Annotated in this window: 205 protein-coding genes, 2 tRNA genes, 1 pseudogene and 1 riboswitch (1 of these 209 only partly in view); of the genes and pseudogenes, 117 read left to right on the top strand and 91 right to left on the bottom strand. The window is 67.9% G+C overall.

From position 1 onward, the window contains the following. From HZ321_RS03300 to HZ321_RS03290, 3 genes are all read right to left on the bottom strand, one after another. Positions 1-136, bottom strand: partial view of an MBL fold metallo-hydrolase RNA specificity domain-containing protein gene (locus HZ321_RS03300; RefSeq protein WP_181700180.1) — the start only. It extends 1,469 nt beyond the left edge of the window; 136 of the gene's 1,605 nt are visible here — the first part of the coding sequence; it begins with the start codon at positions 134-136; its stop codon lies beyond the left edge, outside the window. Positions 137-148: 12 nt separating this feature from the next. Beyond that, on the bottom strand, positions 149-1,192 hold the full coding sequence (locus tag HZ321_RS03295) for a proline racemase family protein (protein ID WP_181700178.1): 1,044 nt from the start codon (positions 1,190-1,192) through the stop codon (positions 149-151). Positions 1,193-1,264: 72 nt separating this feature from the next. Further along, positions 1,265-3,127, bottom strand: coding sequence for a heavy metal translocating P-type ATPase (locus tag HZ321_RS03290; protein WP_181700176.1), 1,863 nt, complete (start codon positions 3,125-3,127; stop codon positions 1,265-1,267). A gap of 161 nt (positions 3,128-3,288) precedes the next feature. Here HZ321_RS03290 and HZ321_RS03285 point away from each other — a divergent pair, with 161 nt between their 5' ends. Beyond that, a complete protein-coding gene (locus tag HZ321_RS03285) occupies positions 3,289-4,749 on the top strand; it encodes a multicopper oxidase family protein (RefSeq protein ID WP_181700174.1) in 1,461 nt (486 codons plus the stop codon). A 10-nt stretch (positions 4,750-4,759) separates the two neighbouring features. On the opposite strand, the gene HZ321_RS03280 is transcribed toward HZ321_RS03285, so the two are convergent. Further along, on the bottom strand, positions 4,760-5,527 hold the full coding sequence (locus HZ321_RS03280) for a LysR family transcriptional regulator (RefSeq protein WP_181700172.1): 768 nt from the start codon (positions 5,525-5,527) through the stop codon (positions 4,760-4,762). Positions 5,528-5,899: 372 nt separating this feature from the next. On the opposite strand from HZ321_RS03280, the gene HZ321_RS03275 reads away from it, so the two are divergent. From HZ321_RS03275 to HZ321_RS03250, 6 genes are read left to right on the top strand one after another with little or no spacing between them, the layout of a single operon-like run. Next, positions 5,900-6,781 (top strand): STAS domain-containing protein, encoded by an 882-nt coding sequence (locus HZ321_RS03275; protein WP_181700170.1) that lies wholly within the window; start codon positions 5,900-5,902, stop codon positions 6,779-6,781. Between the two features lie 5 nt (positions 6,782-6,786). After that, entirely contained in the window at positions 6,787-7,176 is a 390-nt protein-coding gene (locus tag HZ321_RS03270) for an STAS domain-containing protein (protein WP_181700168.1), read from the top strand. Next, complete coding sequence (locus tag HZ321_RS03265) at positions 7,157-7,561, top strand: anti-sigma regulatory factor (protein WP_181700165.1); 405 nt, start codon at positions 7,157-7,159, stop codon at positions 7,559-7,561. Before HZ321_RS03270 ends, HZ321_RS03265 begins: the two co-directional genes overlap by 20 nt. 5 nt (positions 7,562-7,566) lie before the next feature. Beyond that, positions 7,567-8,556, top strand: coding sequence for an anti-sigma regulatory factor (locus HZ321_RS03260; RefSeq protein ID WP_181700163.1), 990 nt, complete (start codon positions 7,567-7,569; stop codon positions 8,554-8,556). After that, positions 8,553-9,833: an ATP-binding response regulator gene (locus HZ321_RS03255; RefSeq protein ID WP_181700161.1), complete on the top strand. Its 1,281-nt coding sequence runs from the start codon at positions 8,553-8,555 to the stop codon at positions 9,831-9,833. Before HZ321_RS03260 ends, HZ321_RS03255 begins: the two co-directional genes overlap by 4 nt. After that, the gene (locus tag HZ321_RS03250; protein WP_181700159.1) at positions 9,830-11,191 is read left to right on the top strand and encodes a sensor histidine kinase; all 1,362 of its coding nucleotides are present in this window, start codon (positions 9,830-9,832) and stop codon (positions 11,189-11,191) included. The genes HZ321_RS03255 and HZ321_RS03250 overlap by 4 nt, the downstream gene beginning before the upstream one ends. 19 nt (positions 11,192-11,210) lie before the next feature. Here HZ321_RS03250 and HZ321_RS03245 read toward each other — a convergent pair whose 3' ends face one another. The 12 genes from HZ321_RS03245 to HZ321_RS03190 form a co-directional block, all read right to left on the bottom strand. Further along, a complete protein-coding gene (locus HZ321_RS03245; RefSeq protein WP_181700158.1) occupies positions 11,211-11,705 on the bottom strand; it encodes an SRPBCC family protein in 495 nt (164 codons plus the stop codon). 83 nt (positions 11,706-11,788) lie between these two features. Next, a complete protein-coding gene (locus HZ321_RS03240) occupies positions 11,789-13,192 on the bottom strand; it encodes a BatD family protein (RefSeq protein ID WP_181700156.1) in 1,404 nt (467 codons plus the stop codon). Beyond that, on the bottom strand, positions 13,186-14,034 hold the full coding sequence (locus HZ321_RS03235; protein ID WP_181700154.1) for a tetratricopeptide repeat protein: 849 nt from the start codon (positions 14,032-14,034) through the stop codon (positions 13,186-13,188). Before HZ321_RS03235 ends, HZ321_RS03240 begins: the two co-directional genes overlap by 7 nt. Next, on the bottom strand, positions 14,031-14,957 hold the full coding sequence (locus HZ321_RS03230) for a vWA domain-containing protein (RefSeq protein WP_181700152.1): 927 nt from the start codon (positions 14,955-14,957) through the stop codon (positions 14,031-14,033). The genes HZ321_RS03235 and HZ321_RS03230 overlap by 4 nt, the downstream gene beginning before the upstream one ends. Then, on the bottom strand, positions 14,954-15,922 hold the full coding sequence (locus HZ321_RS03225; protein WP_181700150.1) for a VWA domain-containing protein: 969 nt from the start codon (positions 15,920-15,922) through the stop codon (positions 14,954-14,956). Before HZ321_RS03225 ends, HZ321_RS03230 begins: the two co-directional genes overlap by 4 nt. A gap of 3 nt (positions 15,923-15,925) precedes the next feature. After that, entirely contained in the window at positions 15,926-16,384 is a 459-nt protein-coding gene (locus tag HZ321_RS03220) for a DUF4381 domain-containing protein (RefSeq protein WP_181700148.1), read from the bottom strand. Continuing rightward, positions 16,374-17,270, bottom strand: a complete 897-nt coding sequence (locus HZ321_RS03215; RefSeq protein WP_181700146.1) for a DUF58 domain-containing protein — start codon at positions 17,268-17,270, stop codon at positions 16,374-16,376. Before HZ321_RS03215 ends, HZ321_RS03220 begins: the two co-directional genes overlap by 11 nt. A 10-nt stretch (positions 17,271-17,280) precedes the next feature. After that, entirely contained in the window at positions 17,281-18,279 is a 999-nt protein-coding gene (locus tag HZ321_RS03210; protein WP_181700144.1) for an AAA family ATPase, read from the bottom strand. Between the two features lie 152 nt (positions 18,280-18,431). Next, positions 18,432-20,387, bottom strand: a complete 1,956-nt coding sequence (locus tag HZ321_RS03205; protein WP_181700142.1) for a DUF2207 domain-containing protein — start codon at positions 20,385-20,387, stop codon at positions 18,432-18,434. A gap of 10 nt (positions 20,388-20,397) precedes the next feature. Then, positions 20,398-20,958 (bottom strand): LemA family protein, encoded by a 561-nt coding sequence (locus HZ321_RS03200; RefSeq protein WP_181700140.1) that lies wholly within the window; start codon positions 20,956-20,958, stop codon positions 20,398-20,400. A 78-nt stretch (positions 20,959-21,036) separates the two neighbouring features. Then, positions 21,037-21,804 carry an enoyl-CoA hydratase gene (locus tag HZ321_RS03195; RefSeq protein ID WP_206682716.1) on the bottom strand — a complete coding sequence of 256 codons (768 nt, stop codon included), beginning with the start codon at positions 21,802-21,804 and terminating at the stop codon, positions 21,037-21,039. A 30-nt stretch (positions 21,805-21,834) separates the two neighbouring features. Next, a complete protein-coding gene (locus HZ321_RS03190) occupies positions 21,835-23,460 on the bottom strand; it encodes an acyl-CoA synthetase (RefSeq protein ID WP_342343801.1) in 1,626 nt (541 codons plus the stop codon). A gap of 260 nt (positions 23,461-23,720) precedes the next feature. Here HZ321_RS03190 and HZ321_RS03185 point away from each other — a divergent pair, with 260 nt between their 5' ends. Together HZ321_RS03185 and HZ321_RS03180 are read left to right on the top strand one after the other, a co-directional pair. Then, the gene (locus tag HZ321_RS03185) at positions 23,721-24,083 is read left to right on the top strand and encodes a YciI family protein (protein ID WP_181700134.1); all 363 of its coding nucleotides are present in this window, start codon (positions 23,721-23,723) and stop codon (positions 24,081-24,083) included. A 3-nt stretch (positions 24,084-24,086) separates the two neighbouring features. Then, positions 24,087-25,313, top strand: a complete 1,227-nt coding sequence (locus HZ321_RS03180) for an RNA polymerase sigma factor (protein WP_181700132.1) — start codon at positions 24,087-24,089, stop codon at positions 25,311-25,313. Between the two features lie 26 nt (positions 25,314-25,339). Here HZ321_RS03180 and HZ321_RS03175 read toward each other — a convergent pair whose 3' ends face one another. Continuing rightward, positions 25,340-26,743 (bottom strand): FAD-binding oxidoreductase, encoded by a 1,404-nt coding sequence (locus tag HZ321_RS03175; RefSeq protein WP_181700130.1) that lies wholly within the window; start codon positions 26,741-26,743, stop codon positions 25,340-25,342. 170 nt (positions 26,744-26,913) lie between these two features. Here HZ321_RS03175 and HZ321_RS03170 point away from each other — a divergent pair, with 170 nt between their 5' ends. The 10 genes from HZ321_RS03170 to araD all read left to right on the top strand — a co-directional run bounded on the left by HZ321_RS03170 (position 26,914) and on the right by araD (position 39,844). Then, positions 26,914-28,521 (top strand): carboxyl transferase domain-containing protein, encoded by a 1,608-nt coding sequence (locus HZ321_RS03170; protein WP_181700128.1) that lies wholly within the window; start codon positions 26,914-26,916, stop codon positions 28,519-28,521. Further along, positions 28,518-29,291, top strand: a complete 774-nt coding sequence (locus tag HZ321_RS03165; protein WP_181700126.1) for an enoyl-CoA hydratase-related protein — start codon at positions 28,518-28,520, stop codon at positions 29,289-29,291. The genes HZ321_RS03170 and HZ321_RS03165 overlap by 4 nt, the downstream gene beginning before the upstream one ends. Continuing rightward, positions 29,288-31,273 carry an acetyl/propionyl/methylcrotonyl-CoA carboxylase subunit alpha gene (locus tag HZ321_RS03160; RefSeq protein ID WP_181700124.1) on the top strand — a complete coding sequence of 662 codons (1,986 nt, stop codon included), beginning with the start codon at positions 29,288-29,290 and terminating at the stop codon, positions 31,271-31,273. Before HZ321_RS03165 ends, HZ321_RS03160 begins: the two co-directional genes overlap by 4 nt. Next, positions 31,270-32,175 carry a hydroxymethylglutaryl-CoA lyase gene (locus HZ321_RS03155; RefSeq protein ID WP_181700122.1) on the top strand — a complete coding sequence of 302 codons (906 nt, stop codon included), beginning with the start codon at positions 31,270-31,272 and terminating at the stop codon, positions 32,173-32,175. The genes HZ321_RS03160 and HZ321_RS03155 overlap by 4 nt, the downstream gene beginning before the upstream one ends. 152 nt (positions 32,176-32,327) lie before the next feature. Continuing rightward, entirely contained in the window at positions 32,328-32,561 is a 234-nt protein-coding gene (locus HZ321_RS03150; protein WP_181700120.1) for a hypothetical protein, read from the top strand. 245 nt (positions 32,562-32,806) lie between these two features. Continuing rightward, complete coding sequence (locus HZ321_RS03145) at positions 32,807-33,709, top strand: GntR family transcriptional regulator (RefSeq protein ID WP_181700118.1); 903 nt, start codon at positions 32,807-32,809, stop codon at positions 33,707-33,709. A gap of 311 nt (positions 33,710-34,020) precedes the next feature. Continuing rightward, positions 34,021-35,088, top strand: a complete 1,068-nt coding sequence (gene chvE / locus HZ321_RS03140) for a multiple monosaccharide ABC transporter substrate-binding protein (protein WP_181700116.1) — start codon at positions 34,021-34,023, stop codon at positions 35,086-35,088. 126 nt (positions 35,089-35,214) lie between these two features. Next, positions 35,215-36,762: a multiple monosaccharide ABC transporter ATP-binding protein gene (mmsA, locus tag HZ321_RS03135; RefSeq protein WP_181700114.1), complete on the top strand. Its 1,548-nt coding sequence runs from the start codon at positions 35,215-35,217 to the stop codon at positions 36,760-36,762. Then, complete coding sequence (gene mmsB, locus HZ321_RS03130) at positions 36,759-37,991, top strand: multiple monosaccharide ABC transporter permease (protein ID WP_181700112.1); 1,233 nt, start codon at positions 36,759-36,761, stop codon at positions 37,989-37,991. Before mmsA ends, mmsB begins: the two co-directional genes overlap by 4 nt. Positions 37,992-38,101: 110 nt before the next feature. After that, entirely contained in the window at positions 38,102-39,844 is a 1,743-nt protein-coding gene (gene araD / locus HZ321_RS03125; protein WP_181700110.1) for an L-arabinonate dehydratase, read from the top strand. Between the two features lie 6 nt (positions 39,845-39,850). On the opposite strand, the gene HZ321_RS03120 is transcribed toward araD, so the two are convergent. From HZ321_RS03120 to parA, 4 genes are all read right to left on the bottom strand, one after another. Continuing rightward, positions 39,851-40,768, bottom strand: coding sequence for an ABC transporter substrate-binding protein (locus HZ321_RS03120; protein WP_181700108.1), 918 nt, complete (start codon positions 40,766-40,768; stop codon positions 39,851-39,853). Between the two features lie 14 nt (positions 40,769-40,782). Further along, the gene (locus tag HZ321_RS03115) at positions 40,783-42,684 is read right to left on the bottom strand and encodes a putative bifunctional diguanylate cyclase/phosphodiesterase (protein ID WP_181700106.1); all 1,902 of its coding nucleotides are present in this window, start codon (positions 42,682-42,684) and stop codon (positions 40,783-40,785) included. Between the two features lie 166 nt (positions 42,685-42,850). Then, on the bottom strand, positions 42,851-45,343 hold the full coding sequence (locus tag HZ321_RS03110) for an EAL domain-containing protein (RefSeq protein ID WP_181700104.1): 2,493 nt from the start codon (positions 45,341-45,343) through the stop codon (positions 42,851-42,853). A 267-nt stretch (positions 45,344-45,610) separates the two neighbouring features. After that, positions 45,611-46,243, bottom strand: coding sequence for a ParA family partition ATPase (gene parA, locus HZ321_RS03105; RefSeq protein ID WP_181700102.1), 633 nt, complete (start codon positions 46,241-46,243; stop codon positions 45,611-45,613). Positions 46,244-46,443: 200 nt separating this feature from the next. Here parA and HZ321_RS03100 point away from each other — a divergent pair, with 200 nt between their 5' ends. Then, entirely contained in the window at positions 46,444-47,445 is a 1,002-nt protein-coding gene (locus HZ321_RS03100) for an LLM class flavin-dependent oxidoreductase (RefSeq protein WP_181700100.1), read from the top strand. Positions 47,446-47,451: 6 nt separating this feature from the next. On the opposite strand, the gene HZ321_RS03095 is transcribed toward HZ321_RS03100, so the two are convergent. The 3 genes from HZ321_RS03095 to HZ321_RS03085 form a co-directional block, all read right to left on the bottom strand. Further along, positions 47,452-47,787 (bottom strand): SemiSWEET family sugar transporter, encoded by a 336-nt coding sequence (locus tag HZ321_RS03095; protein WP_342343800.1) that lies wholly within the window; start codon positions 47,785-47,787, stop codon positions 47,452-47,454. A 172-nt stretch (positions 47,788-47,959) separates the two neighbouring features. Next, complete coding sequence (locus tag HZ321_RS03090) at positions 47,960-49,216, bottom strand: RNA polymerase sigma factor (protein WP_181700098.1); 1,257 nt, start codon at positions 49,214-49,216, stop codon at positions 47,960-47,962. Next, positions 49,213-49,584, bottom strand: coding sequence for a YciI family protein (locus HZ321_RS03085; protein ID WP_181700096.1), 372 nt, complete (start codon positions 49,582-49,584; stop codon positions 49,213-49,215). Before HZ321_RS03085 ends, HZ321_RS03090 begins: the two co-directional genes overlap by 4 nt. Positions 49,585-49,799: 215 nt before the next feature. Here HZ321_RS03085 and HZ321_RS03080 point away from each other — a divergent pair, with 215 nt between their 5' ends. After that, positions 49,800-50,174, top strand: a complete 375-nt coding sequence (locus tag HZ321_RS03080; protein WP_181700094.1) for a DUF2946 family protein — start codon at positions 49,800-49,802, stop codon at positions 50,172-50,174. Between the two features lie 89 nt (positions 50,175-50,263). Next, positions 50,264-50,842, top strand: coding sequence for a copper chaperone PCu(A)C (locus HZ321_RS03075; protein ID WP_181700092.1), 579 nt, complete (start codon positions 50,264-50,266; stop codon positions 50,840-50,842). Between the two features lie 10 nt (positions 50,843-50,852). Here HZ321_RS03075 and recQ read toward each other — a convergent pair whose 3' ends face one another. From recQ to HZ321_RS03060, 3 genes are all read right to left on the bottom strand, one after another. Further along, positions 50,853-52,691: a DNA helicase RecQ gene (gene recQ, locus HZ321_RS03070; RefSeq protein ID WP_181700090.1), complete on the bottom strand. Its 1,839-nt coding sequence runs from the start codon at positions 52,689-52,691 to the stop codon at positions 50,853-50,855. A gap of 73 nt (positions 52,692-52,764) precedes the next feature. Beyond that, the gene (locus HZ321_RS03065) at positions 52,765-54,540 is read right to left on the bottom strand and encodes a flavin-containing monooxygenase (protein ID WP_181700088.1); all 1,776 of its coding nucleotides are present in this window, start codon (positions 54,538-54,540) and stop codon (positions 52,765-52,767) included. A gap of 106 nt (positions 54,541-54,646) precedes the next feature. Next, positions 54,647-55,357 (bottom strand): GntR family transcriptional regulator, encoded by a 711-nt coding sequence (locus HZ321_RS03060; RefSeq protein WP_181700086.1) that lies wholly within the window; start codon positions 55,355-55,357, stop codon positions 54,647-54,649. Between the two features lie 77 nt (positions 55,358-55,434). Here HZ321_RS03060 and HZ321_RS03055 point away from each other — a divergent pair, with 77 nt between their 5' ends. The 4 genes from HZ321_RS03055 to uxuA all read left to right on the top strand — a co-directional run bounded on the left by HZ321_RS03055 (position 55,435) and on the right by uxuA (position 59,503). Beyond that, positions 55,435-56,409 carry a C4-dicarboxylate TRAP transporter substrate-binding protein gene (locus tag HZ321_RS03055; protein WP_181700084.1) on the top strand — a complete coding sequence of 325 codons (975 nt, stop codon included), beginning with the start codon at positions 55,435-55,437 and terminating at the stop codon, positions 56,407-56,409. Between the two features lie 63 nt (positions 56,410-56,472). After that, positions 56,473-56,991 (top strand): TRAP transporter small permease, encoded by a 519-nt coding sequence (locus HZ321_RS03050; RefSeq protein ID WP_181700083.1) that lies wholly within the window; start codon positions 56,473-56,475, stop codon positions 56,989-56,991. A gap of 1 nt (position 56,992) precedes the next feature. Beyond that, entirely contained in the window at positions 56,993-58,270 is a 1,278-nt protein-coding gene (locus HZ321_RS03045; protein WP_181700081.1) for a TRAP transporter large permease, read from the top strand. A 33-nt stretch (positions 58,271-58,303) separates the two neighbouring features. After that, positions 58,304-59,503: a mannonate dehydratase gene (gene uxuA, locus HZ321_RS03040; RefSeq protein ID WP_181700079.1), complete on the top strand. Its 1,200-nt coding sequence runs from the start codon at positions 58,304-58,306 to the stop codon at positions 59,501-59,503. Between the two features lie 52 nt (positions 59,504-59,555). Here uxuA and HZ321_RS21810 read toward each other — a convergent pair whose 3' ends face one another. Continuing rightward, entirely contained in the window at positions 59,556-59,678 is a 123-nt protein-coding gene (locus HZ321_RS21810) for a hypothetical protein (RefSeq protein WP_280514440.1), read from the bottom strand. Between the two features lie 116 nt (positions 59,679-59,794). On the opposite strand from HZ321_RS21810, the gene HZ321_RS03035 reads away from it, so the two are divergent. From HZ321_RS03035 to HZ321_RS02990, 10 genes are all read left to right on the top strand, one after another. Beyond that, on the top strand, positions 59,795-61,240 hold the full coding sequence (locus tag HZ321_RS03035; protein WP_181700077.1) for a ferredoxin reductase family protein: 1,446 nt from the start codon (positions 59,795-59,797) through the stop codon (positions 61,238-61,240). Positions 61,241-61,377: 137 nt separating this feature from the next. Further along, positions 61,378-61,725 carry a hypothetical protein gene (locus HZ321_RS03030; RefSeq protein ID WP_181700075.1) on the top strand — a complete coding sequence of 116 codons (348 nt, stop codon included), beginning with the start codon at positions 61,378-61,380 and terminating at the stop codon, positions 61,723-61,725. Next, positions 61,722-62,363, top strand: a complete 642-nt coding sequence (locus HZ321_RS03025) for a DedA family protein (protein ID WP_181700072.1) — start codon at positions 61,722-61,724, stop codon at positions 62,361-62,363. Before HZ321_RS03030 ends, HZ321_RS03025 begins: the two co-directional genes overlap by 4 nt. Before the next feature lie 101 nt (positions 62,364-62,464). Next, positions 62,465-63,766, top strand: coding sequence for a PQQ-dependent sugar dehydrogenase (locus HZ321_RS03020; protein WP_181700070.1), 1,302 nt, complete (start codon positions 62,465-62,467; stop codon positions 63,764-63,766). A 438-nt stretch (positions 63,767-64,204) separates the two neighbouring features. Further along, complete coding sequence (locus HZ321_RS21605; RefSeq protein ID WP_244635544.1) at positions 64,205-64,396, top strand: hypothetical protein; 192 nt, start codon at positions 64,205-64,207, stop codon at positions 64,394-64,396. Positions 64,397-64,434: 38 nt separating this feature from the next. Next, positions 64,435-65,667, top strand: coding sequence for an RHS repeat-associated core domain-containing protein (locus tag HZ321_RS03010; RefSeq protein ID WP_181700067.1), 1,233 nt, complete (start codon positions 64,435-64,437; stop codon positions 65,665-65,667). A gap of 22 nt (positions 65,668-65,689) precedes the next feature. Beyond that, positions 65,690-66,454, top strand: coding sequence for a hypothetical protein (locus tag HZ321_RS03005; RefSeq protein WP_181700065.1), 765 nt, complete (start codon positions 65,690-65,692; stop codon positions 66,452-66,454). A gap of 92 nt (positions 66,455-66,546) precedes the next feature. Beyond that, positions 66,547-68,877 carry an RHS repeat-associated core domain-containing protein gene (locus tag HZ321_RS21900; RefSeq protein WP_181700062.1) on the top strand — a complete coding sequence of 777 codons (2,331 nt, stop codon included), beginning with the start codon at positions 66,547-66,549 and terminating at the stop codon, positions 68,875-68,877. A gap of 24 nt (positions 68,878-68,901) precedes the next feature. Further along, positions 68,902-69,255, top strand: coding sequence for a DUF6572 domain-containing protein (locus HZ321_RS02995; RefSeq protein WP_181700059.1), 354 nt, complete (start codon positions 68,902-68,904; stop codon positions 69,253-69,255). Between the two features lie 96 nt (positions 69,256-69,351). Beyond that, positions 69,352-70,188: an RHS domain-containing protein gene (locus HZ321_RS02990; RefSeq protein ID WP_181700056.1), complete on the top strand. Its 837-nt coding sequence runs from the start codon at positions 69,352-69,354 to the stop codon at positions 70,186-70,188. 94 nt (positions 70,189-70,282) lie between these two features. Here the strand turns inward: HZ321_RS02990 and HZ321_RS02985 are convergent. From HZ321_RS02985 to HZ321_RS02960, 6 genes are all read right to left on the bottom strand, one after another. Beyond that, positions 70,283-70,359, bottom strand: a tRNA-Arg gene (locus HZ321_RS02985). A gap of 175 nt (positions 70,360-70,534) precedes the next feature. Beyond that, on the bottom strand, positions 70,535-72,004 hold the full coding sequence (locus tag HZ321_RS02980) for a sensor histidine kinase (RefSeq protein ID WP_181700053.1): 1,470 nt from the start codon (positions 72,002-72,004) through the stop codon (positions 70,535-70,537). Between the two features lie 57 nt (positions 72,005-72,061). Then, positions 72,062-73,495 carry a dihydrolipoyl dehydrogenase family protein gene (locus HZ321_RS02975; RefSeq protein WP_181700050.1) on the bottom strand — a complete coding sequence of 478 codons (1,434 nt, stop codon included), beginning with the start codon at positions 73,493-73,495 and terminating at the stop codon, positions 72,062-72,064. Continuing rightward, positions 73,492-74,301, bottom strand: coding sequence for a TVP38/TMEM64 family protein (locus HZ321_RS02970; protein ID WP_181700047.1), 810 nt, complete (start codon positions 74,299-74,301; stop codon positions 73,492-73,494). Before HZ321_RS02970 ends, HZ321_RS02975 begins: the two co-directional genes overlap by 4 nt. Positions 74,302-74,431: 130 nt before the next feature. Further along, complete coding sequence (locus tag HZ321_RS02965; protein ID WP_181700045.1) at positions 74,432-76,360, bottom strand: ABCB family ABC transporter ATP-binding protein/permease; 1,929 nt, start codon at positions 76,358-76,360, stop codon at positions 74,432-74,434. Between the two features lie 121 nt (positions 76,361-76,481). Next, positions 76,482-78,260, bottom strand: a complete 1,779-nt coding sequence (locus HZ321_RS02960) for a LysM peptidoglycan-binding domain-containing protein (protein ID WP_181700043.1) — start codon at positions 78,258-78,260, stop codon at positions 76,482-76,484. A 292-nt stretch (positions 78,261-78,552) separates the two neighbouring features. Here HZ321_RS02960 and HZ321_RS02955 point away from each other — a divergent pair, with 292 nt between their 5' ends. From HZ321_RS02955 to yihA, 6 genes are all read left to right on the top strand, one after another. Beyond that, a complete protein-coding gene (locus HZ321_RS02955; protein ID WP_181700041.1) occupies positions 78,553-79,158 on the top strand; it encodes an LOG family protein in 606 nt (201 codons plus the stop codon). Positions 79,159-79,429: 271 nt separating this feature from the next. Beyond that, the gene (gene rpmH / locus HZ321_RS02950; protein WP_181700040.1) at positions 79,430-79,564 is read left to right on the top strand and encodes a 50S ribosomal protein L34; all 135 of its coding nucleotides are present in this window, start codon (positions 79,430-79,432) and stop codon (positions 79,562-79,564) included. A gap of 61 nt (positions 79,565-79,625) precedes the next feature. Continuing rightward, positions 79,626-80,021, top strand: a complete 396-nt coding sequence (gene rnpA / locus HZ321_RS02945; RefSeq protein WP_181700038.1) for a ribonuclease P protein component — start codon at positions 79,626-79,628, stop codon at positions 80,019-80,021. Continuing rightward, positions 80,014-81,831, top strand: a complete 1,818-nt coding sequence (gene yidC, locus HZ321_RS02940) for a membrane protein insertase YidC (protein ID WP_181700036.1) — start codon at positions 80,014-80,016, stop codon at positions 81,829-81,831. Before rnpA ends, yidC begins: the two co-directional genes overlap by 8 nt. 140 nt (positions 81,832-81,971) lie before the next feature. Further along, entirely contained in the window at positions 81,972-82,646 is a 675-nt protein-coding gene (locus HZ321_RS02935) for a CatB-related O-acetyltransferase (RefSeq protein ID WP_181700034.1), read from the top strand. Beyond that, on the top strand, positions 82,643-83,314 hold the full coding sequence (gene yihA / locus HZ321_RS02930; protein ID WP_181700032.1) for a ribosome biogenesis GTP-binding protein YihA/YsxC: 672 nt from the start codon (positions 82,643-82,645) through the stop codon (positions 83,312-83,314). Before HZ321_RS02935 ends, yihA begins: the two co-directional genes overlap by 4 nt. 6 nt (positions 83,315-83,320) lie before the next feature. Here yihA and HZ321_RS02925 read toward each other — a convergent pair whose 3' ends face one another. Continuing rightward, on the bottom strand, positions 83,321-84,385 hold the full coding sequence (locus HZ321_RS02925; protein ID WP_181700030.1) for an alpha/beta hydrolase: 1,065 nt from the start codon (positions 84,383-84,385) through the stop codon (positions 83,321-83,323). 135 nt (positions 84,386-84,520) lie between these two features. Here HZ321_RS02925 and HZ321_RS02920 point away from each other — a divergent pair, with 135 nt between their 5' ends. The 3 genes from HZ321_RS02920 to sbmA all read left to right on the top strand — a co-directional run bounded on the left by HZ321_RS02920 (position 84,521) and on the right by sbmA (position 88,340). Beyond that, on the top strand, positions 84,521-85,360 hold the full coding sequence (locus HZ321_RS02920) for a sulfite exporter TauE/SafE family protein (RefSeq protein ID WP_181700028.1): 840 nt from the start codon (positions 84,521-84,523) through the stop codon (positions 85,358-85,360). Positions 85,361-85,387: 27 nt separating this feature from the next. Continuing rightward, positions 85,388-86,980, top strand: a complete 1,593-nt coding sequence (locus HZ321_RS02915) for a gamma-glutamyltransferase family protein (protein WP_181700026.1) — start codon at positions 85,388-85,390, stop codon at positions 86,978-86,980. A gap of 115 nt (positions 86,981-87,095) precedes the next feature. After that, on the top strand, positions 87,096-88,340 hold the full coding sequence (gene sbmA / locus HZ321_RS02910; protein WP_181700024.1) for a peptide antibiotic transporter SbmA: 1,245 nt from the start codon (positions 87,096-87,098) through the stop codon (positions 88,338-88,340). A gap of 7 nt (positions 88,341-88,347) precedes the next feature. Here the strand turns inward: sbmA and HZ321_RS02905 are convergent, their stop codons facing one another. Continuing rightward, entirely contained in the window at positions 88,348-88,911 is a 564-nt protein-coding gene (locus HZ321_RS02905) for a DUF1993 domain-containing protein (protein WP_181700022.1), read from the bottom strand. Between the two features lie 138 nt (positions 88,912-89,049). Between HZ321_RS02905 and argB the strand changes: the two genes are divergently transcribed. After that, on the top strand, positions 89,050-89,958 hold the full coding sequence (gene argB, locus HZ321_RS02900; RefSeq protein WP_181700021.1) for an acetylglutamate kinase: 909 nt from the start codon (positions 89,050-89,052) through the stop codon (positions 89,956-89,958). Between the two features lie 57 nt (positions 89,959-90,015). On the opposite strand, the gene dhaK is transcribed toward argB, so the two are convergent. The 15 genes from dhaK to HZ321_RS02825 form a co-directional block, all read right to left on the bottom strand. Further along, positions 90,016-91,005: a dihydroxyacetone kinase subunit DhaK gene (dhaK, locus tag HZ321_RS02895; RefSeq protein ID WP_181700019.1), complete on the bottom strand. Its 990-nt coding sequence runs from the start codon at positions 91,003-91,005 to the stop codon at positions 90,016-90,018. A gap of 47 nt (positions 91,006-91,052) precedes the next feature. Continuing rightward, a complete protein-coding gene (locus tag HZ321_RS02890) occupies positions 91,053-91,472 on the bottom strand; it encodes a hypothetical protein (RefSeq protein WP_181700018.1) in 420 nt (139 codons plus the stop codon). Further along, positions 91,465-93,096 (bottom strand): phosphoenolpyruvate--protein phosphotransferase, encoded by a 1,632-nt coding sequence (locus tag HZ321_RS02885; RefSeq protein WP_181700016.1) that lies wholly within the window; start codon positions 93,094-93,096, stop codon positions 91,465-91,467. The genes HZ321_RS02890 and HZ321_RS02885 overlap by 8 nt, the downstream gene beginning before the upstream one ends. 15 nt (positions 93,097-93,111) lie before the next feature. Continuing rightward, positions 93,112-93,408, bottom strand: a complete 297-nt coding sequence (locus HZ321_RS02880) for an HPr family phosphocarrier protein (protein ID WP_181700014.1) — start codon at positions 93,406-93,408, stop codon at positions 93,112-93,114. Positions 93,409-93,445: 37 nt separating this feature from the next. After that, entirely contained in the window at positions 93,446-93,838 is a 393-nt protein-coding gene (gene dhaM, locus HZ321_RS02875) for a dihydroxyacetone kinase phosphoryl donor subunit DhaM (protein ID WP_181700012.1), read from the bottom strand. After that, the gene (gene dhaL, locus HZ321_RS02870) at positions 93,835-94,425 is read right to left on the bottom strand and encodes a dihydroxyacetone kinase subunit DhaL (RefSeq protein WP_181700010.1); all 591 of its coding nucleotides are present in this window, start codon (positions 94,423-94,425) and stop codon (positions 93,835-93,837) included. Before dhaL ends, dhaM begins: the two co-directional genes overlap by 4 nt. Positions 94,426-94,457: 32 nt before the next feature. Next, complete coding sequence (locus HZ321_RS02865) at positions 94,458-95,306, bottom strand: sugar phosphate isomerase/epimerase family protein (protein ID WP_181700008.1); 849 nt, start codon at positions 95,304-95,306, stop codon at positions 94,458-94,460. 38 nt (positions 95,307-95,344) lie between these two features. Next, positions 95,345-96,367, bottom strand: a complete 1,023-nt coding sequence (locus tag HZ321_RS02860; RefSeq protein WP_181700006.1) for an ABC transporter ATP-binding protein — start codon at positions 96,365-96,367, stop codon at positions 95,345-95,347. Beyond that, a complete protein-coding gene (locus HZ321_RS02855) occupies positions 96,360-97,457 on the bottom strand; it encodes an ABC transporter ATP-binding protein (RefSeq protein ID WP_181700004.1) in 1,098 nt (365 codons plus the stop codon). The genes HZ321_RS02860 and HZ321_RS02855 overlap by 8 nt, the downstream gene beginning before the upstream one ends. Before the next feature lie 3 nt (positions 97,458-97,460). Next, a complete protein-coding gene (locus HZ321_RS02850) occupies positions 97,461-97,667 on the bottom strand; it encodes a hypothetical protein (RefSeq protein WP_244635542.1) in 207 nt (68 codons plus the stop codon). Beyond that, positions 97,664-98,617 (bottom strand): carbohydrate ABC transporter permease, encoded by a 954-nt coding sequence (locus HZ321_RS02845; protein WP_181700002.1) that lies wholly within the window; start codon positions 98,615-98,617, stop codon positions 97,664-97,666. Before HZ321_RS02845 ends, HZ321_RS02850 begins: the two co-directional genes overlap by 4 nt. Next, positions 98,614-99,576, bottom strand: coding sequence for a carbohydrate ABC transporter permease (locus HZ321_RS02840; RefSeq protein WP_181700000.1), 963 nt, complete (start codon positions 99,574-99,576; stop codon positions 98,614-98,616). Before HZ321_RS02840 ends, HZ321_RS02845 begins: the two co-directional genes overlap by 4 nt. A gap of 210 nt (positions 99,577-99,786) precedes the next feature. After that, positions 99,787-101,112, bottom strand: a complete 1,326-nt coding sequence (locus HZ321_RS02835; protein ID WP_181699998.1) for an ABC transporter substrate-binding protein — start codon at positions 101,110-101,112, stop codon at positions 99,787-99,789. A 333-nt stretch (positions 101,113-101,445) separates the two neighbouring features. Continuing rightward, positions 101,446-102,621 (bottom strand): Gfo/Idh/MocA family protein, encoded by a 1,176-nt coding sequence (locus tag HZ321_RS02830; protein ID WP_181699997.1) that lies wholly within the window; start codon positions 102,619-102,621, stop codon positions 101,446-101,448. 91 nt (positions 102,622-102,712) lie between these two features. Further along, a complete protein-coding gene (locus HZ321_RS02825; RefSeq protein ID WP_181699995.1) occupies positions 102,713-103,771 on the bottom strand; it encodes a sugar phosphate isomerase/epimerase family protein in 1,059 nt (352 codons plus the stop codon). A gap of 396 nt (positions 103,772-104,167) precedes the next feature. On the opposite strand from HZ321_RS02825, the pseudogene wrbA reads away from it, so the two are divergent. Further along, a pseudogene (gene wrbA, locus HZ321_RS21600) lies at positions 104,168-104,737 on the top strand (NAD(P)H:quinone oxidoreductase); the annotation flags it as partial. On the opposite strand, the gene HZ321_RS21970 reads toward wrbA, so the two are convergent. Beyond that, a complete protein-coding gene (locus HZ321_RS21970; RefSeq protein WP_206682715.1) occupies positions 104,719-105,726 on the bottom strand; it encodes a 2-hydroxyacid dehydrogenase in 1,008 nt (335 codons plus the stop codon). The pseudogene wrbA and the gene HZ321_RS21970 overlap by 19 nt on opposite strands. 104 nt (positions 105,727-105,830) lie before the next feature. After that, positions 105,831-106,562, bottom strand: coding sequence for a phosphonate metabolism transcriptional regulator PhnF (phnF, locus tag HZ321_RS02810; protein ID WP_181699993.1), 732 nt, complete (start codon positions 106,560-106,562; stop codon positions 105,831-105,833). 199 nt (positions 106,563-106,761) lie between these two features. Between phnF and phnG the strand changes: the two genes are divergently transcribed. Genes phnG through phnN form a run of 10 tightly spaced genes read left to right on the top strand, consistent with a single transcriptional unit; the run spans position 106,762 to position 114,480 of the window. Further along, positions 106,762-107,232 (top strand): phosphonate C-P lyase system protein PhnG, encoded by a 471-nt coding sequence (gene phnG / locus HZ321_RS02805; RefSeq protein ID WP_181699991.1) that lies wholly within the window; start codon positions 106,762-106,764, stop codon positions 107,230-107,232. Then, entirely contained in the window at positions 107,232-107,837 is a 606-nt protein-coding gene (gene phnH, locus HZ321_RS02800; protein WP_181699989.1) for a phosphonate C-P lyase system protein PhnH, read from the top strand. Before phnG ends, phnH begins: the two co-directional genes overlap by 1 nt. Positions 107,838-107,841: 4 nt before the next feature. Next, positions 107,842-108,924: a carbon-phosphorus lyase complex subunit gene (locus tag HZ321_RS02795; protein ID WP_181699987.1), complete on the top strand. Its 1,083-nt coding sequence runs from the start codon at positions 107,842-107,844 to the stop codon at positions 108,922-108,924. Next, positions 108,921-109,841, top strand: a complete 921-nt coding sequence (locus tag HZ321_RS02790) for an alpha-D-ribose 1-methylphosphonate 5-phosphate C-P-lyase PhnJ (RefSeq protein WP_181699985.1) — start codon at positions 108,921-108,923, stop codon at positions 109,839-109,841. Before HZ321_RS02795 ends, HZ321_RS02790 begins: the two co-directional genes overlap by 4 nt. Continuing rightward, positions 109,838-110,644, top strand: coding sequence for a phosphonate C-P lyase system protein PhnK (phnK, locus tag HZ321_RS02785; RefSeq protein WP_181699983.1), 807 nt, complete (start codon positions 109,838-109,840; stop codon positions 110,642-110,644). Before HZ321_RS02790 ends, phnK begins: the two co-directional genes overlap by 4 nt. Before the next feature lie 25 nt (positions 110,645-110,669). Then, positions 110,670-111,368: a phosphonate C-P lyase system protein PhnL gene (gene phnL, locus HZ321_RS02780; RefSeq protein ID WP_181699981.1), complete on the top strand. Its 699-nt coding sequence runs from the start codon at positions 110,670-110,672 to the stop codon at positions 111,366-111,368. A gap of 12 nt (positions 111,369-111,380) precedes the next feature. Beyond that, a complete protein-coding gene (locus tag HZ321_RS02775) occupies positions 111,381-112,034 on the top strand; it encodes a DapH/DapD/GlmU-related protein (protein ID WP_181699979.1) in 654 nt (217 codons plus the stop codon). A 27-nt stretch (positions 112,035-112,061) separates the two neighbouring features. Next, the gene (locus HZ321_RS02770; RefSeq protein ID WP_181699978.1) at positions 112,062-112,745 is read left to right on the top strand and encodes a DUF1045 domain-containing protein; all 684 of its coding nucleotides are present in this window, start codon (positions 112,062-112,064) and stop codon (positions 112,743-112,745) included. Positions 112,746-112,771: 26 nt separating this feature from the next. Further along, positions 112,772-113,914, top strand: a complete 1,143-nt coding sequence (locus tag HZ321_RS02765) for an alpha-D-ribose 1-methylphosphonate 5-triphosphate diphosphatase (protein WP_181699976.1) — start codon at positions 112,772-112,774, stop codon at positions 113,912-113,914. Further along, a complete protein-coding gene (phnN, locus tag HZ321_RS02760) occupies positions 113,911-114,480 on the top strand; it encodes a phosphonate metabolism protein/1,5-bisphosphokinase (PRPP-forming) PhnN (RefSeq protein ID WP_181699974.1) in 570 nt (189 codons plus the stop codon). Before HZ321_RS02765 ends, phnN begins: the two co-directional genes overlap by 4 nt. Here the strand turns inward: phnN and HZ321_RS02755 are convergent. Further along, on the bottom strand, positions 114,474-115,418 hold the full coding sequence (locus tag HZ321_RS02755) for a transporter substrate-binding domain-containing protein (protein WP_181699972.1): 945 nt from the start codon (positions 115,416-115,418) through the stop codon (positions 114,474-114,476). The two genes, phnN and HZ321_RS02755, sit on opposite strands and share 7 nt — an antisense overlap. Between HZ321_RS02755 and HZ321_RS02750 the strand changes: the two genes are divergently transcribed. Further along, positions 115,374-117,125 carry a glycosyltransferase gene (locus HZ321_RS02750; RefSeq protein ID WP_181699970.1) on the top strand — a complete coding sequence of 584 codons (1,752 nt, stop codon included), beginning with the start codon at positions 115,374-115,376 and terminating at the stop codon, positions 117,123-117,125. The two genes, HZ321_RS02755 and HZ321_RS02750, sit on opposite strands and share 45 nt — an antisense overlap. 7 nt (positions 117,126-117,132) lie before the next feature. On the opposite strand, the gene minE is transcribed toward HZ321_RS02750, so the two are convergent. The 6 genes from minE to HZ321_RS02720 form a co-directional block, all read right to left on the bottom strand. Continuing rightward, positions 117,133-117,408, bottom strand: coding sequence for a cell division topological specificity factor MinE (gene minE, locus HZ321_RS02745; protein ID WP_181699968.1), 276 nt, complete (start codon positions 117,406-117,408; stop codon positions 117,133-117,135). Further along, the gene (gene minD, locus HZ321_RS02740; protein ID WP_181699966.1) at positions 117,405-118,220 is read right to left on the bottom strand and encodes a septum site-determining protein MinD; all 816 of its coding nucleotides are present in this window, start codon (positions 118,218-118,220) and stop codon (positions 117,405-117,407) included. Before minD ends, minE begins: the two co-directional genes overlap by 4 nt. Positions 118,221-118,242: 22 nt before the next feature. Then, a complete protein-coding gene (gene minC / locus HZ321_RS02735) occupies positions 118,243-118,983 on the bottom strand; it encodes a septum site-determining protein MinC (RefSeq protein ID WP_181699964.1) in 741 nt (246 codons plus the stop codon). 296 nt (positions 118,984-119,279) lie between these two features. Further along, a tRNA-Gly gene (locus tag HZ321_RS02730) sits at positions 119,280-119,353 on the bottom strand. Positions 119,354-119,445: 92 nt separating this feature from the next. Further along, a complete protein-coding gene (locus HZ321_RS02725; protein ID WP_181699962.1) occupies positions 119,446-119,898 on the bottom strand; it encodes a DUF6691 family protein in 453 nt (150 codons plus the stop codon). Positions 119,899-119,909: 11 nt separating this feature from the next. After that, entirely contained in the window at positions 119,910-120,335 is a 426-nt protein-coding gene (locus tag HZ321_RS02720; protein ID WP_244635540.1) for a YeeE/YedE family protein, read from the bottom strand. 196 nt (positions 120,336-120,531) lie between these two features. On the opposite strand from HZ321_RS02720, the gene HZ321_RS02715 reads away from it, so the two are divergent. Next, complete coding sequence (locus HZ321_RS02715) at positions 120,532-121,455, top strand: manganese catalase family protein (protein WP_181699958.1); 924 nt, start codon at positions 120,532-120,534, stop codon at positions 121,453-121,455. Positions 121,456-121,555: 100 nt separating this feature from the next. Here HZ321_RS02715 and HZ321_RS02710 read toward each other — a convergent pair whose 3' ends face one another. Then, positions 121,556-122,647, bottom strand: a complete 1,092-nt coding sequence (locus HZ321_RS02710) for a 2'-deoxycytidine 5'-triphosphate deaminase (RefSeq protein WP_181699956.1) — start codon at positions 122,645-122,647, stop codon at positions 121,556-121,558. Positions 122,648-122,781: 134 nt separating this feature from the next. Between HZ321_RS02710 and HZ321_RS02705 the strand changes: the two genes are divergently transcribed. From HZ321_RS02705 to HZ321_RS02695, 3 genes are all read left to right on the top strand, one after another. Then, a complete protein-coding gene (locus HZ321_RS02705) occupies positions 122,782-123,819 on the top strand; it encodes a ligase-associated DNA damage response exonuclease (protein ID WP_181699954.1) in 1,038 nt (345 codons plus the stop codon). A 74-nt stretch (positions 123,820-123,893) separates the two neighbouring features. After that, positions 123,894-125,531, top strand: coding sequence for a cisplatin damage response ATP-dependent DNA ligase (locus HZ321_RS02700; RefSeq protein ID WP_181699952.1), 1,638 nt, complete (start codon positions 123,894-123,896; stop codon positions 125,529-125,531). 423 nt (positions 125,532-125,954) lie between these two features. Further along, positions 125,955-126,260, top strand: coding sequence for a hypothetical protein (locus HZ321_RS02695; protein ID WP_181699950.1), 306 nt, complete (start codon positions 125,955-125,957; stop codon positions 126,258-126,260). Between the two features lie 92 nt (positions 126,261-126,352). Here the strand turns inward: HZ321_RS02695 and trhA are convergent, their stop codons facing one another. The 3 genes from trhA to HZ321_RS02680 form a co-directional block, all read right to left on the bottom strand. Further along, positions 126,353-127,000, bottom strand: coding sequence for a PAQR family membrane homeostasis protein TrhA (gene trhA / locus HZ321_RS02690; RefSeq protein WP_181699948.1), 648 nt, complete (start codon positions 126,998-127,000; stop codon positions 126,353-126,355). Between the two features lie 94 nt (positions 127,001-127,094). After that, positions 127,095-127,307: a hypothetical protein gene (locus HZ321_RS02685; protein ID WP_181699947.1), complete on the bottom strand. Its 213-nt coding sequence runs from the start codon at positions 127,305-127,307 to the stop codon at positions 127,095-127,097. 67 nt (positions 127,308-127,374) lie between these two features. Next, complete coding sequence (locus HZ321_RS02680; RefSeq protein ID WP_181699945.1) at positions 127,375-127,584, bottom strand: cold-shock protein; 210 nt, start codon at positions 127,582-127,584, stop codon at positions 127,375-127,377. Positions 127,585-127,895: 311 nt separating this feature from the next. Next, a riboswitch (SAM riboswitch) is annotated at positions 127,896-127,975 on the top strand. A gap of 102 nt (positions 127,976-128,077) precedes the next feature. Between HZ321_RS02680 and HZ321_RS02675 the strand changes: the two genes are divergently transcribed. Continuing rightward, the gene (locus HZ321_RS02675; protein WP_181699943.1) at positions 128,078-129,292 is read left to right on the top strand and encodes an O-succinylhomoserine sulfhydrylase; all 1,215 of its coding nucleotides are present in this window, start codon (positions 128,078-128,080) and stop codon (positions 129,290-129,292) included. Between the two features lie 18 nt (positions 129,293-129,310). Here the strand turns inward: HZ321_RS02675 and HZ321_RS02670 are convergent, their stop codons facing one another. After that, entirely contained in the window at positions 129,311-129,916 is a 606-nt protein-coding gene (locus HZ321_RS02670) for a CDP-alcohol phosphatidyltransferase family protein (protein ID WP_181699941.1), read from the bottom strand. 191 nt (positions 129,917-130,107) lie between these two features. Here HZ321_RS02670 and apaG point away from each other — a divergent pair, with 191 nt between their 5' ends. Both apaG and HZ321_RS02660 read left to right on the top strand, forming a co-directional pair. After that, complete coding sequence (gene apaG, locus HZ321_RS02665; RefSeq protein WP_181699939.1) at positions 130,108-130,500, top strand: Co2+/Mg2+ efflux protein ApaG; 393 nt, start codon at positions 130,108-130,110, stop codon at positions 130,498-130,500. A 71-nt stretch (positions 130,501-130,571) separates the two neighbouring features. Continuing rightward, positions 130,572-130,853: a DUF6460 domain-containing protein gene (locus tag HZ321_RS02660; RefSeq protein ID WP_181699937.1), complete on the top strand. Its 282-nt coding sequence runs from the start codon at positions 130,572-130,574 to the stop codon at positions 130,851-130,853. A 9-nt stretch (positions 130,854-130,862) separates the two neighbouring features. Here the strand turns inward: HZ321_RS02660 and HZ321_RS02655 are convergent, their stop codons facing one another. Further along, complete coding sequence (locus HZ321_RS02655; protein WP_181699935.1) at positions 130,863-131,762, bottom strand: histone deacetylase family protein; 900 nt, start codon at positions 131,760-131,762, stop codon at positions 130,863-130,865. Positions 131,763-131,881: 119 nt separating this feature from the next. On the opposite strand from HZ321_RS02655, the gene HZ321_RS02650 reads away from it, so the two are divergent. From HZ321_RS02650 to nudC, 3 genes are read left to right on the top strand one after another with little or no spacing between them, the layout of a single operon-like run. Then, the gene (locus tag HZ321_RS02650; RefSeq protein WP_181699934.1) at positions 131,882-133,210 is read left to right on the top strand and encodes an MATE family efflux transporter; all 1,329 of its coding nucleotides are present in this window, start codon (positions 131,882-131,884) and stop codon (positions 133,208-133,210) included. Between the two features lie 8 nt (positions 133,211-133,218). Next, entirely contained in the window at positions 133,219-133,650 is a 432-nt protein-coding gene (locus tag HZ321_RS02645) for an HIT domain-containing protein (protein ID WP_181699932.1), read from the top strand. 11 nt (positions 133,651-133,661) lie between these two features. After that, entirely contained in the window at positions 133,662-134,579 is a 918-nt protein-coding gene (gene nudC / locus HZ321_RS02640) for an NAD(+) diphosphatase (protein ID WP_181699930.1), read from the top strand. On the opposite strand, the gene HZ321_RS02635 is transcribed toward nudC, so the two are convergent. Together HZ321_RS02635 and HZ321_RS02630 are read right to left on the bottom strand one after the other, a co-directional pair. Then, complete coding sequence (locus HZ321_RS02635; protein WP_181699929.1) at positions 134,580-135,461, bottom strand: prephenate dehydratase; 882 nt, start codon at positions 135,459-135,461, stop codon at positions 134,580-134,582. It lies immediately after the preceding gene. Between the two features lie 94 nt (positions 135,462-135,555). Further along, the gene (locus HZ321_RS02630) at positions 135,556-136,281 is read right to left on the bottom strand and encodes a 3-deoxy-manno-octulosonate cytidylyltransferase (RefSeq protein WP_181699927.1); all 726 of its coding nucleotides are present in this window, start codon (positions 136,279-136,281) and stop codon (positions 135,556-135,558) included. A gap of 233 nt (positions 136,282-136,514) precedes the next feature. Between HZ321_RS02630 and HZ321_RS02625 the strand changes: the two genes are divergently transcribed. Beyond that, complete coding sequence (locus HZ321_RS02625) at positions 136,515-137,285, top strand: c-type cytochrome (protein WP_181699925.1); 771 nt, start codon at positions 136,515-136,517, stop codon at positions 137,283-137,285. Positions 137,286-137,357: 72 nt separating this feature from the next. On the opposite strand, the gene HZ321_RS02620 is transcribed toward HZ321_RS02625, so the two are convergent. Next, complete coding sequence (locus tag HZ321_RS02620; RefSeq protein WP_181699923.1) at positions 137,358-138,443, bottom strand: quinone-dependent dihydroorotate dehydrogenase; 1,086 nt, start codon at positions 138,441-138,443, stop codon at positions 137,358-137,360. Beyond that, on the bottom strand, positions 138,440-138,799 hold the full coding sequence (locus tag HZ321_RS02615) for a DUF952 domain-containing protein (RefSeq protein WP_181699921.1): 360 nt from the start codon (positions 138,797-138,799) through the stop codon (positions 138,440-138,442). The genes HZ321_RS02620 and HZ321_RS02615 overlap by 4 nt, the downstream gene beginning before the upstream one ends. Before the next feature lie 160 nt (positions 138,800-138,959). On the opposite strand from HZ321_RS02615, the gene HZ321_RS02610 reads away from it, so the two are divergent. Then, positions 138,960-139,577 carry a helix-turn-helix domain-containing protein gene (locus HZ321_RS02610; protein ID WP_181699919.1) on the top strand — a complete coding sequence of 206 codons (618 nt, stop codon included), beginning with the start codon at positions 138,960-138,962 and terminating at the stop codon, positions 139,575-139,577. Between the two features lie 73 nt (positions 139,578-139,650). Continuing rightward, the gene (locus HZ321_RS02605; RefSeq protein ID WP_181699917.1) at positions 139,651-140,367 is read left to right on the top strand and encodes a thermonuclease family protein; all 717 of its coding nucleotides are present in this window, start codon (positions 139,651-139,653) and stop codon (positions 140,365-140,367) included. Positions 140,368-140,374: 7 nt separating this feature from the next. Here HZ321_RS02605 and HZ321_RS02600 read toward each other — a convergent pair whose 3' ends face one another. Further along, positions 140,375-142,039: a lysine--tRNA ligase gene (locus tag HZ321_RS02600; protein ID WP_181699915.1), complete on the bottom strand. Its 1,665-nt coding sequence runs from the start codon at positions 142,037-142,039 to the stop codon at positions 140,375-140,377. Between the two features lie 163 nt (positions 142,040-142,202). On the opposite strand from HZ321_RS02600, the gene HZ321_RS02595 reads away from it, so the two are divergent. The 3 genes from HZ321_RS02595 to pdeM all read left to right on the top strand — a co-directional run bounded on the left by HZ321_RS02595 (position 142,203) and on the right by pdeM (position 146,022). Then, positions 142,203-142,613 (top strand): tellurite resistance TerB family protein, encoded by a 411-nt coding sequence (locus HZ321_RS02595; protein ID WP_181701712.1) that lies wholly within the window; start codon positions 142,203-142,205, stop codon positions 142,611-142,613. Positions 142,614-142,692: 79 nt separating this feature from the next. Next, a complete protein-coding gene (locus HZ321_RS02590; RefSeq protein ID WP_342343799.1) occupies positions 142,693-145,200 on the top strand; it encodes a ligase-associated DNA damage response DEXH box helicase in 2,508 nt (835 codons plus the stop codon). 96 nt (positions 145,201-145,296) lie between these two features. Then, complete coding sequence (pdeM, locus tag HZ321_RS02585; protein ID WP_181699911.1) at positions 145,297-146,022, top strand: ligase-associated DNA damage response endonuclease PdeM; 726 nt, start codon at positions 145,297-145,299, stop codon at positions 146,020-146,022. Here the strand turns inward: pdeM and HZ321_RS02580 are convergent. Next, complete coding sequence (locus tag HZ321_RS02580; protein ID WP_181699909.1) at positions 146,019-146,786, bottom strand: TIGR02186 family protein; 768 nt, start codon at positions 146,784-146,786, stop codon at positions 146,019-146,021. The two genes, pdeM and HZ321_RS02580, sit on opposite strands and share 4 nt — an antisense overlap. After that, positions 146,783-147,712, bottom strand: a complete 930-nt coding sequence (locus HZ321_RS02575) for a TSUP family transporter (protein WP_181699907.1) — start codon at positions 147,710-147,712, stop codon at positions 146,783-146,785. Before HZ321_RS02575 ends, HZ321_RS02580 begins: the two co-directional genes overlap by 4 nt. A gap of 264 nt (positions 147,713-147,976) precedes the next feature. Here HZ321_RS02575 and HZ321_RS02570 point away from each other — a divergent pair, with 264 nt between their 5' ends. From HZ321_RS02570 to HZ321_RS02555, 4 genes are all read left to right on the top strand, one after another. After that, entirely contained in the window at positions 147,977-148,483 is a 507-nt protein-coding gene (locus HZ321_RS02570; RefSeq protein WP_181699905.1) for a nicotinamide-nucleotide amidohydrolase family protein, read from the top strand. Between the two features lie 14 nt (positions 148,484-148,497). After that, the gene (locus HZ321_RS02565; RefSeq protein ID WP_181701711.1) at positions 148,498-150,564 is read left to right on the top strand and encodes an NAD(+) synthase; all 2,067 of its coding nucleotides are present in this window, start codon (positions 148,498-148,500) and stop codon (positions 150,562-150,564) included. A gap of 110 nt (positions 150,565-150,674) precedes the next feature. Then, positions 150,675-151,757 (top strand): WD40/YVTN/BNR-like repeat-containing protein, encoded by a 1,083-nt coding sequence (locus HZ321_RS02560; RefSeq protein WP_181699903.1) that lies wholly within the window; start codon positions 150,675-150,677, stop codon positions 151,755-151,757. Positions 151,758-151,770: 13 nt separating this feature from the next. Next, positions 151,771-152,067, top strand: a complete 297-nt coding sequence (locus tag HZ321_RS02555; protein WP_181699902.1) for a ubiquitin family protein — start codon at positions 151,771-151,773, stop codon at positions 152,065-152,067. 21 nt (positions 152,068-152,088) lie between these two features. Here the strand turns inward: HZ321_RS02555 and HZ321_RS02550 are convergent, their stop codons facing one another. Beyond that, positions 152,089-156,255 (bottom strand): peptidoglycan-binding protein, encoded by a 4,167-nt coding sequence (locus HZ321_RS02550; protein ID WP_181699900.1) that lies wholly within the window; start codon positions 156,253-156,255, stop codon positions 152,089-152,091. 356 nt (positions 156,256-156,611) lie between these two features. Between HZ321_RS02550 and HZ321_RS02545 the strand changes: the two genes are divergently transcribed. The 5 genes from HZ321_RS02545 (at position 156,612) to HZ321_RS02525 (ending at position 166,416) form a co-directional block, all read left to right on the top strand. Continuing rightward, entirely contained in the window at positions 156,612-157,046 is a 435-nt protein-coding gene (locus HZ321_RS02545; RefSeq protein WP_181701710.1) for a MerR family transcriptional regulator, read from the top strand. Between the two features lie 149 nt (positions 157,047-157,195). Continuing rightward, a complete protein-coding gene (locus HZ321_RS02540) occupies positions 157,196-158,992 on the top strand; it encodes an acyl-CoA dehydrogenase C-terminal domain-containing protein (RefSeq protein WP_181699898.1) in 1,797 nt (598 codons plus the stop codon). 47 nt (positions 158,993-159,039) lie between these two features. After that, positions 159,040-160,248, top strand: coding sequence for an acetyl-CoA C-acetyltransferase (locus tag HZ321_RS02535; protein WP_181699896.1), 1,209 nt, complete (start codon positions 159,040-159,042; stop codon positions 160,246-160,248). 323 nt (positions 160,249-160,571) lie between these two features. Next, positions 160,572-162,788, top strand: a complete 2,217-nt coding sequence (locus HZ321_RS02530) for an FAD-dependent oxidoreductase (RefSeq protein ID WP_181699894.1) — start codon at positions 160,572-160,574, stop codon at positions 162,786-162,788. Between the two features lie 115 nt (positions 162,789-162,903). After that, on the top strand, positions 162,904-166,416 hold the full coding sequence (locus HZ321_RS02525) for a PAS domain-containing hybrid sensor histidine kinase/response regulator (RefSeq protein ID WP_181699892.1): 3,513 nt from the start codon (positions 162,904-162,906) through the stop codon (positions 166,414-166,416). Between the two features lie 68 nt (positions 166,417-166,484). Here HZ321_RS02525 and HZ321_RS02520 read toward each other — a convergent pair whose 3' ends face one another. From HZ321_RS02520 to HZ321_RS02510, 3 genes are all read right to left on the bottom strand, one after another. Continuing rightward, a complete protein-coding gene (locus HZ321_RS02520; protein WP_181699890.1) occupies positions 166,485-167,150 on the bottom strand; it encodes a response regulator in 666 nt (221 codons plus the stop codon). Between the two features lie 186 nt (positions 167,151-167,336). After that, a complete protein-coding gene (locus tag HZ321_RS02515; protein WP_181699888.1) occupies positions 167,337-167,786 on the bottom strand; it encodes a hypothetical protein in 450 nt (149 codons plus the stop codon). Between the two features lie 148 nt (positions 167,787-167,934). Beyond that, positions 167,935-168,246: a hypothetical protein gene (locus tag HZ321_RS02510; RefSeq protein ID WP_181699887.1), complete on the bottom strand. Its 312-nt coding sequence runs from the start codon at positions 168,244-168,246 to the stop codon at positions 167,935-167,937. A 317-nt stretch (positions 168,247-168,563) separates the two neighbouring features. Here HZ321_RS02510 and ppk2 point away from each other — a divergent pair, with 317 nt between their 5' ends. The 9 genes from ppk2 (at position 168,564) to HZ321_RS02465 (ending at position 177,125) form a co-directional block, all read left to right on the top strand. After that, positions 168,564-169,589, top strand: coding sequence for a polyphosphate kinase 2 (gene ppk2 / locus HZ321_RS02505; RefSeq protein WP_181699885.1), 1,026 nt, complete (start codon positions 168,564-168,566; stop codon positions 169,587-169,589). Positions 169,590-169,789: 200 nt separating this feature from the next. Then, positions 169,790-170,203, top strand: a complete 414-nt coding sequence (gene mscL, locus HZ321_RS02500) for a large conductance mechanosensitive channel protein MscL (protein WP_181699883.1) — start codon at positions 169,790-169,792, stop codon at positions 170,201-170,203. A 106-nt stretch (positions 170,204-170,309) separates the two neighbouring features. After that, positions 170,310-171,518 (top strand): pyridoxal phosphate-dependent aminotransferase, encoded by a 1,209-nt coding sequence (locus tag HZ321_RS02495; RefSeq protein ID WP_181699881.1) that lies wholly within the window; start codon positions 170,310-170,312, stop codon positions 171,516-171,518. A gap of 60 nt (positions 171,519-171,578) precedes the next feature. Beyond that, positions 171,579-172,760 carry a sensor histidine kinase gene (locus tag HZ321_RS02490; RefSeq protein ID WP_181699879.1) on the top strand — a complete coding sequence of 394 codons (1,182 nt, stop codon included), beginning with the start codon at positions 171,579-171,581 and terminating at the stop codon, positions 172,758-172,760. 4 nt (positions 172,761-172,764) lie between these two features. After that, on the top strand, positions 172,765-173,382 hold the full coding sequence (locus HZ321_RS02485; protein ID WP_181699877.1) for a response regulator transcription factor: 618 nt from the start codon (positions 172,765-172,767) through the stop codon (positions 173,380-173,382). Between the two features lie 71 nt (positions 173,383-173,453). Further along, a complete protein-coding gene (locus tag HZ321_RS02480) occupies positions 173,454-173,795 on the top strand; it encodes a response regulator (RefSeq protein WP_181699874.1) in 342 nt (113 codons plus the stop codon). 303 nt (positions 173,796-174,098) lie between these two features. Further along, entirely contained in the window at positions 174,099-174,860 is a 762-nt protein-coding gene (locus tag HZ321_RS02475) for a Crp/Fnr family transcriptional regulator (RefSeq protein ID WP_181699872.1), read from the top strand. 283 nt (positions 174,861-175,143) lie between these two features. Next, entirely contained in the window at positions 175,144-176,664 is a 1,521-nt protein-coding gene (locus HZ321_RS02470) for a type 2 periplasmic-binding domain-containing protein (protein ID WP_181699870.1), read from the top strand. Between the two features lie 38 nt (positions 176,665-176,702). After that, complete coding sequence (locus tag HZ321_RS02465; RefSeq protein WP_181699868.1) at positions 176,703-177,125, top strand: hypothetical protein; 423 nt, start codon at positions 176,703-176,705, stop codon at positions 177,123-177,125. A gap of 19 nt (positions 177,126-177,144) precedes the next feature. Here the strand turns inward: HZ321_RS02465 and hemN are convergent, their stop codons facing one another. Continuing rightward, the gene (gene hemN, locus HZ321_RS02460; protein ID WP_181699866.1) at positions 177,145-178,509 is read right to left on the bottom strand and encodes an oxygen-independent coproporphyrinogen III oxidase; all 1,365 of its coding nucleotides are present in this window, start codon (positions 178,507-178,509) and stop codon (positions 177,145-177,147) included. Positions 178,510-178,613: 104 nt separating this feature from the next. Here hemN and HZ321_RS02455 point away from each other — a divergent pair, with 104 nt between their 5' ends. The 5 genes from HZ321_RS02455 (at position 178,614) to ccoP (ending at position 183,775) form a co-directional block, all read left to right on the top strand. Next, positions 178,614-179,702: an AbrB family transcriptional regulator gene (locus tag HZ321_RS02455; RefSeq protein ID WP_181699863.1), complete on the top strand. Its 1,089-nt coding sequence runs from the start codon at positions 178,614-178,616 to the stop codon at positions 179,700-179,702. A 673-nt stretch (positions 179,703-180,375) separates the two neighbouring features. Further along, positions 180,376-182,001 carry a cytochrome-c oxidase, cbb3-type subunit I gene (gene ccoN, locus HZ321_RS02450; protein ID WP_181699861.1) on the top strand — a complete coding sequence of 542 codons (1,626 nt, stop codon included), beginning with the start codon at positions 180,376-180,378 and terminating at the stop codon, positions 181,999-182,001. A gap of 11 nt (positions 182,002-182,012) precedes the next feature. Next, positions 182,013-182,744 (top strand): cytochrome-c oxidase, cbb3-type subunit II, encoded by a 732-nt coding sequence (gene ccoO, locus HZ321_RS02445; protein WP_181699859.1) that lies wholly within the window; start codon positions 182,013-182,015, stop codon positions 182,742-182,744. A gap of 11 nt (positions 182,745-182,755) precedes the next feature. Then, positions 182,756-182,905, top strand: a complete 150-nt coding sequence (locus HZ321_RS02440) for a cbb3-type cytochrome c oxidase subunit 3 (RefSeq protein WP_181699856.1) — start codon at positions 182,756-182,758, stop codon at positions 182,903-182,905. Positions 182,906-182,908: 3 nt separating this feature from the next. Further along, entirely contained in the window at positions 182,909-183,775 is an 867-nt protein-coding gene (gene ccoP / locus HZ321_RS02435; protein WP_181699853.1) for a cytochrome-c oxidase, cbb3-type subunit III, read from the top strand. A 94-nt stretch (positions 183,776-183,869) separates the two neighbouring features. On the opposite strand, the gene HZ321_RS02430 is transcribed toward ccoP, so the two are convergent. Then, positions 183,870-184,499: a glutathione S-transferase family protein gene (locus HZ321_RS02430; protein ID WP_181699851.1), complete on the bottom strand. Its 630-nt coding sequence runs from the start codon at positions 184,497-184,499 to the stop codon at positions 183,870-183,872. Positions 184,500-184,692: 193 nt separating this feature from the next. On the opposite strand from HZ321_RS02430, the gene HZ321_RS02425 reads away from it, so the two are divergent. The 5 genes from HZ321_RS02425 (at position 184,693) to ccoS (ending at position 190,022) form a co-directional block, all read left to right on the top strand. Further along, positions 184,693-185,316, top strand: a complete 624-nt coding sequence (locus HZ321_RS02425; protein ID WP_181699850.1) for a LysE family translocator — start codon at positions 184,693-184,695, stop codon at positions 185,314-185,316. A gap of 207 nt (positions 185,317-185,523) precedes the next feature. Beyond that, positions 185,524-186,978, top strand: coding sequence for a cytochrome c oxidase accessory protein CcoG (ccoG, locus tag HZ321_RS02420; RefSeq protein ID WP_181699848.1), 1,455 nt, complete (start codon positions 185,524-185,526; stop codon positions 186,976-186,978). 67 nt (positions 186,979-187,045) lie between these two features. Beyond that, positions 187,046-187,552, top strand: coding sequence for a FixH family protein (locus HZ321_RS02415; protein WP_181699846.1), 507 nt, complete (start codon positions 187,046-187,048; stop codon positions 187,550-187,552). Positions 187,553-187,563: 11 nt separating this feature from the next. Continuing rightward, positions 187,564-189,858: a heavy metal translocating P-type ATPase gene (locus HZ321_RS02410; protein WP_181699844.1), complete on the top strand. Its 2,295-nt coding sequence runs from the start codon at positions 187,564-187,566 to the stop codon at positions 189,856-189,858. Beyond that, entirely contained in the window at positions 189,855-190,022 is a 168-nt protein-coding gene (gene ccoS, locus HZ321_RS02405) for a cbb3-type cytochrome oxidase assembly protein CcoS (RefSeq protein ID WP_181699842.1), read from the top strand. The genes HZ321_RS02410 and ccoS overlap by 4 nt, the downstream gene beginning before the upstream one ends. 137 nt (positions 190,023-190,159) lie before the next feature. Here ccoS and hemA read toward each other — a convergent pair whose 3' ends face one another. Next, entirely contained in the window at positions 190,160-191,434 is a 1,275-nt protein-coding gene (gene hemA / locus HZ321_RS02400; RefSeq protein ID WP_181699840.1) for a 5-aminolevulinate synthase, read from the bottom strand. A 324-nt stretch (positions 191,435-191,758) separates the two neighbouring features. On the opposite strand from hemA, the gene HZ321_RS02395 reads away from it, so the two are divergent. The 5 genes from HZ321_RS02395 to HZ321_RS02375 all read left to right on the top strand — a co-directional run bounded on the left by HZ321_RS02395 (position 191,759) and on the right by HZ321_RS02375 (position 198,035). Then, complete coding sequence (locus tag HZ321_RS02395) at positions 191,759-192,253, top strand: response regulator (RefSeq protein WP_181699838.1); 495 nt, start codon at positions 191,759-191,761, stop codon at positions 192,251-192,253. A gap of 101 nt (positions 192,254-192,354) precedes the next feature. Then, the gene (locus HZ321_RS02390; RefSeq protein WP_181699836.1) at positions 192,355-194,133 is read left to right on the top strand and encodes an N-acetylglutaminylglutamine amidotransferase; all 1,779 of its coding nucleotides are present in this window, start codon (positions 192,355-192,357) and stop codon (positions 194,131-194,133) included. 59 nt (positions 194,134-194,192) lie between these two features. Further along, positions 194,193-195,986, top strand: coding sequence for an N-acetylglutaminylglutamine synthetase (gene ngg / locus HZ321_RS02385; RefSeq protein WP_181699834.1), 1,794 nt, complete (start codon positions 194,193-194,195; stop codon positions 195,984-195,986). A 26-nt stretch (positions 195,987-196,012) separates the two neighbouring features. Further along, positions 196,013-197,149, top strand: a complete 1,137-nt coding sequence (locus tag HZ321_RS02380) for an osmoprotectant NAGGN system M42 family peptidase (RefSeq protein WP_181699832.1) — start codon at positions 196,013-196,015, stop codon at positions 197,147-197,149. A gap of 499 nt (positions 197,150-197,648) precedes the next feature. Then, positions 197,649-198,035 (top strand): hypothetical protein, encoded by a 387-nt coding sequence (locus tag HZ321_RS02375; protein ID WP_181699831.1) that lies wholly within the window; start codon positions 197,649-197,651, stop codon positions 198,033-198,035. 92 nt (positions 198,036-198,127) lie between these two features. Here HZ321_RS02375 and HZ321_RS02370 read toward each other — a convergent pair whose 3' ends face one another. Both HZ321_RS02370 and HZ321_RS02365 read right to left on the bottom strand, forming a co-directional pair. Further along, positions 198,128-201,211, bottom strand: a complete 3,084-nt coding sequence (locus HZ321_RS02370; RefSeq protein WP_181699829.1) for an efflux RND transporter permease subunit — start codon at positions 201,209-201,211, stop codon at positions 198,128-198,130. Next, positions 201,208-202,410 (bottom strand): efflux RND transporter periplasmic adaptor subunit, encoded by a 1,203-nt coding sequence (locus HZ321_RS02365; protein ID WP_181699827.1) that lies wholly within the window; start codon positions 202,408-202,410, stop codon positions 201,208-201,210. The genes HZ321_RS02370 and HZ321_RS02365 overlap by 4 nt, the downstream gene beginning before the upstream one ends. Positions 202,411-202,662: 252 nt before the next feature. Here HZ321_RS02365 and HZ321_RS02360 point away from each other — a divergent pair, with 252 nt between their 5' ends. Further along, positions 202,663-203,226 carry a TetR family transcriptional regulator gene (locus HZ321_RS02360; RefSeq protein ID WP_181699826.1) on the top strand — a complete coding sequence of 188 codons (564 nt, stop codon included), beginning with the start codon at positions 202,663-202,665 and terminating at the stop codon, positions 203,224-203,226. A 3-nt stretch (positions 203,227-203,229) separates the two neighbouring features. Here the strand turns inward: HZ321_RS02360 and HZ321_RS02355 are convergent, their stop codons facing one another. The 7 genes from HZ321_RS02355 to HZ321_RS02325 form a co-directional block, all read right to left on the bottom strand. Beyond that, positions 203,230-204,342: an FAD-binding oxidoreductase gene (locus tag HZ321_RS02355; RefSeq protein ID WP_181699824.1), complete on the bottom strand. Its 1,113-nt coding sequence runs from the start codon at positions 204,340-204,342 to the stop codon at positions 203,230-203,232. A gap of 123 nt (positions 204,343-204,465) precedes the next feature. Further along, positions 204,466-205,722 carry an aromatic ring-hydroxylating oxygenase subunit alpha gene (locus HZ321_RS02350; RefSeq protein WP_181699822.1) on the bottom strand — a complete coding sequence of 419 codons (1,257 nt, stop codon included), beginning with the start codon at positions 205,720-205,722 and terminating at the stop codon, positions 204,466-204,468. A 133-nt stretch (positions 205,723-205,855) separates the two neighbouring features. Further along, positions 205,856-206,968 (bottom strand): GlxA family transcriptional regulator, encoded by a 1,113-nt coding sequence (locus HZ321_RS02345; protein WP_244635534.1) that lies wholly within the window; start codon positions 206,966-206,968, stop codon positions 205,856-205,858. Between the two features lie 130 nt (positions 206,969-207,098). Further along, entirely contained in the window at positions 207,099-207,668 is a 570-nt protein-coding gene (locus tag HZ321_RS02340; protein ID WP_181699820.1) for a sarcosine oxidase subunit gamma, read from the bottom strand. Beyond that, a complete protein-coding gene (locus HZ321_RS02335) occupies positions 207,661-210,669 on the bottom strand; it encodes a sarcosine oxidase subunit alpha (RefSeq protein WP_181699818.1) in 3,009 nt (1,002 codons plus the stop codon). Before HZ321_RS02335 ends, HZ321_RS02340 begins: the two co-directional genes overlap by 8 nt. Beyond that, positions 210,666-210,968 carry a sarcosine oxidase subunit delta gene (locus HZ321_RS02330; protein WP_181699816.1) on the bottom strand — a complete coding sequence of 101 codons (303 nt, stop codon included), beginning with the start codon at positions 210,966-210,968 and terminating at the stop codon, positions 210,666-210,668. The genes HZ321_RS02335 and HZ321_RS02330 overlap by 4 nt, the downstream gene beginning before the upstream one ends. A gap of 11 nt (positions 210,969-210,979) precedes the next feature. Beyond that, on the bottom strand, positions 210,980-212,233 hold the full coding sequence (locus HZ321_RS02325) for a sarcosine oxidase subunit beta family protein (RefSeq protein ID WP_181699815.1): 1,254 nt from the start codon (positions 212,231-212,233) through the stop codon (positions 210,980-210,982). A gap of 194 nt (positions 212,234-212,427) precedes the next feature. On the opposite strand from HZ321_RS02325, the gene HZ321_RS02320 reads away from it, so the two are divergent. From HZ321_RS02320 to HZ321_RS02285, 8 genes are all read left to right on the top strand, one after another. Next, positions 212,428-212,790, top strand: a complete 363-nt coding sequence (locus tag HZ321_RS02320; protein WP_181699813.1) for a DMT family protein — start codon at positions 212,428-212,430, stop codon at positions 212,788-212,790. A gap of 543 nt (positions 212,791-213,333) precedes the next feature. Further along, positions 213,334-215,298: an autotransporter assembly complex protein TamA gene (locus tag HZ321_RS02315; RefSeq protein ID WP_181699811.1), complete on the top strand. Its 1,965-nt coding sequence runs from the start codon at positions 213,334-213,336 to the stop codon at positions 215,296-215,298. Positions 215,299-215,309: 11 nt separating this feature from the next. Further along, the gene (locus HZ321_RS02310) at positions 215,310-219,443 is read left to right on the top strand and encodes a translocation/assembly module TamB domain-containing protein (protein WP_181699810.1); all 4,134 of its coding nucleotides are present in this window, start codon (positions 215,310-215,312) and stop codon (positions 219,441-219,443) included. Positions 219,444-219,535: 92 nt separating this feature from the next. Continuing rightward, positions 219,536-220,282, top strand: a complete 747-nt coding sequence (locus HZ321_RS02305) for a pyrimidine 5'-nucleotidase (RefSeq protein ID WP_181699808.1) — start codon at positions 219,536-219,538, stop codon at positions 220,280-220,282. An 84-nt stretch (positions 220,283-220,366) separates the two neighbouring features. Next, a complete protein-coding gene (gene dapD, locus HZ321_RS02300) occupies positions 220,367-221,227 on the top strand; it encodes a 2,3,4,5-tetrahydropyridine-2,6-dicarboxylate N-succinyltransferase (RefSeq protein WP_181699806.1) in 861 nt (286 codons plus the stop codon). A 144-nt stretch (positions 221,228-221,371) separates the two neighbouring features. After that, positions 221,372-221,890, top strand: a complete 519-nt coding sequence (locus HZ321_RS02295; RefSeq protein ID WP_181699804.1) for a DUF805 domain-containing protein — start codon at positions 221,372-221,374, stop codon at positions 221,888-221,890. Between the two features lie 103 nt (positions 221,891-221,993). Continuing rightward, complete coding sequence (gene dapE, locus HZ321_RS02290; protein WP_181699802.1) at positions 221,994-223,193, top strand: succinyl-diaminopimelate desuccinylase; 1,200 nt, start codon at positions 221,994-221,996, stop codon at positions 223,191-223,193. Further along, a complete protein-coding gene (locus tag HZ321_RS02285; protein WP_181699800.1) occupies positions 223,194-223,787 on the top strand; it encodes a hypothetical protein in 594 nt (197 codons plus the stop codon). Between the two features lie 17 nt (positions 223,788-223,804). Here the strand turns inward: HZ321_RS02285 and betA are convergent, their stop codons facing one another. Together betA and betI are read right to left on the bottom strand one after the other, a co-directional pair. Next, positions 223,805-225,463 carry a choline dehydrogenase gene (betA, locus tag HZ321_RS02280; protein WP_181699798.1) on the bottom strand — a complete coding sequence of 553 codons (1,659 nt, stop codon included), beginning with the start codon at positions 225,461-225,463 and terminating at the stop codon, positions 223,805-223,807. Next, positions 225,456-226,040, bottom strand: coding sequence for a transcriptional regulator BetI (betI, locus tag HZ321_RS02275; RefSeq protein WP_181699796.1), 585 nt, complete (start codon positions 226,038-226,040; stop codon positions 225,456-225,458). The genes betA and betI overlap by 8 nt, the downstream gene beginning before the upstream one ends. Before the next feature lie 400 nt (positions 226,041-226,440). Between betI and HZ321_RS02270 the strand changes: the two genes are divergently transcribed. Beyond that, positions 226,441-227,400 carry a choline ABC transporter substrate-binding protein gene (locus HZ321_RS02270; RefSeq protein WP_181701708.1) on the top strand — a complete coding sequence of 320 codons (960 nt, stop codon included), beginning with the start codon at positions 226,441-226,443 and terminating at the stop codon, positions 227,398-227,400. Positions 227,401-227,533 lie beyond the last annotated feature (133 nt).

Here is a 227,533-nt window from a genome sequence, read left to right as displayed (position 1 = left end):
CGGTCTTGGAGCCCTGGAACAGGCCGCAGTCGACGAGCACCCGCGCCTGACCGGTGTCGAGCTCGAAGCACGACCCGGTGACGGTTCCGGCGGCACCGTGGAAGATCAGGATGGGCGCACCCTTGGGTCTCGGCATCGGTCTGAGCCTTCAGCGCTGGTGGGTGAGCGTCGACGTGCCCCACGTGTCGGACACGACGTAGCCCTCCGGGAACGGGTCGTCCGGATCGAGCATGTAGGTCATCTCGCCGGTGATGAAGCCGCGGCCGCGGATCTCCGGCACGATCGCCGGCCGGCCGCCGCAGGTCGTCTCGGCGGCGATCCGGCCGTCGAACCGCGAGCCGATGATCGAGGTATGCGCGAAACTCTCGCCGACCTTGAGCTGCCCGCGGGCGTGGAGCACAGCGAGACGCGCGGAAAGCCCGGTCCCGGTCGGGCTCCGATCGGAGCGGCCGGGCGAGACGATGCAGGTGTTGCGCGCCGCGGTCCCGGCCCCCTGGAAGGGCGTGTTGAACTGGACGATCGAGACGCCGCGGATGTCCGGGTTCTCCGGGTGGACCACGTCGAACTGGGCGCGCGCCGCCTCGCGGATCTGCTCGCCGAGCACCGCCAGATCCCGCGCCTCGTCCGGAGCGATCGCGAAGCCGAGCCGGGTCGCGTCGACCAGCGCGTAGAACATGCCGCCGTAGGCGACGTCGACCGGGATCGTGCCGTGGCCGGCGACCTCAAGGGGGGCGTCGAGCCGGTCGACGAAGGCCGGCACGCTGGTGAGCGTGACCGACACGCACTTCCCGTTCCGGCACTCCGCGACCACGTCGACCGGGCCGCCGGGCATGTCGAGCCGCAGCCGCGTCTCCGGTTCGGTCATCGGCACCATGCCGGTTTCCAGGAGTACAGTGGTGACGCAGATCGTGTTGGAGCCGGACATCGGCGGATACTCCGTCGGCTCCATGATGATCGCACCGGCGACGCAGTCCGGCCGCTTGGCCGGGACGATCAGGTTGACGTGCCGGGCGACGCTGCCGCGCGGCTCGCAGATCAGGAAGCGGCGGATGGCATCGTGCTCGCGCTCGAACGTGCGCATCATCTGGAACACGCTGTCGCCGGCCGGCGGCAGCACGCCTCCGACGATCACGTCGCCGATCTCGCCCTCCGCGTGGCATCCGATGACCTTGATCGCCCGCGTCGTCCGCATCCGCTCCGCCTCGTTTCATGAGATGCCGGGATCGGCATGTCTACCGCGTCCCCGGATCCTCCGTCCATCGCCTCACCGGGGCTCGATCCGCACCGCCCGGAGCGCGTTGAGAATCACCGCGACGTCGATCACCTCCTGGAGCAGCGCGCCCTGGACCGGCGTCAACAGGCCGAACGCCGCCGCGATCATGCCCGCAATCGAGAGGCCGATGCCGGCATAGACGCTCTGCAGCGCGATGGCACGGGCCTGCCGGGCGATCGAGATCGCATCCGGAATGCGGCCGATCTGATCGGTAAGGAGGATCATGTCGGCCGCTTCCGACGAGGCGGCCGTCCCGCGTCCGCCCATCGCGACTCCGACGTCCGCCGCCGCCAGCGCTGGTGCGTCGTTGGTACCGTCGCCGACCATCATCACCACCGCGCCCTCGCCCTCGCGGACGACGATCGCCACCTTCTCCGCCGGGCTGAGGTCGGCATGAACCGCGTCGAGCGCCAGCGCCACCCCGATCGGCCCTGCGACGGAGGACCGGTCGCCGGTGGCGAGCACGATCCGCCGGATGCCGGCGGCGCGCAGCCCCGCGATCGCCGCCACGACGTCGTCCCGCAGCCGGTCGGCGAGCACGAAGGTCGCCGCCGGCCGGCCGTCCACGGCGACGGCCGCGGTGAGGGCGCCGCCGTCCTCCAGGCCGAGGTCGAGCGCCGGCGCGCCGGTCACGCCTCGCACGAAACCGACGCTGCCGACGGCCACCCTCCGTCCGTCGACCAGACCTTCAAGGCCCTCGCCGGCCCGCTCCCGCACGGCGGTCGGTGTGCCGAGCGTCAGGCCCGCGGCCCGGGCGGCCGCGACGATCGCTTCGGCGACCGGATGGTTGGACGCCTGTTCCAGCGAAGCGGCGAGCCGCAGCATCGCCAGGGCGTCCAGATCCTCGCGCACCACGCTCCGGGCGACGTCCGCCCGCCCATGCGTCAGCGTGCCCGTCTTGTCGAGCACCAGCCGGTCGACCCGCGACAGTGCCTCGATGACGCCGCCGCCCTTCACCAGCACGCCGTGTCGGGCGGCGCGGTCGACGCCTGCGATGAGCGCGATCGGCACCGCCAGGATGAGAGGGCAGGGCGTCGCCACGACGAACACCGCCAGCGCCCGGACGGGGTCGCCGCTCGCCAGATAGGCGGCGGTGGCGATCGCCGCGGTGACGAGCAGGAAGACCAGCGAGAAACGGTCCGCCAGCCGCACCATCGGGGCCTTCGCGGCCTGGGCCGCGGCCACCATCCGCACGATCCCGGCATAGGTGCTTTCGCCCGCCGCCCGCTCAGCCACCAGGTCGAACGCCTCGCCGATGTTGGTCGAACCGGAAAGGACGGCGTCGCCGGGCCGATGCCGGACCGGCATCGCCTCGCCGGTGAGGGCGGACTCGTCGAGTAGGGCGTCGTCCGCCGCGGCGCCGTCCGCCGGCACGATGTCGCCCTGGCGGATGATCAGCCGGTCGCCCGGGCGGATGTCGTCCACCGGCACCCGCCGGATGCCGTCCGCCTCGTGCCGCCAGCCGAACCGCGGCGCGCGTTCCAGGAGGGCGGTCATCGCGTGCTGCGCGCGCCGCTGGGCATAGTCCTCAAGGAAGGCGCCGCCGGCGTACATCAACGCAACGATCACCGCGGCCAGCGACTCGCCGAGCAGCAGGGCGCCGGACATGGACAGGGCGGCGACGATGTCGAGCCCGACATCGCCGCGGCGAAGCGACTGCACGATCTCGACGAGGAGGCCGATGAGGACCGGGACGGTGCCGGCCGTCCAGATCACCTGCGCCACTCTGTCCGCGCCGAGGCTCCAGGCCACCAGCCCGCCCACGATCGACAGCGCCACGGCGCCGATCAGGAGCGCCCGGCCGTCGATGCCGGCCCGCTTCGCCGTGGTCGCCGGTTGGGGCTGAGGCTGCATGGGCAATCCCTTCGCGGGAGCCTCCGCGGCCGCTCCCTTGTCAGGGTATCGCCCGGCCGGCCGTCGACCGCCATGACATTCCGCAAAGATAACCGCACCACTCAGGTTTAGATTGACACAACCTCGGCTCTGTCCGATGACGCCCAGGAGGAGTGACGGGCATGCAGGTGACGCGTCGATCGCTGTTGCGAACCCTGGCGGCCGGTTCCGCGGCCCTCGCCGCCGGGACAGTGCCGATGCGCCCGGAGCCGGCCTATAGCCGACCGCTCGGCCCGGTGATCGCCCCGGTTTCGGGTGAGACCGTTCGTCTGGACCTCATCGCTGCCGAGCGTCAGCTTTCGCTGCCTTGCTTCGCCGGGAGACGCCTCCCGCTCTGGACCTTCACCGACGCGGCGCTTCCCCCGGTGGTGCGACTTCGGCTCGGAGACAGGCTCGTCGCCCGGGTCGAGAACCGTCTGCCGCGGGCGGGCGAGCACATCTCCATCCATTGGCACGGGATCCGCCTGCCCAACGACCAGGATGGCGTCGCCTGGCTGACGCAGGACCCGATCGAGCCGGGTGAGGCCTTCGACTACGCCTTCACGCCGCCCGACACCGGCACCTTCTTCTTCCACACCCACTGCAACACCGTCGAGCAGCTCGGCCGGGGTCTCGCCGGGATCCTGATCGTGGAGGGCGACGAGACCGAGCCCTACGATGCGGAGGAAGTGCTCGTCCTGCGCGATTGGCGCGTGGGCGACGCCGGTTTCCTGCCGTTCATGACGGATGAAGGGGCGAGCCGCGCCGGCAGCTTCGGGCCGATCCGCAGCGCCAACGGCGCGCCGGCCGCGTCCTTCCGCCTTCCGGCCTCCGCGGACGTCCGCATTCGCGTCCTCAACGTGGATGCATCACGCCTTCTCAGCCTCGGCGTCGAAGGGGCGGAGGCCGCGGTGGTGGCGATCGACGGTATTGCGGTGCCGCCGTTTCCGTTGAAGGCCTGGACCATGGGACCGGCCATGCGCGCCGACATCGTGCTTCGCACCCCGCCGGAGGGCGGTACGGCCCGCCTCGTCGACTACCGTCCGGCCAAGCCTTTCCTGCTTGCCGCGATCTCCACCGCCGGACCGCCGCGGCGCACCGGCGCGTTCGATCCGGCGCCGCTGCGCGCCGCCCGCATCGCCGAGCCGGATCTCGGCCGCGCCGAACGGTTGCCCCTGACGCTGTCGACCACCGCCACGGCCGATGCCGTGTCCGCGGCCCTGGAAGGCCCGGCGGGCGGCATCGACGATCTCTGCCTGTCGGACCGCACCTTCTGGGCGCTCAACAAGGCGGCGTGGCCCGCAGACGGACACCGCCGCCTGCCGCCGCCGCTGATGGTGCTGCGAAAGGGTGGGAGCTACGTGATCGAGATCGCCAACACCACCCGTCAGATCCACCCGATGCACCTGCATGGCCTGACCTTCAAGGTGCTCCGGTCCAACAAGCGGGACCTGCCGGTGCACCACGCCGATACGGTGCTGCTGCTTCCGAAGGAACGGCTGGAGGTGGCCTTCGTCGCCGACAATCCGGGCGACTGGATGATCCACTGCCACCTCATCGAACACCAGGAGACGGGCATGATGGGCTACCTGCGCGTAGCGTGAACGCGCGCCGTCAGAGCCCGAGCAGCGAGTTCTTCAGCCGCACCGCGATGTCCGGAGGCGAGAAGATGTCCAACCGCATCGGCGGCAGGTCCGGCATCGTGGTGAGCGTGTTGTCGCGGAAGGCGATGTCGCTGGTCAGCACGCACGGCGTGAACCCGGCGCCGGACGTCGCCATGTGGTAGGCATAGCCGCAGTCGTTGACCTCGATGACGTTGGCGACGTTCTTTCCCGCCTCGATCAGGATGGCGCGCGCACGATCCCAGACCTCGCTCTCCTGCTTGGAGTAGATGAAGGTGCCGTTGTCGACGCCGATCCAGGCGGTCGGGAAGTCGATGTGGTGGGAGGACCGCCGCTTCAGCGTCGGGGCGACGATGCGCACGTCGAAATCGCTCCGTGTACTGATATCGCGGGAATCGAGGAATTCCACGTCGATCGTCGCGCCAGCCTCCTGCAGCACCCGTGTCAGGATCCGCGTCACGTCCCGCCCGCTCAGAAGCGGCGAGATGCCGATCCGGATCTTGCGGCTCTCCGCCCCGGAGCCGACCAGGCCCTCGTAGATCTCCAGGATCTTCTGGAAGCCCTTGACCACCCCATGCCCGCCGGACGCAACCGTGACGGAACTGCCGGACCGGTCGAAGATGCGGACACCGAGTTCATCCTCCGCCCGTTTGACGGCCAGCGAAACCGCGGGTTGCGAAATTCGGAGCATGTCAGCCGCCCGGGAGAACGAGCCGCACTCCAGAATCCGTACGATGATCTCGATATCTTTGATTCGCATCTGGCGCCGCGGAGTATTGGGATATTTGACGATATTAGCGGAATCGTTACCCGATTTTTACCAGATAGTATACAGAATCGTCTCCGCATCCGCACCCGTCAGCATTGCAAAATGGTATAATGATCCGCTGATCATTGCGTGATGATTTGCTGTCTCTGACTCCCCCAAGCCAATACGACACGTTTGGGATGAATAGGCCCGGAACCATCCAACAGGCTACGCGTTGATACGGACGCTGCGGATCGGGGTCTGCGCGTGTGAACGGGGTTTTGCGCCGCCTTCCTAGGATTTTTCGGTTTGAAAGCGCTCGGTCGGCTGGGCCGGGATCCGTTTGGCCGAGCGGGGCACTCCGTCGGGGCTTGGGAGTGTTTGATGGATCGATCGGGAACGATGCTCTTCGCCGACCTTCTCGGGCGCGCGAAGACGCGGATCATGGCTGACTGGTCAGCCGAGCTGGAGCGGGCCAATGCGCGCGTGCCAGGCCGCGTCAGCACGCAGGAACTGGTGGCGCAAGGGCGCGAGGTGCTCGAACTGCTGCAATCCGCCGCATCCAGCGGCGACTCCGATCCGACATCCGCTGCCTACAGCCGCCTCCGGGATCTGCTGGCCGAGATGTCCCGCGCCCGGGCCTTCCAGGGCTTCTCGCCCACCGAGACGGCCACCTTCGTCTTCTCGCTGAAGAAGCCGGTCTTCGACGCCTTCCGGACCGAACCGGACCTCTCGCCGGATGCCATGTCCGCCGGCCTCTGGACGGCGACGACCCTGATCGATGGCCTCGGCCTGTTCACCATGGAGGTGTTCCAGAAGAGCCGCGAGGAGGTGATCATCCGCCAGCAGCGCGAGATCTCCGAACTCTCCACGCCAGTGGTCAAGCTGTGGGACGGCGTGCTCGCGCTTCCGCTGATCGGCACGCTCGACAGCGAGCGGACCCAGGTCGTGATGGAGAACCTGCTCCAGAGCATCGTCGACCACACCGCGGAGATCGCCATCATCGACATCACCGGCGTGCCGACGGTCGACACGCTGGTCGCTCAGCATCTCCTGAAGACCGTCGCCGCGGCCCGCCTGATGGGGGCCGACTGCATCATCTCCGGCATCCGCCCGCAGATCGCCCAGACCATGGTCCATCTCGGCGTGGAACTGAACGTCGTTTCCAAGGCCACCCTGGCCGATGCCCTCGCCCTGGCCCTGCAACGTATCGGCCGCCGCGTCGTTTCGGCCAGTCCGGCTCCCGCCGTCCGCGCGTCGGCGTGACGGCCATGGACCGCATCCCGATCCTGAAGATGGGCCATGCCCTCCTGGTCACGATCCAGGTGGACATGCACGACCAGCTGGCCATGGCGCTGGAGGAGGACCTCACCGCCCGCATTGCTGCCACCGGCGCCCGCGGCGTCCTGATCGACATCTCCTCCCTGGAGATCGTCGACAGCTTCATCGGCCGCATGCTCGACAGCATAGCCGCGGTCTCCCGCCTGCTCGATGCGCGGACCGTCGTCGTCGGCATGCGTCCGGCCGTCGCCATCACGCTGGTGGAACTCGGCCTCTCCATGCCCGGCGTGAACACCGCGCTGAACGTGGAGCGCGGACTGGCCCTGATCGGCGTGTCGGTCTCCGGCGATGGGGAGCACGATGCCGGCACCGAGGTCTGAGGTCCTGGAGATCCGCGCGTCCGACGACATCGTCCGGGTCCGCCAGCGCGTCCGCACCGCCTCCGTCGAGGTGGGCCTCGGGCTCGTCGACCAGACCAAGATCGTCACCGCCGCCAGCGAACTCGCCCGCAACACGCTGGACTACGGCGGCGGCGGCACCGCCGCGATCGAGATCATCGACGACGGCGGCCGGCGCGGCGTGCGCATCGTCTTCGAGGACGATGGCCCCGGAATCCCGGATATCTCGGTCGCCATGCGCGACGGCTACACGACCGGCGGCGGCCTCGGACTCGGGCTGTCCGGCGCCAGGCGCCTGTCCAACGAGTTCGACATCCGCTCCAGCCCGGGCGCGGGAACCCGGGTGATGATCGCCCGATGGAAGTAGGTCCCATGCAGTTGCTGCCGGTCCACGACGAGAGCAGGGTATCGGAGGCGCGCCGCAAGGCGAGCGCCTTCGCCGAGCGCCTCGGCTTCGACGCCACGGACGCCGGACGCGTGGCGATCGCGGCGACCGAATTGGCGACCAACCTCGTCAAGCATGCCCGCGGTGGCGACATCCTCTGCGGACCCTTCGCCGACGAGACCGGCGACGGCCTGGAGTTGATCGCACTCGACAAGGGGCGCGGCATGGCCGACATCGGCCGCTGCCTGGAGGACGGCTACTCCACGGCCGGCAGCGCCGGCGAGGGGCTCGGCGCCGTCCGCCGCCAGTCCAACGCCTTCGAGGTGGCGTCCTGGCCGGGGCTCGGCACGGCCGTGCTCGCCCGCTTCGTCCGCGGACGGCAGAAGCTCGCCCGCCCCGTCTTCGCCGGGATTGCCATGCCGATCGCCGGCGAGGACGTCTGCGGAGACGCCTGGTCGGCGCGCACCGACGGCGCTGTCTGCGACCTCATGCTCGCCGACGGGCTCGGACACGGGGCCGGTGCTGCCGGCGCTTCCAACGAGGCCGTCCGGGTGTTCAAGGCCGCCGGCGCGAGTACGCCCCTGGAGTTCGTCGACCGCGCCCACGACGCGCTGAAGACGACGCGCGGCGCGGCCGTGGCGGCGGTCCGTCTCCACCCGTCGTCCGGAAGCGCCGTCTTCTGCGGCCTCGGCAACATCGCCGGCGTCGTGGTGTCCGGCGGCGAGGCGCGGCGCATGGTTTCCCACAACGGCACCGCCGGACTCGCCCGCCACCGCATCCAGGCGTTCTCCTACGACCTGAAGCCGGCCTACTGCGTCGTCCTCCATTCCGACGGGGTCTCCAACAACTGGTCGCTCGACCGCTATCCCGGCCTTGCCGCCGCTCACCCGGCGCTGGTCGCGGCGATCCTCTGGCGAGACCACGCCCGCGGCCGGGACGATGCGACGGTGGTGGTCGCGACGGGAGGCTGGTCATGAGCGATTCCGGCACCGATGCCGCCGCCCTTGCAGCCGAGCTGGCCGAGGCTCGGCGCGAACTCGACTCCCGCCGCGACGAGCTGCAGCGGCTCAACCGCGAGCTGGAGGACACCAACCGCGGCATCGTCGCGCTCTACTCCGAACTCGACCAGCGGGCCGATCAGCTGCGCGAGGCGAGCGAGCTGAAGTCGCGCTTCCTGTCCTACGTGAGCCACGAGTTCCGCACGCCGTTGAACTCGATCATGGGGCTCGCCCGCATCCTTCTCGATCGACTCGACGGCGACCTCTCCGCGGAGCAGGAGCGGCAGGTCGTCTACATCAGGCAGTCCGCCGAGAGCCTGACCGAGCTCGTCAACGACCTGCTTGATCTCGCCAAGGTGGAGGCCGGCAGGCTCGACCTGAAGCCGACCGTCTTTGCCCTGCCGGACCTCTTCGCCGCCTTGCGGGGCGCCTTGCGGCCCTTGCAGGCGGGCCGTGACGTCAGGCTCGTGATCGACACCGGACCCGACATCCGCCTCCGCACGGACGAGGCCAAGGTGGCCCAGATCCTGCGCAATCTGGTGTCCAACGGCCTGAAGTTCACCGAAACGGGCGAGGTCCGCGTCTCCGCTCGTATCGTCGACGACGGCGGTCTGCTGATCGAGGTCCGGGACACCGGCATCGGCATCGCGCCGGAGCACCAGGCCAAGATCTTCGAGGAGTTCGGACAGATCGATACCGCGCTCCACCGCCGCCACAAGGGCACCGGTCTCGGCCTGCCGCTGTCGCGCCGGCTCGCCGAGCTGCTCGGCGGAAGCCTGGACGTGGAGAGCACCCCCGGCCGAGGTTCCACCTTTCGCCTGACGCTGCCGGCGTCGGTCGTCCTGCGCGACGGCGGGGGCGAAGCCGGCGCGTCGACGCGCACCATCCTTGTGATCGACGACGACCCGTCCTTCCGCTACCTCGTCCGCCAGCTGCTGAAGGACCGCCCCGAGATCCGGGTCCGCGAAGCCCTGGATGGCCACAACGGCCTCAACCGCCTGCGCGCCGACCCGGCCGACGTGGTGCTGCTCGACCTCAACATGCCCGGCATGGCGGGCGCCGAAGTGGTCGAGGCTTTGCGCCGGGACGGCTGGCCCGCCGGGACCGCCGTCGTCGTGGCGACCTCCGATCCCATCACCCCTGCGCTGAGAGCCCGCCTCGAAGGCGTCGCCGAATTCCTTCCCAAGCACGAGATCTCCAGGCACTCTTTGCTGGAGGCGATCGGAAGAAGCGCCGAAAGGCGGCTAAAGTCATGATCATCGGCCCAGAAACGATCCTCAACGTCGACGACACCGAACAGCTTCGCTACGCCAAGACCCGGTTGCTCATCCACGCGGGCTACGATGTCCTGGAGGCGGCCACGGGCGCGGAGACGCTGGAACTGGTCAACGCCCGCCGGCCCGCGCTGGTGCTGCTCGACGTGAACCTGCCGGACATGAGCGGCCTCGACGTCTGCGCGCGGATCAAGGCCCACATGCCCGAAGTCCTCGTGCTGCAGACCTCCGCCCACTTCGTCTCGGCCGACCACAGGGTTCGCGGCCTGGAGGGCGGCGCCGACGCCTATCTCACCCAGCCTGTCGATCCCGCCGAGATGATCGCCACGGTGAAGGCGCTGCTGCGCATCCGGCGGGCCGAGGAGCGTCTTCGCCGCAGCGAGGCGCGGATGCGGCTGGCCCAGCAGGCCGGTGGCGTCGGTACCTGGGAGTGGGACCTGGACAGCGGAATCGTCGTCTGGTCCGAGGCCAACAGCAAGCTGATCGGCAGCGAGCCCGGCGGCGCGATGAACTTCGACACGCTGCTCGCCTGCGTGCATCCGGAGGATCGGTCGCTCTACACCGAAGCCCTGGCCGCGTCCGCACAGACCGGCACCCCGCTCGACTGCGAGTTCCGTGTCCTGCACGGCGATGGCTCGACCCGTTGGCTGATGTCGCGCGCCGACATCCACGGCCGTGCGCAAGGCCTGCGCGGACGCCTCGTCGGCATCAACATCGACCTCACTCTGCAGAAACAGGCCGATCTGCGCCAGCGCGTGCTGATCCAGGAGCTGCATCACAGGGTCAAGAACACGCTGGCGATCGTCCAGTCCATCGCCCGCCAGACCCTGCGCGACCGCGCCATCGATCCGGGCGCGCTGGAAAGCTTCGAGGGCCGTCTCGCCAACCTCGCCAAGACCCACGATCTCCTGATGCGCGAGGACCTGATCGGCGGCACGCTGCACGCCATCGTCGCGGAGGCGATCGCGCCCTACGCCGGCGGATCGTCGGCGCGATTCCGGGTCTCCGGCCCGGTGATCCAGATCGCCCCGCGCGTTGCCGTGCCGATCGCCATGGCGCTGCACGAACTCGGCACCAACGCCAGCAAGTACGGCGCCCTGTCGCGCGATTCAGGCAGTGTGGCGGTGAGCTGGGAGATCCTGGGCGAAAGTCGGGACCGGCTGGCGATCACCTGGGTGGAGACCGGCGGGCCGCCGGTGGAGAAGCCGACCCGCCAGGGCTTCGGCTCGCGGCTCATCGAGCGCGTTCTTGCCCACGAACTGGGCGGGGCCACGACCCTGGATTATCGTGAGGACGGCCTGGTGTGCCGGATCGAGGTGGTCCTCGATCCGGAGTTCTGAGGGCTGGCCGCGCCGGACGTCAGCTGCCGGCGGCCTGCGCCTTGGCCAGGATGGAGTCGATTCCAGCCTTGTAGATGCCCTCGATCACGGTCTTGGCCTCCTCGTCCGTGGCGCCTTTGGCGTCGAAGGTGCCGACCCAGCGGATACCGGCGCCGCCATCGTCGTCGGCCTTCACCGACAGCGTCGAGGTGTAGTTGGCGACGGGCAGCGGGCTCTCGATGATCGAGTAGGTGTACTTGTGCTCCGCGTCGTTCCACTCTTCCAGCTTCTCGATGATCGTGCCGCCGCCCTTCAGCGACAGCGTCCGGAGCTTGGCGCCGTCCTTTTCGGACAGTTCGCACTTTTCTACCGCCGGATGCCACTGGCCGATCCCGCAGAAGTCGCCGATGATCGCCCAGGTCTTGTCCACGGAGATGGTCTTGTCTTCCACGCGCTGCTTGGCGTCGACCGCCAGGGCAGGTGTGGCCAGCAGAAGGCCGGCGGCGAGGCCGGCGAACAGGGTCGTCGAACGCATTGGATCCCTCCCAGGGTGTTCGGGTGGCGCTTCTTCTCGTCCATTCCCGCCGGGAGCCTAGGCTTGGCCCGGATCTCCTCAAGTTAACGTTCGGTAATGTGGATGCCGGAGCCCCCCCTTGCGGCAACCGGGCGCAGGGCGAAATCTTTCTCCGGGAAAAACTCCCGAGTTGCCAAGCGTTTCCAGTCGGGCGGCGGCCCCGGCGGAAGGCCGAACAGGTGCCGGTCGAGATCGACGACATCGCCCCGGCCGGCCCCATCGGGCTGAAGTCCGAGGTCGGCGAGGTGGAGAAGGGCCGCTCGCGCGCCCGCGCCATCGCCGCGGCGCGCCGCCGCCCGGAAGCTCCGGATCAGCGCCCGCACACGCGACCGTTCCGCCAATCGCCGTCGCATCGAGGCGAGCGTTTCCGGGAGGGCCAAGACCGCCAGCCCCGCCCCGGCGACAAGGAAGGCGAGCACGCCCGCCCCGGCCGTCAGCACCCGCGCCCGCCAGCCTTCCGGGACCGGCGCATAGGCCGCCGCCGCCTCGATGCCGAGCGCCTTCTCCAGCGCCAGCGTTTCCGCCGAAACGCTGGAGGCGGCCAGCGACACCGTGCGCGGGCCGATCTCCAGCGTGCGCATCACCCCCGCACGGGTGTCGAACCAGGGGATCGCGATCGCTGGCAGCAGAACCGCCCGATCCGTCGCCGGGCGGATGTCCCAGGTGTAGGTGACCCGCGACACCGGGCCGTCCGTGTCGCTGGCAACCTCCTTGTAGCGGCCGGGACGGCGCAACGACCGCTCGCGCAGCGGCAGCTCCCACTGGCGGATCTGGTTGGGACCGAGGCCGATCATCGTTTCGCGAGCGACCGGACCCGGGAACACGATCAGCCCGTCGACACGCATCGGCGGCGGCGGGGGCAACTGGTCGTCGAGAACGCCGAACGCCTCGAAGGTGAGCGTCCGGCGCGTCGACTGTCCGATCCCCAGCTGGTCCGGCGGCGCCGTCCAGGTTTCCGTGACCTTCAGATCGCCCGCCGCGATCCACCAGGTGTCGGCGGGAACCGGGGCCGGCACCACCTCGACCTCAAGCGCGTTGGACCGCACGTCCGCCTTGAACTGTTTGAAGTTTTTGTCGACAAGCGTCAGGTGATGCACGAAGGGCGGGATCCGGAGCGTGCCGCTCTTCTGAGGGAACACCGCCACGGTCCGCTCCACCAGCTGCGCCGGCAGGCCACCCTCCATCACCGCCGTCCACTTGTCGCGGCCGATGGTCAGCATCCGCGCCCCCGGAATGTCCGGCTCCTGCAGCCGTTCCAGGGTGACCGGAATTCGAAACAGCCCGCGCAGGCGGATCAGGATCATCTCCTGCGGGTGCGGCGGCCGGCCTGTGCTTTCGATGCTGATCCTGAGGTCGACGCCTTCCACCCGGTCCGGAAGAGCCGATTGGGCGCCGGCCGGCAGCGCCAGCATCAAGGCGACGAGCGCAACGAGGAGACGCGTCACCATCCCGTACCTCCCGGCTGGACGGCGACGCCCGCCTTGACGCGCCGATCGCGTTCATCGGCGATCTTCACCTTTAGCCAACGGGTCGGGTCGTCCGGGATCGCGGCGAGCCATTGCAGCGTCGCCTGGGCGGCTTCGCGCTCCGAAGCGCCGGGGGTGCGGCGCTTGTCGGCCTCTTCCGAAGCCGCGCTGTCGGTCTGCCCGCCGCCTTTTCCGGCGGTCCCCGCCGCGTCGGTGGCCGCACCCGACGCCGTGCCGGCACCCGCCTCCGTCTCATCCTGGGCGCCGCTGCCCTTGCGATCCACCTTGCCGCTGCCCGCGCTCTTCTCGTCGCTCGTCCCCTCACGGTTGCCGACCATCCCGTCGCCGGTGGCGGACTTCGCCTTGGCGTCCGGGTCGGAGGTGTCCATGGCGGAAGGATCGTGGTCGATCCGCGCGCCCGAATTGGCGCTGCCGCCGCCGGGCTGTTCGTCCGGAGGCGGCTGCGCGGCCGCGATCAGGCGCTCCACGATGCCCTTGTTGATCCGCGCGTCTGCGTCGTCCGGGTTGCGGGCGAGCGCCAGTGCGTAGGCCTTCACGGCAAGCGGATAGTCGCCGGCCGCGACCAGCGCGTTGCCCATGTTGTAGGCCGCCTCCGGGCTGCGCGTGCGCCGGAGCGCGTCGACCGCCGCTTCGCCCCGGCCGGCGGCGGCGAACGCGGCGCCCTTCCAGGCCGGATCGTCGAACAGGACGGCGGCCACCCCGGGAGCGCCGGCGGCGGCCAGCAGGCGCCCGATCGGGAACCGCTCGACATAGAGGCCCGCGGCCACGAGGGCGACGGCCGCTGCGATCGTCACCCCTCTCATCGCCGCCTCCGGAACAGGAGGAGGAGCGGCACGGCGGCAAGCGCCGACAGCGGGCGACCAATATCGAACCAGGCGAGTACCGCATAGGCGCTGCGGCCGAGCCGCTCCGAACTGCTCCCCGCGATCAGCCGCGGGATCGCTTCCGGATCCGAAGCGTCCGCCACCGCCCCGCCTCCCGCGGAGGCGAGCGCGTCCACGGCTGTCCGGTCGGGCGCCGGCGCATCCGGCGAGCGCTGGCCGGCGGTGATGAACGCGACGTCGAGCCGATGGCCGGCGGCGCGCAGTTCGGCCGCCCGGTCGAGCGCGCGCTGGTCGATGCCGCCGCCGTCCGTGACGAGCACGAGGTCGCCGCTCGCGATGCCGGATTCGGCGAGCATCGTGCCGGCGAGCGCGATCGCCCGCGCCGGGTCGCTGCCCACGTCGGGCACCAGGTCCGGACCGGTCGCGGCGATCAGCTGGGACAGCGCCTCCCGGTCGAAGGTGAAGGTCGCGCCCGTGTAGGCGTCGCCGGCATAGACGATGAAACCGCTCTGCCGCGTGCCGGCCGCCTCCGCCGCCTGCAGTGCCGCGAGCCGGGCCTCCCCGAGGGCGCTTTCCGCGACGGACCGCGAAAGGTCCAGGCCGACGAGAACCGCGTCGAGGTTGCGCCAGGCGCCGAGGTCCCCGCGCTCCGTCGCAGGTCCCGTGAGCGCCAGCGCCAGGATACCCGCCGCGATCGCGCTGGCCGGCAAGCGCGCCCGGTTGAGCGCCTCCAGCGACGCACCGCCCCGCTTGAGCAGCGCGGCAAGCAGCGGTGCGTCAACCGCGCGCCGCCAGTCGCCGAGCGCACCGCGCGCCTTCACCAGGATAACGACGGCGGCGACGGCGGCGAGCGCCAGGATCCAGAGCGGCCGCAGCAGGGCTATGCCACCGAGCGAGATCATGGCCGCCTCCGTTCCAGGACGGCGAGCACGAGGAGAAGGGCAAAGGACGCGCCCGCCGGCCACGGCCAGAGAGGCTGGGCGACCGAGGCCGGTGGCGCCGGCATCCGCCCGCCTTCGGCGCGGTCGATCTCGGCGGTCACCGCCCTGAGGTCGTCGGTGTCGCGCACCCGGAAGAACCGGCCGCCGCTCGCCGCCGCGATCGCCTCCAGCGTCTGCGCGTCGACCAGGCTGGCGACGCCGCTCTGGCCCTGTTCGAGCCGCTCGTTGGTGCCGAGCGCGATGGTGTGGACGCGCACCCCGAGCTCACGCGCCAGCGCCGCCGCCGCTTCCGGCCGCACCGCGCCGGCCGTGCTGGTGCCGTCGGACAGCAGCACCACGACGCGGTTGGGTGTGGCGGAATCCTTGAGCCGCTTCAAAGCGAGCCCGAGCCCGTCGCCGATGGCGGTGGAGCGGCCGAGGTCGCCGATGTCGGCGTTGGCGAGCACGGCGTCGACGGCCTCCACGTCAAAGGTCGGGACCGAGGCCACCTGTGACTCCTCGGCGAAGAACACGACGCCGATCCGGTCGCCGGCCCGCCGCTGCACGAAGTCCCGCGCGACTGACTTGACCGCATCCACCCGGCGCACCGTTTCGCCGCCGAGCGTCATGTCCTTGCTCTCCATGCTGCCGGAGAGATCAAGCACCAGGACGATCTCGTGCGCCGAGGCCGGCAGCGCCTGCGCCGGCAGGATCCGCTGCGGCCCGGCGAGCGCCACCACCAGGAACAACCAGGCGACCCAGGCAAGTAGGAGGAACCGCCGCTGCTGGCGGGCGGCCAGACCCTCGCCCTCGGTCAAGCGGGCGGCGATCGCGGGGGGCACGGTCAGTGCGCCCGCCGCCGCCGGTGACGGCGGCACCAGCCGCCGCACCAGGAACGGCAGCGGGGCGAGCAGCAGCGCGAGCGGGGTGGCGAGCCATTCCAGCATGGGTCAGCCCCGCGTCCCGGCAAGCACCCGCATCAGCAGCCGATCCACGGCATCGTCCTTCGGCGCGCCGTCCGGCCGATAGAGCCCGTCCGCGAGCGCGCGCCCGGGTCCGGTGGTGAAGGCGGTCGTCGCAAACACACGGTCCAGCGTCTGCAGCCATTCCTCGCCTTCCGCCTGCGCCTCGCCGGGGCCCCGGACGCGGGCGACGTAGCTGCGCAACGCGGCGGCTTCCGCCGCAAGCCGTTCGTCCGGCGGCAGCAGCGCCGCGGCCTTCACCCGGGCAAGCGCCTCACGTCTCGGATGCGTGCCGCGTCGCTGCCGGAAGGCGACGACGAGCGCGACGACGAGGCAGGCGGCGAGCACACCGACGACGGCCGCCTCGATCAGGTCTGAGGCGCTGACGACGGGTGTTGCCGCAGGCCAGCGCACCGGGCGGAGCAGGGCGAGCGGATCATCGGCCATGGATCGCCTCGATGACACGCAACAGCGTCTCCGGATTCTCCTCCGCCGCCACCGCGATCGCCGACGCGCCGAGCGCGGCGAGTCTGTCCAGGCGCCGATCCGCTGCCGGCGCGACGTCGGCGGGGATCGCCCCGACCGCCCGCCGGCCGTCGACCGACAGGAAGGGATAGACGCCCGCCGGCGGTTGCCGTTCGAAGGCATCGGTCATCACGAAGACCGTCACGTCGGCCCGGTGGACCGCCCGCACGACCGTCTCGTCGAAGCCGTCGCCGGGCGCGTCCAGCGCCGTGGCGATGGCAAGCGTGCCGCCCGGCGGCAGCAGCCGGCCGGCCGCCTCGATGTCGGGCGCGAGCGGCTGGGTCTTCTTCGCCTCGCTGTCGAGCGCCGACCGGTGCGCCCGGGCAAGCGCGCCGATCACCGCCACCATGGCCCGCTCGCCGACGACGGGACGGACGAACTCCGGCTCCGCACCGCCGACGGCGAGGACGCCCACCCGCCCGCCGTCCTCCGCCACGCTCCAGCCGATCAGCGCCAGAAGCTCCGCCGCGGCCACGGAAAGGAAGGCGCGGCGCGTGCCGAACAGCATGGGGGGGCGGAAATCGGCAAGGAGCAGCGTCGTCTTCTCCCGCTCGTCACGGAAGGTCCGCACATGCGGTACGCCGGTGCGGGCGGTGACGTTGCGGTCGATATGGCGGATGTCGTCGCCGTGCGACCAGGTGCGGACGTCGTCGGTCTCCGAGCCGCGGCCCCGTCGCTTCGTGACGAACGGACCCGGCCGCGCCGACGTGCGCCGAGACAGGGCGCGCCGCGCCTCGGCCGCGGCGAAGCGGAGGCGGAAGAGGCGATCCGGATCGACGCTGACGCCGGAATGGTCCAGGACGTCCATCCCCAACTCCTCAGAGCGGCGCGACCCGGTCGACGAGCCGGGCGATCACTTTGCGGCTGGTGTCGCCCTCGGCAGCGGCCCGCCAGGTCAGCACGAGCCGGTGGGCGAGCGTATCGGCGGCAAGCGCCCGTACGTCCTCCGGCGTGGCGTAGTCGCGTCCGCGCAGATAGGCGCGGGCCTTGGCGGCAGCGGCGAGCGAAAGCGTGCCGCGCGGCGAGACCGCGTGCTCGATCGCGGCCTTCACATCGTCTCCCACGGACCCGTCACGCGTCGCGGTGACCAGCCGGACGATGTAGTCCTTGAGCGCCGGGGAGAGATGGGTGCGCATCGCCTCCGTCCGGGCGAGCCGCACCTCGTCGACCGATAGCCGGATGCCGGCAGCCGCCGGCGGCGTGACGGTCTCGCGCTCGACGAGGTCCAGGATCTCGCGCTCCGCAATGGCGTCGGGCATGTCCACGGTCACATGGAAGAGGAACCGGTCGAGCTGCGCTTCGGGAAGCGGAAACGTGCCCTCGTGCTCGATCGGGTTCTGCGTGGCAACCACGATGAACGGGTCCGGCAGCGGATGCGTGACGCCGCCGGCCGTGACCTGGCGCTCGGCCATCGCTTCCAGGAGCGCGGACTGCACCTTCGGCGGCGCGCGGTTGATCTCGTCGACAAGCACGAGGTTGTGAAAGAGGGGGCCGGCCACGAACTCGAAGGCGCCGGCATCCGGCCGCCAGACCGGCGTGCCGGTCAGGTCCGCCGGCATCAGGTCGGGCGTGCACTGGATGCGGGCGAAGCTGGCATCGAGCCGGTCGGAAAGCTGCTTCACTGCCCGCGTCTTGGCAAGCCCCGGCGCGCCCTCGACCAGGATGTGCCCGCCGGTCAACAGGGCGATCATCAGCCGCTCGACGAGCGGGGTGCGGCCGATCAGGGCCTTTTCCAGCGTCCGCGCGACCTCGGCGATCCGCTCGCGTTCGACGGTCGTCGACCCCGGCGGCGACGTTGCCGGTTGGTTGGCATCCATGCGTTCTCTCCCGGGCGCACGGAGCCTTCTTCAGGGGCCGTGTTTCGCCGATCCGCGGAGTAGGGCATCACCGGCCGGCCCTGGCAACCTGACTTTTTTCCCCGCCGGCTGCGACATCGGGCCTCTTTGGGAGAACTGTCGAACGCGGCGGTTCACCACCCGCCGCCGCCACCGCCGCCGCCGCCACCGCCGGAACCGCCACCGCCCGAACTGCTGAAGCCGGAACTGGACGACTTCGTCTCCGGCAGCGACGAGGAGAAGGAGGACGACAGCGACGAGACGGTGCTCGACATGCGGCTGGCGAAGCTGTCGCGGCCGAAATGGGCGCCGTGGTACCAGCCGGGCTCGTAATCGGCCGCCATTCCAGCCGCCGCGGCCGTCGTGAGCCAGGCCTGGAACGCCTTCGACCAGGGCTTCTCCACGCCGAGCGCGATGGCATAGGGGAGCAGTGTTTCATAGTGGCTGGGGCTCATCCTGGGTGCCCCCGCCATATTCATCCGCTCCTCCTCTGCGACCGAGAGGTAGAGCCGCAGCCCCTCGATGTCGTCCATCACCTTGCGGCCGGCGACCGTTGGCGCGGCGAGGAGGATGAAGAAAAGCACGTTGGCAAGGATCAGCCCGCCGACGATCGACGCGATCCAGACGTTCAGCGTCTCCACCAGGAAACCGACCGCCGCCCCGCCGACGACGGCGATCCCGATGAAGGCGATCGCAACGAGCACCGTCCCGGTGAGCAGGCGCCGGACCAGGCTGGCGCCGCTGCGGATGATGGAAAGGAACTTCAGGACGGCGAAGCTCGCCCACACGCCGCCGAAGACGAGCGGCAGGATGAAAGCAAGCTCTTCCTCCCGGAAGCGGCCGAAGGCGACCATGGCGATCAGCGTCGCCACCGACAGCACAACGCCGAACACGACGTAGCCGCGATTGAGCTCGAAATACTTGCCGCGGTTCTCGCCCACCACCGCGCCGCGGAAGGCCGAGCCGAGCGCCAGGACCTGCTTGCCGTCCGCCTTGGAGAGCGTCAGCGATCGGCGCCGATCCAGGAAGGAGAGCACGGCCGCCTCGCCGGCCGGCAGCGTCTTAGGCGGCGGGGCCGGCGCATCGGTCCGCTCCAGGCGCGTTTCGCCGTCGAGATCCTCGAAGCGGATCAGGCCCTTGACGGCGAGATCGACGGCCGCGGCCGAGAGCGCCGGCCAACCGCCGGCCGCAAGGCCGCGCTCGTGAATGTAGTGGGCAAGCGATGGCGAGACGCCCTCCGGTGCCCTGAACAGGGGGATCACCGTCCCGCCCGGCGGATCCCGGCCGACCTTCGACCAGGCCCAGAGATAGAAGAGAGACACGAGCAGGAGGCCCGCCGAGCCGATCAGTTCGTCCTTGCGGTCGAGGACGGCGAACAGCATCGCCTCCGACCCGCTCGGCTCGGCGATGACCCCCGTCGGCAGGGCGACGGCGATCGTGAAGCCCTCGCCGGCCCGGAGCACCCGCGTCGTGACGAAGCTCACCAAGCGGCCGTCCGCCGCCCTCGACGAGGTCCAGTCGCGGCCGTTCTCGCCGAACGCCCCGGTGAACGCGTTGAGATCGGTCGCCCGGGCGCCCTCCGGCAGGATCACGGTGGCGCGCGCGGTGTCGATCGAGAACTTCCATTCGTTGCCGGTGACGTTCCAGAACAGCTCGTCGTGGTCGGCAAAGCGGCGGATCTGCCGGCCTGTCTCGTAGACGATCGTGTAGGTGTGCCGGCCGAAGGTGAGGAACACGTCCTCCTGGCCGATGATGATCCGGACGCCCCTGGTGTTCCGCTCCTGGCGGTAGGGCTCGTCCGCGCCGTTCCGTTCCACCGAGACGAGCTTGAAAGTCGCTTCCCGGCGGTCGCCGTCGTCCGTCCGGGAGCTCAGTGGAATGTCGCGGTAGATCCCCCGCTTGATGTCGTAGCCTTCCGCCTGGACCTCGATCTGCTCCGTCACGCGGATGAGGTCGCGGTCGGTCATCTCGATCCGGACGGTGAAACTGCGGATCCGCTCCTCCGCGTGCGCCGGCAGCGCGGCGAACGCCGCCAGAACCATCAGCAGCGCCGGGAGTGTCCGGCAAAGGGCGGCGATCGCGCGGATCATCCCGCCGGCCTCAGCCGAAGCTCACCTTCGGGACCTGCCGGTCGGCCGGATCCTCGATCTCGAAATAGGGCATCGCCTCGAAGCGGAACTGGCCGGCGACGAGGTTGGACGGGAACGACTCGATCTGGATGTTGAGGTTGCGCGCGGCGCCGTTGTAGTAGCGGCGCGCCATCTGCAGCTCGTTCTCGATGCCGCCAAGCTGCGACTGGAGATCCAGGTAGTTCTGGTTGGCCTTGAGGTCCGGATAGGCCTCCGCCACCGCCATCAGCCGCCCGAGCGCCGCCGAAAGCGCGCCTTCCGCCTGGGCGCGGGCGGCGATGTCGCCGGCCGGAACCGCGGCTGCGGCGGTGCGCATCCGCGTCACCTCTTCCAATGTGGCGCGCTCGTGCGAAGCGTATCCCTTGACCGTCTCCACCAGGTTGGGGATGAGGTCGGCGCGGCGCTTCAGCTGCACGTCGATGCCGCTCCAGCCCTCCTTGGCCATCTGGCGGTTCTTCACCAGGGCGTTGTAGACGCTGATGATGTAGAGAACGGCGACGACGACGACGCCCAATGCGATCCAAACGGCCATGACGCCCCCCGATTTTCGTGGGTTCATTCCTGGCCGGGAGGGCCGTGGTTTGTCAATCGCCGGACCCTGCGCCCGGGCTCAGTGTTTCCGGAGGAAACCGGCGATCAGGTCCCGCGTCGCCGCCTGGCTGATGTTCTCCGCCATCCGTTCGCCGGCCAGAGCATAGGCGTCGCTTTCGTCGAGCTCCAGCTGGCGATGGAACAGGTCCTTGCCGAGCCCGATCGCCGACGGGAGCTTCTCCGCGATCAGCGCGGCCGTTTCCGCGACGGTCGCATCCAGCGCCTCCGCCGGCACCGCGGCGTTGATCAGGCCCATCTCCGCCGCCCGCGCCGCGGAGATCAGCCGGCCGGTCAGGGCGAGGTCGAGCGCCTGCTTGCGCGGCATCGCCCGCGACAGAGCCACCGATGGCGTCGAGCAGAACAGTCCGAGATTGATCCCGTTGACGCCGAACTTCGCCCGGTCCGCCGCGTAGGCGAGGTCGCAGGTCGCGACCAGCTGGCAGCCGGCGGCGACCGCGGCACCCTGCACCTTGGCGATCACCGGCTTGGGACATTGCCGGATCGCGCCCATCAGGCGGGAGCAGCGCGCGAACAGGTCGACGAAATAGCCCTTGTCGCCGTGCGTTGTCATCTCGGCGAGGTCGTGCCCCGCGCAGAAGATCTTGCCGGCTGCCGCAAGCACCACGACGCGAACCCCGTCGTCCGCGCCGGCCTGCAGGATGCGCTCCTCCAGCGCATCCATCATCGCCTCCGACAACGCGTTCGCCTTGTCCGGCCGGTTGAGCGTGAGGGTGGCGACGGCGTCGTCCACCGACATCAGGACGTAGGCGTTGTCGAGCGAGGTCATGGGCGTCATTCCTGTGGAGCTGCCGCGCGGTCAGCTCTTGAACTGGTCGCGCAGCTTGAACTTCTGGATCTTGCCGGTCGATGTTCGCGGCAGGTCGGTGAAGACGATGTGGCGCGGGCACTTGTAGGCGGCCAGATGCTGCCGGCACCAGGCGATCAGTTCCTCCGCGGTGGCCGTCGCTCCCGCACGCAGCTCCACGAAGGCGCAGGGCGTCTCGCCCCACTTCTCGTCGGGCTTGGCGACCACCGCTGCACTCTGCACCGCCGGATGCTTGTAGAGCGCGTCCTCCACCTCGATGGAGGAGATGTTCTCGCCGCCCGAGATGATGATGTCCTTGGAGCGGTCCTTCAGCTGGAGGTACCCGTCCGGATGCTTCACACCAAGGTCGCCCGAGTGGAACCAGCCTCCTTCGAAGGCCTCCCGCGTCGCCTTCCGGTTCTTCAGGTAGCCCTTCATCACCACGTTGCCGCGGAACATCACCTCGCCGATGGTGGTCCCGTCGGCGGGCACCGGCTGCATCGTCTCCGGATCGATCACGTCGAGGGCGTCGAGCATCAGGTAGCGCACCCCCTGGCGGGCCTTCTTGGCGGCCCACTCGGAACCGGACAGAGCATCCCAGTCGCTGTTCCAGTCGTTGACCACGGCCGGGCCGTAGGTTTCCGTCAGGCCGTAGAGGTGGGTGACCGCGAAGCCGGCCGCGTTCATCGCCGACAGCACAGCCTCCGGCGGCGGCGCGGCGGCGGTGAGGAAGGTGACCGGCGTCGTCACCGGCCGCTTCTCTGCCTCGGTGGCGTTGAGGATGATCGACATGACGATCGGCGCGCCGGACATGTGCGTGACGCCGTGTTCGGCGATCGCCTCGTAGATCGGGCCGGCCCGGACGGCGCGCAGGCAGACATGCGTGCCGGCCACCGCCGAGATCGACCACGGGAAGCACCAGCCGTTGCAGTGGAACATCGGCAGGGTCCAGAGGTAGACCGCGTGCTTGGGCATGCTGCAGGTCACCACGTTGCCGATCGCCAGGAGGTGCGCGCCGCGGTGATGGTAGACGACGCCCTTGGGGTTCGACGTGGTGCCGGAGGTGTAGTTGAGGCTGATCGCGTCCCATTCGTCCTGCGGGAAGCCGCCCACGTAATCCTGGTCTCCCTCGGCGAGCAGCTCTTCGTATTCGATCGCGCCAAGCCGATCGCCGGTCTGCGGGAAGGCCGGGTCGTCGTAGTCGATGACCACCGGCTTGACCTGCGCGATGGCGAGCGCCTCCTTTATCACCTTGGAGAATTCGCGGTCGGTGATCAGCACCTTGGCCTCGCCGTGGTCGAGGCTGAAGGCGAGGGTGGCGGCGTCGAGCCGCGTGTTCAGCGTGTTGAGCACCGCCCCGCACATCGGGACGCCGTAGTGGCACTCGATCATCGCCGGCGTGTTGGCGAGCATCACCGCCACCGTGTCGCCCCGCGACAGCCCGCGCTTGGCGAGCGCCGAGCCAAGCTTGTGTGCCCGGGTGCGAAGATCCCGGTAGCTGACTCGCATCGAACCGTGAATCACCGCCGTCCGGTCCGGATAGACGTCGGCCGCCCGCTCGAGCAGCGTCAGCGGCGTCAGCGGCTGGTGGTTGGCCGGGTTCTTCTCTAGGTCGACGTCGTAGATGCTGGAGACCACGGTCTTCTCCCTGCAGGTCCTCATGGGGGCATGCGCCCGCTTCGGCCGATCAGGGCAGGCAACCAACCCTTTTGTCCAGTCCGACAAAGAGCGGAGCGAAAAAACACGACCGTCCGAACGTGAAATGTCGAAATCGCGGACCCTTGCCCGTCACTGGGGCGGACGACGGCAACCGCCTCGTCCTGTCCCGAAAGAATGCCGCCCCCTTCGCTTCGGAGCCAGGGCATGCGAGCATTCGCAACGAAGCTGGAGCCCGAGCCATGCAGTACATGATCTCCTTCTACGAGCCTGAGAGCACCTTCATCGACCGCGCCGATCCCGTGAAGTCGCCCGACTACTGGGGCGCCTGGACCGCCTACATCGGCGCCATGTACCAATCCGGCATCGTGGTGAGCGGTGCGGGACTGCAAGCGCCGCACACCGCCACCACGGTCCGCATCCGCGACGGCGAGCGCCTGGTCCAGGACGGACCCGTGATCGCGACGAAAGAGCAGCTTGGCGGCTACTTCGTCGTCGACGTGCCGCATCTGGAGGACGCCATCGCCTGGGCGGCACGCAGCCCGGCGTCCACGATCGGGTCCGTCGAGGTGCGGCCGGTTCTGCCGCCGATGAATACGAACTGAGCGATGTCGGGCAGCCCCTCCAGCGCGGCAGCGCGGGCCGCCGAACGGGCTGCCCGTCTCTCCTACGGCAAGTTGCTCGCCTGGCTTGCCCGCGAATGGCGAGACATGTCGGCCGCCGAGGACGCGCTGGCCGACGCCTTTCGCAAGGCCCTGGAGACCTGGCCCGCGTCCGGCATTCCGGAGAAGCCGGATGCCTGGCTCCGCGTCGCGGCGCGGCATCGTCTGGCCGACAGCGCGCGTTCGGCAAAGGTCCGCGGCGACGCGGGTTCGACCTTGGCCATCCTCGCCGAACAGGAAGCCACTGAGGCGGCGATTCCGGACCGTCGTCTGGCGCTGATGTTCGTGTGCGCCCACCCGGCGGTTCCGGAAAAGACCCAGACCCCACTGATGCTCCAGACCGTCCTCGGCCTGGATGCGGCGCGGATCGCCTCCGCGTTTCTCATTCAGCCGGCGGCGATGGGACAGCGGCTCAGTCGGGCCAAGGCTGAGATCCGCGATCGGGGCTTGCGCTTCGAGGAGCCCGGGCCGGATGAGATCGCAGCGCGCGGCGAACGGGTGCGGGAAGCCATCTACGCGGCCTACGGCGCCGGGTGGGACGGCATCGCGGGGACGGACACGCGTCGCAAGGGCCTGATGGAGGAAGCGATCTGGCTCGCCCGGGTGCTTCTCGAGGTGTCGCCGACCGATCCTGAAGTGCGCGGCCTGCTGGCCTTGATGCTTCACTGTGAAGCCCGGAATGCCGCCCGCCGCACGCCTGACGGCGCCTACGTTCCGCTGGCGGACCAGGATACGACGCTCTGGAACAGGGATCTCGTCTTCGAGGCCGAGCGGGAACTGATGACCGCGGCCCGTGCCGGCAGGCCCGGCCGATTCCAGATCGAAGCGGCCATCCAGTCCGCCGCTGTCTATGCCCGCTTGTCCGGCCGAAATGCCGGCGCGGCCGTATTACAGCTCTATGATCACCTGCTCGCCTTCGCCCCGACGATCGGCAACCATCTCGGGCGGATCGCCGTCCTGGCCGACGTGGCGGGAGCCGAGACCGCGCTCGATGCTCTGTCGGACCTGCCGCAGGAGCGTGTCCGGGATCATCAGCCGTTTCACGCTCTGCGCGGCGACCTCCTCGCAAGGCTCGATCGACGCGACGAAGCGGCCGTCGAATTGCGGCACGCCGCGGGCCTGAGCGAGGATCCGGGCGTGCGGGCCTTTCTTCTGGCAAGAGCCGGCGGCTGACCGTCGATCGCGGATGCCGACCGCGCTCAGCCCTCCGGCAGGATCTTGCCGGGATTGAGGATCCCCTCCGGGTCGAGGGCCTGCTTCAGCAGCCGCATCACGTCGAGCGCGACGTCGCCGTGCTCCTCGCGCAGGAACTTCGATTTGCCGAAGCCGACGCCGTGCTCGCCGGTGCAGGTGCCGCCGAGCGCGATCGCGTGCCGGACGAGCCTTTCGTTGTAGGCCTCGGCGAGCCGCACCTCCTCCGGATTGGCGGGATCGACAAGGAAGGTCATGTGGAAGTTCCCGTCGCCCACGTGGCCGAGCGCCGAGACGGGAAACGGCGCATTCCTCGTGTCCTCGAAGACGCCGCGGATGCATTCGGCGAGCCGCGAGATCGGCACGCAGGTGTCCGTTCCGTAGGCGGAGGCGCCGGGCCGCATCGCCTGGATGGCGTAGTGGAAATTGTGCCGCGCCTCCCACAGGCGGTTGCGCGCCTCCGCGCCCTCGGCGAAGCGGAAGGCCGACCCGCCGAAACCGTCCGCGATCTCGCGCACCATCGCGGCCTGTTCGGCCACGCCGGCCGGCGTCCCGTGGAACTCGAAGAACAGGGTCGGCGTCTCGGGATGGTCCGACTTGGACCAGCGGTTGAAGGCCGTCATGGCGAGCGTATCGAGAAGCTCGACGCGGGCGACGGGCACGCCGGACTGGATGCAGGCGATCGCCGTGTCGACGGCGGCTTCGATGTCCGGAAAGGCGCAGATCGAGGCCGAAACGGCTTCCGGGATGCCGTAGAGGCGGAGCGTCACCTCGGTGATGATGCCGAGCGTGCCTTCCGATCCGACGAAGAGGCGGGTCAGATCATAACCGGCCGAGGACTTCCGCGCCCTGTTGGCGGTCTTCAGAACCCTTCCGTCGGCGAGCACGACGGTGAGCGACAGGACGTTCTCGCGCATCGTGCCGTAGCGCACCGCATTGGTGCCCGAGGCGCGCGTCGCCGCCATGCCGCCGAGCGTCGCGTGGGCGCCGGGATCGACAGGGAAGAACAGGCCGGTGTCGCGCAGGTGCGTGTTGAGCTGCTGCCGCGTGACGCCGCACTGGACGGTGACGTCGAGGTCCTCCGGCCGCACGGAGAGCACCGCGTTCATCCGCGAGAGATCGACGGTGACACCGCCGCGCAGCGCCGAGGTGTGCCCCTCCAGCGATGTGCCCGCCCCGAACGCGATCAGCGGCACGCCATGGCGTCGGCAGATCCTCACGATCGCCGAGACTTCGTCGGTGGAGAGGGCGTAGGCGACGGCGTCCGGCGGACAGAGCGGGTGGGGCGACTCGTCCCGCCCGTGGTGCTCGCGGTCGGCCTGCGTCGTCGAGCACCGTTCTCCGAGGAGAACCTTCAGGTCGGCGATGGCGGCTTCGACGGCAGAGGGGGCGAGCGGCGCGGCAGCGGACATGGTCGTCGGATCCTCGTGGCTGCGATGGCCTGGGCTTGGTGCGCGAAATACCCGCTGCAGACGGTAACGATGCCCTGAACCGCAGCGATCGCCAAGGCCCCGAAGCACCGTCGCCTTGACTTCGGAGGTGAAATAATCGAACGTACGTTCGAATAATTCAAGAGGTCTCGATGGCGGCTATAGACGATGCGGTGGACCGGCGCGGGGCGGACTATGCCGCCAACCGTGCAGCCATGGCCGAGAAGGTCGCCGACCTCAAGGCGCGGGCTGCGGCTGTCGCCGAAGGGGGCGGCGCGGCCGCGCGCGAGCGCCATCTCGCACGGGGCAAGCTGCTGCCCCGCGACCGGATCCGCACGCTGATCGACCCTGGCACGCCGTTCCTGGAGTTCTCGCAGCTGGCCGCCAACGGCCTCTACGCCGACGAGGTCCCCTCCGCCGGCATCCTCACCGGCATCGGTCGGATCTCGGGGCGGGAATGCGTGATCGTCGCCAACGATGCCACGGTGAAGGGCGGCACCTACTACCCGCTGACCGTGAAGAAGCACCTGCGGGCGCAGGAGATTGCCTCCCGCACTGCATTGCCCTGCGTCTACCTTGTCGACAGCGGCGGCGCGAACCTGCCCAACCAGGACGAGGTATTCCCCGACCGCGACCACTTCGGCCGCATCTTCTTCAACCAGGCGACCATGTCGGCGGCCGGCATTCCCCAGATCGCGGTCGTCATGGGATCCTGCACCGCCGGCGGGGCCTACGTGCCGGCGATGGCCGACCAGTCGATCATGGTGCGCAACCAGGCGACCATCTTCCTCGGCGGCCCGCCGCTGGTGAAGGCGGCCACCGGCGAGGTGGTCACCGCCGAGGACCTGGGTGGCGCTGACGTGCACGTCCGCACCTCCGGCGTCGCCGACCTGATGGCCGAGACCGACGCACACGCCCTCGGCCTTGCCCGTGACATCGTCGGAGGACTCAGCCGGCCGCGGCCTGCCGGGCCGGAACTCCGCGCTCCCGCCGATCCGCTCCTCGATCCCGCCGATCTCGGCGGCATCGTTTCAGCCGACCCCAAGAAGCCCTTCGACATCCGCCAGGTCATCGGCCGCATCGTCGACGGCTCGGAGTTCGACGAGTTCAAGCCGCTCTACGGCACGACGCTGGTGACGGGCTTTGCGCGGATCTGGGGCTACCCGGTCGGGATCGTCGCCAACAACGGCATTCTCTTCTCCGAAAGCGCGCTGAAGGGTGCCCATTTCGTCGAGCTCTGCGCCCAGCGCGGCATTCCGCTGGTCTTCCTGCAGAACATCACCGGCTTCATGGTCGGCCGCCGCTACGAGGCCGGCGGCATCGCCAAGGACGGCGCCAAGATGGTGATGGCGGTCGCCTGCGCGGCGGTGCCGAAGATCACCGTGGTGATCGGCAACTCCTTCGGTGCCGGCAACTACGGCATGTGCGGCCGCGCCTTCGACCCGAACTTCCTGTGGATGTGGCCGAACGCCCGGATCTCCGTGATGGGCGGCGATCAGGCCGCGAATGTGCTCGCGCAGGTGAAGCGCGACCAGATCGAAGCCCGCGGCGGCGCCTGGGATCCGGCCGAGGAGGACGCCTTCAAGGCGCCGATCCGCGCCCAGTACGAGGAGCAGGGCAGCGCCTACTATTCCACCGCACGGCTCTGGGACGACGGGGTGATCGATCCGGCCGACACGCGCCTGGTGCTCGCCTTGTCGCTATCCGCTTCGCTCAACGCCCCTGCCAGGGAGACGCGCTTCGGCGTGTTCCGGATGTGACGGTAACTGAACGCCTGGACGGCGCGGTGGCGCGCATCGAGATCGACCGGCCCGAGGTCGCCAATGCCTTCGACGGCCCGACTGTGACGGCGCTCGGGGCGGCGGTCGATCGCGCCGCTACCGATCCGGCGGTGCGGGTGATCGTGTTGTCGGGCGCCGGCAAGCACTTCTCCGCCGGCGCGGACCTCTCCTGGATGCGGCGCATGGCCGATGCAGACGCAACGGAAAACCTCGCCGACGCGCGGGCGCTGGCCGACCTGATGCGAACCGTCGACCGGTCGCCGAAGCCGGTCGTCGTCCGCGTCCAGGGCGCTGCGATGGCCGGCGCGACCGGTCTTGCCGCGGCTGCGGACATCGTCGTGGCCTCCACCGCGGCCGTCTTTGCGGTCTCCGAGGTGCGTCTCGGACTGATCCCGGCCGTAATCTCGCCCTACCTCGTTCGCGCCATCGGCGCCCGCCAGGCCCGCCGCTTCTTCCTGACCGCGGAGCGGATTTCGGCCGAAACGGCCCACAGGATCGGACTGGTCCACGAACTCGCCGAGCCGGACGAACTGGACGGTGCCGTCGACCGGATCGTCGCCGCGCTTCTGGCCGGCAGCCCGGCTGCGATCCGGGCGGCCAAGGATCTCGTCGCCGACGTCGACGGGCCGATCGACGATGTGCTGATCGAGGAGACCGCCCGTCGGATCGCCGAGCGCCGGGCGAGCCCCGACGCCCGCGAGGGGCTCGCCGCCTTCCTGGAGAAGCGCAAGCCGGAGTGGCCGGCATGACGCGCCCGATCCGAGCCATCCTGGTCGCCAACCGGGGCGAAATCGCCGTCCGCGTCATGAAAACGGCCAAACGTCTGGGAATTCGCGCCATAGCGGTCTACTCGGAGGCCGACGCCGGGGCGATGCACGTCCGGACGGCCGACGAGGCGGTGCGGATCGGCCCGGCGCCGGCCCGCGACAGTTATCTGGCTGGCGATCGGGTGCTGGAAGCAGCCCGGATCGCCGGGGCCGACGCGGTCCATCCGGGCTACGGGTTCCTGTCGGAGAACGCCGAATTCGCGGAGGCGGTCGAGGCCGCCGGGCTCGCCTGGATCGGCCCGCCGCCCGAAGCGATCCGCGCGATGGGCTCCAAAAGCGCTGCCAAGGCACTGATGGAAAAGGCAAAGGTGCCGCTGGTGCCCGGCTACCACGGGGCCGACCAGGACCCGGATACGCTGACGGCCGCCGCCGATCGGATCGGCTATCCCGTTCTCATCAAGGCCTCCGCCGGGGGTGGCGGCAAGGGTATGAAGATCGTCGAGGCGAGCGGCGACTTCCCCGCCGCTCTCGCTTCCGCCAAGCGCGAAGCGATGGCGTCCTTCGGCGACGACCGGGTCCTGGTGGAGCGGTATCTGACGGCCCCGCGGCATGTTGAAGTGCAGGTTTTCGCTGATGGTTTAGGCAACACGATCCACCTTTTCGAGCGCGACTGCTCGATCCAGCGACGCCACCAGAAGGTGATCGAGGAGGCCCCGGCACCGAACCTTTCCGATCGGATGCGGGCCGAGATGGGCGCGGCGGCGGTGGCGGCGGCAAGGGCGGTCGGTTATGTCGGCGCTGGGACGGTGGAGTTCATCACCGAGGAAAACGCGTTCTATTTCATGGAGATGAATACCCGGCTGCAGGTCGAGCACCCCGTCACCGAGGCGATCACCGGGCTCGATCTGGTGGAATGGCAGATCCGCGTCGCCGCCGGCGAACCGCTTCCGCTCGACCAGAAAGACGTGCGTTGTCAAGGACATGCAGTCGAAGCCCGGCTCTATGCGGAGGATCCGGACCGCGATTTCGTGCCCCAGGTGGGCCGGCTGCGGCGGCTGGCGTTCCCGGACGGAGTCCGGATCGACGCCGGCGTGGAGGTGGGGGACACGGTCAGCCACCACTACGACCCCATGATCGCCAAGCTGATCGCCCACGGCCCGGACCGGGAGGGCGCTTTGGCCCGGCTTTCGGCGGCGCTCGATGCAACCAAGGTGGTCGGCGTCACAACCAATAGGCGGCTGCTGGCGCGGATCGTGGACCACCCCGCGTTCAGATCGGCAAGGTTCGACACAGGCTTCATAGACCGCCACCGCGACGAACTCCTCGCCCCATCAGTACCGGCCGAAACGCTGGATTTCCAGCTCGCGGCGCTTGCCGTCCGGGCCGCCCGGACGGCTGTCCGCAGGATCGATCCGTCCGACCCGTATTCGCCGTTCGCAACCGCCGGCGCCTACAACCCGAACCTCCCGGCGATGGAGGAGATCACCCTGTCGGCAGGCGGCGTCGAGCAGACCCTGCGCTTCGAGACGGAGGGCGGGCGGACGGTGCTGGCCGGGGACAGCGAACGGCTGGAAACCGCCGCTACGCTGTCCCCCGAGGGACAAATGATCGCCACCCTGGGACGCCGACGGTTGCAGCTTCGCGTTCATGTCGAGGGCGACGAGGTGGTGCTCCTCAAGGGCGCAGAACCCTTGGCGTTCAGAGTCTTGGACCCGTGGAGAGGGCCTGCCACCGGAACTCACGCAGTCGACCGCGTGCTGTCGCCGATGCCGGGCGCGGTTGTGGCGCTTATGGTCTCGGTCGGCGACCAGGTGGAACGGGGCGCACCGCTGGTCGTGGTTGAAGCGATGAAGATGGAGCACGTGCTCCGCGCTCCGCACGATGGTGTAGTCGCGTTTCTCGGCGCCGAGGTGGGCTACGTAGTCGACGAAGGCGTCGAATTGGTCATCGTGGAGGCGACATGACGAACCCTGCCGTCCGCATCGTCGAGGTGGGGCCGCGCGACGGTCTCCAGAACGAGTCGGTCAGGGTTTCGGTCGCCGACCGGATCCGCCTCGTTGATGATCTCGCCGACGCGGGGCTCCGGTGGATCGAGGCGGGCAGCTTCGTCTCGCCGCGCTGGGTGCCGCAGATGGAGGGCACCGCCGAGGTGTTCGCCGGCGTCGCCCGCAGGCCGGGCGTGGTCCTCTCCGCCTTGGTTCCCAACCCGCGCGGATTGGAGGAGGCGATCGCGGCCGGCGCGGACAAGGTCGCGGTGTTTGCTGCAGCGAGCGAGACATTCTCGCAGCGCAACACGAATGGATCGATAGCTGAGGTTCTCGGACGCCTCGGCCCGGTGATCGACGCGGCGGTCGCGCGCGGCCTGCCGGTGCGGGGATACGTATCCTGCGCACTTGGCTGCCCCTATGAGGGGAGCGTGCCGGTCAGCCGGGTGGTGGAGGTGGCCGGATGGCTGGCCGAACGCGGCTGCCGCGAGGTTTCGCTCGGCGACACCATTGGCGTCGGGACGCCAATTGCTGCACGTGAGATGACTGCTGCAGTCATATCAGGCATAGGCACGGAACGCACGGCGGTGCATTTCCACGACACCAACGGGCAAGCGCTCGCCAACGTGTTCGCCTGCCTGGACCTCGGTATCGCGGCGGTGGACGCATCCGTCGCCGGCCTCGGCGGATGCCCCTACGCGCCGGGGGCGAGCGGTAACCTGGCGACGGAGGACCTGGTCACCATGCTGGAGGGCATGGGCGTGGCGACGGGCGTGGATCTCGACCGCCTCTCGCGTGCCGGCGAGCGCATCTGCCGAACGATCGGCCGACCCTCGCAATCCAAGGCAGCCATGGCCTGGAGAGCGCGACATCCATACTGAAGGGCGACCGTGCTTGTTTGCCGGTCTGTCCGGTGCCTCGATCCTGAACGTTGCACATATTATGTCGATAAGCGGAACGATGGCGTGCGCAACCACGAATGCGCCGTCATGATCGGTTTGGGTTGCCCCGAACTCGAATCGCGTGGTGCCAAATGTGGGTCGTCCTGTTCGTCAGCATCCATCTCCTTCTCGGCCCGGACGTGACCGTCGTCTCCGACTACGGCCCCTACAAGGCGCGCGACGCCTGCGAGCAGGATCTGGAAAGCGTCCGTTCGCTGCTGACGCCGGAGGAGCAGCAGGCCTTTCGCAGCGGCGAGTTGCGGATCATCTGCGTCAAGGTGAGCGACTACCGCGGCCTCACCGCGCCGGGCCCGGAGGGCAACTGAGGCCCGGCCGCCCCCTGCAGGAATGACCCGCCCGGACCGGCCGGTTCGCTAGCCACGTGCGGCCGGGGTCCGGCGGCAGCCGAAACCTCACCGGGGCGGATCGCCTGAACCGGGAGGCGTCCGGCAGCGACGAACATCCGCCTTTTCTTTCGTTTCCATCCGTGCTTGCGTCCAGACCTGACAAATCGCGCGCGGGATGGCAGCGCCCCGCGCGTGAGCCGGGCGGTGGATAGGCGAAGGATCGGATGGCCAGACAGAATACCGTGTTCAAGGAAGCCTACAACCGAAGCTTGCGGCTGCTCCAGGAAGCGCCGGTCCTGCCGTCCGAACCGGAATTCGGCAAGCGCCTCGGCGTCAGCCGCACCACGGTCCGCGCTGTGATGAAGCGCTTGGAGGAAGCCGGCATCCTGGAATGGCGCAACCGCCACAAGGCCGTTCTGCGCACCCCGGAACAGGCCGACTTCTATCCGGAGGAGGAGACCGACAGCCTTTCCGAGATTATCGAGCGCAGCTTCATGCGCCGTATTCTGGCCGGCGGCGCCGAGGCCGGCATGCAGATCAACGAACTGGAAATGGCCCGCGAGATCGGCGTCGGCACCTCCAGCGTCCGCGAGTTCCTGATCCGCTTCAGCCGCTTCGGCCTGATCGAGAAGCGCCGCAACAGCCACTGGATCCTGAAGGGCTTCACCACAGCCTTCGCCCTGGAACTGACCGAGGTGCGCGAGATGTTCGAGCAACGCTCGGCCGCCGCGTTCGTCCGCCTCGACCCGGGTCATCCCAACTGGGCCGAACTCGACGCGATCGAAGCCCTGCACAGGGAGATCCTCGCCGACATCGACAACCGCTACCGCGACTTCTCCGAACTGGACGAGCGCTTCCACCGCCTCGTCCACGACGCGTCCCACAACCGCTTCATCCGCGACTTCTATGACGTGATCGCGATGATCTTCCACTACCACTACCAATGGAACAAGACCGAGCAGCGGACCCGCAACGAGCGGGCCATCCGCGAGCATCTTGATTACATCGCCGCGCTCAAGTCGCGCGACTACGCCCGGGTGCGGGACGCCTGCGAGCGGCACCTGAGATCGGCGCGCGAAACGCTGCTGCAATCGATCCCGGACGCGCCGGACCGTCCCGTGGAATAGGGCGCTGCACCCCTCGCCCGCGAACCGGTCGCGGGAACGGGATGCTCCCGGTGGGATTTCCATATCAATTTCGATATAGCTCCCTGCCAACTCGTCATTTGACTGTTATAGGCCGCGGCTCCACCGTCTGATGCCCGACACGGCGACGTGTTGGACGGGACGAGGCGCGCGCCGTTTTCCGGGGAGGGACCACAAGGTTTTCTTGTCTACGTCGGTCTGCGCCGGGGAGAGGTCCGGCCGTCCGGCACGACGAAAACGAAAGCGCAGAGCCAGACAAGCTTTCGAACAAAGTTGGTGAGGGAGGATTTTCCGTGAAAGCATTCAAGACCTTCGTGGCAGCGCTCGCCATTGGCGCCGCCGCCCTGACCTCGGCAGCCTTCGCCCAGGACAAGGGCTCCGTCGGCATCTCCATGCCGACCAAGTCGTCCGCGCGTTGGATCGCCGACGGCGACAACATGGTCAAGGAGTTCCAGGCCGCCGGCTACGCGACCGACCTGCAGTACGCCGAGGACGACATTCCGAACCAGCTCGCCCAGATCGAGAACATGATCACCAAGGGCGCCAAGGTGCTGGTGATCGCCGCGATCGACGGCACCACGCTGAAGGACGTCCTGCAGAAGGCGGCCGATGGCGGCATCAAGGTCATCGCCTACGACCGACTGATCCGCGACAGCGGCAACGTCGACTACTACACCACCTTCGACAACTTCCAGGTCGGCGTTCAGCAGGCGACCTCGATCGTCAAGGCGCTCGGCGTCGAGGAGGGCAAGGGCCCCTTCAACATCGAGCTCTTCGGCGGTTCGCCGGACGACAACAACGCCTTCTTCTTCTATGACGGCGCCATGAGCGTGCTGCAGCCGCACATCGACAGCGGCAAGCTCGTGGTCGGCTCCGGCCAGACCGGCATGGACACCGTCGGTACGCTGCGCTGGGACGGCGCGGTCGCCCAGGCCCGCATGGACAACCTCCTGTCGGCCTTCTACACCGACAAGCGCGTCGACGCGGTGCTGTCGCCCTACGACGGCCTGTCGATCGGCATCCTGTCGTCGTTGAAGGCGGTCGGCTATGGTTCCGCCGAGCAGCCCTACCCGGTCGTCTCCGGTCAGGACGCCGAGCTTCCGTCGGTCAAGTCGATCCTCGCCAACGAGCAGTATTCCACCATCTTCAAGGACACCCGCGAACTCGCCAAGGTGACCGCCAAGCTGGTCGACGACGTGCTGTCCGGCAAGGAGCCGGAAATCAACGACACCAAGACCTACGACAACGGCGTCAAGGTCGTCCCGTCCTACCTGCTGAAGCCGGTGCTGGTCGACAAGTCGAACTGGGAGGAGATCCTGGTCGGCTCCGGCTACTACACCAAGGAGCAGATCGAGAACTGATCGGTCGATCGGAAAGGAAGCCCGGCGGCTCGTGCGCGCCGGGCTTCTGTTCCGCGACGATCGGGGCCATCATCCCCTCGAGTGGATGCGTGACGCCGCGCAAGCGGCCGGGGACCGGAAGCCGCCATGGACAACATCCTAGAGATGCGTGGGATCACCAAGGAGTTCCCGGGCGTCAAGGCACTGTCGGACGTCAACCTGACGGTCCGCCAGGGCGAGATTCTCGGCCTGGTCGGTGAGAACGGCGCCGGCAAGTCCACCCTGATGAAGGTGCTTTCGGGCGTCTATCCGCACGGCAGCTACGCCGGCGAGATCCATTTCGAGGGTCAGGAATGCCGGTTCCGCGGCATCCACGACAGCGAAAAGCTGGGCATCATCATCATCCACCAGGAGCTTGCGCTGGTGCCGCAGCTCTCCATCGCCGAGAACATCTTCCTCGGCAACGAGACCGCCAACCGCGGCGTGATCAGCTGGTCCACAGCCTTCTCGCGCACCCGCGAGCTCCTCAAGCTGGTCGGCCTCAAGGACGGGCCGGAGACGCTGATCACCAACATCGGCGTCGGCAAGCAGCAGCTGGTGGAGATCGCCAAGGCGCTGTCGAAGAAGGTCAAGCTCCTCATCCTCGACGAGCCCACCGCCAGCCTGAACGAGAGCGACAGCGACGCGCTGCTCGCCCTCCTGATCGAGTTCAAGAAGCGCGGCATCGCCTCCGTGCTGATCTCCCACAAGCTCAACGAGATCTCCAAGGTCGCCGACCGGATCACCGTGCTGCGCGACGGCCAGACCGTCGCCACGATGGACAGCACCGTCGAACCGCTGAGCGAGGCCAAGATCATCCGCCACATGGTCGGCCGCGAGATGTCCGACCGCTTCCCCAAGCGGGTTCCGAAGGTCGGCGACGTGATCTTCGGGGTGCGCGACTGGACGGTTCACCACCACCTCCACCCCGACCGCGTGATGATCGACCGGGTGTCGATGAACGTGCGGGCCGGTGAGGTTGTCGGCATCGCCGGCCTGATGGGCGCCGGGCGCACCGAGTTCGCCATGAGCGTCTTCGGTCGCTCCTACGGCCAGAAGATCTCCGGCACGGCCCTGGTGGACGGCCGCGAGGTCGACATTTCGACCATCCCGAAGGCGTTGGACGCCGGCCTCGCCTACGTCACGGAGGACCGCAAGCAGCTCGGCCTCGTGCTGGAGGAGCCGGTCAAGACCAACGTCACGCTGGCCAACCTCAAGGCCGTGTCCAAGGTGACGGTGATCGACGACATCAAGGAGCAGAAGGTGGCGAGCCGCTTCCGCGACAGCCTCGGCATCCGCTCGTCCGGCATCTATCAGAAGGTCGGCCAGCTCTCCGGCGGCAACCAGCAGAAGGTCGTGCTCTCCAAGTGGCTCTTCTCGGAGCCGCGGATCCTGATCCTGGACGAGCCGACGCGCGGCATCGACGTCGGCGCGAAATACGAGATCTACAAGATCATCAACGCCCTGGCCGACGAGGGGAAGGCGGTGATCGTCATCTCCTCCGAGATGCCGGAGGTGCTCGGCATCTGCGACCGCATCTACGTGATGAACGAGGGCGAGTTCGTCGCCGAGATGCCGGTGGCCGAAGCGAGCCAGGAAAAGATCATGACCGCCATCATCAGGCATGGACAATTGCAGGACGCGGGTGCCGCATGACCGAGATCACGATCCCCACCGACCGCAACGCCGCCGGCCCTTCCTGGACGCACTATCTGCGCACCCATGTCCGCCAATACGGCATGCTGCTGGCGCTGCTGGTCATCATGGCCTTCTTCGGCTTCGCCACCGACGGCATCCTGTTCAAGCCGGTCAACCTGACCAACGTGATCTCGCAGAACAGCTACATCGTGATCATGTCGCTGGGCATGCTGCTGATCATCGTGGCCGGGCACATCGACCTCTCGGTCGGCTTCCTGTCCGGCTTCGTCGGCGCCCTCGCCGCCACCATGATGGTGCCGTGGTCGCTGCACCCGGCGCTCGCCTTCCTGCTGTGCCTGGTGGCCGGCGGCGCAATCGGCGCGATCCAGGGCTATTTCGTCGCCTACCAGAAGATCCCGAGTTTCATCGTCACACTCGCCGGCATGCTGGTGTTCCGCGGCCTGATGATCGCGCTGCTGGGGTCCATGTCGATCCGGATCCCCGAAGGATTCCAGCGCATCTCCAACGGCTTCCTCCCGGACTTCATCGGCAAGGACGGCCTCGGACTGACGCTGCCGGAGATCTTCGGCCCTAACTTCCACGTCACGACGATGCTGGTCGGCATCGCGCTCGCCGCTTTCCTGGTGTGGCTGAACCTGCGCAACAGGGCCGAGCAGCGCGCCCATGGCATGGAGGAGGAGCCGGCGCCGATCTTCGTGACGAAGAACATCCTGGTGGTGGCCGCCATCGTCAGCCTCTGCTGGGCGCTGGCCACCTACCGCGGCATCCTCAACGTGCTCGTCATCATGGGCGTGCTGATCGCCTTCTATTCCTTCGTCGCGACCCGCACCACGATCGGCCGGCGCATCTACGCCCTCGGCGGCAACGAGAAGGCGACCAAGCTCTCCGGCATCAACACCGAGCGGCTGGTCTTCTACACCTTCATCAACATGGGCGTGCTCTCCGCGCTCGCCGGCATGATCTACGCCGCCCGCCTCACCTCCGCGACGCCGAAGGCGGGCCAGGGCCTGGAGCTCGACGTGATCGCCGCCTGCTTCATCGGCGGCGCCTCCGCCTACGGCGGCGTCGGCACGGTGGTGGGCGCGGTGATCGGCGCCTTCATCATGGGCGTGATGAACAACGGCATGTCCATCCTGGGCATCGGCATCGACTACCAGCAGGTCATCAAGGGCCTGGTGCTGCTCGCCGCCGTGTGCCTGGACGTCTACTACAAGAACAAGAGCTGACGGGCGGGCTTTCGTCTGACGGACGGATTGGGAAGTGGCAACAACCGGCACCCGCCTGGGCGCCGGACGGGAACGTCGTATGCCCTGCCGGGCGTGATGAGGATGAAGAGATGACCTTCGTGAAGGCCACGTGGCCGCGCGCACTCCGCTCGCAGGACTGGTTCGGCGGAACCGGCAAGAACGCGATCATGCATCGCTCCTGGATGAAGAACCAGGGCCTGCCCGCCGACACCTTCGACGGCCGGCCGATCATCGGCATCTGCAACACCTGGTCGGAGCTGACCCCCTGCAACGCCCACCTTCGCGAGATCGCCGAGCGGGTGAAACGCGGCGTCTACGAGGCCGGCGGCTTCCCGGTGGAGTTTCCGGTGTTCTCCTGCGGTGAGAGCACGCTGCGCCCCACCGCCATGATGTTCCGCAACCTCGCCGCCATGGACGCCGAGGAGGCGATCCGCGGCAACCCGATCGACGGGGTCGTGCTGCTCACCGGCTGCGACAAGACCACCCCCTCGCTGATGATGGGCGCGGCGAGCGTCGACATCCCCGCCATCGTGGTCTCCGGCGGCCCGATGCTGAACGGCAAGTGGCGCGGCCAGCCGGTCGGCTCCGGCACCGCCGTCTGGCAGTTCTCCGAGATGGTGAAGTCCGGCGCCATGACGCTGGAGGAGTTCATGGACGCCGAGCAGGGCATGGCCCGCTCCGCCGGTTCGTGCATGACCATGGGAACCGCCTCCACGATGGCCTCGATGGCCGAGGCGCTCGGCATGACGCTGCCCGGCAATGCCGCAATCCCGGCTGTGGACGCGCGCCGCCGCGTCATCGCCCAGCTCTCCGGACGCCGCATAGTGGAGATGGTCAAGGACGACCTGAAGCCCTCCGACGTGCTCACCCGCGAAGCCTTCGAGAACGCCATCCGCGTCAACGGCGCGATCGGCGGCTCCACCAACGCCGTCCTGCACCTGCTGGCGCTCGCCGGCCGCATCGGCATCAAGCTCGACCTCGACGACTGGGACCGCCTCGGCCGCGACGTGCCGACCATCGTCAACCTGCAGCCGTCCGGCCGCTGGCTGATGGAGGAGTTCTACGACGCCGGCGGCCTTCCCGCCGTGATGCGCGCGGTCGGCGAGATGGGTCTGCTGCACAAGGACGCCCTGGCCGTCACCGGCGAGGGGATCTGGGACGGCGTCAAGGATGCACCGAACTGGAACGAGGACGTCATCCTGCCGGTGGAGAAGGCGCTCACCCAGTCCGGCGGCATCGCGGTGCTGAAGGGCAACCTCGCCCCCAAGGGCGCGGTCCTGAAGCCCTCCGCGGCCTCGCCGCACCTGCTCGTCCATCGCGGCCGCGCGGTCGTCTTCGAGAGCATCGAGGACTACCACGCCCGCATCAACGACGAGGCGCTCGACATCGACGAGACCTGCGTGATGGTGCTGAAGTACTGCGGCCCGAAGGGCTATCCGGGGATGGCCGAGGTCGGCAACATGGGCCTGCCGCCGAAGGTGCTGAGGAAGGGCGTGACCGACATGGTCCGCATCTCCGACGCCCGCATGTCGGGCACCGCCTACGGCACCGTGATCCTCCACACCGCCCCGGAAGCCGCCGACGGTGGCCCGCTCGCGGTGGTGCGCGACGGCGATATCATCGCGGTCGACGTGCCCGCGCGGCGGCTGACGCTGGAGATCTCCGAAGCCGAGCTGGAGGCGCGGCTCAAGGCCTGGGTGTCGCCCGTCCTCGCCGGTGCGGGCGGCTATGCCGGCCTCTACGTGGACCGCGTGATGCAGGCCGACACCGGCGCCGACTTCGACTTCCTGGTGGGATGCCGGGGTTCGAAGGTGGAGCGGGACAGCCACTGACCGCGGCTAGGGCCGCGGCGCTCCCTCGTGCAGGTCGCTCGGCACCAGGATCCATTTCGGGTAGTCGCGGCGGCCCGCCAGGTAGCCCTCGACGACCTCGAGAATATGGCCGCCGATGTCGGACTTGAGCTCGATCGTGACGTTGAGCTCCCCGGCCCGCAGCGCCGCGAAGGCCGCGCTGACGCTGTCGATCGAGATCGTCAAGGGCTTGCGGCCGGGGTCCAGCCCGGCCGCTTTCATCGCCTCGATCGCCCCCAGCATCATGTCGTCGTTGTGGGCGAAGACCGCGCAGATCGCGTCGGGATCGCGAGCCGCGACGAGCAGATCGGTCATCGTCGCCTGGCCCTGGGCGCGGGTGAAGTGTCCGGTTCCGGTGCCGACGATGCGCATGCCCGGAAACTGTTCGATGATGCTCTCGAAGCCGCGCTTGCGTTCCACCGCGGCCGCCGATCCGGGCGTCCCCTGAAGTTCCAGGATCGCACAGCGGCCGAGACTCGCCTGCGCGAGCCAAGCGCCTGCGAGTTTGCCTTCCAGGTTGAAGTTGGCGGCGATGCGGGTGACGTAGAGCTTGGGATCGGCGTCGACGGCGCGGTCGACGATGAACACCGGAATGCCTGCGAGCCGCGCTTCCTCGAGCACCTCGTCCCAGCCGTCGATCACCACGGGGGCGAGCACGATCGCGTCCACCTCCTCGGCGATGAAACGGCGGATCGCCTCGACCTGCACCGCGCGCGATCCGTCGGCATCAACGATCCGCAACGTGGTGCCGCGCTTCTGTGCCTCGTCCACCATGCTCTTGGTGAAGTTTATCCGCCATTCGCTCTCGTGGCCGACCTGAGCGAAGCCGATGGTCGCGGCAGGAGCCGCTACCGGCCATGTGGCAGCCAGGCATAGGGTGATCATGCCGAGAGCCGTGGATTTCATGCGCATGCGTTTCCTCAGACCGAGACGGCGCGGGAAAAAGGTGAAGCCAGAAGATCGGCGAGGTCTGCCGCCGGCATCGGGCGACCGTAGAGGAAGCCCTGACCCTCCACGCAGCCCAACCGGATCAGCGTCGCAGCCTGGGCGTGGGTTTCGATTCCCTCCGCGATCAGCTTGAAACCGAGCGCCTGCGACAGGCCGATTACCGCCTTCACGACAGCGAGCGCTGAAGGGTCGCTGTCGACCTTCATCACGAACATCCGGTCGATCTTGATCCGGTCGAACTCGAAGCGGCTGAGGTAGCCGAGGCTGGAGTAGCCGACGCCGAAGTCGTCGACGGCAACCCGAACGCCCATCTCGTTCAACAGATCGAGCGTAGCGAAGGTCTCCGGACCGTCCTTCAGCATCATGCCTTCGGTGATCTCCAGCTCGAGCCGGTGGGCCGGCAACCCCGAGCGGTAGAGCGCGGCGATCACGCCGGGGACGAAGTCGTCCCGGCGGAACTGCATGGGCGAGACGTTGACCGCGATGGATATGTCTCCGGGAAGTTGAGCCGCGACGCGGCAGGCCTCCTCGAGCGCCCAGCGGTCGATGTCGCAGATGATGCCCGTGCTTTCAGCAACGGGCACGAACTCGGCGGGCGAGACGGAGCCATGCCCCGGCCGGTCCCAGCGCAGCAGCGCTTCGGCACCGATGATCCGCCGTGTCCGCAGGTCCACCTGCGGCTGGAACGCCAGCTTGAACTGGCCCTCGCGAACGGCGGTCTGCAGGTCCTCCTCCAGGCTCCTGCGGGCGCGGATCTGCCCGTCGAGCTCGGCGCTGAAGAGGCAGGCGCGCCCGCGGCCGGTGGCCTTCGCCTGGTAGAGCGCGACGTCGGCGTTCTTCAGGATCGCGGCCGGCGTCAGCCCGGAGTCGGCCTTGATGACGCAGACCCCGATGCTGATCCCCAACCGCTCCGCATAGGGCAGCGGCGGATCGGTCTCCGTCGCGGTGATGGCGAGCAGGCGTTGGGCGATCGGCATCGCCTCGCCAGGATCGCCCAGTTGCGTGCTGATCACAGCGAACTCGTCACCGCCGAGCCGCGCGACGGTGTCTCCGGCCCGCACCGCACCCTTCAGCCGGTCGGCGAAGGCCCGCAGCAGGCAATCACCGGCGGTATGCCCGTGCGTGTCGTTGACGGCCTTGAAGTGGTCGATGTCGACGAAGAACACCGCCGCCGGTCGTTGCGACGTCCTCTGCGATCCGAGAACGATCTCCAACTGCTCGATGAAGAGGGCGCGGTTGCCCAGCCCGGTGAGCACGTCGTGCCGCGCCAGGAAGTTGGCCCGGGCCATGGCCCGGTTGAGGAGCCTGATCGGCAGTTCGCGCACGAGATAGAAGAGCAGAAGCGCCAGAAACGCGGATCCGAGTGCGACCTTGAGCGTTTCCAACAGCACCGGACGTAGCGTTCCGCTGATTTCCATGACGCCGAGATCGCGCAGGAAGCCGGCTTTCGCCGTGATCACCGGCCAGAGCAACGGCTGGACCGACGGCTCGTCGACCACGGGCGTGCCGTCCGGCCTGAGGATGCGAAGGCGAAAACCGGTTTGGTTCTTGGCGTCGCCGCGCACCTGGTTCGGCAGATGGATCAGCCTCGTCACCGGTTCGGTGCCGGCAAGCGCGTTCCAGAGGTCCGGATTCTGACCGACGGCAATCCCGGCCTCCTGGGCGTGCAACTTCAGCTCGGCCTCGATCTCCCCGCGGAGCCGCCATTCGGCGGCGCTGTAGTAGGCCCAAGGCAGGATGGCCGCGACGATCAGGGCGGTGGCGCCGACAAGAACCGATACTGTCCGTCCGACGATATTCGGGCTGGCGACCGGCGTCGAACCCTGAGGGGCAGGGTTGCCCCGTTCTGGAGATGCCGCGTGATGGCGTGACAAGCCCGTTTCCTCCGAGAGTCCATCTCAGAGGGAGATATTCGCATCCGGAGATTTAATTCAGGTAAAATTGCCAAAGCAAAAAATGACAGTGTACGGGTGAGCGCGCGCAATGGATCGGCCGCACTCGACATGCGTGCAATCGTGGTGAACAGGCGGTGAAGATGGGTCAGGCGGCGCTGGTCTTCGCCGGAAGGGCGTCGGCAGCGGTGCCCCCGAGCGCGGCGAGCAAGTCACCGAGCGGTTCCGGCCGATGGAACAGGAATCCCTGGCCGTAGCGCACGCCCAGTTCGGCGAGCGCCTCCAGGGCGTCCGTGTCCTCGATGCACTCGGCGATCGCCTCGATACCAAGGCCGGCGGCGACCTCGCCGATCAGACGGACGATGGTGCGGTCGAAGCCGTTGCCGCCGATCTGACGGACGAACGCGCCGTCGATCTTGATGGCGTCGACCCGGAATCGCTTCAGGTAGGAGAAGCTGGAGACCCCCGAGCCGAAGTCGTCGAGGCTGATCCGACAGCCGAAGGCGCGCGCCTCGGACACGAACCGCTCCGCCGCGACGAAGTTGTTGATCATCGCCGTCTCGGTGATCTCCAGCGTCAGCCGGGACGGATGAAGCGAGCCGGCCTGCAACTCGGCGGATAGATAGGGCCAGAGCCCGGGATCGCTGAGCGAATTGGCGGACAGGTTGACAGCGATGGTCAGGCCGGGAATCGCCATGATGGCGGCACCGAAATCGCGGATCGCCGTCCGGAGCACCCACCGGTCGAGCACTGCCATCAGCTCGAACCGTTCGGCCGGCGGAATGAAGGCGCCGGGCATCACGACCGTGCCGTCGGACGCCACCATGCGCGTCAGCAGCTCCACCGACCGGCCGCGCGCCAGCGGCGCGTGAAGGTCGCGGATCTCCTGGCCGTAGAGCCGGAACCGGTTTTCCTGGATCGCGTCCTTGATGCCGGCCGCCATCTTCAGGTCGGCCATGTGCCGGAACGCATCGCCGCTGTCCGGCCGGTAGACCGACACGCGGTTGCGCCCGCCCGCCTTGGCGGCGTAGCAGGCGACGTCCGCCTGGCTGAGCGCGGTCTCCGCCGTGAGGCCCGGACAATCCAGCATCGCCACGCCGACCGACGCGCCGATCTCGTAGACGCGGTCGCCCCAGGGAAAGCGGATCTGGCCGATCTCGTCCACGATGGTCTGGGCGATATGCTCCGCCTGCTCGGGCTGACAGCCGAGCAGCAGGCAGGCGAACTCGTCGCCGCCGAGCCGCGCGACCACATCCTGCCGGCGGACGAGACCGGCGATCCGCGTTGCCACCTGTCGCAGCAGCGCATCGCCGGCATGGTGGCCGGCGGTGTCGTTGAGGATCTTGAAGCGGTCCAGGTCGACGTAGAGCAGGACGCTGGGCTCGCCGCGGTGCGGCTGCGCATCCTCGATCGCCCGGCCGAGCGCCCCGGCGAAGAACGAGCGGTTCTTCAGGCCGGTGAGGGAATCGTGGGTCGCCGCGTGCGCGAGGTCGCGCTGCAGCGCCCGCGCGGCCGTGACGTCCTGGACCACCAGCACGGCGCCCACCACTTCGCCGTTGGCGGCGATGACCGGCGATCCGATGTCGCGGATGGAGCGGTGGTCGCCGTCGCGGCGGATCAGCATCGCCGGGTGGGGCTGCTCGACGGCGCGCCGCAGCCGGATCGCCTCGCGGGCAAGCGAGGGCAGGGCCTCGCCCGTTTCCTCGTGCACCGGCTTGAACACAGCTTCCAAAGGATTGCCGACGGCGAGCGGCTCGACGAACCCGGTGAGGATCTCGGCCGCCAGATTCATGAAGCTGACCCGGCCGAACACATCGGTGCAGATCACCGCGTCGGCGATCGACTGCAGCGTGATGCGCAGCCGCTCCTTCTCCGAGGCGAGCGCTTCGGCGGCGGTGACCTGCTCCGTGACGTCCCAGCAGGTGCCGATCAAGAGGTCCTCGCCCTCGGATTGGCGCATCGTGCGGGCGAAGGCGCGCACATGCCGGATCTCTCCGGACGGCCGGACGATCCGGTAGACGGTGTCGAAGGGCTTGTCCTCGCGCAGCGAGCGGGCGAGTTCCTTCTGCGCACGCTCCCGGTCATCCGGGTGGAGCAGAGCGGCCCAGCCGGCTATGCCCCGCGACCGACGCGTGGGGTCGGTGCCGAAGATCTCATGGGCCCGCCGGTCCGCGACCAGCTGGTCCTCGCCGATCAGGTAGTGCCACAGGCCGATGCCGCCGGCCTCGACGGCGAGCTGGACGCGCTCGGCCAGGATCTCGATCTGCCGTTCGGCGGTCTTGCGCTCGGTGATGTCGGTCTGGACACCGACCATCCGTGTCGGCCGTCCCTCCGGATCGCGCGCCACGACCTTGCCGCGGTCGAGCACCCAGACCCAGTGCCCGTCCTTGTGTCGCATCCGGAACTCGGCCTTGGCGAGCGGCGTCAGCCCCGCCATGTGCTCGTCGCCGGAGCGGATAGCCTGGTCCTTGTCGTCGGGGTGGATCAGGTCCAGCCAGATATCCCAGCCGCTGTCGATCTCGTCGGGACCGTAGCCGAGCATCGCCTTCCACGCCGGCGAATAGTAGCACTGGCCGGTCTGAAGGTCGGCGTCCCAGACGCCGAGGCCCGCGCTTTCGATGCCCACGAGGTAGCGCGTCAAGTCGGTGTCACCGTCCTCGAAAGGTTTCGAACTGTTCGAGCGGGGGTCCGCCACCGTCATACGTCCTCGCGCCTTCCAGCTCCCGACCGCGCCAGTCGCGACACTGCACTCGAGAAAACATTGCCTCATAAGAATTAGAAAACGGATAATATAGCCGTACATTTCGCCGCACCGTGCCCCGGGAAAGCCCCGATATGGCGCGACGGCACGCATCGATTGCCGTCTGTTATTCGATATGCAACCGGAACTCACGAAAACGGGCCGACGCTATGCGTTGTTCCAAACCTCCGCGGCGAGCGCCCGGAACTCCACATCCGCCTTGCTGCCCGGCGCATGCTCCGGAACCGTGAGCCCGAGGCCCATCGACGCCGAGTAGGCGACCCGGTTGCCGAGCCGCGTGGCAGCAACGGGCGCTTCCAGCCGGTCGATCTCGGCGAGGACGGCCTGGGTCGACAGGGAGCGCGGCGGCAGGCGGTTGACCACCAGGAGCGCCCGCGGTCCGCCTTTCTCGATCATCGCCAGCGTCGATCCGGTCGCCCACAGGTCCACCGGCGTCGGTTGGATCGGCACCACGACGAGATCGGCGGATTCGATGGCGTGGCGCGCCTCCAGGTCCGACTTCGGCGGTGTGTCCACCACCACCAGATCGTGGTCGCGGGCAAGACTGCGCGCCTCCCGCTTGGCGCCCCAGCCGCTGGCGGTGCGGAACACAAGGCCGGTTGCCGTCTCGCCGAGGCGTTTCTCGCGCAGTTCCAGCCACTCGCCGAGGCTGCCTTGCGGGTCGACGTCGAGGATGGCGACGGAACGCCCCTGTCCAAGCACGATGGCCAGATGGGCGGCGAGCGTCGTCTTGCCCGAACCGCCCTTCTGCTGGGCGATGGCGATGATCTTGCCGGTCATGGTCTGTCGTCTCCGGTCGAGGGTATGAATTGGAACGCGGATACGAGGAGCCCCGGGGCCGGCGCGCACTGCACTGCACAATCACTCTGAATGCAAGTGCGCAGATCGGCGAAGCGTTCCATGCCGGCGCGGGCGGAACGTCGCCTATTCGTGATGCCGGGTGATTGGCTTCCGCGCGCGACCGGGCCCATATTGGACCGATGACAACACTTTCCGTCCTCGACCTCTCGCCGATCACCGAAGGCGGCTCCGCCGCCGACGCGCTCGCCAATTCGCTGGATCTCGCCCGCCACGCCGAGACGCTTGGCTACCGGCGCTTCTGGCTGGCCGAGCACCACAACATGCCGGGCATCGCCAGCGCCGCGACGGCGGTGGTGATCGGCCACGTTGCGGCCGGCACCCGCACCATCCGGGTCGGCGCGGGCGGCATCATGCTGCCAAACCACGCCCCGCTGGTGGTCGCCGAGCAGTTCGGCACGCTGGCGACCTTGTTCCCCGGCCGCATCGACCTCGGCCTCGGCCGCGCCCCCGGCACCGACCAGACCACCGCGCGCGCCTTGCGGCGCAACCTCGACAGCGACGCCGACGGGTTTCCGCAGGACGTGGTGGAACTGCTCGCCTACCTCGGCGACCCGCTGCCGGGCCAGACGGTGCACGCCGTGCCCGGCACCGGGACCAACGTTCCGGTCTGGATCCTCGGCTCCAGTCTGTTCGGCGCGCAACTGGCCGCGCTGCTCGGCCTTCCCTACGCCTTCGCCTCGCATTTCGCCCCGGCGGCGATGCGACAGGCGCTGGCGGTCTACCGCAACGGCTTCCGCCCGTCGCGATACCTGGACAAGCCCCACGCGATGGTCGGGCTCAACGCCTTCGCCGCCGACACCGACGAGGAGGCACGCCTGATCCGCACCTCCGCGCTGCAGTCCTTCGTCAGCCTGCGGACGGGCCGGCCCGGACCGCTGCCCCCGCCCGTGGAAGGCTACGAGGCAACGCTGGGCCCGGCCGAACGCGCCATGCTGGAGCAGACGCTCTCCTGCACGGTGGTGGGGTCTCCCTCAACCATCCGTGACGGGCTCGCCCGGTTCATCGCGGCGACCGGCGCGGACGAACTGATGATCGTCGGACACATCTTCGACCATCAGGCGCGGCTGAAGTCCTACCGGATCGTTGCGGAGGCGGGCGCGGAACTGGCGATCGCCGCCTGAACGCGGTCAGCGTGGCGACGCGTCGGGCCCGCTGCGGCCGAGCGCACGGGTGATCCAGCGGGCGACCGCCATCCGCCGCGCCTCCGGCAGGGTCTTCATCAGGAGGATGAAGCCGGAGAGGACGAGGCAGACCGCATTGGTGACGATGATCGGTGCCTCGCCCGAGGAAAGACCGTAGAGCGTCCAGAACAGAAAGCCGGTCACGGTTACGGCGTACATGCGCAGCGAAAGGCTCTCCACGTCGCCGCTCCTGACCACTTTCCAGGCTTGCGGAACGAAGCTGATCATGGAGCAGACGCTGGCGATCCAGCCGAATACGCTCATCCAGGGAAGATCGCCCACGAAGCCAGGTCCTTGTCGGAAGGGCGGTCCGCACGACGGCGGGCCGGGTCTCCGCGCTCGGTGCTTCCGGACGCGCCAGGCCGCGGGGCGGCCCGGCATGCCAACCGCCGCTGCACGCGAAGGTTCCGGCCGGCCGTGGATCCAGGATCAGAAGACGAAAGCGCGCGGGGCGTCAGCCGCCCGCCACGGAATCCTGCTCCAGACGATCGAGATGCTGGCGGATATGCGCCGCCTCGCGCGGGGAATGGGCGAGCGCGATCGCCCGGTCGAAGGCGATGCGCGCCTCACCGAGACGCCCCAACTGCAGGAGATAGGCCCCCCGCGCGCCGTGATAGTAGAAATAGCCGGAGAGCTGCACGGCGAGCGGCTCGATCATCGCCAGCGCAGCGTCCGGCCCCCGGGTCTTTGAGACCGCGACGGACCGGTTGAGCGTCACCACCGGCGACGGCTGGACGGTTTCAAGCAGGGCGTAGAGCACCTCGATCTCCAGCCAGTCGGTGTCGGCGGCCTGTCTGGCGCGCGCATGCAGCGCCGCGATGGCGGCCTGGATCTGGTAAGGACCGGGCCGCCGGTGTCGAAGCGCCTTGTCGACCAGCGCCAGCCCCTCCGCGATCAGCCTGGGGTTCCAGCGGCTCCGGTCCTGGTCCTCCAAGAGGACGAACTCGCCGTTGGCGTCGATGCGGGCGGCGGCGCGCGCGTGCTGCAGCAGAAGGAGCGCGGTCAGTCCCAGCACCTCCGGTTCGGCCGGAAACAGCCGCAGCAGCAGCCGGGCGAGCCGGATCGCCTCCTCGCAGAGCGGTGCCCGCGCTGCGGCTTCGGTGCCGACCGCAGAATACCCTTCGTTGAAGACCAGGTAGATCATCGCCGCCACGACGCCGAGCCGCTCTGCCCGGTCCGCCGCCCCCGGCGCCTCGAAGGGCAGGCCGGAGGCCGCGATCCGCGCCTTGGCCCGGGTGATCCGCTGTTCCATCGCGCTCTCCCCGACCAGGAAGGCGCGGGCGATCTGGCGCACCGAAAGGCCGCTGACGATCCGAAGCGCCAGCGCGATCTGCTGCGTGACCGGAAGCTCGGGATGGCAGCAGACGAACATCAGCCGGAGCACGTCGTCGCGATAGTGCGCGCCGTCCAGCCGCTCGGCCATGTCGGCCTCCGCGTCGGAAAGATCGGAGACGAGCGTCTCGTCCGGCAGCGCCTCCTCGCGCTTCAGCCGGCGGGTGTGGTCGAGCGCGGCGTTGCGCCCGACAAGGATCAGCCATGCCGCCGGGTCGCGCGGCGGCCCCTTCTCCGGCCAAGACTTCAGTGCGCGCAGGCAGGCGTTCTGGTAGGCCTCCTCCGCGGTGTCGAGGTCGCGGAAGTAGCGCAGAAGCGCCCCGAGCGCCTGCGGACGCGCGCCGATCAGGGCGGCGTCGATCCAGGCGAGATCGGTCATCCCTTGAGCCCTCCCGGATCGAAGATGGAGAGCGGCCGGAGTTCGTAGGATCCGGCCGAACTGCTGGCCCGCGCCAGATCCTTGGCGGTTTCGATCGCCTGGTCGAGCGAGGCGCATTCCACCACGTAGAAGCCGAGCAGCTGCTCCTTGGTCTCCGCGAACGGACCGTCGAGCACCAGCGGATCCGCGCCCTTGCGGATGGTGGTCGCCGCCGTGGTCGGCAGCAGCCGCACCACCGGTCCGAGCCGGCCTTCGGCAGCGATCTTCTCGTGGACCACGTGGAGCTTGGCGAGAACGGCGTCGTCCTCCTCCTTGGTCCAGGAGCCGACGACGTCTTCGCTGTCGTAGCAGAGAATGGCGTAGAGCATGGGGGGTGGGTCCTCGAAGCCTCGGATGGAAGACGATCGGCGCCGGCTATGTCCGACAGTCCGCACGGATATTCTTCCTCCCGTCGCGGCGAGGCGGCAATTGCTGTTCTCGCCGATCGGGACCGTTGCGGCGACAGGGTGACGCCCCGGATCCGGTGCTGCCCGATCTTCACGGGCGGCACCCGGCATGCTAGCCAAGCGTCGAAGGAGCGGGCATGACGCGGACGCTGACATCGGCTGGACGGATCTGGGTGGCGATCTTCGCCGCCTATGCGCTCGTCCTGCAGATCCTGGCGCCGCTCCAGGCCGCCGAGGCACGCATGCTGGCGGGCGACCCCTTCGTGATCTGCGAAGGGTTGGACGACGGCGTCTCGCAGACCGGGGACGCCGGCCACGCGGCGCACGGCGCACTCTGCTGCATACTCTGCGCGGCCTCCACGCCGCCGGCCCATCCGCCGGGTGGCGCGGCGGCTCCGCTGCCACCCGTCCGGGTGGCGCTGGCGACCGCCGATGGGCCTTCCGAAGCCGCACCGCGCCGGCCCCCGGCGCGCGGACCTCTGAATCCGCGCGCTCCTCCCGCCGAAGCCTGATGAACCGCAGCCAAAGGCTGCGATCCCACGATCATCAGTCCGCTGGACCGGCCAAGGCCTCGCGTCCGGCATGTTTCGGAACGACCATCATGACCAACAAGCTTTCCCGCCTCCTCCGCCCCTCCGGAATCGAGGAGACCATCGGCCTTCTCGCACTCGCCCTCGCCGTCTTCCTGGCGATCGCCGCCGCCGCCTCCGCGCACAGCGTCAAGGTCGGCACCCTGGAGCTGAAGCACCCCTGGGCCCGTGCGACGCCGGAAGGCGCCAAGGTCGCCGGCGGCTTCACCACCATCGTCAACACCGGCACGGAACCGGACCGCCTCGTCTCCGGTACCGCCACCTTCGCCGGCCGCGTGGAGATCCACGAGATGGCGATGGAAGGCGACGTCATGCGCATGCGCCCGCTTCCCGAGGGCATCGAAATCCCGGCCGGCGGCGAGGTTGCGCTGAAGCCCGGCTCCTTCCACCTCATGTTCCTGGACCTGAAGGCGGGCTTGAAGGAAGGCGAGCGCGTCAAGGGCACGCTGACCTTCGAGAAGGCCGGCACCGTCGACGTGGAGTTCGCAGTCGAGGCCGTCGCTGCCGGCGCCGGCAAGAAGGACGACCACGGCGGCCACGGTGCGGCCCCCGCCGAGCACGGCAAGGACGGCCACGACCACGCCGGCTGACCGGTTCGGGCTAGCCGTTGTCGCGGACCCAGTCCCGGACGACCTCGAGGAAGGCGGCGCCGTAGCGGCGGAGTTTCTCAGCCCCGACGCCGCTGACCGCCGCCATCTCGTCGACGGTTCGGGGCTTCGCGGCCACCATGCCCCAGAGGGTTGCGTCGCCGAACACGATGTAGGGCGGCACGCCCTGGTCCCTGGCGAGCGCGGTTCGGCAGGCGCGGAGGGCCTGGAACAGCGCCGCGTCCGGCGACGACGCGTCGACAGTGTCCGGCGGGCCGCTGCGCTGGCCCCGGCGGCGCGGGGCGGCGGGGGCCGCCTTGCGCAGCGTGACCGTCTCCTCGCCCTTCAGGATGGCGCGGGCTGGTTCCAGCAAAGTCAGCGCGCCGTAAGCCTCGTGGTCGACGCCGATCGCACCGGCCGAGACGAGCTGGCGCAGCACCGACCCCCAGGCCCGGGCGTCGAGGTCGGCACCGACGCCGAAGGTCTTGATCTCGTCGTGCCGGAACTGCGCGACCTTGTCGGTCCGCTGGCCACGGAGCACGTCGATGACGTGGCCGCCGCCGAACCGCTGGCCGGTCCGCGCGATCGCCGACAGCAGCTTCTGCGCCGCCTCCGTCCCGTCCCACTGGGCGACGGGGTTGAGGCAGGTGTCGCAGTTCATGCAGTTACCGGGATGTTCCTCGCCGAAATGGCGCAGGATCGCCTGGCGCCGGCAGTCGCATGTCTCGCAGACGGCGATCAGCGCCTCCAGCTTGCCGCGCTCGATACGCTTCACCGCCTCCGGCGCCTGTCCCTCCTCGATCATCCGGCGGCGTTGGACCACGTCCGACATGCCGAAGGTCATCCAGGCCTCAGAGGGCAGACCGTCGCGGCCCGCGCGCCCGGTCTCCTGGTAGTAGGCCTCGATGGAGGAGGGGATGTCGAGGTGCGCGACGAAGCGGACGTCGGGCTTGTCGATGCCCATGCCGAAGGCGACGGTGGCGACCAGGCAGAGGTTCTCCTCCTTGAGGAAGGCGTCCTGGTTGGCGTCGCGGATCGCCCGGTCGAGGCCCGCGTGGTAGGGCAGGGCGCGCACGCCCTTGCCGTTCAGCCACTCCGCGGTCGCCTCTACCGACTTGCGGCTGAGGCAATAGACGATGCCGCTGTTGCCCTTGTGCCGGGAGAGGAAGCCGAGCAGCTGGCGCTTCGGCTCGTCCCGCTCCACGATGGTGTAGCTGATGTTGGGCCGGTCGAAGCTGGACGAGAAGACCCGCGCGTCGTCGAGCCGGAGCGAGCGGAGGATATCCTCGCGCGTGCGGCGGTCGGCGGTGGCGGTGAGCGCGATGCGCGGGACGCCGGGGAAGCGATCCGCGAGGATCCCGAGCCCGGCGTATTCCGGCCGGAAGTCGTGTCCCCACTGGCTGACGCAGTGCGCCTCGTCGATGGCGATCAGCGCGATCGGTACCTCAGACAGGAAGTCCAGGAACTGCGGCGTCACCAGCCGCTCCGGCGTGACGTAGAGGAGGTCCAGGCGACCGGCGCGGGCGTCGTCGCGGATGGCGCGCGCGTCGTCGAACGCGACGCCGGCATTGAGCGCCGCCGCCTTGACGCCGGCCTGCCGGAGGGTGGCGACCTGGTCATGCATCAGCGCGACCAGCGGCGAGACCACGATGCCGACGCCCGGCCGGGCGATCGCCGGGATCTGGAAGCAGAGCGACTTCCCCTTGCCGGTTGGAAACAGCACCAGCGCGTCGCCCCCGCCGGTGACGTGGTCGATCACGTCCTCCTGCTGCGGGCGGAAGCTCGGGAATCCGAACACGGATTTCAGGACGGCGCGCGGATCGAGCGGCGCGGCGGTGTCGGTCTGCGACATGGGGCCCGGATGTGCGAAGCGGAGGTCGGCGCGAGCTATAGCCCGCCCCGGCCTGATCCGCCACCCGTCGCCGTCATCCGTAGACGGGTGTCGGCAGGCCCTCCATCCGCGCTTTCAGCTGCAGGGCGACGTGCAGCGAGTGGAAGCGGTTGAGGTGAAGGTTGCCGCCGTGGAACCACAACGCCTCATGCCGGAGCGGCTTCCACATGTTGCGGAGTTCCCCGAGCCAGGGGCCGGGATCGCCCTTGGTGCCGGAGCCGTAGCCCCAGTTGGGCCCGATCAGGTCCGCCGCGTCCTGCGAGACGAGATCGGCGACCCAGGCGTTCATCGGCTTGAAGCCGGTGGCAAAGACGATCACGTCGGCCGCCACCTCGCTACCGTCGGAAAGGATGACCGATCGCGCGGTGAGGCCGGTCGGCTCGACGCCGCTGCGGACCTTGATGTCGCCGCGCGCGATCAGCTCCGAGGCGCCGACGTCGAGGTAGAAGCCGGACCCGGTGCGCAGCGCCTTCATCATGTGGCCGGTGCCGTCCTCGCCGTAGTCGGTGCGGAAGCCCGCCTTCTCCAGCCGAGCGATCAGCGCCGCGTCCCGCGGCCGGATCGTCTCGTAGAGCTTCAGCTGGCCCTCGGGCATCAGGCGGAAGGGGACGGAGGCGAAGGTGAGGTCGGCGATGTCGGTGGTGATGCCGCGGGCGAGCGCGTTCTCCGAGTAGAGCCCCTCGAAGGCGACGTCCAGCAGCGTCTCCGACCGGACGACGGTGGTCGGCGAGCGCTGGATCATCGTGACGTCGGCGCCGTGCTCGCAGAAATCGGCGGCGATGTCGTGCGCCGAGGTGTTCGCGCCGACGACGACCACCCGCTTGCCGGCGTGCCCGGCCGCGGTCTTGTGGTGCGCGGAGTGGTACAGGAGGCCTTCGAACAACGCCTTGCCGGGCAGGTCGATCTCCTTCGGCGGGCCGTAGGAGCCGGTGGCGAAGACCAGCTGCTGCGGCCGAAGCACGATCTCCTCGCCCGATCGGCGGACCCGGACGGCCCACTCCCGGGCTTCCGCGTCGTAGCTAGCCTTGAGGCATTCGGTAGAGCCCCAGAACTCCACCTCCATCACCTTGGCGTACATCTCTAGCCAGTCGGCGATCTGGTCCTTCGGCGTGAACACCGGAAAGGTGTCGGGGAACGGGATGTAGGGCAGGTGGTCGTACCAGATGGGGTCGTGCAGAACGAGGCTGTCGTAGCGGTTGCGCCAGGTGTCGCCGGGACGGGCGGTCTTCTCCACGACGACGTGCGGCACGCCGAGCTGCCTGAGCCGCGCGCCGAGCACGATCCCGGCCTGTCCGCCGCCGACGACGACCACATAGGGCTGCGTGGTGCGCCCGAGCGCCGCCGACGCCGCCTCCTTCTGCTGGATCCAGTTGGTGGTGCCGCGTACCGGGCCGTGCACGGTGCCGAACGGCCGCGTCCGGCCACGCTTCTCCTCGAAGCCGATCAGTTCGGTGATGGCGGTGAGGAGGGTGAAGCCGAGCCCGTCCTTGAGGCGGAGGTGCCCGCGCCCGCGCGCCTGCCGCGTCTCGAAGGTGAACCACGCCTCGACGGTCCCGTCGTCGGTCCGCGTCGGCGCGCCCTCGGCGGAGAAGCGCACCGGTGCGACGGTCGGCAGCTGGGACGCCAGCATCGCCGCGATGGCGGGCCGGCCTTCCTGGGTGGAGATCGTCCAGGTGAAGGCGACGAGGTCCCGCCAGAACGAGCGCTCGGCGAACAGCGCCGCCGCGGCCGCCGGGTCGCGGTCGTTCAGCGCGCGCTCCAGCCGTTCCAGGAACAGGCGCACGGTTTCGGCATCGGACGGCGCGGTCATCGATCTCTTCCCTCCACCTCGGCTGCCCGCTGTTCTCGGGGGCTGGCCGATCCAGGGCGGCGAGTGTGGCACGCCGGACAGCCCCTGGGAATCGGTGCGGTGGGCATCAGGCCGTGAAGAAGGCCGGGTGCTTCTCGGCGAGGCGCGGCAACGACAGGAGGATCTCCGAGAGATGCTGGCGCATCGCGGCCTCGGCCTTTTCCGGCGCCCGAGCGCGAACGCCGGCGAGGATCTGCGCGTGCTGGTCGATCAGCACGTCGATCGGGGTCGCCTCCGGCAGCGAGAGGTAGCGGACCCTGTCCATCTGCGCCTTCAGCCCTTCCAGCACACGCCAGGCATCATCGCAGTCGGCCGCATGCGCGAGCGCCTGGTGGAAGGCCTCGTCGAGCCGCAGGAACCCGGCATGGTCGGCCCGTTCGGCCGACTTGCGCTGGCCGGCGATGATGTCGTCGAGCACAGCGAGATGCGGCTCGGAGGCCTCGGTCGCGGCCTTGCGCACGATCGCCACCTCGATCGCCTCGCGGATGAAGCGCGCGTTGGCGACCTCGCGCACGGAGATCATCCGGACGAAGGTGCCCCGCTGCGGCCGGATCTCCACCAGCCCGACCTCGGCGAGCTTGATGAAGGCCTCGCGGACCGGCTGGCGGGACACGCCGAGCTGACGGGCAACGTCGGCCTCCGACAGCGGGTTTCCCGGTCCGAACCGCAGCTGCACGATGGCCTCGCGGACGACGTCGAAGACGCGCCCGCTGACCGTCACCCGCCGGCTTTGCGGATGGTCGTCGTCAAGCGCGCGAAGCGGTTCGGGTTGGCTCATGTTGACAGTCATATACTACCATACTAGTCTTCAGGGAAGCGGCGTCGGGGGAGAATGCCGCGTTCCGGGAGGAAACCATGAAACTGCAGTCGCTCAAGACGATTTTTGCGCTCGGGGCCATGCTGGTCGCCGGTCCGACACTTGCCGCTGACTACACCCTGAGCATCAACACGGCGCTGACCACCACAGACCCGCTCTACAAGGGGCTGGAGTCCTTCCAGGCGGCGGTGGCCGAGCGGTCCAAGGGTGCGCTCGAGGTCAAGCTCTTCCCGAACTCGCAGCTCGGCGCGGACGAGGACGTGCTGGAGCAGGCTCGTGCGGGCGCGCCGGTCGCCGTCGTCGTCGACGGCGGACGGCTTGCGGTGTTCCAGAAGGAGTTCGGCGTACTCGGCGCGCCCTACCTCGCCTCCGGCTACGACGGCATGCGCAAGATCGTCACCTCGCCGCTCTTCGAGGGCTGGGTGAAGCAGTTGCACGACACCTCGGGCCATCAGGTCCTCTCGTTCAACTGGTGGCAGGGCGAACGCCACCTGTGGACCAACGTCCCGGTCAAGGCGCCCGCCGACCTCGCCGGCATCCGCATGCGCACGCCCGGCGCGCCGGTCTGGGTGGAGACCGTCACCGCCATGGGCGCGACGCCGACGCCGATGCCCTTTGCCGAGGTCTATTCCGCCCTCGAGCAGAAGGTGATCGATGCCGTCGAGGCCCAGCTGCCGGCCGGGCAGGGCGCCAAGCTCAGCGAGGTCACCAAGTTCGTCACCAAGACCGGCCACATCAACCTGATCACCGGCCTCGTCACCAGTGCGCCTTGGTTCGACAGCCTGCCGGCCGAGCTGCAGACGATCCTCCGCGAGGAGGCCCTCAAGGCCGGCGACGTCGCTTCCTATGGCACCCGCGACGCGCTCGCCCGCATCGAGCAGGAGCTCACCGCCGCCGGCATGACCGTCAGCGAGGCCGACACGGCCGTCTTCAAGGAAGCGACCAAGGGCGTCTATGACAAGCTCGGCTACTCGGACCTCGGCGGCGAGCTGGAAGCGATCGCCAACCAGTAGGCCGCCTTTCTCGGGCGCGGGCCTCCTCGGCCCGCGCCAGTCCCCCGACGTTGGAGGTAAGCCATGCTGAAGCGGCTCTCGCTTCTGGAGGCGGCCGTCTGCTTCGCGCTGCTGGCGGTCATCACCGGCCTGGTCTTCGTGGCTGCCATTCTGCGCTTCTTCGGCCATCCGCTGACCTGGTCCGTCGACATGGCCCAGCTTCTCTTCATCTGGCTCTGCTTCTTCGGCGCCGCCCGGGCGATGCGCGAGAAGTCCCACCTCGGCATGGAGGTGCTCGTGAAGTATCTCGGCTACCGCCGCCAGTTCTGGCTGGAGATGGCCTGCTCGGCGCTGGTGCTCATATTCCTCGCCTTCCTGGCGGTGGAGGGCCTGAAGCTCACCTGGCTCAACAGCGAACGGCAGTTCGGCGACAGCACCCTTTCCTACGCCTGGGTAACGGTGGCCGTGCCGGTCGGCTGCGCGATGATCGCAGTGGCGCTCGCCCACAACATGGTCGTTGCCTGGCGGCGTCGCGCCGAGGGCGTGCTCGTCTACAGCCGCACCGCCGCCGACCGCGACGAGCCGGCCGTGGTGGAGCTTTGACATGCTGATCGCCGTCGTCTTCGTCGTCCTGATGGCCATCGGCATGCCGGTCGCCTTCGCCACCGGCATCGCCGGCTTCCTCTTCTTCATGACCGAGCCCGGCATGCCGATGTCCATCGGCGTGCAGAAGATCGCCTCGATGAGCCAGAGCTTCCCGCTGCTGGCGGTGCCCTTCTTCGTGCTGGCCGGCCACCTGATGAACGAGAGCGGCATCACCGACCGCCTGCTCAAGGTGTCGCTGGTGGCGGTCGGCTGGATGTCGGGCGGCCTCGCGCAGGTCGCCATCGTGCTCTCCACGCTGATGGGCGGTGTGTCGGGCTCGGCCGTCGCCGACGCGGCGATGGAGGCGCGCATCCTCGGGCCCACCATGGTCGCCAAGGGCTACGGCAAGGGCTTCTCCGCGGCCGCGATCGCCGTCGGCTCGCTGATCACCGCGACGATCCCGCCGTCGATCGGGCTGATCCTCTACGGCTACGTCGGCAACGTCTCGATCGGACGGCTCTTCCTGGCCGGCATCATCCCCGGATTGCTGATGATGGCGGTGCTGATGGCGACCACCTACGTCATCTCCCGCCGCCGTGGCTATGTGGTCGCGAATTCTGAGCGGCCGACAGTGAAGGCGCTGGCGCTTGCCGCATGGGACGCCAAATGGGCGCTGCTCTTTCCGGTCGCCCTGGTGCTGGCGATCCGCGGCGGCGTCTTCACCCCGTCGGAAGTGGGGGCCTTCGCCGTGGTCTACGCCCTCGTCGTCGGCTGGCTTGCCCACCGCGAGCTGACCTTCGACAAGATCTGGCGGAGCTTCGTCCACGCCTCGTCGGACGTCGGCCTGATCATGCTGATCATCCTGATGAGCGGCATGGTTGGCTACGCGACCATCTACCTGCAGGTGCCGCAGTCGCTCGCGTCCTGGATGCTGGACGGCCTCTCCGACCCCAACCTGATCGTCTTCCTGATCCTGGTGTTCCTGCTGGTCGCCGGTCTTGCGCTCGACAGCACGGTGATGGTGCTGCTGCTGACGCCGATCTTCGTGCCGATCATCAAGCAGATCGGCATGGACCCCGTGCACTTCGGCATCCTGATGATGAGCATCGTCACCCTCGGCGGTATGACCTGGCCGAGCGGCTCGGCGATGTTCGCCGTCTGCGCCCTGATGGACGTCAGCATCGAGGAATACTCGATCGAGTCCATCCCCTTCATCGCGGCCGTCGTCGCGCTGATCGTTGCGCTGCTCTTCCTGCCGGGCCTGGTGCTTTTCCTGCCCAATCTCGCCTTCGGCTGAGGGCTGCGGCCCGCTCCACTTCAGGGGACTTCGATGAGACACACTTGGCGTTGGTTCGGCCCGGTCGACAAGGTCACCATTGCCGACGCGCGGCAGGCCGGTGCCGAGGGCATCGTCACGGCCCTCCACCACGTCCCGACCGGTGATGTCTGGACGCCGGAGGAGATCGCCCGTCGGCAGGCGGAGGTTCGCGTCCGGCCTGACGGCGCGCCGAGCGGCCTGGAGTGGGAGGTGGTGGAGAGCTTGCCCGTTTCGGAGGCGATCAAGACGCAGACCGGCGACTGGCGCGACCATCTGGACGCCTACCGCCGGTCGCTGGAGGCCATCGCCGCCGCCGGTATCGAGGTCGTCTGCTACAACTTCATGCCCGTGCTCGACTGGACCCGCACCGATCTCGCTTGGAAGGTCGCCCACGGCGGCACCACCATGCGCTTCGACCACGCCGACTTCGCCGTTTTCGACATCCACCTCCTCCAGCGCGCGGGGGCGACAGAGAGCTACCCCGCCGAGATCGTCGAGGAGGCTACACGCCGTTTCGCGTCGATGCCCGACGCGGCGAAGGTCCGGCTTTCGCGCAGCGTCAACGCCGGCCTGCCAGGTGCCGCAGACTCCGGCGGGCTCGACGGCCTGCGCGCGGAACTGGCGCGTTACGCGGCGATCTCGCCGGACCGTCTGCGCGGCCACCTCGTCGATTTCCTCACCGAGGTGGTCCCGACCGCCGAGCAGCTGGGCCTGCGGCTCTGCTGCCACCCGGACGACCCCCCGTTCCCGCTGATGGGCCTGCCGCGCATCATGTCGACCGAAGCCGACTACCGACACATCCTGGATGCCGTTGCGAGCCCGGCGAATGGCGCGACGCTCTGCACCGGCTCGCTCGGCGCCCGCCACGACAACGACCTGCCCGGCATGATCGAGCGGCTGGGGCCGCGGATCCACTTCGCCCACCTGCGCAACGTCCGCAAGGAGGCGGCCGTCACGCCCTGCTCCTTCCACGAGGACGAGCACCTGGACGGCGACGCCGACATGGTGGCGATCGTCGCCGCCCTGCTCTGCGAGGAGGCCCGCCGCCGCGCCGAAGGCCGCACCGACGCGGTGATCCCGATGCGCCCCGACCACGGCCAGGACATCCTCGACGACCTCGCCCGCGGCGCCCAGCCCGGATACCCCGCCATCGGCCGCCTGAAGGGCCTCGCCGAACTCCGCGGCGTAGAGCGGGCACTCCGTACGGCATAGAATTCATCAAGTGCGACGACCACTCACGCGTTGCCGCGATCGCCCGCCCTTTTCAGCGTCCGGCGAAACACGCCCCAGGGCAAGGCAGCATCTGGGCTTTCGGTTGGCCGGAGCGGTGGTCGGTCTCGACGAGGTCGATGGCGACCTGGATGTCGAGCATGGATGCCTTCGTCATCAAGCTTCCCTTCCGCGCTGTTGATCCGGCGCGTTGAAACCAGACGGTCCCGGCGTTGACTGACCTCAAAACGCACCGAGCAGCTTGCTGCTATGAAGGGTGCCGGAGATGCAGCCATGAACGGACCGGGCGACCCCAAACAATCGCCGTCAGCCGGCCTTCCCGGCTGGTTGCTCGCGGCCCTCTACGCGGTGGCCGTAATCGGGCCCACTGTGGCATCGATCGCAGATGGCGGGCCTACCATCGGCAAAGCCGTGGTGGTCGCCGCGGGCGTGGCTGCCCTGGCTATGCTGCTCGCGCAGTTCGTCACTTCCGGACGCTTCGAGAGAGTCTCCGGCAGGCTTGGACTTGACGTGACGATGGGGTTTCATCGGATGGCCGGTATGGCGGTTCTCGCGCTGGTCGCCGTTCATGTCTTCGCGATCCCCCTGCAACATGGATTGCCCTCCCTGCCACGCTATGCGACGCGGCTCGCCAACTCCCTCGCAGCGCCCGGCAATGCCCCGGGATTGGCGGCGACTCTTTTCCTTCTCGTCCTGGTGCCGTGGGCGAAATGGTTTCGCGGCCGCATCATGCGCTACGAGATCTGGCGCCTGGTACACGGGCTCGGGGCGACCCTCATTGTCGTGCTCGTTGCCCTTCACGCGGCGCATCGTGGCGAGTCCCTGTTCACGCCGGCCGCCCTCACGATGATCTTGCTGCTGGCGGCAGTGGGGATTGGATCGCTCGTCGTCGTCTATGCGGTCCGTCCTCGCACAGCCTATGGTCACGGGTTCAGGATCGAGGGTGTCAGGCGGCTGTCGCCGACCGTGGTAGAGCTGACCGCCCTGTCTGAACAGGCGCGGTTCGCCTTCCGCCCTGGCCAATTCGCCTGGATCGCCTTTGCCGGTCGGCATACCCTAACGGACAACCCGTTCTCGATCGCTTCCGCTCCTGAAGACCTCCCGAGACTGAGGTTCCTGATCCGCGAGGCCGGCGATGGCACTCGTCGGGTCGCTACCCTGAAACCGGGCGTGGCCGTAGCGGTGGATGGTCCGCACGGCAGCTTCGTCGAGCATGGCAACCCGGAGGCGCTCGTGCTGATCGCCGGAGGTATCGGCATTGCGCCTATACTTTCGATCTTGCGGTCGGCGGCCGCGCGAGGTGACCGCCGTCCCTATCGCCTTGTCTACGCGACCCGTCGTGCCGAGGACCTGATCGCCCGAGCGGAGATCCTCGACCTGACGCAGCGCCTCGACCTGCGCGTCGACACGCTGGTGGAGGATGGCGAACTGCCGGCCGGTTCCCGGCGCGGCCGGATGACTGCGGACGCCATGAAGGCCTTCGTCTCCGACCTCGACTGCACGCGCGTGCTCGCTTTCGTCTGCGGTCCACCCGGCTTGATGGATGCGGCTGCCGCCATGCTGGTCGAGTGCGGCTTCGGCTCCGACAGGATCGTCATGGAGCGGTTCGATTATGACGCGGCGCATGACCCCGTCAGCCGTATCGTACGCCGACGCTTCATGATGCTCTTCGCAGGCATGGTGGCCTTGCTGGCGGGTGCTTTGGCGATCTTCGCCTGAGATGGACGGCCGCGACGGCATCCGCCGGTCCGCGCAATCGACGCAATAGCGGCTACCCGCCTCGGGAGCCGCCCGACTTCGTCAGGAACTGCCGGCGGTGCCCTGAACTGCAGCGCCCCGTTCCGGGGATCAGATCAATGCTGCTCAGCCGACGGATCCTCTTTGCCGTGTTCGCGATAGCCGCCACGGTTACGGTTTTTCTCGGCGTGCGCCTGATCGTGTCGACGGTCTACTGGTCGCAGCACCGCGACGCGCCGATCGAGGCCTGGATGACCATCGGGATGGTGGCTCGGTCCTATGATGTGCCGCCGGGCGTTGTCGCCAAGGCCGCCGGACTGCCCGAGAACGTCCGCGATCGACGACCGCTCTCCGAGATCGCGTCCGAACGCGGCGAATTGGCCGACAAGCTGGTCGATACGATCGAAGAGGCCATAGAGCGGCACCGCGCCGGACTGGACCGGCAACACGGCGAGGGGGAGCCATGATCGACTCCCTCATGACTGCGGTGGGATCCTACGGTGCGCCGGCGCTGTTCCTTATCCTTGCGGTCAACTGCTTCGGACTACCCTTTCCGACGTCGCTTCTGCTCCTTGCGGTCGGTGCGATCGCCGCCGACGGCGACCTTGCTTCCTCCTCCATCCTCGCCTGGGGTGTATCGGGAGCCATCCTTGGAGATCAGGCGGGCTACTGGCTCGGCCGCGCGGGAGGCCGGACCTTGCTGGCTGCTGCATCCGACCGGTTACAACTCGGTCCTGCGCTCGCCAGGGCCGAGGCGTATTCCTCCCGCTGGGGTGCGATCGGCGTGTTCCTGACACGCTGGCTCCTCAGCCCCCTTGGCCCCTATGTCAATCTCGTCGCCGGGGCTGCCCGGATGCCGTGGATTCTCTTCACCGTCTCGGGGATTCTGGGGGAGACCGTTTGGGTCTCGATCTACATGGGACTGGGTCTCGCCTTCGCCGACAGCGTCCCCGCTCTTGCCGACCTCCTGGGCAACGTGACGTGGTTCCTGCTTGCCGCGGCGGTGACGGCCTTGATCGGATGGAAGCTCCTGACCTGGCCCTCATCGGAACACGCCCCGCACGGCGCTGACGAGTCCAGGGCAGGCCGGCGCTGGGGTCGCTGACGGTCGGGCAGCCGGCGGGGTCGAGCGTCCTCGGACATTGCCGAACCTGTTTCATCCGTCGCGTGCTTCAGCTAGCGTGCGCCGCGAAAGGGCAGGTGAACATGAGCTTTTCCAACATTGTCGCACAGGTGGTGGCAGCCGTCGGCGGGACCGTGCTTCAGGTCCGCAAGGCGCGCGACGGGATCCGGAAGCAGGCTGTCGGCACCGCGCCGACCATCCCGCCGGCGAAATCCCAGGGCATGCTGCCGACGCTGAAGATGCCGACCGCGCAGGGCTGGGCGAAGGGACAGACGCCCGTGGCGGCGCCGGGTCTCACCGTCAACGCCTTTGCGACGGCCTTGAAGCATCCGCGCTGGATCGAGGTGCTGCCGAACGGCGACGTGCTCGTCGCCGAGGCTCTCACCGTGTCCGGCGGCATCTCGTCGGTCTTCGATCTCGCCATGGAGGCCACCATGCGCCGGGCCGCCGCGCTCGGCGACAGCCCCAACCGCATCACGCGGCTGCGCGACGCGGACGGCGACGGTGTCGCCGAGACGTCGGAGGTGTTCCTTGCGGGCCTGAACCAGCCCTTCGGCATGGCGCTCCACGGCGACACCTTCTATGTCGGCAACACCGACGGCCTCGTCGCCTTCCCGTTCGACCACGCCACCCACGTCGTCACAGGCCAGGGCCGCCGCCTGGCGACCTTCAAGCCGGGCGGACACTGGACCCGCAGCATCCTGAAGAGCCCCGACGGCTCCAGGCTCTACGTCGGCGTCGGATCCCTCAGTAACATCGCCGAGAAGGGCATGGCCGTGGAGGAGGGGCGGGCGGCGATCTACGAGGTGGATCTTGCCACGGGAACCAGTCGCATCTTCGCCTCCGGTCTGCGCAATCCCGTCGGCCTCGCCTTTGAACCGACCACCGGGTCGCTGTGGACCGTGGTCAACGAGCGCGACGGCATCGGCGACGAGACGCCGCCCGACTACCTGACCTCCGTGCAGGAGGGCGGCTTCTACGGCTGGCCCTACTGCTACTGGGGCCGGACCGTGGACGACCGCGTGCCGCAGGACCCCTCGCTCGTGGCCAAGGCCCTGACGCCCGACTACGCCCTCGGCGGCCACACCGCCTCCCTCGGGCTCTGCTGGCTGCCGGCCGGCACGTTGCCGGGCTACTCGGACGGCATGGTCATCGGCCAGCACGGATCCTGGAACCGCTCCACCCTCAGCGGCTACCGCGTGATCTTCGTGCCGTTCGAGAACGGGCGCCCCGCCGGACCGCCGCGCGATATCCTCACCGGGTTCCTTACACCGGACGAACGCGCCTCCTACGGCCGACCCGTGGGCGTGGCCATCGGCCCGGACCGATCGCTGCTGGTCGCCGACGACGTGGGCGACGTCATCTGGCGCGTGACCGGCGCCTGAGCCGCGCCGGGCCGCTCTGGCCCGGCCGGCCCTGTCCGACCGTCACGGAGGACGTCGGACCCGGTCATCTGGACGCGTGCAAACAGAACCAGCCCGTCGCCGAAACCGCAAGCGCCCGCGCCGGGCCAACACCGAGGGGCTCAATAACGCGCGGCCGGACGGCTGACGCAGCAGACCGACGCCAAGGGCCAGACCTTCACCTACAACCCGGCCCGGCTCTGGCCCAACCAGATCTCCCACAAGAACGCGTCGCAGCAGACGCTGTGGGACGTCACCTACGGCCGTGACGGCGCCGGTCGGATCCTCACCGCCGTCACCTCCGCCGGCAGCGCGGACAACTGGACCTATGCCTACGACGACCTGGACCGTCTGCTGACCGCCACCAACACGGCGACCCCGGCCGACAACCAGACCTTCAGCTTTGATGCCGCGGGCAACATGCTGACCAACTCCAAGGTCGGCAGCTACACCTGCCCGGCGCAGGGCGCGGCCTCCGTCCGCCCGCACACGCCGTCGGTGGTGGCCGGCTCCACGCTCCTCTACGACGCCAACGGCAACATGACCTCCGGCCTCGGCCGCACGATCACCCCCGAGCCTTCTCCGGCGACGCCGGAGACGTCGTCGATGTGAGAAGGCTCAAGGCGAAGGAGGTCCACGAGAACCGGACGGTGAGCGTGGTCAAGGGCGGCATCACCACCGCCACCACCTACGGCCCGGACGGCAGCCGCGTGAAGCAGGTCGTCACCACCCCGGCGGGCGGCTCCACGCCGGCCTCCACGGTGACCACCTGGTTCCTCGGCGCCGGCATCGAGGTGTCCACGGCGCGCACGCTGACGGTGATCCCGCACCCGGACGTGCGCGTCTCCGGCGGCCAGACCTGCTTCGTCCACCGCGACCACCTGCAGACGGTCCGCATCGAGACCACCGCCGCGGCCGCCACGGCGCTGATCAACCGGATCGGCCCCTACGGCGACCCCCGCACCGGCGGCATGGCCGGCATCGCCTGCGCCACCGGCGAAACCCGCGCCTTCCTCGGCGAACGCCACGACGGCCCGGGGACGGGCCTGATCTACCTCAACGCCCGGTTCCTCGATCCGGTGCTGGGGCGCTTCATCACGCCGGACTGGTGGGACCCGATCGACGCGGGGACGGCCGGGCAGGGCGGGGCGGCCGGTGTGAGGTCGAGCGCGGTGGGGACGAACCGATACGCGTATGCGGGGAATGATCCGGTCAACAAGAGCGATCCGAATGGGCATGCCGGCATCGGTCTCAGTGACGATCTAGAAGATGACGATGGTGATGGCACTCCAGACGTTTACGATCCGTCACCAGAAGGAATCGAGCTGTACTCGGTCAGTCCTCTATTCGATAACACGAAAATTCAAGGAGAAGCGGCTGGAGGCGGGTTATCATCAGCGAAACGCGCGGGCCCTACAGTTAACTCGGTAGCAACCCAGCGCGAGCGGGAGGTGGACGCCGCGCGAGCGCTATCTGACGGTAGGATTAAAGTCTACGGAACCCCACAAAAGACACGGGGACCGCAAGGTGTATACCATGCAGCGACATCGGTTTCCTTGGCTGTGAACATGATTGCGAAGGTCGGACCGGTGAACGTCGAATCTGTCCGATTCAACCAGCGGCTCAGAAATTCGGATGACGAAATTGTTAGCCGGAAGCAGCCGGACGTACAACTGAAGCTTAAGGACAAGTCGATTGATCTCGGAGAAGTTCAGTCAGGACGTCAGACAGAACAGAGTCAAATAAATAAGATGGCAAAGATGCGGAATCAAGCAGGCGCCCCTCCCGGATCCAGCCGAGCTGTGCCGGTTCAATCCGCTCCACGGGAATGGTACAAGACCGGGTTGGTTGGATCGATCGGATCATGGGCAGGTTGGTGGTAGCCCAAATTGAGGGTTCGAGAACATGAACGACCTTGAAGATAGCCTGTTAGATGCGCGAGTTGCCGTGCCATTCTATAGGCCAGACGGTAGATTTGACTTAGCCCTTGATTTGGGTCTCATGAATAATATTGCCCGGATATTCAATTTGTCGATGAATAGATGCTTTCTGCATTACGAAGATGGTTCTGAGAAGCGGCTACGACCGCAACAGAAGGCTATTCCAATCGATATAGTGTCGAGAGATTTAAAAACAGAAGACCTGACTTCTATATCCGGCGCCGATGTAAAAAATAATCAGAACTTTGGGCCCGAGAAGGTTATAAACTACGATCTGAATGGCAAAAGTGACTATTATCTACGATTTGGATGCTCATCCAGAAATTATCGAAGGGCATCAATCTTTAACGTGATACAAGTACTCGACCAGCCGAAGGTACCAAACTACGGATTTGAAATTTGGGGGCAAGATGCCAGCGTCGATTGTTTCCCAGGTTATTTGGAGTACGGTTTCGGCCCCACTTTGGCCGAGAAAATAGATAGGTTGCGACGGCTGATCAAGAACAGGCGATATCTCGATGGGTTTATAGACGACGCTTACCCGATGCTGATCCTAAATGACAGTCATGTACAGAGGAAGAATTTCAGGGATTACATAGAGTTGCTGAAACGCCGCAATATTGGACAGTTTCAGCAGATCATTGACGGATGTTACGCGCTGACTATTAAATTTGACTGTCTTGATGAGGCAAAAAGGCTTGCAAATCAGGCGGGGGTGATCTCGACCTAAGCGAGTACTCTACGGCAACCCTGGAATAAAAAATACAGGTAAGTGCATCTGCGCCGGCCATGAGGTCGAGCGGTTGAGAGCCCGCCGGCACGGTGTCCACCAAGCTCGGCTGGTCGCGTGACGATCGGCTGGTCTCCGTCACCGACCCCCTGAACAACCCCTGGTCGGCGGTCTACGACACCCTCGGCCGGCGCACCTCGGTCACCGAGCCGGACCTCGGCACCTGGACCTTCACCTACGACAACGCCGGTCGGCTGACGCAGCAGACCGACGCCAAGAACCAGAAGATCTGCTTTGCCTATGACGCGCTCTCCCGCGTCACGGTGAAGGCCACCGCCGCCTCCGGCGCCACCTGCGACACCTCGGTGGCCAACACCGCCCGGACGGTCAACACCTGGGACGAGGAGCGCCCCGGCTTCGAGAACCTCGGCGATCTCACCACCACCACCTCGCCGGCCGGCACGATCACGCTCGACTACAGCGCCCACGGCGCGCTCGTCCGCAAGAGCTGGACGCTGACGGGCCTCTCCGGCACCCGCACCCACCAGGTGTTCACCCACACCTCCGGCGAGGTGAAGTACCAGTCCTGGCCGGACGGCTCCACCACCGGCTCGGCGGCGACCCCCTACACCTACGACCAGGCCGGCCGCCTCCGCTCCATTCCCGGCGCGATCGCCTACATCGACTACACCGCCGCCGGCCAGACCGCGCAGATCGGCTACGCCAACAACGTCTACTCCACCTTCACCTACAACCCCGCCCGGCTCTGGCCGAACCAGATCGTCCACCGCAACGCGTCGCAGCAGACGCTGTGGGACGTCACCTACGGCCGCGACGGCGCCGGGCGGATCCTCACCGCGGTCACCTCCGCCGGCAGCGCCGACAACTGGACCTACACCTACGACGACCTGGACCGGCTGCTGACCGCCACCAACACGGCGACCCCGGCCGACAACCAGACCTTCACCTATGACGCCGCGGGCAACATGCTGACCAACTCCAAGGTCGGCAGCTACACCTACCCGGCGCAGGGCGCGGCCTCCGTCCGCCCGCACACACCGTCGGTGGTGGCCGGCTCCACGCTCCTCTACGACGCCAACGGCAACATGACGTCCGGCCTCGGCCGCACGATCACATACGACCACGAGAACCGGCCGGTGAGCGTGGTCAAGGGCGGCATCACCACCGCCACCACCTACGGCCCGGACGGCAGCCGCGCTCGCCAAGTGGTGACCACCCCGGCGGGCGGCTCCACGCCGGCCTCCACGGTGACCACCTGGTTCCTCGGCGCCGGCATCGAGGTGTCCACGGCGGGCACGCTGACGGTGATCCCGCACCCGGACATCCGCATCTCCGGCGGCCAGACCTGCTTCGTCCACCGCGACCACCTGCAGACGGTTCGCATCGAAACCACCGCCGCGGCCGCCACGGCGCTGATCAACCGGATCGGCCCCTACGGCGACCCGCGCACCGGCGGCATGGCCGGCATCGCCTGCGCCACCGGCGAAACCCGCGCCTTCCTCGGCGAACGCCACGACGGCCCGGGGACAGGGCTGATCTACCTCAACGCAAGGTTCCTGGACCCGGTGCTCGGGAGGTTCATCACGCCGGACTGGTGGGACCCGATCGACGCGGGCGTGGCCGGGCAGGGCGGGGCCGCGGGCGTGCGGTCGAGTGGCGTGGGGACGAATCGGTATGCGTATGCGGCCAATGATCCGGTCAACAAGAGCGATCCGAATGGGCACAGCTACGTTGACCCGATGGGGAACTTCGTCCCGGTCCCGAACGGCGAAGAGTTGCCGGGATACCAGGAGTTCCACCCTGGTGATCATCCGCTCGTCACCTTGGCTGTGGTCGGATCTCCTGTTGCAGCGGTAGCCGTCGTCGTCGCTCCAGCGACAGTAACAGCATCTGTAGGGTTGGCTATGGATGTTCACTCGCTGGCGAACGACGATGTGCCATCAACGAACAAGTCTTACCGATTGCAACAAAACGTTGCAAACTCAAAAAAAGCGGAAGGATTCACTAGCGGACTTATTTCTAGGCATCCTGAATGGGAATCTAAAGGAACGCAGGTAACTATACAAACGAAAAAGGGGCGACGACGCGCAGACGAAATTGCTGAACATCTACCTTCCGGTAGGATAGTCAACTTTGAAACGAAGGCAGGCAACGGCGAACGTACCGCTGGCCAAATACGCAAAGATATTGAATTGTCGCAGAATGGCGGGATTATCAAAGGAAAGAACAGCAGCTATTCTCCGGGAACTAAAATTCGTGCTGACACGGTGGTTATCAACGTCGACACAAAGAAAGGTTGCATCAGCTCCTGTTCAGATCCCAGTATCTCCTTGTCCACTGGGAAGTCTAATAGGGGTGGCGGGTTATTGGAGGCGTTTAGAAACTGGACAGGCTGGTGGTAGGAGTCAATTCGGCGGAGCGTGAAAATGGCAATAAAAAGTACAAACACAGTTGATAATATTTTGGTAAACCATAATAATAAGGCTATAGTCCTAGCCATAGAAGACGAAATCCAGGAAAAAATTGATGATTACGAGTATTTGAATTTGGTAATTCAAAAAGTTGGAGCATACATTGCATTCTTGGATGAAGGAGAGCTGAAAGAGGTGTTCGAACCACCTCAAGATTACAAGGTATTTATAGTATTGTTTCGAAATCATAGGGAAGGAGATCGATTAGAATCTCTCCTGGATGAACTAAGGGAGGTGGTAAAGAGTCGGAACGATAAAGAGTTTCGGCACATCAGTATCGACCAGTTTAACGACGGAAGTTGGCAGTGAGTATTTTCTCACGAGCGGCTTTCGAGGGTCTCGAACCAGGTGCGCCGGCCTTCGACGCGGAAGTGCTCGTCGAGCGAGGTGCGATGCTGCCGCTCGATGATGCCGTTGGACTACGGCTACACCCGCGAGAACACCTACACCACCTCCACCGCCACCACCCTCACCTTCGACGAGGTGGCCACCCGCGATGAGCTCCTGCGCACCACCCGCGTTCGGCGCGACGCCTACGGGCGGACGATCGACACGATCGAGAAGCTGGGCGCCGGCACGGTCTCCACCAAGCTCGGCTGGTCGCGCGACGACCGGCTGGTCTCCGTCACCGACCCGCTGAACAACCCTTGGTCGGCGGTCTACGACGCGCTCGGCCGGCGCACCTCGGTCACCGAGCCGGACCTCGGCACCCGGACCTTCACCTACGACGCAGCCGGCAGCATCAGCAAGGACACCCTCGGCACGACGGCGACGAGCTACGCCTACGACAAGAACGGCCGGCTGCGGACGGTCACGGTCGGCACTTCGCTGAAGGGCACCTACACCTACGACGGCTTCGAGCGGCTGGCCGTCCGCGCGGTGACCAACACCACGCCCGCCGGCACCACGCACTTCATCCACGCTCTCGGCGGCGGCGGGCTGTTCGACGAGCTGATGCCGACGGTAGGCGCGATGATGGGCGGGCTCGGCAACCGGGTGATCGCCGAAACGGACGGCGCCGGCGTCAGCCTGCGCGAATACATCTGGCTCGGCGACCAGGTGATGGCCGTGGTAGCGGACGCCAACGCGGCGACGCCGACGATCTACTGGATCACCAACGACCACCTCGGCCGCCCGGTCCAGATGACCGACGCGGCGAAGGCGGTGGTCTGGCGCGCCAGCCGATCACTATTTTGGAGCGAGGGCGGCGGCCGAGTGGTAACGGGCGAAAGCAAGGGCTAAGCCTGTGGTCCGGGCGCGGCGGGCCCTTACCGGTCCAAGTCGCGTCGAGGCCGGATTTCGGCTATCGCAAAGCGGCACATATCACTCGGAGAAATGGCGCGCCCGAAAGGATTCGAACCTCTGACCCCCAGATTCGTAGTCTGGTGCTCTATCCAGCTGAGCTACGGGCGCTTGCCGATGTGTCGGGATGGGAACCGTCCGAGGAGCGGTTGGCCGACAGCGGCGTACGTCTAGACCGTTGGCCGGGTGATTGCAAGCGCTTTTCGAGATGGCTGCGGGCCGGTCTGGGCGGTTCGGCGGAAAAGGTGGAAAGTCGAATGTTGTCAGCGGGATGCTGACGGAGAAGTCAGCTCGCGCGGGAGCGCCGGACTTCGCCGAGGGGCACCGGCCGATCCGGAATCTCGATCTCGAAAATGGCCCCCGGGCCGTCGGCGGCAAGGCCGATGCTGCCGCCATGGGCGCGGACAAGTTCGGCCGCGATGGCAAGGCCGAGCCCGGTGCCGCCGCGGCGGGCCGAGCCCTGAAACGGCTTGAAGAGATGCTCGCGGGCCTTCTCCGGCACGCCCGGACCGGTGTCGAGTACGCGGATCTTCACCACCGATCCGGTGCGCTCGGCAGCGACCGTCAGCCGGCGGACGCAGGTTTCATCCCCGGATTGTTCGAGCGCCTGGGCGGAGTTTCGGACGAGGTTGAGCAGGACGCGGAACAGCTGATCGGAATCCGCGTCGACCTCCAGGTCCGTCGGCACCGCGTTGACCCATTCGATGCTCGCGTGTGCCGGCAGGCCGGTCACATCGCCCACTTCGCCGACCAGACGGTTGAGAGCGATCAGCCGGCGGGTCGGCGGCAGCTCCTGCGCCTTGCCGTAGGACAGCACGGCCTGGGCATAGGTGATCGCCCGGTCGAGCGTGGCGAGCAGCTTCGGCGCGAAGCGCTGCACCGTCGGATCGGGGATGCTGGCGAGGCGATCCGACATCAGCTGGGCGCTGGCGAGCAGGTTGCGCAGGTCGTGGTTGATCTTGGAGACGGCCAGACCGAGCTCCGCCAGGCGCCGCTGCTGCTTCAGGACGTCGTGCAGGTGCTGCTGCATCGTGGCGATCCGGGTTTCCATCTCACCGATCTCGTCGCGCCGGCCGGACGGCACGATCACGCGCGACTGGTCTTCAGGATCCTCCAGCCAGGCCGTCAGGGTCCGGCCTACCCGCAGCATCGGCCGCACCAGGAGCATGCGCAGGCTGAAGTAGACGAGCACCGCGGCAAGGCCCGAGATCGCGATCGACAGGATCAGGATGTTCCTGGAATAGGCGAGCATGTCCGCCTTCAGGCCGTTCTCGGAGAACACGACCTCGATCTCGCCGTCCCCCTGGTAGGGTCCGACCGCGCGGATGGTGCGGTTGTTTCCGGAGATCAGCGTGTCGAACGCCTCTCGGATCGCCGCGACGGGCGGCAGTTGCCGGATGTCGATCTCGCGCGCCACCGGCGGCGGCATGTCCGTCATGGCGACCAGCTTCTTCATGCCGTCGACGCGGATCGCCAGCGCATAGGCGTCGAGTTCGTCGAGCACGGTCGCCTGCATCTGCGGCGACAGGGCATGTGCCTCCGAGACGCTGAGCGCCCGCGCCGCCACCGTCGCCGTCTCCAGCCGGTCCTCGATCCCAGTCTTCTGGAAATTGGCAATCGACGGCACGTAGATCAGCAACTCGGCCAGCATGACGAACAGGACGGTCAGAACGAGCAGCTTCGCCGACAGGCCGAACCGGCCCGGCGTCACCTCGCCGCCAATCGGCGGCTTCTGGCTGTCGTTCTCCTCCGTCATGCCCAATTCTCCCGAGGGCCTTTCTCGTGGCGCGGCCATCCCGCCCGCGTCACGTGGTCATAGAGTGGTGCGCAGGAACCGCAGTGCCAACCCTGCAAGCGGCTTTTTCAAGGCATCCGCGTAGGTCGTCATCGCCGCCCGCTTGGATACCTCGCCGAGCGTCGGATAGGGAAGCACCGTTCGAGCCAGCGCCCCGGCGCCGAGCCCGGCCGAGATGGCGAGCGCAACCGTGCCGATCAGCTCGCCGGCACCGGCTCCGACGATGTCCGCCCCGAGGATCCGCCCCCGCGATCCCGTGACGAGCTTCACGAAGCCGTCCGTCTCCAGGTCCGCACGGGCCCGGTCGTTGCCGGCATAGGCGAAGCGCAGCACCTTCACGGCGCCACCGTGCCGGACGCGCGCCTCGGCCTCCGTCAGACCGGCATGGGCGATCTCCGGGTCCGTATAGGTGCACCAGACGATCTCGCTCGCCTTGGGCTTCGCCGGCAGGCGGGTGAGGATCGTCCGCAGCACGAGCCCGGCCTGGTGGCTGGCCCAGTGGGTGAAGCGGTAGGAGCCCGCCACGTCGCCGATCGCGAAGACCCGCGAATTGCTCCGGCTGCGGAAGGCATCGTCCACGTCGACGCCGTCGGGCGTGGTCGCGACATTGCCGGCGGCAAGATCGAGCCCGTCGAGCGCCGGTCGTCGCCCCGCGGCGACCAGGACGTGCGAGGCCTCCAGGACGCGTTCCCCACCACCGACGGCGACGGTCAGACGCGCGCCGGCCGCGCCCAGGGGAACGGCCGCCGTCAGTTTGGCCTCTGCGAGGATCTCGACCCCTTCGCCGCGAAGGCGCGAGACCACCAGAGCCGCCGCCTCCGCGTCGTCGTTGCGCAGCGGACGACCGCGCGAGATCACGCTGACGGCGCTGCCGAGTCGTCGAAACGCCTGAGCCATCTCCAGGCCGACGGGCCCGCCGCCGACGACCACGAGGTGCGAGGGCAGGGCGGTGAGGTCGAACAGGGATTCGTTGGTGAGGATCGGGATGGCGGAAAGCCCGGGCACGTCGGGCACGACCGGCTTGGAGCCGGTGGCGATCACGATCCGCTTCGCGCGGATCGCCCGCCCGCCGGCTTCCACCGTGTCCGGATCGACGAAGCGGGCGGAGGCTTCGATGACGGTGGCGCCGAGGCCGCGGAACCGATCGGCCGAGTCGTGCGGGGCGATCCCCGCGATGACGTCGTGGACGTGGGCGTGCACGCGTGCAAAGTCGACCACCGGATCCCCGGCGTCGATGCCGAAGGCCTTCGCCCGCCGGATCGCGTGGGCATGCCGGGCGGCGGCGATCAGCGCCTTGGAGGGAACGCAACCGGTGTTCAGGCACTCCCCGCCCATCTTCGCGCGCTCCACCAGCACGACGGAAAGGCCGGCGGCCCGGGCGGCCGCGGCAAGGGTGAGGCCCGCCGAGCCGGCGCCAATGATGCAAAGATCCGGCGTCAGCGCCTCGCTCATTTGCCGCGCTCCATCCGGCGCCGCCGATAGGCCTTGGCGGCGACCGGCAGCAACGCCACGAAGCCGAGCGCGACGAAGGCGGCGAGCAGGCCGGGGGTCAGCAGCGCATGCTTGTCGAGCGTGAGCTGGCAGGTCCCAGCCGCCAGGCACTCCCGCTTGGCCTCGGCCTGAGCGGCGAGCACGCTGTCGAGCCCCGCGCCGATGGTGGCGAAGGCGAAGGTCGCCGGCAGGATGCCGATGGCGGTGGCGAGCACGAAGACGCGGGTCTTCACGCCCATCAGCGCCGGCACCAGGTTGACGAACCAGAACGGCGCGATCGGCACGAGGCGAAGGAAGAGCAGGTAGTTGAACGCGTTCTCGCAGAAGCCGCAGGTGAACCGCTCGATCCGTCCGCGCGCCCGTTCCCGCAGGATCTCCCCGAAGGAGGTTCGGGCCGCCAGGAACAGGATCGTCGCGCCCACCGTGGCCGCGAGCGATGCGGCGAGACCGCCGACCACCGGCCCGAAAAGGAAGCCGGCGGCGAGCGTCAGGAACAGCCCGCCAGGTACCGAGAGCGCCACGACCACCGTATAGAACAGCACGAACCCGGCCAGCGCCTTCACGTAGTTCGCCTCGACCCCTGCCACCAGCGCTTCGCGCCGATCGAGGAAACCCTGCACGGAGATCTGGTGGTGCAGCCCGAGAGAAAAAGCGACCGCCGCGAAGATGACGAACGCCGCGACGGGAGCAAGCCGACGCAGAACCGTGCGCGTATCCCAACGCGTTGGTGTCCGGCTGCTGTTCAGGTCGTGGTCGATCGGGGTCATCTGCTCGAAAAAGGAGGAGTGGACGGCGGTTGATTATGGCGTGACACGCCGCACACCCCGTTAACAAGCGCCTCGCGCCATCTCTCACGTGGTCTTGATGCCGGCGGCACCGCTGGCACCAGCAACAGAATTACTCCGCGGGTTTCAGCGCGGCAGGTTCTCCTGCGCGCGCGCCGCGCTTCACGATGCCTATGTCGTCGCCCTCGATGGCCTTCTTCAGGCGCTCCTCGGCTTCGGCCGCCTCACGCTGGCGGTCCCACATGGTGGCGTAGAGGCCGCCCTTGGCGATCAGGTCCGCGTGGCTGCCGCGCTCGGCGATGCGGCCCTTCTCCAGCACGATGATCTCGTCGGCCCGCACGACAGTGGAGAGGCGGTGCGCGATGACGAGCGTGGTGCGGCCCTCCGACACCCGGTCGAGCGCGGCCTGGATCTCGCGCTCGGTGTTGGTGTCGAGCGCCGACGTGGCTTCGTCCAGGATCAGGATGGGCGGGCTCTTCAGGATGGTGCGGGCGATGGCGACCCGCTGCTTCTCGCCGCCCGACAGCTTCAGCCCGCGTTCGCCCACCTGGGTCTTGTAGCCCTGCGGCAGGCTCTCCACGAACCGGCCGATCTGCGCCATCTCGGCGGCGGCTTGGACGTCCTCGTCCGACGCCGACGGCCGACCGTAGCGGATGTTGTAGGCGATCGTATCGTTGAACAGCACGGTGTCCTGCGGAACCATGCCGATCGCCGCCCGCAGGCTCTCCTGGGTGACGTCGCGCACGTCCTGGCCGTCGATGGTCACCCGTCCACCGGTGACGTCGTAGAAGCGGAAGAGCAGGCGGGAGAGCGTGGATTTGCCGGCGCCGGACGGTCCGACGATGGCGATCGTCCTCCCGGCGGGCACCTCGAAGGAGACGCCGTTGAGGATCTGGCGATCCGGATCGTAGGCGAAGTGCACGTCCTCGAATGCGACGCGTCCGCCGGAAACGGTGAGCGGCCGCGCGGTCGGGCTGTCGACGATCTCCGCGGGCTGGTTCAGGAGCCCGAACATCTGCTCGATGTCGGCGATGCCCTGGCGGATCTCGCGGTAGATGAAACCGATGAAGTTGAGCGGAACGGCCAGCTGCATCAGCAGCGAATTGATCAGCACGAAATCGCCGATGGTCTGCTCGCCGGCCATCACGGCGCGCGCCGACATCAACATGCACGCGGTCATGCCGACGGTGAAGATGACGGTCTGGCCCATGTTCAGCCAGGAGAGCGACGTCCAGGTCTCCACGGCGGCCCGCTCGTACTTCGCCATCGAGGCGTCGTAGCGGTCAGCCTCCATCTTCTCATTGCCGAAGTACTTGACCGTTTCGAAGTTGAGCAGGCTGTCGATCGCCTTGGTGTTGGCGTCGGTGTCGCTGTCGTTCATCCGCCGGCGGATGCTGATGCGCCGGTCGGAGTAGCGGACCGAGAACCAGACGTAGAGCCAGACCGTACCCGCGACCACGACGAGGTAGGTCCAGCCGAACTGGAAGAAGATGATCGCAGCCGAGAGGGCGAACTCCAGTACGGTCGGCCAGGCGTTGAGGATCGTGAAGCGCACGATCGCGTCGATGCCCTTCACGCCGCGCTCGATCACGCGCGACAGGCCGCCGGTGCGGCGCTGCAGGTGGAAGCGCAGCGACAACGCGTGAAGGTGCGTGAAGGTGCGGTAGGCGAGCGACCGCACCGCGTACTGGCTGACCTCGGCGAACAGCGCGTCGCGGAGCTGGTTGAACCCGTTCAGGAGGAGCCGGCCGACGCCGAAGGCAAGCACCAGCATGGCGGGCACGGACAGGAGGAACATCGTCCTGTCGGTGCCGGACCCGGGCGCCAGCGCGTCGGTCGCCCAGGCGTAGAGGTAGGGCACGAGGACGGTGATCACTTTGGCGACGATCAGCGCCAGGACCGCCAACGCGACCCGCAGCTTCAGATCGGGCCGATCCGAGGGCCACAGATAGGGCCAGAGATTGCGGACGGTGGCCACCAGCGTGGAATCGTCGGCGCTGACGGACTTGGGTCTGTCGGAGGTCGGGGGGATTTTTCGCATTCGAGCTACCATGGCGGTCCGCGGGATGAGGGAAGCCCCCCGCTGGAACCGAAAAGCCGCCCGGGGGTGTCCGGGCGGCTTCGTCAGACGTGCACCTTAGATCAGATCCGCGCCGGTCGGTTCAAGGGTTGACCGGCTGCCAGTTGGTGTCTCCCTTGGGAAGCACGAAGACTTGACCGGGATAGATGAGGTCCGGGTTGCGGATCTGGTCGGTGTTGGCCTCGTAGATCGTGGAGTAGCGCACACCGCGTCCGTAGAGGCGCTTGGCGATCGTCCAGAGATTGTCGCCGCGCCGGATGATCATGGTCTCCGATTCTCCGACGCGCGCCTCTCCGGCCGATCCGGATCCGACCCCCGCGGCGGTGGAGCCGACGCCGGCCACCGGCTCGGCGGGCGCTTCCGGCCCGACCTGGTTGAACGGCACCTCGGCCCGCGCAATCACCACGCCGCCGTCCCCGACGTGGTCCGCGCGCACTTTGTGACTGCCCGGCGCGACGTCGATCCTGCTCTCCAGCAGCCACCGGCCGGTCGAGTCCACCGTCGTCTCGCCGATCGGCTTGTCGTCGAGGTAGAGGATGATCTTGGAACCAGGCGCTCCGAAGCCGGCGATGTAGGCGACGCCGTTCTCCGTCTCGACTGCCTGGACGGTGACGGGCACGGGCTTGGCAGGTTCGACCGGCTCGACGGCGGGCACGGGCTTGGCAGGTTCGACCGGCTCGACGGCGGGTGCGGCGGGCGCTGTTTCGACAGGAGCGGCGGGCACTGTTTCGGCGGCCGGTGCCGGTGCGGGTGCCGGAACATCGGCCGTGGTTCCCGCTTCCACCGCCGAGCCCGCGCCAGCGGTGCCCGCGGCAGTGCCGGAATTTTCGGGTGTTGCGGTGACAGCGTCAGGTACGTTCGCTGCGACCGTGCTCTCGCCGGCTGCCGACGGCTGTGCTTCCGCCGCTGCGGGGGCTTCGGCGACGACGATGGTCTCCGCCGGCTGGGCCGGTTCACCCGAGGACGCCGCAGGCGCGGCATCCGCGGCAGGCGCGGCATCCGCGGCCGCCGTCGTGGTCGCTGCCGGCTCCGGCGAGGCAGGCTCGGCGGTCGCCGCTGCAGCAGGAGCGTCGGCCGGCTTGGCCGGTTCGCTCGGCGCCGCTGCAGCGGTCTCGGCCGGTTTCGGCGCATCGGCCGCAGGCTCGATGGTTTTGGGCGGCTCTGTCGACGCCGCCGCAGCGGTCTCGGCCGGCTTGGGCGCTTCCGCCGCGGGCAGGGCGGTCGGGTCGACGCCGGCGTCGCGCAGGGCCTTCTGCGCTTCCGCGAGGCCAGGCACCTGCAGCACCGTACTGGCCGAGCCCGGCTGGTTGAGGACCACGAGGACTTCGCCTTCGCCCCCCTCCGGCACCGAGACTGCAACGCTCTGCTTGGAAACGAGCGGCGACTTGCCGGGCGCGGTGGTGCGCACGGTCAGGTCGTGCGCGCCGGGCTTCAAGGGATCGGACAGCACGATCGCCCATTCGCCGGACCCGTTCGCCTTGCCCTTGGCGATCACGGAGGAGCCGGAGAGGATTTCCACCTCCGCCTCCGGCAATCCCTGCCCGGCGATCACGGCGTCGCCCGAGGGTTCGACACGCACCAGGTCGAAGATCGGCACGACCATGTCGGCCGTCGGTGTCGCCTGCTGCGGGGCCGGCGTTTCGACGACGGCGGTTTCGGGCGCCGGCTTGACGGGCTCGGTCACGCCCTGGGCCCAGTCTTGCAGGCCGAAACGCGTCAGGAGGTCGTTGAGGGCGCCCGTCAAGAAGGCGAAAAGGAACGCGATGACGATCACAGCAATGGCCGCGAGCGCGTTCCTGAGAGATCTCGTCATCGTCCGTCCCGTCCCCACCACCGGCACTTCCGGCTTCGCCCCAGTCATCGCCGCTCCTGACGCCCCCCTTGGCGGATCCTAGTCGCTCCCGCGATGTGTCCACCGCCGTCGGATCGCGACAGAAGCCGTCGATCCTGCGTATTTTGTCGGCTGATGAAATGCTTATACCGCTGCCCATACCCCCACAAGGCCACCAAAGGCTGTCCGCAAGGGGCGTTTTTCCGCACCCGTTCGTTTTTTCGGCGCTGATGCGATCGTGCCGCAGGTCGAATACTTGCTGCGTCCGCGTGGGCACGACGGCCGGCTTGACGGCTCGACTTCGGCGGTGCGACATGGAAGCATGGCAAACGTATCCAGCATCTGCGTCTTCTGCGGCTCGTCAACGGGCCGCAATCCGGACCACCTCGCCGCTGCCGAAACGCTTGGGAAGGCCATGGCCAAGGCCGGCATCCGCCTCGTCTACGGCGGTGGCTCGATCGGCCTGATGGGCGCCGTCGCCAAGGCTGTGCTCTCCGCCGGCGGCTCGGTCACCGGAATCATTCCGGAGTTTCTCCTGCGCCGCGAGATCATGCTCGACGGCGTGGAGGACTTCCACATCGTCGAGGACATGCATACGCGCAAGCGGATGATGTTCGAGAAGTCCGACGCCTTCGTGGCGCTGCCCGGCGGCGTCGGGACGCTGGAGGAGGTTGTCGAGCAGATGACCTGGGCCCAGCTCGGCCGCCACCGCAAGCCCATCGTGCTCGCCGACATCAACGGCTTCTGGGAGCCGCTGAAGGATCTCCTCGCCCACATGGCCGACGAGGCTTTCATCCGTCCGGGCTACGAGGTCAAGTTCCTCACCGCCCGCACGGCCGAGGAGATCGTGCCGACCGTTCTGGCCGCCGCCGCGCGCGAGACGGAGGCCGCGATGGACGGCGACACGCGTTCGCTGGAGCGCATGTGAACAGACGACGGGCGGAGACCGGTCGACGGCCGTTCCCGTTTTCCGGTGATCACCGGCGTCTGCCGCGTTGACGACGACGGGCGCCTCCCGTATAAGCCCCCTCGATTGGACCCGGCGCCCGGCGCCTGTGCGGCGCTGTCCGCACGTGTGCGGATGCCGGTCCGTGAACAACAGACACCAGCAGGCGCCAGCGCGCGTTCGCCCGGATCGGGCAGGACGCGGTCCGTCGGCGCCATGAAGAAGAAGGGCCGCCCGCCGGCGGAGACGACCCATGAAGCGGACTTATCAGCCCTCCAAGCTCGTGCGCAAGCGCCGCCACGGCTTCCGCTCCCGCATGGCCACGGTCGGCGGTCGCAAGGTGATCGCGCGTCGTCGCGCCCGCGGCCGCAAGGTCCTGTCGGCCTGATCGGACGCGCGGCTGGCCCGCAAAGACGGGCTTCAACCGGATCCCGGGGCCACGCGCGGCGATGAAGAGACTGACCAAGCGAAGCGAGTACACCAAAGTCGCGCGGGGGCAACGGACGCCTCGGCGCGGCTTTTTGCTGCAATCGCTCGATCGGGATCGATCCGGATCGGAACCGGCTCCGGCGCGATTCGGCTTCACGGTGACGAAGAAGACCGGCAATGCCGTGGTCCGGAACCGCATCCGCCGTCGCCTCAAGGAGGCCGTCCGGCTGCACGGGGCACTGGTGGCGAAGCCCGGCACGGACTATGTGCTGATCGGTCGCCCGCCCGCCCTCGGCCAGCCCTTCCAGGATCTGGTGGCGGACGTGGTCGGCGCCCTGAAATCCTCCGCGCGTCCACGCGGCAAGACCGACGACGACCGTTCCAGGCGCGAACAGAAGAGACCTGTCGATGGGTGAAAACCGGAATATGATCCTGGCGATCGTGCTGTCGCTGGTGGTCCTGCTGGGGTGGCAGTATTTCGTCGCCGGTCCGCAACTGGAAAAGGCGCGTCTCGCGGAGCAGGCCCGCCAGGCCGAGACCGCGGCGACCCCGGCCCCGGTGCCGAACGGATCGACCGCCGCGCCCGGAACCACGGCGAACGCCCCTGCGTCGGCACCCGCCGGTGCTGGCGCGGTCACGGTTGCCACCCGCGAAGCAGCCGTCGCCAAGGACCCGCGCGTTCCCATCGAGACGCCGGCGATCGCCGGTTCGCTGAACCTGCGCGGCGCCCGCATCGACGACATCGCCCTCAAGGACTACCGCGTCACGGTCGATCCGGCTTCGGCGAACGTCACGCTGCTTTCCCCGCTCGGCGGTCCCGACGCCTACTACGCCGAGTTCGGCTATGCGGCTCCCGCGGGGACCAACACCCCCGTTCCCAACGGCGAAACCCTGTGGACCGCCCCCGCCGGCGCCAAGCTGACGCCGGCCACTCCGCTGGTGCTCACCTGGGACAACGGCGCCGGGCTCACCTTCCAGCGCACCATCTCGGTCGACGAGCACGCCATGTTCCACGTGGCCGACGAGGTCAGGAACGCCGGTGCGGCCGCCGCCGTGGTCTACCCCTACGGCTTCGTCATCCGGCACGGCGCGCCCCATACGGCTGCCGCCTACGTGCTGCACGAGGGCATGTTGGGCGTGCTCGGCGAGGAGCAACTCACCGAGATCACCTACGCCAACCTGAAGGACAGTGCCGCCACCAAGCCGCCGAAGACCGAAGACGGCTGGCTCGGCATCACCGACAAGTACTGGGCCGCCGTGCTGATCCCCACCAAGGGCCTCGCCTTCCAGCCGCGCTTCCTCCACGCGCAGGTCGGCACCGTCGACACCTTCCAGGCCGACTATCTGCGCGACCCGATCACCGTCGCGCCGGGCGCCTCCGCCAAGACGGATGTGCGCCTCTTCGCCGGTGCCAAGGAGGTCAACCAGATCGACGAGTACGCCGCGGCCCTGTCGATCCCCAAGTTCGATCGCATGATCGACTGGGGCTGGTTCTACTTCCTGACCCGGCCGATGTTCCTCTTGATCGACTATCTCTTCAAGATGGTCGGCAACTTCGGCGTCGCCATCCTCCTGGTCACCGTTCTCGTCAAGGCCGCCTTCTATCCGCTCGCGAACAAGTCCTACGTGTCGATGAGCAAGATGAAGAAGGTACAGCCGGAGATGGAGGCCATCCGCACCCGCTATGCCGACGACAAGATGAAGCAGCAGCAGGCGCTGATGGAGCTCTACAAGACGCAGAAGATCAATCCGCTGGCCGGCTGTCTTCCGATCCTGGTCCAGATCCCGGTGTTCTTCGCGCTCTACAAGGTGCTCTACATCACCATCGAGATGCGCCACGCGCCGTTCTTCGGCTGGATCCACGACCTCTCCGCGCCTGATCCGACCACGATCTTCAACCTGTTCGGGCTGATCCCCTGGGATCCCCCGCAGATGCTGATGATCGGCGTCTGGCCGCTGATCATGGGCGTGTCGATGTTCGTGCAGATGAAGCTGAACCCGGCCCCGCCGGACCCGACGCAGGCGATGATCTTCACCTGGATGCCGATCATCTTCACCTTCATGCTGGCGTCCTTCCCGGCCGGACTGGTGATCTACTGGGCCTGGAACAACTCGCTGTCGATCCTCCAGCAGTCGATCATCATGCGCCGGCAGGGCGTGAAGATCGAACTCTGGGACAATCTGAAGGCGACGTTCCAACGCAAGAAGGCGAGTTCGAGCGGCTGATCCGCCGCTCGGCCACGCCTGCCGCACCAACAAGGAGTTTCGCAGCCATGATCGCGTGAACCTCGACTTCCCCGGCGCCTGGCGTTGCGGCGAAGTCGTTCTTCGACAAGCCCATTCCGACCGCCGACAGGAGAGGTTCCATGCCGTCCCCTTGCGAAACCCACCCGGATCCGAACGTTCTTCATCCGGTTCCAGGCCACAAGCGCGTTGTGCTGCTGAAAGCCGTCGTCGACCAGCCGAACATCGAGGTTGGAGACTTCAGCTACTACGACGACCCCGAGGCACCGGAGAAGTTCGTGGAGCGGTGTGTGCTCTACCACTTCCCGTTCATGGGCGATCGCCTAGTGATCGGCCGTTTCGTGGCGATCGCCACCGGCGTGCGCTTCGTCATGAACGGCGCGAACCACGCCATGGACGGCTTCTCGACCTTTCCCTTCGCCATCTTCGGCGGTAGCTGGGCCGAGGGCCTTTCCATGGACGAACTGCAGGACGGTTCGCGCGGCGACACGGTCATCGGGCACGACGTGTGGCTTGGAATGGACGCCACGATCATGCCGGGCATCCGGGTCGGCAACGGCGCCGTTGTCGCTGCGAAATCCGTGGTGACGCGCGACGTCCCGCCCTTCGCGGTGGTCGCCGGGAATCCGGCGCGTATCGTCCGGACCCGGTTCGAGCCTGCCGTGGTCGACGCGCTGCTCGATATCGCCTGGTGGAACTGGACTCCGGAACGCATTACCAACCATCTGTCGGCGATCCGCGGCGCCGATCTCGACGCGCTTCGCCGCGCGTTGGACAACACGGAGGGCACCCGATGAGCGAAGCGACCGAAACGACGCCCGGCCCCTCCGCCGAAGCCGAGCGCGCCGAGGCTATCCGGCTGCTGTTCGCGCGGCCCTGGCGTTTCGTGCGCGGCATCGCCAACAGCTTCGACCTGCCGACCGTGGAAGCGGGCGGGCTGGAGGTCGCCTTCGCCGGCCGCTCCAACGTCGGCAAGTCCAGCCTGATCAACGCGCTGACCGGCCAGAGCGGGCTGGCGCGCACCTCCAACACACCCGGCCGGACGCAGGAGCTGAACCTCTTCGTGCCGGAGCGCGACGCCGGCCTGACCATCGTCGACATGCCGGGCTACGGTTATGCCGAGGCCCCCAAGGAGAAGGTCGACGTCTGGAATCGCCTGATCCGCAACTACCTGCGCGGCCGGCCGAACCTCCGCCGCGTCTATGTGCTGGTCGACGCCCGCCACGGCGTCAAGCCGATCGACGAGGAGGTGATGTCCATCCTCGACAAGGCGGCGGTCTCCTATCAGGTGGTTCTCACCAAGATGGACAAGATCAAGGCCGCGGGCGTGGAGAAGCTGCTCGCCGACACCGCCGACAAGATCCGCCGCCGACCGGCCGCCTACCCGGATGTCATCGCGACCTCCAGCGAAAAGGGCGCGGGCCTGGACGATCTCCGCGCCGCCATTGCCGGCGTGATCGGCTGAACCGCCTCAGGCCGGCACCGGCCGGGGCGGCTGGGGCCTCGGCATGCCGAGCACCTGCTTCTGGAAATCCGGCCGGTCGCCCTTCTCGAGTATGAGTTCTCCGTTGACCTGCCGCCGTGTCGGGATCTTCTGCCGGTCGATCGCGCCCTCCAGGGTCATCGCGAGATCCCGAGCGAACAGCGCGCTCTCGAAGTAGAACCCGTGCGAAAAGACGATCTGCTCGGTCACGCTGCCGAAGTCGCGGGCTGCAGCCTCGGCCCGGTGGATCGCGGTGCAGTCGACGTTCACCGCCTTCGGGTCCGGCCGGGGCGGCAGGCCGACCCGGCCGGCACGGGGCCGGACGCCGAGCCGCTTGGCGTTGGAGACGGCGAGCACCCGGTCGTCCCCGTTGCTGAAATTCGTGAGCCGCATGATCCGCGAGAACAGGGTCGCGTTGCTGGAATCGCCCGCTGAGAGCGACGCGCTCGCCACGTCTCCGGAGATGAAGGCGACCTGCCCGATCCGCCAGTCCCCCTTGTGCAGTTCGCCCCGGTCCGGCGCGATCTCGAAGGCCTTCATGATGACGTAGGCGCCGGTGGAGTGGCCGATCAGATGGACGTTGGTCTGGCAGCCGTTCTCCTGGCTTTCGCAGAGCGGAACGAGAGCACCCTCCACGAGCGCGCGCGCCACCGCCGCGCCGTCCGATCGATCCTCGATGTAGTTGAGGATGCTGTTGTCCGAGGGCCAGTCGAGCCCAACCACGACCCCGTGCCAGCCTTCCGCCCGCAGCAGCCTGCCAAGCGCCCGCTGCCGGTCCAGAACGCTCGCCAGGTCGTTGTTGTAGCCGTGCACGTAGAAGAGCACGTCGCCAGGCTGGCCGGCAGCGGCGTCCAGTCTCCAGGTAGCGGAGTTCGGATTGGGATCCTTGGCCGCCGCGTCGCGGACCGCCTTGAACCAGGCTTCCCGCCTGATCTCGTGGGTCGCATTGTAGGTCGCGACTGTGTTGGGAACCCTGAGGGCGCGGATCGGCCCCGGCTCGGACGTGAAGGCCCCGTTCACCAGCGCACGCGCTGTCATGAGATAGGTCGGCATGGTTGCGCCCCCGCTTGATCCAACCGCAGATAGTTAAGATGCAGACGTAGCATCCGGCAATCGGAAAGTGTGGGCACGCGGCGATGTGCAGGGGATATCTTTCCCGCCGGCCCAGCTTCCGATAACAGGGGCGGTATGTCCGACGCCATTGCCGCACTCGATCTTACCCATTTCGCTCTCTACGCCGCCTCCCTCCTCGCCACCGGTGCCCTCGCGGGCTTCGTGGCCGGGTTGCTGGGCGTCGGCGGCGGCATCGTCATCGTGCCGGTGCTGTTCTACGTCTTCACGCTGCTCGGGCTCGACGAGGACGTGAAGATGCACGTGGCGGTCGGTACCTCGCTCTCCACCATCATCGCGACCTCGGCCATGTCGGTACGCGCCCACTATCGGAAGGGCGCGGTGGACGTGGCGATGCTGAAGCGATGGTTCGTCGCCACCGTCGCCGGGGTCGTGCTCGGGACGGTGCTCGCCTCCCATGTCAAGGGCCCGACCCTGACCGCCGTTTTCGGCACGGTCGCCCTGATCGTGTCGTTTCACATGGCCTTCTCCCGGCCCACGTGGCGGATCGCCGACGCACCGCCGAAGGGAATCGGCGAGCAGGCGATCGCGGCGATGATCGGCATGGTCTCCGCCATGATGGGGATCGGCGGCGGCACGCTGTCCGTGCCGACGTTGACGCTGTTCAACTATCCCATCCACCGCGCCGTCGGCACCGCCGCCGCGATCGGCTTCATCATCGGCGTGCCGGGCACGATCGGCTTCGTGATCGGCGGCTTAGGCGAGCCGGACCTGCCGCCCTTCTCCCTCGGCTACGTCAGCCTCGTCGGCCTCGCGTTGATCCTGCCGACCTCGATGGCCATGGCGCCCTGGGGAGCCCGCGCCGCGCACGCCTTGCCGACACGCAAGCTTAAGCTCGCCTTTGCCGCATTCCTTTTCGTGACCGGGCTGCGCATGCTGGCGTCCGTCTTTTCCTGATCTCCCGAATCCAAGGATGCCCGCCTGATGCTCTACACGCCCCGTTCGCGCCGCGGCATGGTCACCTCGCCCCATCACCTGGCATCCCAGGCCGGGCTGGACATCCTGAAGGCGGGGGGCACGGCGGTGGAGGCGGCCGTGGCGACGGCCGCGGTGCTGGCGGTGGTCTACCCGCACATGAACCAGATCGGCGGCGACGGCTTCTGGCTCGTCTCCGAGCCCGGCCGCGAGCCGGTCGGCATCGACGCGAGCGGGCGCGCCGGCCGCAACGTCACCCGCGATCTCTATGCAAAGGCCGGCCTCGCCGCCGTGCCGACCCGCGGGCCCCTCGCCGCCAACACCACCGCGGGCACGGTGGCCGGCTGGCAGGAGGCGCTGGCCGTCTCCGCGGGCTGGCAGACGCCGAAGCCGCTGGACGAGATCCTGGAAGCGGCGATCCACTACGCCGAAGCCGGCATGGTCGTGACCGCCGGGCAGGCCGAGATGACGGTGATTCATCGCCACGAACTGGAGCCGCAACCCGGTTTCGCCGACGCCTTCATGCCGGACGGAGAACCGCCGCTGGAGGGCGCGCTGCTCACCCAGCCCGCGCTCGCCGAGACCTTGCGGACGCTCGCCCGCGACGGGCTCGACGGCTTCTACCGCGGCCCGCTGGCGCAGCGGATCGCGGCGGACCTGGCGCGCGTCGGCTCGCCGATCACGCTGGCCGACCTCGACGGCTACCGTGCCGAGCGCGTTCAGCCGCTCTCCACCCGCGTCCGCAACGCCCGGCTCTACAACATGCCGCCGCCCACGCAGGGGCTCTCCTCGTTGATGATCCTGGCGCTGTTCGATCGGCTGGGGGTGACGAACGGCGAGGAATTCGACCACGTCCACGGCCTGATCGAGGCCACCAAGCAGGCCTTCCTGGTTCGCGACGCCCATATCGGCTGCCCGGATCGGATGACCGTTGACCCCCGTTCCTTCCTCGACGTCGCGGACCTCGACGCCCGCGCCGCCCGCATCGATCGCGCACGCGCCGCGCCGTGGCCGCAGCCGCCGGTGCCGGGCGATACTATCTGGCTCGGCGTGACGGACGGGGCCGGGCGCTCGGTCTCCTTCATCCAGTCGATCTTCTTCGAGTTCGGCTCGGGCTGCGTGCTGCCGCAGACCGGCATTCTCTGGCAGAACCGCGGCTCCTCCTTCCGTCTGGATGGGACCGGACCGCGCCGTCTGGAGCCGGGTGCGCGCCCGTTCCACACGCTCAACCCGGCGATGGCCGTGTTCGACGACGGCCGCGCCATGACCTACGGCACCATGGGCGGCGAGGGCCAGCCGCAGACGCAGGCGATCGTGTTCTCCCGCTACGCCTTCTTCGGCATGCCGCTGCAACAGGCCCACACCGCGCCGCGCTGGCGCCTGGGCAAGACCTGGGGCGACGACGCGGGTGTCGCGTTGGTTCTGGAGAACCGCTTCGATCCCGCGCTGGTCGAGGCGCTGAGGAAAGCCGGCCACGGCCTGCAGGAGATCGTCCCCTACCACTCAGACCTCGGCCACGCCGGCGCCATCGTCCGCCACCCGGACGGGACGCTGGAGGGCGCCAACGATCCGCGCAGCGACGGCTCCGTCGCCGCTTGGTGATCCATGAGGCGGGATCTGAAGGTGCGAAGAAAGCTGGCACGGCCCCACTTGCAGCGTCGACGATCGACCTATCTAGTTGCCGCGAAGCGGTTCTCGAGGTGAGGAGCCATCAGCCTTGTTCGTATCCTTCTTCCCACGGCCGAAGGCCTTCTTCATTTCCGTGGTGCTGTGGACGGCCTTCTGCGTCGCCGGCTGGTACCTCGGCGGCAGCGACCTTGGCGGCGTGTTCGGCTTCGACATGCAGGAGGGCGTGGACCCGCCGTTGATCGGCCTCGGTTACTTCATCACCGATCCGTTCCTCTGGTTCTACATCTACTACGCCGTTGCGGTCGGCCTGTTCGCGGCCGTGTGGCAGACCATCGCTCCGCACCCCTGGTGGAAGTGGTCGATCCTCGGTACGGCGCTGATCCTGTTCGTCACCTATTTCCAGGTCCAGGTGAGCGTGGCGATCAACAACTGGTACGGCCCCTTCTGGGACATGGTGCAGGCTGCTGTCGCCAAACAGCGCGTCGTGGAGGTCGGCGAGTTCTACGCCCAGCTCGGCATCTTCGCGTCGATCGCGCTGGTCGCGATCACGGTCGCGGTGCTGAATCTCTTCTTCGTCAGCCACTGGATCTTCCGCTGGCGGACGGCAATGAACGACTACTACCTCTCCTTCTGGCCGAAGCTGCGCAAGGTCGAGGGTGCCTCCCAGCGCGTCCAGGAGGACACCATGCGCTTCTCCCGGCTGGTGGAGAGCCTCGGCGTCAACTTCGTCGACAGCATCATGACGCTGATCGCCTTCCTGCCCGTGCTGATGCGCCTCTCGGCCAACGTCACGGAACTGCCCGTCGTCGGCTCCATCCCGTACCCGCTCGTGACGGCGGCGATCGTCTGGTCGATCTTCGGCACGGTCGTGCTCGCGACAGTGGGCATCAAGCTGCCGGGGCTGGAATTCCGCAACCAGCGTGCCGAAGCGGCCTTCCGCAAGGAACTGGTCTACGGCGAGGACGACCCGAACCGGGCGGATCGTCCGGTTACCGACCAGCTGTTCGACTCCGTCCGGCGCAATTATTTCACGCTCTACTTCCACTACCTCTACTTCAACGTGGTCCGCTACGCCTACAGCCAGACCAACACTGTCTTCTCGCTGATCCTCCTTGGCCCGTCCATCGTCGCCGCCAAGATCTCGCTCGGCGCGCTCAACCAGATCTCCAGCGCCTTCAGCCAGGTGACCTCGTCGTTCCAATATCTCGTCCTGTCCTGGACGACGATCGTGGAACTGCTCTCGGTCTACCAGCGCCTGCGCACCTTCGAGGCGATCATCCACAAGGACGAGATTCCCGACACCGAGCTCAAGTATCAGGCGGCGGTCGAGTAGACCGCCGTCACCCCAGCTCGTAGACGTCCTCGCCCTCGAAATCGCTCTTGCCGATCGGCGCGCCGCGCGACCGCAGGATCGCGTAGGCGACCGCAAGGTGGAAGTGGAGGTTCGGCGTCACATAGGCGTTGACGAAGGGCTCGGCGGTGAAGGTCCGCGTCTGGCCGCCCATCACGAGCACGATGAGTCGGTCCTCCGCGCCCCCGAAGCTTTCGGGCTCGACCGCGGTGAGAAAGGCGATCCCGCGGTCGATATAGGCGAGCGCGTCGTCGATCGTGGCGGGCTCGTGGAAGGGCATGTCGCCGCCGCGGTTGTAGACGGCGAAGGCGGGCGCATCCGGCGGCTCGATGGCCTGTCCGGCGAGGCGGGCCGCGGCCCCGCGGACGCCGTCCACCGCCACCACGAGCTGGCGGCCGAGCGAAAACATGTCCGGCGCGAGCCGCCAGCCGACCATCTCCCGGCCATTGATCCCGGCAGCGGCAAAGTGGTCGCGCGCCTTGGAGACGAACCGGCGCGCGTTGGCGAGCATCCGGATCTGGTAGGGCACGGTGCGATCGTAGAGCTTGGTCATCGGAACTCTCCGGCAAGGCTGACCCCCAGAATGACGGGCCCGCGCTGACACCCGGCGTCAGCAGCCGAACCCTTCCCGTTGCCCGTCCTTTCCGCTATACCGCCGCCGACCTCCAACGTTCCCGGAAGACCTCGCGCGATGGCCAGCTCCGCCGACACTCCCGCCGCCGACGATACCGTCTCGCGCGCCCGCATCATCTCCGAAGCGCTGCCCTACATGCAGCGCTACGACGACAAGACGATCGTGGTGAAGTACGGCGGCCACGCCATGGGCGACGAGTCTCTCGCCCGTGCCTTCGCCCGCGACATCGTTCTCCTCAAGCAGTCCGGCATGAAGCCGATCGTGGTGCACGGTGGCGGCCCGCAGATCGGCGCGATGCTGGAGAAACTCGGCATCAAATCCGAGTTCCGCGCGGGCCTGCGGGTCACCGACAAGGCGACGGTGGAGATCGTCGAGATGGTTCTCGCAGGCTCGATCAACAAGAACATCGTGTCCGCCATCAACGCCGAAGGTGGTCGCGCGATCGGCCTCTGCGGCAAGGACGGCAACATGGTGGTCGTGGAGAAGGCCACCCGCACCCAGCGCGATCCCAACTCCAACATCGAGCAGATCGTCGACCTCGGCTTCGTCGGCGAGCCGAAGTCGGTGAACCCCGCCGTGTTGCACATGGTTGCCAAGGAGGAACTGATCCCCGTCATCGCGCCGGTCGCCCCCGGCGTGGACGGCGAGACCTACAACGTCAACGCCGACACCTTCGCCGGTGCGATCGCCGGCGCGCTCGGCGCGACCCGCCTGCTCTTCCTCACCGACGTCCCCGGCGTCCTCGACCGCGACGGCCGGCTGATCAAGGAGCTCTCGGTGGGCGACGCCCGCGCGCTGATCGCCGACGGCACCATCTCCGGCGGCATGATTCCCAAGGTGGAGACCTGCATCGACGCGTTGGCGCTCGGCGTCGAGGGCGTCGTGATCGTCAACGGCAAGACGCCGCACGCGGTGCTCCTGGAAATCTTCACGGAGCACGGCGCAGGCACACTGATCACGCCCTGACGGAGCGGGTTGCAACGACGGCGGGGCGTCAGTGCTCCGCCGCCCTTCCACTGGCCGTTACATCCCCCAGCGCAGCGCGGCGGTGTGCACCGGCGCGTCCCAGTAGCCGGCGATCTCGTCGGTTAGACGGGTCACCGTCACCGAGCAGCCGGCCATCTCCAGCGACGTCACGTAGTTGCCGACCAGCGAACGGGCGACCGTGAAGCCGGCCTTTTCCAGCCGGGTGCGGGCGGCGTGATACATCACGTAGAGCTCCATGGCCGGCGTCCCGCCGAAGCCGTTGACGAGGAGCAGCACCGGACCGCCCGCGTCGGCGCCGAAGTCGGAAGCGATCGCGCCGATCATCTCGTCGGCGATCCCGTCGGCCGGCAACATCTTGACACGGCGCCGGCCCGGCTCGCCGTGGATGCCGACACCGAGTTCCATCTCGTCCTCGGCGAGGGTGAACGTCGGCGTACCGGCTGCGGGTACGGTGCAGCTCGTCAGCGCCACGCCCATCGAGCGGGTCCGTCCGTTGACCGTGTCGCCGAGCGCCTTCAGCGTAGCGAGGTCGGCGCCGGCTTCCGCGGCGGCGCCGAGCACCTTTTCCACCACCATGGTGCCGGCGACGCCCCGCCGGCCCGTCGAATAGGTCGATGTTTCCACCGCGACGTCGTCGTCGGTGATGACGGTCGCAATCTCGACGCCGGCCATCTCGGCCGCCATCTCGAAGTTCATCACGTCGCCTTCGTAGTTCTTGACGATGAAGAGCACGCCGTTGCCGCCGTCGACGGCGTTGGCAGCGGCGATCATCTGGTCCGGCGTCGGAGAGGTGAACACTTGGCCCGGACAGGCCGCGTCGAGCATGCCGTGACCGACGAAGCCCGCGTGCAACGGCTCGTGCCCAGACCCGCCGCCGGAAAGCAGCGCCACCTTGCCCGGCTTCAAGACTTTGCGGTGGACGAACTTCAGATCCTCTCCGAGCGCGACGATATCGCCATGGGCGGCGGCGAAGCCATGAAGGCTTTCTGCGAGCACGGATTCGGGCGAATTGATCAGCTTCTTCATGGGTGGTCCCCTCGTCGACGCCTTGGAGCGCCCTTCTTGATGGTGGTCTATCGGTCCTTGATCTCGGTCAGCCGCTTCAGCCGCGCGACCATCTCCTGGACGATCGCGTCGAACTCCGCGTTGCGCACGTCCGAGCCGAGATCCGGCACCTCCAGGACGAGCGAGCGGGTCGGCTCCGGCGCATCCTCCACCGCGCCGCCGCGGCGCGGGTGCGCGCGTCGGTAGGCGGTCATGAAGCGCAGCCGCTCCGTGTCGGAGAAGTGGCAGATCTCGAAGATGTTGGCCACGTACTGCGCCGGAATGGGGGTGGCATAGGCGGGGTTGGAGATCTGGCTGACGAAGCTGCGCGTGGTGCCGAGCGCTTCCGCGAGCCGCTGCCGCATGCCGGACGGCCTGCGCTCCAGCACCTCCCGGAGGACCGCCTTGTAGGCGCCCACGCCGTCATCGGCCGGAAAGACTTCAGCCATCGGGGCCTCCGTCGGCGCGCCAGTCAGCGATCACGCGCTTCACCCGGCCGACCTGGGCCGGCGCGACGGAGATCGAGCGCAGGCCGGCGGCGAGCAGCTTCGGCAGGACACGCGTGTCGCTCCCCGCGTCGCCGCAGAGGCTCACCGGAACGCCCAGCTCGGCGCCCGAGGAGACCACCATCCGGATCATCCGCTGAACCGCCTCCACCCCTGCGTCGTCGAGCCCGGCCAGCCCCGTCGCATCGCGCGAGGCGGCCATCACATACTGCGTCAGGTCGTTGGATCCGATCGAGACGAAATCGACATCGAAGAGGTCGAGCGTGAGCGCGACGGCCGGCACCTCGACCATCATCCCGAGCGGCGGGATCGCGTGGGCGAGCCCTGCCCGCCGGAGCGCCGCGGCCTCCTCCACGAAGAGGTCGGTGACGGCCTGCATCTCAGCCGGCAACGCAACCATCGGCGCCATCACCAGCATCTCGCCCTCGGCCGCGGCTCGCAGCAGGGCACGGACCTGGACGCGGAAGACATCCGGCCGGGCGAGCGAAAGGCGGATGCCCCGCAGGCCAAGAAACGGATTGGACTCCTCCCGCGTCAGGCCGGCGATCGGCTTGTCTCCGCCCGCGTCGAGTGTTCGGAAGGTGACCGGACGCCCCTCGGCCCAGGTGAGGATGCGGCGGTAGGCGGCAAGCTGATCGTCCTCCGTCGGCAGACCGCGCCGGCCGTGGAACAGGAACTCCGTCCGCACCAGGCCGATGCCGTCGCAGAGCGCCGGATCGAGCGCGTCGAGCTCTCCGGGGTCGCCAGCGTTGATCATCACCTTGATCGGCGTTCCGTCCGCCGTGACCGCCTGCCGTCTGGCGAGCCGCTGCTCCACCGTGCGGATCTCGTCGGCGCTAGCGGTTAGCGCGTGGTGGCCGGCCTCGTCGTCCGCATCGGGCGACAGCACGAGCCGGCCCGTCTCCCCGTCGAGCAGCGCCGCCGCATGCCCGGTGATCTTCAATGTGCCGAAGCCGACCGCCATCGGCACCCCACGCGAGCGGGCGAGGATCGCCACGTGCGCGGTGGGGCTGCCTTCGAACAGCGCGATGGCGCGGCCGCCGCTCCAGTCGGTGGACAGGAAGCGCGACGGCGTCAGATCGCGCGCGAGCAGGATGCCGCCCGGCGGAAGTTCGATCGCGCCCGTCTCGGCCCCGGTGAGGTGGGCGATCACGCGCTCCGCCAGGTCCTCGATGTCGCTCGCCCGCGCCTGGAAGTACTCGTCGTCGCCGGTCCGGTATCCGGCTGCGACGTCCGCCATCGCATCCTGGAAGGCGACGAGGGCCGGCGCGCCGCCGTCGATCACAGGCAGCGCATCGGCGATCAAGGCGTCGTCCTCCAGCATGGCGAGCTGGAACTCCAGGATGGCCGCGGCTTCCTCGTCGTCGACGCCGGCGATCAGGTCCGCCACTTCGGCCGCCGCCGCGGCGATCGCTTCCAGGAGACGCGTCCGCTCCTGCGCCGAGGTCCCGGCGTGAACATCCCGGACGGTGGTCTCCTCCAGAATGTGCACGGGTCCTCGCGCCAGCCCGGGCGAGGCCGGTCGGCCGACGATCTCCAGGCGGGCAGGGCGGATCAGCGCGGACATCCCGTTCGGTTCCCTTCAATGACCTTCGTCGAAATCCCTCTCCACCAGCGCCACGAGAGCCTTCAGGGCCTCCTCGGCGTCGGCGCCGCTCGCGCGGAAATGGAGGGTGGTGTCCTTCGGGGCCTTCATGGCCATCACCTTGACGATGCTCTTGGCGTCGATCCACGGCCCATCTTCGGACTGCGCAAGCGCGATCGAGGCCTGGAAGGTCTTGGCGAGCTTGGTGAGCTTCACGGAAGGCCGGGCATGCAGGCCGACGTCGTGCGTCATCAGAACGGCGGCGTGGGCGGGTGTCAGGGCGGCATCGGTCATGGCGAGCATCCGGTCCGGGCGGGTCGACGACCCCAAGTCACTGCGGGGAGAGTTCTTCGGCGGTGCGGCGCACCTGGTCCAGCGACGCTCCGCCGGAAGCCTCCGTGGCGGCCATCACGGCGCCCTCCACGATCGGTGCGTTGCAGACCACCACGCGGCCCTGGCGGTCGTCGGGCAGCATCTCGATCGCCATTTCGCTGTTGGTCTCCGCGCCGCCGAGGTCGACGAGGATGGCGACGCCCTTCTCGCTCCAGACCCGGTCGATGGCGTCCATGATCGACTGGACGGAGGTGCCGAGGCCGCCCTCCGGGTTGCCGCCGCACCAGGCGAGCGGCACCTCGTCGCCGACCATCTGGCGGACCATATCCGCCGCGCCTTCCGCCACAAGCGGCGAATGCGAGACGATGACGATACCGACGTTGCCGCTCATGCCCGGCCCTCCACCACGTCCAAGACGGATTCCACAATCAACTGACTGGACCGCGCGCCGGGATCCATGTGGCCGATCGACCGATCCCCGAGGAACGACGCCCGGCCGCGGATCGCCTTCATCGGCACGGTGGCGGCCGCCGCATCCGCCGCCGCGGTCCGGATCGCGCCCAGGTTTCCGGCAGCGATCGCGGCCTGCACGGGAACCAGCACGTCGAGCATGGTTTTCTGCCCGATGTCGGACTTGCCGCGCGCCTTCACCTTCTGGATCGCCGCGTCCACCGCGGCCGCGACCGTCGCCGGCGTCACCTCGTCGCCGAGCGCCTTGCCGATCTCGGAGAACAGCGTGCCGTAGAGCGGGCCGGACGCGCCGCCGACCTTCATGACGAGCGTCATGCCGACCTGCTTCAAGGCCTCGTTCAACGGCTTGGCGGCGATCGCGTCGAGATCGGCCAGCACGGCCTCGAAGCCGCGGCGCATGTTCACCCCATGGTCGCCGTCGCCGATCGCCTGATCGAGCCGCGTCAGCTCGTCCGCGTGTTCGATCAGCCTGCTGCCGACGGTCGTGATGAGAAGTCTGGTCGTCATGGTCGTCCTGGTCGAGCGTGCTGAAACGATGGCTAGGCTGCGGCCCAGCCGGACTGGATGTGCTTGAAACCGTCGCGCCAGACCTCGTCGGGGCTGGGGAAGAAGTCGCGCCAGACCCGTGTGGCTGCCGCGAGTTCCGGAAGTGCTCGGCCGAACGCCTCGATGGTCAGCCAGCCGTCATAGCCGCCGGCCTTGAGCGCCCGAAAGGTCGCCGGCCAGTCCACATGGCCCCGGCCCGGCGTACCGCGGTCGTTCTCGGAGATGTGCACATGGGCGATATGGCCGATGTGGGCGGTGATCGCGCCGACCGGGTCCTTCTCCTCGATGTTGGCGTGGAAGGTGTCGTACATCCCGCGGATGTTGGGATGTCCGACCGCATCCAGCTGTGTGGCGAGGTCCGCCATGGTCGTGATCAGGTAGCATTCGAAGCGGTTGAGCGCCTCCACCGCAACCGTGACGCCGTGCGAAGCCGCGACCGGGCCGAGCCGTCGATGGAAGGCGAGGGCGCGGTCGAGCTCCTCCGCCGTTCGCGAGGCACCGGAGAACACCCCAAGCGACTGGTGGATCGGGCCGCAGAGCACGCGCGCGCCTAGCGCCTCGGTACATTCCAGGCACCAGGCGAGATAGTCGTCGCCGCGCTGGCGCACGGCGGCATCCGCCGAGATCGGGTTCTGGTCTGGCGAGGGGATCACGGTGATCGCCGTTCGCTCCAGGCCCATGTCGTCGAGCGTCCGACCGAGCGCGGAATAACCGGCGGGCGTACCGTCGAACACCGGGATCTCGACCCCGTCGTAGCCGGCAGCCTTCAGCGCCTGCAGCACGGACCTGTGCTCCTCCGTCACGACGGTGGTCCAGAGCAGCATGTTGAAGCCGATCTTCATTGCATCCTCCTCCTGCCCTGTCCGGCCGCCCCGCGACGCTACTGGCGGACGCCGACCCGCTTGCCGTCGGCGCCGAAGAAAAGCGGCCGCTTCGCCGTGATGCGCACCTTGTCGCCCTTGGCGAGTGGGGCATGCGGGTCCACCAGCGTGGTCATCGGCGTTTCTCCGAGGAGGAGATGCAGATGCGTCTGGTCGCCCAGGTGCTCCACGCGCGCGACGGTCGCGTTGGCGTCGCCGTTGCTCGCCGGTGCGATTTCCAGGTGCTCGGTCCGCACGCCCATCTGCGTCGCCTGGTTGGGCGCAGACTGGACCGGGAGCAGCCCCATCGGCAGCAGGTTGATCCGCGGCACGCCGAGCCGGGTCGCCACATAGGTGTCGTCCGGATCCTCGTAGATCTGCCGCGGCGTGCCGAACTGGATCAGACGACCGTTCGACATCACTCCGATCCGCGACGCCATGGTCATCGCTTCGATCTGGTCGTGGGTGACGTAGAGGATCGTCGCGCCGAGGTCCTGCTGGATGCGCTTCAGCTCGAGCCGGAGATCGGACCGGAGCTTGGCGTCGAGGGAGGAGAGCGGCTCGTCCATCAGGTAGACCTGCGGCGTGCGGACCAGCGCCCGGCCGATCGCGACGCGCTGCATCTCGCCGCCGGAGAGCCGGGTCGCCCGGTTCTGCAGCTTCGAGCCGATCCGCAGCATCTCCGCCACGGCGGTGACCCGCTCCTTGATCTCGGCCTCCGGGATTCTCCGCGCCGGCGAGCGCAGCGGGAAGGCGAGATTGTCGTAGACCGAGAGGTGGGGGTAGAGCGAGTACTGCTGGAAGACGAAGGTGACGTCCCGTTCCGCCGGCGAGGCCCGCGAAACGTCACGGCCGCCGATGAACACGGTGCCCTTGTCGGCCGCCTCGATGCCGGCGATCAGCCGCAGCGTCGTGGTCTTGCCGGCGCCGGTCGGCCCGAGCAGCACCACGAACTCGCCATCGGCGATGGTCAGCGTCAGGTCGTCGACGGCGGTGACGTCGCCGAAGCGGCGGGAAATGGCGTTGAGCGCGACCTCAGCCATGGACGACCCCCTGGTTGAGGACGGTGGGAAGCGCCTTGCCGGTCTCCGCGTCGAACAGCGAGAGCCGCGAGGCCATGAAGTCGAGCGCGACCGTCTCGCCGCGGTTGACTGTCTTGTCGGCCGGCACCCGCGCCTTCACCGCCCCGTAGGGCGTCTCCAGCGTGACGATCTGCGTCGTGCCGAGATACTCCGAGCCGAGCGCCTTTCCCCGGACGGCGCCGTCGTCGACGAGGCGGATGTGTTCCGGGCGGACACCGAGCACCAACGGCTTCTCAGCGATGTCGGCCCGGATCTCCGGCACCGGAACGTCGCGGGCTCCGAGCGTCACCGCCGTCGCCCCGCGTCGGGCCGAGCCGTGGAAGCGCAGGAAGTTCATCGCCGGCGAGCCGATGAAATCGGCGACGAACAGCGACGCCGGCTTGTCGTAGATCTCCTGCGGCGTGCCGAACTGCTCCACCACGCCATGGTTCATCACCACGATCTTGTCGGCCATCGCCATCGCTTCGAGCTGATCGTGCGTGACGTAGACGGTGGTGGCGCCCATCCGGTCGTGGAGGTTGCGCAACTCGTGGATCATCACCTCGCGCATCTCCGTGTCGAGCGCGCCGAGCGGTTCGTCCATCATGAAGGCCATCGGCTGCCGCACGATCGCCCGCCCGAGGGCCACCCGCTGCCGGTCGCCCGATGACAGGCCCGTCACCGACCGGTCCAGGAGCTGCGAGATCCTGAGGATTCGAGCCGTCTCCTCCACCCGGGTCTTGATCTCGGCTGCCGGTGTGCCCTGGTTCTTCAGGGGGTAGGCGATGTTCTGGCGGACGTTCATATGCGGATAGAGCGCGAACAGCTGGAAGACGAAGGCGATGTCGCGCTCCGAGGCCCGCTTGAAGGTGACGTCCTCGCCGCCGAGCGTGATCGAGCCGGAGGTCGGCAGCTCCAGCCCCGCGATCATCCGCAGCGTGGTGGTCTTGCCGCAGCCGGACGGGCCGAGCATGACGAAGAACTCGCCGTCGGCGACGGTGAAGCTCGATTCCTTTACCGCGGTGAAGGAGCCGAACGCCTTGTGCAGTTTCTCGACGCGGATCTCGGCCATGGCTTACCCCGGAAACTTCGAGCCGACGATGAACAGGACGGTGCCGGCCAGAAGCACCACGAAGGAATAGGTGTAGAGCACCATCGCGAAGGGCTGCATGAGCATGATGAAGCCGGCAGCGATGAGAAGTGTCGCGAGCCCTTCGGCGATCGAGCGCGGCGTGAAGCGCTTCTGCGGCGGCAGGGCAGGGGGTTCGTGGGCGTCCATCATTTCCGCACCGCTCCGAAGGTGATGCCGCGCAGCAGGTGCTTCCTGAGAAGCACGGTGAAGACCAGGATCGGGATCAGGAAGATGGTCGTCCCCGCCGCGACCGCCGGCCAGTCCATGCCGCCCTCGCCGATGATGGTGGGGATGAACGGCGGTGCGGTCTGCGCGCTGCCGGACGTCAGCAGCACCGCGAAGGCGTATTCGTTCCAGGCGAAGATCAAGCAGAAGATCGCCGTCGCTGCGATGCCGGTGGCCGCCTGCGGCAGCACCACCTTCACAAAGGCCTGCAGCCGAGTGTAGCCGTCGATCATCGCGGCTTCCTCGTACTCGCGGGGGATCTCGTCGATGAAGCCCTTCAGGAGCCACACCGCCAGCGAAACGTTGATGGCGGTGTAGAGCAGGATCATGCCGAGCGCCGTGTCGCTGAGGCCGAGCTCGCGGTACATCAGGTAGATCGGAATGGCGACCGCGATCGGCGGCATCATCCGGGTGGAGAGGATGAAGAACAGCAGGTCGTCGGCGAGCGGCACGCGGAAGCGCGAGAAGCCGTAGGCCGTCAGGGTTCCGAGCGCCACCGCCAGGAACGTCGAGCCGAATGCGATCACCACCGAGTTGATGAAGCGCGGCAGGTAGTTCGACGCGCCGGCGATCACCATGTTGCGGCTGCGCGTGATCTCATCGCAGGTTTCCGTCGCCGGCGGCAGCGACTGGATGTAGTCCGGGGTCTGCCGCGTCCGCGTGGTGAAGAGATTGCAGTATCCCTCCAGCGTCGGCTCGAACACGATCTTGGGCGGATAGGAGATCGAATCCGGCGGCGACTTGAAGCCCGTGATGAAGATCCAGAACAGCGGGATCATCGAGATCAGCGCGTAGATGATCACCACGGCGCCGGCGATCCGCTTGGTGACGGGTGTCGGTTCGACGACGGAATGGGCCGAGGACTTGCCGCTCATCGGTTCTTCACCTTGTTGAGGGCCTTCACGTAGATGTTGGCAAGGCCGAACACCGCGACGAAGAGGATGATGGCGAATGCCGAGGAGTAGCCCGTGCGCCACTTCTCGAAGGCTTCGCGCTTCAGGGTAATGGAGGCGACCTCGGTGGTGGACCCCGGCCCGCCGCCGGTGAGGAGGTTCACCATGTCGAACATCTTGAAGTTCTCGATGCCGCGGAACAGCACCGCGAGCATGATGAACGGCGCCGCCATCGGGATCGTGATGGTCCAGAACTGCCGCCACTTCGACGCGCGGTCCACCTCGGCCGCCTCGTAGATGTAGTCCGGGATCGAGCGGAGGCCGGCGAGGCAGATCAGCATCACGTAGGGCGTCCACATCCACGTATCGACGATGATGATCGACCAGGGCGCGAGGTTCACCGTGCCGAGCATCTCGAATGAGGAGGGCGGCAGCCCGGTGAAGAAGGACACGATGTAATTGAACAGGCCGATCTGCGGCTGGTAGAGGAACCGCCAGAAATTGCCGACCACCGCCGGCGACAGCATCATCGGGATGAGGATGATGGTCGTCCAGAAGGCGTGGCCGCGGAACTTGCGGTCGATCAGATAGGCCAGCGAGAAGCCGATCAGCGTCTGCAGCGCGATCGTCCAGAACACGAAATGCGCGGTCGCCTGCATCGCGAACCAGATGTCGCTGTCGGTCAGGATCCGCTCGTAGTTCTGGATCCCGACGTTCTCCACCTCCGCATTCGGCCGGTTGGCGCGGTAGTTCGTGAACGAGAGCTGGATCGTCCAGATCAGCGGAAAGATGTTGATGGCCAGGAGAAGCAGGATCGTCGGCGTGATGAACGCCCAGGCGATCGCACGGTCCGAGAGCCCGCGGATCCGCTTGACGACCCGGGGCGGCGTCTTGGCCGCGGCCTGGTCCGCGAGGCGTTGGATGGGGGTGCTGTCGGACATGGAAGGTCCTGCAATCGTGGCATCGGAGCGATGGTGATCGGCGGGGGCGTTTCCCCACCCTGACCGGCCTCGTCGCACGAGGAGATCCGGTCGCGGATCGCGGAACGGGTTGCTCCTCGTCGGATCCCCGTTCGATCGTCCTCCCCGCGCAGGGAGGGGTTGAGGTGGGAGCGCCGCGCCGGCGGCGCCCCCTTTGTCGTCATCGGGTTGTCAGAGCTTGCCTTCGTCCTCGAAGACTTCCGTCCAATCCTCGATCAGCTTGTCCAGCGCTTCCTTGGCCGTGCCCTGGTCGGCAACGACGTAGTCGTGCAGCCGCTTCTGCATGGCCTGCAGCAGCGAGGCGTAGGCCGGCTCCTGCCAAAAGTCCTGCACGCCGCCCATGGCCGTCAGGAAGTCCGCCGCGAACGGCTGGCTGTCCTTGAACGCCGGGTCGTTCAGCACGGCGTTGTGGCAGGCGTAGCCGCCGAGCGACCACCACTTCTTCTGCACGTCGGCCTGCGCGAACCACTTGATGTAGGCAAGAGCGCCTTCCATGTTGTCGGTGTTCGCGACCACCGAGATGCCCTGGCCGCCGAGGGTCGAGGCGTTGACCTTCTGGCCCGGGTTGACGAAGAAGCCGATCTTGTCGCCGCCGACGTTCTCGTCCTTGTAGAGGCCCGGCCAGAACGCGAACCAGTTCATCATCATGGCCACCTGGCCCGATTTGAACGCGTCGAGGCCTTCGCCCATGTAGCTATCGGTATAGCCGGGCGGGGTGCAGCACTTGTAGATCTCCTTGTACTTCTCCAGGCCGGCGATCGCGTCGGGCGAGTTGACCGCGCCCTCCATGTCGTACTTGCCCGGCGTGTTCTCGTACTTGAAGCCGTAGGAGTAGAGCGCGGAGGTCGCGCCCATGGTGATGCCTTCCGAGGCGCGCTCGGTGAAGATGGCGGCACCGTAGACGGTATTGCCGTCGATCTCACGGCCCTGGAAGAACTCGGCGACTTCCTTCAGTTCGTCCCAGGTCTTCGGCGGGGCGAGGTCGCGGCCGGTCTTCTCCTTGAAGGCGGCCTGGATCTCGGGCTTGGCGAACCAGTCCTTGCGGTAGACCCAGGCGTTGGCATCGCCCATGGCCGGCAGCGCCCAGTAGTTCGGCGTCCCCTTGGGCCAGGTCGAGTAGGCATAGACGGTCGCCGGAGCGAAGTCGTCCATGCTGATGCCTTCCTTCGCGAAGAAGTCGTTCAGCTTGACGTAGTAGCCGTTCTCCGCCGAACCGCCGAGCCACTGGCTGTCGCCGATCAGAAGATCGCACAGCTTGCCGCCCGAATTGAGCTCGTTGAGAATGCGGTCGGTGAAGTTCGGCCACGGCGTGAATTCGAACTTCATGGTCGTGCCGGTCTGCTTTTCGAAGTCCTTCGAAAGCTCGACCAGCGCGTTCGCCGGGTCCCAGGCGGCCCAGCACAGCGTCAGTTCTCCCGCCGCCTTGGCTTCGCTCGAATGAGCGAAAGTGGCCAGGCCGGCGAGGACGGCGACGGCAGCAACACCGAGTGTCCTCATTGTCTCCTCCCATGGGTGAAATGCACCGCCCGCCAGGAGTTCCCAATCCTGGAAAGCGTGTGTGGTGCCGGCGGAACACCGTCCGTCGGTCAGCCATCCGGTTCATGACGCCGGAATCAGGTCGTTCCCTCTCGCCCGCCGCCTGTTGTTGTATCGGGGTCGGGTCTCGAACCGCGTTCAGCGGTCCGTTAAGTTAAGTAGGCCAGAAAACACTTAACCCGGCAAGAGGCAATCGTCGCTGCAATGCAGCAGAAAGCCGGGATTTCAGCAGCAGCCTGCGCGCAGCCGCAATCGCTCGGCGCGCAGGATGTTTAGTAATGCGCGGTCAGACGGTCATGCCATCGGGGTCCAGGCGCCGCCGGCCGCCGAGGAGCGGACCGCCGCATCGATGAAGCGCATGCCGGTGACACCGTCGTCCACCGTGGGGTAGATCACGTCCGGATCCGGCGCCGCGCCCGTCCGCGCGGCGCGGATCGCCCGTGCCGCTTCCGCGTAGATGTTGGCGAAGCCCTCCAGGTAGCCCTCCGGATGCCCGAACGGCGTGCGGGTGACGCGCGATGCCGCCGGTCCCGCACCGTCTCCGCCACGCGTGATCAGCCGCTTCGGCTCGCCGAACGGCGTGAACCAGAGGTAGTTCGGATCCTCCTGCGACCACTCCAGCCCGCCCTTGTCGCCGTAGACGCGAAGGCGAAGGCCGTTCTCGTTGCCGGGCGCGACCTGGCTGGCCCAGAGCATGCCCTTCGCACCGCCCTTGAAGCGCATCATGATGTGGACGTTGTCGTCGAGCCGGCGTCCCGGCACGAAGGCGGTCAGGTCGGCCGCCAGCGCTTCCAACTCCAGCCCCGTCACGAAGCTGGCGAGGTTGAACGCGTGCGTGCCGATGTCGCCGATCGCGCCGCCCGCCCCGGATTTGGCCGGGTCGGTCCGCCACGTCGCCTGCTTGGAGCCCGTATCCTCAAGCTTGGTGGTGAGCCAGGCCTGCGCATACTCGGCCTGCACGACGCGGATCGTGCCGATCGCACCGGCCTGCACCATCTCGCGGGCCTGCCGGATCATCGGATAGCCGGTGTAGTTGTGCGTCAGCACGAAGAGCTTGCCGGACCCCTTGGCAAGCTCGGCGAGCGCGTAGGCGTCCTCCAGCGTCGAGGTCAGCGGCTTGTCGCAGATGACGTGGATGCCGCATTCCAGGAACGCCTTGGCGGCGGGGTAGTGCATGTGATTCGGCGTGACGATCGCCACCGCCTCGATACCGTCCTTGCGCACGCTCTCCGCCTTCGCCATGCCCTCGTAGGAGGTGTAGGCCCGCTCAGGCGCGATGCCCAGGTCGATGGCGGAGATCCGGGCTCGCTCCGGATCGCTGGAAAGCGCACCGGCAACGAGCGTGTATTCCCCGTCGAGTCGCGCCGCGATGCGGTGCACCGCGCCGATGAAAGCGCCCTGTCCGCCGCCCACCATGCCGAGGCGGATCGGGCCGGTGGACTGGGAGTCGTCGCGTCCTGCGATGGTCATGGGTATCTGTCCTCTCGGGAAAGCCAGGGGGACCGGATGCCATGCTCCGGCCAAGGGTCTTCCGCTGCGGCGAAAGACCCTCTGCGCGTGATCAGCGGTCGATGCCGAGCATCCGCCGGTTGGCAGCTTCGTCGGTGCCCGAGCCCGCGAAGTCGTCGAACGCCTTCTCGGTGACCCGGATGATGTGGCTCTTGATGAACTCGGCGCCCTCGCGCGCGCCATCCTCCGGGTGCTTCAGGCAGCATTCCCACTCCAGCACCGCCCAGCCCTCGTAGCCGTACTGGGTCAGCTTGGAGAAGATCGCGGAGAAGTCCACCTGCCCGTCGCCGAGCGAGCGGAACCGGCCCGCCCGGTCCACCCACGACTGGTAGCCGCCGTAGACGCCGACCCGCCCGTTGGGGTTCAGCTCCGCGTCCTTGACGTGGAACATCTTGATGCGCTCGTGATAGATGTCGATGTTGTCGAGGTAGTCGAGCGCCTGAAGAACATAGTGCGAGGGATCGTAGAGCATGTTGGCGCGGGCGTGGTTGTTCACCCGCTCCAGGAACATCTCGAACGTGATGCCGTCGTGCAGGTCTTCGCCGGGGTGGATCTCGTAGCAAAGATCGATCCCGTTCTCCTCGTAGACGTCGAGGATCGGGCGCCAGCGCTTGGCAAGTTCCTCGAAAGCCGTTTCCACCAGCCCCGCGGGACGTTGCGGCCAGGGATAGACGTAGGGCCAGGCGAGCGCGCCGGAGAAGGTGACGGAGGCGTTCAGCCCGAGATTGCGCGAGGCCTGGGCGGCCCGCTTGACCTGGTCCACCGCCCACGCCTGGCGGGCTGCCGGGTTGCCGCGGACGGACGGATCGGCAAAGCCGTCGAAGGCGTCGTCGTAGGCCGGATGAACGGCGACGAGCTGGCCCTGCAGATGCGTGGAGAGCTCGGTGATCTCCACGCCGTGTGAGGCGGCTAGCCCCTTCAGGTCGTCGCAGTAGCCCTTCGATTCGGAGGCCTTCTTCAGGTCGAACAGGCGGCCGTCCCAGGTCGGGACCTGCACGCCCTTGTAGCCGAGCGAAGCGGCCCACTTGACAATCGATTCGAACGAGTTGAACGGGGCGGCGTCTCCGGCGAACTGCGCCAGAAAGATCGCGGGACCCTTGATGGTCTTCATCGGCTGTTGCTCCTCCCGGGTGCGGCTACCTTATGCGGCGCCTGCGCATTGACGGTCGCTCCAGCTCTGATCTGGACAGACATCCAGATCCGAACCGGAATGTTTCTGATGTGATTACATCAGAAACAGACCTTTAAGCTGAGAAAAAACTTGCAGAATCTGTGTCGGCTGGCAAGTCCCGCCGACTTCTTTCACGGGTGTCCCGGTGAAGTGTTCAACAGTCCAACGTTTATGGCAGGTCAGGGTGCCGTTTGTCTCGCAACGGTGAACGGTCTGTTCAACTCCCGCCCGATGACATGCGTATCGATCGCGAACATATAACGGGCGGTACGCCATTCGGCGCCACACCGTTATCGCGGCCGTCCCCCGTGGCGCCGCTCCAAGGGATTCGATCACATGGCCAAGGTCCTCGTCCTCTACTATTCGTCCTGGGGTCACATCGAGACGATGGCGAACGCGGTGGCCGAAGGCGCTCGCTCCGCCGGCGCCGAGGTGTCGGTCAAGCGCGTTCCCGAACTTGTGCCCGACGAGGTCGCCAAGGCGGCCTACTACAAGACCGAGCAGGCCGCTCCGATCGCCACGCCCGATGAACTGGCGGACTATGACGCCATCATCATCGGCACGCCGACCCGCTACGGCAACATGACGGCGCAGATGAAGAACTTCCTCGACCAGACCGGTGCGCTCTGGGCGCAGGGCAAGCTGGTCGGCAAGGTCGGATCCGTGTTCACCTCCTCGGCCACCCAGCACGGCGGCCAGGAGTCGACCATCCTGTCCACCCACACGGTGCTCCTGCACCATGGGCTGGTGATCGTCGGTCTCCCCTACAGCTTCCAGGGGCAGATGGGCGTCTCCGAGGTCATGGGCAACTCGCCCTACGGCGCCTCCACCATCGCCGGCGGCGACGGATCCCGCCAGCCGAGCGCGGTTGAACTGGAAGGCGCCCGCTACCAGGGCCGCCACGTCCCCCGGCCGCCGAGATTGCCGCCAAGCTGCACGGCTGACCGGGTCGGCCAGTCCCCCCGTGAACGATCGACGAGGCCCTCGAGCGGTTCACCCCGCCCGGGGGCCTCGATCTGTCGGACCACGTTCCGCGACACCGCGATCGGGTCGCTGTCCGCCGCCACGTGAGGCGTGATGACAAGGTTCGGCGCGCTCCAAAGCGGACTTTCGGCCGGCAACGGCTCGGTTGAGAAGACGTCGAGTGTCGCGCCCTTCAGGCGGCCGTCGCGGAGCGCAGCGTCTATATCGGCCTCGACCTGCAGCTTACCTCGACCCGCATTGATCAGCACCGGCCCACCGAGCGGGCCATCCTTGGCGAGGCTGTCGATCAACCGCCCGTCCAGGATTCCCCGCGTGTCGTCGGTCAGAGGCAGCAGTACGACAAGAATGTCGGTGCCGGCGAGAAACGCTTCCAGTCCACCTTCGCCATGAAACGTCGTGAGGCCAGGAATGTCCCGCGCCGATCGGCTCCAGCCCGCCACCTGGAAGCCAAGCCGCTTCAGCGCCTCGGCTGCGTCGCGCCCGAGTACGCCAAGCCCCATCACGCCGACCCGTACTTCCGAGGCGGCGGCCTGCCGCAGCGATTTCCACTGGCGCGCAGCCTGCTGACGCGCATAGGCGAGATGCTGGCGATGATGCAGCAGAACCTGCAGCACGACCCATTCAGTCATGCGCATGGTAAGATCCGGATCCACGATGCGTGCGACCGGCACGTCCGGCAGTTCCGGGTCGCTCGTCAGATGGTCGACCCCGGCGCCAAGCGAGAAGATAGCCCGCAGGTTGGGATAGCGGGCCAATGCGCCGCGTTCCGGGCCCCACACAAGCGCATATTGCACGGCGTCTGGATCGGTAACGGCACCAGCGGCTTCAACCGCGCGCCCCGGCGCTACGCTCTTGACGGCATCCACCCATTCCTCCGGTGACCAGCCCTTGACGGCGATGAGGATGGACATGGGCGCATGAACTCCGTTGCTGCGAAGGTGGAAAGTGCCACGCGGGCAGGGCGACACGGAAGAGGCGACCGTCGGAATAGGCCACCTGCGCAGGACTGTCCCGCCTATTCCACCTCGACCACCAGTTCCACGCGCTCGGCGGCAAAGCGGGTGCGCGAAACCTGGACCGCGCGGCCGTCCGGATCGACATCGACGTTCTCCGTGATCAGCACGGTCGCACCGGCCGGCAGCGCCAGCCGGCTCGCCTCCTCCGGATCCGCGGGTCGGGCGGTGATTCGCGTCGAACGACGGGTGTAGTCGCCGACACCATGCGCCTTCATCACCTTGGTGAAGGACCCGGTCTCTGCGTAGATCTCCACGAAGCGCGAAAACCGCTCCGCCGACACCCAATGGGTCGCGAGCGAAATCGGCACGCCGTCCGCCACGGAAAGGGTGTCCACCTTGTGGAGGAGGGCGCCGACGGGAACGCCCAACCGCTCGGCAAGGGCGACGTCGGCTTCGTCGAGGCTGTGCGCGATCATCCGTCCGGCCGGTTCACGCGCCTGCGCCGAGACGATCTCGGAGAATCGCGTGCGCCGACGGATCGGATAGGCGAGCCGCCCCGCCTCCACGAAAGTCCCGCGGCCCTGGTCCACCCGCACCACGCCATCCGCCGACAGGGCGGCCATCGCCCGGCGCAGCGTGTGGCGGTTGACGCCGAAACGGGTCGCCAGTTCCGCCTCTGGCGGCAGCCGATCGCCGGGCGCGTGCACGCCGCCGGCAATATCGGATTTGATCTGCTCTGCGATCTGCCGCCAGAGCGAGATGCCGCCGCCTCTTTCCATCGTGTCCGTCATCGAAGCGATACGCCTCCGTGGTCTGATTCCCGAACAGGCAGGTTCAAGTCCTCGCACAGGGCCCTGTCACAATCACCCGCGGCTACGGTCGTAAGCATCCCGGCCGGACCGTCATGGCGCTGTCATCGGATCCGCGTAGCGTTCTCCGCAGCACAGTGGTATAGATCATTATACCTTTCGTCATCGGCCGGGACAACGCATGCTTCACAGCCAGACTTCCGAAACCTCGCCGCCCTCGGACCGGCGCGCCGCGATGGCCCTGCTCGCCCAGGCGCCGCGTACCCTGATGGCGGCCGGACTTGAAGGGATCGAGGAAGCCGACGGCGCGAGCGATGTCCGCGCGCCCGAGATAGGCCTTGTGATGGTGCGCGGTCGCATGGGCGGAGGCGGACGTCCCTTCAACCTCGGCGAAGCCACCGTCACGCGCTGCACGGTGCGCCTGCCCGACGGCACCATCGGCGTCGCCCATCTCCTGGGACGCGACCGGGCGCGGGCCCGCCTGGCCGCGATCTGCGATGCCCTCTGGCAGCGTGTCGAGACGCGCGAAGCCATCGAGGCGAGGGTCCTGGCGCCCGTGCGCGAGGCCCGCGCGGCCGAGGACGCGACGGTTCGCGCCGAAACGGCCGCCACCCGTGTCGATTTCTTCACCATGGTCCGGGGAGAGGACTGATGACCGCCGTGACCTCCGCCGCTTTCGACGGCGGCTTCCGCCAGCCCGTCTTTGACGCGCAGACGACCTTTCGCGCCATCATGGACGCGCTGGCCCGGCCCGGGCGGCGGGTGATCTGCCGGCCGCTCGCCACGGCGCCGGCGCCGATGTCGCCGCTGATGGCCGCCGTTGCCCTGACGCTGGTGGACCCCGAGACGCCAGTCTGGCTGGACGGCGCGCTCGCCGCGTCAGCCGACGTGCGCGGCTGGTTCGCCTTCCAAACCGGTGCGCCGATGGTCGACCAGCCGGCGGACGCGGCCTTCGCCTTCGTCGTCGACCCGGCCCGGATGCCGCCGCTCTCCGCCTTCGCCCAGGGCACGCCGGAGTATCCCGATCGCTCCACGACGCTGGTCGTCTCCGCGGAGAGTGTGGAAGACACGGGCGCCGTCTTCACCGGTCCCGGCATCGAGACCTCCGTTCTCTTCGACACGAGGCCTGCCATTCCGGCATTCGCCGAGCAATGGCAAGCCAACCGCGCCCTCTTCCCGCGCGGTGTCGACCTCCTTTTCGTCGCCGCCGACGCGATCGTCGGTCTTCCGCGCTCCTCGCGCCTCAGGACGGGGTGATCCCATGTACGTAGCCGTCAAGGGTGGCGAGCGGGCGATCGAGAACGCCCACCGTCTTTTAGCCGACGAACGGCGCGGCGACCGAACCCTGCCGTCCATCACGCTGGAGCAGATCGCCGGGCAACTCTCCCTCGCCGTCGACCGGGTGATGGCCGAGGGCTCGCTGTTCGATCGCGATCTCGCGGCGCTGGCCGTGAAGCAGGCCCGCGGTGATCTCATCGAGGCGATCTTCCTGATCCGCGCCTACCGCACCACGCTGCCGCGCTTCGGCGCGACGCATCCGATCGAAACCGCCGCGATGCGGGTGCGTCGACGCATCTCGGCTACGTTCAAGGACCTTCCCGGCGGACAACTTCTCGGCCCGACGTTCGACTACACCCATCGGCTGCTCGACCCCGACCTGGCAGGCGACCCGGACCTACCGGCACCGGCGCTGCGGCCGGAACTCCCGACCGCCATGCCGCGGGTCACCGATCTCCTCGGCAACGAAGGCCTGATCGAAGCGGATCCGGCCGAGACGGGGGAACCCGTGGGCGACCTCACCCGGGAGCCGCTCTCCTTCCCCGCCGACCGCGACCTGCGCCTGCAGGGCCTCGCCCGCGGCGACGAGGGCTATCTTCTGGCGCTCGCCTATTCCACCCAGCGCGGCTACGGCCGCACCCACCCCTTCGTCGGCGAGATCCGCATGGGCGAGGTCGAGGTGGAGATCGACGTGCCGGAACTCGGCTTTTCCGTCGTCATCGGCCGGATCACAGTCACCGAATGTCAGATGGTCAACCAGTTCAAGGGGTCGGCCAAGGCGCCGCCGGCCTTCACCCGCGGCTACGGGCTCGCCTTCGGCCACCAGGAGCGCAAGGCGATGTCCATGGCGCTCGTCGACCGGTCCTTGAGGGCTGGCGAGCTCGGCGAGGACCGGACAGCGCCCGCGCAGGACGAGGAGTTCGTGCTCTCCCACTGCGACAACGTCCAGTCCACCGGCTTCGTGGAACACCTGAAGCTGCCCCACTACGTGGACTTCCAGGCTGAACTGGATCTCGTGCGGCGCATGCGCACCGAGGTCGCCGAGAAGCGAGAGGCCGCGGAATGAACGCCTTGCCCCCGACCGCCGCGACCGTGGCCCACGACACGCCCGCCTACAACTTCGCCTACCTCGACGAGCAGACCAAGCGGATGATCCGGCGGGCGATCCTGAAGGGGATTGCGATCCCCGGCTATCAGGTGCCCTTCGCCTCCCGCGAGATGCCGATGCCCTACGGCTGGGGCACCGGCGGCGTCCAGGTGACCGCGGCCGTGCTCGGGCCTGACGACGTGCTGAAGGTGATCGACCAGGGCGCCGACGATACAACCAACGCAGTGGCCATCCGCGGCTTCTTCCGCAAAACGGCGGGCGTGCGGACCACCACGCATACGGCGGAAGCGACGGTCATCCAGACCCGCCACCGCATTCCCGAAGCCCCGCTCGCCGAGCACCAGATCCTCGTCTACCAGGTGCCCATCCCCGAGCCGCTGCGCTTCCTGGAACCGCGCGAGACCGAGACGCGGACGATGCACGCTCTCGAGGAATACGGGCTGATGCACGTCAAGCTCTACGAGGACATCGCCCGCCACGGTCACATCGCCACCACCTATGCCTACCCGGTGAAGGTGGACGGCCGCTACATCATGGACCCGTCTCCGACGCCGAAGTTCGACAATCCGAAGATGCACCGGTCCAAGGCGCTCCAGCTCTTCGGCGCTGGCCGCGAGAAGCGGATCTATGCCATCCCGCCGCACACGGACGTGGTCAGCCTCGACTTTGAGGACCATCCCTTCAAGGTGCAGACCTTCGCCCAGCCCTGCGCCCTGTGCGCGGCCGAGGGCGTCTACCTCGACGAGGTGCTGCTCGACGACAAGGGCGGCCGGATGTTCGTCTGCTCGGACACCGACAACTGCGAGGAGCGCCGCGCCGCCGGACACCGGGGTGCCTTGGCCGGCGACGATATCTCCCGAAAGGACCGCTCATGAGCGCGCTTGCAGCCCTTCCGGAGAGCGGCGAGGAAAAGCCGCTTCTTCACGTCTCCAAGCTCTCCCATTGGTATGGCGAGCGGCTCGGCTGCCGCGACGTGAGCTTCGATGTCTATCCGGGCGAAGTGGTGGCCATTGTCGGCGAGTCCGGCTCCGGCAAGACCACGTTGCTCAATTGCCTGGCGGGCCGCCTGCGGCCGACAGCGGGCGTGGTGGAGTACCTGATGCGGGACGGACGCGCCCGCAACGTGCTCTCCCTGACCGAGGCGGAGCGCCGCTTCCTCGCCCGCACCGACTGGGGCTTCGTGCACCAGAACCCGTCGGACGGGCTGCGCATGACGGTGTCCGCCGGCGCCAATGTCGGCGAGCGCTTGATGGCCATCGGCGACCGTCACTACGGCACCATCCGCGAAACGGCGCTGGACTGGCTTGGCCGGGTGGAGATCGCCTCCGATCGCATCGACGACGAGCCGCGCGCCTTCTCCGGCGGTATGCGCCAGCGGCTCCAGATCGCCCGCAACCTGGTGACCCGCCCGCGCCTGGTCTTCATGGACGAGCCGACCGGCGGCCTGGACGTCTCGGTCCAGGCGCGCCTGCTCGATCTCTTGAGGTCCCTGGTCACCGATCTCGGACTCGCTGCGATCATCGTCACCCACGACCTCGCGGTGGCTCGTCTCCTGTCGCACCGGATGCTGGTGATGAAGAACGGCGTCGTGGTGGAGCAGGGCCTCACCGACCGTCTCCTCGACGATCCCCGCCACGCCTACACACAGCTCCTGGTGTCCTCGATCCTCCAGGTCTGACGACGCCGTCGAAAAGGACTTCTCCATGCCCACCCGTATCGTCGTGTCCGGTCTGGCCAAGAGCTTCGTGATGCACCTCCAGGGCGGCGTCGAGCTACCGGTCGTCTCGAACGTGGACTTCTCCGTCGAGAGCGGCGAATGCGTCGTCCTCGGCGGCCCTTCGGGCGCCGGCAAGAGCTCGATCCTGAAGATGGTCTACGGCAACTACGGCGCCGATGGCGGTCAGATCCTGATCCGCGACGGAGACCGGCTGGTCGACGTGGCAGCCGCCGCTCCGCGCCGGATCATCCGACTTCGCGAAAGCACCATCGGCTACGTGAGCCAGTTTCTGCGCGTGGTGCCGCGGGTCTCCGCTCTGGACGTCGTCGCCGAGCCCCTCGTCGCCCGCGGCGTCGACCGCGACACCGCCCGCGCCCGCGCCGGAGCGATGCTCGACCGCCTCAACGTGCCGCGCCGCCTGTTCGATCTGCCACCGGCCACCTTCTCCGGCGGCGAGCAGCAGCGCGTCAATGTTGCCCGCGGCTTCGTGACGGATCACCCCATCCTTCTCCTCGACGAGCCCACCGCCTCGCTGGACGCGGGAAACCGTTCCGTGGTCGTCTCGCTGATCGCCGAGAAGAAGGCGGCCGGCGTCGCCATGCTCGGCATCTTCCACGACGAGGAGGTCCGCTCCGCCGTCGCGGACCGCATCGTCGACGTTGCCGCCTTCCGCATCGCGGCTTGAGGAACTGAACCCATGAGCCGCCCGAAGATCGCCGAAACCGTGATCCACCCCACCGTCCGCCTCCGCGAGGCGATGATCGGCGAGCGCTGCGAGATCCTGGAGAACACCCGGATCGCCTATGCCGAGATCGGCGACATGACCTACCTCGGCGAGGACTGCGACGTCGCCGACGCCGTCATCGGAAAGTTCACGGCGATTGCGTCCAGGGTCCGGATCGGTGCGCCGAACCACCCGACAGATCGCCCGACGATGCACCGCTTCACCTATACGCCGGAGTACTACTGGGACGGCACCGAGCGCGACCACGCCTTCTTCGAGGCCCGGCGGGGCGACCGCGTCGTGATCGGTCATGACGTATGGATCGGGCATGCCGTGACGGTTCTGCCCGGCGTCACCGTCGGAAACGGGGCGGTTCTTGCCGCCGGTGCGGTGGTGACGCGGGACGTCGCACCCTACACAATCGTCGGCGGCGTTCCGGCCCGGCCGATTCGCGAGCGCTTCTCCCGCGCGACCGCCGAACGCCTAGAACGCATCGCCTGGTGGGATTGGTCCTTGGACGACATCGTCGCGCATCTTCCCGATTTCCGATCGACGGAGGTCGAAGCCTTCTGCGAACGGTTCGATCCGGGGGCGCGCCGTCAAACGGCCGACATCACCGCCGCATAGAGAAGCCGGCAACAGGAGGACGGCTCGATGCGCTATGCGATCTACTTCGCCCCGGCGATGGACACGGCCCTGGCGGCGATGGGCGCCGAGTGGCTGGGCCGCGACGCCCTGACCGGAGAGCGCCTCCAGCAGCCGCGGGTCGAGGGACTTTCCCCTGACATGGTCGAGGCGATCACCGCCGATCCCCGGCGCTACGGGTTTCATGCCACGCTGAAGGCGCCGTTCCGGCTTGCCGACGGCCGCAGCGAGACCGAACTGCTGGAAGCCATGGCCGATCTTGCGCGCCGGCACATCCGCTTCGATGTTCACCTCAAGGTAGCCCGAATCGATGGCTTCATTGCCTTGGTGCCGGCGAAGAGTGCCGCGCGCCTGAACGAATTCGCGGCTGCCTGCGTGATGGCTCTCGACCCGTTCCGCGCCGCGCTCTCGCCCACGGATCTGGAGAAGCGCCGCCGCTCGGGCCTCACGCCGCGACAGGATCAGCTTCTCGTCGAGTGGGGCTATCCCTATGTCCTGGAGGAATTCCGCTTCCACATGACCTTGTCGGAGCGTCTGTCCGGCGAAGTCGCCGACCGCTTCGAAACCGCCGCCGCAGAAGCCTTTGCCGACGTTCTTGCCGAACCTGTTTCCATCGACAGCCTCGCCCTCTTCGTTGAGCCTGCGCCGGGCGTTCCTTTCCAAATCAGAGCGACTGTTCCGCTCTCCGGCTGACCCGCCCTTTCGAAAGACCTGACCTCATGTCCGCCGACGATCTTGTTCTCACCAATGCCCGCATCGTTCTCGCCGACCGCGTCATCACCGGCAGCGTCGCCGTGCGTGACGGTCGCATCGCTGCCATCGACGAGGGAAGCGCCGTTAGAGGCGAGGACCTGGACGGCGACTGGCTGATCCCGGGCATCGTGGAACTTCACACCGACCACCTGGAGAACCACTACGCGCCGCGCCCGAAGGTGCGCTGGAACCCTCTCGCGTCCGTGCAGGCGCACGACGCGCAGGTGGCCGCCTCCGGTATCACCACGGTGTTCGACGCCCTCCGCGTCGGGATCGACGAGGACGCCGACCTGACGGGCCACGACATGCGCCGCCTGGCAGACGCGATCGAGGCCGGGGTCGCCGGCGATCGGTTGCGGGCCGATCACTTCATACACCTGCGCTGCGAGGTCGCGGCCGCCGACGCGCTGGAAACCTTCGAGCTCTTCGAAACCGACGATCGCGTGCGGCTCGCCTCGCTGATGGACCACACGCCGGGCCAGCGGCAGTTCACCTCGATGGACCATTACCGGATCTACTACCAGGGCAAGACCGGTATGTCGGACGACGCCTTCCTGTCCATGATCGATCGGCGCGTCCGGCAGGCCGAGACTTACTCCGCCCGCCACCGCGACGAGATCGCCGCCCGCTGCCGCGCCCGCGGCATCGTGCTCGCGTCCCACGACGATGCGACGGCCGCGCATGTGGCGGAAAGTCTGGAGCACGGCGTCACCGTGGCGGAGTTCCCGACCACCATGGAAGCCGCCAAGGCGGCCCGCGAGGGAGGGCTGTCGGTGCTGATGGGTGCGCCCAACGTCGTCCGGGGCGGCTCACACTCCGGCAACATCGCCGCCCGCACGCTCATGCAGGAAGGCCTCCTCGATATCCTCTCCTCCGACTACGTTCCCTTTTCGCTGCTCCACGCCGTGTTCATGGTGGCCGACACCATCGACGGGATCGGTGTTCCGGAGGCCGTAGCGACCGTCACGCGCAACCCCGCCGCGGCGGCGGGGCTCACGGACCGCGGCGAGATCGCCGTCGGCCGGCGGGCCGACCTCGTCCGTGTGAAACTCGACCACGAAGTCCCGCTCGTCCGCTCCGTCTGGCGCGAAGGAAAGCGGGTATCATGACGACGAGCACCACCGGAGCCTTCGTCGCGGTGGTCGGCCCCTCCGGCGTGGGCAAGGACAGCGTGATGGCGGAGGTCCGCAGGCGGCTCGGAGACGACCCGCGCTTCGTCTTTGCTCGCCGCGTCATCACCCGTGTCCCGGATGGTACGGAGGATCACGACACGATCGACGAAGCGTCCTTCGACGCTGCGGAGCGGGCGGGCGCGTTCTCGTTGTCCTGGCGGGCGCACGGCCTCGGCTACGGCATACCCGCCCGCTATGCGGACGACGTGGCGGCCGGGCGCGTGGTTGTCGCCAACCTCTCGCGGGCGGTCCTCGACGACGCCCGGCGCCGTTTCCCGCGCACGCTCGTTCTCTGCATCACCGCGCCAGCGGCGATCGTCGCAAGGCGTCTTGCCGCGAGGGGGCGCGAAAGCGCCTCCGAGATCGCCGAGCGGCTGGCCAGGGCTGAAGCGGTCCCGGCCTCCGGGCCGGGGATCGTGACTGTGGACAACGGTGGCGCCCTGGACAGCGCGGCCGCCCTCGCCGTGAGCCACCTGAACGCACTCCTGGAACCGGCTCAGTAGAGGCTGACCGGAAAGAACTTGATGTAGAGATCCTTCAACACACCGTCGGCTTCCAGGCCGCGCAGGGTTTCGTCGAGCGCGCGCTTCAGGGCCGGATTGTTCTTCGCGACCGCGATGGTCATCCCCTTGCCGAAATAGGCCGTCTCTGTATAGGCGCCACCGACGAAGGCACAGCAGTCCCGCCCTTGCGGGCCGGCCAGCCAGAACGAGGCAGGCAGCGCGCCCCCGAACACCGCCCGCGCGGTGCCAGCTCGCACCAGCGCAAGCGCCCCATCCAGGTCGTTGGTCGCCAGCCGCTTCACGTCCGGGAAGAAGTCCTTCAGGAAGCTCTCGTAACGCGTGCCCTTGGGAACCGCCACGGCCGCGCCGCGCAAACCTTCCGGCGTCGCCTCGAAGGCTTGCCCCTTGCGCATCACGAACCGTGCGGGAAGACGCAGATACGGCTCGGTATAGAGCACGAAGGTCCGCAAACCCGGCGTGTCCGCCATGCCCGCGATGATGGCATCCCCCGTGTTCTCCTGCAGCGATTGGATCAGCAGCGGGAAGGGGCGCGCCTGGACGGTGCAGGGGATCGAAAGCCGCGCGCAGATCGCCCGCGCCAGTTCCACATTGTAGCCGGTCAGTCGCCCGGTCGCGTCAACAAAGTTGAAGGGCGGAAAGTCGTCCGCCGTCAGGAACCGCAAGGCGCCCGGCCGTGCGACATCGGCCGATCCCGGTACGGCGGGCAGGAAGCGAGGAAGGGCTGCGCCTGCAGAATCAGCAGCCTGCCCGATCCCGAGGCTTGCAGTCAGAGCTAAAAGAAATATCAATAGACAGTACAACCTGGAGAATGTGCCGGTTGCAGATTTCAACATATGCGCATGCATTTTCAAGCGCTCTAACGGATTGCATCGATGGGCGATTCGATAGCCGCAGCCAACGCTAGCGAAGTCGAGCACGGCAGAAAAGCTGCTGGAGGACCAGCACGGCGATCCCGGCCGGACGATATCGCCTATCGGGCGGCGTGCCAGGAGGCCGGAGCGACCTTCACCCGGATCCCGCCGGCGGCTGCTCCGGGCAGCCCGGAGAAGCTGACCAGCCGCGCGGCCCGCCGCCTCAAGGCCAGCGTCCTGACACTTCCGGGCGGGTCGATCCGGCTGGTGCTCGCGCCGCGTCCGCACGAGCTCGACGCCGTAGCTCGACTTGCCCGGGAGCATGGTGCGCTTGTCACCACCCCGCGAAGGCTCGAGGAGGTGTTGAGGCGGTCCATCGCAGACCGTGTCATTCGAGGTGCCACGGGACTTCTGCATCGCCGCGAGCCGTCGCTTTCGGCCCGAACCTGCCCGTCACCGACGATGCGGATCCTGCTGGCGCTGATCCTCCTCCTGCTTCCGGCAGCGCTCGTCGGTGCCGGGTGGATCGTCTTCTGGGCGCTGTCGCTGGCCACCACGCTGGCTTTTCTGACCCTGACCTTGATTCGGCTTCAGGCCGCCGCCAAAGGGCGCCCGCCGGCCGAAGAGCCTGAGCCGATCCCGACCGGGGACCTGCCGACCTACACGGTGCTCGTTCCGTTGCGTCATGAGGCGGCCATGGTTCCAGGCCTGGTCCGGCGGCTGGAGGATCTGGATTATCCGCCGAGCCTCCTGGAGATACGGATCCTGGTCGAGGCGGACGATCCTCAGACCCGCGACGCCGCGGAAGCCGCCTGCCTTCGGTCGGACTTCCAGGTGATCGAGGTGCCTCCGGGGTCGCCGCGCACCAAGCCGCGGGCGCTGGAGTACGGTCTGGCCTTCACGACCGGCGAGATCGTCACGGTGTTCGACGCCGAGGACCGGCCCGCGCCGGACCAGTTGCGCAAGGCGGCTGCCGCACTGGTGCACGGTCCGCCGGATCTGGCCTGCGTTCAGGCCCGGCTCGATATCGACCGTCCCCGTACGATTCTTCAGCGCCAATTCGCTATCGAGTATGCGGCGCTGTTCGACGGCATGCTGCCCTGGCTGGCCGCCGAGCGATTGCCTCTGCCGCTGGGTGGTACGTCGAACCACTTCAAGCGCGAGGCGCTGGACTATGTCTTTGGCTGGGATCCCTACAACGTGACGGAGGACGCCGATCTCGGCGTCCGCCTCTGCCGCTACGGCCTGCACACCGGCGTCGTCTGCTCCGCGACGGGCGAGGACGCGCCGACGCGTTGGCCGGTCTGGCATCGCCAGCGCGTCCGTTGGCTGAAGGGTTGGATGGTCACCTGGCTGGTGCACTCGCGCGAGCCGCGTACGGCGATCCGGGAGATGGGTCCCCGCAACTGGTGGATGATGCAGGCCTATGCGGTGAACGCGGTGTTCGCCCCACTGCTGCACCCGGTCGGCATCGCACAACTCGTCGCGACGCTCACCGGCGTCGTCGCTCCCCCAGGTGGGGGAGAGTTCTGGCTCGACGTTCTTTGCGTCACGGTCCTCACGAGCACGCTGCTCGGATACGCCGCGGCGATGACCGCCGCCTGGCGCGTTCTCGCCAGGCACGGTCGCCGGGATCTACTGGCAGGCGTCCCAGTGCTGCCCTTCTACTGGCTGCTGGTCTCGTTTGCCGCCTGGTGTGCTGTCGTCGATCTCGTCCGGCGTCCCCATCACTGGGCGAAGACGCCGCACGAACCTGCCGAGAACGAGAACTGACGGCCGGTCAGGCTCCGGCAGCCAGCTTCTTGCGGGTGGTGTTGGGGATCTCCACGTCGACCTCCAGTGTCGACACCGCATCGCCGCGGTCGAGCTTCACCATCACCTTGTCGCGGTCGATCGGCACGTGCCGGGCGATCACCTCCAGGATCTCCTCGCGCAGCTTGGCGAGGAGGTCTGTGCCGCCCGTGGTGGACACGCGCTCGTGCGCGAGCAGGATCTGCAGCCGCTCGCGCGCCTGTGGCGCCGACGACCGTTTGCCGAAAAGGTTCAGAATGTTCATGCCACCCTCCGACCGAACAGCGAACCGAAGATGCCGCGGCGTTCGACCGGCACCTTGATCGGCACCTCGATGCCCATAAGCCGCCGCGCGGCGTCGATATAGGCCCGCGAGGGCGCGCTGTCGGGATTGCTGATCGTGACCGGTGCGCCAAGGTTGGAGGCGCTGAGCACGGCCTGGCTTTCCGGGATGATGCCGAGCAGCGGGATCGAGAGGATCTCCAGCACGTCCTCGGTCTTCAGCATCTCGCCGCGTTCGGCCCGGGCCGGGTCGTAGCGGGTGAGCAGGAGATACTTCTCCATGTGCTCGCCGCGTTCGGCGCGGATCGTCTTGGAATCGAGCAGGCCGATGATACGGTCGCTGTCGCGGACCGACGAAACCTCGGGGTTCGTGACCACGATCGCCATGTCGGCGTGGCGCATCGCCATGGTGGCGCCGCGCTCGATGCCGGCAGGGCTGTCGCAGATCACCCAGTCGAAGCGTTCGCGCAGTTCGCCGACCACGCGCGCCACGCCTTCCGGCGACAGGGCGTCCTTGTCCCTCGTCTGCGACGCGGCGAGCAGCGAGAGCGTGTCCAGGCGCTTGTCGCGGATCAGCGCCTGGTTCAGCTTCGCATCGCCCTGCACCACGTTGATGAGGTCGTAGACCACGCGCCGTTCGGCGCCCATCACTAGGTCGAGGTTCCTGAGGCCCACATCGAAATCGACGACGCAGACGTTCTCGCCGTTGAGGGCGAGTGCTGCGCCGATCGCGGCGGTTGACGTGGTCTTGCCGACGCCACCCTTTCCAGATGTCACTACCAGGACTTTAGCCATCGTCGTCTTCCTTCCGCGAACCTCAGTCGAGGCGTGTCATCATCAGGGTGTCGTCTTTGAGCCAGATCTGGACCGCCCGCCCCTTGAGGTCCTCGCTCATTTCGTCTGCCGTCTGGTAGAGACCATCGATCGCCAGCAGTTCCGCCTCCAGCTTGTGGCAGAAGATCCGCGCCAGCGGGTTGCCCGCGGAACCCGCAAGCACCCGGCCGCGCAGCGCGCCGTAGACATGGACCGATCCGCCGGCGACGATCTCGGCGCCCGAGGCCACCGAGCCGATCACCGTCACGTCGCCTTCCGGGAACACGATCGACTGGCCGGAGCGCACCGGCGCGTCGATCAGGAGGGCCGGCGTCTGCGGGGCGGGTTGCAAGGCTGTCGGCGGCGGGCTCGCGGGCGCTGGAGCGTCCGGCGATTCGTCCACGGGTTCGGGAACGTCGACCAGCCGGCCGCCGCTCATCGCCGGCGGCATGCCGAGTCCGAGAGCGGAAGCCTTCGCGCCTTCCACGCCCATCACCCGCACGCGGCGGTGGAACAGCTGGGCCACGAGATCGGCAAGCGCCGGCTTGTCGAGGCCCAGATTCGTGACGTCGAGCACCACCGCGCGCCCGATGAAGAAGCTCGGGGAGCGCTCGAGCAGATGGTCGAACTCGGCCATCCAGTCGGTGAGCGGGAGCTCCGGCTGCAGCACCAGCGCCAGGAAGGAGCGGCCGCGGAAGCGTATCGGATTTCGGGTTTTGGGGGCTGTCGCCGTGATCGTTGCCATCGCCGCACTTGAACTTGCTACTGGGCTATTTTTGCCCAGCGGATGGTTAACGAACGGTTAAGTTAACCTTTCATCCACGCCTTCTTGGCGTGATTGGGAGTGCCGACGACAGCGCCCCTCGCAGGCACGGCGCGTGCCGGTTCTGCCGCTCGCGGGCGGACCGGAAGAACTGCGGAGGGCTTTGCTTACCGCGCCCGCCCAGCCTGCGTCGCTCGGACCAGCGGCCGCACACCGGGTTCCCAAACAGGGCGGATGAGCGGCTCGACGGGAGGCTGGGTATCGGGGGAGAGGGGCGGTGGAGCGGGTGAAGGGAATCGAACCCTCGTCGTAAGCTTGGGAAGCTTCTGCTCTACCATTGAGCTACACCCGCGTCGGCTCTCTTGATCGCAGCGGAGGGCCTGTCCTGTCAAGCGGCCGTGTGTCGGCGGGAAGGTCCTCCTGGCAGGCGAGCGGACCGCCTCGTCATCCGTCCTGCGGAACGGCCGCCTCCGGCCCGAGGGCGTTTCCGGCGCTCAGCACCCTGCCCAGTCCCAGACCGGCGAGGAGGGCCAGCACGAAGATCGCAGCCGACGCGGAGCCGAGGCCGAGCCCGACGAAGGCCGGGCCGGGGCAGTAGCCGACCAGACCCCAGCCGACGCCGAACAGCGCCGCCCCGCCGATCAGGCGCCCGTCGATCCCGGTCGTGCGCGGCAGGTCGAACCTGTCGGCCAACAGCGGGCGCGGAGGGCGCAGCGCGAACCGGTAGCCGATCGCGGTCGTCAGCACGGCGCCTCCCATCACGAAGGCGAGACTGGGATCCCACGTCCCAGCAATATCGAGGAAGTTGAGCACCTTGGCCGGATCCGCCATGCCCGAAAGGAGCAGGCCGGCGCCGAAGAGGAGGCCCGAGACGAGAGCGGTGGCGATCTCTTTCAATGGTATGCCCCTCACCCTGCGAGATGCCGGACGGCGAACACGGTCAGTCCTGCCGTGGCCATGAAGGTCGCCACCGCCGCGAGCGAGCGCACGGAGAAGCGCGCCAGCCCGCACACGCCATGCCCGCTGGTGCAGCCCGATCCGAGCACCGTCCCGACGCCGACCAGCAGACCGCCGAAGACCAGCGTGGATCCATCCGTTGTGACGGTCTGCGTGATCTCGATCCGGAGAACCCATCCGGCGACCGCCGCGGCGCCGACGAGCCCCGCGAGAAAGGCGATCCGCCAGCTGGCCGGCCCCGACCACGGCGGCAGCAGGCCCGCTGCGATGCCGCTGACCCCGGCGATCCGGCCCTGCAGCGCCATCAGCAGCACTGCGGAAAGTCCGATCAGGACCCCGCCGGCAAAGGAGGCGATTGGCGTGAAATCGGTGGGCAAGGCAGACCTCCGGCTCGTGCTGTCAACGACACCAACGATGTCAGACCTTGGCCGTCCGGTGAAGTGGTCGCCGTCGCGCCCGCTCCCGTCGCCGTGGAATGAAATTTCATGGAAAGGAGGACTGAAAGCACCGGAGACAGGAACAAGCACCCGGGTCGTCCGTTCCGGTCTGTCAGCCAACCAAAGGACGAACCCTATGTTCCTACGCATAGACAGGTTGCAGGTCGAGCTTCCAGCTCCGACCCGCCAGGACCCCAACGCCGCGGCAGCCCTGCAGGAGTTGCTCGGAGGCAAGTACGGCGAGATGTCGACGCTTGGGAACTATATGTTCCAGAGCTTCAATTTCAGGTCGAAGAACAAGCTGAAGCCGTTCTACAGCCTGGTCGCGGCGATCACCGCGGAGGAACTCGGCCATGTCGAGCTCGTCAGCAACGGTGTCGCAATGCTGAACAACGGTCCCGACAACGGCGGCGACGAGACGGACGGCGGTGACATCTCCGGCGCACCCTTCGAAGACATGAAGGACATCCGCCTCGCTGCCGCGTTCCTGTCCGGCGGCGGCGGCGCCATGCCGGTCAACAGCAATGGCCAGTCCTGGAACAACGACTTCATCACGACCACGGGAAATGTCGTGCTCGATCTGCTGCACAATTTCCATCTGGAATGCGGCGCCCGCCTGCACAAGCTGCGGGTCTACGAAACGCTGACCGATCCGGCCGGGCGCGAGGTCTGCGGTTACCTTCTCGTGCGTGGCTCGGTGCACGCCCATGCCTATGCGCTTGCGCTGAAGAAGATCACGGGCGTCGACATCGACAAGATGCTGCCCACGCCCAACATTCCGCTGAGCAAGATCCCGGAATGCCAGAAGTACCTGGACGAGGGTTCCCACCGCCGCCTCTATACCTTCAGTCCCGACGACTACAAGGAAATGGCCGGGATCTGGGGCAACGGCGAGGTGGCGCTGCCCGACGATCCCCCGGGCGAACTCCAGGTCGTCGACGGCATGCCGGAAGGCGGCAAGATCCATCAGCTGACCGGCGTGCCCTCGGCCTTCACCCCGGACTATGCCCCCGAGGAGATGTTCGAGATCGCCAGCAAGCTCTACAAGGCGTCCCGCTAAGAGGTCGCCGGATCGGATCCCGTCCCCCCGCATGACAGGGACGGGAGCGTTGGCCCGGACCGGAGCCCCTGGCGGCAAGGAGCCGCCTTGGGCACCGCCCTCAGCGAAAATGCTTGGAAAGCTTCAGGCCTTGCGCCTGGTAGTTCGATCCGATGCCCTGGCCGTAGAGCGTGCGGGGTTCCTCCTGCATCCGTTCGTAGACCAGGCGTCCGATGGTCTGGCCGTGATCCAGGATGAAGGGAACCTCGTGGCTGCGCACCTCAAGCACGGCGCGGGACCCGGATCCGCCGGCTGCCGCATGGCCGAACCCGGGATCGAAGAAGCCGGCGTAGTGAACGCGGAACTCGCCCACCAGCGGATCGATCGCGACCATCTCGGCCGCGGTGGTCGGCGGCACGTGTACCGCTTCGCGCGAGACGAGGATGTAGAATTCGTCGGGGTCGAGCACGAGAGAAGGCTCCCCACGCGCCAGGATCGGCTCCCAGAAGTCGAGCATGTCATGCGCGCCCTTCTTGTCCACGTCGATCACCGCGGAATGCCGCTTGGCCCGGTAGCCGACCAGCGAGCCCGGTCCGTCCCGCTTCAGGTCGATGGAAAGCGTGAGCCCGTTTTCGAACACGGCAGGGTCGGTGTCGACCAGCGGCGTCGTCTCGTGCAAGTCCACTAGTTCGTCGTCGGTGAGACGCGCGTCTCCGGTCCGGAAGCGGATCTGCGACAGCCGCGACCCGCGGCGCACGAGCACCGGGAAGGTCCGCGGGCTGATCTCCACGTAGAGAGGGCCGCGATACCCCGCCGCGATCGTGTCGAAGGCCGCGCCATTGTCCGTGATCACGCGCGTGAACACATCGAGCCGCCCCGTCGAGCTCTTCGGGTTGGCGGAGGCGGAAACGTGGGCCGGCAGCGCCAGCCGTTCCAGCACCGGCACCAGGTAGACGCAGCCGGTCTCCAGCACCGCGCCCTCGCTGAGGTCGATGGTGTGCAGCTTCAGCCGGTCGAGCTTGTCCAGAACCGTCGCATGCGGGCCCGGCAGGAAGCTCGCCCGCAGCCGATGCGCCACGCTGCCGAGGCGGATGTCCAGGCTGGCAGGCTGGATCTGGTCTCCCTCGACGGAATCCGGCGACTGGATCGCGCCGCGGGCGATCAGGTCTTCGATCCGGTGGGCCGGAAGAATGCCGGCAGGGGCGGAGGACATGGCGTCTCGGGGGTAGGTGGGCAACGATCGTCCCGGGGTATTAGCCCATGACGGGGCCAATTGCACCAATCCACTCGGCCAATATCGGGCTCGCCGCTGTCTACCGTCAGGCCGACGCCCTATCTTATTGGAGCATGCGCGCCGAAGATCTTCTCTCGCTCGATGCTGCCGGGCTCTATTGCGCCGCGGGCGGCTTCCATATCGACCCGGTGCGACCGGTGGCGCGGGCGGTCGTGACCCACGGTCACTCCGATCATGCCCGATCCGGCCATCGGGCCGTGCTCGCGACGCCGGAGACGATCGCCATCATGGCGACGCGCTATGGCGAGGATTTCACCGTGGCGCGCCAGTCCGCGGAGTATGGCGAGACGGTCCGCATCGGCGAGGTGGACGTCACGCTGTACCCGGCCGGCCATGTGCTCGGGTCGGCCCAGATCCTCCTGGAGTGGCGCGGCCTGCGCGTTGTCGTCTCAGGCGACTACAAGCGCCAGGCCGATCCGACCGCGGCAGCCTTCGTGCCGGTCCGCTGCCACGCTTTCGTGACGGAGGCGACCTTCGCGCTGCCGGTCTTCCGCCATCCGCCGGTCCGTGGCGAGATCGCCAAGCTGCTGGACAGCCACGCGCTCTTCCCAGACAGGACCCACATCGTCGGCGCCTACGCGCTCGGCAAGGCGCAACGGGTGATCGCGCTGATCCGGGAGGCCGGCTACGACGCGCCGATCCTCATCCACGGCGGCCTGGACCGGCTCTGCCGTCTTTATGCCGAACGAGGCGTCGACCTAGGCCCGCTCGAGGCAGTCGCCGGCCGGGCAAAAGCCGACCTGGCCGGCCGCATCGTGCTCTGTCCGCCCTCGGCGACCCAGGATCTCTGGGCCCGCCGTTTCGCCGACCCGGTGACCGCCTTCGCCAGCGGCTGGATGCGCGTCCGCGCCCGGGCCCGCCAGAAGGGGGCCGAACTGCCGCTCGTCATCTCGGACCACTCGGATTGGGACGACCTCTGCGACACCATCTTGGAGACGGGCGCCGAGGAGGTCTGGGTCACCCACGGGCAGGAGGACGCTCTGGTCCACTGGTGCGGCACGCAAGGCATCCGCGCCAAGCCGCTCAACCTCATCGGATACGGCGACGAGGAGGAGGGCGAAGGGGTTGCCGCAGGCGGCGCGGCCGGTTGAGCCCGAGTGGCGCCTGGAAGGGTCGCCGGTTCACCCCTCGGCAACCCTTCGTTCCGAAGCTACGTTGAGCAGACATGAACCGCTTCGCCGCCCTCCTCGACCGCCTTGCCTACGAACCGCGTCGCAACGCCAAGATTGCGCTCGTCGAGGCATACCTCCGATCCGAGCCGGATCCGGACCGTGGCTATGGTCTGGCAGCGCTCACCGGCGGCCTTGTTTTTCATCACGCCAAGCCCGGCCTGATCCGCGCTCTGATCGCCGAGCGCGTCGACCCCGTCCTCTTCGCGATGTCCTATGACTATGTCGGCGACCTCTCCGAGACCGTCTCGCTGCTGTGGCCGACCCCGGAGGCGACGCCCAACGAGCCGCCGCCTGGTCTGGCCGAGGTAGTCCTGGCGCTTCGGAGCGCCGGCAAGGTCGACATCCCCCGTCTGCTCGCGCGCTGGCTCGATCTCCTCGACGAGACCGGCCGTTTCGCGCTGCTCAAGCTGATCACGGGCGCGCTGCGCATCGGCGTCTCTTCCCGGCTCGCCAAGACGGCGGTCGCAAGGCTCGGCGGCCGCGAACCCGACGAGGTCGAGGAGGTCTGGCACGGCCTGGAGCCGCCGTACCGTGCGCTCTTCGATTGGATCGAGGGGAGGGGGCCGCGACCGGAGGCGGTCGACCCGGCCCCGTTTCGCCCGCCGATGCTCGCGCACGCGCTGGAGGAGCGGGACGCGGCGGAGAACGATCCGGCCCTGTTCCGGGCGGAGTGGAAGTGGGACGGCATCCGCGTCCAGGCGGCAGCCGGGACGATGGCCGATGGCCGCCGGGTCCAGCGCCTGTTTTCCCGGTCCGGCGAGGATCTCTCCGGCGCCTTTCCCGATCTCCTGGAGCGGCTGACCTTTGACGGGGCGATCGACGGTGAGCTCCTGGTGATGATCGACGGTCGCGTCCAGCCTTTCGCCACCCTGCAGCAGCGGCTGAACCGGAAGACGGTGACGCCGAAGCTGCTCGCCGAAATGCCGGCCGCCATTCGCGCCTACGATCTTCTGGCGGAGGGCGGCGAGGATATCCGCGCTTTGCCATTCGACGACCGGCGCACCCGGCTGGAAGCCTTCGTCGCGGCGATCGGCGACCCCTTGATCGACCTTTCGCCGATGATCCCCTTCGAGACCTGGGAGGATCTAGCCGCTGCCCGGTCCGATCCCTCCGCCCATGGCGCGGGGGCGGACGCCGAGGCCGTGGAGGGCGTCATGATCAAGCGCGCGGCCGCACCCTACGTGCCGGGCCGCGTCAAGGGCGAGTGGTTCAAGTGGAAGCGCGACCCCTACAATGTCGACGCCGTGCTCATGTACGCCCAGCGCGGCCACGGCAAGCGCTCGTCCTTCTACTCCGACTACACCTTCGGCGTCTGGAAGCCCAACGGCGAAACGCGCGAACTGGTACCGGTCGGCAAGGCCTATTTCGGCTTCACCGACGAGGAACTGAAGGAGATCGACCGCTTCGTTCGCAACAACACCGTCAACCGCTTCGGCCCCGTGCGAGAGGTGGTGCATACGGCTGAGCAGGGCTTGGTGATCGAAGTCGCCTTCGAGGGCCTCAATCGCTCCACGCGTCACAAGTCGGGTGTCGCCATGCGCTTCCCCCGCGTCGCGCGGCTGCGCTGGGACAAGAAGCCGGCCGACGCGGACGAGATTGCGGTGCTGCTCGCCATGCTGCCGGAGGCCTGAGGCCCCGGTCGACGGTCCGCAAGGCCGATCCCAAATTCGTGATCCGACGCGGGATCAGCTGGCGGAAGACGACCCCACCGGCTGCTTGCCCATCCGACCGGCATCCTCGGCGTGAACGGGCGTGATCGCCGTCCTGAAAGCATGAGGCACGAATGCCGCCGGTTGCAGGCCGTTGATCGAGCGAGCTGGAAGCCCAAGCTCACGGCTCGATCCCGGCGTCGTGAGCGGATCGGGATCGTGACGTGAACGATCACATTCAAAATAACAGATTGTTCAACGCAGCAGGCCTTTCACTGCGCCCAGTCGAGGTCTATCTCAGCGTCATCGGACACGACGCGACCCGTCGAACTCAAGTCGAATTATCGATTGGATGACGAGCCGGCGCCTGAGTGTCTGAAGAGTGAAAATAGAGGATTGTCTATCATGAAGTCCAAGATCTTTGCTGCGGTCGCCGTTGCCGCCATCGCCTTCGCCTCGACTGCCAGCGCTCAGGGCTGGGATCCGGCGAATTCTCCGTCTGATCTTCAGATCCAGCGTCAGGCACTGAAGGGCTCCACCTCCGGCAGCGCTGTCGCCACCAGCGGCAGCTTCACCGCTGGCCCCCAGGTCTGGGATCCGGCGAACAGCCCCCGTGACATCGAGCTCGAGGCACGCGGCAACGCTCTGAAGACCCAGGCTCCGGCCGACTTCACCTACCGGGCTCCGGTTTGGGATCCGGCCAACGACTGAGCCGTCAGGCTTGTTCGGAGCAGCCACGCGGCTCCGTGAAGGAAGGGCGCCGACATTCATGTCGGCGCCCTCTTTTGCGTCTGGATGGCGGGTCAGGCGCGCGCCACGATGAGGCAGTCCACCACCGCGAAATAGTGGCACGCCGCGCCGGCTACCACGAAGCCGTGCCATATCGCGTTCTGGAACTTCAGCGAATCCCAGACGTGGAAGATCACGCCAGCTGAATAGATCACCCCACCGACCACGATCAGGCCGAGCGTCGTGGATGACAGGTGAAGCGCGAGGTCGGAGAACACCACCGCTCCGCTCCAGCCGAGCGCGAGGTAGAGCCCGATGGTCAGCCGGTCGAACCGGCCGGGCAGGGCGCACTTGATCAACACCCCCAGGAGAGCCGTGCCCCAGATCACCACGAACAGGCTGACGGAAAGGGGGCCGTAGGGCAACTGCGACAGGAAAGGTGTGTATGTGGCGGCGATCAGCACGAAGATCGCGGAATGATCGAACCGCCGCAAAAACCACTTGGCCGGCGACACCGGCCAGAGATTGTAGAGGAAGGACGCCGACAGCATCGCCACCAGGCCGCCGCCGTAGACGGTGGCGACGGCGACATCGGTCGCGCCGCCCTTGACCGCGGTCAGCGTGACCAGGGCGGCGATGCCGACCAGCGCGAAGACCAGGCCGACGCCATGCACGATGGCATCTGCGATGATCTCCGCCTTGCTGTAGGTCCAGGGGATCATGCGCGCTCCATCCTCACCGATTCCATGCGTCTATGCGCATGCTTTGAGGAGAAGGGTCGCAGAACATGCCCGGCGCCTCAACCGGGCATTTCAACTAGGCGGCTCTGACGTCCACGGACTTGGGGTCCATGTGGAACACGTCCGCGAGGTGCCAGCGCAGTTCGCGCGGCGAGGCGTAGTCGTAGGTGCGATCGATCATGTGGCTGACGTCGCGGCGGGTGCGGTCGCTGATGTTCAGTCGACGGACCCGGAAACGCAGGCCCTCCGCTGTCTCGCGGACGGCCGTAGGTGTGTACTCGAACTTCATTTTTCTCTTCTGTTGGTCTTGGGATCCGCGGCATCGCCGCGGATCCGGTCTGCCTGAGGTGCGTTGATTACGCGGCCTTCAGGTTGTCCGCGGAGGACTTGCCGGTGCGGCGGTCCTTGACGATCTCGTAGGAGACCTTCTGGCCTTCGCCGAGGCCCTGGAGGCCGGAGCGCTCAACAGCCGAAACGTGAACGAACACGTCCGGGCCGCCGTTGTCCGGCTGGATGAATCCGTAGCCCTTGGTCGCGTTGAACCACTTCACGGTGCCGACGTTCATGGGAGTTTTCCCTTTGTCTTGAATACGTTTAATCATTGCTCCGCCACCGGATGAGGGCAGCGTCGCGGAGGAGTGCCGATTTTGGGGAAAGTCGCTCAGAACGCCGCGCAAAGGCGGCGAGGCCGATCGTCTGGCCAAATCGATGATCCGAATATGGTCGAGACCGTCCGATGAGACAAGGCCTTGGTGCGAAGAAAACCGGAGATCAATCTGAGGTGGCAACGGTCGTGCATGCGCGCCGCCCTTCCGCAGCGCAGGATCCCGCTGTTTTCGCAGGGTTTGCTTGACCGCAGGGGACAATTCACCTAAACCGCAAGTCACGTGGTTCTTTGAGCCGGCCGGCTTGCCGCCACGTTAAATATGGATGCTAAAAGGCCGGGACGGACGTCTTCTCATGAGACCCCGGCTCGGCGTGAACCGCCCGCCGGGGTTTTGTCTTTCCGGCGTGCCGCCTGATTGAAGCGCCCGCGCGGCGCCGACCGGAACCCAAACCATGACTGCCGACAAGTCCCGCACCTGGCACCCCGATACCGCTCTCGTCCACGGCGGAACGCTCCGTTCGCCCTTCGGCGAAACCTCCGAGGCGATGTTCCTCACCCAGGGCTATGTCTACGAGAGCGCGGAGGAGGCCGAGGCGCGGTTTCTGAACCTGTCGCCGGGCTACCAGTATTCGCGGTTCTCAAACCCCACCGTCACCATGTTCGAGGAGCGCATGGCGATGATGGAAGGCGCGGAGGTGGCCCGCGCCACGGCGACCGGCATGGCGGCGGTGACAGCGGCCATGCTGTCCCAGCTCTCCGCGGGCGATCACGTCGTGGCGGCCAAGGCGCTTTTCGGGTCCTGCCGCTATGTCGTGGAGGACCTCTGTCCCCGCTTCGGCATCCAGTCGACGCTGGTCGACGGCCGTGATCTCGACGCCTGGAAGAAGGCGGTCCAGCCGAACACCAAGGCCTTCTTCCTGGAAAGCCCCACCAACCCGACATTGGAAGTGGTGGACATCGCTGCCGTCGCCGACATCGCCCACGAGGCGGGCGCGCGGCTCGTGGTGGACAACGTCTTCGCCACGCCGATCTGGCAGAAGCCGCTGCAACTCGGCGCCGACGTGGTGGTGTACTCCGCCACCAAGCACATCGACGGCCAGGGCCGCTGCCTCGGCGGCGTGGTGCTGTGCGACAAGGAGTTCCTGGACAAGTATCTCCAGGTCTTCATCCGCCAGACCGGCCCCTCCCTGTCGCCGTTCAACGCCTGGGTGCTCCTCAAGGGTCTGGAGACGCTGTCGCTGCGCGTCGAGCGGCAGACCTCCACCGCCGAGCAGATCGCCGCCGCGCTGCGCGACCATCCCGCCGTCGGTCGCGTGATCTACCCGGGAAGCCCCGACCACCCGCAGGCCGACATCTGCGCCAAGCAGATGATCCGCGGCTCCACCATGGTCGCCTTCGAGGTGAAGGGCGGCAAGGAGGCGGCCTTCCGCACCGCCAACGGGCTGAAGATCGTCAAGATCTCCAACAACCTGGGCGATGCCAAAAGCCTCGTCACCCATCCGTCGACCACCACGCACCAGCGCCTTTCCGAAGACGCGCGGCTGGAACTCGGCATCAGCCCGGGCCTGCTGCGTTTGTCCGTCGGCCTGGAATACCCGGGTGACCTGATCGGCGACCTCACGACAGCCCTCAACGGCGCCGGAAGTGCCCGTCTGGCGGCGGAATAGGCGTTTGCCATCGGCGGATCATCGCAGGGCCGACGCGCCCGCGATGATCCGTGCCGCCGCGGATGCGGCCGTCAGCGCGGCAAAGCCGACCGCCAGGGCGGGAAACCACGTGGGGAACAGGCACATCGCGGCGAAGACTGCGATGGTTTCCGCGCCCTCGGCGATCCCGGCGAGATAGTAGAGCGACTTGCGCCCCTGCGCCTCGGTCTTCAGTCCGCGCTTCTCGGCCAAGGCCGCGAAGGCCAGGAACGCCGCCCCGTTGATATAGAACGCGGCGAGCAGCAATGCGGCCGGAAGGCCGTTCGCCGGCGGGTCGACCACGGCAAAGCCGAGCGGCACCAGGCCGTAGAACGTGAAATCCAGCGAAATGTCCAGGAACCCGCCGCGGTCGGTCCGCCCCACCGCCCGGGCGATCGCCCCGTCGACCCCGTCCGCCAGACGGTTGAGGCCGATCAGGAGAAAGGCGGCGAGAAACCAACCGAGCGCGATCGCCCCGGCTGCCAACACACCGACGCCGAACCCGACGATCGTGACCTGGTCCGCCGTCCAGCCGCGCGCGGCGAGAGAGAGCCCGATCCGGTCGAGCGGCGGGTCGATGAGAGGGCGGATCCGAGCATCGAACATGGCATCACGCAAAGGAAAGGCCGGCTACGGTCTTCCTAGCCGCAGCCTCGGCTCGGCGAAATAGCCCCTCGCATCACGTCTGCGCCAGTCTTGTCGAATTGGCAGCGAAGTGTTCGTGACCGGCTTGCCCACGGCATCGGATCGGGTCCACTCTGCGATCGAAAAATGCCGGCGCGAACGAAGGAGAGGTCATGTTCCGAGCCGTCACCCGCGACATCGCCGTATCCGTCACGCCCGCCTATCTGCCGCAGGAATCGAACCCGGACGGTGCGCACTACGTGTGGTCGTACCACGTCCTTATCGAGAACGGCGGACCGATCACCGTCCAGCTTCTCTCCCGCCGGTGGCTGATCACCGACGGCCACGGCATCCGCCGCGAAGTCGCCGGACGCGGCGTGGTGGGCCTGCAGCCGACCATCCGGCCGGGCGGCCGCTTCGAATACACCAGCGGTTGCCCGCTCTCCACGCCCACCGGCATCATGGTCGGCACCTACCGGATGGTGACCGAACTCGGCGAGCTGTTCGACGTGGAGATCCCGGCCTTTTCCCTCGACATGCCCGACGTCGAGCGGGTGCTGAACTGATCGCCACCCTTGCGGGAGGCCCACCCTCGTGACTATGTCTGGCTCGTGCGTCTGACCGAACCGGAGTGTCCATGTCCTCGAACGCCGTCACCCGCTTTCTCGGCGACTCGCCTCTCCGGGTCCTGGTTCGCCTCGTCTTCCTGTCCTTCATCGTCGGCGTTGTCATGGCCGCACTCGGCCTGGAGCCCTACGACATCATCGACAGCATCTTCGACATGGTCCGTCGCATCTACAGCATGGGCTTCGAGGCGATCGACAAGGTGCTCCGCTACTTCCTGCTCGGCGCCGTGATCGTCGTGCCGCTCTGGCTGCTCTCCCGGCTCTTCAAGGCGGGATCTGCGCGCGGCCCCTGATCACCCGGATCAGGCGAACGCGCGCGCAGTCCGGTGCAGCGTCGCATGGCGCTTCGCAAGGCGATCGACGTCCGTGTCGTAGCCGCCCCCGATGACGCCGACGAGCGGCAGTCCCCGTGACCGCACCGCTTCCATCACCCGGTAGTCGCGGCTCGCAAGGCCAGCATCACTGAGCGCAAGCCTGCCGAGGCGGTCGTCCTCGTGCGGATCCACCCCGGCGTTGTAGAAGACGATGTCGGCACCGGCGGCGTCGATCGTCCGGTCCAGGATCTGGTCCAGCACGTCGAGGTAGCCGCTGTCGCCGAGCCGGTCGGCAAGACCCAGATCGATCGACGAGGGAATCTTGCGCACGGGATAGTTCCTCTCGGCATGGATCGAGAGTGTCACCACCCGATCGTCGCCGGCGAAGATGTCCGCCGTCCCGTCCCCCTGGTGGACGTCGAGATCGAGGACCAGGACCCGCGAAACCGCCCGCTCGGCGAGCAGGACGGAGGCCGCGACCGCGACGTCGTTGAAGACGCAGAACCCTGCGCCCTGTTCGCGGCGAGCATGATGGCTGCCGCCGGCGGTGTTGAGCGCGATGCCGTGCGCCAGGGCGAGCCGGGCCGCCAGCACAGTACCCCCCGTCGCGGCCTGCGCGCGGCGGGCGACGCTGGGGTTCATCGGAAACCCGATCTCGCGCGCCACCCTCGGCTCCATGTTGCCTTCGATCACCGCGTCCACGTAGGCGGGGGCGTGGGCGAGCCGAAGCCACTCGGGACGGGCGAGTTCGGGTACCTGGAAACCGCCGGGCGCGACGATTCCCTCCTCCACCAGGACCTCGGCGAGGCGGCCGAACTTGCCCATCGGGAAGCGGTGGTCTGCGGGTATCTCGGCTTGGTAGGCGGGATGATGGACGATCGGCAGCATGTCGCTCTGAGTGTGGCGCGGGCCGCCCGTTTGTCCAGAGCCTCGCCCGCGATCGGACACGGACCGGAACGGCGCCGCTCGACCTTGCCCGTGTTCTCGCGCCCCGCTACACCGGCGCGATGAATGGTCCAGCCCCCGCCTTTCGCGTCGACAGCGCTGCCGTCTTCAAGATCGCGCTGCCCATGACGCTTGCCTTCCTGTCCACGCCGCTCCTCGGAGCGGTGGATACCGCTGTGGTCGGCCAACTCGGCGACCCGGCGCTGCTGGGCGGCATAGCGGTCGGCGCTCTCGTCTTCGACGTGATCTTCTCCACCTTCAACTTCCTGCGCTCCGGCACCACCGGCATGACCGCCCAGGCTCTCGGCGCAGGCGACCGGCATGCCATGTCGCTGGTGTTCCTGAGGGCGTTGGTGCTGGCCGTCGGACTGGGCGTGTCGCTGGTGCTGCTGCAAGCGCCGATCCTGTCGGCCGGCGTCGGCTTCATCGCCCCGAGCCCTGCGGTCGCCGAGGCGACGGCCGTCTATTTCGGCATCCGCATCCTCTCCGCCCCCTTCGCGCTCGCCAACTACGCCATCCTGGGCTGGGTGCTCGGGCTCGGCCGGGCCGGACTCGGCCTGCTGCTGCAGACCCTCCTCAACGGGATCAACATCGCCGGCTCCATCATCCTCGGCCTGACGTTCGGGTGGGGCATCGCCGGCGTCGCGTGGGGAACGGTGATCGGCGAGGTCGTCACTGCCCTGGTCGGCGTGGTGGTCTGCCTCGCAATCGGGCGCGAGGGCCTGCGCCGGGGCATCGCGGACCTCTTTGAAGCTGCGGCCTTCCGCCGGATGATCGGGATCAACGGTGACATCATGATCCGGTCCTTCGCACTCCTGTTCGCCTTTGCCCTGTTCACCCGCCAGGGAGCGGCATTCGGCGACACGGTGCTGGCCGCCAACGCCATCCTGATGAACTTCTTCCTGATCGGCGGCTATTTTCTCGACGGCCTCGCCAACGCCGCCGAGCAACTCGCCGGCCGCGCGGTGGGAGCCCGCCGCCGGGCGGAGTTCTCAACCGCCGTCCGCCTGACCGTCGTCTGGGGGGTCGTCTTCTCCACTGTGGCCTCGGCGATCTTCTTCATCGCCGGAGGGCCGATCATCGACCTGATGACCACCTCCCCGGACGTCCGGGAAGCCGCTCGCACTTTTCTTCCCTGGGCGGCCCTGACGCCGCTCGCGGGTGTGCTCGCGTTCCAGATGGACGGCGTCTATATCGGCGCCACCTGGTCGAAGGAGATGCGCAACATGATGCTCGCCTCGCTCGCCATCTTCCTCGTCGTCGTGGTCGCCGCTGCGCCGACCCTCGGCAACCACGGCCTATGGCTGGCGCTGCTTGTCTTTTTGGGCGCGCGCGGGATCACCCTCGCTCTCCGCTTGCCGCGCCTGTCCGCCCGCACCTTCCCCGGCTGAGGACCGTCATGCCCGACTTCGCGCTCGATCCACGCCTGTCAGCGGACACCAAGGTCCTCGGCGACCTCGCGCTCTGCCGGCTTCTCCTGATGAACGACGCGACCTGGCCGTGGCTCGTGCTGGTCCCGCGCCGGGCCGGTCTCGTCGAACTGATCGACCTCGACCGCGAATCACGCGTGCTTCTGATGGACGAGATCGCCATCGTTTCTTCGGCCCTGAAGGCGGCGACGGAGCCGGTGAAGCTGAATGTCGCGGCCCTTGGCAACATGGTCCGGCAACTGCATGTCCATGTGATCGCGCGTTTCGACACGGATCCGGCCTGGCCGGGTCCGGTGTGGGGCAGGGTGCCCGCCCGGCCCTATTCGGATGCCTCCGCGCAGGACATGGCCGAACGGATCGCGGCCCGCCTCGGCGGCCACCTGAAGCCGGCCGGCTTCTGAGAGGAAGTGGAATGACGGACAGCTTTCGAGATGCGTCCAGCCGCAACGGCTTCTCGGTGAACCCGCTCGATCGCCGGTCTGAGAAACGAGGCGACCCGTCGGTGATGGCCGATGCGTTGGCCGATGTGCGAGCCGGCGCCTTCCTCTATGTCGACGACCGGATCGTCCTCGATCCGACGACCGCCTCCCCGGCCGTGTTCGATCTGGCGCGCGCGAAGCGTCTCGGCGCCGACCTCCATGAAAGCGTGCTGCTCGGCTGGATGCCCGACGGGGCGCCGCGCTTTGCGGCCTTGCTGCCTGGCGAACCGGCCGACGAACTCGTGGTCACCGACCTCCGCAGCCTCGCGCTGGAGGGCGAGGTCGACGACGACCTCTACGGTCCCGTGGCGCAGGGCCGCTCGTTGCTCGCCTGGCACCAGCGGCATGGCTTCTGCGCCAACTGCGGCCGCGCGACGGTTCCCTCCCAGGCAGGCTACCGGCGCGACTGCGCCCATTGCCAGGCGCAGCATTTCCCGCGCGTCGACCCGGTGGTGATCATGCTGTCGGTTGACGGCGACCGCTGCCTCCTCGGCCGCCAGCCCCGCTTCAAGCCGGGCAGCTATTCCTGTCTCGCCGGGTTCCTGGAACCGGGGGAGACGATCGAGGACGCGGTTCGCCGGGAAACTTACGAGGAGGCCGGCATCCGCGTCGGCCGGGTGGATTACCATTCCAGCCAGCCCTGGCCCTTCCCCTCGTCGCTGATGATCGGCTGTATCGGCACCGCCGAGAGTACCGAGATCGTCATCGACCGCGACGAGCTGGAGGACTGCCGCTGGTTCCCCCGCGACGAGGTTCTGTCCATGCTCGCCGGACAGCATCCGGACGGTCTTTTCTGCCCGCCGAAACTTGCGATCGCCCGCAGCCTGATCGGCCACTGGGCCGAGGGCTGATCATTCCGCCGGCCTGAGGCCCTTTTCCGCCTCGGGCTCGCGGATCTTCTCGCGGAACGGGTCGGCCGGATAGGTGCCGAGGATGCGGACCTCGTGGCTGAAGAACGCCAGTTCCTCCAGCGCGAACTTCAGCGGCTGGTCCTCCGGATGGCCCTCGACGTCGGCATAGAACTGCGACGCGTAGAACTGCCCCTCCAGCTGATAGCTCTCCAGCTTGGTCATGTTGACGCCGTTCGTCGCGAAGCCGCCGAGCGCCTTGTAGAGCGCGGCGGGCATGTTGCGGACGCGGAACACGAAGCTGGTGATCGTCGGCGTGCCTTGCGCGGGCGCCGGTCGGGCCTCCGGAGACAGGATGACGAAACGCGTGGTGTTGTGCGCGGCGTCTTCGCAGTCCTCCTTCAGGATGTCGAGCCCGTAGATCTCGGCGGCAAGCCGCGAGGCGAGCGCGCCGACCGACGGATCGCCGCGCTCGGCGATCTGCCGGGCGGAACCCGCCGTATCCGCGCCGATCACCGCTGCAAGCCCGAGCGAACGCAGCGTCTGGCGGCACTGACCGAGCGCCTGCACGTGGCTCTGCACAGACTTGAGATCGGAAAGCCGGGTGCCCTTGAGACCCATCAGCTGGTGATGGATCGGCTCGAAATGCTCGCCGATGATGTGCAGCGACGACGTCGGCAGCAGGTGGTGGATGTCGGCCACCCGGCCGGCGACCGAGTTCTCGATCGGGATCATCCCGAGGTCGGCGCCGCCGCCTTCCAGTGCCGCGAAGCAGTCCTCGAAGGTCGGGCAGGGGATCGCCTCGCCGTCTGGAAACACCGCCAGTGCCGCGAGATGGGAATTGGCCCCTGGTTCCCCCTGGAAGACGACGCGCAGCTTGGACATCGGACACTCGTTCTGGTGACGGTCGGCGAAACGCCGAGGCGACCTCTATCCGAGCCGCCGCCGGGAGGAAAGGGGATAGCCGTCGCGCCGGGCTTCAGGCGAGCACGGCCCGCGCCCGTTCCAGGTCCTCCGGCGTGTCGACCCCGAGCGGCACGTCGTCCACCAGCGCGACGTCGATCCGCATCCCCGCTTCCAGGAGGCGCAGCTGCTCCAGCCTCTCCCGCCGTTCCAGGACGGAGGGTGGCAGCGACACGAAACGCTCCAGGGCCGTTCGGCGGAAGGCGTAGAGGCCGATGTGATGGAAGAGCGGCCCGTCCCCCCATGGCGCTGTCGCTCGCGTGAAGTAGAGGGCGCGGAGCCGGTCGGGGCCGAGCGGCGACCCCACCACTTTGACCACGTTCGGATCCGTCCTCTCGTGCTCCAGGCGGATTTCCGCCGCCAGCGTCGCCACGTCCACCTCGGGGTCCTCCAGAGGTGCGAAGCAGGCGCGGATCGACCCGGGCGCCACGGTAGGAAGGTCGCCCTGCACGTTCACCACCACCTCGCAGGTGCCATTGGGATCGATGCGGCCGATTGCCTCATAGACCCGGTCGGACCCGCTCGGATGGTCGGGCCGCGTCAGCACCGCGTCGCCGCCGGCCGCCCGAATCGCCGCGGCCACAGGTTCGGCGTCGCACGCGACCACGACCGGCCCGATATCGGCCTCCATCGCCCGTCTCCAGACATGAACGATCATCGCCTCGCCGCCGATGTCGGCAAGCGGCTTGTTGGGCAGGCGCGTCGCCGCAAGGCGCGCGGGAATGACCACAAGAGCTTTCATCGGCTTCCTCATTCCGTTCTGCTCCTTGGCTTCCGCGCGAAGGGCGCTATCGTTGCATCGCCGAGCGGGTACAAAAGTCTCAACCGGGTCTGCGTTATACGTATGGACATCGGGCTGGGAAAGTTTGTAGTTTCCGGCCGATTTCCGGGTGGGGACAGGACCTCGGCCTCCGGCTTCCCACGCGGGGCCGATCGGTGGTCGTTTCCCCCGCACCGTGGTTTCTGGAGCCCTGAATGTCCCTCGAATTCAACAAAGTTGCCGCCGCGGTTCTGGGTACGCTGGTCTTCGGCATGGGTACCGGCCTTCTGGCCGATGCCATCTACCACGTGCCCGAACCGGAGACGCCCGGCTTCGAGGTCGCTGCGGCCGAGGAAGCCGCACCCGCGGAAGCCGATGCCGGCGCCGCCGAGGAGCCCATCGCCGTCCGTCTGGCCTCTGCCAGCACCGAGAACGGCATGAAGGCGTCGAAGGCCTGCGGTTCCTGCCACGACTTTGAAAAGGGTGGAGCGAACAAGACCGGCCCGGGCCTCTGGGCTACGGTTGGCCGCAAGCCGGGGAGCCACGAAGGCTATGCCTATTCCCAGGCGATGGTCGAATTCGGCAACGCAAACCCGGCATGGGACTTCGAGCACTTGGACGCGTTCATCGCCAATCCCAAGGGGCACGTGCCCGGCACCAAGATGGGCTACGCCGGCCTGAAGAAGTCTCAGGATCGCGCTGATCTCATCGCCTACATGAACACGCTGAGCGACAGCCCGCTGCCGCTCCCGGCCGCCGACGCCGCTCCCGCTGCTGAAGCCGCTCCTGCTGCTGAAGCTGCCCCTGCCGCCGACGCTGCTCCGGCGCCCGAGGCCGCTCCGGCCGCGGAAGCTGCCCCGGCCCCGGCCGAGGCTGCCCCGGCAGCCCCTGCAACCGGCGAAGCTCCGGCAGCACCGGCAGAAGGCACCCCCGCCGAAGCGCCCGCCGCGACCCCTGAGCAGCCCGCTCCTGCGCCGGCCCAGTGAGTCCGCTGGCGGACGAACAGTGACGACAGGCCGGGCCGGAAGCCCGGCCTTTTCTTTGGGATCAGACGGGAATCAGACCGGGATCGGGCGATCCGCCCAGGCGCTGAGCCGCGTCGACCGCAGCGCGGCCACGCTGGAGACCTTCTCCCGGTCCAGGATCGACAGCATCCCCGTCAGGATGGCCGGCACAAGAGCCGGTCCGCCGTAGATGAACCCGGTGTAGAGCTGCACCGCGTCGGCCCCGGCGGCGATCTTCTCCACCGCGCTCGCCGCGTCCGCGACGCCCCCCACCCCGATGATGAACGGCTTGGGTCCGACCCGTTCGCGCATCTTGGCCAGCACGATGGTCGACCGCTCGAACAGCGGCGCGCCCGAAAGCCCGCCGGTCTCTCCCGCCAGCGGATGGGTGAGCCCGGCCCGCGACACGGTGGTGTTGGACACGATCAGCCCGTCGATCCCTCGCCGGATCGCCACATCGGCGATGTCGTCGAGCCCTTCCTCGGTGACATCGGGAGCGATCTTCAGAAGCACCGGCACCCGCCGCCCCGCCGCATCGATCGTGTCGTCCCGCGCCCCGACCACCCGGCCGAGCAGGTCGTCGAGCGCCTCGCGCGCCTGCAGATCGCGCAGGCCCGGCGTGTTCGGCGACGACACGTTGGCGGTGAAGTAGGAGGCGAACCGCGCGAACAGGCTCACGCCGGCCACATAGTCGCCCGCCCGGTCCTGGCTGTCCTTGTTGGCCCCGACGTTGACCCCAACCACGCCGTTGCCGCTGCGCGCCGAAAGGCGTGCCAGCGCGCTCTGGTGCCCTTCGTTGTTGAACCCCAGCCGGTTGATCACGCCCTTCGCCTCGGGAAGCCGGAAGATGCGCGGCTTCGGATTGCCCGATTGCGGCCGCGGCGTGAGCGTGCCGACCTCCGCGAAGCCGAACCCCATCGCTATGAGGGCGTCCGGCACCTCGGCGTTCTTGTCGAAGCCCGCGGCCATGCCGAGGGGATTGGCCAGTGTCAGATCGAAGAAGCGGACCTGGAGGCGCGTGTCCCTGACCGGAAGCGGAGCGGGAACAACCCCGTACTTCAAGGCTTTGATGGCCAAGCCGTGCGCGGTCTCCGGATCGAACCGGCGCAGCAGGCCGGAGGCGAGGGTCGCTAGGGTCATGTGCCCGCTCCGCCGAGGTCTGTCGGGAACAGGTGTCGGCCATCCGCGCCGAGCGGCAGCGGCACCACAGCCGTGACCGCTGACAAGGGAAGGGGTCCGTAGAGATGAGGAAACAACTGGCCCCCGCGCGACGGCTCCCACCGGAGCGCATCGCCCAGCGCCCCGGCGTCGACGCTCACCAGCAGGAGGTCGGCCGCCCCGGTAAAATGTCGGGAGGCCGTCTCGACGACTTGGGTTGCGTCGGAAAGATGGATATACCCGTCGCTGTGGTCCACCGGCGCTCCCGAGAAGGCGCCCGCCCGCTCGGCTTCGGCCCAGAGGCCGCGCGGCACGATCTTGTAGATGAACCGGCTCACGGCGGCGGATCTCCAGAGTTCTGGCGTAAACGGGGCGGCCAGCCGGATGGGCAGGGCCGCCCTGCCGATTATCCCTCCCGGCGCGGGGAAACAAGCCGCGGCTGCGAGACTTTCGATGCTGGACCGCGCGCCTATGCTCTCCCATGACCGAATCTGGGGATTGATCGATTCGCTGGCTGCCCGGAACGGACTGTCCGTCTCCGGGCTGGCGCGGCGGGCTGGCCTCGATCCTACGACCTTCAACAAGTCCAAGCGTGTGGCGAACGACGGACGTCTCCGCTGGCCATCGACCGAATCGCTCGCTAAGATTCTCGATGCGACGGGCACCAACGTGGTCGAATTCTATCTCGGCCTCGGGCTCGAACAGAAAGGACATGCCGTTCGGCGTCTCTCCGCCCCCGTTGTTCGGCGGGCGGTCCAGCCAGCGGGGGGCTTTGCCGAGGAGACCGTGCCTCGGGACGACGAAACCGGAGGTGAAGAGTCCGGCGGATGGTTCCCGGCCCAGCCCGGTGTCGCCCTCTTCATGGTCGCCGTTCCTGCGTCGGCGGTCGGCGGGCTCTACAGGGCGGGTGGCACGTTGATCGTATCGCCCGACGCCGAGATCGGTCCCGGCGACCGCGTTCTCGCCGTGGGAACGGACGGGGAGGCGAGCGTGTTGCAGGTGAAGGCGCGCGGACGGGCGGACCTGGATCTGACGCGCCTGGACGGGACCGGAACCATCCGGCTCCCTGTCAAAGGGTCGGTGTTCCTGGCGCGGATCCTATGGGCCAGCCAGTGAGAAATGCGAGGAGGCGGACGTCTTGGTCGGGGCGCATGCACGCAAGCGAAGGGGATTCTGGTCGACGTGGTCGATGCCCCTCCTGGGCGGTCCGTTGATCACTGCGATCTGCGGCGCATGGCTCTTCCTGGCCTACGGCACCCCTGACGACGGTTTTCGATCCACTCTCTCCCCCACAGACGAGATCGCGGCGGATGCTTCGGCGGCCGGCGCCGACCTCGTCCCCACCGGGGGAACGCAGGCCGTGGCCGCTCTCGTCGACACCGTCGCGGCGAAGGCCCGCGACGTCACCCCGCCGGGAGTGACGCCAGGACCAGCTGTCGACGGCCCGCTCAAGCGTATCGCGCCGCCCAAGATCGAGACTCTCGACCGGCCGAAACCCACCGACGTCTTCCGCCGCATCGTCGTGCTCGACGCCGGCCACTTCAGGGTCGTTCGCAAAGGCGAGGCGATCGTGGTTTCCATCGCCGGCATCCGAACGCCGGCTTTCGACGAGACCTGCAGGGACACTGCCGGGGTCGAATGGAAGTGCGGCGCCAAGGCCCGTGCCGAGCTGGCGCGCCTGATCGGGGGACGCTCCCTGGAATGCAGCATGGTCGACACCACCGATCCACGAAATCCCACGGCACATTGCGCCGTGGGCCCGCGCGATCTGGCCAAATGGCTGGTGGAGATGGGCTGGGCCGACCCCACCCACGAGGACAAGGTGCTGTCGCCCCTCCATGCGGCCGCCAAGGACCAGCGCCGGGGCCGCTTCGGTCCGGCCCCGCTGGGCGTCATCGCCGGCTGAACGCCTTTCAGACCTTCAGTCGACCCGCAAGCGCGTCGTCGATCATCGCCGCCGTTTCCTTCAGGCCGTAGAGCGCCGCGAAGGATCCGAACCGCGGCCCCTTATCCTGGCCGAGCAGGATCTGGTAGAGCGCCGAGAACCATTCCAGGCTGACGCCGGGGCCGCCGTCCGGGCTCTTCTTCGACGGATCCTGGTAACGCTCGAACTTGCGTGCCACCGACAGCACTGCGTCCTGCACGGTTTCTGCCGACGCGTCGGCCGGGAGGCCGGTGAGCGCGTCCCGCAAAGCCGCCAGCGCCGCCCGCTCCACCTCGTCCGGAGCCCGGAACTGCTTGGTCGGCGCGACCCGGTCCTCGTAGAAGCGGATCGCGTAGCCCGCGAGCTCGTCGAGCTTGGGATGGGTGGCCGCGGAGATCCCGGGCTGGTGCCGCGAAATGTAGGCCCACAGCGTCGCCTTGTCGTGCGCGTGGCTCGCCGAAACGAGATTCAGCAGCATCGAGAAGCTGATCGGCACCGGCGTCACCGGTGGATTGCCGGAATGGATGTGCCAGACCGGGTTCTGCAGCTTGGTGTCCGCGTCCTGCTCCGGGTATTTCTCCAGGAAGGTGAAATACTCGTCCACCGCCCGCGGGATGACGTCGAAGAACAGCTTCTTGGCCGTCTTCGGCTTCTGGAACATGTAGAGCGCCAGGCTGTCCGGCGAGGCGTAGGTCAGCCACTCGTCGATGGTCAGGCCGTTGCCCTTGGACTTGGAGATCTTCTCCCCGTTCTCGTCCAGGAAGAGCTCGTAGTTGAATCCCTCCGGCGGCACGCCGCCGAGCACCCGGCAGATCTTCGACGACGTCTTCACGTTGTCGATGTGGTCCTTGCCGCTCATCTCGTAGTCCACGCCGAGCGCGGCCCACCGAAGCGCCCAGTCCGGCTTCCACTGCGCCTTGGCGTGTCCGCCGGTGACCGGCGTCTCGAACCGCTCACCGGTGTCCGGGTCGGTCCAGACGATGGTTCCCGCGGCGACGTTGCGATCTTCGACCGGCACCTGCATGACGACGCCGGTCTTCGGGTGCACCGGCAGGAACGGCGAGTAGGTCTTCCGCCGCTCCTCGCGCAGCGTCGGCAGCATGATCGCCATGACCTCGTCGTAGTGCTTCAGCATCTCCAGCAGCTTCTCGTCGAGCACGCCGGCGGCGTAGACCTCGGTCGCCGACATGAACTCGTAGTCGAAGCCGAAGGTGTCGAGGAAGCTGCGCAGTTTGGCGTTGTTGTTGTGCCCGAAGCTCGGCCACTCGTTGGAGAAGGGGTTCGGCACGCGCGTCAGCGGCTTGCCCAGATGCGGCCGGAGCAGGTCGGGATTCGGCACGTTCTCCGGCACCTTGCGCATGCCGTCCATGTCGTCGGAGAAGCAGATCAGCCGTGTGGCGATCTTGTCCTCGGTGAGGATGCGGAAGGCGTGCCGCACCATGGTCGTGCGCGCCACTTCGCCGAAGGTGCCGATATGCGGCAGCCCGGACGGTCCGTATCCCGTCTCGAAGATCACCCCGCGTTCCGGATGTCCCCGTTTCGCCAACCTGTCCACGATCTTCTTGGCTTCCTCGAAGGGCCAGGCCTTGGAGCGGCCGGCCGCGGCGAGAAGCGCGGGATCGTGAAGCGTGGCGGGGTCGGCGGAGGTGGTCATCGGTTGCCTCGAGAAGGAAACCGCCCGGTCGGGCGGACGGCGGAAAGTATGGACCGCATCCGTTCCCGTCAATGCGGGTTCAGAGCGGATTTGAGCGCATTCCGCGCTTGTGGTTAGGTCGCATCCGCCCCACATGGGGCCCGGCAAGAATTGCGAGGGGATGATGACGAAGCTGTCCAAGCACGAAGCGCTGATCTGGGTCATGGTGGTGACGTCCGCCGCCGACCACACCATGACAGAACGGGAAATGGAGCAGCTTGGCCATCTCGTCAGCCTGATGCCCGTGTTCAACGATTTCGAAGGCGACGTCGGTCGCATCGCCGAAACTGCCGCCGCGCGGCTGGCCGAGCCCGACGGCCTCGACCGCATCCTCGACCTGGTTGCCGAGAGCCTGCCGCAACGCCTGCACGAGACCGCCTACGCGCTCGCCGTCGAGGTCGCGGCCGCCGACCTCCTGGTCAAGCAGGAGGAACTCGTGTTCCTGCAGATGCTGGAGGATCGCTTCGAGCTCCCCAAGCTCGCCGTCGCCGCCATCGAGCACTCCGCCCGCGTCCGCTACCGCAAGGGCGTGTGACGACTCGGGGAGTATGGTCGGGCGGTACCGGCGACGTGGAGATGGATTCCCTATTCGTTCTCCACTATCGTCCGCCCTCGTGACCTCCGCGCCCACCGACCTTCTCCCTCCGCGCTTTGCCGACTGGTTCGCTGCCCGTGGCTGGACCCCGCGGCCGCATCAAGTCGCGCTGCTGGAGAAGGCTGGCGAACGCCGGTCCGTGCTCCTCATCGCACCCACCGGCGCCGGCAAGACGCTGGCCGGCTTTCTGCCGTCTCTGGTCGAGATCGCCGCCCGTGGCCGCCACAAGCCAGGCACCCGCCGCCGCGGCATCCACACCCTCTACATCTCGCCCCTGAAGGCGCTGGCCGTCGACATCGAGCGGAACCTTGAGAAGCCGATCAGCGAGATGGGTCTCGCCATCACGGTGGAGACCCGCACCGGCGACACGCCGAGCCACAAGCGCCAGCGCCAGAAGCTCGCCCCGCCGGACATCCTCCTGACGACGCCGGAGCAGCTCGCGCTGCTGATTGCGGCCGATGATGCCTCGACCTTCTTCGAGGACCTGAAGACCGTCGTGCTCGACGAACTCCACGCGCTCGTCACCTCCAAGCGCGGCGATCTGCTCGCGCTCGGCCTCGCTCGCCTGCGGTCGATCGCTCCGGCCATCCGCACGGTCGGCCTGTCGGCCACCGTCGCCGAGCCTGACGACCTGCGCGGCTGGCTGGTGCCGCAGAGGCCGGGCGAGCCCCCTGCGCTGGCCGACCTCGTCACCGTGGCGGGCGGAGCGCGGCCCGAGATCCGCATCCTCGACACCGAAGAACGCGTTCCTTGGGCCGGCCATTCCGCCCGCTACGCGATCGGTGAGGTGATGAAGGAGATTGCCGCCCACCGGATGACGCTGATCTTCGTCAACACGCGCTCCCAGGCGGAGATGCTGTTCGCCGAGCTCTGGAACCATAACGACGACGCGCTGCCGATTGCCCTCCACCACGGCTCGCTCGACGCTTCCCGCCGCCGCAAGGTGGAAGCCGCGATGGCGGCCGGCTCCCTGCGGGCGGTTGTCGCGACCTCGACGCTCGACCTCGGCATCGACTGGGGCGACGTCGACCTCGTCGTCCACGTCGGCGCGCCGAAAGGCGCCAGCCGCCTCGCCCAGCGCATCGGCCGCGCCAACCACCGTATGGACGAGCCGTCCCGCGCCGTGCTGGTCCCGGCCAACCGCTTCGAGGTGATGGAGTGCAAGGCCGCCCTCGACGCCAACTACCTCGGCGCGCAGGACACGCCGCCGATCCGCGACGGCGCCCTCGACGTCCTCGCCCAGCACGTCCTCGGCCGCGCCGTCTCCGGGCCGTTCCGCCCGCTCGACTTCCACGCCGAGATCGTCTCGGCCTATCCCTACCGCGGGCTCGACTGGGAGACCTTCGAGCGCGTCGTCGACTTCGTGGCGACCGGCGGCTACGCGCTGCGCTCCTACGAGCGCTACGCCAAGATCCGCCTCACCGCCGACGGCACCTGGCGGCTGACCCATCCTCGCTTCGCCCAGCAGTACCGGCTGAATGTCGGTACCATCATCGAGGCGCCGCTGATGAAGGTGCGCCTTGGCGGCAAGGTCCGCGGCACCGGTCCGGTGATGGGCGGCCGCATCCTCGGCGAGATCGAGGAGTACTTCTGCGAGACCATGGCGCCCGGCGACACCTTCCTCTTCGCCGGCGAGGTGCTGCGCTACGAGGGCATCCGCGAGAACGAGGTGATCGTCTCCCGCTCCCGCGACACCGAGGCCAAGATCCCCATCTACGCCGGCGGCAAGTTCCCCCTCTCCACCTTCCTCGCCGAGGGCGTCCGCCGGATGTTGGGCGACCCGGAGACCTGGAAGCGCCTGCCGACCCAGGTCGCCGAGTGGCTGGAGATCCAGCAGTTGAAATCCGTCCTGCCGAAGTTCGACGAACTGCTGGTGGAGACCTTCCCGCGTGGCAACCGCTTCTACATGGTCGCCTATCCCTTCGAGGGTCGGCTCGCGCATCAGACGCTCGGCATGCTCCTCACCCGCCGCCTCGACCGCATGGGAGCCAAGCCGATCGGCTTCGTGGCGACCGACTACTGTGTCGCCGTCTGGGGGCTGGAGGACCTCGGCCACCTCTTTGCCGTGAAGCGCCCCAGCGTCCACCAGCTCTTCGACGAGGACATGCTCGGCGACGACCTCGATGCCTGGATGGCCGACAGCTACCTCTTGAAGCGCACCTTCCGCGCCTGCGCCCTCATCTCCGGCCTGGTGGAGAAGAAACACCCCGGCGAGGAGAAGTCGGGCCGCCAGGTCACCGTCTCCACCGACCTGATATACGACGTCCTGCGCACCCACGAACCCGACCACATCCTGATGCGGGCCACCTGGGCCGACGCCGCCGGAGGCCTGCTCGATATCGCCCGCCTGTCGCAGATGCTGTCGCGAATCAGCGGACATATCGTGCACAAGAGGCTCGACGTGATCTCCCCGCTCGCCGTTCCGGTGATGCTGGAGATCGGGCGTGAACGGGTCGCGGGCGGCGAGGGCGAGGAGGAACTCCTGCGCGAGGCCGCCGACGACCTGATCGCAGATGCGATGCAATGAGGGCGGGATGGCTCTGGAACGAAGCGGGAAGGGATTTCTTCCCAGCCGGACGGGATGGCTGTCACGACGACGCAGCGGCCGGGCGCGTCTGCTATCATGACCGCTCTCGCTTCTCCGGATCCGGAACCCCCTGTGCTCACCCGTGACGGTCTGATCCATCTTTCCGGCGCCGCCGTCCGGCTGGACTGGTCGGGCGCGCTGCATTGGCCCGAGGAGGAACTCCTCGTGGTCGCCGACCTCCACTTCGAGAAGGGCACATCGCAGGGCATGCGCGGCCGCTTCCTGCCGCCCTATGATACCCGGACCACACTCGGTGCGCTCGAGGAGGTCGTCCGTCGTTTATCTCCCAAGCGGGTCATCGCGCTCGGCGACAGCTTTCACGACCGCGCCGCCGACGGCCGTCTGATGGAAGGCGAGCGAAACCGCATACGCGCCCTGACCGCCGCGGTGGACTGGCTCTGGATCACCGGCAACCACGACCCCGAACCGCCCGAAGGCCTCGGTGGCCAGTCCGTCGACATCGTCGCCATCGGCCCGCTGGTATTCCGGCACGAACCCGGCCGCGGTCGCCAGACCGGCGAGATTGCCGGCCACCTGCACCCCTGCGCGCGCGTGGGCGTACGGGGTCGCGCCCTCCGCCGCCGCGCTTTCGTCAGCGACGGCGCCCGTTGCATCCTGCCAGCCTTCGGCGCCTACACCGGCGGGCTCAACGTGCTGGACGATGCCTATCGCGGCATGTTCGATCGCGTCCGCATGATCGCGTGGATGATCGGCGACCAGCGCGTGTATCCCGTCCGCGGACCGATGCTGGTGCCGGACTAGTCGCGGCGGAAGATGATGCCGGCCAGCCATCCCGTCAGGCAGGCGATCAGCACGGTGCCGATGCCGTAGATCAGTCCGTGCTGGTGGGCGTAGAGCGTCATCAACTGCTCGAACCCCACCTTCTCGATGATCATCTCCTCGGACGTGGTGGAGAGCATCGCGCCGTCACGGAACAGGAACACCGTGGCCGTGTAGGTCCCGACCGGCACGTTGGCCGGCAGCACCACCGGAACGCGGAACAGCTGCGCGCTCAGGAACTCGACCGACCCTTCCTCCTGCTTGTAGAGCCGCGACTCCTGCATCAGGCGCAGGAACGCGTCCTCGAAATCGGTGCGGACCGGAGGCGTCTTGGACGTCGTTGCGTTGATCGGCAACATGTCCAGCCCGATGCCGAGCTGCGCGCGAAGGCTGGGGGCGGCGATTGCCTCCAGGTCGTTGGTCGAGTGCACCGAAAGGAAAGACGGCACCCGCCCGATCCGTTCGGAGTCCCGGTTGATCCAGAGCCCCACGGTTCGGTCCTTGCGCCGCGTCACCAGTGTCGTGAGCGGGCCGGACAGCGCCACCACCACCTCGTAATTCGACGAGCGGGCCACCGTCTGTGCGTCACGCTCGATGGTGCCGAAGATCACCACCTGCGAGCCGGTGAAGTTCGACGTGATCGACACGGCATCGTGGGAAAGCGCGGTGACGAGTTGCTCGCTTCGGGCGGAAGGCGACGCCAGGCAGGCGCCTGCGGCGATCAGGGCGGCGATGAGGCGCTTCATAGCCCCGCCCCCGAGGAGTGCGTGATCGAGTAGAGCTCCTTCGGCATCACCACGAGATCGACCGCGAACCGCACACCCACGGACAGCACGAGCAGCCCGAGCAGCGCGCGCAGTGTCTCGCCGCGCAGCCGCTGCCCGACCTGGGCGCCGAACTGCGCACCGATCACGCCGCCGACCATCAGGCAGAGCCCGAGCACCGCGTCCACGGTCTGGTTGGTGGACGCCTGCATGATCGTTGCGAAGGCCATGGTGCCGAGCGTCTGCATCAGCGTGGTGCCGATGACGATCGAGGTCGGCACCTTGAGGATGTAGATGAGCGCCGGAACCATGATGAACCCGCCGCCGATGCCGAGCAGGGCGCCGAGAAACCCGATCGCGACGCCGAGTACAACGACCGGAATTGCGGAGATCGCCAGCTTCGACCGGGGAAAGCGCACGCGCAGCGGCAGCCGCTGCATCCATCCGCGTGCGGCGGGCCGCCCGACCGGCAGCGGCTTGCCGGCCCGCTGCGCCGCGATGGCGCGAAGCGCCTCGGTCAGCATCAAGGCACCGACGGTGGAAAGAAAGGTCACGTAGGAGAGCGCGATGACGAGGTCGAGTTGCCCGACGGCTCGCAGCAGGCCGAAGACCCACACACCGATGCCGGATCCGATCATGCCGGAGACGAGCAGGAACCCGCCAAGCTTCACGTCGATCGTCTTCTTGCGGATATAGGCCAGGGTTCCCGAAGCCGACGAGGCGACGATCTGGCTCGACACCGTGGCGACGGCCACGGCGGGCGGAATTCCCGAGAAGATCAGAAGCGGAGTCAGGAGAAAGCCGCCGCCCACGCCGAACATGCCCGACAGGAACCCCACCGCCGCACCCATGCCGAGCAGCATGAACACGTTCATCGGCAGTTCCGCGATGGGCAGGTAGAGTTCCACGTACGCTCCGCAAATGGTGGGCATGACCCGGCAGGGTCGTTCGGAAAAGATGGATGCCGGCCGAAACGGACGCCGCTCCCGGCTCGGAGGATGGCTCGAAAGATATGGACCAAGTATTGCGGAGCCGGATATTCGGTCCTGCCCGGAGCATTTTATTCGAGACTGAGGCATAGAAGTGTCGCTCCGCGGCTCTAGGGCCGCGAACCGGATCACGATCCCGGTTGTTCGTCTCCAGGGGGCTGTTCCGGAACGAAGGACCTCAGCGTGACCGAAACCCTTTCCGACGTGCTGCCCGACGATGTCGAAGCCGCCATCCAGCGGGTTCTGAAGCAAGCCTGCGAGCGCGATCTGAAGATCACCACGGCCGAAAGCTGCACCGGCGGGCTGATCGCCTCTCTCCTCACCGACGTGGAGGGTTGCTCACACGCCTTCGAAAGGGGTTTTGTGGTGTATACCGAGGATGCCAAGCACCAGATGCTCGGCGTGCCCATGGAGATGCTGGAGAAGGAGGGGGCCGTGTCCCGCGCAGTCGCCGTTGCGCTCGCCGAGGGCGCCCTGGCCCATTCCCCAGCCGACATCAGCCTGTCGGTGACCGGTTTCGCCGGTCCGGCGGGCCCGGGCGACGAGCCGGGCCTGGTGCACTTCGCCTCGGCCCGCAGGGGGCGCCCGACCCGGCACCTGGAAGCCCACTTCGGCGATGTCGGCCGCGGGGCGATCCGCATCGCCTGCGTCCGGACGGGTCTCGGACTGCTGAGGGAGATGCTGTCTTGACAGAGGTTTCCGCGATGGCCGGCTCCGGCAAGTCCGCAGAGTTTCGCTCGATCCACCGCCACGGGTTCGTGCGCGTGGCCGCCTGCACGCCCGCCGTCGCCACCGCCGATCCCGCCGCCAATGCCGCGGAGACCATCGCGCTCGCCCGCGAGGTGGATGCCGCGCGTGTCGACCTCGCGGTCTTTCCGGAACTCGGCATCTCGTCCTATGCGATCGACGACCTGCACCTGCAGGACGCGCTCCTCGAGGCCGTGGAGGCCGGAATCGCCGCCATCGTCGATGCGAGCCGCGGCCTGGCGACCGTGCTCCTCGTCGGCGCCCCGGTCCGCCGCCAGGGCCGGCTCTACAACTGTGCCCTGGCGATCGCGCGTGGCCGCATCCTCGGCGTGGTGCCGAAGACCTTCCTGCCGAATTACCGCGAGTACTACGAGAAGCGCTGGTTCGCCTCCGGCGCCGGACTCTCCGGGCTGGAGGTCACCGTCGCCGGGCAGACCGCGCCCTTCGGCACGGACCTCCTGTTTGCCGCCGCCGACCTCGCCGACTTCATCTTCCACGTTGAGATCTGCGAGGACTACTGGGCCCCGACGCCGCCCTCCACCCTCGGCGCGCTGGCCGGCGCCCTGATCCTCTGCAACCTCTCCGCCTCCAACATCACCGTGGGCAAGGCCGTCGACCGCGCGCTGCTGTCTGCGTCCCAGTCGTCCCGCTGCGCCGCCGCCTACGTCTATTCAGCCGCCGGCGGCGGCGAGAGCTCCACCGACCTCTCCTGGGACGGCCAGGGCATGATCCACGAACTCGGAGAGGCGCTCGCCGCGTCCGAGCGCTTCCCGGAGAAGCCGCAGTTCGTCGCCGCCGACGTCGATGTCGGTCGCCTGCGCCAGGAGCGGATGCGCACCCCCACCTTCAACGACGCCGCCGCCTTGAACGGTCACCCGGAGACCCGCTTCCGCACCGTCTCCTTCCAGCACCAGCCCGCGCTCGACGACGTTGGCTTGCTCCGCCGGGTTCGGCGCTTCCCCTACGTCCCCGCCTCGCGCGAGCACCTGGACCTCGACTGCTACGAAGCGTTCAACATCCAGGTCGAGGCGCTGATCAAGCGGTTCCGCTCCACCGCCGGCAAGACCATGGTGATAGGCATCTCCGGCGGCCTGGATTCCACCCACGCCCTGATCGTCGCCGCTAAGGCCTGCGACCGCATGGGCCTGCCGCGGAGCGCGATCCTCGGCTTCACCCTGCCGGGCTTCGCCACGGGGGATACCACCAAGTCCAACGCCTGGGCGCTGATGCGGGCGCTCGGCATCACCGCCGACGAGATCGACATCCGGCCCGCCGCCCGCCAGATGCTGGCGGACATGGGCCACCCCTTCTCGGCCGGGGAGCCGGTCTACGACGTCACGTTCGAGAACGTCCAGGCGGGCCTGCGTACCGATTACCTGTTCCGCCTCGCCAACCAGCGTAGCGGCTTCGTCATCGGCACCGGCGATCTCTCCGAGATGGCGCTCGGCTGGTGCACCTACGGCGTCGGCGACCAGATGAGCCACTACGCCGTCAACACGGGCGTGCCGAAGACGCTGATCCAGTACCTGATCCGCTGGTCCGTGCGCACCGGCCAGTTCGACGATGACGTATCGCGAACGCTCACGGCCATTCTCGACACCGAGATATCGCCCGAACTCGTCCCTGCGGACGCCGACGGCAACATCCAGAGCACCCAGTCGCGCATCGGACCCTACGAACTGCACGACTTCTTCCTCTTCCACATCCTCCGCTACGGCATGGCGCCCTCCAAGGTCGCCTTCCTCGCCTGGCACGCCTGGCGCGACCGGGATGCAGGCTCCTGGCCCTTCGAGTTCCCGGACGACAAGCGCAACGAATACGACCTCGCCGAGATCAAGCGCTGGCTGAAGGTCTTCCTTTTCCGCTTTTTCCAGATCAGCCAGTTCAAGCGTTCCGCCATCCCCAACGGACCCAAGGTCTCCTCGGGCGGAAGCCTTTCTCCGCGCGGCGACTGGCGCGCCCCGTCCGACAGCGTGGCGACTGCCTGGCTCGCCGAACTGGAAAATGCAATTCCCGACGCCTGACTGTCGGGATGCGCGGGTCCCGCGCGTCTTCCATCGGATCGCGGGAATTTGGAAGGACGGGCCAACCGGGCTTAGTCTCGATCCTGCGAGGGGGATCGGGAGGTTGGGACATGTCCGGGAAGGTTCATCTGCTGGTCGGCACCCGCAAGGGCGCCTTCATCTTCGACGCTGACGAGAGCCGCGACGACTGGTCGATCCGCGGCCCTTTCTGCGACATGTGGCCGATGAACCACGTGGTCGGCGATCCCGCCACGGGCACGATCTACGGGGCAGGGGGCAACGAATGGTTCGGCCCCGCCGTCTGGAAGTCCACCGACCTCGGCGCCACCTGGACCCACTCCAGCGAGGGCATCGGCTACGCCGAGGGCGAGACGCCCGTCAAATCGGTCTGGAGCCTTGCCCCCAAGGGCAACCGCGTCTATGCCGGCGTCGAGCCCGCCGGGTTGTTCGTCAGCGATGACGGCGGCGCGAGCTTCACCCACATCTCCGGCCTGCGTGACCACCCGAGCCGCCCGGAGTGGCAGCCGGGCGCCGGTGGGCTCATCCTCCACTCGCTCGTGCTTCACCCGAGCGACGAGAACCAGATCTGGGTCGCCATCTCCACGGCCGGCGTATTCCATACCGCCGACGGCGGCCGTACGTGGCAGCCCCGCAACCGCGGCACCCGCGCCGACTTCATGCCGGAAGGGCAGAATTACCCCGAATACGGCCAGTGCGTGCATTGCCTCGTGATGGCGCCCGGAAAGCCGAACCGCCTCTACCAGCAGAACCACTGCGGCATGTACCGTTCCGACGACGGCGGCCAGTCCTGGGAGAGCATCGAGGAGGGGCTGCCGTCCACCTTTGGCTTCCCTGCCGCGGTCCATCCGCGCGATCCCGACCGCCTCTACCTGCTTCCGCTCAACGGCGACATCAAGGGGCGCTTCGTGCCCGATGCCAAGGCAGCGGTCTGGTGCACTGGCGACAGTGGCAACACCTGGAAGGACAGCCGCGCTGGCCTGCCCCAGGAGAACGCCTACTTCGGCGTGCTCCGGCAGGCCATGGCGACGGACAGCCTCGACCCCGCCGGCGTCTACTTCGGCACCAGCACCGGCGAGCTCTACGGCAGCCGCGACGAAGGCGGCTCCTGGAAACCGATCGCCGAGCATCTCCCACCGATCCTGTCGGTGGAGACTCTTGTTCTGCGCAGCTGAAGGAGCGGGGGAGATGTCGCAGGCACACGTCGAGCCGGACAGCGCGCCCGTCCACGTGCGCCTGCCGCCCGCCTTCGCCAACCTTTTTCCCGATGCGCCAAGGCGGCTGGAGGTGCACGCCGCCACGGTCTCGGAGCTCTTCGACCGGCTGGATGAGCTCTGGCCGGGCATGCGCGATCGGCTGTGCGACACCCGGCCGGCGATCAGACGTCACATCAACGTCTTCATGGATGGCGAGCGCCTCACCCTCGCAAGTCGTCTGCCGCCCGGTTCGGACGTCTTCGTGCTGACGGCGGTGAGCGGCGGCTGACGGCCGCCGCTTCCCCGTTCGTCAGAGGCGGGCTTGCCCGAGAGCCAAGAGAAGCGCGGCATCCGCCTCGCCGGTCGGCGCAAGGCCGTTCTTGCGCTGAAAGGCCATGATCGCCTCGCGGGTCCGCGCACCCATCTTGCCGTCGGCAGGGCCGACGTCGTAGCCGAGCTTGCCGAGCACCATCTGTGCCTGCAGGATCGGCGACAGGGCCACCCCAAGCGAAGCGGTCTTGTCCGGTCCGTCCACCCAGGCGGGATTGCCGGTATCCACCGAGTTCGCGGCCGGATCCTCGATCTTCGGCGACCAGGTCTCGACCGCCAGCCGAGCCCGCGCCAGCACGTCCTTCTCCAGCGTCTGCGCGACGTCGTCGCGCTTCTTGGCCGCATCGGGATCGCCGGCCTGGGCGGCGAGCGCGAACCACTTGTAAGACGCGGTCAGATCGCGCGAGACGCCGAGCCCCCGGGCATAGAGGATGCCGAGATTGTACTGGCTGTCCCGCAGCCCGTAGTTGGCGGCCTTCTCGAACCAGTCCGCGGCCTTGGCGTAGTCCGGCGCGCCGAGACCGCCCTCCGCGTTCAGCACCGCGATGTTGTGCATCGCCTTGACGTTGCCCTGGTCGGCGGCCGCCTGGTACCAGCGTGCGGCGGCTTTGAGATCGCGCGGAAGACCCTGACCCTTCTCATAGAAGCTGCCGAGCCGGTACTGCGCCGCGGCCAGCCCGTTCTGCGCCGCGAGTTCATACCAGATCGCAGCCTGAGCAAGATCCTGGTCGACGCCGCGCCCTTCGGTGAGGCGCGCCGCGATCTCGAACTGCGCCACGGCGTTGCCCTCGCTCGCCGCCTGGCGGAGGGCCAGCGGACCGATCGCCTCCGGCGGCGTCGGGATCGAGAGGGTGAGCGGCGCAGGCGGGGACTCCGGTGCGGAAGGCGCTGCATCCGGAGCGAGAACAGCGGTTTCCGTTTCAGCAGCCGGCGAGGCCGGCTCTGCAGCCATCGGAGGCGAGAAGCTGGACGCCGGCCCGAGCGGTTCGGCCGTCATCGACTTGGCGTCCGGCAGGGCGGCGGGCGGGATCGTCTCCGCAACCGGCGGCAACACCGCCGCAGCGGGCGGCGCAGCCGCGACGACCGGTTCGGCCGGTTTCGGCGTCGAGGCCGTCGTTTCCGTGGCCGCGGCGGTCGGATCGACGTCGACGATCTCTCCGTCGCCCACGGCTGCGACTTCCATCTCCGGCGGCAGCGCCTCGGCGGGGGTGGATTCCTCGCTCCACAGCGCGGACGCCATGTCGGTCAGCGGCTGCGGGCCGATGATCGCTATCGCGCCCGCGGCGGCACCCACCATCACCACGACGGCGGCTGCGGCCATCAGCTTGCGCTTGTTGGGACCAAAGATCCCCGAGAACAGCGACTTCTTCCCGCCCCGCTCCGACGAATCGGCCGGCACGACCGAATCCGACCGCTTCTCCGATCGCCTGGTCTTCTCCGACTTCTTCGGCTTGGCCGCGGGCATCTCCGCCGATACCGCCTGGGCTGCGCGTCGGGCGGCCGCGATGAAATCGGCTTTCGACGGCTCGCCCTTGATTGCCGGTTCCGCAAGGTCGTCCGGGTCGGGGAAGGACGAAACGGGTGCACGAGCCCCGAAGGTCGGCTTGCCGGAGCCGGGTTCCAGGGGTTGGTCGTCGATCAGGTCCAGCGCCGGCGTGTCGTCGGCCGGACCGTCGGTGGAAAGCGCGGCCGCCGGACCGAGCTTCGGCTCAGGATTCGGAACCGTCGGCGCTTCCATCGGCATGCGCAAACGGGCCGCGATCTCGGAGATCGGATCGATCATGACCTCGGGGGCCGGCTCGGCCGGCTTCGCGGTCGGGCGCAGACGGGGCGAAACGTCGGCCAAGGCCTCGGTCCACGGCGGAAGGTCGTCTCCCGCGTGGGCATCGTCCGCCACGCGCGAATGGTCTGCCTTCGCCGCGGGCGCATCTGCCGGGGCGTGAACGGCGGGCGCCACCGGCGTCGGCGGGACGGCGGCGGTGCTCCGCGCCATGCGCGAGACGATGTCGAGCTCGGGCTCCGGAGCCGAAACGACGGGTCGCGGATCTGCCGGCCGCGAGTCGACCAGGCGCTCCAGCGTCGTGCTGATCGAAACAAGGAGATCTCGATCGCGCTTGGATGCGTTGCGAATGTCCGATTGCAGGGCATCGAGTTCGCGCTGCACCTGGGCGATGGCGGACACCGCTTCGCGCCCATCCATCTCCGTGTAGGTGATCGTCGCGACCCGCGCGGCCGCTTCGGCGATGTCTTCGCCTGTCGGGATGGCTGCGAGTGTCCGCTCGATCCGCTCCAGCGCGTCGGCGACCACGATCATTTCCGGGCCGGGGCCGTCCAGCCGATCCATCACGTCGCCGAGCTTCTGGACGAGCTGGTCCAGCATGTCCGCATCCGCCGACGGGCGCGACAGCGTGTCGATCCGGTTGGCCAGCGACCGGATCTCCGCCTCCACCCCGCCGAGCGCGGGAAGGCGGGACAGCGTGTCGATCTGACTTCCGAGCTGGGCGATCTCGCGCTCGAGCGCCGCAAGGTCGGAGGGCGCCGACGCCGGACGCTCGACGAGCATCCGCCCGATATCCGAGATTCGTTCCTCCAGCGCCGCGAAGCGGTCGGCGGCAGAATCCGAGGCGATGTGTTGCTCGATGCGCGCCACCGCGCCGGTGAGTTCGCCGAGCGCACCCTTAGCCGGCGCCTTCAGCCGCTCCTCGACCGATCTGGTCAGGCGCTCGAACCGGTCTTCGATCGCCGCGACGATCGCCTCCTGAGGCGGACCCTCCAGCCGCTCCAGGCGGCGCAGGATCTCCACGAACTGGTCGCCGATCTCCCCGAGGAGGGCGCTGTCCAGGCCGGCCGGCGACGACTGCACCCGGGTGTTGATCTCGTCGAGGCGCTGGACGAGGAGTTCGTAGCCGCGGCTCGACTGTTCGAGATCCTTGATCACGGCGTCGCGGACGGCCGCCACATCCTTCGACAGGCGCGGCATCGCCTCGACCGACTTGGCCAGCTTCTCGAAGCCGGCCGCCTGGCGTTCCAGTTCGACGGCGACGCGGGGGATCTGGTCCGACGCTTCCGCGATCTGCGACAGGACGCCCGCATGCCGCTCCACCGCATCGCTGACGCGGGCAAGCGGCTCGGTGTCGGACATATGTTTGGCAAGGCTGGCGATCTGCGCGTCGAGATCGGCGAGGCGGCTGTCGACCACCTCCACGATCCGAGTCGCGTCGAGGGAACTGATCGCCTGCGCGATCGTCACCACGTGGCGTTCCAGGTCGGCGATGGCGGTCGTGTCGGCCTTGTCGGCGATCACGTCCATCCGGCGGGACAGGTCCTCGATCCGGTCCGAGACCGCGACCAGTTGGGCCTCGGTCGGGGCGAGCGCCAGCATGGAGCGGACTTCCGTCATCCGCTGCAGAACTTCGGCCAGCTGTTCCGGCCGCATGACCGCGCCCCGAAGGTCGTCGAGCCGGTTGACGAGTTCGTCGTAGGTCTTTTCCAGGGCCCTCACGGGTTCCTGGGTGTCGAGCGAGAGGACGGCCTGCTTGAGGGCGACGAGTTCGTCGCGCAGCGGCTCGACCAGACGGTGGTCCGAGACCGCCTCGGTGATCTTGTCCAGGCGGCTGGAAACTCCCAGAAGAGCGCCCGTACCGCCGTCCTGGTTTCCGCCGCTCTCCACGGTCCGGCGCAGGCTCGCCAATTCGCGTCGAACCTCGTTGAGGCCGCTGTCGGGATCGTGCGGCGGTGGCGCACGGCGTTCGATCGCGCGCTCCAGGAGGCCCTGCACGTGGGCGGCGCGCTCCGCCGAGGCACGGACCCTCGGCGGGTCCATTTCATGCCGGCGTTCGATGGCGTCCCGCTTGCGGGCGATCTCCTCCACAGCCCGCTTCAGATCCAGTGTGGTCGATGCGCGCTGGTCGATCGGTGCGCTGCGGGTTTGCGGCGTGCCCACCGGCAAGCCGGCGGGCGCGTCGGCGCCAGGTTCGGCGGCCAGCGCTCGAATGCGCGCACCGAGTTTGTCCAAGGAAGCGAGAATGCGGCCGATCGGCTCCTGCCCGGTGCCTGCGGCTCCGTGGATCTCCGGCTCCAGGCTGTCCGGGGACGCGCCATGCCCGGCATCCGAACGGCCCTGACGCGATCCATCTCGCGACGTCATGCGAATTCTCCTTTGGTTGGGCGGCACGCTTTGCCGACCACACCGCGCGGAACGGGAATCACGGACGGACTCCAGCCACGCCTTATTGATGGAATTTCCGGTTTCAAGGTTAACCAGCGGTTAAGATTGCGCCGCTTCGTCAGCACTTCCTTAAGGTGGATGAATCAGCGGTAAGCGAAGCGGTGCAAATCGGCCTGATCCCGAAACCGCCGGGGCGACAGTTGCCGTGAAGGCAATCTGATGACATGGTGCGTTGACGTAAGCGGAAGGTCCGGGTTGGGATCGCCGGACGCCGTGATTGAGGTGGAGTGGAGACAGTGATTCAGAATATCGAGGCCGGGTTCGACGCGACGGCCATGAATGCCGATGATTTCGGTGTGGACGATGGCGACCCGTCCAAGGCGACGATGTTCACCATCGGCGACCTCGCCCGCGAGTTCGGCGTCACCTTGCGCACGCTGCGCTTCTACGAAGACAAGGCGCTTCTCAACCCCAAGCGAGACGGCTTGAATCGGCTGTATTCCCGCCGTGATCGGGCACGCCTCAAGTTGGTGCTGATGGGCAAGCGGGTGGGCTTCTCGCTCACCGAGATCAAGGACATGCTCGATCTCTACGACCTGCGTGACGGGCAGGTTACCCAGCTGAAGGTGGCTCTCAACAAGTTCAACGAACAGATCGCCGTCCTGGAGCAGCAGAAGAAGGACATCGAGCAGGCCCTCGCCGAACTGCGGCGCACGACATCGGTGGTTTCGGGACTGCTGAAGGAGAAGGAGGCCGCCGGCCAGCGATGAAATCGCGGGCCTGCCGCAACGTCACCGCCTTGCCTGATTGCCCAGGCTCCCGTATATCGAGTTGACCTTTACGCAAACGTAAGGTGCCGCACGCAAGGATCCCTTGCTGATGGGCGACACGCCCCGGCGCCGACCGTCCGGAGAACTCGATGCCCATCTATCGCGCCCCCGTCGAAGACACGCTCTTTCTGCTGAACGACGTCTTCGGCATGCAGCGTCATGCCAACTTGCCCGGCTTCGCCGACGCGACCCCGGATGTGGTGGAGGCGATCCTCGGCGAGGCCGGCAAGTTCGCCGAGGAGGTCCTCCAACCGCTCAACCGCGTCGGCGACCGCGAAGGCTGCGTCCGGGCGCCCGATGGCAGCGTCCGCACGCCGACCGGCTTCAAGGCCGCCTACGACACCTATGCCGCCGCCGGCTGGGTCGGTCTCGCCGCGGATCCGGACTTCGGCGGTCAGGGGCTGCCCTACACTCTTGCCGCCGCCGTGTCCGAGTTCGTCTCGTCGGCGAACATGGCCTGGGGCATGTACCCCGGCCTGACGCAAGGCGCGATCGCCGCGCTCGCCAACCACGGCACGCCGGAGCTGAAGGCGCTTTACCTGCCGAAGATGATCGCCGGAACCTGGACCGGCACCATGAACCTCACCGAGCCGCATTGCGGCACCGACCTCGGCCTTCTGCGCACCCGCGCGGTGCCGCAGGGCGACGGCTCCTACCGCATCACGGGCACCAAGATCTTCATCTCCGCCGGCGAACACGACCTGACCGAGAACATCGTCCACCTCGTCCTCGCCCGCATCGAGGGCGCGCCGGAGGGGGTGAAGGGCATCTCGCTCTTCGTCGTGCCGAAGTTCATTCCCGACGCCGACGGCAATCCCGGCACCCGCAACGCGGTCGCCTGCGGTGCGCTGGAGGAGAAGATGGGCATCCACGGCAACTCCACTTGCGTCATGAACTACGACGGCGCCTCCGGCTGGCTGATCGGCGAGGAGCACAAGGGCCTCCGCGCCATGTTCACGATGATGAACGAGGCCCGCCTCGGCGTTGGCGTCCAGGGTCTGTCCCAGGGCGAGGTCGCCTACCAGAACGCCGTCGCCTACGCCCGCGACCGCATCCAGGGCCGCTCCCTCACCGGACCGAAGAGCCCGGACAAGGCCGCCGACCCCATCATCGTGCACCCCGACGTCCGACGCACGCTGATGACCATCCGCGCCCTCAACGAGGCCGGCCGGGCGCTGATCCTGTGGACGGCCCTGAAGTCCGACGTCGCCCACCGCTCCGGCGACGAGACCGATCGCGCCGTCGCCGACGACTTCCTCGGCCTGATGACCCCCGTCATCAAGGGCGTGCTCACCGACAAGGGCTTCGACAGCGCGGTCCAGGCCCAGCAGATGTACGGCGGCCACGGCTACATCGCCGAGTGGGGTATGGAGCAGTTCGTCCGCGACGCCCGCATCGCCATGATCTACGAAGGCGCCAACGGCATCCAGGCGCTCGACCTGGTCGGCCGCAAGCTGCCCGCCAACAACGGCCGCGCCATCCAGGCCTTCTTCCGGGAGATCGCCGAATACGTGGCTGGCCACGCCGAGAACGAGGCGATGAAGCCCTACGTCGGGCCACTGAAGAAGGCCGCCGACGATCTCCAGAAGGCGACCATGTGGTTCCTCGCCAACGGCATGAAGAACCCCGACAATGCCGGCGCCGGCTCCACCGACTACATGCACCTCCTAGGCCTCGTCGTGCTCGCCTACATGTGGGCGCGCATGGCCGAGACGGCGCAGGAGAAGCTGAAGGCCGGCGCCAACGGCCACGCGGCGTTCATGGAGCGCAAGCTCGTCACGGCACGCTTCTTCATGGAGCGCGTCCTGCCCGAGACCGGCGCCCACCTCGCCCGCATCTCGGCAGGATCGGAGGCGATCATGGCTCTGCCGGCCGAAGCCTTCTGACCGGCACGAAAAACATCCGTCCCCTCCGGGACCTGGGAGAGAACCGTATGCCCGACGCTTTCATCTACGACCACGTGCGCACCCCGCGCGGGCGCGGCAAGGTCGATGGCGCGCTCCACGAGGTGTCGACCGTGGAACTTGCCGCCACCGCGCTCCGCGCCCTGCGGGACCGCAACGGCCTCGACACCCGCCTCGTCGACGATGTCGTGCTCGGCTGCGTCGACCCGGTCGGCGAGGCCGGCGGTGACGTCGCCCGCGCGGCCACCTTCGCCGCCGACTATGGCGTCCAGGTCCCCGGCATCCAGATCAACCGCTTCTGCGCCTCCGGTCTCGACGCGATCAACTTCGGCGCCGCCCAGATCCTCGCCGGTCAGCACGACATGGTCGTCTCCGGCGGCGTGGAATCCATGTCCCGCGTTGGCATCGGCGCGGCCGGCGGCGCTTGGCCGATGGACCCGGATGTCGCCCTGCCGTCCTACTTCATGCCCCAGGGCGTCTCCGCCGACCTCATCGCCACCAAATACGGTTTCAGCCGCGACGACGTCGACGGCTACGCGGTGGAAAGCCAGAAGCGCGCCGCGAAAAGCTGGGAGGACGGCGCCTTCGACCGCTCCGTCGTCCCGGTGAAGGACGTCAACGGCCTCACCATCCTCGCCCGCGACGAGCATATGCGCCCGTCCACGAACATGCAGTCGCTCGGCGCGCTCAAGCCGTCCTTCGTGATGATGGGCGAAATGGGCGGCTTCGACGCCGTCGCCGTCCAGGCCCACCCGGACGTTGAGCGCGTCGAGCACGTCCACCATGCCGGCAACTCCTCCGGAATCGTCGACGGCGCCGCCGCGGTCCTGATCGGCAGCGCTGAAGCGGGCATTGGAGCCGGTCTGAAGCCGCGCGCCCGCATCAGAGCTTTCGCCAACATCGGCTCCGATCCCGCCCTGATGCTGACCGGCCCGGTCGACGTCACCGAGAAGGTCCTGAAGCGCGCCGGCATGACGGTCGCCGACATCGACCTCTTCGAGGTCAACGAGGCTTTCGCCGCGGTCGTCCTCCGCTACCTCCAGGCCTTCGACCTCGATCACGCCAAGGTCAATGTCGCCGGCGGCGCCATCGCCCTCGGGCATCCGCTCGGCGCCACCGGCGCCATGATCCTCGGCACCGTCCTTGACGAACTGGAGCGCCGCAACCTCAACACCGCTCTCGTCACCCTCTGCATCGGCGCCGGCATGGGCACGGCGACGATCATCGAGCGGGTGTGAACGGAAGCATGCTCTGCTGGGGGAGATCGGATCAATCGCTTCCCCTCGCCGCCATGGTCCGCGAAGGCGGACCACCCACGACTTTGTGGGATCGGCAAGATGAGCGATCGGCAGGATCTGTCGACGAACAATGCGTGTGTGGTCCGCCTCCGGGGACCATGACGACAAAGAGAGAAGAGCCGGTGGTCCGCCTTCGCTGGCCGCGACCAAAACGAGAGAAGAGCTGAAGGGCTGCACCGGCCCAGCTTCAACCGGTTCGCAGTGTGGACCACAAAGACTATGCCGGGCGCGTTTCGCGACCATAACGACTTCGGGAGGGCTCGATGGCCTACAGGAACTTCACCACCTCGGCCGATGCCGACGGCATTCTCCTCGTCACCTGGAACATGCCGGACCGGTCCATGAATGTCTTCACGGTCGAAGTCATGGACGAACTCGAGCAGATCCTCCAATCCGCGATCGCCGACGAAGCGGTGAAGGGCGTCGTCGTCACATCGGGCAAGGAGGGCAGCTTCTCCGGCGGCGCGGACCTCAAGATGCTGGAAGGCCTGCTCGGCCAGTTTCAGATGATGCGCGCCAAGGATCCGGAGGGCGCCGCACAGCGCCTCTTCGACGAGGCATCCCGCATGTCGCGCCTGTATCGCCGGATCGAGACCTGCGGCAAGCCTTGGGTCGTCGCCATCAACGGCACCTGCATGGGCGGTGCCTTCGAACTTGCGCTCGCAGCCCACGGCCGCGTCGCCGTGGACGACGAATCCGTCAAGATGGGCCTTCCCGAGGTCAAGGTCGGCATCTTCCCCGGTGCCGGCGGCACCCAGCGCGTCATGCGCATGACGGACGCGCAGGGTGGTCTCACCATGCTGCTCCAAGGCCAGGCGCTTGCGCCCAAGAAGGCGCTGGCCATGAAGCTCATCGACAAGGTCGTCCCGCGCGACAGCCTGGTCGAAGCCGCCAAGGAGATGATCCGCGCCGGCCTCGACCCGAAGAAGCCCTGGGACAAGGACGGCTTCAAGGCCCCGGCCGGCAAGGTCTACTCGCCGCAGGGCTTCCAGTTCTGGCCCGCCGCCAACGCCATCTACCGCCGCGAAACCTTCGACAACTATCCCGCCGCCCGCGCCATCCTGAAGGTCTGCTACGAGGGCCTGCAGGTGCCGATGGACATCGGCCTTCGCATCGAAGCCCGCCACTTCGCCAACGTCCTCACCACCAAGGAGGCGGCGGCGATGATCCGCTCCCTCTTCGTCTCCATGCAGGACCTCAACAAGGGCGCGCGGCGGCCTGCGGGCGTGCCGAAGACGGCCTTGAGCACGGTCGGCATCATTGGCGCCGGCTTCATGGGTGCCGGAATCGCCTATGTCTCGGCGGCCGCCGGATTGCAGGTGGTGCTCGTCGACCGTGACCAGGAGAGTGCCGAGAAGGGCAGGGCGCATTCCGCCAAGCTGATGGACGGCCGCATCAAGAAGGGCCGCGCCACCGCCGCCGACAAGGAGGCTCTGCTCGCCAGGATCACTGTTAGCGACGATTACGCCGCGCTTTCCGGTTGCGATCTGGTGGTCGAAGCCGTCTTTGAGGATCGCGCGGTGAAGACCGCGGCGATGGAGAAGGCCAAGGCGGTCCTCGGGCCCGGCACGGTGTTCGCCTCCAACACCTCCACCCTGCCGATTTCCTCGCTGGCGCCGACCTGGCACGCCGAGGAGGATTTCGTCGGCATCCACTTCTTCTCGCCGGTCGACAAGATGATGCTCGTCGAAGTCATCCGCGGCAGGAACACCGGCGACAAGGCAGTCGCCGTCGCCCTGGATTTCATCAAGGCGATCCGGAAGACGCCCATCGTGGTCAACGACTCCAGGGGCTTCTACGCCAACCGTTGTGTCACCAACTACATGCTTGAATCCCACCTGATGCTGACCGAGGGCGTCGCCCCGGCCATGGTGGAAACGGTCGCCCGCATGGCCGGCATGCCCGTCGGACCTCTCGCCCTCAATGACGAGGTCGCGGTCGACCTTGCCTGGAAGATCCTCCAGGCGGCCAAGAAGGACCTCGGCGACGCGGCGGTCGACCCGCGCCAGGAGATGCTCCTGAAGGGCATGGTGATCGATCGCGAGCGCCTCGGCCGCAAGAACGGCAAAGGCTTCTACGACTATCCCGAAAGCGGCAAGAAGAGTCTGTGGAAGGGCATTTCGGAGATCGTCGGTCCCGCCAAGCCGGCAGAGGCCTTCAACGTCCAGGAACTGAAAAACCGCCTGCTGGCGGTCCAGGCCCTTGAAGCCGCGCGCTGCGTGGAGGAGGGCGTCGTCACCGACGTCCGCGAGGCCGACGTCGGCTCCATCCTCGGCTTCGGCTTCGCTCCGTTCACCGGCGGGACGCTCAGCTACATCGACGGCATGGGCGCCGCCGCCTTCGTGGAGATGTGCGACGGCCTGGCGGCCAGCCACGGACCGCGCTTTTCGCCTCCCGCGCTGCTGCGCGAGATGGCCGAGAAGGGCGAGACCTTCTACGGCCGTTTCGCCCCGCAAGCGTCGGAGAAAGCCGCGGCGTGAGGCGATCTGCGGGCGCTTGTCTATCGGCTTCCCCCGATGGACAAGCCGGCCCGCCTGTGGTCCGATCCCTTGAAAAGCCGGCCATCGAGCCGGAAGGGGAGGATCTCGGGCCGCCATGCTGCCGGGTTGGGCGATCATTGCCGCCGCTTTGGCCTACATCGGCCTGCTGTTCGCCGTGGCAAGCCTCGGCGACCGCGCCGGCCGTCGCCATCGCCCGGGTCGGGGCCGTCCAACCATTTATTCGCTCTCGCTGGCGGTCTACTGCACGTCCTGGACCTTCTTCGGTGCCGTCGGGCTGGCCACCACCAACGGCCTCGCCTTCCTGACGATCTACATCGGCCCGATCGTCGTCTTCGCCTTCGGCTACAGGCTCTTGCGCCGCGTCATCCGGCTGGCCAAGGCCGAGCACATCACGTCGATCGCGGATTTCATCGGCGCCCGCTACGGCAAGAGCCAGGCGGTCGCCGCCACGGTCGCCCTCATCGCGGTCGTCGCTACACTCCCGTACATCGCGCTTCAATTGAAGGCCGTCTCCGGTTCCATGAAGGCCCTGCTCAACTTCGAGCAGGGCGCCGCGCTCGAAACCGTTCCCATCGTCGGCGACCTCGCGCTGCTCGTCGCCCTCGCCATGGCTACCTTCGCAGTGCTGTTCGGAACCCGCCACATCGACGCCACCGAGCATCAGGAAGGCATGATGCTGGCGATCGCCGCGGAATCCGCCGTCAAGGTCGTCTGCATGCTCATCGTTGGCATCTGGGTGACCTTCGGCCTCTTCGACGGCCCGTCGGACCTCTGGGGCAGGGCCGTCGACCAGGGCGCCGCGGCCCTGTTCCAGGAAGAGCTCAACGGCGGCACCCTCGTCGCCCAGACCCTGCTGTCCGTCTTCGCCATTCTCCTGCTGCCGCGCATGTTCCATGTCGCGGTCGTGGAGAATAACGCCGACGCCGAGCTGCGCCGCGCGACCTGGATGTTTCCGGCCTACCTGGTCCTCATCAACATCTTCGTGGTTCCGATCGCCCTGGCCGGGCTGGTCACCTTCGGCGGCTCCGTTCCGGGCGATCTCTTCGTCCTGTCGCTCCCCATGCACGCCGGAGAGGGCCTGATCACCCTGGTCGCCTTCATCGGTGGCCTGTCGGCGGCGACCGCTATGGTCATCGTCGCCTGCGTCGCTCTGGCGATCATGATCTCCAACGATCTCGTCATCCCGCTGATGCTGCGCCAGCGCCCGGAGGAGGCTCTGACCCGCGCGGACATGGGGCGGGTACTGCTCGGCATCCGCCGTGCGGCGATCTTCGCGCTGATGCTGGCCGGCTATTTCTACTATCGGATCGCCGGCAACGCCTCGGCCTTGGCTTCGATCGGCTTTCTCTCCTTCGCCGCCATCGCCCAGCTCGCCCCGGCCTTCCTGATCGGCCTGATCTGGCGCCGGGCCACCGCCCGCGGCGCCATTGCCGGCATGCTCACGGGCTTCGGGCTGTGGATCTACACGCTGCTCATCCCGGCGCTGGCCGACAGCGGCCTGGTGCCGCTCGCCCTCCTGGAGAACGGGCCGTTCGGCATCGACCTGCTGCGCCCCCAGGCGCTTCTCAACATCGCCTTCGATCCCTTCACCCACGGCGTGTTCTGGAGCCTGACTGTCAACCTCCTGACCTTCATGATCGTCTCGGTGATGGGCGAGCCGAGGCCGATCGAGCGGGCCCAGGCGTCGATCTTCGTGCCCACCCAGTTCTCGCCCGCCCCCACCTACCGGCTTTGGCGCACCTCCGTCACGGTGGACGACCTGCGCAACACCGTCGCCCGCTATATCGGCGACGAGCGTACCGAGCGCTCCTTCGCCCGCTACGGCCAGGAAACCGGCGCCGACCTGGAGCCGCTGAAGCCGGCGACGCTCGATCACGTCCGTTTCGCCGAGCAGTTGCTGGCGAGCGCCATCGGTGCCGCGTCCTCCCGTCTGGTGCTGACGTTGCTGCTGAAGCGCCGCGATCCCACCACCAAGGCGGCGATGAAGCTGCTCGACGACGCCTCCGAGGCGATCCAGTACTCCCGCGACCTGATGCAGATCGCGCTCGACCAGGTGGCGCAGGGCATAGGCGTCTTCGATCAGAACCTCCGACTGATCTGTTGGAACCGCAAGTTCCGCGAACTGCTTGATCTGCCGCCCGAATTCGGCCAGGTCGGAACCCCGCTGGTCGACATCCTGCGCTACAATGCCGAGCGCGGTCTCTACGGCCCCGGCCGACCGGACGCGATCGTCTCCGACCGGATCGACCGCTTCGTCCGCCGGATGACGACTGTCAACGAGACCCTGCAGCCCTCCGGCACCGTCATCGAGATGCGCACCAGCGGCATGCCGGACGGCGGCATCGTGCTGACCGCCACCGACATCACCGAGCGCGTCGAGGGCGAACGGGCCCTCGCCAAGGCCAACGAGACGCTGGAGCGCCGGGTCAAGGAACGCACCGAGGCTCTCCTGGAAGCCAACGAGGCGCTGGCCAAGGCCAAGTCGACCGCCGACGAGGCCAACATCGGCAAGACCCGCTTCCTGGCCGCCGCCAGCCACGACATCCTGCAGCCGCTGAACGCTGCCCGGCTCTACACCACCAGCCTGGTGGAGCGCTTCTCCCAGACCGAAGCCGCCTCCCTGGTCGGCAACATCGACGCCTCGCTGGAAAGCGTGGAGGAGATCCTCGGCGCCGTTCTCGATATTTCGCGCCTCGATACCGGGGCCTTGAAGCCGGAATTCAGCCTTTTCAGGATCGACGAGATCCTCAAGCCGCTGAAGCTGGAGTTCGAACCGATGGCCCGTGACCAGGGCCTCGACCTCGTCTTCGTGATGAGTTCGGCCACCGTCCGCTCCGACCGCAAGCTGCTCCGCCGCCTGCTCCAGAACCTCGTCTCCAACGCCATCAAATACACCACCTCCGGCCGGGTGCTGGTCGGCTGCCGGCGGCAGAACGGCCGGCTCGTGGTCAAGGTCTACGACACCGGCATCGGCATTCCACAGTCCAAGCAGAAGACGATCTTCCGGGAATTTCAACGACTTGAGCAAGGCGCGAAGGTCGCCCGGGGGCTCGGTCTGGGGCTTTCGATCGTGGAGAGGATCGCCCGGGTGCTGGATCACCGGGTGACGGTGAAGTCGGCGGCCGGCAAGGGTTCCTGCTTCTCCGTCGACCTGCCGCAGGCCGCCGCGGTGCCGCTGGCGGTGGTCGAGGCGATGCCGCAAAAGGCGGCCGCCGCCGATCTCTCCGGCCTCCACGTGGTCTGCATCGACAACGAACCGCGCATCCTCGATGGCATGCAGGCGCTTCTGACCGGCTGGGGATGCCACGTCACGATCGCCCCGAGCGCAGCCGAAGCCATTGTCGCGCTTAAGGAATTGCGATCACCGCCCGACGTCTTCCTGGTCGACTACCACCTCGACGAGGGCACCGGCATCGACGCCGTGGTCCGCCTGCGCTGGCGTTTCGGCAGCAATATCCCCGCGGTCCTGATCACCGCCAACCGATCGCCGGACGTCAAGGTCGAGGCCGGGGAGAAGGGGATATCCGTGCTGTTCAAGCCGGTGAAGCCGGCGGCGCTCCGCGCCCTGATCGCCCAGCACCGGGCGAGCCGCCCGGCTGCCGAGTGACCGTTTTCTCGCAATCGGTGTAGTCGCCTTTACCGGCGGTGTAGGCGACTACGTAGCGTGCGGGCCGGCTACGTAGCCGGCTGCAGCGCCTGCCATTGACCGGCTTCGATCTTGGACGCCGCGATCACCGCCTGCGTCCGGCTCTCCACCCCCAGCTTCTGGAGGATCGCCGACACATGCGCTTTCACGGTTGCTTCGGACACCGACAGCTCATAGGCGATCTGCTTGTTGAGCAGACCCTCCGACAGCATCATCAGCACCCGCACCTGTTGAGGAGTCAACGAAGCGAGACGGGCGACCAGATCGGAACTCTCGTCCCGGCTGGCAACGTCCACGTCGGGCGGCGTCCAGACCCCGCCGTCGAGCACCTTGGCGATCGCGGAGCGGATCGCTTCGATGCCGAGCGACTTGGGAATGAAGCCGGAGGCGCCGATCTCCATGCAGCGCCGGATCGCGACGGGGTCCTCGGTGGCCGAAACCACCATCACCGGAACCGTCGGGAACTGGGCGCGCAGGTAGAGCAGGCCCGAGAAGCCGCGCACCCCCGGCATGTTCAAATCGAGCAGGACGAGATCGACGTCCTCGTCCTCCTCCAGCGCCTTCGACATCTCGTCGACCGACCCGGTCTCGACGATCACGACGCCGTCGAACATCCCCTCAAGCGCCTGCCGGAGAGCGCCCCGGAAAAGCGGATGATCGTCGGCGATGAGAAACCGATATCTCGCATGCTCCACGAAAGTTTCCCCCCTTCACGAAGCGAATCTTCCGCCGCTCGACGGGGCAGCGCCGTGACGAACCCTACGGATGGCGAAAAAGCCATTCAATAGGTCCGATCCGACATCCGCGAGAGCAGGCCGGGCTCGCTTATATTGTCATTCAGTGGAACACGGCGGGCGTGGGGCTGCAAGCCGATCCTTGCGTCAGGTCTTGTCCCGCGTCTCCAGGTCCCGCTTCAGCTCGTCGACCATGTCGAAGAAGCGGCGCATGGCATGCCCTGAGAAGTCCAGGAACTCGTCCAACTGCTTCTCCTCCTCCGGCCCGAACAGCCGGCTGCTGCGATCGGGCTGGCGGGCCTGCGCCTCCAGGTCCGCGACCCGGGCCTCCAGTCGCTCCTTGTCGGCGCGAAGGGCAGCGACCTCTTCCTCGTAGGCTTCCCGGTCGTCCGGAACGAGGCTGCAGCGCCAGACCCCGGCCTCGGCCTTGCAGAGCGACACCCGGCCTGTCCGCCGATCGATCTTCAGGTGCTCGCCTTCGGCCGGCGCGAGGGAGAAGTTGTCGTCGGGAGCCGGATCGGGGCGGGGATCCTGCGCGCTGGCCGGCACGGCGAGGAGGGCGATGACCGCAAGGGCCGGAACGACGAGCTTCGACATGTGAACCTCCATGACCGCCGGCTCACAGAATAAGCGCATGGATGCGGCGAGACCATGGTGGTCGATGGAAAACCCGTTCCGGCCGGCGAGCCCGCCAGCCTCCCGCGCCCCCGGGCGGGCCGCCGGGTGGCCGGCGGCCCCAGGGCCGTCAACGGGCCGGAAGCTGGATGAATTCACCCTCGCTCGGATCGTAGTACCGTTCGGTCGGGCCGGTGTAGCGCCGCGGCTCCGGCGGTGTCTGCTCTCCGGCCGGCACCGTCACGAAATCGCCCTCCGAAGGGTCGTAGTAGGTGATCACCCGCGTGTAGTTGGGCGCATCCGGCAGCGCGGGCACCGCTGGCCGCTCGATGGTGACGAAGTCCGACTCCGTCGGATCGTAGTAGGTGACCGTTTCGGCCGAGGCGAGCGACGGCGCGAGCAAGCACGTCGCGAGGGCGGCGAGGGAAAGACGCGTCTTCATGGTCTTGGCTTTCGGTGGGCCGCTCTTCGGAACCGGTTCGGTCGGGATCGAAGAGCGGCGGGCTGACGGATCGGCGATGCCGCCGGTGTGTCTGCCCCCCAAGGTCGAAGGTGCGACGAACCCGTTCACGTAAATAGGCAGGTAGCGGTGACAATTGCTCGACTGGCCCGTGACGATTTCGTGTTCCCGCTCCCCCGTTTGGTCCCCGCTTCACCCTTTGTTCACCGCATCCGCATGGTGACTGCGGCGTTTTGATCTTCCTCAAAGCTTTCACTGTCAAGTTTGTCACTGTGGAGGGAGATGCGGGGGATCTTGCAATGGATACGATTGGTCAAACTGAGACGACGCTGCTGCTGACACCGGTCGATGGAACTACCGTTGCCCCGGCGGTGGAGGCTGCCGCAGAACCGGCGCCGCCGGCCGCGGCGCCCGCCGATGCACCGAAGGCTAAGGTCAAAGCCAAGCCGAAGCCCACGGTCGCCGAGATGCGGCATGACCCGACGGTGATCCGCCACCTCTTCGAATCCGGCGAGTATCCCTACGCTTCCCGAATGCGGGAAGGCCCCTACGAGCAGCACATGCTTGAGCTTCAGCGCGAGCTGCTGAAGGCGCAGCGCTGGATCGAGGAGACCGGCCAGAAGATCATGGTCCTCTTCGAAGGCCGCGACGCGGCCGGCAAGGGTGGCACGATCAAGCGCTACATGGAGCACCTGAATCCCCGCACGGCGCGGGTGGTCGCGCTGCAGAAGCCCACGGAGCGCGAGCGCACCCAGTGGTACTTCCAGCGCTATGCCGCGCACCTGCCGTCGGCCGGGGAGCTCTGCCTGTTCGATCGCTCCTGGTACAACCGGGCCGGCGTGGAACGGGTGATGGGGTTCTGCAAGCCGAACGAATACCTCGAGTTCATGCGCCAGTGCCCCCAGTTCGAGCAGATGCTCGTCCGTTCGGGGATCCGCCTATTCAAGTACTGGTTCTCGGTCAGCCGCGACGAACAGCGCCGCCGCTTCCTGGCGCGGCAGTCCGACCCGCTGAAGCAGTGGAAGCTGTCGCCCATCGACCTCGCCTCGCTGGACAAGTGGGACGACTACACCGAGGCCAAGGAGGCGATGTTCTTCTACACCGACACCGCCGACGCGCCCTGGACGATCATCAAGTCGGACGACAAGAAGCGTGCGCGTTTGAACTGCATGCAGCATTTCCTGTCGTCGCTGGACTATCCGAACAAGGATCTCGCGATCATCAAGGGGCCGGATCCGTTGATCGTCGGTTCATCCTCGCATGTGGTGGCACAGGCCTCCGGGATGATTTCCAAGGCGATGCACCCGGAAAGCAAGCGCACCTGACGCGGTGCGGGAAAGGCGGCCGCGATCAGGCGGTTGCAGCAGTTGACGGCACGCGCGACCCTTCCGGTCGCCGTGCCGCTTTGCATTACGGGAACGGGGGAAAAGCCCGTCTTGATCAGTTAATAGTCCGTGAATTTCGCATTCTAGTATGTATACCCTTCTCGCGTGCACGTCTTTCATGAAGCGGCGAGAGGTGACGTATGCTCAAGGAATTCAAGGAATTCGCCCTCAGGGGCAACATGGTCGATCTGGCCATCGGCGTAATCATCGGCGGCGCCTTCGGCGGCCTGGTGAATTCGGTCGTGGCGGATATCTTCATGCCGATCATCGCCATGATCACGGGCGGTATCGACTTCACCAACATGTACGTCCAGCTCTCCGGCACGCCGGTTGTCAATGACCTGGAAGGTGCGCGCAAGGTCGGCGCTACGCTGGCCTACGGCAACTTCCTGACGCTTCTGATCAACTTCACCATCATCGCTTTCGTTCTCTTCATGGTGGTGAAGGGCATGAACCGGATGAAGCGCAAGCAGGAAGCGGCCCCCGAATCGACCCCGGTTCCCGCCGACGTCGCGATCCTCACCGAGATCCGCGACCTCCTCGCCCGGCGCTGATCCGCGACGCAGGGCGTTGCGAAAGCCACTTTGCTTAGCCCGGACAAGCGGTTATCACCGCTTGTCCGGGCTCGGGTATCATGCCCCGGAAGCGGAGTGACGGTCGATGAGCGATGCCTTGGATTTCAGCCGGTTTCTGACCCCGATCGCCCGCTCTGCGCCACCCAGCGGCATCGTCGAGGTGATGCGTCACGGCTTTTCCAAGCCGGGCATCGTTCCGTTGTGGGCCGGCGAAGGCGACCTGCCGACGCCGCCGTTCATCTGCAGCGCCGCGACACGCTCGATGGCGGCCGGCGAGACCTTCTACACCCACCAGGCGGGCATACCCGAACTGCGCGAAGCACTGGCCCGCTACCACGACCGGGTCTACGGCGGCTTGTTCGGCAAGCCGTTCTCTGCCGACCGCTTCGTGGTGACGGCATCCGGCATGCACGCGATCGAACTGGCGCTGACGGCGGTCGCCGGACCCGGCGACGAGGTGATCGTGCCGACGCCGGCCTGGCCGAACTTCGCCGCCGCCGCGGGCCTGCGCGGCGCGACGGTGGTGCAGCATCCCATGCGTTTCGGCAACGACGGCTGGGTGCTCGACGTGGAAGCGCTGGCCGAGGCGGTGACGCCGCGCACCCGCGCCATCTTCGTGAACTCTCCCTCCAACCCGACCGGCTGGACCGCCGACCGGGCGACGCTGCAGGCGATCCTCGCCCTGTCGCGGAGAACCGGCGTCTGGATCATCGCCGACGAGGTCTACGGCCGTTTCTTCTATGGCGCGGAAGGCGAACGTGCCGCCTCCTTCCACGACATCCTGGCCGAGGACGACAAGGTGATCTTCGTCAACACCTTCTCCAAGAACTGGGCGATGACCGGCTGGCGCATCGGCTGGATGGAGGTGCCGCCGGCGATCGTGGAGACCATCGTCAACCTCGTCCAGTACACCAGCTCCGGCACCGCCGTGTTCATGCAGCGCGCCGCCGTCACGGCCCTGGAGGAGGGCGAGGGCTTCCTGGCGCACCAGGTCGCCCGCAGCCGTCGCGGCCTGGACATCGTCGCCGGAACGCTCGGCGCTTCCAGCCGCGTGCGGTTTGCCAGGCCGGATGGGGCATTCTACCTCTTTTTCACGATCGACGGGGAGCCCGACACCCGCAAGTTGGGCATCCGCTTGGTGGATGAGGCGAACGTCGGGATGGCGCCCGGCACCGCTTTCGGCGAGGTTGGCGCCGGCTGGATGCGGATGTGCTTCGCTCGCGGGGAGGAAAGGCTCTCCCTTGCCGCGTCTCGGCTGAAGGAATGGTTGGACCGGAAGGAACAGATGCTATGATCGGTCCGGGAAGACACGTACGCAGATAGGCCGATTCGGAAAAACAGGCGACCGAGAGCCATGGACAGCGGGGCCGGAGAGCCGGACGTCGACAGGAGCGACCGTAGTACTGTATCGGAGGCACGTTTCGCCAGTCTGATGGAGACGGCGGCGGACGGTATCGTTGTGATCGACGAGAACGGCATCGTCCTCGCCTTCAACAAGAGCTGCGAGGCGCTGTTCGGATTTGCAGCCGGCGACGTGATCGGCCGCAACATCAAGATCATCATGCCGCCGCGCTACGCCGACGACCACGACGGCTACATCAGCCACTATCGCGAAACCGGCGAGAAGCGGATCATCGGCATCGGCCGCGAGGTGAGCGGCCGGCACAGCGACGGAACGGTGTTCCCGGTGGAGCTCTCCGTCGGCGAGGCGATGACGCCCATCGGCCGGCAGTTCATTGGCATCTTGCGCGACTTGCGCCCGCGCAAGCAGGTGGAGCAGCGCCTTTCGCACCTTCAGGCGCAGATCATGCACATGACGCGCCTCTCGGCGATGGACGAGATGGGCGCCGCCGTCGCCCACGAGCTGAACCAGCCGCTGACCGCGCTGATGCTCTACCTGCAGACCGTGATGCGCCACGCCCGCTCCACGGGCGGCACCGGAATGGACCCGGACCGGCTGGTCGCCATCCTGGAGAAGGCGCGCGCCGAGGCCGAGCGGGCCGGCGGCATCATCCAGCGGATGCGCCACATGGTGGAGAAGCGCGACCCGGAGCGCAGCCACGTCGATCTGTCGCAGATCGTCAACGAGGCCATCGACCTCGCCGCATTCGTGGCGCAGGGCTCCACCGTGGCGATCCGCCGCTCCTTCCCCAAGGAGCCGGTGATGGTCGACGTCGATCCGATCCAGATCCAGCAGATCGTGATGAACCTCCTGCGCAACGCGGTCGAGGTGGCCAAGGACAGCCCCGGCAAATGGGTGAGCATGGCCGTCCGGCAGGACGGCGATAGCGCGCTGGTGGTGGTGGAGGACAGCGGTCCGGGCATCTCCGCCGAACAGTCGCAGACGCTGTTCCGCACCTTCTCGACCACCAAGAAGACCGGCATGGGCTTGGGATTGGCCATCTCGCGGTCGATCGCCCAGAACCATGGTGGCGACCTCGGTCTCGATCCCGGTGGCGACGGCCGGGGAGCCCGTTTCATTCTGACGCTGCCGATCGGCGACGGCCTGTCCGGCAACAACACGACAGGGGACTGATGGCATGGCGGATTCTGACGGCCCGAGCATCTTCATCGTCGATGACGATCCCTCCGTGCGCGACGCCCTGAGCGTGGTGTTCGACGTGGAGGGCTTCACCGTCGTCTCCTTCGAGAACGGCGACGACTTCCTGGAAGCGGTGAAGACGACGCCCCCGGACTGCGTCCTGCTCGACGTCCACATGCCTGGCCGCTCCGGGCTGGAGATCCTCAAGGCGCTCGACGTCGGCACCTTTCCGGCGCCGGTGTTCGTCATCTCCGGCCAGGGCGACATCCCGATGGCGGTGAACGCCATCAAGCTCGGCGCCATCGACTTCATCGAGAAGCCCTTCGACGCCGACACGGTTGTCGGCCGCGTGCGCGACGCGATCGCCACCAAGTCGGCCCGCTCCGGCCACCACGAGCACGACTTCCCCGGCGCCGACCTCCTCACCCCGCGCGAGCGCGACGTGCTGCGCGAGATCACCGCCGGCGCGTCCAACAAGGAAGCCGGCCGCCGCCTCGGCATTTCGCCCCGCACGATCGAGGTCCACCGCGCCCGGATCATGGAGAAACTGGGCGCCCGCAACGCCGCCGATCTGGTCCGCATCGTTTTAACTGCTAGTACGGGCGAACACGGATAAAATTTCTTGATCGGATCGCGCATTATAGCGAGTGGGCGGGCGAGCCCTCTTGTTGGTGTAGCGAGGAGGCCGTGGCCTATCTGATCGTCGAAGATGATGCCGCGGTTGCCGATGCTCTGGCGACGATGCTGGCGGCCGCCGGCTTGTCGACGTATGTTTTCAGCTCCGCGGAATCGTTGATCGCCGCCGGCGTCCCGGACCCGGCGGACACGGTCGTCGTCGATCTCGGCCTCCCCGGCCTGAGTGGCGCCGAACTCGTCCGCTGGCTGGAGTCCCTCGACGACGCCCCGCGCGTCATCGCCATCACCGGCAAGTCCTCCCGCACCATCGAACGCGAGACCCAGGACCTGCCGCGCCTGCGCGTGCTGCGCAAACCCCCCGCCGCGGACTGGCTCGAAGCCATCGCCGGGTGAGTGTTTCTGCGTGGATCCGACGAGCTAAATCGTTAAAGGATCATGACTTTTCGCAGCGATGCAGCGTCACTCATAAGTAGACGATCTTACGTAACCGACCGAATTTCGCTCCCCCCCTCACCCGTTTACCCTGACACTCGTCAAAGGGCACGTGGCACCCGGCAGGATCGGACGGATCCGAAGGGCGCCCGCGGAAGATCTCCGCGGTGGTCGTATCGCAGCATCCCGCGGACGGGCGGGGCGATCGGCTTCATGAACCCGCACGCGGACGGCCGCAGGGCTGTCCGACGAGGAGGGACTGACATGTACGTGGATCTCAAGGCCCGGCCGGATGCCAGCTATCGTCCGGATGCGGTTGCGGTGACGCACCCCGTCGGCACCGGCCGCTATGCCGGCACGGAGCGCCGCCCCACCAGCGCCGACCCGGCCTGGACGGCCTACCTCTCCTCGGCCCGCACCCGGCTGGAGCGCTACGAGGCCCACGACGTCATCTTCCACGAGGACGACTCCGCCGATCACGTCTACCTGGTCATGCGCGGCCAGGTGATGCTCTACCGCCTCCTGGCAGACGGCCGCCGGCAGGTGGTCGACATTCTCGCCGAGGGCGATCTCTTCGGCATGTCGATGTCGGGCATCTACGACTGCTACGCCGAGACGCTGGTCCCGGCCGAGATCCGCATCCTCGACCGCCGCGACATCGAGCGCTCCGGCGAACTGCAGGGCCACGTCAACCGTTGCCTGATGCACCGGGTCGAGGCGCTTCACTCCCACGCCGTCCTGCTCGGCCGCAAGTCGGCTCAGGAGCGGGTGGCGAGCTTCCTGATGCGCTTCGTTCCCGGCCGTGGCGAAGTGGGCTGCGCCGGCCCGAGCGCCGGGTCCGACGAGAAGGTGGTGGTCCTGCGCATGACGCGCCAGGAGATCGCCGACTACCTCGGCCTCACCATCGAGACGGTCAGCCGCGTCCTCTCCGACATGAAGCGCCGCGGCATCATCGCCATCGAGAAGAACGACCGCATCCGCCTGCCGAGCGTCTGCCGCATCTGCAAGCTGACCGGCATCCACTGATTTTTTCCCCCGGCGGCTCCCCGCCGCCGGTTGTCGCGTAGCCGCCGGGTACCTCCCTGTCCGTCGGTTCGCTTTCCTCCCTGTGGCTCCGGTGTGCTCGATCCGCAGCCCGACTCGGATGTTCCGCTCCGGCGGCTCCAGGTGCCCGATCGAAAGATCGCGGCACCTTTTTCTTTGCGCCAGACGAGCCAGAGAGAAGAATACAATTCCTACGAGCAAAAGATCCGTAGATTTTTGATGGATAAAAGCGTCTACTCTCCGCGGTTGTGGGGAGGGCATGTCCATGTGGTTCGGTCTGAAACATACGGCTGCGGCGGCCTTGGCGCTCGCCATCGCGATGCCGGCGGCCCAAGCCGGGCAGGTGCTGATCTCCAACGACACCCCGGCGCCGATCACCTGCACGGCGGACGGCTACACCATCGCCACCGGCTTTCCCTTCGACTGGCAGATCCAGGTTCCGGCCAACGGCGGTTTCCAACTCGGCCCGCGGACGGCCGCGCCCCTGAACTGGGTCTCCTGCGCCGGGCTGACGACGCGGATGATGGGGGTGACGCCGACCGGCCCGGACGTCCACTTCCGCTACTCCGGCACCCAGCAGCGCGTTCTCAACGTCGCGCTCTACAACTACCTGCCGACATACCCGACCAACAACTTCGGCCCGATGGTCTCCGCCATCGTCCGGGGCTTCCAGGCCGCCCACCCGGACATCCTGCTCAGTGCCGTCCTCGACCCGAACCTGAACATCTACAGCGAATCCGAACTGTCGAGGCTGCTCGCCTCCGGCGGCTTCGACGTGATGGAGGTGGACATGCTCTACCTCTCCTATCTCGTCGACAACAACCTGGTTTCACCGACCGTCGTGGACCCCAACGCCGTCTGGCCCGCCGCGCTGGCGGCGGTCACCTACAAGGGCCAGACCTGGGCGACCCCGAGCTGGCTCTGCCAGGACTTCCTCTTCGGCTTCGACAAGGGTCTTGCGGCGGTGACGAGCCTCGCCGGCCTCCTCTCCTATTCGGCGACGCTGCCGCCTGGTCGGCCGGTTCTGTTCGCGGACTTCAACGGCAGCTGGCGCATTCCGGCGATCTACCTCAACACGGTGGGACAGGACGAGGGTTATGCCGCCGTCCCCGCGGCCGTGACGCCGCCGGTCCATCCGCAGGAGATCGGCGACCTCGGCAGTCTCACCGCGCTCTGCCTGAACGGGTCGGCCAACCCATGCATCGACGGCTCTTTTCACAAACTCGGCGGCGATCAGATCGCGGCCCGCTTCGCCGCGGGCAATTCGAGCCTCTACATGGGCTTCTCCGAGCAGTCCTTCTACATCGGGCTCTTCGGCGGGGACTGGACGAAGCTCTTCCTGGTGCCGGCGACGTGGGGGGCGCAACCGGTGACCCAGCTCTACACCGACGCCTTCGTCACCTCCGCCACCAACTGCGCCGGTGCGGCCTGCGCCTTGGACGCCGCAGCCTTCAGGGCCTACATGACCTCCGACCCGGTCAAGACGCTGATCGCCTTCAGCCAGGATCTGCCGGCCGGAACGCCGCCGCGCCATCTGCTCGTTCCGACGCGCTCCTTCTACAAGCTGCCGCAGGTGATCCAGGATCCGATCTATGCGCAGGTGCTGCCGGTGGTCTCCAGCCAGCCGGCCTTCCTCAACACGATTCAATCTGGCTTGCAGACGAAACTGTCGGTCGCCGTGTGCGACGCGCTGATCGTGGCGCAGCCCGCCTTCCATTGCACCCACTCGACCATGACCGCGGCACTGCCGAAGCCGGACCGGCTGCTTCGCCAGGCCCACGACTGAACGGCCGAAGGGCCTCGAACCGGACGAAGGAGAGGGCGATGGCGAACGGACCCGTTTCAGGCCAATCGATCGTGATCACGCTGCCCGCCAAGGCGATGGTGTTCTGGTCGGCGACGGCGCAGGCAACGTTCATGCAGTATGTCGCTGTCTGGGCGATTTCGCCGTCCGGCGGCCCGGACGTGCTGGTGTTCCAGGCGACCGGAACCAGTCCGGACGGACACAGCCCGGCGAACTTCGGCACCGGCGCCTTTTCCACCGCCGCCTACGGCACGACGAGCTTCCGCGTGCAGGTCGGCGTCAACGGCGGCGCTAGCTGGCAGCAGGTGCTCTGGCAGGAGACGCCGCTGGATCTCTCCGGCACGACCCTGTTCGAATCCTTCGACTTCATCTCCGAAGACGGCACCGACCTGGACTTCAACGACACCCACCTGTCGCTGCAGTGGTTCAGCCGCCTGGGGTGAAGCCGGATACCGTCGCCCGTCAGACCGCCACGGAGTGGCGGCCGCCGGTGCCGAGGTAGGCGTCGAAGGCGCTCGCGACGACGCGGGCGATCTCGGTGGCGTTGCGCTGGATCACGACCTTTCGCCCGTCGACGCCGACCCAGCCGGCCTGCACGAAGGGGGCGAGGGTCTTCAGGTCCGCGTCGAAGGTCGCGCCGCTGACGCCGAAGCGGGCGGCGACCGCATCGAGGTCGACGTCGAAGAAGCAGAGCAGCTCCTCGATGGCCTCGGAGCGCAGGAGGTCCTCCCCCTCGAAGGTCTTGCCGCGCACGATCGGCAGGTTGCCCGCCTCGATGGCCCGCTTCCAGCCGCCCACGTCGGGCGCGTTCTGGGCGAAGCCGGACGGCGTGCGCCCGATCGACGAGGCGCCAAGCCCGATCAGCGTGTCGCAGCGGTCGGTGGTGTAGCCCTGGAAGTTGCGGTGGAGCGTTCGGTCATCGCGCGCCAGCGTGAGCTCGTCCTCCGGCCGCGCGAAGTGGTCGATGCCGATCTCCTCGTAGCCGAAGGCGTCGATGGTCTCGCGCGCGATCCTGGAGAGCACGAGACGGGCGTCGCTGTCGGGCAGGGTGGCCTCGTCGATCACCTTCTGGTGCGACTTGAACCACGGCACGTGCGCATAGCCGAACAGTGCGATCCGGTCCGGCGCCATGCCGGCCGCGTTCATCGCCGTGGAGCGGATCGAGGCCGGGGTCTGCAGCGGCAGCCCGTACATCAGGTCGAAGTTGATGCGCCGGATGCCGGCGTATTTGAGCGACAGCACCGCCTGCTCGACGACTTCGAGCGGCTGGATGCGCCCGATCGCGGCCTGCACGGCGGGATCGAAGTCCTGCACGCCGAGGCTGGCGCGGTTGACGCCCACGCTGGCCAGATGCCGCGCGCCCTCCCGCGTCACGTGGCGGGGATCGAGCTCGATGGCGTGCTCCATGTCCGCCCGGAAGCGGAACAGCCCGGCGAGATCGTCCACCACCGCGGTCATCAGGTCGGGCGGGAGCAGGTTCGGCGTGCCGCCGCCCCAGTGGATGTGCGAGACTTCCACCGGGCCGAGCCGCTCGGCCACCAGCCGGATCTCCCGGCGCAGCACGTCGGCATAGGCGCGGATCGGTTCGTCCTGCTTGCTGGCCTTGGTGTTGCAGCCGCAATAGTGGCAGATCGTCCGGCAGAACGGGATGTGCAGGTAGAGCGAGACGGGCCCGCCGGCCTTGCCGGCGGCATCCAGCCACGTGCCGTAGGCTTTTCCGTCCACGGCAGTGGAGAAATGCGGCGCGGTCGGATAGGACGTATAGCGCGGGACGGTCCGCCGAATGACGTCGGAGAGCGTCAGGGAAGGGTGATGGGGCGCGTTCATGGGGAGCAGTCTTGCCCTGTCCCTGGCAGGGCTTCTTTGACGTCGGTCAAACCGGAACAACGTTCTTGCGTGGTTCCTGAACGGCGGTCTCGCGGAGTTCGTTCGTGTTCGCATCCCCCCTGTCCACCGTACCGCCTGCGCTCCGCCTCGTTCTCGTCCTGCTCGTCGGCGCCGTCGGCGGCGGCCTCTTCACAGCGCTCGGCATGCCGGCCGCCTGGCTTTCCGGCGCGATGGTGGCAACCGGCGTCGCCGCATTGCTGGGCCTCGAGGCTCCGGTCCCGGCCCGTTTCCGCGACATCGTCTACGTGATCCTCGGCATCTCCATGGGGTCGGGCGTGACGCCCGAGGTGGTCGGCCGCATGTCGGCCTGGCCGGCGACCCTGGCCGGCCTCGCCCTGACCGTGGCCGGGGTGACGGCCGGCTCCTACCTGTTCCTGCGCCGCGTCGCGGGCTGGGATCCGGCGACCGCCTATTTCGGCTCCATCCCCGGCGCGCTCTCCATGACGCTGGCGACCGCCGAGCTCAGCCGGGCTGACCTGCGCCGCGTCTCGCTGTCCCAGACCATCCGCCTGTTCATGCTGGTGGCGGTCCTGCCCGTGGTGGTGACGAGCGTGGAGCAGCCGGGCGGGCTCGTGGCCGGGCTGCCGGTGCTCACCGAACCGTTGGCGCTGCTCCTGTTGGCAGCCTGCGGGATCGCTGGATCGGCCCTGGCGGTGCGGCTGCGGATCCCGGCCGGCGTGCTGATCGGCGCCTTCCTCGCCTCCAGCCTGCTCCATCTCTTCTCAGTGGTCGACGGCGTGCTGCCCGACTCCATCCAGCTGCCGGCCTTCGTGGCGCTCGGCGCCTTCCTGGGCATGCGCTTTGCCGGCACCTCGCTCTCCATGGTGCTGGGCACGCTCGCCGCCAGCTTCGGCGCCTTCGCCGTCGCGCTCGCGATCGCCGCCGGCGGGGCGATGCTCGCCGCCGCTCTCTCCGGCATCCCGCCCGGGCAGGTGCTGGTCGCCTTCGCCCCCGGCGGCCTTGAGGCGATGGTGATTCTCGCCTTCGTCCTCGGCGTCGACCCCGCTTTCGTCGCCGCCCACCACCTCGCCCGATTCGTGGCGATGACCGTCGTCGTCCCCCTCGCTGCCCGCCACGTGCTCGGCCCCGACTGGACGGTGGCCGTCGACGCGGAGGACCGGGCGGAGGCGTGAGGCGGCATTCCGGTTTCGTCCCGTCCGCCGTCATGGTCCGCGCAGGCGGACCACCCACGCATTTTTCCGGCTTGCGCGGCCGGGAGGCGGGAATCGGCCCGCAGCATGGCAGCCACAAAGTCGTGGGTGGTCCCTGCGCGGACCATGACGCCGGAAAACGGGGAGAGGTGGGGGGTGAGGCAGTTGAGGAATCGTATGGGCCGTCGGGGAGTGAGGGAGTGGCGGTTCGTGCGGTGATCGCTTCTACCCCCTTTCCGCCGTCATGGTCCGCGTAGGCGGACCACCCACGCATTTTTCCGGCTTGCGCGGCCGGAAGGCGGGAGTCGGCCCGCGGTAGGGGACCCACAAAGTCGTGGGTGGTCCGCCTTCGCGGACCATGACGGCGGAAAATGCGGGAGGGGGAGGGTGGGGAAGCCGCCGTCGGATGCGGCGACAGCGATGTATGTCCTTGCCCTCGCCCCTCGCTGTCCGGTCTCGGGCCGGCTATCCGGCCTGCGGCGTCTCCACTTTTCCCCGTCCGATCACGCGCCGTTGATCTGAGTCAAGGTGACGACGCTGCGTCGCAACTAGGGTCGACCGTGAACCTCCGTGCGCTCAGGTCGCTCGGAGCGCTCGGACGTTTCGACCAAGAAAAGGGGCGACAATCATGACAGCGCAGAGGTCCCAACCTCTCATGTCGCTCGAGGAGGGTGGTTACGCCATCTTCCTGGGGCTCCTGGCATTCGCCTGCCTGTTCATCGCGGGCAAGGCGTACGACCAGGCGCTGGCCTTCCATGCCGTGATCGGTGCGATCATGGCGGGAGCTGGCGTCTATCTCATCGTCAAGACTTACCTCGACAACGGAGGCGCTACGGCGCCCGAGGAGATCAACGGTAAGCCCAACTACAACTTCGGCCCCGTCAAGTTCGCCACGATCGCCGCCATGTTCTGGGGCATTGCCGGCTTCCTGATCGGCGTGATCATCGCTTCGCAGCTCGCCTACCCGGCGCTGAACTTCGACCTTCCCTGGACGACCTTCGGACGCCTGCGGCCCCTGCACACCTCGGCGGTGATCTTCGCTTTCGGCGGCAACGTGCTGCTTGCGTCGTCCTTCTACATCGTCCAGCGCACCTGCCGCGCCCGCATGCCGGGCCGCATCACGCCCTGGTTCGTGGTGCTTGGCTACAACGCCTTCATCGTGATCGCGGGCACCGGCTACCTCCTGGGCGTCACCCAGGGCAAGGAATATGCCGAGCCGGAGTGGTACGCCGACCTGTGGCTGACCATCGTCTGGGTCGTCTACCTTCTCGCCTTCCTGGCGACCATCTGGAAGCGCAAGGAGCCGCACATCTACGTGGCGAACTGGTTCTTCCTGGCCTTCATCGTCACCATCGCGATGCTGCACCTCGTCAACAACGCGACGGTTCCGGTTTCGGTCTTCGGCGTGAAGTCCTACATCGTCTGGTCCGGCGTCCAGGACGCCATGGTGCAGTGGTGGTACGGCCACAACGCGGTGGGCTTCTTCCTGACCGCCGGCTTCCTGGCGATCATGTACTACTTCGTGCCGAAGAAGGCCGAGCGGCCGGTCTATTCCTACCGCCTGTCGATCGTGCACTTCTGGGCCCTGATCTTCCTCTACATCTGGGCCGGCCCGCACCATCTCCACTACACGGCGCTGCCGGAGTGGGCCTCCACCCTCGGCATGACCTTCTCGATCATGCTGTGGATGCCCTCATGGGGCGGCATGATCAACGGCCTGATGACGCTCTCAGGCGCTTGGGACAAGCTCCGCACCGACCCGGTGCTGCGCATGATGGTGGTCTCCGTGGCCTTCTACGGCATGTCCACCTTCGAAGGCCCGCTGATGTCGGTGAAGGCCGTCAACAGCCTCAGCCACTACACTGACTGGACCATCGGCCACGTGCACTCCGGTGCCCTCGGCTGGGTCGCCTACATCTCCTTCGGCGCCATCTACTGCCTCGTGCCGTGGCTCTGGAACCGCAAGAACCTGTACTCCCTGAAGCTCGTCGACTGGCACTTCTGGGTCTCCACCATCGGCATCGTGCTGTACATCTCGGCGATGTGGGTGGCTGGCATCATGCAGGGCCTGATGTGGCGCGCCTACACCGAACTCGGCTTCCTCGAATACTCCTTCATCGAGACCGTCGAGGCGATGCACCCCTACTACCTGATCCGTGCCCTGGGCGGCGTCCTGTTCCTGCTCGGTGCGCTGGTGATGGCCTACAATCTCTACATGACCATCCGCTACGGCGAAGCTGAAGAGCCCGCCGGTGGGGTGGCTCTGGCTCCGGCCGAGTGACGGGGGAAGCCATGTCTATCTGGGAAAAACACAAGATCTTCGAGAAGAACTCGATCATCCTCGTCATCGGCATCCTCCTCGTGGTGGCGATCGGTGGCCTGGTGGAGATCGTCCCGCTCTTCTACCTGAAGAGCACGATCGAAAAGGCCGAGGGGGCGCGTCGCTACACGCCCCTGGAACTCGCGGGCCGCAACATCTACGTCCGCGAGGGCTGCTATCTCTGTCACAGCCAGATGGTCCGTCCGATGCGCGACGAGATCGAGCGTTACGGGCACTTCTCCCTCGCGGCGGAGAGCCAGTACGATCACCCCTTCCAGTGGGGCTCCAAGCGCACCGGCCCGGATCTGGCCCGCGTCGGCGGCAAGTACTCCGACGCCTGGCACGTCGCCCATCTGACGGATCCGCGCCAGGTGGTCCCGGCCTCCATTATGCCGGGCTACCCCTTCCTCGCCGCCCCCCTTTCGGCCGACCGCATCGCGGACGACCTGAAGGTCCTGCGCCTGGAAGGCACGGACTACACCGACGAGGACATCGAGAAGGCCAAGCTCGACCTCGCCGCGCAGGTGAACCCGGACGACCCGAACGCCGAGTCTCTGCTCGCCCGCTATCCCAAGGCTGTCGTCCGTGACTTCGACGGCGATCCCAGCACCGTCACCGAGATGGACGCGCTCGTCGCCTATCTCCAGATGCTGGGCACGCTCGTCGACTTCACGATCTACGACGACAAAGCCAACCTGCGCTGAAGGAGGCGGACATGGACTATCAAGCACTTGCCGCCTTCGCCCAGCAGGGCGGAACCGTCTACTTCTTCCTTCTCTTCTGCGCTGTCATCGTCTACGCGTGCTGGCCCCGTAACAAGGCCAAGTTCGATGATGCGGCCCGGATACCCTTCCGGGAGGACTGAGCCATGGCACATCATGAAGTCGATCACGTCTCGGGTGTGACCACGACCGGTCACGAGTGGGACGGCATCAAGGAACTGAACAACCCGTTGCCCCGCTGGTGGCTCTGGCTGTTCTACATCTGCATCATCTGGTCATTCGGATACTTCCTCGTCTACCCGTCGTGGCCGACCTTGACCGGCTACACCAAGGGCTTCTTCGGCTATTCACAGCGTGAAGCCGCCCTGAACGACGTGGCCGTTGGCGCATCCACCCGCCTGGCGGCAGCCTCGGGCCTGAAGGACGCCACCCTGGAGCAGATCCAGGGCGACCCGAAGCTCTTGGAGTTCGCCATGGCCAACGGCAAGGCGGCCTTCGGCGACAACTGCGCCCCGTGCCATGGCTCGGGCGCGACAGGGTCCAAGGGCTATCCGAACCTGCAGGACGATGACTGGCTGTGGGGCGGTTCGCTCGACGCGATCCACCAGACGCTGCTCGTCGGCGTGCGGTCGACCCATCCGGACACCCGGGTGAACGACATGCCCGCCTTCGGCAAGGACGCCTTGCTGGAGCCTGCGCAGATCAAGAACGTCGCCGGCTACGTCCTGTCGCTCTCCGGCGGCGCGGTCGAAGGCGCCGACGTGGCGGCCGGCCAGACGGTCTTCGCCGAGCAGTGCGCGGCCTGCCATGGCGAGGACGCCAAGGGCCTGCAGGATCTCGGCGGTCCGAACCTGACCGACGCGATCTGGCTCTACGGCGGCGACGAGAAGTCCGTCGTCGAGACGATCACCAACGCCCGGCGCGGCGTCATGCCGACCTGGGAAGGCCGTCTCGACCCGGTGACGATCAAGTCGCTCGCGGTCTACGTCCACGCCCTCGGCGGCGGCAGCTGAACACGCGGTGGGGGCCGCGCCCCGCAAGGGGCTGCGAAACGGCGGGGAGCGATCCCCGCCGTTTTCTTTTGGCGCCGGCGCCGAACGGAAGAGCTCAGCCCGCAGCCTGCATCGCGGCCATGGCCTCATCGTCGAGCGCGTTCGCCCGCTGCCAGGCCGGTCGCGCAGTCATTTTGGCAAGATAGTCCTGGAACGCCGGCCGCGCCTCGATCGAGCCGAAGCGCAGGCCCCAGCCGATATGGGACCCGACATAGACGTCCGCCGCGCTGAAACGGTCCCCGGCGACGAAGGGATGGGCGGTCACCGCCGCCTCCAGCGCATCCAGCATCGTCTCGTAGGAGCCGTAGCCGACCATGCCGCGCTTCTCCTTGGGCACCTCCACGCCGAGCGCGCGGTTGACCAGCGTCTGCTCCAGCGGACCGGCGGCGAAGAACATCCAGCGATAGTAGTCGGCGCGCTTGTCGAGGGGCGGCGCAAGGCCCGCCGCCGGGAACGCGTCGGCAAGATAGGCGCAGATCGCCGCGCACTCGGTGACGACCACGCCGTTGTGGACGATCGCCGGCACCTTGCCGAGCGGATTGGTGGCCCGGTATTCCGCCGTCTTCATCGACGGCCCGAACGGCACAATCTCCGTGCGATAGGGAACGCCGGTCTCCTCCAGCATCCACCGCGCGATCCGCCCGCGCGACATCGGGTTGGTGTAGAGCACGATTTCGTCGGCCATGGAGCTCCTCCCGGGTTGTTGGCCGGGAGGATGGCAGAGGGCGTGCGGCGGGTCGAGAGCCTGCTGGCTCAGGCTTGCAGGACCGACATCAACGCTCGGCGCCAAGCGGAATAATGCTGCCAACTTCTGTCACTAGGCCGGTATTTCTTGAAACGCGTGGCCAGATTGCCCGGCCCTCGGACGGAGCGAACGGATGGACTACGCTGAAAACCTTGCGCTTTTTCTTGTTCTGCTGGCCGGCATCATCATCGTACCGGGCATGGACATGCTGTTCGTCATGACGAACGCGATAACCGGCGGACGCCGCCTGGGAATAGCCGCGACGGCAGGCATCGCGTCCGGTGGGGCCGTGCACACGCTCTTTGGCGCGGTCGGGGTCGGAGTCCTGGCCCGCTGGATGCCAGCAGTGCTGCCGGTGGTTGTCTACGCAGGGGCCGCCTACATGGCATGGATCGGCTTCACCCTGATCCGAAGTTCGATCTCCCTCGGCCCGGTAAGACCGGGGGCACTGCGTCCGGCTGTGACCGTGTTCGCCCAAGGCTTGCTAACCTGCCTGCTCAATCCGAAGGCGTATCTGTTCGTCTTCTCCGTCTACCCGCAGTTCCTGAAGTCGGCCTATGGCCCGATCTGGCTGCAAGCCGTCGTCCTGGGCATAATGACGGTCACGGTTCAGGCGGTGGTCTATGGTTCGGTCGCGACCGGCGCCGCAAGGCTCGGCGGCTTGATGGCGGGCCGCCCGGCGTTCACGATCTGGGCCGCCCGCTTCGCCGGCCTCATCTTTGTCGTGGTCGCGGCACTCGTCGCGTGGCCAGGCTGATCCGCCGAGCCCCACGTTTACGCCCGCTCCTCGGCAAGGCTTACAGACGCCGGACCGGTGCGTCTTCAAAGCTCAACAACCTCGGCCCCCGCCCCCTCCCGCCCTTTGACCAATGTCAAAGCCCCGCGCCCCCCTTTCCCCCATAGTCGGCCTCGCGGATGGGGTGGACGGAAGCGCCCCGGTCCGCGCATGAGGAGTGGGCCGGACATGAGCGTCGATTCCGACGGGGCCGCGGGTGGGGATGTCCTCTACGCCGCCGCCAAGAAGATCTACCCGGCGGCGGTGCACGGGCGCCTGCGCACGATCAAGTGGGCGGTGCTGTTCATCACGCTCGGCCTCTACTATTTCCTGCCCTTCGTCCGCTGGGACCGTGGGCCGAATGCGCCCGACCAGGCGGTGCTGATCGACCTCGCGGGGCGGCGCGCCTACTTCTTCTTCATCGAGATCTGGCCGCAGGAGGTCTACTACCTCACCGGTCTGCTCGTGGTCGCCGCCCTGATGCTGTTCCTGATGAACGCGGTCGCCGGCCGCGTCTGGTGCGGCTATCTCTGCCCGCAGACGGTTTGGACCGACCTCTTCATGCAGGTGGAGCGCTGGATCGAAGGCGACCGCCGCGAGCGCATCCTGCTCGACAAGCAGCCCTGGTACGGCGAGAAGATCGCCCGCAAGACCATGAAGCATGTCGCCTGGCTGATGATCGCCTGGTGGACAGGCGGCGCCTGGGTGCTCTACTTCGCCGACGCCCCGACGCTGGTGCACGACCTGATCACCCACCAGGCCCCGCTGGCGGTCTACATCTGGATCGGCATCCTGACCTTCACCACCTACGCGCTCGCCGGCCACATGCGCGAGCAGGTCTGCCTCTACATGTGCCCGTGGCCGCGCATCCAGGCTGCCCTCACCGACGAGTGGGCGCTGAACGTCACCTACCGCGGTGATCGCGGCGAGCCGCGCATGTCGGTGAAGACGGCCGAGAAGGCGCGGGCCGCTGGCGCCCCGGCCGGCGACTGCATCGACTGCATCGCCTGCGTGCACGCCTGCCCGACCGGCGTCGACATCCGCGACGGCATCCAGCTCGGCTGCATCCAGTGCGGCCTCTGCATCGACGCCTGCGACACGATGATGACCAAGGTCGGCCGCGAGCCCGGGCTGATCGGCTACGACACCGACATGAACATCGCCCGCCGGGCTGCGGGCAAGCCGCCGATCTACCGGATCGTCCGCGCCCGCACGGTGCTCTACGCCGGCCTGATCGCCGTGGTGGGTGCCGTGATGACCTATACGCTCGCCACGCGCGCCTTCCAGGACGTCAACGTCCTGCACGACCGCAACCCGATCGCCGTGCAGCTCTCCGAGGGCGGCATCCGCAACGGCTACACCGTGCGCATCCTCAACAAGCGGACGGAGGAGCGCTCCTTCACGCTGGGCGTCGACGGTCTGCCGGACGGCGCGGTGATCGACGCGGTCGGCGTGGACCAGACTTTCAGGGATGTGCCGTTGGTGACGGTCGGCCCGGACACCACGCGCGAGCTGCGGGTGCACGTCTCCACGCAGAGTGCGGAGGGGCTCGACGACTCCACGCCGGTGGTCTTCCGCATCGTCGACATCTCGAGCGGCGAGGCGGCGATCGCCCGCGACTTCTTCAAGCTGCCGCAGAAGTGACGGCCGACAGCGCGGCGACACGGACGGGTGCCGCCGCGCTCCAACACGATCGAGGAGGGATCTCGAGATGGCAACGACCCGAACCACCGACGGCGGACGTCCGGTCACCGGCTGGACCGTGCTCTACTGGATGCTCGCCTTCTTCGCCGTGATCTTCGCGGTCAACGGCGTTTTCATCTACTACGCGCTGGGCACGTTCCCCGGCCTTGAGGTCGCCTCCTCCTACAAGGCCGGGCAGGAGTTCCGGGCCGAGGTGGAGGCCGCGCACGCCCAGGACGAACGGGGCTGGACGGTGGACCTTTCCGCCGGGCTCGGCGATGCCGGCGCCGAGATCGCCGTGACCTTCACCTCCCGGGACGGCTATCCGGAGGCGGGGCTGACCGTCACCGCCGAGCTGGAACATCCGACGATGACGAGCGGCGACCGCATGGTCGTTCTCGCGGAAACCGAGCCCGGCCGATATCGCGGCATCATCGCCGGCGAAGCTGCTGGCCGGCGCATGCTGGTGCTGACCGCCACGCGCGGCGGCGAGCGCCTGTTCATGAGCCGCAACGCCTTGATGCTGGCCAACTGAGGAGCGTCGCCATGACCAGCCTCAGCGCGCCGCTTGCCTCTCCCGCGGCCGATCTGCCGCCGCCGGAGCGCGATTGGACCGCCTACACCACCGCGGAGGATGGCGGCCGACGCCGCCTGGAGCTCGCCGTGGAGGGCATCACCTGCGCCGCCTGCATGGGCGACATCGAGCGCGGCCTGAAGCGCGTGCAGGGGATCGCCTCCGCCCGCGTCAACCTGGCGAGCCGCCGGGTCGTGGTGGTCTACGACCCCGGCGCCCTGGTGCCCGACCGCATCCTCGACCGCATGAAGGCGATCGGCTATCCCGCGCAGCCCTTCGATCCGGCAGCGCGCCGCGACGGCCGCTCGGCGGAATCCAAGCGGCTCCTGAAGTGCCTCGGTGTCGCCGGCTTCGGCGGCATGAACGTGATGCTGATGTCGGTCAGCGTCTGGTCCGGCAACGTGACGGACATCACCGCCGAGACGCGTGACTTCTTCCACTGGATGTCGGCGCTGGTCGCCATCCCCTGCGTTGCCTACGCCGCGCGCCCCTTCTACGAGAGCGCGCTCGCCGCAATCCGTCGGCGCGCCGTCAACATGGACGTGCCGATCTCCATCGGCATCACGCTGGCCATGGCGCTGTCCGTGGTCAACACCCTGACGCACGCCCACGAGGCCTACTTCGACAGCGCGCTGATGCTCCTGTTCTTCCTGCTGCTCGGCCGCTTCCTGGACGAGAACATGCGCCGCCGCACGGCCGTGGAGGCCGAGACGCTGGCGACCTTGCGGGCCGACAGCGCCGTGCGCATGGGCGAAGACGGCACGCTGACGGAGGTGCCGGTCTCCCGCATCCGCGTCGGCGACCGGGTGCTGGTCCGGCCGGGCGAGCGCGTCGCGGTCGACGGCATCGTCCGCGTCGGCACGTCCGAGATCGACACCAGCCTCGTCACCGGCGAAACCACGCCCGCCACCGTGCGCCGCGGCGACATGGTCCACGCCGGCACGCTGAACGGCTTCGGCAACCTCACCGTGGAGGTCACCGCGGCGGCCGAGGGCACGCTGGTCGCCGAGATCGAGCGGCTGATCGCCGAGGCCCAGTCCGCCAAGGCCGGCACCATGCGCCTCGCCGATCGCGCCGCGAAGGCCTACGCGCCGATCGTCCATTCCGCGGCGGCGCTGACCTTCCTCGGCTGGATGGCCGTCGGCGTCCACTGGAACGAGGCGCTGGTCATCGCCATCGCGGTGCTGATCATCACCTGTCCCTGCGCGCTGGCGCTCGCCATCCCGGCGGTCCAGGTGGTCGCGGCCGGCCGGCTGTTCCGCAACGGCATCCTTCTCAACGCCGGTGACGGCATCGAGCGGTTGGCCGCCGTCGACACCGTCGTGTTCGACAAGACCGGCACGCTGACCAGCCCGGAGCCGCGCCTCCTCAACGCCGCTTCGGTTCCCGCCGACGCGCTCGCCCGCGCCGGCCGCCTTGCGCTCGGCAGCCGCCACCCGCTTGCCCGCGCCCTCGCCAAGGCCGCGGACGCGAGCGACCCCTTCGACGCGATCCGCGAGACCGCGGGCGAGGGTGTCCACGCCATGCACGACGGCGAGACGCTGCGGCTCGGGAGCCTGGCCTTCTGTGCCGTGGAGGATGACGACGCCGCCGAGGTGCGCGACGCCCACCCGTCCGCCTCGCTGATCGCCTTCCGAGAAGGCAGCCGCGCGCCGCTTCTCTTTGCGCTCGGCCAGAGCCTGAAGAGCGACGCCGCCGAGACGATCGCCCGCCTGAAGCAGCGCGGCTGTGCCGTGGAGATCCTCTCCGGCGACCGCACGCCCGCGGTCGCCGAGGTCGCCCGCGCCCTGGACGTCGCCGAATGGCGCGCCGAGGTCGATCCCACCGCCAAGATCGCGCGCCTGGAGACGCTGAAGGCCGAGGGCCGCCGCGTGCTGATGGTGGGAGACGGGCTCAACGACGCACCCTCGCTTGCAGCGGCCCACGTGTCGCTCTCGCCGGTGACGGGCGCGCACATCGCTCAGGCCGCCTCCGACGCCGTGTTCCTCGGCGAGCGGCTGGCACCGGTGGCGGTGGCGCTGGAAGTCGCCCGCGCCGCCCGCCGCCTGATGAGCGAAAACCTCGCCATCGCCGTCGTCTACAACGCCCTCGCCGTGCCGATCGCCGTGCTCGGCTACGTCACGCCGCTGATCGCAGCCCTCGCCATGTCCGGCTCGTCGCTGATCGTGACGGTCAACGCGCTGCGCCTGCGCCGGGTGGCGAAACCCCCGGCGGCGGCCGCGCGTTCGACGGCGTCAGGCGCGCCGGCAACGGAGACCCCGGCGTGAACGTCCTCGTCTACCTCGTGCCCGTCGCGCTCGGCCTCGGCCTCCTCGGCCTCGCCGGTTTCATGTGGTCGCTGAAGCACGGCCAATACGACGACCTCGACGGCGCCGCCTGGCGCGCCATCCAGGACGACGACATCGATGGGGACGGAGACGGCGGGGATTGATTGTCGAGCGTTGCGGCGCAGCGACCGGCGCGGCCCCTGCCATCGCGGGACGACCCTCGTCGCCCGCTCCTTCCGAACGAAAAAGGCGGGCCTTGAGCCCGCCTTCTGCATTGTTCTTGGGGGACAGAAGCCCGCAGTCAGCCGCCCGCGGCGCGGAAGATCTGGCGGCGGATGACGACGCCGTCGTCCTCGATGGGCTGCGGCGTGTTGAGCGGCAGTTCCAGCGTTTCCCAGACGTCGACCAGCGCGTTGGCCAGATGCTCCACCAGCGAGTCGTCGTGGTAGGGCGTCGGCGTGATGCGCAGCCGCTCCGTGCCGCGCGGCACGGTCGGGTAGTTGATCGGCTGGATGTAGATGCCGTGCTTTTCCAGGAGGATGTCCGAGGCCTTCTTGCAGAGGTCCGGATTGCCGACCAGGAGCGGCACGATGTGCGTCTCGCTCGGCATCACCGGCAGCCCGGCGGCAAGCAGGACGGCCTTGGTGCGGGCCGACTGGCGCTGGTGCGCCTCGCGCTCTGCGGTGCTCTCCTTGAGGTGCCGGATCGACGCGGTGGCAGCCGCGCAGAGCCCCGGGGGCAGGGCGGTCGTGAAGATGAAGCCCGGCGCATAGGAGCGTACCGCATCGACCAGCGCGGAGGTGCCGGTGATGTAGCCGCCCATCACGCCGAAGCCCTTGGCGAGCGTGCCTTCGATGACGTCGATGCGATCCATCACGCCGTCGCGCTCGCAGATGCCCGCGCCGCGCGCACCGTACATGCCGACCGCGTGGACCTCGTCGATATAGGTGTAGGCGTTGTACTTGTCGGCGAGATCGGCGATCCGCTCGATCGGCGCGACGTCGCCGTCCATGGAGTAGACGCTCTCGAACACGATCAGCTTTGCGCGCTCGCGCCCGGCCGCCTTGAGGAGGTCCTCCAGGTGGGCGAGGTCGTTGTGGCGCCACACCTGCTTGGAGACGCCCGACGACCGAACGCCGTGGATCATCGAGGCATGGTTCAACTGGTCGGAGAGGATCAGGCAGTCCGGCAGCAGCTTGGCGATCGTGGAGATCGCCGCCTCGTTGGAGACGTAGCCGGACGTGAAGATAAGCGCGGCTTCCTTCTGGTGCAGATCCGCGAGCTCGTTCTCAAGCTGGACCAGCGGGTGATTCGTGCCGGAGATGTTGCGCGTGCCGCCGGCGCCCGCGCCCATGCGCTGCGCCGTCTCGGTCATCGCCGAGATCACCTTCGGATGCTGTCCCATGCCCAGGTAGTCGTTGGAGCACCAGACCACGATCTCCTGGGTCTCGTCGCCACGGCGCCAGAGTGCACGGGGGAATCGGCCTGCGACCCGCTCCAGATCGGCGAAAACCCGGTAGCGCTTCTCGTCCTTCAGAGCCCTAACCGCGTCTTCGAAAAAGAGAGTGTAGTCCATGATCAGATCCGTTCCCTCCCCGATCGCGCACACCTTATACAGACCCTTGCCGGCTGTCGAAAGCCAGAATGCCGCGCCGCGATGATTCCCGACCCGTCCGTCGGTCCGGCCAATATCCGACAGGCTGGACGCGGCAGTCCTTGATCGGCATCAAACATCGGGATGGTCTCGCCAATCGGGAAGTGCGGCATCGGTGCAGGGAAGGCCGATACGACATGGTGAGCCAACACTTCTAACGAAATCCTGTCGAAAAGACGGAGAGCGGCTCCCTAACCCCTTTTTCATGTTTGCGGCGGACACTGTTCGCGGAAAAGGAGTGTTCCGGTGCAACTCGATCTGTCGTCCCTGACCTTCCTGGTCGTGGAAGATAGCGCCTACATGCGTACGATCCTGCGCACCATGCTGCAGGGCTTCGGCGCGCGCCGGATCGTGGAGGCCGAAGACGGCGCCGGCGGTCTGGAAGCCATGGACCGCGCCAACCCGGACATCCTGATTCTCGACTGGGTGATGCCGATCCTCGACGGCGCCGACATGGTGCGGATGATCCGAAACCCGTCCAACCCCTTCGCCTACATCCCGATCATCATGGTGACCGGGCACACCGAGCGCAGTCGCATCATCGAGGCCCGCCGGCTCGGCATCCACGAACTGCTCTGCAAGCCGATCTCGGCGAAGTCGCTCTACCAGCGCATCCAGAGCGTGATCCTCGCCCCGCGCGACTTCGTGAAGACCCCGACCTACTTCGGACCGGCTCCGCGCGAGATCCGCAACCGCCAGAACATCTGGCAGGTGAAGCCCGGCGAACAGAACGTCGCCTGACCCCTTCCCCACGGCTCCGTACCCGTTTTCGATCGGAACCATCCCCGCACCGCCCGCATTCCGTCGTTATCGGATGACGATGCGAAGGAGTGGCCGGGCGGATGTGCGGATTGGGCGGCGAGGTGACTTTCGACGGGCGTGACGCGGATGTTTCCGCGGTCTCCCGCATGGGTGCATGCATGACCGACCGTGGTCCGGATGGGCACGGGCTCTGGTCTGACGGGCGGGTCGCGCTCGGCCACCGGCGGCTGAAGATCATCGATCTCTCCGAGCGCTCGGCGCAGCCGATGCACGATCAGGCGCTGGGCCTGACCATCGTCTTCAACGGCTGCATCTACAATTACCGTGAGCTTCGCCGCGAGCTGGAAGGCTTGGGACATGCCTTTGCCACCGATGGTGACACCGAGGTGATCCTGAAGGCCTGGGCGGAATGGGGCGAGGACGCGCCCCGGCGCTTCCTCGGCATGTTTGCCTTCGCCATCCACGAGCGCGAGACTGGCCGCCTGGCGCTGGTCCGCGATCGCTTCGGCATCAAGCCGCTCTACCTCGCCGAAACGCCCGGGCGCCTGCGGTTTGCATCGACCTTGCAGGCGCTGGTGGCCGCCGGAGAGGTGGACACCGCCCTGGACCCGGTGGCGGTCGAGTTCTTCATGCGCTTCCATGCCGTGGTTCCGCCGCCCTGGACCCTGCTGAAGGGCGTGCGCAAGCTGCCGCCCGCGACGGTGCGGATCATCGAGCCGGACGGCCGCTTCCGCGAGCACCGCTATTGGGACCTCTCGTTCCGGCGCGATGCCGCCGACGAGCGCCGCTCGGCCGCCGAGTGGGAGGAGATGGTGCTCGCCGCGCTGAAGACGGCGGTGGCCCGGCGCATGGTGGCCGACGTGCCGGTCGGCGTGCTGCTCTCCGGCGGCCTTGATTCCAGCCTGATCGTTGGCCTGCTCGCCGAGGCCGGGCAGGCCGGCCTGAAAACCTTCTCCGTCGGCTTCGAGACGGTCGACGACTTCATCGGGGACGAGTTCGTCTACTCCGACCTGATCGCCAGCCACTACGACACCGACCACACCCGCATCTTCGTACCCTCGTCCGACCTGATCGCGGCGCTGCCCGACTGCTTCCGCGCCATGTCCGAGCCGATGGTCTCCTACGACAATGTCGGCTTCTTCCTGTTGTCCCGGGAGGTCGCCAAGCACGTGACGGTGGTGCAGAGCGGCCAGGGCGCCGACGAGGTCTTCGCAGGCTACCACTGGTATCCGAAGCTCGCCGGCAGCCGCCATCCGGTCGCCGGCTACATGGCGGCCTTCGCCGATCGCGACCACGCAGGCCTGGCCGAATTGCTCGACCCCGCCGCCCGCGCCGACCGGGACGTGCCGACCGACTTCGTCGCCCGCCATATGGCCGAGAGCGGCGCCGCCGACCCCGTCGACAAGGCGCTTCACATCGATGCGACGGTGATGCTGGTCGACGACCCCGTGAAGCGCGTCGACAACATGACCATGGCCTCCAGCCTGGAGGCGCGCGTGCCCTTCCTCGACCACGAACTGGTTGAACTCGCGGCGCGAATTCCCTCGCCGCTGAAGCTCGGCGACGGTGGCAAGAAGGTGCTGAAGGACGTCGCCCGCCGGATCATTCCGTCGGCGGTGATCGACCGCCCGAAGGGCTACTTCCCGGTCCCGGCGCTGAAGTACATCGAGGGACCGGTTCTGGAGATGGTCCGCGACGCGCTTGGTTCCCGCACGGCCCGCGAACGGGGCCTGTTCCGACGCGAGGCGATCGACCGGCTGATCGCCGATCCCAAGGGCGACATCACCCCGCTCGGCGGCTCCACGCTCTGGCAGGTCGCCACCCTGGAGATCTGGCTGCAGACGCACCTTCCGTCCTGAGCCCACGGTTTTTCATTCGCGTTCAGCGGCCCGCCGGCCGCCAGTTGGAGACACGTTCCATGTCCAGCCTCCTCTCCAAGAGCAGGGGTGCCGTCGCCCATCGCTTCAAGCGCTTGCGCGCCCAGTCGTTTCGCCCGCCGATCCCGGCTGGCGGCGATCGGCCTGTCGAGATGGACCGCGACGTGGTGATCGACTGCGGCTGGGGCCGGCTGCTGTTCGGTCAAACCTTCGACGACGCCGCGGTGCTGGCGCAGGTGATGCGCGCCGAGGCTCCGGACCGGCGTGACATCGCCTTCTACATCCGCGACCCCCACGTGGCCCTCGCCGCCGCGCCCCAGGAGTTGTTCCTCGACCCCTCGCACACCTTCCGCCTGGACCTCACGACCTACCGCGGCAGTCGGCGGCTGGCGCGCGGCTTTCACATCCGCCCCTTGGCAAGCCGCGAGGACGCGACGGCGGTCAACAGCATCCTCGCCGCGCGCGGCATGGTGACCGTGCCCCCGGATTTCTTCGAGCGGAACAAGGAGAGCCGCGTCGTCCGCGTCTTCGTCGCCGAGGACGCCGGATCCGGCGAGATCGTCGGCACGGTGATGGGCATCGACCACGCCCACGCCTTCCGCGATCCGGAGCGGGGCTCCTCCCTGTGGAGCCTGGCGGTCCACCCGCAAGCGCGCAGCCCCGGCATCGGCGCGGCCCTGGTGCATTACCTCGCCGGGCGGTTCAAGGCGTTGGGGGCGGGGTTCATGGACCTTTCCGTGATGCATTCCAACGACGAGGCGATCGCCCTCTACGAGAAGATCGGCTTCCGGCGCGTCCCCTTCTTCACGCTGAAGCGGCGCAACTCCTTCAACGAGCGCCTCTACGTCGGCCCGCGCCCGGAGAGCGACCTCAACCCCTACGCCCGCCTGATCGTCGACGAAGCCCGCCGCCGCGGGATCGGCGTGGAGGTGACCGACGCCGAGGCGGGCTTCTTCCGCCTCTCCTACGGTGGGCGGATCATCAACTGCCGTGAAAGCCTGTCCGACCTCACCTCCGCCGTCGCCATGTCGATCTGCGACGACAAGGCCGTGACGCGGCGGGTGATGGAGCGGGCCGGCTTGCGTGTGCCGGCGCAGGTCGAGACCGACGACCCGGCCGAGCGCGCCGCTTTCCTGAAGGAGGTCGGCCAGGTCGTGGTGAAGCCGGCCCGCGGCGAGCAGGGCAGGGGCATCTCCGTCGGCATCGACACGGCGGAGGCGCTGGAGGCGGCGGTGGAGCGCGCCCGCACCGTCTGCGAGCGCGTCATCGTGGAGGAGTATGTGGAAGGCGAGGACCTGCGCCTCGTCGTCATTGACTACAAGGTGGTGGCGGCTGCCCTCCGCCGGCCGCCCCGCGTGGTGGGCGACGGGGAGAGCCGCATCCGTGACCTGATCGAGCGCCAGAGCCGCCGTCGCGCGGCCGCCACCGGCGGCGAGGCGCACATCCCGCTCGACGGCGAGACGGAACGCTGCGTGTCTCGCTGCGGCTTCGGCCTCGACGACGTCCTGCCGGCCGGCATGGAGATCGTGGTGCGCAAGACCGCCAACCTCCACACCGGCGGCACGATCCACGACGTGACGGACATCGTCCACCCGACGCTGGTGGAGGCCGGGGTGCGGGCGGCGCGCGCGATCCCGATCCCAGTTGCCGGCATCGACCTCCTGGTGGAAGCGCCGGACAAGCCCTTCTACGCCTTCGTCGAGGCCAACGAGCGGCCGGGCCTCGCCAACCACGAGCCGCAGCCGACGGCAGAGCGCTTCGTCGACCTGCTGTTTCCCCAATCGGTACCCGCGGCCGCCCGGCTGACCGAGCTCCGCGGGCCTGCCCCCGGCTGATCCTCAACCGACATGAAGGGAGCGCCATGCCGCGCCTGGCGATCGACACGGACTACCTGGCCGCCCGGCTCGGCGACCTGCTCGCGATCCCGAGCCCGACCGGATACACCGACCAGGTCGTGCGCCGCGTCTCCGACGAGATCCAGGCGCTCGGCCTCGGCGTCGAGCTGACCCGCCGCGGGGCGATCCGAGCGGTGCTGAAGGGCCGCGAGCCGCACCCGGCCCGCGCCGTCATCGCCCACGTCGACACGCTCGGGGCGCAGGTGAAGTACCTGAAGCCTAACGGGCGGCTGGAGCTGGTTTCGATCGGCCACTGGTCCGCCCGCTTCGCTGAGGGCGCGCGGACGACGATCTTCTCGGAGAAGGGCGCCTACCGCGGCACCATCCTGCCGCTGAAGGCCTCCGGCCACACCTATAACGAGGAAGTCGACAGCGCCCCGATCGGCTGGCCGCACGTGGAGCTCCGGGTCGACGCGCTCGCGCGGACGGCGGATGACCTCCGCCGCCTCGGCATCTCCGTGGGCGACATCGTCGCGATCGACCCGCAGCCGGAGTTCCTTGCCAACGGCTTCATCGCCTCCCGCCATCTCGACGACAAGGCCGGCGTGGCGGCGATGCTGGCGGCCATGAAAGCGCTGACGGACGCCGGCACCGTCCCGGCGGTCGACACGCTCTTCCTGTTCTCCATTTCCGAGGAGGTGGGCGTCGGCGCATCGTCGGTGCTGTCGCAGGACGTCGCCTCGATGGTGGCGATCGACAACGGCACCGTGGCACCTGGCCAGGCGTCCGACGAGTTCGGCGTCACCGTCGCTGTCGCCGACCAGACCGGCCCGTTTGATTTCCACCTGACGCGCAAGCTGATCCGGCTCTGCCGCGACGAAGACATCCGCCACCAGACGGATGTGTTCCGCTACTACCGCTCCGACAGCGCTTCGGCCCTTGAGGCCGGCGCCGACGTGCGCACCGCGCTGATCACCTTCGGCGTCGACGCCTCGCACGGCTGGGAGCGGACGCACATGCACGCGCTTCGCTCGGTGGCCGAACTGGTCACAGCCTATGTCACCAGCCCCATCGACATTCCTCGCGACGCCGAGCCCGTCGCCGGGCCGGAGGGCTTCACCACCCAGCCCACCGCGGAGGCCGAAGCGCCCGTGCGGCTGTAGGAACTCGGCCCGCGAGTCAACCTCCTGCTCGACTTTGCGGCTCTCGAGGAGAGAAAGACTTGGTTAAGGCTCACATTGACTTGAGCGAAACAGCCACAACTGAAGCGTGGCGGCAGTTTGCGGGTACGAAAACGTTTACGTTGAAGTGTTCGCCTATCGCGCCACCAGGAACGTTATTTGTCGGGGGAACCCTTTCCCGCTGCCGACGTTGTTCCGGATGAGTACGCTGCGATTCTGTTAACTTTTCACAGGCTCCGAGCCGGAGCCATCGGAAAATGGCGGAAACAAGCGGTCCGTAAGGCGCACATCCAGCGTCCAGTCCGCCCTCATCCTGTAATGCGTGGTACAGATGGTTAGGAATTAACCATCTTTGAAATCATCCATTCGGGTGATGCGGACGTTCAGGAATGTGTGTGATTATACTGGTCGTCAGCCGACGGTACGGCGACGACTTTCGAACAACAAGTCATACTGGAGCCGGCTTACCCCGGACCAAGTCATGTTCAAGCCCGTACACACCGCGGCCGTTGCGGCTGCATTAACTGTTTTCTTCGGAACTGCGGCCGGTATCGCGGCCATCGGCAGCACGAGCTGGGTCGAACCCCAGACCCAGGACATCGGCCGGATCGGCGGCGTCGCAAGTGCCGCCGACGAGGCTCCCGCGCTGGCGAGTTGCTCGGTCATGCTCGTGGTCGGCCAGTCGGCCGACGCGAGCACGTCGGATATCGTCGAGGTCACGCTCTCCGCTCGTGAGACGATCGATCTCGACACGCCCGACCAGGCCGGCTTCTCGGTCGTCTGCGGCGAGGGCCCGGTGGGCTCTGCGCCGGCCATGACGGCGGTCGAGGAAGTCAACCTGATGAAGGCCGACCTCGCCGCTCTGTGAGGCCGACCGGATCCGGATCGCGACAGATAGGAAAACGGCGCGGATGGTGGCATCCGCGCCGTTTTCGCGTCCGCTGAAAGGGTGCGTCCGACCTATTCGGCCGGCTGCGCGGACCCATGGTGGCCGTAAGCTTCGTCGGTGGTCTCCACGGCCTCATCCTTGCGTGAGAGAAGCGTGTAGAACATCGGCACCACGAACAGCGTGAAGAGCGTGCCGACCGACATGCCGGTTGCGATCACCAGGCCGATCGAATAGCGGGCCGCCGCGCCGGCGCCGTCGGCGATGATCAGCGGCAACACGCCCAGCACCATCGCAGCAGTGGTCATCAGGATCGGCCGCAGCCGCACCCGTGCCGACTCCACAATGGCCGCGTTCTTCGTCATGCCGCGCTCCTCGCGCAGCTGGTTGGCGAACTCCACCATCAGGATACCGTGCTTGGTGATCAGCCCGACCAGCGTGATCAGCCCCACCTGCGTGTAGATGTTGAGCGTTCCGAGCCCGAGATTGAGCGGCACCATGGCGCCGAACACCGACAGCGGCACGCTCATCAGGATGATGAACGGATCGCGGAAGCTCTCGAACTGGGCGGCCAGCACCAGGTAGATGATGACGATCGCAAGGCCGAAGGCGATCAGCAGCGTGTTCCCGGCCTCCACCTCCAGCCGCGACTGGCCGGCGTATTCCAGGAAGTAGCCGTCCGGCATCACCTCGCGGGCGATCTGCTGGATCGTTGCCAGCGCATCGCCCGTCGTCACGCCCGGCTGCGGCAGGGCCGAGATGGTCGACGAGTTCAGCTGATTGAACTGCTCGATCGCCGGCGCGGACGCCTGCGTGTCGATCGACACAACGGAGGACAGCGGCACCATCTCGCCCGACTGGCTGCGGACGAAGAAGGCGCCGAGGCTTTCCGGGTTGAGCCGGTACTTCTGCGGCACCTGCGGGATGATGTCGTAGGCGCGCGCGTCCCGGTCGAACTTCGACACGGAGCCCTCGCCGACGAGGATGTTCAGCGTGTTGCCGATGTCGGCGATCGACACGCCGAGCGCCGCCGCGCGGTTGCGGTCGATCAGCACCCGCACCTTCGGCGTTTCGAAGGAGAGCGAGTTCTGCACCACGATGAAGCGGCCGGCGGCCATCGCCCGGTTCTTGATCTCCTCGGCAATCTCGAACACGCGCTCCGCATCGCTGGTCGATTGCACCACCACCTGCACCGGCAGGCCGCCGCCCGAGCCGGGCAGCGAGGGGATGCCGAACACGAAAGCCTGCAGGCCTGCCGACTTGTTGACGATGCCCTGCAGCTCCTGCTGCAGCTCGGCCTGGCTCCGCTCGCGCTGGTCCCAAGGCTTCAGGACGAAGCCGACGAAGCCGGACGTCTCGCTCTCGCCGCCGATCACCTGGAAGCGTGCGGCGACCTCCGGAACGGCCTCCACCATCTTGTCGATCTGATCGGCGTAGAGGGCGGTGTAGTCGTCCGTGGCGTATTGCGGTGCGTTGACCACCGAGAACACCGCGCCCTGGTCCTCTTCCGGCGCCAGCTCCGTGGTGGTGTTGAGGAACAGGAACACGGACGTGCCGAGCAGGACGACAACGATCAGAAGCGTCACCGGCCGATAGAGCAGGGAGCCTTCCAGCCGCCGCCCGTAGAAGCCGGCGAGCTTGTCGAAGGAGCGGTCGACGATCCGCTGGAAGCGGCTGGTGGCGCCGTGCTTGAGCAGCCGCGCCGACATCATCGGCGACAGCGTCACCGCGACGAAGCCGGAGATGATCACCGCCCCGGCGAGCGTGAAGGCGAACTCGCGGAACAGCGAACCCGTGAGGCCCTGCGTGAATCCGATCGGCGCGTAGACCGCGGCCAGCGTGACCGTCATCGCCACCACCGGGCCGAAGATCTCGCGCATGCCGACGATCGCCGCGTCGAGCGGCTTCAGGCCCTCCTCGATGTGCCGGTGGATGTTCTCCACCACCACGATCGCGTCGTCGACGACGAGACCGATGGCAAGCACCATGGCCAAGAGCGTCAGCGTGTTGAGGGAGTAGTCGAGCCCGTAGAGGAAGAAGCAGACGCCGATCAGCGACAGCGGGATCGTCACGATCGGGATCACCACCGAGCGGAACGATCCGAGGAAGAGCAGGATCACGCCGACGACGATGAGCACCGCCTCGCCGATGGTCTTGAACACCTCCTCGATCGACGCCGAGATGGCTTCCGTGCTGTCGTAGACGAGCTCGATACGGGTCCCCTGCGGCAGCGTCTCCTGGATCAGCGGAACTTCCGCCGCGACGGCCGCGGCCGTGTCGAGCGGGTTCGCCGACGGCGTCGGGAACACGCCGATGAACACGCCCTGCAGGCCGTTGAACCGGACGTGCGTGCTGTCGTCCTCAGCGCCGAGCTCCACGGTGGCGACGTCGCGCAGACGCACCACGTCGTCACCGTCCGAACGGATCGGCAGTTCGCCGAAGGCCTCCGGCGTCTGCAGCGTGGTTTCCGTCTCGATGGAGTAGGCGACGTACTCGTTCTTGGTGCTGCCGGGGGCCGACAGGAAGTTGGACGCCTGGATGGCGGTCAGCACCTCGGACGCGGTGACCCCGCGAGAGGCAAGCCGGACCGGATCGATCCAGATCCGCATCGCGAATTCCTGCCCGCCGAGGATCTGCGCGTCGGCGACGCCCTCCACCGTAGCAAGCCGCGGCTGGATCACCCGCGTGATGAACTCGGTGATCTCGCGCGCGTTCATGTTCTCGCTCTGGATGGCGAGGTACATCAGCGCGAACTGCTGGCCGGTGCCCTTGACGATCACCGGGTCCTCGGCTTCCGACGGCAGCTGCCCGCGGACCTGCTGGACCTTGGAGATGACCTCGGTCAGCGCCGAATCCGGATCCGTGTTGAGGCGCATGTGAACCGACACCGCGGACGCGCCCTGGCGGCTCGACGAGGTGACGTAGTCCACGCCCTCGGCCGAGGAGACCGCCTTGGCGACGGGCGTCGTGATGAAGCCCTGGATCAGGTCCGGCGAGGCGCCCGGGTAGACGGTGGTGACCGTGATCACGGTCTCCTCCACCTCCGGGTACTGCCGGATCGACATGTTGAAGATGCCCTGGAACCCGACCAGCAGGATCATCAGGCTGACGACCGTGGAAAGCACCGGCCGCCGGATGAAGATTTCGGAGAAGTTCACGACGGACCCCCGGCGACGTTGGCGCCCTGCTGTTCGATCTTGCTCGGGTCGATCGTGTTGTCGACCACGACGGGGCTGCCGCTGGAGAGCCGGTTCTGGCCCGCCGTCACCACCTGCGCGCCGCTCGTGACACCCTTGGTGACCTCGATCTGGTTGGCATTGCGGCGGCCGACCTCGACGAACACTTGCCGGGCGACCAGCTTGGGCTTGGCAGCCTCGCCCTCGGCGGGCGCCTGGGCCTGGGCGGTTCCGCCGGCAGCGGGAGCCGCCTCGGCCTGCGGCTTGGGCTCTTCCTCCTGCACCACGTAGACGTAGGAACCGTAGAGGGAGGTCACCACGGCTGTCTGCGGCAGCGCGACGATGTTGTCTTCGGCTGGCAGCTGGATGCGGACGTTGATGAACTGCCCCGGCCGCAGCTTGCCGTCGGAATTGTCCACCTCGGCCTGCACCGAGATCAGCCGCGACGCCGGATCGATCTTCGGGTCGATGCCGGTGATCTGCCCGACGTAGGGCAGGGCGTCCTGGGTGAGGCCGAAGGCCACCTGCTGGCCGATCGAAAGGTTCGGCAGCTGCTGCTCCGGCACGGTGAAGTTGACCTTCATCCGCTCCAGGTCCTGCAGCGTGGCGATCACCGTGCCCGGCGTGATGTACTGGCCGATGTCGACGCGGGCGATGCCGACGGTGCCGGCGAAGGGCGCGACGATGTCCTTCTGCTCCAGCTCCGCCTCCAGGCGTTCCAGCGAGGAGCGGGAGGAGTCGAGCTGAGCCTGCGCTTCTTCCAGCGTGGCGGTGGAGTTGACACCGCGCGAGGCGAGCGCCCGGGCGCGGTCCAGCCCCTGCTGGTCGCGTACCACGTTGGCGCGGGCGGCGATCAGTTCGGCCTCCTCCACCCGGCGCTCGATGCGCACCAGGATGGCGCCGGCCTCAACCTTGTCGTTGGCCTTGAACCGGATCTCCTCGATCACGCCGCTGGAGCGCGACGCGACGTCGACGCCTTGGCGAGCGAACACGGTGCCGACCGCATCGATGCCCGGCTCCCAGCGGACGGGCTCCACCGTCATGGTCGAGACGGTGACGGTCTGCTGAGGCATGTTGGCGAAGAAGTTCGCGATCATCTGAGCGCGGAACATGTTGAAGCCGACGATGCCGCCGCACACCAAGGTAAGCAGAACCAGGGCTACGATGAATCTCTTGATCATGGACGGACCCGTAGCCACCTGCGTTGGGCCCTGAAATGCGGGACGGTCGCGGTGGCGCTATGCGTTGGTGACCGCGGCCCGCCGTAATCACAACGACGGACTTGCGGTCCAGGCGCCATAACTGTACCGTCCGGACGGTTTAGTCAACTGACGTTGCGCGCATTTGCGCATCTCATGCATCAAAAAGGACGCATGTTGACATCACGCTCGCTTGAACGCGCCAAGTCTGGCCAAGGTTCCGCTTCACCCACCGTGAAAAACACGGGTGGCAAGCCGGGCCGCCCCAGCTCGCGCGAAAGGATCGTCGCCGCCGCGATCGACGTGGTGATGGAATCCGGCGCTGCGCATCTGTCTCTGGAGGCGGTTGCCGAGCGGGCTGGCGTGTCGAAAGGCGGACTGCTCTACAATTTCCCCAACAAGGTGGCGCTGCTGAAGGCGCTGGTCGCCGAGCATATCATCGAGAGCGATATCCGCCGGATGGAAGCCGAGGCCGAGCTCGGCCCTTGCCGCAACCGCACCGCCCGTGGTTTCGTCGCCGCGGCGGCCACGGAAGCGGCCTGCGGCGGCAAGCCGCCGTCCGGATTCCTCGCCGCGATCGCCGAGAACCCCGACCTGGTTGCCCCGGTCCGCGCCCGCAATGCGGCGCTGACGGCGCGCTTCCGCGACAGCGACGACCCGATCCTATCGCTGATCGCCTTCCTGGCCGTGGAAGGGCTCGACACGCTGGACCTGTTGGAGGCCAACCCGCTCAACGCCGACGACCGCGCTGCGGTCTACGAGCGCCTGGAAGCAATGCTGGCCGCCAAGACGGAGTAGCCGTCACTTCTCCACGACGAGGTCGCTGGTGGGCTTGGAGCAGCACGGCAGAAACAGGCCGTTGTCGATCTCCCGCTGCCGGATGCCGCCCTGGTGCTTCATCTCCACGGTGCCGGAGACCAGCTTGGACTTGCAGGTTCCGCAAAGTCCCGACGTGCAGGACGAGGGCAGCCGCAGGCCGGCGTCGCGAGCGGCGGCGAGCACGAACTGGTCGCCGCGCACGTCCACGGTCTGGCCGAGCTTGGTGAAGGTCACCTTGTAGGTCGGCACGCTCACGCCCGCTTCCGCGGCGAGGACGTCCGATGCGACGGCGGGATCCTCGGCGGAAAGCGTGGCGAAGTCGAAGCTCTCCTGGTGGTAGTTCTCAGCCGGCAGTCCAAGGTCGGCGAGAAGCGTGCGTGCCGCCTTCATGAACGGATCCGGCCCGCAGCAGAAGACCGAACGGGTGGCGAGATCCGGCGCGGCGAGCTTCAGGAACTCCGGCGAGATCCGCCCCATGGTGCCCGGCCAGCCCAGCTGGTCGCCGGGGGTCTCCACGAGGTGGACGACCCGGAAGCCGGGCAGGCGCTGCGCCATCAGGTCCAGTTCCTGCCGGAACACGATGTCGCGCGGGCTGCGCGCGGCGTGGACGAAGACGATGTCCACCGGCCCGCCGAGGTCGGCGAAGGCGCGGCTCATCGACATCAGCGGCGTGACGCCGGAACCGCCGGACAGGAACAGGTACTTTGCCGCCGGTGCGTCGACGCAGGTGAAGTCGCCCATCGGACCGATGGCTTTCACCGCCGTGCCGCGGCGGCAGTGGTCGTGCAGCCAGTTCGACACCGGCCCGTTCGGCACCCGCTTGACGGTGATCGACACCGTATGCGGCCGCATCGGCGACGAGGCGATCGTGTAGCAGCGGTTGACCGGCCCGTCCGGCAGCGGGAACTCGAAGGTGAGGAACTGGCCCGGCTTGAACCGGAACGTCGCAGGGGTCGGCGGCTCGAACACGAAGGTGGCGACGTCGTGCGTCTCGGCGATCACCGCCGCGCAGACCAGCGTGTCGTCGGCTTCGGCGTCCCACGCACCGGGGGACGTCAGGTGCGCGGCGAGATGCTGGGTGGCGGCAAGGGTCATGGGTCGTCCGGAACCGGTGGGGCAGGCGGGTCGAGGCGAGGATGGGAGAGCCGCGTGGCGCGCCTCCCCTCGGGTCGCGGGCCTCCGCCCGCCTGAACGGAGCCCGTTGCGTTGAACCGCGCGTCAGCCCAGATAGGCCGCGAGCCGCTGGCAGTACCAGCTGACGAACTTCTCCACGAGCCCTTCGGTGTAGGGCGAGTAGGGACCGGGCTCGTAGGCCGGGCTGATCACGCCGGAATGCTGGATGCCGACCAGCTGGCCGTCCTGGTCGTTGGTGGCGATCCACACTTCGGTGAGACGCTTCAGGTCGTAGTCCACGCCTTCGACCGCATCCTTGTGGACGAGCCACTTGGTGCGGAGCAGCGTCCGCTCCGGCGACAGCGGGATCACCGAGAAGGTGACGATGTGGTCGCTCATGAAGTGGTGCCAGCTGTTCGGTTGCGTCCAGAACGACAGGCCGCCCATCTTCGGATTGGTGAGGTTCCCGAGCAGCTTGCGGGACGCGACCTTGGTGTCCAGCGTCTGGCTCTCGCCGGCCCGGTCGATCGGCAGGCGCTCGGTGCGGAAGCCGGTCGTCATGTCGTCTAGGTGCTCGATCTCCGCCGACGGGAAGCCGGAGCCCTCCCATTCGCCATGGAGGTCGGTGACCATGCAGGCGTAGCGGTCAGCCTCCTTGGCCTTCGCTTCGTCCATGGACTCCGGCGAGAAGCCGAAGCCGTATTCGAACAGCGGGACGGTGAGCTCGGGATGGTTGCCCGCGCAGTGGTAGCACTCGCGGTTGTTCTCCATGGTGATCTTCCAGTTTCCTTCCTCGATGAGGTCGGACTGGAAAGCCACCTTGGTGTTGCGGATGTCGTGCGGGGCGAGGTAGGGGCCCATCGCCGCCGCCATGGTCTCGAAGTCGGCGGGCGGCTCGTCCGCGAGGCAGATGAAGAGGAGGCCCTCCAGGCTCTTCAGGTGCACCGGCTTCAGGCCGTGGCAGGAGGTGTCGAACTCCTGGCCCATGTGGTCGGCGTGGAGGAGCTTGCCGTCGAGGTCGTAGGTCCAGGCATGGTAGCGGCAGACCAGCTTGCCGACGGTGGTCTTCGGATCGTGGATCAGCCGCGCCCCGCGGTGGCGGCAGACGTTGTGGAACGCGCGGATGACGTCGTCGTCGCCGCGGGTGATCAGCACCGAGGCGCGCCCGATGTCCACCACCATCACGTCGCCGGCCTCCGGCACGTCGGGCTCGACGCCGACGTAGATCCAGTGGCGGAAGAAGATCGCCTCGATATCGAGGTCGAAGATCTCCGGACTGGTGTAGAACGCCTGCTCAAGGCTGTGGTTCGGCTTGCGGCGCTTGAGGAGCGTGCGCGGGCTTTCGGTGCTGCGGTCGAGCATGTCTTGCAATCCTCCGGCCGGCTGGATCAGCGCGGACCATCTCTCCGGCATTTGCTCACGGGGCGGAGAGCCCCGACTTGTCGCATTTCGACAGACCGGTGCGGAGGAATGCGACATCCACCGCACGAGACGATTATTCGAACAACCGGTGGCCCGCGATCTCCATCGCCTTCAACGGCGCCAGCGGCGCGATCAGCCCTTCGGCGTCCTCGACCGCCGGCTTGATCCGGCCGTTGCGCGCCCGGATGTCCGACGGCGTCAGCCCGTGCAGCGCCTTGAAGTGGCGGGAGAAGTGGGCGCAGTCGGAGAACCCGGCTTCGAGTGCGATGTCGGTGACCGAGCGGTCGGTGTTGTCGAGCAGCCAGTGCGCGTACTTCAAACGGAGCGACCGGTAGAAGGCGGCCGGCCGCATGCCGAGCACCGTCTGGAACAGCCGCTCCAGCTGGCGCGTCGAGAGCTGCAGCCGCGTGGCGATGTCGGCGATCAGCAGCGGATCGGCCAGGTGCTGCTCCATGAGCAGCAGCGCGCGACGCACGCGCTCGTCGCCGATGGTGTCGGCGAGCGGCGGGTGCGGCTGTGCGGCGGTGCCGGGCCGGGCCTGCTCCAAGACCATGATCTGCCGGCTCTTCTGCGCCACCGCGCGGCCGAGCGAGCGCTCCACGATCCAGGTGGCGAGGTCGGCCACCGAGCCGCCGCCGGGGCAGGTGATGCGGTCGCCGTCCACCACGAACAGCCGGTCGGCCACCGGGTGGTGATGCGGAAACTCGTTGAGGAAGTCCTGGTAGTGGTACCAGTTCACGCAGCACCGCCGACCGGTCATCAGGCCGGCGCGGGCGAGCACGAACGAGCCCGTGCAGAGCCCGATCAGCGGCACCCCGGCCTTGGCGGTCTGGCGCAGGTAGTCGATCGTGGCGTCGTCCACCTGCCGGCCCGCGTGCAGCAGCCCGCCGACGACGGCCACGTAGTCGAACCGGTTCGGATCGACGAAGCCGGACGTGCGCGAGACGGTGACGCCGCAGGACGCCTTCACCGGATCCGGCCGCGAACCCATGATGGTCCACTGGCAGTTGATCGGCCGCGACAGGTCGCCCTCGTCGGCGGCGAGCCTGAGCTGATCGACGAACAGCGAGAAGGCGGAAAGCGTGAAGTTGTCGGCCAGGATGAAGCCGACGGAGAGCCGCGGCCGCTGCGCCGACCCGCCCTGGTCCTTCATGAGGGGGCGGTTGCGCCCCTCGCGCATGTGCATGAGCTCACCTCCCGATCCCTTCAGCCGCCCGACGTGCGCGTCCCCGTTCTGTTATGTGCGCATCGACAGGCCCGCTGGACAAGGGCCATGCGGCCAGGGCCGCGTTTCACTGGAAAAGCGCCAAGGCGCCTCACTTGAATTCGGTGCGGGCCTCCTCCAGGAAATCCGCCACATAGGGTCCGAAGGAGCGCCAGCATTCCAGCCGGAATGCGTCCTCGGCGGTGCGCCACAGCACCACCTCGGCCTTGGCGAGGATCGTCCGGGTGCACATGCCAACCGGGAAGGCCGCGAGCGACAGGTCCAGCGGGCAGCCGTGGTTGAGGATGTAGGAGGCCTTCGGGCCGCTCACCGTCAGCCCGACGTTGCGGTGCGACACGTCGACGAGCGCGTGCGGCACGCCAGCGAGCGCAGACGCGAGCGCCGCGCCGAGGCTTTCCGCCTCGTGTTCGGGCGCGATCACCAGCCACTCGTCGGGGCCGAGCCAGAGGGCGACCCTTTCGCCGCCGAGCGCGGCGCGGCAGACGTCGGTGGCCAGCGGAAAGCCCAGCGCCACTGCGGCCGTCTGCGGCACGGCGGCCCGGCCCCGCACCACGAAGCGGGCCGCGGGCGATGCCTCCGCAATCCGCACCGCCTTGTCGGCGGGGCTGGCGAAGGAGCGATCGGCGAAGGCGGTGATCCGCCGGGTCGGCACATCAAGCATCGAGGCGCGCTCCTTCCTTGTCGTAGAAGATCGGTTCCACCACGGTCGCCTCGATCACGCCATCCGGCATCGGCACGAAGAGCGACGAGCCGATCCGCGCCCGCCCGCCCTTCACCATCGCCATGGCGATGGAGCGACCAAGCGTCGGGCTCTGGTAGGACGAGGTGACGTGGCCGATCATCCGGGCCGGCATCTCCACATGAGCGTCGGCGACGATCTGCGCGCCTTCCTCCAGCGTGGTCTTCGGATCCTTGGTGAGAAGGCCGACCAGCTGCTTGCGGTCGGCGTTGGCCATCGAAGGACGGGCGAGGGCGCGCTTGCCGACGAAGTCGGGCTTCGTCTTGCCGATCGCCCAGCCGAGCCCGACGTCGTCCGGCGTCGCGGTTCCGTCCGTCTCCTGGCCGACGATGATGTAGCCCTTCTCGGCGCGTGCGACGTGCATCGCCTCCGTGCCGTAGGGCGTGATGCCGAACGGCTTGCCGGACGCGTGCACCGCCTCCCACACCGCGCGGCCGTAGTCGGCCGGCACGTTGATCTCGAAGCCGAGCTCGCCGGTGAAGGAAACGCGGAACAACCGGGCCGGCACGCCGCAGACCTTGCATTCACGCACGCTCATATGCGGGAAGGCGGCCGTGGAGAGATCCACCCCGTCGACGAGCGGCGCGATCACCTCGCGCGCCTTCGGGCCCTGGACGGCGATCACCGCCCATTGTTCGGTGATCGAGGTCAGCCACACGTCGAGGTGCGGGAACTCGGTCTGGAGATAGTCCTCCATATGGGCGAGCACCCGCGGCGCGCCGCCGGTGGTGGTCGTGACGTGAAAGCGATCGTCGGCGATACGCCCGATCACGCCATCGTCCATCACGAAGCCGTCCTCGCGCAGCATCACCCCGTAACGGCAGCGTCCGACGCCGAGCTTGGCCCAGGCGTTGGTGTACATGAGCTCCATGAACTTCGCCGCGTCCGGACCCACCACCTCGATCTTGCCGAGGGTCGACGCGTCGAACAGGCCGACGGAGGTGCGGATCGCCTTGACCTCCCGGTCGACCGCCGCGTGCATGTCCTCGCCCGCCTTCGGGAACCACCACGCGCGCTTCCACTGGCCGACCGGCTCGAATGTCGCGCCTTCGGCGACTGCCCAGTCGTGGGCGGGCGTCCGGCGGACAGGGTCGAACAGGTCGCCGCGGGAAGCGCCGGCGAAGGCGCCGAAGGTGACCGGGGTATAGGGCATGCGGAAGGTGGTGAGGCCGATCTGCGGGATCGGCGTTTTCAGGCTGTCCGACACGATGCCGAGCGCGTTCATGTTGCTCGTCTTGCCCTGGTCGGTCGCCATGCCGGTGGTGGTGTAGCGCTTGACGTGCTCGATCGAGCGCATGCCCTCGCGGGTGGCGAGCTTCAGGTCCTTGGCCGTGACGTCGTTCTGGAAATCGACGAAGGCTTTCACGGTCGCCGGGTTGCGGTCGTGCGGCACGGCGCCGAGATAGCCGCCGCTGGTGGCGGGGCTCCCTGTGACCATGAACCCACGCGACGGGCCGGGCATGCCCTTCGCCGCGCGTACGGCGTCCTCGCCGGCGGCGGTTCCGTCGGCGAGCACGGCCTGGAGGTCGTAGACGCCGCGACAGCCGCCGGCCGAACGCTCGCGCTCCGCCGAGGTGCCGGGCACATAGGCGCCGAGCGCCTCGTCCCACCGGAGCTTGCCGCGCGACTGGGAGAAGAGGTGCACCGTCGGCGTCCAGCCGCCCGACATCAGCACGAGGTCGCAGGCGAAGGGCTCCGGCGCCCCGGCGTTGCCATTGGCGTCGAGCCGCGCGACGTGCGCGGTCTTCACGCGCAGGCGTCCCCGCGTGCCGGTGACGACCGAGCCGGTTTCGACGCGGATGCCGGCGGCGCGGGCCTGGGCGACCAGAGCCCCTGTCGGATTGGCGCGCATGTCGGCGATGAGCGCGATCTCCACGCCCGCGGCCTTGAGGTCGAGCGCGGCCCGGTAGGCGCCGTCGTCGGCGGTCGCCACCACGGCGCGGCTGCCGGGCTTCGCCGCCCAGCGGTTGGCATAGGCGCGCGCCGCGTCGGCGAGCATCACGCCCGGACGGTCGTTCTCCGGAAACACCAGCGGCCGCTCGATCGCGCCGGTGGCGAGTACAACCTCGCCGGCGCGGACGTGCCACATCCGCTCGCGAGGGAGCTTCGGATCGGCGTGCGCGATGTGATCGGTGACGCGCTCGATCAGGCCGATCATGTTGTGCGGGGTGTAGCCGAACGCGGTCGTCCGCGTCAGGAGGGTGACGTTCGGCTGCCGCGCGAGGTCGGCAACCGCATCCGCCACGAACTGTGCCGGGGTCTTGCCGTCGATCGAGGAGGAAAGGTCGTGCAGCAGCGAGCCGCCGAACTCCGGCTGCTCGTCGCAGACGAGGACGCGGAGGCCCGACTTCGCGGCGGCGAGCGCGGCCGCAAGGCCCGCCGGTCCGGTGCCGATCACCAGGATGTCGGTGTGGTGGTAGACCTGCGTGTAGCGGGCCGAATCCGGATCCTTCGGCGGCCGTCCGAGCCCGGCCGCGGCGCGGATCTTCGGCTCGTAGACCGACTTCCAGAAGGACTTCGGCCACATGAAGGTCTTGTAGTAGAAGCCCGCCGGGATGAAGCGGCCGAGCAGCACGTCGTTGATGGCGCCGACGTCGAAGGAGAGCGACGGCCAGCGGTTCTGGCTTTCCGCCACCAGCCCGTCGTGCAGTTCGACGACGGGCGCGCGCAGGTTCGGCGTGTAGCGGTCGTCGCTGGCGCCGACGCCGACGAGCGCGTTCGGCTCGTCCGGTCCGGCGGTCAGGAAGCCGCGCGGGCGGTGATACTTGAACGAGCGGCCCATCAGGTGGACGCCGCTGGCGATCAGCGCGGACGCCAGCGTGTCGCCGGCAAAGCCCGGATAGCTCTTGCCGTCGAAGCTGAAGGAGAGCGGCTTCGACCGGTCGATCCGGCCGCCGGCGGGAAGACGGAACGGGGCGCTCATCGGGCCTGGTCCTTGAGGAGGGCGGCGACGTCGGGCTTGGGCTCGCCCGCCTTGTAGGTCGTCACGAAGAAGTCGGAGACGGTGTCGCGCACCGCGTTGAAGTACTTCCCGCAGCCGTGCGCATGGCGCCACCGCTCGAAATGGAGGCCCTTCGGGTTGGTGCGCATGTAGAGCCGGTCGGCGACCGTCTGGTCGTCCAGCGTCTCAGTGCCGGCCGGCCGGGCGACGTGCGCCTCGCCTCCGTAGCGGAACTCGATCTCCGGCCGCGGCCCGCAGATGGGGCAGTTGATGATCAGCATGGTTGCCCCCGTCAGTGCGCCACGGCCGCGGCGGCGGCCTCGTCGATGAGATAGCCGTCGCGGAAGCGGTCCAGCGTGAACGGCGCGTTGATCGGATGCGGCTCGTCACGGGCGATCGTGTGCGCGAAAACGTGGCCGGAGCCCGGCGTCGCCTTGAAGCCGCCCGTGCCCCAGCCGCAGTTGACGTAGAGTCCGGGCACGGCGGTCTTCGACAGGATCGGCGAGCGGTCCGGCGTCACGTCGACGATGCCGCCCCAGTTGCGCAGCATCCGCATGCGCCGGAACATCGGGAACAGCTCGCAGATGGCGTCGAGCGTGTGCTCGGTGATGTGCAGCGCGCCGCGCTGGGAATAGCTGGTGTAGGCGTCCGTGCCGGCGCCGATCACGAGCTCGCCCTTGTCGGACTGGGAAATGTAGGCGTGGATGGTGTTCGACATCACCACGCAAGGGAAGGCCGGCTTCACCGGCTCCGACACCAGCGCCTGCAGCGGATAGCTTTCCAACGGCATCCGGAGCCCGGCCATCGCCATCACAACGGAGGTGTGCCCGGCCGCGACGACACCGACCTTTTTCGTGCGCACGACGCCCTTGGTGGTCTCCACCGCCTCGACCGCGCCGGACGCGTCACGCCGGATCCCGGTGACCTCGCAGTTCTGGATGATGTCGACGCCGAGCGCGTCCGCCGCCCGGGCGTAGCCCCACGCAACCGCGTCGTGCCGCGCCGTGCCGCCACGCCGCTGCAGGGCCGCGCCCATGATGGGGTAGCGGATGTTCTGGCTGATGTTGAGCGGCGGGCAGAACTCCTTGGCCTGTTCCGGCGTCAGCCACTCGTTGTCGACCCCGTTCAGCCGGTTGGCGTGGATGTGCCGCTTGGCCGACTGCACGTCGTGCACCGTGTGGGCGAGCATCATCACGCCGCGTGCCGAGTACATGACGTTGTAGTTGATGTCCTGGGAGAGCGTGTCCCAGATCTTCAGCGCGTGGTCGTAGAGCGCCGCGCTCTCGTCGAAGAGGTAGTTGGAGCGGATGATGGTGGTGTTGCGGCCCGTGTTGCCGCCGCCGAGCCACCCCCGCTCGATCACCGCCACGTTGCGGACGCCGTGCTCCTTGGCGAGATAGTAGGCCGTCGCCAAGCCATGCCCGCCGGCGCCGATGATCACCGCGTCGTAGGCCGGCTTCAGCGCCGGCTGGCGCCACTGCCGTTCCCAGCCCTGGTGGCCCCCGAGGGCGCGTTTGAAGAGCTCAAAGGCGGAGTACTTCTGCATGGGCGCCACCGCGTGCTATCGATCCGGCGCAACTATCCTGGCAATCGTGCGCGACCGAAAGCACCGAGACGGCGATTGATTTGAACGTTTGCGACATGAATGTCGGAACCGTTCGAAATGCACCGCGGCCTCGCCGTCACCGCACGGTCCTGGGATGGACCTGCCACGACCCTTCCTGACGCGGATCCTTGCGAATGCCCTTTCTGACCTCGCCTCATGTCGCGCCCGTTCTCCTGCTGATCGCCTCCAATCTCTTCATGACGCTGGCCTGGTACGGCCACCTGAAGTTCACCGACAAGCCGCTCTGGGTGGTCGTGATCGCGTCCTGGATGATCGCCTTCGTCGAATACTGCCTCGCCGTCCCGGCCAACCGCATCGGCTACGGCACCTACTCGGCGGCCGAGCTGAAGACGATCCAGGAGGTGGTGACGCTGACGATCTTCGTGATCTTCTCGGTCGTCTACCTGAAGGAAGCCGTCACCTGGAACCACCTGATCGGCTTCGCCTTCATCGCCGTCGGCGCCGGCTTCATCTTCCGCGGCCCGATCGGCTCGTGAGTCGAAGGTGCGATCCGGCGGGTCTTCGTTGTCTCCAAGCGATCGACAAAGTCGTGGGTGGTCCGCCTTCGCGGACCATGACGGGTGAAGAGGATTCCGAGGACGGGCCTGCACGGGATTGATCCTTTTAGGCGACGCTTCTCGCCCCTCCCTGATCGAGGTCCGCGCCCGTAGTGGCGTTGGGTCGCGATCGAACGACGCTTCTTGCTTCAATCCGACCGCCGTCATGGTCCGCGAAGGCGGACCACCCACGCATTTTTTCCGTGACGACGCACCTTCGGCGGTGCTTGCCGGCCGGCATAGACAAAGTCGTGGGTGGTCCGCCTTCGCCGACCATGACGGTGGGATGGGGTGGTGGGTCCGGACGCGGAGGCGGGGCGCCGGTGCGTGATTGGCCCATGACCGCAGTAGGGGATCGCGCCATATCCCCCTTTATCCACGCCGATCCCACCCCATCTACCGCCGAAGGTTCCGTTCCGCCTCCGGTTCGGTTACCATAATGGTGGGGTGGCTCCTCCTATGTACGGGGTTCCGGGAGCTTTGATGCGGATGGGACGGGACTTCGGGGTGGCGCGGCCGCCCCGGCGAGCTGCGCGCGGCGGGGGGAGACCGGTCCTCGCAGTCAGCCTGGTGGCGTTGATCGCCGCCACGACCTTCGGGGCGGGACTCACTCCCGCCGCGGCCTTCGAGCTGTTCGGCTACACCTTCTTCGAGGACGAGAAGGAGCCGCTGCCCCCTGATTCGCAGCCCTATGCGGTCGAGGTCGAGGTTGCGACGCCCGACGAGGACGTCGAGGAGCGGATTCGCGCGTCCTCGCTGCTCTGGGCCGAGCGCGAGGAGGATCCGCCGCCCTCCACCGCTTCCTTCCTGTCCCGCACCCGCGCCGAGTATGGCCGCATCGTCGCCGGCCTCTACGCCGACGGATTCTACGGCGGCACGGTGCGCATCACCGTCGACGGCAAGGACCCGGAGACCATCGATCCCGACGCGGCTCTGCCCAAGCCCGTGCCGGTACGGATCGACGTCGACCCCGGCCCGCGATTCGCCTTCGGCGAGGTCGCGATCTCCGGCCGCGCGCCCGCGACTAGCGACCCCGACGATCAGGTGGAGGAAACGCCGGAAAGCTTCGGCCTCGTCCCGGGCGCTATCGCGAAATCCGGCATCGTCCTCAACTCCGAGCAGGCGCTGATCGAGGAATGGCGCCAGCAGGGCTATCCCAAGGCCGACATCGAGAGCCGCGACGCCGTCGCCGATCATCCCTCGTCCACCCTGGACGTGACGATCGCCGCCCGCTCCGGCCAGCGCGCCGCCTACGGCCCCGTGTCGGTCACCGGCACCGAGTACATGGACCCCGCCTTCGTCGCCTATATGACGGGGCTGGAACCCGGCGTCGAATACGACCCCGACGACATCGAGAAGGCCGAGAAGCAGCTACAGCGCCTCGGCGTCTTCGCCTCCAGCCGGGTGGTGGAAGCCGATACGGTCAACCCCGACGGAACGCTGCCGCTCACCGTCAACGTCGCCGAGCGGCCGCGCCGCGTGATCGGCGGCGGCGCGTCCTACTCCACCGTGGACGGTGCTGGCCTGGAAGCCTACTGGGAGCACCGCAACCTGTTCGGGCAGGCCGAAAAGCTGCGCCTGGAGGGCCGAGTCGGCGGCGTCGCTTCCACCGATCCGGCGGATTTCACCTATCACCTCGGCGCGACCTTCCTGAAGCCAGGCGTCCTCACGCCGCTGACGGATCTGACCGCCGAGATCTCCGCCCGCCGCGAACCGCTCGACACCTACACGGAGACCGCGGTGCGCGCCCGTGTCGGCCTCGCCCACGAGTTCTTCGAGGGCCTAAGCGGCACGGTGGCGCTGAATTTGGAAGCGTCGGAGATCGAGGACCCCTTCGGCACCAACCAGTTCCTCCTGCTCAGCCTGCCGTCCACGCTCACCTACGACGCGCGTGACGACGAGCTGAACCCGACGTCCGGCTATCGCACCACGCTCGGGCTGGAGCCCTTCTTCGACTTCAAGGGCGGCAACGGCGCCCTGGTCGCGGATCTGGAAGGCTCCACCTACCTGTCGCTCAGCGGCGACGACAGCTTCGTGCTCGCCGCCCGCGCGGCGGTGGGCACCATCGTCGGCGCCTCCCGCGACGAGATACCGGCGAGCCGGCTGTTCTTCGTCGGCGGCGGCGGCTCGGTCCGCGGCTACGGCTTCCGCAACGTCGGCCCGCGCATCGGCGACGAGGTGGTGGGCGGCCGCTCCTACGTGGAAGCCTCGCTGGAGGTGCGCGCCAAGGTGACCGACTCGATCGGCATCGTGCCCTTCGTCGACGTCGGCCAGTCGTTCCTGTCCAGCGTGCCGGACTTCTCCGAGGACCTGAAGATCGGCGCCGGCATCGGGCTGCGCTACGACACCGGTATCGGGCCCATCCGGGTTGACGCCGCCGTCCCGCTCAATCCGGGCGACGACGACCCCGCCTTCGCGCTCTACATCGGCCTCGGCCAGGCCTTCTGAAGGAGAGACCGATGACGAGTTTCGCCCGCATCGCGTCCATCCTGCTCGGCTTCGTCGTGCTGGTCGCCGGCGTCGTCCTGTTCGGCGCGGCGGATGCCCAGGAGGACGATTCGGAGGAGAAGGGCCGCTTCGTCAGCTTCGTGGAGGACAAGATCTCCACCCCTGACCGGCGGATCTCGATCGGCTCGATCGACGGCGTGCTGTCGTCCGACGTGCGCATCGCCTCGATCACGGTGTCCGACCGGCAGGGCGAGTATCTGCGCCTGGAGAACGTGCACCTTGTCTGGAGCCGCCTCGCCCTGCTGCGCGGCCGCCTGGACGTGGACCTCCTCGAAGCGGACAGGATCGTCTACAGCCGCAACCCGGTCGCAAGCGGCACGCCGGATCCCGCGGCCTCGAGCTTCGCCGTGCCCGAATTGCCGGTGGAGGTGCTGATCGACCGGCTGGCGGTTCCGGCGATCGAGCTTGGCGCCCCCGTGCTCGGTGCCCCCGCGACCCTGTCGGTCGACGGCAGCATCAACCTCACCGGCGGCGCGCTCGACAGCAACCTTGCGATCGTGCGCACCGACGGCCCCGGCGGCCGCTTCGCCATCAAGGTCGCCTACGCCAACGAGACCGAGCAGCTCGACCTCGACCTGTCGCTGGAGGAGGCCCAGAACGGTGTCGTCTCCAACCTTCTCGGCATCCCGGACCGGCCGGCGCTCGGCTTCCGCATCGCCGGATCCGGTCCGGTCTCCAACTTCGCCGCCGACATTGCGCTCGCCGCCAACGGGGCGCAGCTCGTCTCCGGCCGCGCCACCATCGCGGCCGTGGAGGGCGGCTACCGCTTCATCACCGACGTCAACGGCAACCTGCAGCCGCTCGTGCCGGCCGCCTACGCCGACTACGTCGCGGGATCCTCTCGCCTGGCGATCGACGCGACGCGGGCGGAAGCCGGCGGCGTGACGTTGTCGCGCCTCGACCTTTCCTCCGGCGTGCTGACGCTGGCCGTCAACGGCGCGCTCGCGCCCGACGGCTTCCCGACCCGCATCTCCGTCGACGGTCGCGTCGGCAAGAACGGCGAAGGCGCCGTGGTCATCCCCGGCAATGCGGCCGGATCGATCGGCGGCGGCACCTTCCAGGTCTCTTTCGGCGGCGAGGAGGAAAGCTGGACCGCGGTGTTCGACGTGGAGGACTTCCGCACCGAGACGCTGAACGCCGGCCGCGCCCGGATAGAGGCCGGCGGCATTGCCGCCAACCTCCAGGATCCCGCCGCCCGCAGCCTCACCTTCGACCTTTCCGGCGACCTCAGCGGCATCACCGCGCCCGACGCCGCGCTCGCCCGCGCCGTCAGTGATGCGGTGACCCTCGCCGCCACCGGCCGCTGGACCGCGGGCGAGGACGTCGCCGTGGAGCGTGCCTTCGTGCGCAATGCCAACGCCGCGCTCAACTTCTCCGGCGTGATCGGCGCCGACGTGAACGGCCGCACCCGCCTCAATGCGGCGAGCCTGGAGCCCTTCTCCGGGCTGGCCGGCCGAACGCTCGCAGGCGCGCTCGACGTCGCCCTCGACGGCCGCTTCGCCCTGATCGGCGGCGCGTTCGACCTCGTCGCCGACGGCACGGCGACCGACGTTTCCGCCGGCATCCCAGCGCTGGACCCGCTCCTGAAGGGAGAGACCCGCCTGACCGGCCGTGTTCTGCGGGACACCGAGGGCCTTCGCTTCGACGCGCTCGACCTTGTCAACGCGCAGGCCGAGGTGCGCCTCGACGGCATGTACGATCTCGCCCGGGCGGACCTTTCCGTGATCGCGCGACTCGCCGACCTCGCGCTCGTCACGCCGCGCGCCAAGGGACCAGTGAACTTCGATGCACGGCTCACCGGCAACGGCGAGACGCCCGACGTGACTGCCGCGATCCGCGCCGACGCGCTCGACCTCTCCGGCAAGCCGCTCCGCAATGCAGAGGCGCGGTTTGTCGGCCGGGTGGCCGGGGCGGACGTCGACGGCGACGTCACGGTCGCCGGTAGCCTCGCCGACGTGGCGCTGAACCTTGCGGCCGCCATCGCCACCGACCCGGACGGCACGCGGCGGCTCGACAACCTCGTCGCGACCGCCGGCGAGACCCGCGCCACCGGCTCGCTCGCCACGGCGCCCGACGGTCTGACAACGGGCAACGTCAGGCTGACGTCGCCCGACATTTCCGTGATCGCGCCGCTGTTCCTGGTCGACGGCTCCGGCGCCGTCGACGCCGACATCACGCTGCGCCCCGAGAACGGCGAGCAGAGCGCAACGGTCAAGGCGACCGCCCGTGATCTCCAGGTCGCCGCCGTCCGCATCGGCACCGCGGCGATCGACGCCGTCGCCTCCGACCTGCTCGGACGGCCGGTGTTCGGCGGCGAGGCGCAGGCCGCGCAAGTGGTGGTCGCCGGCGTCACCGTGGAGACCCTGCGCGCCACCGCGACGCCGAACGGGGATGCCTTCGACGTCGATGCGGCGGCCTCGGTCTCCGGCGGGTCGGTCACGGTCACCGGTACCGTCGGCGACGCGCTGCAGCTTGCCGCCGAGATCTCCGGCCTGCCGGCCGCCATCGCCAACGGCTTCGTCGCCGATCTCGGTGCTGCCGGAACCATTTCCGGTCGCGCCGACGTGTCGGGCACCTTCGCCGCGCCGGTGGTCGACTTCCGCGCCAACGGCACAGGCCTGACCGCCAACGCCCTCCGCACCGCCGGCCTGTCGCCGCTGGCGCTGGAGAGCAGCGGCCGCTTCGCCGACAACGCGGTGACCTTCGAGGCGACCGTTTCCGGTGCCGAGGGCCTGTCGCTGCGCGCGAGCGGCCGGGCGCCGCTGGCTGGCGTTGTTCTCGACGTGGCCGTCACGGGCTCGGCGCCGCTCTCCGTCGCCAACAGCGCGCTCGCCGAACGAGGCGCACGCGTCGCCGGCACGGCCCAGATCGAAGCCCGCGTCACCGGCAGCGTCCAGGCGCCGGCCGTGGCCGGGTCGGCGACCGTCGACGGCGCGACGCTGAACGACCCGGAGACCGGCAACCGCCTGACCGGCATCGGCCTCACGCTCCGCTTCGACGGGACCACGGCGACGGTGGAACGACTGGTCGCCTCCACACCGCGTGGCGGCTCGCTGTCTGGCCGCGGCACGATCGGGCTCACGGGCGACCGGCCGGTCGACGTGTCCGTGAACCTCGCCCGGGCCGCCTTCGCCAGCGGCGACCTCGCCCGCGGCGAGGTGAGCGGCACCGTGACCGCCACCGGCGCCCTCGCCGGAACCGTCACCCTCGGCGGCCGGCTGGTCGTCGACCGCGTCGAGATCACCGTGCCGGAGCGCCTGTCGAGCAACGCGACGCTGCTCGATGTCCGACACCGCCTGCCGCCCGTCAACGTGCGGCGGACGCTGGAACGGGCGCGCATCGCGGTCAGCGGTGGCCGGGGAGGGGCTGCACCCGCGGAGGCCGGCGGCATCGTGTTCGACCTGCAGATCGACGCGCCCGCCCGCATCTTCGTGCGCGGACGGGGGCTGGACGCCGAACTCGGCGGCAGCGTCCGCCTCACCGGTCCGATCAGCGCCGTTCAGCCGGTCGGCAGCTTCGAGATGCGCCGCGGCCGGCTCGACATCATCGGCCAGCGCATCACCTTCGATCGCGGCACGATCACCCTGGTCGGCAACCTCAATCCGCTGATCGACTTCTCCGCGACCTCGTCCAACAACGGCATCTCGGTCACCGCGTCCGTGACGGGATCGGTCTCCGACCCGACCATCGTGCTTTCCTCCTCGCCGCAGCTGCCGCAGGACGAGATCCTCGCCCAGTTCCTGTTCGGCCGCTCGATCACCGAGCTCTCGCCGTTCCAGATCGCCCGGCTCGCGGCGGCGGTGGCGCAGTTCTCCGGCGGCGGCGGCGGGCCGGATCTGCTCGGCCGGCTGCGCAACTCCACCGGTCTCGACAACCTCGACATCGTCACGGACAGCTCCGGCAACGCCGCCGTGGAGGCCGGCCGCTACATCTCCGAGAACGTCTATCTCGGCGTCACCGCCGGCGGCAGCGGCCAGAGCCGCGTCTCGGTCAATCTCGACATCACCGACAACCTGAAGGCCCGCGCCGAAGTGGGCACCGACGCCGGTACCCGGGCGGGCATCTACTACGAGAAGGAATATTGACGGTGCGGCGGATTTCCCCGCTCCACCGTTAACCTTCCGTCGCCGGGCGCCCTATATACTGGTCTCCCGAAGGCGACCGAGGTTGGTTCCAGTTGAGCGCGCTTCCTTTCCGCCCCCGCGAGGGGCGTCACGTCCACCTGCATGATCTGCGCATCTTCCGCGGCGTCGAGGCCTGGGTCTTCGACCTCGACAACACGCTGTATCCCGCGCACACCAACCTCTTCGCGCAGGTCGACGTCCGCATCCGCGACTACGTCGCCCGCCTGCTCGGCATCGCGCCGGAAGAGGCGAACACCGTCCAGAAGGACTACTACCAGCGCTACGGCACCACGTTGCGTGGCCTGATGGTGGAGAAGGGCATCGCGCCCGACGACTTCCTGGAGTACGTCCACGACATCGACCACTCGGTGATCGCGCCCGATCCGGGGCTCGGCGAGGCGCTCGCCCGTCTCCCGGGTCGTCGCTTCATCTTCACCAACGGCTCCCGCAGCCATGCCGAGCGCACGGCCGCCCAACTCGGCGTCGACGGCCACTTCGAGGACATCTTCGACATCGTCTCCGCCGGCCTGATGCCGAAGCCCAACCGCGAGACCTACGACATGTTCATCCGCCAGACCGGCGTCTCGCCGGCACGCGCGGCCATGTTCGAGGACCTCTCCCGCAACCTCGCCGTCCCGCACGCCCTCGGCATGCGCACCGTCCTGGTGGTGCCGCAGGGCACCCGAGAGGTTTTCCGCGAGGCCTGGGAACTGGAGGGCGACGACGCCCCCCACGTCGAGTTTGTCACCGACGACCTCACCGGCTTCGTCAACGCCGTCGCTGGCGCATTGGCGGACTGAGTGACGGGGTGTCTTCTCCCCACGTTGCGTCGGCGGTGAAGTTTCACTAGGGTCCCGCGACTTCCGAACCGCGGGACCGACACGATGACCACCGACGCCTTGACGCGCCACGCCGACCTTGCCGCCACGCTCGACGCCGCCTGGGAGGACCGGGCTTCGATCACCTTCGACACGCACGGCCCGGTGCGCGATGCGGTGGAGAAGGCGCTGGCGCTGCTGGACGAGGGCAAGGCGCGGGTCGCCGAGAAGATCGGCGACGACTGGCACGTCAACCAGTTCCTCAAGAAGGCGGTGCTGCTCTCCTTCCGCCTCAACGACATGGCGGTGATTCCCGGCGGGCCGGGGCAGGCGACCTGGTGGGACAAGGTTCCCTCCAAGTTCGACGGATGGGGCGAGGACGAGTTCCGCGCGGCCGGCTTCCGCGCCGTGCCCGGCGCCATCGTTCGCCGCTCGGCCTACATCGCCCCGCGGGCGGTGCTGATGCCCTCCTTCGTCAACCTCGGCGCCTACGTCGACACCGACACCATGGTCGACACCTGGGTGACGGTGGGCTCCTGCGCCCAGATCGGCAAGAACGTGCACCTCTCCGGCGGCGTCGGCATCGGCGGCGTGCTGGAGCCGATGCAGGCGGGGCCTACCATCATCGAGGACGACTGCTTCATCGGCGCCCGGTCCGAGGTTGTCGAGGGCGTGGTGGTCGGCCGTGGCTCGGTCATCTCGATGGGCGTCTTCATCGGATCCTCCACCAAGATCATCGACCGGGCGACCGGCGAGACCTTCTACGGCAAGGTGCCGCCCTATTCGGTGGTGGTCTCCGGCTCGCTGCCCGGCAAGCCGCTGCCGAACGGCGAGCCCGGCCCGAGCCTCTACTGCGCCGTGATCGTCAAGCGGGTGGACGAGAAGACCCGCTCCAAGACGTCCATCAACGAACTGCTACGCGACTAAAACTCAACTGGAGGCGGATTCGTCAACCGGCGGTCAACTCTGCCGGTTGAATGTTGCGCCGCGAAGTTGCGCGTTATCGATCTGTTTCGCCGCCGGAGGGCACAACTCCAGGGTCTATTCCCGGGGGGCATGAACCCGATGAGCTTGGCGTCCATTTTCTTCAGCTGGAGAGGCCGCATCGGCCGGGCCGTCTACTGGCTGTGCAGCATACCCTTGTTTCTGGTCGGCACCGGCGCGGTGGCCGCAATCGTCATCGACCTTCAGGACGACGACCTGCGCACGTCGACGGTGGTCCTGGCCGGCTTTCTCCTGCTGGTGAACGTCTATTGCTCCTTCGCCATCCAGGCCAAGCGCTGGCATGACCGGGACAAGTCGGCGCTGTGGATCCTGATGAACTTCGTGCCCTACGTCGGCAGCCTCTGGGTGTTCGTCGAATGCGGCTTCCTGCGCGGCACCGACGGACCCAACCGCTTCGACCTCGACCCCAGCGAGCGGCGCGAGGTCGATGCCCTCGTCCGCGAGGAGGTGACGGCGCGCATCATACGCAAGAGCGCGGAGGAGTATCAGTCACGCCCGGCCCCCGTGCCGGTGGCAGAGGGTTGGTCCAAGCCGGCGGGCTGGCAGCCGGGCGCGCGCCCGACCTTCGGCAAGCGCGGGCTCTGAGGCCGGCTGCGGCGCCGGGCTTCCCCCGCCGCCGCTTGCAACCTTCGGCCATGCTGATCCACGACAATTGACCCCCGTCGTCCGGGCTCCTACACCGGACGGCATGAACACCGTTCACGACCCCGTCGTCATCGCCCGCGATCTGATCCGCTGCCCCTCCGTGACGCCGGAGGAGGGCGGCGCGCTCGCGTTCCTGGAGCGCCTCCTGGCCCCGGCCGGCTTCGCGATCGAGCGGCCGGTGTTTGCGGAGCCGGGCACGCCCGACGTGGAGAACCTGTTCGCGGCGATCGGCACCGGCGATCGGCACCTGGTCTTCGCCGGCCACACCGACGTCGTGCCGCCCGGCGACCCGGCCCGCTGGTCGCACGCACCCTTCGAGGGCGCGATCGAGGACGGCGTGCTCTACGGCCGCGGCGCGGTCGACATGAAGGGCGGCATCGCCGCCTTCGCCGCCGCGGCGCTGGACTTCATCGCCGACCGCGGCCCCGACTTCGGCGGCCGTATCTCCCTTCTGATCACCGGCGACGAGGAAGGGCCGTCGATCAACGGCACCGTCAAGCTGCTCGCCTGGGCGGCCGAACGCGGCGAGCGCTTCGCCGCTTCCATCGTCGGCGAGCCGACCAATCCGGCGGCGCTCGGCGACGCCATCAAGGTGGGACGCCGCGGCTCGCTGTCCGGCACGCTGACGGTGCGCGGCATACAAGGCCACGTCGCCTATCCGCATCTGGCCGATAATCCGGTGCGCGCGCTGCCTGCCTTCATCGCCGCGCTGTGCGATCCCCCGCTCGACGAGGGAACGGCCCGCTTCGAGCCCTCCAACCTGGAGATCGCTTCGGTGGAGACCGGCAACCGGGCCTTCAACGTGATCCCCGCCGAGGTGCGTCTCGCCTTCAACGTTCGCTTCAACGACCTCTGGACCGCCGAAACCCTGAAGGCCGAGATCGCCGATCGTGCCGCCCGCGCTGCCGCGGACACGCCGCTCCGCCGGCCGGGCACGGGTCCAGCGGCGTTCGATCTTGCCTTCGAGCCGGTGGTGTCGGACGTCTTCCTGACCCACGCCGCCGACTTGATCGACGGCCTCTCCGACGCCGTCGAGGCGGTGGTTGGCCGCCGGCCGGAACTCTCCACCGGCGGCGGCACTTCCGACGCGCGCTTCGTGAAGAACTATTGCCCCGTGGTCGAGTTCGGGCTTGTGGGACGCACGATGCACCAGATCGACGAGCGCGTGGACACCGCTGACCTGGTCACGCTTTCCCGCATCTATCGCCTCTTTCTCGAGCGCTATTTCGCGACGGGTTCCTAGATGTTCTCGACCGATGAGATTTCCCGCTCCACGGGAGCCGCCTGGGCCCTGTTCAAGGGCGACCCGCAGGGGCTTCGCCAGTTGGACCTATCCTTCAGCGGCTTCTGGCGGTCCTTCGGGGTGATCGTCCTGATCCTGCCGGCATTCGGCATCGCGCTCGCCGCCGAGCGCCAGCACATTCTGGCCGCGACCCCGGTCGACGCGGAAACCTTTCCCGCCTCCGCCTTCCTCGTCGCCAGCCTCGTCACCCTTATCCTGGACTGGTTGGACTACCCGATCCTGCTGGCTCTGCTCGCCCGCCCGCTGGGGCTCCAGCGCACCTACGTGCCTTTGATCGTCGCCCTCAATTGGGCGCAGCTTCTCGCCGTTCTGCCGATCGTCGCGCCGAGCCTGCTCTATCTGCTCGGCATCATCGGCTACGAGGCCGAGGAGATCCTGATGCTGATCGGCTTCGGCGTCGTCCTGCGCTACCAGTTTGTGATCACGCGCATCGCAACCGGCGCGCCGGTCGGCTTCGTGGCCGGGCTCGTCGTGCTGGACCTGGTATCCGGAATGCTGGTGCGGGTCCTGGTGCAGGCGGTCGTCGGCATCTGACCCGATGACCCCGAGGCTCAGCGTTGCTCCGTTTGCCAGCGCGGATGCATCCACGGCTCGTGGTTGGCGCGCGGAAGCGGCTGCTTGCCGAGGATGTGGTCGGACATCTTCTCGCCGACCATGATCGAAGGGCCGTTGAGGTTCCCGTTGGTGACCTGCGGGAAGATCGAAGAATCCGCCACCCTGAGACCCTCGACGCCGATCACCCGGCCGACCGGATCGACCACCGCGTGACGGTCGTCGGCCGCGCCCATCCGGCAGGTGCCGCAGGGATGGTAGGCGCTCTCCACGTGATCGCGCACGAAGGCGTCGAGCGCCTCGTCGGAAGTAGCGTTCGGACCGGGCGCGATCTCTTCGCCGCGATAGGGATCGAAGGCGGGCTGCGCGAAGACCTCGCGGGCCAGGCGGATGGCGGTGCGGAAATCGCGCCAGTCGTCCTCGTGCGACATGTAGTTGAAGCGGATCTTCGGCGCGACGCGCGGATCGTGGCTCTTCAGCGTGACCTCGCCGCGCGACGGCGAGCGCATCGGCCCGACGTGGACCTGGAAGCCGTGGCCCGGGGCAGGGGCCTTGCCGTCGTAGCGGATTGCTGCGGGCAGGAAGTGGAACTGGATGTCGGGATAGTCCACCCCGGCCTTGGAGCGCACGAAGGCGCAGGCCTCGAAGTGGTTGGTGGCGCCGAGGCCCGAGCGGAACAGCAGCCACTCCAGGCCGATCCGCCCCTTGGCGATGAGGCTGAGATGGCCGTTGAGGGTGATCGGCTGCTTCGAGGCCTGCTGGACGTAGACCTCCAGGTGGTCCTGCAGGTTCTTGCCGACGCCCGGCCGGTCGGCGATCACGGTGATCCCGTGCCGCTTCAGCTCCTCGGCGGGCCCGACGCCCGAAAGGAGCAGCAGCTTCGGCGAGTTGAACGGGGAGGCGGAGACGATTACCTCGCGCCGCGCCCGGACGATCTCGATCCGGCCGCCGCGCTCGATCTCCACGCCGACCGCGCGCTTGCCCTCGAACACGATCCTGCGCGCGAGCGTGCGTTTGGAGAGCTCCAGATTTTCGCGGTTCAGCGCCGGCTTCAGGTAGGCATCGGCCGCCGACCAGCGCTTGCCCTTCCAGACGGTCATCTCGAACGGGCCGAAGCCCTCCTGCATGCGGCCGTTGTAGTCGGTGGTGATCCCGAAGCCGGCCTCCCGCCCCGCCTCGATGAAGGCCTTGTAGAGCGGGTTGCTGCGCTTGCCGCGCGTGACGTGCAGCGGACCCTTGGTGCCGCGCCAGCCCTCGTCGCCGCCGTCGTGGGCGTTCTCCAGACGCATGAAATAGGGGAGCACGTCGGCAAACCCCCAGCCGCGCGCACCCATCTCCTCCCAAGTGTCGAAGTCGCGGGCGTGTCCGCGCACGAACACCATTCCATTGATCGACGACGATCCGCCGATCACCTTGCCGCGTGGGCTGGCGAGCGACCGGCCGCCCAGCGCCGGCTCCGGCTCGGCGCGGAAGCCCCAGTCGTAGAGGCCCATGTTCATGGGGTAGGAGAGCGCCGCCGGCATCTGGATGAACGGGCCGAAATCGCTTCCGCCGAACTCCAGGACGAGCACGGTGTTCTTGCCGTCCTCCGACAGGCGGGAGGCGAGCGCGCTCCCGGCCGACCCGGACCCCACGATGATGAAATCGGCTTCACGCATGTCGCTGCACCACCTGTCTGACGTATCCCTTGACCAGCCGCACCGCCTCGCTCGACGGCACGTCCACCGCCGGCAGCGCTGCGCGCAGCCAGAGCCCGTCGATCATTGCCGCCGCCCCACGCGCCGTTTCCCGCGCGACCGTCGGTGGCACCAGCTCGCCGAGCGCGTGCACCAGATTGGACTCCAGCCGCCGCAGGTAGATCTTCAGCAGCCGCGCCGCCTCGCCGTCGTGCTGCGCCTGGACGTAGAAGGCGAGCCACGCCGAGATGGTGGCCGGCTGGAACTGCGCGGCGGCGAAGTTGCCCTCGATGATCGCCTCGATGCGGGCCATCGGCCCCTTCGCCGCAGCGAGCCGCGCGCGGAACTCCTCGCCGAGCTCGTCCAGCAGGTGGCGCATGGTGGCGATGAGGAGATCGTCCTTGGAGCCGAAGTAATGGTGGGCCAGCGCCGAGGACACGCCCGCCCGCTTGGCGATGTCGCCCATCGTGATGCCGCCCATCCCGCGGTCGTGGATGGCCTCGATCGCCGCCGAGATCAGCGCGCGCTTGCGAACCGGCTCCATTCCGACCTTGGGCATGGTTTCACTCCACCCGGGCGCCGGGTTGCTGAACGTTTCCGTCACGGACTTGATCCGAAGGCGACAAACCTTCCTGGGAACATCCCGGACCGTATTTTTGATTGATCCATCAATCAAGAAAAACTTGCGAAGCCGCCGAACCGATGCTTGGATGGGGTCCGTGAAAACCCGCAGGGACGGTTGCCTCGACACCGGGGTGGCTGGAACGGGGCCCGATCTGCGAACCGGAATGCCGGCGCGACGGGACATCCACACCGTCCGGCGGCAAACGCCGGAACTGGCCAGGGGGCCGACACCGTCGCGTTTGCGCCCGCACAAGGATAGTCTGGCGCAACACCCGGTGAGGGGAACCGAACGCATGGCTTGTCCGCGGTCCGGGCAGGCGCAGTGCGCGATCGAGATGGACAGGGAGTATTCGATGAAGACCAAGCTTGTAGCCGCGCTCTGCGCAGCCACCGCGATCATGGCCACGCCGACGTGGGCCGCCGACCCGGAAGCCTGCCACACCGTCCGCTTCGCCGACGTCGGCTGGACCGACATCACCGCCACCACCGGCGCCGCCTCGGTCGTGCTCTCCGCGCTCGGCTACACGCCCGACGTCAAGGTGCTCTCCGTCCCGGTCACCTACACCTCGCTCGCCAACAAGGATATCGACGTCTTCCTCGGCAACTGGATGCCGACCATGGAGGCCGACCTCGCGCCCTACCGCGACAAGGGCGACGTAGAAGTGCTGGGAGCCAACCTGGAAGGCGCCAAGTACACGCTGGCCGTTCCCAAGTACGCCTTTGACGCCGGGCTGAAGTCCTTCCAGGACATCGCCAAGTTCAAGGACCAGCTGGCCGGCAAGATCTACGGCATCGAGCCCGGCAACGACGGCAACCGCCTGATCCTCGGCATGATCGAGGCCAAGCAGTTCGGCCTCGACGGCTTCGAGGTGGTGGAAAGCTCCGAGCAGGGAATGCTGGCGCAGGTCGCCCGCGCGGTGAAGGCCGAGGAGCCGGTCGTCTTCCTCGGCTGGGCGCCGCACCCGATGAACTCCAACTTCCAGCTGGAGTACCTTGCCGGCGGCGATGACGTGTTCGGCCCCAACTTCGGCGGCGCAACCGTCTTCACCAACGTCCGCAAGGGCTACGTCGCCGAGTGCCCGAACGTCGGCAAGTTCATTTCGCAGCTGAAGTTCTCGCTGCCGATGGAGAACGAGATCATGGGCAAGATCCTCGACGATGGCGAGAGCCCCGAGGATGCCGCCACCACCTGGCTCAAGGCCAACATGGACGTGCTCGACGGCTGGCTTGCCGACGTGACGACCGTCGACGGCAAGGACGGCCTTGCCGCGGTCAAGGAAAAGCTCGGCTCCTGACGCCGCCAGCGGGCCGGCGGTGACGTCGGCCCTCCCGCCTGGAACAGGCTTCGGCGGCCCCCCCCCCCGGCGCCGCCCCCCACCCCCCCCCCCCGCCACCCCAGCCCCCTCCCGCCCCCAGGCCCCCCCGCCG

It is taken from the genome of Chthonobacter albigriseus (assembly GCF_013839445.1).
Lineage (GTDB): Bacteria > Pseudomonadota > Alphaproteobacteria > Rhizobiales > Pleomorphomonadaceae > Chthonobacter > Chthonobacter albigriseus.
This window is presented reverse-complemented; position numbering and strand designations above follow the sequence as displayed.

Bases quoted from the DNA above. Each gene is read 5' to 3' on its own strand.
- HZ321_RS03285 (WP_181700174.1), top strand. From the start codon at position 3,289: ATGCAGGTGACGCGTCGATCGCTGTTGCGAACCCTGGCGGCCGGTTCC.
- HZ321_RS02695 (WP_181699950.1), top strand. From the start codon at position 125,955: ATGAAGTCCAAGATCTTTGCTGCGGTCGCCGTTGCCGCCATCGCCTTC.
- HZ321_RS02920 (WP_181700028.1), top strand. From the start codon at position 84,521: ATGTCCGACGCCATTGCCGCACTCGATCTTACCCATTTCGCTCTCTAC.
- HZ321_RS02650 (WP_181699934.1), top strand. From the start codon at position 131,882: ATGAATGGTCCAGCCCCCGCCTTTCGCGTCGACAGCGCTGCCGTCTTC.
- HZ321_RS02865 (WP_181700008.1), bottom strand. From the start codon at position 95,306: ATGAAGATCGGCTTCAACATGCTGCTCTGGACCACCGTCGTGACGGAG.
- HZ321_RS03290 (WP_181700176.1), bottom strand. From the start codon at position 3,127: ATGCAGCCTCAGCCCCAACCGGCGACCACGGCGAAGCGGGCCGGCATC.
- HZ321_RS02880 (WP_181700014.1), bottom strand. From the start codon at position 93,408: ATGACCGATGCCGCCCTGACACCCGCCCACGCCGCCGTTCTGATGACG.
- HZ321_RS02440 (WP_181699856.1), top strand. From the start codon at position 182,756: ATGGACTATCAAGCACTTGCCGCCTTCGCCCAGCAGGGCGGAACCGTC.
- HZ321_RS02710 (WP_181699956.1), bottom strand. From the start codon at position 122,647: ATGTCCTCCGCCCCTGCCGGCATTCTTCCGGCCCACCGGATCGAAGAC.
- argB (WP_181700021.1), top strand. From the start codon at position 89,050: ATGGCCAGCTCCGCCGACACTCCCGCCGCCGACGATACCGTCTCGCGC.
- HZ321_RS03080 (WP_181700094.1), top strand. From the start codon at position 49,800: ATGACGCGGACGCTGACATCGGCTGGACGGATCTGGGTGGCGATCTTC.
- HZ321_RS03055 (WP_181700084.1), top strand. From the start codon at position 55,435: ATGAAACTGCAGTCGCTCAAGACGATTTTTGCGCTCGGGGCCATGCTG.
- uxuA (WP_181700079.1), top strand. From the start codon at position 58,304: ATGAGACACACTTGGCGTTGGTTCGGCCCGGTCGACAAGGTCACCATT.
- ngg (WP_181699834.1), top strand. From the start codon at position 194,193: ATGTCCAGCCTCCTCTCCAAGAGCAGGGGTGCCGTCGCCCATCGCTTC.
- HZ321_RS02635 (WP_181699929.1), bottom strand. From the start codon at position 135,461: ATGTCCAAGCTGCGCGTCGTCTTCCAGGGGGAACCAGGGGCCAATTCC.
- ccoN (WP_181699861.1), top strand. From the start codon at position 180,376: ATGTCGCTCGAGGAGGGTGGTTACGCCATCTTCCTGGGGCTCCTGGCA.
- HZ321_RS03100 (WP_181700100.1), top strand. From the start codon at position 46,444: ATGACAACACTTTCCGTCCTCGACCTCTCGCCGATCACCGAAGGCGGC.
- HZ321_RS02525 (WP_181699892.1), top strand. From the start codon at position 162,904: ATGCTGCCGGGTTGGGCGATCATTGCCGCCGCTTTGGCCTACATCGGC.
- dapE (WP_181699802.1), top strand. From the start codon at position 221,994: ATGAACACCGTTCACGACCCCGTCGTCATCGCCCGCGATCTGATCCGC.
- HZ321_RS03280 (WP_181700172.1), bottom strand. From the start codon at position 5,527: ATGCGAATCAAAGATATCGAGATCATCGTACGGATTCTGGAGTGCGGC.
- HZ321_RS02350 (WP_181699822.1), bottom strand. From the start codon at position 205,722: ATGCTCGACCGCAGCACCGAAAGCCCGCGCACGCTCCTCAAGCGCCGC.
- dhaK (WP_181700019.1), bottom strand. From the start codon at position 91,005: ATGAAGAAGCTGATCAATTCGCCCGAATCCGTGCTCGCAGAAAGCCTT.
- HZ321_RS02495 (WP_181699881.1), top strand. From the start codon at position 170,310: ATGAGCGATGCCTTGGATTTCAGCCGGTTTCTGACCCCGATCGCCCGC.
- HZ321_RS02565 (WP_181701711.1), top strand. From the start codon at position 148,498: ATGGCCGGCTCCGGCAAGTCCGCAGAGTTTCGCTCGATCCACCGCCAC.
- HZ321_RS02630 (WP_181699927.1), bottom strand. From the start codon at position 136,281: ATGAAAGCTCTTGTGGTCATTCCCGCGCGCCTTGCGGCGACGCGCCTG.
- HZ321_RS02475 (WP_181699872.1), top strand. From the start codon at position 174,099: ATGTACGTGGATCTCAAGGCCCGGCCGGATGCCAGCTATCGTCCGGAT.
- phnL (WP_181699981.1), top strand. From the start codon at position 110,670: ATGCCCACCCGTATCGTCGTGTCCGGTCTGGCCAAGAGCTTCGTGATG.
- HZ321_RS02560 (WP_181699903.1), top strand. From the start codon at position 150,675: ATGTCCGGGAAGGTTCATCTGCTGGTCGGCACCCGCAAGGGCGCCTTC.
- HZ321_RS21810 (WP_280514440.1), bottom strand. From the start codon at position 59,678: ATGACGAAGGCATCCATGCTCGACATCCAGGTCGCCATCGACCTCGTC.
- HZ321_RS03185 (WP_181700134.1), top strand. From the start codon at position 23,721: ATGCAGTACATGATCTCCTTCTACGAGCCTGAGAGCACCTTCATCGAC.
- HZ321_RS02750 (WP_181699970.1), top strand. From the start codon at position 115,374: ATGGGCGATTCGATAGCCGCAGCCAACGCTAGCGAAGTCGAGCACGGC.
- HZ321_RS03005 (WP_181700065.1), top strand. From the start codon at position 65,690: ATGAACGACCTTGAAGATAGCCTGTTAGATGCGCGAGTTGCCGTGCCA.
- HZ321_RS03270 (WP_181700168.1), top strand. From the start codon at position 6,787: ATGGACCGCATCCCGATCCTGAAGATGGGCCATGCCCTCCTGGTCACG.
- HZ321_RS02830 (WP_181699997.1), bottom strand. From the start codon at position 102,621: ATGACCATCGCAGGACGCGACGACTCCCAGTCCACCGGCCCGATCCGC.
- HZ321_RS03035 (WP_181700077.1), top strand. From the start codon at position 59,795: ATGAACGGACCGGGCGACCCCAAACAATCGCCGTCAGCCGGCCTTCCC.
- betI (WP_181699796.1), bottom strand. From the start codon at position 226,040: ATGCCCAAGGTCGGAATGGAGCCGGTTCGCAAGCGCGCGCTGATCTCG.
- HZ321_RS03260 (WP_181700163.1), top strand. From the start codon at position 7,567: ATGCAGTTGCTGCCGGTCCACGACGAGAGCAGGGTATCGGAGGCGCGC.
- HZ321_RS02845 (WP_181700002.1), bottom strand. From the start codon at position 98,617: ATGAGCGGCAAGTCCTCGGCCCATTCCGTCGTCGAACCGACACCCGTC.
- HZ321_RS02715 (WP_181699958.1), top strand. From the start codon at position 120,532: ATGTTCCTACGCATAGACAGGTTGCAGGTCGAGCTTCCAGCTCCGACC.
- minC (WP_181699964.1), bottom strand. From the start codon at position 118,983: ATGGCAACGATCACGGCGACAGCCCCCAAAACCCGAAATCCGATACGC.
- HZ321_RS03155 (WP_181700122.1), top strand. From the start codon at position 31,270: ATGACGAACCCTGCCGTCCGCATCGTCGAGGTGGGGCCGCGCGACGGT.
- HZ321_RS02670 (WP_181699941.1), bottom strand. From the start codon at position 129,916: ATGTTCGATGCTCGGATCCGCCCTCTCATCGACCCGCCGCTCGACCGG.
- HZ321_RS02790 (WP_181699985.1), top strand. From the start codon at position 108,921: ATGAACGCCTTGCCCCCGACCGCCGCGACCGTGGCCCACGACACGCCC.
- HZ321_RS02795 (WP_181699987.1), top strand. From the start codon at position 107,842: ATGTACGTAGCCGTCAAGGGTGGCGAGCGGGCGATCGAGAACGCCCAC.
- HZ321_RS03045 (WP_181700081.1), top strand. From the start codon at position 56,993: ATGCTGATCGCCGTCGTCTTCGTCGTCCTGATGGCCATCGGCATGCCG.
- HZ321_RS02960 (WP_181700043.1), bottom strand. From the start codon at position 78,260: ATGACTGGGGCGAAGCCGGAAGTGCCGGTGGTGGGGACGGGACGGACG.
- HZ321_RS03255 (WP_181700161.1), top strand. From the start codon at position 8,553: ATGAGCGATTCCGGCACCGATGCCGCCGCCCTTGCAGCCGAGCTGGCC.
- HZ321_RS03160 (WP_181700124.1), top strand. From the start codon at position 29,288: ATGACGCGCCCGATCCGAGCCATCCTGGTCGCCAACCGGGGCGAAATC.
- HZ321_RS02325 (WP_181699815.1), bottom strand. From the start codon at position 212,233: ATGCAGAAGTACTCCGCCTTTGAGCTCTTCAAACGCGCCCTCGGGGGC.
- HZ321_RS02955 (WP_181700041.1), top strand. From the start codon at position 78,553: ATGGCAAACGTATCCAGCATCTGCGTCTTCTGCGGCTCGTCAACGGGC.
- pdeM (WP_181699911.1), top strand. From the start codon at position 145,297: ATGACCGCTCTCGCTTCTCCGGATCCGGAACCCCCTGTGCTCACCCGT.
- HZ321_RS02580 (WP_181699909.1), bottom strand. From the start codon at position 146,786: ATGAAGCGCCTCATCGCCGCCCTGATCGCCGCAGGCGCCTGCCTGGCG.
- HZ321_RS03205 (WP_181700142.1), bottom strand. From the start codon at position 20,387: ATGATCCGCGCGATCGCCGCCCTTTGCCGGACACTCCCGGCGCTGCTG.
- HZ321_RS02605 (WP_181699917.1), top strand. From the start codon at position 139,651: ATGCCCCTCCTGGGCGGTCCGTTGATCACTGCGATCTGCGGCGCATGG.
- HZ321_RS02330 (WP_181699816.1), bottom strand. From the start codon at position 210,968: ATGCTGATCATCAACTGCCCCATCTGCGGGCCGCGGCCGGAGATCGAG.
- HZ321_RS02905 (WP_181700022.1), bottom strand. From the start codon at position 88,911: ATGACCAAGCTCTACGATCGCACCGTGCCCTACCAGATCCGGATGCTC.
- HZ321_RS03065 (WP_181700088.1), bottom strand. From the start codon at position 54,540: ATGACCGCGCCGTCCGATGCCGAAACCGTGCGCCTGTTCCTGGAACGG.
- HZ321_RS02980 (WP_181700053.1), bottom strand. From the start codon at position 72,004: ATGACGGAGGAGAACGACAGCCAGAAGCCGCCGATTGGCGGCGAGGTG.
- trhA (WP_181699948.1), bottom strand. From the start codon at position 127,000: ATGATCCCCTGGACCTACAGCAAGGCGGAGATCATCGCAGATGCCATC.
- HZ321_RS02335 (WP_181699818.1), bottom strand. From the start codon at position 210,669: ATGAGCGCCCCGTTCCGTCTTCCCGCCGGCGGCCGGATCGACCGGTCG.
- HZ321_RS03120 (WP_181700108.1), bottom strand. From the start codon at position 40,768: ATGAAATCCACGGCTCTCGGCATGATCACCCTATGCCTGGCTGCCACA.
- HZ321_RS03175 (WP_181700130.1), bottom strand. From the start codon at position 26,743: ATGTCCGCTGCCGCGCCGCTCGCCCCCTCTGCCGTCGAAGCCGCCATC.
- HZ321_RS03220 (WP_181700148.1), bottom strand. From the start codon at position 16,384: ATGGCCGATGATCCGCTCGCCCTGCTCCGCCCGGTGCGCTGGCCTGCG.
- HZ321_RS02510 (WP_181699887.1), bottom strand. From the start codon at position 168,246: ATGAAGACGCGTCTTTCCCTCGCCGCCCTCGCGACGTGCTTGCTCGCG.
- HZ321_RS02855 (WP_181700004.1), bottom strand. From the start codon at position 97,457: ATGGCCGAGATCCGCGTCGAGAAACTGCACAAGGCGTTCGGCTCCTTC.
- minD (WP_181699966.1), bottom strand. From the start codon at position 118,220: ATGGCTAAAGTCCTGGTAGTGACATCTGGAAAGGGTGGCGTCGGCAAG.
- HZ321_RS02340 (WP_181699820.1), bottom strand. From the start codon at position 207,668: ATGCTTGATGTGCCGACCCGGCGGATCACCGCCTTCGCCGATCGCTCC.
- HZ321_RS02600 (WP_181699915.1), bottom strand. From the start codon at position 142,039: ATGACCACCTCCGCCGACCCCGCCACGCTTCACGATCCCGCGCTTCTC.
- HZ321_RS02770 (WP_181699978.1), top strand. From the start codon at position 112,062: ATGCGCTATGCGATCTACTTCGCCCCGGCGATGGACACGGCCCTGGCG.
- phnH (WP_181699989.1), top strand. From the start codon at position 107,232: ATGACCGCCGTGACCTCCGCCGCTTTCGACGGCGGCTTCCGCCAGCCC.
- HZ321_RS03245 (WP_181700158.1), bottom strand. From the start codon at position 11,705: ATGCGTTCGACGACCCTGTTCGCCGGCCTCGCCGCCGGCCTTCTGCTG.
- HZ321_RS02415 (WP_181699846.1), top strand. From the start codon at position 187,046: ATGGCAACGACCCGAACCACCGACGGCGGACGTCCGGTCACCGGCTGG.
- araD (WP_181700110.1), top strand. From the start codon at position 38,102: ATGACCTTCGTGAAGGCCACGTGGCCGCGCGCACTCCGCTCGCAGGAC.
- HZ321_RS02310 (WP_181699810.1), top strand. From the start codon at position 215,310: ATGACGAGTTTCGCCCGCATCGCGTCCATCCTGCTCGGCTTCGTCGTG.
- HZ321_RS02660 (WP_181699937.1), top strand. From the start codon at position 130,572: ATGTCCTCGAACGCCGTCACCCGCTTTCTCGGCGACTCGCCTCTCCGG.
- HZ321_RS02595 (WP_181701712.1), top strand. From the start codon at position 142,203: ATGACGAAGCTGTCCAAGCACGAAGCGCTGATCTGGGTCATGGTGGTG.
- HZ321_RS02775 (WP_181699979.1), top strand. From the start codon at position 111,381: ATGAGCCGCCCGAAGATCGCCGAAACCGTGATCCACCCCACCGTCCGC.
- HZ321_RS02975 (WP_181700050.1), bottom strand. From the start codon at position 73,495: ATGAGCGAGGCGCTGACGCCGGATCTTTGCATCATTGGCGCCGGCTCG.
- HZ321_RS02655 (WP_181699935.1), bottom strand. From the start codon at position 131,762: ATGCTGCCGATCGTCCATCATCCCGCCTACCAAGCCGAGATACCCGCA.
- HZ321_RS02345 (WP_244635534.1), bottom strand. From the start codon at position 206,968: ATGCACATGCGCGAGGGGCGCAACCGCCCCCTCATGAAGGACCAGGGC.
- HZ321_RS02380 (WP_181699832.1), top strand. From the start codon at position 196,013: ATGCCGCGCCTGGCGATCGACACGGACTACCTGGCCGCCCGGCTCGGC.
- hemA (WP_181699840.1), bottom strand. From the start codon at position 191,434: ATGGACTACACTCTCTTTTTCGAAGACGCGGTTAGGGCTCTGAAGGAC.
- HZ321_RS02765 (WP_181699976.1), top strand. From the start codon at position 112,772: ATGTCCGCCGACGATCTTGTTCTCACCAATGCCCGCATCGTTCTCGCC.
- HZ321_RS03090 (WP_181700098.1), bottom strand. From the start codon at position 49,216: ATGACCGATCTCGCCTGGATCGACGCCGCCCTGATCGGCGCGCGTCCG.
- HZ321_RS02320 (WP_181699813.1), top strand. From the start codon at position 212,428: ATGCCCTTTCTGACCTCGCCTCATGTCGCGCCCGTTCTCCTGCTGATC.
- HZ321_RS03295 (WP_181700178.1), bottom strand. From the start codon at position 1,192: ATGCGGACGACGCGGGCGATCAAGGTCATCGGATGCCACGCGGAGGGC.
- phnK (WP_181699983.1), top strand. From the start codon at position 109,838: ATGAGCGCGCTTGCAGCCCTTCCGGAGAGCGGCGAGGAAAAGCCGCTT.
- HZ321_RS02390 (WP_181699836.1), top strand. From the start codon at position 192,355: ATGTGCGGATTGGGCGGCGAGGTGACTTTCGACGGGCGTGACGCGGAT.
- HZ321_RS02685 (WP_181699947.1), bottom strand. From the start codon at position 127,307: ATGAAGTTCGAGTACACACCTACGGCCGTCCGCGAGACAGCGGAGGGC.
- rpmH (WP_181700040.1), top strand. From the start codon at position 79,430: ATGAAGCGGACTTATCAGCCCTCCAAGCTCGTGCGCAAGCGCCGCCAC.
- HZ321_RS02995 (WP_181700059.1), top strand. From the start codon at position 68,902: ATGGCAATAAAAAGTACAAACACAGTTGATAATATTTTGGTAAACCAT.
- HZ321_RS02860 (WP_181700006.1), bottom strand. From the start codon at position 96,367: ATGGCTGAGGTCGCGCTCAACGCCATTTCCCGCCGCTTCGGCGACGTC.
- HZ321_RS02530 (WP_181699894.1), top strand. From the start codon at position 160,572: ATGGCCTACAGGAACTTCACCACCTCGGCCGATGCCGACGGCATTCTC.
- ppk2 (WP_181699885.1), top strand. From the start codon at position 168,564: ATGGATACGATTGGTCAAACTGAGACGACGCTGCTGCTGACACCGGTC.
- HZ321_RS03180 (WP_181700132.1), top strand. From the start codon at position 24,087: ATGTCGGGCAGCCCCTCCAGCGCGGCAGCGCGGGCCGCCGAACGGGCT.
- dapD (WP_181699806.1), top strand. From the start codon at position 220,367: ATGACCACCGACGCCTTGACGCGCCACGCCGACCTTGCCGCCACGCTC.
- HZ321_RS02270 (WP_181701708.1), top strand. From the start codon at position 226,441: ATGGACAGGGAGTATTCGATGAAGACCAAGCTTGTAGCCGCGCTCTGC.
- HZ321_RS02430 (WP_181699851.1), bottom strand. From the start codon at position 184,499: ATGGCCGACGAAATCGTGCTCTACACCAACCCGATGTCGCGCGGGCGG.
- HZ321_RS03030 (WP_181700075.1), top strand. From the start codon at position 61,378: ATGCTGCTCAGCCGACGGATCCTCTTTGCCGTGTTCGCGATAGCCGCC.
- HZ321_RS02850 (WP_244635542.1), bottom strand. From the start codon at position 97,667: ATGATGGACGCCCACGAACCCCCTGCCCTGCCGCCGCAGAAGCGCTTC.
- HZ321_RS02890 (WP_181700018.1), bottom strand. From the start codon at position 91,472: ATGGCTGAAGTCTTTCCGGCCGATGACGGCGTGGGCGCCTACAAGGCG.
- HZ321_RS03200 (WP_181700140.1), bottom strand. From the start codon at position 20,958: ATGGCCGTTTGGATCGCATTGGGCGTCGTCGTCGTCGCCGTTCTCTAC.
- HZ321_RS02315 (WP_181699811.1), top strand. From the start codon at position 213,334: ATGCGGATGGGACGGGACTTCGGGGTGGCGCGGCCGCCCCGGCGAGCT.
- HZ321_RS03020 (WP_181700070.1), top strand. From the start codon at position 62,465: ATGAGCTTTTCCAACATTGTCGCACAGGTGGTGGCAGCCGTCGGCGGG.
- phnN (WP_181699974.1), top strand. From the start codon at position 113,911: ATGACGACGAGCACCACCGGAGCCTTCGTCGCGGTGGTCGGCCCCTCC.
- HZ321_RS02700 (WP_181699952.1), top strand. From the start codon at position 123,894: ATGAACCGCTTCGCCGCCCTCCTCGACCGCCTTGCCTACGAACCGCGT.
- HZ321_RS03265 (WP_181700165.1), top strand. From the start codon at position 7,157: ATGCCGGCACCGAGGTCTGAGGTCCTGGAGATCCGCGCGTCCGACGAC.
- HZ321_RS02285 (WP_181699800.1), top strand. From the start codon at position 223,194: ATGTTCTCGACCGATGAGATTTCCCGCTCCACGGGAGCCGCCTGGGCC.
- HZ321_RS02675 (WP_181699943.1), top strand. From the start codon at position 128,078: ATGACTGCCGACAAGTCCCGCACCTGGCACCCCGATACCGCTCTCGTC.
- HZ321_RS03075 (WP_181700092.1), top strand. From the start codon at position 50,264: ATGACCAACAAGCTTTCCCGCCTCCTCCGCCCCTCCGGAATCGAGGAG.
- HZ321_RS03150 (WP_181700120.1), top strand. From the start codon at position 32,328: ATGTGGGTCGTCCTGTTCGTCAGCATCCATCTCCTTCTCGGCCCGGAC.
- HZ321_RS02365 (WP_181699827.1), bottom strand. From the start codon at position 202,410: ATGATCAAGAGATTCATCGTAGCCCTGGTTCTGCTTACCTTGGTGTGC.
- HZ321_RS03060 (WP_181700086.1), bottom strand. From the start codon at position 55,357: ATGAGCCAACCCGAACCGCTTCGCGCGCTTGACGACGACCATCCGCAA.
- HZ321_RS03195 (WP_206682716.1), bottom strand. From the start codon at position 21,804: ATGACCTCGCTCGACAACGCCTACGTCCTGATGTCGGTGGACGACGCC.
- HZ321_RS03210 (WP_181700144.1), bottom strand. From the start codon at position 18,279: ATGGATGCCAACCAACCGGCAACGTCGCCGCCGGGGTCGACGACCGTC.
- betA (WP_181699798.1), bottom strand. From the start codon at position 225,463: ATGCGTGAAGCCGATTTCATCATCGTGGGGTCCGGGTCGGCCGGGAGC.
- HZ321_RS02925 (WP_181700030.1), bottom strand. From the start codon at position 84,385: ATGCCGACCTATCTCATGACAGCGCGTGCGCTGGTGAACGGGGCCTTC.
- mmsA (WP_181700114.1), top strand. From the start codon at position 35,215: ATGGACAACATCCTAGAGATGCGTGGGATCACCAAGGAGTTCCCGGGC.
- HZ321_RS03085 (WP_181700096.1), bottom strand. From the start codon at position 49,584: ATGCTCTACGCCATTCTCTGCTACGACAGCGAAGACGTCGTCGGCTCC.
- HZ321_RS02915 (WP_181700026.1), top strand. From the start codon at position 85,388: ATGCTCTACACGCCCCGTTCGCGCCGCGGCATGGTCACCTCGCCCCAT.
- phnG (WP_181699991.1), top strand. From the start codon at position 106,762: ATGCTTCACAGCCAGACTTCCGAAACCTCGCCGCCCTCGGACCGGCGC.
- HZ321_RS02465 (WP_181699868.1), top strand. From the start codon at position 176,703: ATGGCGAACGGACCCGTTTCAGGCCAATCGATCGTGATCACGCTGCCC.
- HZ321_RS02550 (WP_181699900.1), bottom strand. From the start codon at position 156,255: ATGACGTCGCGAGATGGATCGCGTCAGGGCCGTTCGGATGCCGGGCAT.
- HZ321_RS03225 (WP_181700150.1), bottom strand. From the start codon at position 15,922: ATGCTGGAATGGCTCGCCACCCCGCTCGCGCTGCTGCTCGCCCCGCTG.
- HZ321_RS03145 (WP_181700118.1), top strand. From the start codon at position 32,807: ATGGCCAGACAGAATACCGTGTTCAAGGAAGCCTACAACCGAAGCTTG.
- rnpA (WP_181700038.1), top strand. From the start codon at position 79,626: ATGAAGAGACTGACCAAGCGAAGCGAGTACACCAAAGTCGCGCGGGGG.
- HZ321_RS02825 (WP_181699995.1), bottom strand. From the start codon at position 103,771: ATGAAGACCATCAAGGGTCCCGCGATCTTTCTGGCGCAGTTCGCCGGA.
- HZ321_RS02555 (WP_181699902.1), top strand. From the start codon at position 151,771: ATGTCGCAGGCACACGTCGAGCCGGACAGCGCGCCCGTCCACGTGCGC.
- HZ321_RS02535 (WP_181699896.1), top strand. From the start codon at position 159,040: ATGCCCGACGCTTTCATCTACGACCACGTGCGCACCCCGCGCGGGCGC.
- HZ321_RS02835 (WP_181699998.1), bottom strand. From the start codon at position 101,112: ATGAGGACACTCGGTGTTGCTGCCGTCGCCGTCCTCGCCGGCCTGGCC.
- HZ321_RS02545 (WP_181701710.1), top strand. From the start codon at position 156,612: ATGAATGCCGATGATTTCGGTGTGGACGATGGCGACCCGTCCAAGGCG.
- ccoO (WP_181699859.1), top strand. From the start codon at position 182,013: ATGTCTATCTGGGAAAAACACAAGATCTTCGAGAAGAACTCGATCATC.
- HZ321_RS03170 (WP_181700128.1), top strand. From the start codon at position 26,914: ATGGCGGCTATAGACGATGCGGTGGACCGGCGCGGGGCGGACTATGCC.
- apaG (WP_181699939.1), top strand. From the start codon at position 130,108: ATGTTCCGAGCCGTCACCCGCGACATCGCCGTATCCGTCACGCCCGCC.
- phnF (WP_181699993.1), bottom strand. From the start codon at position 106,562: ATGACGGACACGATGGAAAGAGGCGGCGGCATCTCGCTCTGGCGGCAG.
- HZ321_RS02620 (WP_181699923.1), bottom strand. From the start codon at position 138,443: ATGACCCTAGCGACCCTCGCCTCCGGCCTGCTGCGCCGGTTCGATCCG.
- hemN (WP_181699866.1), bottom strand. From the start codon at position 178,509: ATGAACGCGCCCCATCACCCTTCCCTGACGCTCTCCGACGTCATTCGG.
- HZ321_RS02485 (WP_181699877.1), top strand. From the start codon at position 172,765: ATGGCGGATTCTGACGGCCCGAGCATCTTCATCGTCGATGACGATCCC.
- parA (WP_181700102.1), bottom strand. From the start codon at position 46,243: ATGACCGGCAAGATCATCGCCATCGCCCAGCAGAAGGGCGGTTCGGGC.
- HZ321_RS02375 (WP_181699831.1), top strand. From the start codon at position 197,649: ATGTTCAAGCCCGTACACACCGCGGCCGTTGCGGCTGCATTAACTGTT.
- HZ321_RS03240 (WP_181700156.1), bottom strand. From the start codon at position 13,192: ATGGTGACGCGTCTCCTCGTTGCGCTCGTCGCCTTGATGCTGGCGCTG.
- HZ321_RS02410 (WP_181699844.1), top strand. From the start codon at position 187,564: ATGACCAGCCTCAGCGCGCCGCTTGCCTCTCCCGCGGCCGATCTGCCG.
- HZ321_RS02425 (WP_181699850.1), top strand. From the start codon at position 184,693: ATGGACTACGCTGAAAACCTTGCGCTTTTTCTTGTTCTGCTGGCCGGC.
- HZ321_RS02935 (WP_181700034.1), top strand. From the start codon at position 81,972: ATGCCGTCCCCTTGCGAAACCCACCCGGATCCGAACGTTCTTCATCCG.
- HZ321_RS02680 (WP_181699945.1), bottom strand. From the start codon at position 127,584: ATGAACGTCGGCACCGTGAAGTGGTTCAACGCGACCAAGGGCTACGGA.
- HZ321_RS02625 (WP_181699925.1), top strand. From the start codon at position 136,515: ATGTCCCTCGAATTCAACAAAGTTGCCGCCGCGGTTCTGGGTACGCTG.
- HZ321_RS03235 (WP_181700154.1), bottom strand. From the start codon at position 14,034: ATGAGAGGGGTGACGATCGCAGCGGCCGTCGCCCTCGTGGCCGCGGGC.
- HZ321_RS02885 (WP_181700016.1), bottom strand. From the start codon at position 93,096: ATGTCCGCGCTGATCCGCCCTGCCCGCCTGGAGATCGTCGGCCGACCG.
- ccoG (WP_181699848.1), top strand. From the start codon at position 185,524: ATGAGCGTCGATTCCGACGGGGCCGCGGGTGGGGATGTCCTCTACGCC.
- HZ321_RS03230 (WP_181700152.1), bottom strand. From the start codon at position 14,957: ATGATCTCGCTCGGTGGCATAGCCCTGCTGCGGCCGCTCTGGATCCTG.
- ccoP (WP_181699853.1), top strand. From the start codon at position 182,909: ATGGCACATCATGAAGTCGATCACGTCTCGGGTGTGACCACGACCGGT.
- mmsB (WP_181700112.1), top strand. From the start codon at position 36,759: ATGACCGAGATCACGATCCCCACCGACCGCAACGCCGCCGGCCCTTCC.
- mscL (WP_181699883.1), top strand. From the start codon at position 169,790: ATGCTCAAGGAATTCAAGGAATTCGCCCTCAGGGGCAACATGGTCGAT.
- HZ321_RS02515 (WP_181699888.1), bottom strand. From the start codon at position 167,786: ATGTCGAAGCTCGTCGTTCCGGCCCTTGCGGTCATCGCCCTCCTCGCC.
- yidC (WP_181700036.1), top strand. From the start codon at position 80,014: ATGGGTGAAAACCGGAATATGATCCTGGCGATCGTGCTGTCGCTGGTG.
- HZ321_RS02490 (WP_181699879.1), top strand. From the start codon at position 171,579: ATGGACAGCGGGGCCGGAGAGCCGGACGTCGACAGGAGCGACCGTAGT.
- HZ321_RS03025 (WP_181700072.1), top strand. From the start codon at position 61,722: ATGATCGACTCCCTCATGACTGCGGTGGGATCCTACGGTGCGCCGGCG.
- HZ321_RS02645 (WP_181699932.1), top strand. From the start codon at position 133,219: ATGCCCGACTTCGCGCTCGATCCACGCCTGTCAGCGGACACCAAGGTC.
- HZ321_RS02540 (WP_181699898.1), top strand. From the start codon at position 157,196: ATGCCCATCTATCGCGCCCCCGTCGAAGACACGCTCTTTCTGCTGAAC.
- HZ321_RS03215 (WP_181700146.1), bottom strand. From the start codon at position 17,270: ATGGACGTCCTGGACCATTCCGGCGTCAGCGTCGATCCGGATCGCCTC.
- HZ321_RS02990 (WP_181700056.1), top strand. From the start codon at position 69,352: ATGATGCCGTTGGACTACGGCTACACCCGCGAGAACACCTACACCACC.
- HZ321_RS02355 (WP_181699824.1), bottom strand. From the start codon at position 204,342: ATGACCCTTGCCGCCACCCAGCATCTCGCCGCGCACCTGACGTCCCCC.
- HZ321_RS02470 (WP_181699870.1), top strand. From the start codon at position 175,144: ATGTGGTTCGGTCTGAAACATACGGCTGCGGCGGCCTTGGCGCTCGCC.
- HZ321_RS03275 (WP_181700170.1), top strand. From the start codon at position 5,900: ATGGATCGATCGGGAACGATGCTCTTCGCCGACCTTCTCGGGCGCGCG.
- minE (WP_181699968.1), bottom strand. From the start codon at position 117,408: ATGAACATTCTGAACCTTTTCGGCAAACGGTCGTCGGCGCCACAGGCG.
- recQ (WP_181700090.1), bottom strand. From the start codon at position 52,691: ATGTCGCAGACCGACACCGCCGCGCCGCTCGATCCGCGCGCCGTCCTG.
- HZ321_RS02965 (WP_181700045.1), bottom strand. From the start codon at position 76,360: ATGCGAAAAATCCCCCCGACCTCCGACAGACCCAAGTCCGTCAGCGCC.
- HZ321_RS02840 (WP_181700000.1), bottom strand. From the start codon at position 99,576: ATGTCCGACAGCACCCCCATCCAACGCCTCGCGGACCAGGCCGCGGCC.
- yihA (WP_181700032.1), top strand. From the start codon at position 82,643: ATGAGCGAAGCGACCGAAACGACGCCCGGCCCCTCCGCCGAAGCCGAG.
- HZ321_RS03050 (WP_181700083.1), top strand. From the start codon at position 56,473: ATGCTGAAGCGGCTCTCGCTTCTGGAGGCGGCCGTCTGCTTCGCGCTG.
- dhaL (WP_181700010.1), bottom strand. From the start codon at position 94,425: ATGACGACCAGACTTCTCATCACGACCGTCGGCAGCAGGCTGATCGAA.
- dhaM (WP_181700012.1), bottom strand. From the start codon at position 93,838: ATGAGCGGCAACGTCGGTATCGTCATCGTCTCGCATTCGCCGCTTGTG.
- nudC (WP_181699930.1), top strand. From the start codon at position 133,662: ATGACGGACAGCTTTCGAGATGCGTCCAGCCGCAACGGCTTCTCGGTG.
- HZ321_RS03250 (WP_181700159.1), top strand. From the start codon at position 9,830: ATGATCATCGGCCCAGAAACGATCCTCAACGTCGACGACACCGAACAG.
- HZ321_RS02970 (WP_181700047.1), bottom strand. From the start codon at position 74,301: ATGACCCCGATCGACCACGACCTGAACAGCAGCCGGACACCAACGCGT.
- HZ321_RS02705 (WP_181699954.1), top strand. From the start codon at position 122,782: ATGCGCGCCGAAGATCTTCTCTCGCTCGATGCTGCCGGGCTCTATTGC.
- HZ321_RS21970 (WP_206682715.1), bottom strand. From the start codon at position 105,726: ATGTCCATCCTCATCGCCGTCAAGGGCTGGTCACCGGAGGAATGGGTG.
- HZ321_RS21605 (WP_244635544.1), top strand. From the start codon at position 64,205: ATGCTGACCAACTCCAAGGTCGGCAGCTACACCTGCCCGGCGCAGGGC.